The organism is Streptomyces sp. NPDC091371 (genome assembly GCF_040684275.1).
Taxonomy (GTDB): Bacteria; Actinomycetota; Actinomycetes; order Streptomycetales; family Streptomycetaceae; genus Streptomyces.
The window spans coordinates 1-229,713 of sequence record NZ_JBFBFP010000006.1 but is presented as its reverse complement, the minus strand read 5'-3'; the positions used below and the strand labels follow the sequence as shown (position 1 = coordinate 229,713).

199 protein-coding genes, 1 tRNA gene and 1 pseudogene (1 of these 201 only partly in view) are annotated in these 229,713 nt (G+C 71.9%); 85 read left to right on the top strand and 116 right to left on the bottom strand.

Annotation, left to right across the window (positions count from 1 at the left end; genetic code table 11):
* Window positions 1–10 (top strand) — tRNA-His (locus AB0O21_RS10510) (it extends 63 nt beyond the left edge of the window).
* A 50-nt stretch (window positions 11–60) separates the two neighbouring features.
* On the opposite strand, the gene AB0O21_RS10505 is transcribed toward AB0O21_RS10510, so the two are convergent.
* Entirely contained in the window at window positions 61–816 is a 756-nt protein-coding gene (locus AB0O21_RS10505; RefSeq protein WP_365168776.1) for an alpha/beta hydrolase, read from the bottom strand.
* Between the two features lie 72 nt (window positions 817–888).
* Here AB0O21_RS10505 and AB0O21_RS10500 point away from each other — a divergent pair, with 72 nt between their 5' ends.
* Window positions 889–1,599, top strand: a complete 711-nt coding sequence (locus AB0O21_RS10500) for a hypothetical protein (RefSeq protein ID WP_365168773.1) — start codon at window positions 889–891, stop codon at window positions 1,597–1,599.
* Here AB0O21_RS10500 and AB0O21_RS10495 read toward each other — a convergent pair.
* On the bottom strand, window positions 1,586–3,649 hold the full coding sequence (locus AB0O21_RS10495) for a phosphocholine-specific phospholipase C (protein ID WP_365168771.1): 2,064 nt from the start codon (window positions 3,647–3,649) through the stop codon (window positions 1,586–1,588). The genes AB0O21_RS10500 and AB0O21_RS10495 overlap by 14 nt on opposite strands.
* Before the next feature lie 183 nt (window positions 3,650–3,832).
* On the opposite strand from AB0O21_RS10495, the gene AB0O21_RS10490 reads away from it, so the two are divergent.
* The 13 genes from AB0O21_RS10490 to AB0O21_RS10430 all read left to right on the top strand — a co-directional run bounded on the left by AB0O21_RS10490 (window position 3,833) and on the right by AB0O21_RS10430 (window position 20,059).
* Complete coding sequence (locus AB0O21_RS10490) at window positions 3,833–6,055, top strand: hypothetical protein (protein WP_365168768.1); 2,223 nt, start codon at window positions 3,833–3,835, stop codon at window positions 6,053–6,055.
* Window position 6,056: 1 nt separating this feature from the next.
* Window positions 6,057–7,343, top strand: coding sequence for a hypothetical protein (locus tag AB0O21_RS10485; RefSeq protein ID WP_365168766.1), 1,287 nt, complete (start codon window positions 6,057–6,059; stop codon window positions 7,341–7,343).
* The gene (locus AB0O21_RS10480; protein WP_365168763.1) at window positions 7,340–9,997 is read left to right on the top strand and encodes a GTPase-associated protein 1-related protein; all 2,658 of its coding nucleotides are present in this window, start codon (window positions 7,340–7,342) and stop codon (window positions 9,995–9,997) included. Before AB0O21_RS10485 ends, AB0O21_RS10480 begins: the two co-directional genes overlap by 4 nt.
* Window positions 9,994–11,577, top strand: a complete 1,584-nt coding sequence (locus AB0O21_RS10475; RefSeq protein WP_365168761.1) for a hypothetical protein — start codon at window positions 9,994–9,996, stop codon at window positions 11,575–11,577. Before AB0O21_RS10480 ends, AB0O21_RS10475 begins: the two co-directional genes overlap by 4 nt.
* Window positions 11,578–11,590: 13 nt before the next feature.
* Window positions 11,591–11,719, top strand: a complete 129-nt coding sequence (locus AB0O21_RS10470; RefSeq protein ID WP_365168758.1) for a hypothetical protein — start codon at window positions 11,591–11,593, stop codon at window positions 11,717–11,719.
* 36 nt (window positions 11,720–11,755) lie between these two features.
* Window positions 11,756–12,418, top strand: a complete 663-nt coding sequence (locus AB0O21_RS10465) for a tellurium resistance protein (protein WP_365168873.1) — start codon at window positions 11,756–11,758, stop codon at window positions 12,416–12,418.
* An 8-nt stretch (window positions 12,419–12,426) separates the two neighbouring features.
* Window positions 12,427–13,344 carry a protein phosphatase 2C domain-containing protein gene (locus AB0O21_RS10460; RefSeq protein ID WP_365168755.1) on the top strand — a complete coding sequence of 306 codons (918 nt, stop codon included), beginning with the start codon at window positions 12,427–12,429 and terminating at the stop codon, window positions 13,342–13,344.
* Window positions 13,341–14,672, top strand: a complete 1,332-nt coding sequence (locus AB0O21_RS10455; protein ID WP_365168752.1) for a protein kinase — start codon at window positions 13,341–13,343, stop codon at window positions 14,670–14,672. The genes AB0O21_RS10460 and AB0O21_RS10455 overlap by 4 nt, the downstream gene beginning before the upstream one ends.
* Before the next feature lie 117 nt (window positions 14,673–14,789).
* Window positions 14,790–15,812 carry a ketoacyl-ACP synthase III gene (locus AB0O21_RS10450; protein WP_365168749.1) on the top strand — a complete coding sequence of 341 codons (1,023 nt, stop codon included), beginning with the start codon at window positions 14,790–14,792 and terminating at the stop codon, window positions 15,810–15,812.
* On the top strand, window positions 15,809–16,552 hold the full coding sequence (locus AB0O21_RS10445; RefSeq protein WP_365168747.1) for a glycosyltransferase family 2 protein: 744 nt from the start codon (window positions 15,809–15,811) through the stop codon (window positions 16,550–16,552). The genes AB0O21_RS10450 and AB0O21_RS10445 overlap by 4 nt, the downstream gene beginning before the upstream one ends.
* The gene (locus AB0O21_RS10440) at window positions 16,552–18,036 is read left to right on the top strand and encodes a class I adenylate-forming enzyme family protein (protein WP_365168744.1); all 1,485 of its coding nucleotides are present in this window, start codon (window positions 16,552–16,554) and stop codon (window positions 18,034–18,036) included. The genes AB0O21_RS10445 and AB0O21_RS10440 overlap by 1 nt, the downstream gene beginning before the upstream one ends.
* Complete coding sequence (locus AB0O21_RS10435) at window positions 18,033–19,157, top strand: cytochrome P450 (RefSeq protein WP_365168742.1); 1,125 nt, start codon at window positions 18,033–18,035, stop codon at window positions 19,155–19,157. The genes AB0O21_RS10440 and AB0O21_RS10435 overlap by 4 nt, the downstream gene beginning before the upstream one ends.
* Entirely contained in the window at window positions 19,154–20,059 is a 906-nt protein-coding gene (locus AB0O21_RS10430; RefSeq protein WP_365168740.1) for an NAD(P)-dependent oxidoreductase, read from the top strand. The genes AB0O21_RS10435 and AB0O21_RS10430 overlap by 4 nt, the downstream gene beginning before the upstream one ends.
* Here AB0O21_RS10430 and AB0O21_RS10425 read toward each other — a convergent pair.
* The 5 genes from AB0O21_RS10425 to AB0O21_RS10405 all read right to left on the bottom strand — a co-directional run bounded on the left by AB0O21_RS10425 (window position 20,049) and on the right by AB0O21_RS10405 (window position 25,875).
* A complete protein-coding gene (locus tag AB0O21_RS10425) occupies window positions 20,049–20,663 on the bottom strand; it encodes an ATP/GTP-binding protein (protein WP_365168737.1) in 615 nt (204 codons plus the stop codon). The two genes, AB0O21_RS10430 and AB0O21_RS10425, sit on opposite strands and share 11 nt — an antisense overlap.
* On the bottom strand, window positions 20,650–21,018 hold the full coding sequence (locus tag AB0O21_RS10420; protein ID WP_365168735.1) for a DUF742 domain-containing protein: 369 nt from the start codon (window positions 21,016–21,018) through the stop codon (window positions 20,650–20,652). The genes AB0O21_RS10425 and AB0O21_RS10420 overlap by 14 nt, the downstream gene beginning before the upstream one ends.
* Entirely contained in the window at window positions 21,018–21,425 is a 408-nt protein-coding gene (locus AB0O21_RS10415) for a roadblock/LC7 domain-containing protein (RefSeq protein WP_365168733.1), read from the bottom strand. The genes AB0O21_RS10420 and AB0O21_RS10415 overlap by 1 nt, the downstream gene beginning before the upstream one ends.
* Window positions 21,422–23,743 carry a nitrate- and nitrite sensing domain-containing protein gene (locus AB0O21_RS10410; protein ID WP_365168730.1) on the bottom strand — a complete coding sequence of 774 codons (2,322 nt, stop codon included), beginning with the start codon at window positions 23,741–23,743 and terminating at the stop codon, window positions 21,422–21,424. The genes AB0O21_RS10415 and AB0O21_RS10410 overlap by 4 nt, the downstream gene beginning before the upstream one ends.
* 332 nt (window positions 23,744–24,075) lie before the next feature.
* A complete protein-coding gene (locus tag AB0O21_RS10405; protein WP_365168728.1) occupies window positions 24,076–25,875 on the bottom strand; it encodes a TerD family protein in 1,800 nt (599 codons plus the stop codon).
* Between the two features lie 142 nt (window positions 25,876–26,017).
* On the opposite strand from AB0O21_RS10405, the gene AB0O21_RS10400 reads away from it, so the two are divergent.
* The 4 genes from AB0O21_RS10400 to AB0O21_RS10385 all read left to right on the top strand — a co-directional run bounded on the left by AB0O21_RS10400 (window position 26,018) and on the right by AB0O21_RS10385 (window position 29,896).
* Window positions 26,018–26,140, top strand: a complete 123-nt coding sequence (locus AB0O21_RS10400; RefSeq protein WP_365168726.1) for a hypothetical protein — start codon at window positions 26,018–26,020, stop codon at window positions 26,138–26,140.
* Window positions 26,141–26,231: 91 nt separating this feature from the next.
* Complete coding sequence (locus tag AB0O21_RS10395) at window positions 26,232–28,097, top strand: RiPP maturation radical SAM C-methyltransferase (RefSeq protein WP_365168723.1); 1,866 nt, start codon at window positions 26,232–26,234, stop codon at window positions 28,095–28,097.
* Window positions 28,094–28,609, top strand: a complete 516-nt coding sequence (locus tag AB0O21_RS10390; protein WP_365168721.1) for a DUF5825 family protein — start codon at window positions 28,094–28,096, stop codon at window positions 28,607–28,609. The genes AB0O21_RS10395 and AB0O21_RS10390 overlap by 4 nt, the downstream gene beginning before the upstream one ends.
* Window positions 28,610–28,612: 3 nt before the next feature.
* Window positions 28,613–29,896, top strand: a complete 1,284-nt coding sequence (locus tag AB0O21_RS10385; RefSeq protein ID WP_365168719.1) for an MFS transporter — start codon at window positions 28,613–28,615, stop codon at window positions 29,894–29,896.
* Between the two features lie 47 nt (window positions 29,897–29,943).
* Here the strand turns inward: AB0O21_RS10385 and msrB are convergent, their stop codons facing one another.
* The 4 genes from msrB to AB0O21_RS10365 all read right to left on the bottom strand — a co-directional run bounded on the left by msrB (window position 29,944) and on the right by AB0O21_RS10365 (window position 33,227).
* Window positions 29,944–30,348, bottom strand: a complete 405-nt coding sequence (msrB, locus tag AB0O21_RS10380) for a peptide-methionine (R)-S-oxide reductase MsrB (RefSeq protein WP_365168717.1) — start codon at window positions 30,346–30,348, stop codon at window positions 29,944–29,946.
* Window positions 30,349–30,363: 15 nt separating this feature from the next.
* Complete coding sequence (murC, locus tag AB0O21_RS10375) at window positions 30,364–31,758, bottom strand: UDP-N-acetylmuramate--L-alanine ligase (protein ID WP_365168715.1); 1,395 nt, start codon at window positions 31,756–31,758, stop codon at window positions 30,364–30,366.
* 69 nt (window positions 31,759–31,827) lie between these two features.
* A complete protein-coding gene (locus AB0O21_RS10370; protein WP_365168712.1) occupies window positions 31,828–32,295 on the bottom strand; it encodes an indole-3-glycerol phosphate synthase in 468 nt (155 codons plus the stop codon).
* Between the two features lie 149 nt (window positions 32,296–32,444).
* Window positions 32,445–33,227, bottom strand: coding sequence for a pyrimidine reductase family protein (locus AB0O21_RS10365; protein WP_365168710.1), 783 nt, complete (start codon window positions 33,225–33,227; stop codon window positions 32,445–32,447).
* A gap of 36 nt (window positions 33,228–33,263) precedes the next feature.
* Here AB0O21_RS10365 and zapE point away from each other — a divergent pair, with 36 nt between their 5' ends.
* The 5 genes from zapE to AB0O21_RS10340 all read left to right on the top strand — a co-directional run bounded on the left by zapE (window position 33,264) and on the right by AB0O21_RS10340 (window position 39,284).
* Entirely contained in the window at window positions 33,264–34,367 is a 1,104-nt protein-coding gene (gene zapE / locus AB0O21_RS10360; RefSeq protein WP_365168707.1) for a cell division protein ZapE, read from the top strand.
* A 61-nt stretch (window positions 34,368–34,428) separates the two neighbouring features.
* Window positions 34,429–34,857: an OsmC family protein gene (locus AB0O21_RS10355; RefSeq protein WP_365168705.1), complete on the top strand. Its 429-nt coding sequence runs from the start codon at window positions 34,429–34,431 to the stop codon at window positions 34,855–34,857.
* 180 nt (window positions 34,858–35,037) lie between these two features.
* Window positions 35,038–36,387 carry an alkaline phosphatase PhoX gene (locus tag AB0O21_RS10350; protein ID WP_365168703.1) on the top strand — a complete coding sequence of 450 codons (1,350 nt, stop codon included), beginning with the start codon at window positions 35,038–35,040 and terminating at the stop codon, window positions 36,385–36,387.
* A 1,107-nt stretch (window positions 36,388–37,494) separates the two neighbouring features.
* Window positions 37,495–38,364 carry a PPK2 family polyphosphate kinase gene (locus tag AB0O21_RS10345; RefSeq protein ID WP_365168871.1) on the top strand — a complete coding sequence of 290 codons (870 nt, stop codon included), beginning with the start codon at window positions 37,495–37,497 and terminating at the stop codon, window positions 38,362–38,364.
* A 17-nt stretch (window positions 38,365–38,381) separates the two neighbouring features.
* Window positions 38,382–39,284 carry a polysaccharide deacetylase family protein gene (locus AB0O21_RS10340; protein WP_365168701.1) on the top strand — a complete coding sequence of 301 codons (903 nt, stop codon included), beginning with the start codon at window positions 38,382–38,384 and terminating at the stop codon, window positions 39,282–39,284.
* A gap of 17 nt (window positions 39,285–39,301) precedes the next feature.
* On the opposite strand, the gene AB0O21_RS10335 is transcribed toward AB0O21_RS10340, so the two are convergent.
* The 4 genes from AB0O21_RS10335 to AB0O21_RS10320 are packed head-to-tail and all read right to left on the bottom strand — an operon-like array spanning window position 39,302 to window position 41,704.
* A complete protein-coding gene (locus tag AB0O21_RS10335; protein ID WP_365168699.1) occupies window positions 39,302–39,502 on the bottom strand; it encodes a hypothetical protein in 201 nt (66 codons plus the stop codon).
* Between the two features lie 26 nt (window positions 39,503–39,528).
* On the bottom strand, window positions 39,529–40,179 hold the full coding sequence (locus AB0O21_RS10330) for an ABC transporter (protein ID WP_365168696.1): 651 nt from the start codon (window positions 40,177–40,179) through the stop codon (window positions 39,529–39,531).
* Window positions 40,176–41,033, bottom strand: a complete 858-nt coding sequence (locus tag AB0O21_RS10325; RefSeq protein ID WP_365168869.1) for an ATP-binding cassette domain-containing protein — start codon at window positions 41,031–41,033, stop codon at window positions 40,176–40,178. The genes AB0O21_RS10330 and AB0O21_RS10325 overlap by 4 nt, the downstream gene beginning before the upstream one ends.
* Entirely contained in the window at window positions 41,030–41,704 is a 675-nt protein-coding gene (locus AB0O21_RS10320; RefSeq protein ID WP_365168694.1) for an AIM24 family protein, read from the bottom strand. The genes AB0O21_RS10325 and AB0O21_RS10320 overlap by 4 nt, the downstream gene beginning before the upstream one ends.
* 71 nt (window positions 41,705–41,775) lie before the next feature.
* Here AB0O21_RS10320 and AB0O21_RS10315 point away from each other — a divergent pair, with 71 nt between their 5' ends.
* From AB0O21_RS10315 to AB0O21_RS10295, 5 genes are all read left to right on the top strand, one after another.
* Window positions 41,776–42,552: a peptidyl-tRNA hydrolase gene (locus AB0O21_RS10315; RefSeq protein ID WP_365168692.1), complete on the top strand. Its 777-nt coding sequence runs from the start codon at window positions 41,776–41,778 to the stop codon at window positions 42,550–42,552.
* A gap of 146 nt (window positions 42,553–42,698) precedes the next feature.
* A complete protein-coding gene (locus tag AB0O21_RS10310) occupies window positions 42,699–44,081 on the top strand; it encodes a DUF692 domain-containing protein (protein WP_365168690.1) in 1,383 nt (460 codons plus the stop codon).
* On the top strand, window positions 44,078–45,106 hold the full coding sequence (locus AB0O21_RS10305) for a TIGR04222 domain-containing membrane protein (RefSeq protein ID WP_365168688.1): 1,029 nt from the start codon (window positions 44,078–44,080) through the stop codon (window positions 45,104–45,106). Before AB0O21_RS10310 ends, AB0O21_RS10305 begins: the two co-directional genes overlap by 4 nt.
* Before the next feature lie 85 nt (window positions 45,107–45,191).
* Window positions 45,192–45,980, top strand: coding sequence for a TIGR04222 domain-containing membrane protein (locus tag AB0O21_RS10300; RefSeq protein WP_365168685.1), 789 nt, complete (start codon window positions 45,192–45,194; stop codon window positions 45,978–45,980).
* An 85-nt stretch (window positions 45,981–46,065) separates the two neighbouring features.
* A complete protein-coding gene (locus tag AB0O21_RS10295) occupies window positions 46,066–47,802 on the top strand; it encodes an alpha/beta fold hydrolase (RefSeq protein WP_365168683.1) in 1,737 nt (578 codons plus the stop codon).
* A 113-nt stretch (window positions 47,803–47,915) separates the two neighbouring features.
* Here AB0O21_RS10295 and hemQ read toward each other — a convergent pair whose 3' ends face one another.
* Together hemQ and hemG are read right to left on the bottom strand one after the other, a co-directional pair.
* Complete coding sequence (hemQ, locus tag AB0O21_RS10290; protein ID WP_365168680.1) at window positions 47,916–48,629, bottom strand: hydrogen peroxide-dependent heme synthase; 714 nt, start codon at window positions 48,627–48,629, stop codon at window positions 47,916–47,918.
* A 23-nt stretch (window positions 48,630–48,652) separates the two neighbouring features.
* Window positions 48,653–50,113: a protoporphyrinogen oxidase gene (gene hemG, locus AB0O21_RS10285; protein ID WP_365168678.1), complete on the bottom strand. Its 1,461-nt coding sequence runs from the start codon at window positions 50,111–50,113 to the stop codon at window positions 48,653–48,655.
* A 138-nt stretch (window positions 50,114–50,251) separates the two neighbouring features.
* Here hemG and AB0O21_RS10280 point away from each other — a divergent pair, with 138 nt between their 5' ends.
* Together AB0O21_RS10280 and AB0O21_RS10275 are read left to right on the top strand one after the other, a co-directional pair.
* A complete protein-coding gene (locus tag AB0O21_RS10280; protein ID WP_365168676.1) occupies window positions 50,252–51,262 on the top strand; it encodes a DUF4349 domain-containing protein in 1,011 nt (336 codons plus the stop codon).
* A gap of 61 nt (window positions 51,263–51,323) precedes the next feature.
* The gene (locus AB0O21_RS10275) at window positions 51,324–52,706 is read left to right on the top strand and encodes an FAD-dependent oxidoreductase (protein WP_365168674.1); all 1,383 of its coding nucleotides are present in this window, start codon (window positions 51,324–51,326) and stop codon (window positions 52,704–52,706) included.
* Here the strand turns inward: AB0O21_RS10275 and AB0O21_RS10270 are convergent.
* Together AB0O21_RS10270 and hemE are read right to left on the bottom strand one after the other, a co-directional pair.
* Entirely contained in the window at window positions 52,703–53,308 is a 606-nt protein-coding gene (locus AB0O21_RS10270; protein WP_365168672.1) for a hypothetical protein, read from the bottom strand. The two genes, AB0O21_RS10275 and AB0O21_RS10270, sit on opposite strands and share 4 nt — an antisense overlap.
* Window positions 53,309–53,378: 70 nt before the next feature.
* A complete protein-coding gene (gene hemE, locus AB0O21_RS10265; protein ID WP_365168670.1) occupies window positions 53,379–54,446 on the bottom strand; it encodes a uroporphyrinogen decarboxylase in 1,068 nt (355 codons plus the stop codon).
* A gap of 91 nt (window positions 54,447–54,537) precedes the next feature.
* On the opposite strand from hemE, the gene AB0O21_RS10260 reads away from it, so the two are divergent.
* The 3 genes from AB0O21_RS10260 to AB0O21_RS10250 all read left to right on the top strand — a co-directional run bounded on the left by AB0O21_RS10260 (window position 54,538) and on the right by AB0O21_RS10250 (window position 57,583).
* Window positions 54,538–55,194 carry a DUF3000 domain-containing protein gene (locus tag AB0O21_RS10260; RefSeq protein WP_365168668.1) on the top strand — a complete coding sequence of 219 codons (657 nt, stop codon included), beginning with the start codon at window positions 54,538–54,540 and terminating at the stop codon, window positions 55,192–55,194.
* Between the two features lie 265 nt (window positions 55,195–55,459).
* Complete coding sequence (locus tag AB0O21_RS10255; RefSeq protein WP_007267191.1) at window positions 55,460–56,122, top strand: response regulator transcription factor; 663 nt, start codon at window positions 55,460–55,462, stop codon at window positions 56,120–56,122.
* Between the two features lie 174 nt (window positions 56,123–56,296).
* A complete protein-coding gene (locus AB0O21_RS10250; protein WP_365168666.1) occupies window positions 56,297–57,583 on the top strand; it encodes a ribonuclease D in 1,287 nt (428 codons plus the stop codon).
* Between the two features lie 60 nt (window positions 57,584–57,643).
* On the opposite strand, the gene AB0O21_RS10245 is transcribed toward AB0O21_RS10250, so the two are convergent.
* Entirely contained in the window at window positions 57,644–58,807 is a 1,164-nt protein-coding gene (locus AB0O21_RS10245; protein ID WP_365168663.1) for an alpha/beta fold hydrolase, read from the bottom strand.
* Between the two features lie 329 nt (window positions 58,808–59,136).
* On the opposite strand from AB0O21_RS10245, the gene AB0O21_RS10240 reads away from it, so the two are divergent.
* Window positions 59,137–60,363 (top strand): acetyl-CoA C-acyltransferase, encoded by a 1,227-nt coding sequence (locus AB0O21_RS10240; RefSeq protein ID WP_030960473.1) that lies wholly within the window; start codon window positions 59,137–59,139, stop codon window positions 60,361–60,363.
* Window positions 60,360–62,489, top strand: a complete 2,130-nt coding sequence (locus AB0O21_RS10235; RefSeq protein WP_365168661.1) for a 3-hydroxyacyl-CoA dehydrogenase NAD-binding domain-containing protein — start codon at window positions 60,360–60,362, stop codon at window positions 62,487–62,489. Before AB0O21_RS10240 ends, AB0O21_RS10235 begins: the two co-directional genes overlap by 4 nt.
* A gap of 71 nt (window positions 62,490–62,560) precedes the next feature.
* Here the strand turns inward: AB0O21_RS10235 and AB0O21_RS10230 are convergent, their stop codons facing one another.
* From AB0O21_RS10230 to AB0O21_RS10205, 6 genes are all read right to left on the bottom strand, one after another.
* Window positions 62,561–63,820 (bottom strand): phosphodiester glycosidase family protein, encoded by a 1,260-nt coding sequence (locus tag AB0O21_RS10230; RefSeq protein WP_365168658.1) that lies wholly within the window; start codon window positions 63,818–63,820, stop codon window positions 62,561–62,563.
* Entirely contained in the window at window positions 63,813–64,529 is a 717-nt protein-coding gene (locus AB0O21_RS10225) for a hypothetical protein (protein ID WP_365168655.1), read from the bottom strand. Before AB0O21_RS10225 ends, AB0O21_RS10230 begins: the two co-directional genes overlap by 8 nt.
* A complete protein-coding gene (locus AB0O21_RS10220) occupies window positions 64,526–65,242 on the bottom strand; it encodes a rhamnogalacturonan acetylesterase (protein ID WP_365168652.1) in 717 nt (238 codons plus the stop codon). Before AB0O21_RS10220 ends, AB0O21_RS10225 begins: the two co-directional genes overlap by 4 nt.
* Before the next feature lie 84 nt (window positions 65,243–65,326).
* The gene (locus AB0O21_RS10215; protein ID WP_365168649.1) at window positions 65,327–69,766 is read right to left on the bottom strand and encodes a glycosyltransferase; all 4,440 of its coding nucleotides are present in this window, start codon (window positions 69,764–69,766) and stop codon (window positions 65,327–65,329) included.
* Window positions 69,763–70,947 (bottom strand): CDP-alcohol phosphatidyltransferase family protein, encoded by a 1,185-nt coding sequence (locus AB0O21_RS10210; protein WP_365168646.1) that lies wholly within the window; start codon window positions 70,945–70,947, stop codon window positions 69,763–69,765. The genes AB0O21_RS10215 and AB0O21_RS10210 overlap by 4 nt, the downstream gene beginning before the upstream one ends.
* Window positions 70,948–71,168: 221 nt before the next feature.
* Window positions 71,169–72,764 carry a hypothetical protein gene (locus tag AB0O21_RS10205; protein WP_365168643.1) on the bottom strand — a complete coding sequence of 532 codons (1,596 nt, stop codon included), beginning with the start codon at window positions 72,762–72,764 and terminating at the stop codon, window positions 71,169–71,171.
* Between the two features lie 174 nt (window positions 72,765–72,938).
* Here AB0O21_RS10205 and AB0O21_RS10200 point away from each other — a divergent pair, with 174 nt between their 5' ends.
* A complete protein-coding gene (locus tag AB0O21_RS10200) occupies window positions 72,939–74,009 on the top strand; it encodes an LCP family protein (RefSeq protein ID WP_365168640.1) in 1,071 nt (356 codons plus the stop codon).
* A gap of 80 nt (window positions 74,010–74,089) precedes the next feature.
* On the opposite strand, the gene AB0O21_RS10195 is transcribed toward AB0O21_RS10200, so the two are convergent.
* From AB0O21_RS10195 to AB0O21_RS10170, 6 genes are all read right to left on the bottom strand, one after another.
* Window positions 74,090–75,574, bottom strand: coding sequence for an amino acid permease (locus AB0O21_RS10195; RefSeq protein ID WP_365168866.1), 1,485 nt, complete (start codon window positions 75,572–75,574; stop codon window positions 74,090–74,092).
* Window positions 75,575–75,704: 130 nt separating this feature from the next.
* Entirely contained in the window at window positions 75,705–77,621 is a 1,917-nt protein-coding gene (dxs, locus tag AB0O21_RS10190) for a 1-deoxy-D-xylulose-5-phosphate synthase (RefSeq protein ID WP_365168637.1), read from the bottom strand.
* A 252-nt stretch (window positions 77,622–77,873) separates the two neighbouring features.
* The gene (locus AB0O21_RS10185) at window positions 77,874–79,130 is read right to left on the bottom strand and encodes a sugar ABC transporter permease (protein WP_365168864.1); all 1,257 of its coding nucleotides are present in this window, start codon (window positions 79,128–79,130) and stop codon (window positions 77,874–77,876) included.
* A gap of 59 nt (window positions 79,131–79,189) precedes the next feature.
* Window positions 79,190–79,978: an ATP-binding cassette domain-containing protein gene (locus AB0O21_RS10180; RefSeq protein ID WP_365168634.1), complete on the bottom strand. Its 789-nt coding sequence runs from the start codon at window positions 79,976–79,978 to the stop codon at window positions 79,190–79,192.
* A 164-nt stretch (window positions 79,979–80,142) separates the two neighbouring features.
* A complete protein-coding gene (locus AB0O21_RS10175) occupies window positions 80,143–81,252 on the bottom strand; it encodes a substrate-binding domain-containing protein (RefSeq protein ID WP_365168631.1) in 1,110 nt (369 codons plus the stop codon).
* Window positions 81,253–81,369: 117 nt separating this feature from the next.
* On the bottom strand, window positions 81,370–82,584 hold the full coding sequence (locus AB0O21_RS10170; protein ID WP_365168628.1) for an ROK family transcriptional regulator: 1,215 nt from the start codon (window positions 82,582–82,584) through the stop codon (window positions 81,370–81,372).
* A gap of 566 nt (window positions 82,585–83,150) precedes the next feature.
* Here AB0O21_RS10170 and mgtA point away from each other — a divergent pair.
* Both mgtA and AB0O21_RS10160 read left to right on the top strand, forming a co-directional pair.
* Window positions 83,151–85,871 (top strand): magnesium-translocating P-type ATPase, encoded by a 2,721-nt coding sequence (mgtA, locus tag AB0O21_RS10165; RefSeq protein WP_365168626.1) that lies wholly within the window; start codon window positions 83,151–83,153, stop codon window positions 85,869–85,871.
* Window positions 85,872–86,050: 179 nt separating this feature from the next.
* Complete coding sequence (locus AB0O21_RS10160) at window positions 86,051–86,443, top strand: hypothetical protein (protein ID WP_365168623.1); 393 nt, start codon at window positions 86,051–86,053, stop codon at window positions 86,441–86,443.
* Between the two features lie 9 nt (window positions 86,444–86,452).
* Here the strand turns inward: AB0O21_RS10160 and AB0O21_RS10155 are convergent, their stop codons facing one another.
* From AB0O21_RS10155 to acnA, 4 genes are all read right to left on the bottom strand, one after another.
* The gene (locus tag AB0O21_RS10155; protein ID WP_365168620.1) at window positions 86,453–87,379 is read right to left on the bottom strand and encodes a carbohydrate ABC transporter permease; all 927 of its coding nucleotides are present in this window, start codon (window positions 87,377–87,379) and stop codon (window positions 86,453–86,455) included.
* 13 nt (window positions 87,380–87,392) lie between these two features.
* The gene (locus AB0O21_RS10150; RefSeq protein WP_365168617.1) at window positions 87,393–88,337 is read right to left on the bottom strand and encodes a sugar ABC transporter permease; all 945 of its coding nucleotides are present in this window, start codon (window positions 88,335–88,337) and stop codon (window positions 87,393–87,395) included.
* Window positions 88,338–88,357: 20 nt separating this feature from the next.
* Entirely contained in the window at window positions 88,358–89,788 is a 1,431-nt protein-coding gene (ngcE, locus tag AB0O21_RS10145; protein ID WP_365168614.1) for an N-acetylglucosamine/diacetylchitobiose ABC transporter substrate-binding protein, read from the bottom strand.
* A 314-nt stretch (window positions 89,789–90,102) separates the two neighbouring features.
* Window positions 90,103–92,817: an aconitate hydratase AcnA gene (gene acnA / locus AB0O21_RS10140; RefSeq protein ID WP_365168611.1), complete on the bottom strand. Its 2,715-nt coding sequence runs from the start codon at window positions 92,815–92,817 to the stop codon at window positions 90,103–90,105.
* A 491-nt stretch (window positions 92,818–93,308) separates the two neighbouring features.
* On the opposite strand from acnA, the gene AB0O21_RS10135 reads away from it, so the two are divergent.
* The 3 genes from AB0O21_RS10135 to AB0O21_RS10125 all read left to right on the top strand — a co-directional run bounded on the left by AB0O21_RS10135 (window position 93,309) and on the right by AB0O21_RS10125 (window position 95,797).
* A complete protein-coding gene (locus AB0O21_RS10135) occupies window positions 93,309–93,836 on the top strand; it encodes a hypothetical protein (RefSeq protein ID WP_365168608.1) in 528 nt (175 codons plus the stop codon).
* 57 nt (window positions 93,837–93,893) lie between these two features.
* Window positions 93,894–95,423 (top strand): UDP-N-acetylglucosamine 1-carboxyvinyltransferase, encoded by a 1,530-nt coding sequence (locus tag AB0O21_RS10130; protein ID WP_365168605.1) that lies wholly within the window; start codon window positions 93,894–93,896, stop codon window positions 95,421–95,423.
* 119 nt (window positions 95,424–95,542) lie between these two features.
* Window positions 95,543–95,797 carry a hypothetical protein gene (locus AB0O21_RS10125; protein ID WP_365168602.1) on the top strand — a complete coding sequence of 85 codons (255 nt, stop codon included), beginning with the start codon at window positions 95,543–95,545 and terminating at the stop codon, window positions 95,795–95,797.
* A gap of 12 nt (window positions 95,798–95,809) precedes the next feature.
* Here the strand turns inward: AB0O21_RS10125 and AB0O21_RS10120 are convergent, their stop codons facing one another.
* The gene (locus AB0O21_RS10120; protein WP_365168599.1) at window positions 95,810–96,208 is read right to left on the bottom strand and encodes a hypothetical protein; all 399 of its coding nucleotides are present in this window, start codon (window positions 96,206–96,208) and stop codon (window positions 95,810–95,812) included.
* Window positions 96,209–96,369: 161 nt separating this feature from the next.
* On the opposite strand from AB0O21_RS10120, the gene AB0O21_RS10115 reads away from it, so the two are divergent.
* From AB0O21_RS10115 to AB0O21_RS10105, 3 genes are all read left to right on the top strand, one after another.
* Complete coding sequence (locus AB0O21_RS10115; RefSeq protein ID WP_365168596.1) at window positions 96,370–96,759, top strand: hypothetical protein; 390 nt, start codon at window positions 96,370–96,372, stop codon at window positions 96,757–96,759.
* A gap of 100 nt (window positions 96,760–96,859) precedes the next feature.
* Window positions 96,860–98,251 carry a cytochrome P450 gene (locus AB0O21_RS10110; RefSeq protein ID WP_365168594.1) on the top strand — a complete coding sequence of 464 codons (1,392 nt, stop codon included), beginning with the start codon at window positions 96,860–96,862 and terminating at the stop codon, window positions 98,249–98,251.
* A gap of 24 nt (window positions 98,252–98,275) precedes the next feature.
* Window positions 98,276–98,842, top strand: a complete 567-nt coding sequence (locus AB0O21_RS10105; RefSeq protein ID WP_365168591.1) for a hypothetical protein — start codon at window positions 98,276–98,278, stop codon at window positions 98,840–98,842.
* 5 nt (window positions 98,843–98,847) lie between these two features.
* Here the strand turns inward: AB0O21_RS10105 and AB0O21_RS10100 are convergent, their stop codons facing one another.
* Entirely contained in the window at window positions 98,848–100,395 is a 1,548-nt protein-coding gene (locus AB0O21_RS10100) for an MFS transporter (RefSeq protein WP_365168589.1), read from the bottom strand.
* A 96-nt stretch (window positions 100,396–100,491) separates the two neighbouring features.
* On the opposite strand from AB0O21_RS10100, the gene AB0O21_RS10095 reads away from it, so the two are divergent.
* On the top strand, window positions 100,492–102,567 hold the full coding sequence (locus AB0O21_RS10095) for an alpha/beta fold hydrolase (protein WP_365168587.1): 2,076 nt from the start codon (window positions 100,492–100,494) through the stop codon (window positions 102,565–102,567).
* 74 nt (window positions 102,568–102,641) lie between these two features.
* Here the strand turns inward: AB0O21_RS10095 and AB0O21_RS10090 are convergent, their stop codons facing one another.
* Genes AB0O21_RS10090 through AB0O21_RS10070 form a run of 5 tightly spaced genes read right to left on the bottom strand, consistent with a single transcriptional unit; the run spans window position 102,642 to window position 108,342 of the window.
* Window positions 102,642–103,613, bottom strand: a complete 972-nt coding sequence (locus tag AB0O21_RS10090) for a dipeptide ABC transporter ATP-binding protein (RefSeq protein WP_365168585.1) — start codon at window positions 103,611–103,613, stop codon at window positions 102,642–102,644.
* Entirely contained in the window at window positions 103,610–104,626 is a 1,017-nt protein-coding gene (locus AB0O21_RS10085) for an ABC transporter ATP-binding protein (protein ID WP_365168582.1), read from the bottom strand. Before AB0O21_RS10085 ends, AB0O21_RS10090 begins: the two co-directional genes overlap by 4 nt.
* On the bottom strand, window positions 104,626–105,612 hold the full coding sequence (locus tag AB0O21_RS10080; RefSeq protein WP_365168580.1) for an ABC transporter permease: 987 nt from the start codon (window positions 105,610–105,612) through the stop codon (window positions 104,626–104,628). The genes AB0O21_RS10085 and AB0O21_RS10080 overlap by 1 nt, the downstream gene beginning before the upstream one ends.
* Window positions 105,609–106,577, bottom strand: coding sequence for an ABC transporter permease (locus tag AB0O21_RS10075; protein ID WP_365168577.1), 969 nt, complete (start codon window positions 106,575–106,577; stop codon window positions 105,609–105,611). Before AB0O21_RS10075 ends, AB0O21_RS10080 begins: the two co-directional genes overlap by 4 nt.
* 22 nt (window positions 106,578–106,599) lie before the next feature.
* The gene (locus tag AB0O21_RS10070; protein WP_365168575.1) at window positions 106,600–108,342 is read right to left on the bottom strand and encodes an ABC transporter substrate-binding protein; all 1,743 of its coding nucleotides are present in this window, start codon (window positions 108,340–108,342) and stop codon (window positions 106,600–106,602) included.
* 149 nt (window positions 108,343–108,491) lie between these two features.
* Here AB0O21_RS10070 and AB0O21_RS10065 point away from each other — a divergent pair, with 149 nt between their 5' ends.
* On the top strand, window positions 108,492–110,234 hold the full coding sequence (locus AB0O21_RS10065) for an AAA family ATPase (RefSeq protein WP_365168573.1): 1,743 nt from the start codon (window positions 108,492–108,494) through the stop codon (window positions 110,232–110,234).
* A 15-nt stretch (window positions 110,235–110,249) separates the two neighbouring features.
* On the opposite strand, the gene AB0O21_RS10060 is transcribed toward AB0O21_RS10065, so the two are convergent.
* The 10 genes from AB0O21_RS10060 to AB0O21_RS10015 form a co-directional block, all read right to left on the bottom strand.
* A complete protein-coding gene (locus AB0O21_RS10060; protein WP_365168571.1) occupies window positions 110,250–110,963 on the bottom strand; it encodes a GntR family transcriptional regulator in 714 nt (237 codons plus the stop codon).
* Between the two features lie 55 nt (window positions 110,964–111,018).
* Window positions 111,019–111,939 (bottom strand): NAD(P)-dependent oxidoreductase, encoded by a 921-nt coding sequence (locus AB0O21_RS10055; RefSeq protein WP_365168862.1) that lies wholly within the window; start codon window positions 111,937–111,939, stop codon window positions 111,019–111,021.
* 26 nt (window positions 111,940–111,965) lie between these two features.
* The gene (locus AB0O21_RS10050; RefSeq protein WP_365168569.1) at window positions 111,966–112,976 is read right to left on the bottom strand and encodes a proline racemase family protein; all 1,011 of its coding nucleotides are present in this window, start codon (window positions 112,974–112,976) and stop codon (window positions 111,966–111,968) included.
* Window positions 112,973–113,977, bottom strand: a complete 1,005-nt coding sequence (locus AB0O21_RS10045) for a proline racemase family protein (protein ID WP_365168567.1) — start codon at window positions 113,975–113,977, stop codon at window positions 112,973–112,975. Before AB0O21_RS10045 ends, AB0O21_RS10050 begins: the two co-directional genes overlap by 4 nt.
* Before the next feature lie 18 nt (window positions 113,978–113,995).
* On the bottom strand, window positions 113,996–114,919 hold the full coding sequence (locus tag AB0O21_RS10040) for a dihydrodipicolinate synthase family protein (RefSeq protein WP_365168564.1): 924 nt from the start codon (window positions 114,917–114,919) through the stop codon (window positions 113,996–113,998).
* A gap of 86 nt (window positions 114,920–115,005) precedes the next feature.
* On the bottom strand, window positions 115,006–116,391 hold the full coding sequence (locus tag AB0O21_RS10035; protein ID WP_365168562.1) for an NAD(P)/FAD-dependent oxidoreductase: 1,386 nt from the start codon (window positions 116,389–116,391) through the stop codon (window positions 115,006–115,008).
* Window positions 116,372–116,683, bottom strand: coding sequence for a (2Fe-2S)-binding protein (locus AB0O21_RS10030; protein ID WP_365168560.1), 312 nt, complete (start codon window positions 116,681–116,683; stop codon window positions 116,372–116,374). The genes AB0O21_RS10035 and AB0O21_RS10030 overlap by 20 nt, the downstream gene beginning before the upstream one ends.
* A gap of 202 nt (window positions 116,684–116,885) precedes the next feature.
* The gene (locus AB0O21_RS10025) at window positions 116,886–118,025 is read right to left on the bottom strand and encodes an FAD-binding oxidoreductase (RefSeq protein ID WP_365168558.1); all 1,140 of its coding nucleotides are present in this window, start codon (window positions 118,023–118,025) and stop codon (window positions 116,886–116,888) included.
* A gap of 72 nt (window positions 118,026–118,097) precedes the next feature.
* Complete coding sequence (locus tag AB0O21_RS10020; protein WP_365168556.1) at window positions 118,098–120,479, bottom strand: collagenase; 2,382 nt, start codon at window positions 120,477–120,479, stop codon at window positions 118,098–118,100.
* A 196-nt stretch (window positions 120,480–120,675) separates the two neighbouring features.
* Window positions 120,676–121,584 (bottom strand): LysR family transcriptional regulator, encoded by a 909-nt coding sequence (locus tag AB0O21_RS10015; RefSeq protein WP_365168555.1) that lies wholly within the window; start codon window positions 121,582–121,584, stop codon window positions 120,676–120,678.
* Window positions 121,585–121,686: 102 nt separating this feature from the next.
* On the opposite strand from AB0O21_RS10015, the gene AB0O21_RS10010 reads away from it, so the two are divergent.
* Window positions 121,687–122,421, top strand: a complete 735-nt coding sequence (locus AB0O21_RS10010; RefSeq protein ID WP_365168554.1) for an SDR family oxidoreductase — start codon at window positions 121,687–121,689, stop codon at window positions 122,419–122,421.
* 26 nt (window positions 122,422–122,447) lie between these two features.
* Entirely contained in the window at window positions 122,448–122,657 is a 210-nt protein-coding gene (locus tag AB0O21_RS10005) for a 4-oxalocrotonate tautomerase family protein (protein WP_365168552.1), read from the top strand.
* Here the strand turns inward: AB0O21_RS10005 and AB0O21_RS10000 are convergent.
* Window positions 122,654–123,103, bottom strand: a complete 450-nt coding sequence (locus AB0O21_RS10000) for a helix-turn-helix domain-containing protein (RefSeq protein ID WP_365168860.1) — start codon at window positions 123,101–123,103, stop codon at window positions 122,654–122,656. The genes AB0O21_RS10005 and AB0O21_RS10000 overlap by 4 nt on opposite strands.
* Window positions 123,104–123,211: 108 nt before the next feature.
* Here AB0O21_RS10000 and AB0O21_RS09995 point away from each other — a divergent pair, with 108 nt between their 5' ends.
* Entirely contained in the window at window positions 123,212–123,862 is a 651-nt protein-coding gene (locus AB0O21_RS09995; RefSeq protein WP_365168550.1) for an NAD(P)-binding domain-containing protein, read from the top strand.
* A gap of 52 nt (window positions 123,863–123,914) precedes the next feature.
* Here the strand turns inward: AB0O21_RS09995 and AB0O21_RS09990 are convergent, their stop codons facing one another.
* Both AB0O21_RS09990 and AB0O21_RS09985 read right to left on the bottom strand, forming a co-directional pair.
* Window positions 123,915–124,313, bottom strand: coding sequence for a RidA family protein (locus AB0O21_RS09990; RefSeq protein WP_365168548.1), 399 nt, complete (start codon window positions 124,311–124,313; stop codon window positions 123,915–123,917).
* Window positions 124,310–125,449, bottom strand: a complete 1,140-nt coding sequence (locus AB0O21_RS09985; RefSeq protein WP_365168546.1) for an acyl-CoA dehydrogenase family protein — start codon at window positions 125,447–125,449, stop codon at window positions 124,310–124,312. The genes AB0O21_RS09990 and AB0O21_RS09985 overlap by 4 nt, the downstream gene beginning before the upstream one ends.
* Before the next feature lie 120 nt (window positions 125,450–125,569).
* Here AB0O21_RS09985 and AB0O21_RS09980 point away from each other — a divergent pair, with 120 nt between their 5' ends.
* The 5 genes from AB0O21_RS09980 to AB0O21_RS09960 all read left to right on the top strand — a co-directional run bounded on the left by AB0O21_RS09980 (window position 125,570) and on the right by AB0O21_RS09960 (window position 130,267).
* The gene (locus AB0O21_RS09980) at window positions 125,570–127,198 is read left to right on the top strand and encodes an AMP-binding protein (protein WP_365168544.1); all 1,629 of its coding nucleotides are present in this window, start codon (window positions 125,570–125,572) and stop codon (window positions 127,196–127,198) included.
* 4 nt (window positions 127,199–127,202) lie between these two features.
* Window positions 127,203–128,003, top strand: coding sequence for a PaaX family transcriptional regulator C-terminal domain-containing protein (locus AB0O21_RS09975; protein ID WP_365168542.1), 801 nt, complete (start codon window positions 127,203–127,205; stop codon window positions 128,001–128,003).
* A 53-nt stretch (window positions 128,004–128,056) separates the two neighbouring features.
* Complete coding sequence (locus tag AB0O21_RS09970) at window positions 128,057–128,425, top strand: hypothetical protein (protein ID WP_365168539.1); 369 nt, start codon at window positions 128,057–128,059, stop codon at window positions 128,423–128,425.
* 45 nt (window positions 128,426–128,470) lie between these two features.
* Window positions 128,471–129,310, top strand: a complete 840-nt coding sequence (locus AB0O21_RS09965; protein ID WP_365168537.1) for a GNAT family N-acetyltransferase — start codon at window positions 128,471–128,473, stop codon at window positions 129,308–129,310.
* A 114-nt stretch (window positions 129,311–129,424) separates the two neighbouring features.
* Entirely contained in the window at window positions 129,425–130,267 is an 843-nt protein-coding gene (locus AB0O21_RS09960; protein ID WP_365168535.1) for an SAM-dependent methyltransferase, read from the top strand.
* A gap of 65 nt (window positions 130,268–130,332) precedes the next feature.
* Here AB0O21_RS09960 and AB0O21_RS09955 read toward each other — a convergent pair whose 3' ends face one another.
* The 7 genes from AB0O21_RS09955 to AB0O21_RS09925 all read right to left on the bottom strand — a co-directional run bounded on the left by AB0O21_RS09955 (window position 130,333) and on the right by AB0O21_RS09925 (window position 140,698).
* Complete coding sequence (locus AB0O21_RS09955) at window positions 130,333–130,629, bottom strand: YciI family protein (protein WP_365168857.1); 297 nt, start codon at window positions 130,627–130,629, stop codon at window positions 130,333–130,335.
* A 27-nt stretch (window positions 130,630–130,656) separates the two neighbouring features.
* Window positions 130,657–131,418, bottom strand: coding sequence for a pentapeptide repeat-containing protein (locus tag AB0O21_RS09950; RefSeq protein ID WP_365168533.1), 762 nt, complete (start codon window positions 131,416–131,418; stop codon window positions 130,657–130,659).
* Window positions 131,418–135,104 (bottom strand): formylglycine-generating enzyme family protein, encoded by a 3,687-nt coding sequence (locus tag AB0O21_RS09945; protein ID WP_365168855.1) that lies wholly within the window; start codon window positions 135,102–135,104, stop codon window positions 131,418–131,420. The genes AB0O21_RS09950 and AB0O21_RS09945 overlap by 1 nt, the downstream gene beginning before the upstream one ends.
* A 5-nt stretch (window positions 135,105–135,109) precedes the next feature.
* Complete coding sequence (locus AB0O21_RS09940) at window positions 135,110–135,910, bottom strand: 2OG-Fe(II) oxygenase (RefSeq protein WP_365168531.1); 801 nt, start codon at window positions 135,908–135,910, stop codon at window positions 135,110–135,112.
* Window positions 135,907–137,388, bottom strand: coding sequence for a carbamoyltransferase C-terminal domain-containing protein (locus AB0O21_RS09935; protein WP_365168525.1), 1,482 nt, complete (start codon window positions 137,386–137,388; stop codon window positions 135,907–135,909). The genes AB0O21_RS09940 and AB0O21_RS09935 overlap by 4 nt, the downstream gene beginning before the upstream one ends.
* Before the next feature lie 228 nt (window positions 137,389–137,616).
* The gene (locus tag AB0O21_RS09930; RefSeq protein ID WP_365168522.1) at window positions 137,617–139,866 is read right to left on the bottom strand and encodes a bifunctional salicylyl-CoA 5-hydroxylase/oxidoreductase; all 2,250 of its coding nucleotides are present in this window, start codon (window positions 139,864–139,866) and stop codon (window positions 137,617–137,619) included.
* Between the two features lie 4 nt (window positions 139,867–139,870).
* Complete coding sequence (locus AB0O21_RS09925; RefSeq protein WP_365168520.1) at window positions 139,871–140,698, bottom strand: enoyl-CoA hydratase family protein; 828 nt, start codon at window positions 140,696–140,698, stop codon at window positions 139,871–139,873.
* Between the two features lie 232 nt (window positions 140,699–140,930).
* Here AB0O21_RS09925 and AB0O21_RS09920 point away from each other — a divergent pair, with 232 nt between their 5' ends.
* Complete coding sequence (locus AB0O21_RS09920) at window positions 140,931–141,341, top strand: ATP-binding protein (RefSeq protein WP_365168517.1); 411 nt, start codon at window positions 140,931–140,933, stop codon at window positions 141,339–141,341.
* Window positions 141,342–141,388: 47 nt separating this feature from the next.
* On the opposite strand, the gene argF is transcribed toward AB0O21_RS09920, so the two are convergent.
* From argF to AB0O21_RS09885, 7 genes are all read right to left on the bottom strand, one after another.
* A complete protein-coding gene (gene argF / locus AB0O21_RS09915) occupies window positions 141,389–142,411 on the bottom strand; it encodes an ornithine carbamoyltransferase (RefSeq protein ID WP_365168514.1) in 1,023 nt (340 codons plus the stop codon).
* 115 nt (window positions 142,412–142,526) lie between these two features.
* Window positions 142,527–143,756 carry an arginine deiminase gene (locus AB0O21_RS09910; RefSeq protein WP_365168512.1) on the bottom strand — a complete coding sequence of 410 codons (1,230 nt, stop codon included), beginning with the start codon at window positions 143,754–143,756 and terminating at the stop codon, window positions 142,527–142,529.
* Window positions 143,757–143,802: 46 nt separating this feature from the next.
* The gene (locus AB0O21_RS09905; protein WP_365168509.1) at window positions 143,803–144,279 is read right to left on the bottom strand and encodes a hypothetical protein; all 477 of its coding nucleotides are present in this window, start codon (window positions 144,277–144,279) and stop codon (window positions 143,803–143,805) included.
* A gap of 209 nt (window positions 144,280–144,488) precedes the next feature.
* Window positions 144,489–147,059 carry a polynucleotide kinase-phosphatase gene (locus AB0O21_RS09900; RefSeq protein ID WP_365168506.1) on the bottom strand — a complete coding sequence of 857 codons (2,571 nt, stop codon included), beginning with the start codon at window positions 147,057–147,059 and terminating at the stop codon, window positions 144,489–144,491.
* Window positions 147,056–148,549 (bottom strand): 3' terminal RNA ribose 2'-O-methyltransferase Hen1, encoded by a 1,494-nt coding sequence (locus tag AB0O21_RS09895; RefSeq protein ID WP_365168504.1) that lies wholly within the window; start codon window positions 148,547–148,549, stop codon window positions 147,056–147,058. The genes AB0O21_RS09900 and AB0O21_RS09895 overlap by 4 nt, the downstream gene beginning before the upstream one ends.
* Window positions 148,550–148,587: 38 nt before the next feature.
* Window positions 148,588–149,481: a homocysteine S-methyltransferase gene (gene mmuM, locus AB0O21_RS09890; RefSeq protein WP_365168501.1), complete on the bottom strand. Its 894-nt coding sequence runs from the start codon at window positions 149,479–149,481 to the stop codon at window positions 148,588–148,590.
* A gap of 17 nt (window positions 149,482–149,498) precedes the next feature.
* A complete protein-coding gene (locus AB0O21_RS09885; protein ID WP_365168499.1) occupies window positions 149,499–150,422 on the bottom strand; it encodes an LLM class F420-dependent oxidoreductase in 924 nt (307 codons plus the stop codon).
* Between the two features lie 203 nt (window positions 150,423–150,625).
* Here AB0O21_RS09885 and AB0O21_RS09880 point away from each other — a divergent pair, with 203 nt between their 5' ends.
* Window positions 150,626–150,892 carry a hypothetical protein gene (locus tag AB0O21_RS09880; RefSeq protein ID WP_365168878.1) on the top strand — a complete coding sequence of 89 codons (267 nt, stop codon included), beginning with the start codon at window positions 150,626–150,628 and terminating at the stop codon, window positions 150,890–150,892.
* Window positions 150,893–151,013: 121 nt separating this feature from the next.
* Here the strand turns inward: AB0O21_RS09880 and AB0O21_RS09875 are convergent, their stop codons facing one another.
* From AB0O21_RS09875 to AB0O21_RS09860, 4 genes are all read right to left on the bottom strand, one after another.
* Window positions 151,014–151,499, bottom strand: coding sequence for a DUF6099 family protein (locus AB0O21_RS09875; RefSeq protein ID WP_365168497.1), 486 nt, complete (start codon window positions 151,497–151,499; stop codon window positions 151,014–151,016).
* Between the two features lie 123 nt (window positions 151,500–151,622).
* On the bottom strand, window positions 151,623–152,009 hold the full coding sequence (locus AB0O21_RS09870) for a nucleotide pyrophosphohydrolase (protein ID WP_365168495.1): 387 nt from the start codon (window positions 152,007–152,009) through the stop codon (window positions 151,623–151,625).
* Window positions 152,006–153,118 carry an ATP-binding protein gene (locus AB0O21_RS09865; RefSeq protein ID WP_365168493.1) on the bottom strand — a complete coding sequence of 371 codons (1,113 nt, stop codon included), beginning with the start codon at window positions 153,116–153,118 and terminating at the stop codon, window positions 152,006–152,008. Before AB0O21_RS09865 ends, AB0O21_RS09870 begins: the two co-directional genes overlap by 4 nt.
* 403 nt (window positions 153,119–153,521) lie before the next feature.
* Window positions 153,522–153,917, bottom strand: coding sequence for a cell division protein SepF (locus AB0O21_RS09860; RefSeq protein WP_150259984.1), 396 nt, complete (start codon window positions 153,915–153,917; stop codon window positions 153,522–153,524).
* A 157-nt stretch (window positions 153,918–154,074) separates the two neighbouring features.
* Here AB0O21_RS09860 and AB0O21_RS09855 point away from each other — a divergent pair, with 157 nt between their 5' ends.
* Both AB0O21_RS09855 and AB0O21_RS09850 read left to right on the top strand, forming a co-directional pair.
* The gene (locus tag AB0O21_RS09855) at window positions 154,075–154,770 is read left to right on the top strand and encodes a DUF2470 domain-containing protein (protein ID WP_365168490.1); all 696 of its coding nucleotides are present in this window, start codon (window positions 154,075–154,077) and stop codon (window positions 154,768–154,770) included.
* A 42-nt stretch (window positions 154,771–154,812) separates the two neighbouring features.
* Complete coding sequence (locus tag AB0O21_RS09850; RefSeq protein WP_365168488.1) at window positions 154,813–155,733, top strand: NADP-dependent oxidoreductase; 921 nt, start codon at window positions 154,813–154,815, stop codon at window positions 155,731–155,733.
* Window positions 155,734–155,791: 58 nt separating this feature from the next.
* Here the strand turns inward: AB0O21_RS09850 and AB0O21_RS09845 are convergent, their stop codons facing one another.
* The 6 genes from AB0O21_RS09845 to AB0O21_RS09820 are packed head-to-tail and all read right to left on the bottom strand — an operon-like array spanning window position 155,792 to window position 161,703.
* Window positions 155,792–157,126: an LLM class flavin-dependent oxidoreductase gene (locus AB0O21_RS09845; RefSeq protein ID WP_365168485.1), complete on the bottom strand. Its 1,335-nt coding sequence runs from the start codon at window positions 157,124–157,126 to the stop codon at window positions 155,792–155,794.
* 60 nt (window positions 157,127–157,186) lie between these two features.
* Entirely contained in the window at window positions 157,187–158,311 is a 1,125-nt protein-coding gene (locus AB0O21_RS09840; RefSeq protein WP_365168483.1) for an ABC transporter permease, read from the bottom strand.
* Window positions 158,308–159,102 (bottom strand): ABC transporter ATP-binding protein, encoded by a 795-nt coding sequence (locus AB0O21_RS09835; RefSeq protein ID WP_365168481.1) that lies wholly within the window; start codon window positions 159,100–159,102, stop codon window positions 158,308–158,310. The genes AB0O21_RS09840 and AB0O21_RS09835 overlap by 4 nt, the downstream gene beginning before the upstream one ends.
* Before the next feature lie 8 nt (window positions 159,103–159,110).
* Entirely contained in the window at window positions 159,111–160,133 is a 1,023-nt protein-coding gene (locus tag AB0O21_RS09830; RefSeq protein WP_365168478.1) for an ABC transporter substrate-binding protein, read from the bottom strand.
* A gap of 47 nt (window positions 160,134–160,180) precedes the next feature.
* A complete protein-coding gene (gene ssuE, locus AB0O21_RS09825) occupies window positions 160,181–160,732 on the bottom strand; it encodes an NADPH-dependent FMN reductase (RefSeq protein ID WP_365168475.1) in 552 nt (183 codons plus the stop codon).
* 20 nt (window positions 160,733–160,752) lie between these two features.
* Window positions 160,753–161,703, bottom strand: a complete 951-nt coding sequence (locus tag AB0O21_RS09820) for a TauD/TfdA family dioxygenase (protein WP_365168473.1) — start codon at window positions 161,701–161,703, stop codon at window positions 160,753–160,755.
* Between the two features lie 1,346 nt (window positions 161,704–163,049).
* On the opposite strand from AB0O21_RS09820, the gene AB0O21_RS09815 reads away from it, so the two are divergent.
* From AB0O21_RS09815 to meaB, 4 genes are all read left to right on the top strand, one after another.
* Window positions 163,050–163,517, top strand: coding sequence for a DIP1984 family protein (locus AB0O21_RS09815; RefSeq protein ID WP_365168471.1), 468 nt, complete (start codon window positions 163,050–163,052; stop codon window positions 163,515–163,517).
* A gap of 472 nt (window positions 163,518–163,989) precedes the next feature.
* Window positions 163,990–165,876, top strand: coding sequence for a methylmalonyl-CoA mutase family protein (locus AB0O21_RS09810; protein ID WP_365168469.1), 1,887 nt, complete (start codon window positions 163,990–163,992; stop codon window positions 165,874–165,876).
* Window positions 165,873–168,080 (top strand): methylmalonyl-CoA mutase, encoded by a 2,208-nt coding sequence (gene scpA, locus AB0O21_RS09805; RefSeq protein WP_365168467.1) that lies wholly within the window; start codon window positions 165,873–165,875, stop codon window positions 168,078–168,080. Before AB0O21_RS09810 ends, scpA begins: the two co-directional genes overlap by 4 nt.
* Before the next feature lie 10 nt (window positions 168,081–168,090).
* A complete protein-coding gene (gene meaB, locus AB0O21_RS09800; protein ID WP_365168464.1) occupies window positions 168,091–169,074 on the top strand; it encodes a methylmalonyl Co-A mutase-associated GTPase MeaB in 984 nt (327 codons plus the stop codon).
* Window positions 169,075–169,281: 207 nt separating this feature from the next.
* On the opposite strand, the gene AB0O21_RS09795 is transcribed toward meaB, so the two are convergent.
* Window positions 169,282–170,283, bottom strand: coding sequence for an asparaginase (locus tag AB0O21_RS09795; RefSeq protein ID WP_365168462.1), 1,002 nt, complete (start codon window positions 170,281–170,283; stop codon window positions 169,282–169,284).
* 137 nt (window positions 170,284–170,420) lie between these two features.
* On the opposite strand from AB0O21_RS09795, the gene AB0O21_RS09790 reads away from it, so the two are divergent.
* Window positions 170,421–170,876, top strand: a complete 456-nt coding sequence (locus AB0O21_RS09790) for an Lrp/AsnC family transcriptional regulator (RefSeq protein ID WP_362390758.1) — start codon at window positions 170,421–170,423, stop codon at window positions 170,874–170,876.
* 20 nt (window positions 170,877–170,896) lie between these two features.
* Here the strand turns inward: AB0O21_RS09790 and AB0O21_RS09785 are convergent, their stop codons facing one another.
* On the bottom strand, window positions 170,897–171,847 hold the full coding sequence (locus AB0O21_RS09785; protein WP_365168460.1) for a hypothetical protein: 951 nt from the start codon (window positions 171,845–171,847) through the stop codon (window positions 170,897–170,899).
* A gap of 186 nt (window positions 171,848–172,033) precedes the next feature.
* On the opposite strand from AB0O21_RS09785, the gene AB0O21_RS09780 reads away from it, so the two are divergent.
* The 3 genes from AB0O21_RS09780 (at window position 172,034) to AB0O21_RS09770 (ending at window position 176,218) form a co-directional block, all read left to right on the top strand.
* Window positions 172,034–172,324, top strand: coding sequence for a heavy-metal-associated domain-containing protein (locus AB0O21_RS09780; protein ID WP_365168458.1), 291 nt, complete (start codon window positions 172,034–172,036; stop codon window positions 172,322–172,324).
* Window positions 172,325–172,459: 135 nt separating this feature from the next.
* Window positions 172,460–174,724 (top strand): heavy metal translocating P-type ATPase, encoded by a 2,265-nt coding sequence (locus AB0O21_RS09775; RefSeq protein ID WP_365168455.1) that lies wholly within the window; start codon window positions 172,460–172,462, stop codon window positions 174,722–174,724.
* Window positions 174,725–174,775: 51 nt separating this feature from the next.
* Complete coding sequence (locus AB0O21_RS09770) at window positions 174,776–176,218, top strand: MFS transporter (RefSeq protein ID WP_365168452.1); 1,443 nt, start codon at window positions 174,776–174,778, stop codon at window positions 176,216–176,218.
* Here the strand turns inward: AB0O21_RS09770 and AB0O21_RS09765 are convergent.
* Window positions 176,208–176,834: an ABATE domain-containing protein gene (locus AB0O21_RS09765; RefSeq protein WP_365168450.1), complete on the bottom strand. Its 627-nt coding sequence runs from the start codon at window positions 176,832–176,834 to the stop codon at window positions 176,208–176,210. The two genes, AB0O21_RS09770 and AB0O21_RS09765, sit on opposite strands and share 11 nt — an antisense overlap.
* 110 nt (window positions 176,835–176,944) lie before the next feature.
* Here AB0O21_RS09765 and AB0O21_RS09760 point away from each other — a divergent pair, with 110 nt between their 5' ends.
* The gene (locus AB0O21_RS09760) at window positions 176,945–177,736 is read left to right on the top strand and encodes an MBL fold metallo-hydrolase (RefSeq protein ID WP_365168447.1); all 792 of its coding nucleotides are present in this window, start codon (window positions 176,945–176,947) and stop codon (window positions 177,734–177,736) included.
* Between the two features lie 172 nt (window positions 177,737–177,908).
* Here AB0O21_RS09760 and AB0O21_RS09755 read toward each other — a convergent pair whose 3' ends face one another.
* Both AB0O21_RS09755 and AB0O21_RS09750 read right to left on the bottom strand, forming a co-directional pair.
* Window positions 177,909–178,547 carry a hypothetical protein gene (locus AB0O21_RS09755; RefSeq protein WP_365168444.1) on the bottom strand — a complete coding sequence of 213 codons (639 nt, stop codon included), beginning with the start codon at window positions 178,545–178,547 and terminating at the stop codon, window positions 177,909–177,911.
* Complete coding sequence (locus AB0O21_RS09750; RefSeq protein ID WP_365168442.1) at window positions 178,544–179,437, bottom strand: HNH endonuclease family protein; 894 nt, start codon at window positions 179,435–179,437, stop codon at window positions 178,544–178,546. The genes AB0O21_RS09755 and AB0O21_RS09750 overlap by 4 nt, the downstream gene beginning before the upstream one ends.
* A gap of 35 nt (window positions 179,438–179,472) precedes the next feature.
* Here AB0O21_RS09750 and AB0O21_RS09745 point away from each other — a divergent pair.
* Window positions 179,473–180,409 (top strand): annotated as a pseudogene (locus AB0O21_RS09745) (IS110 family transposase); the annotation flags it as partial.
* Window positions 180,410–180,576: 167 nt separating this feature from the next.
* Here the strand turns inward: AB0O21_RS09745 and AB0O21_RS09740 are convergent.
* From AB0O21_RS09740 to AB0O21_RS09715, 6 genes are all read right to left on the bottom strand, one after another.
* Window positions 180,577–180,978: a hypothetical protein gene (locus AB0O21_RS09740; protein WP_365168439.1), complete on the bottom strand. Its 402-nt coding sequence runs from the start codon at window positions 180,976–180,978 to the stop codon at window positions 180,577–180,579.
* Between the two features lie 17 nt (window positions 180,979–180,995).
* A complete protein-coding gene (locus AB0O21_RS09735; RefSeq protein WP_365168437.1) occupies window positions 180,996–182,042 on the bottom strand; it encodes a hypothetical protein in 1,047 nt (348 codons plus the stop codon).
* Between the two features lie 71 nt (window positions 182,043–182,113).
* The gene (locus AB0O21_RS09730; RefSeq protein WP_365168435.1) at window positions 182,114–182,623 is read right to left on the bottom strand and encodes a hypothetical protein; all 510 of its coding nucleotides are present in this window, start codon (window positions 182,621–182,623) and stop codon (window positions 182,114–182,116) included.
* Window positions 182,613–183,005 (bottom strand): carboxymuconolactone decarboxylase family protein, encoded by a 393-nt coding sequence (locus AB0O21_RS09725; protein WP_365168433.1) that lies wholly within the window; start codon window positions 183,003–183,005, stop codon window positions 182,613–182,615. Before AB0O21_RS09725 ends, AB0O21_RS09730 begins: the two co-directional genes overlap by 11 nt.
* Before the next feature lie 89 nt (window positions 183,006–183,094).
* Window positions 183,095–183,607, bottom strand: coding sequence for an aromatic-ring-hydroxylating dioxygenase subunit beta (locus tag AB0O21_RS09720; RefSeq protein ID WP_365168431.1), 513 nt, complete (start codon window positions 183,605–183,607; stop codon window positions 183,095–183,097).
* Window positions 183,604–184,923, bottom strand: coding sequence for an aromatic ring-hydroxylating dioxygenase subunit alpha (locus AB0O21_RS09715; protein ID WP_365168429.1), 1,320 nt, complete (start codon window positions 184,921–184,923; stop codon window positions 183,604–183,606). The genes AB0O21_RS09720 and AB0O21_RS09715 overlap by 4 nt, the downstream gene beginning before the upstream one ends.
* Window positions 184,924–185,381: 458 nt before the next feature.
* On the opposite strand from AB0O21_RS09715, the gene AB0O21_RS09710 reads away from it, so the two are divergent.
* From AB0O21_RS09710 to AB0O21_RS09665, 10 genes are all read left to right on the top strand, one after another.
* A complete protein-coding gene (locus AB0O21_RS09710) occupies window positions 185,382–186,011 on the top strand; it encodes a hypothetical protein (protein WP_365168426.1) in 630 nt (209 codons plus the stop codon).
* On the top strand, window positions 186,008–187,717 hold the full coding sequence (locus AB0O21_RS09705; RefSeq protein ID WP_365168424.1) for a GH3 auxin-responsive promoter family protein: 1,710 nt from the start codon (window positions 186,008–186,010) through the stop codon (window positions 187,715–187,717). The genes AB0O21_RS09710 and AB0O21_RS09705 overlap by 4 nt, the downstream gene beginning before the upstream one ends.
* Window positions 187,714–188,571 carry an SAM-dependent methyltransferase gene (locus AB0O21_RS09700; RefSeq protein ID WP_365168422.1) on the top strand — a complete coding sequence of 286 codons (858 nt, stop codon included), beginning with the start codon at window positions 187,714–187,716 and terminating at the stop codon, window positions 188,569–188,571. Before AB0O21_RS09705 ends, AB0O21_RS09700 begins: the two co-directional genes overlap by 4 nt.
* Window positions 188,572–188,774: 203 nt before the next feature.
* On the top strand, window positions 188,775–190,013 hold the full coding sequence (locus tag AB0O21_RS09695) for a hypothetical protein (protein ID WP_365168853.1): 1,239 nt from the start codon (window positions 188,775–188,777) through the stop codon (window positions 190,011–190,013).
* A complete protein-coding gene (locus tag AB0O21_RS09690) occupies window positions 190,013–191,137 on the top strand; it encodes a hypothetical protein (protein WP_365168419.1) in 1,125 nt (374 codons plus the stop codon). Before AB0O21_RS09695 ends, AB0O21_RS09690 begins: the two co-directional genes overlap by 1 nt.
* Window positions 191,134–191,883 carry a DUF6182 family protein gene (locus tag AB0O21_RS09685; RefSeq protein WP_365168417.1) on the top strand — a complete coding sequence of 250 codons (750 nt, stop codon included), beginning with the start codon at window positions 191,134–191,136 and terminating at the stop codon, window positions 191,881–191,883. The genes AB0O21_RS09690 and AB0O21_RS09685 overlap by 4 nt, the downstream gene beginning before the upstream one ends.
* Before the next feature lie 2 nt (window positions 191,884–191,885).
* On the top strand, window positions 191,886–192,545 hold the full coding sequence (locus AB0O21_RS09680) for a LysR substrate-binding domain-containing protein (RefSeq protein WP_365168415.1): 660 nt from the start codon (window positions 191,886–191,888) through the stop codon (window positions 192,543–192,545).
* Entirely contained in the window at window positions 192,542–193,321 is a 780-nt protein-coding gene (locus AB0O21_RS09675) for an alpha/beta hydrolase (protein ID WP_365168413.1), read from the top strand. The genes AB0O21_RS09680 and AB0O21_RS09675 overlap by 4 nt, the downstream gene beginning before the upstream one ends.
* Before the next feature lie 5 nt (window positions 193,322–193,326).
* The gene (locus AB0O21_RS09670; protein WP_365168411.1) at window positions 193,327–194,178 is read left to right on the top strand and encodes a methyltransferase domain-containing protein; all 852 of its coding nucleotides are present in this window, start codon (window positions 193,327–193,329) and stop codon (window positions 194,176–194,178) included.
* A 57-nt stretch (window positions 194,179–194,235) separates the two neighbouring features.
* Window positions 194,236–195,570, top strand: coding sequence for a cytochrome P450 (locus AB0O21_RS09665; protein WP_365168408.1), 1,335 nt, complete (start codon window positions 194,236–194,238; stop codon window positions 195,568–195,570).
* Between the two features lie 59 nt (window positions 195,571–195,629).
* Here the strand turns inward: AB0O21_RS09665 and AB0O21_RS09660 are convergent, their stop codons facing one another.
* The 4 genes from AB0O21_RS09660 to AB0O21_RS09645 all read right to left on the bottom strand — a co-directional run bounded on the left by AB0O21_RS09660 (window position 195,630) and on the right by AB0O21_RS09645 (window position 197,725).
* Window positions 195,630–196,010, bottom strand: a complete 381-nt coding sequence (locus tag AB0O21_RS09660) for a response regulator transcription factor (protein WP_365168405.1) — start codon at window positions 196,008–196,010, stop codon at window positions 195,630–195,632.
* A gap of 522 nt (window positions 196,011–196,532) precedes the next feature.
* Window positions 196,533–196,688 carry a hypothetical protein gene (locus tag AB0O21_RS09655; RefSeq protein WP_365168402.1) on the bottom strand — a complete coding sequence of 52 codons (156 nt, stop codon included), beginning with the start codon at window positions 196,686–196,688 and terminating at the stop codon, window positions 196,533–196,535.
* Between the two features lie 12 nt (window positions 196,689–196,700).
* Entirely contained in the window at window positions 196,701–196,859 is a 159-nt protein-coding gene (locus AB0O21_RS09650) for a hypothetical protein (protein WP_365168399.1), read from the bottom strand.
* Between the two features lie 569 nt (window positions 196,860–197,428).
* Window positions 197,429–197,725: a helix-turn-helix domain-containing protein gene (locus AB0O21_RS09645; RefSeq protein ID WP_365168397.1), complete on the bottom strand. Its 297-nt coding sequence runs from the start codon at window positions 197,723–197,725 to the stop codon at window positions 197,429–197,431.
* Between the two features lie 251 nt (window positions 197,726–197,976).
* Here AB0O21_RS09645 and AB0O21_RS09640 point away from each other — a divergent pair, with 251 nt between their 5' ends.
* A complete protein-coding gene (locus tag AB0O21_RS09640; RefSeq protein WP_365168395.1) occupies window positions 197,977–198,288 on the top strand; it encodes an EthD family reductase in 312 nt (103 codons plus the stop codon).
* 61 nt (window positions 198,289–198,349) lie between these two features.
* Here the strand turns inward: AB0O21_RS09640 and asnB are convergent, their stop codons facing one another.
* From asnB to AB0O21_RS09545, 19 genes are all read right to left on the bottom strand, one after another.
* Entirely contained in the window at window positions 198,350–200,170 is a 1,821-nt protein-coding gene (gene asnB / locus AB0O21_RS09635; RefSeq protein ID WP_365168392.1) for an asparagine synthase (glutamine-hydrolyzing), read from the bottom strand.
* A 187-nt stretch (window positions 200,171–200,357) separates the two neighbouring features.
* Window positions 200,358–201,356 carry an oxygenase MpaB family protein gene (locus AB0O21_RS09630; RefSeq protein WP_365168390.1) on the bottom strand — a complete coding sequence of 333 codons (999 nt, stop codon included), beginning with the start codon at window positions 201,354–201,356 and terminating at the stop codon, window positions 200,358–200,360.
* A gap of 473 nt (window positions 201,357–201,829) precedes the next feature.
* Window positions 201,830–202,117, bottom strand: coding sequence for a DUF3311 domain-containing protein (locus tag AB0O21_RS09625; protein ID WP_365168387.1), 288 nt, complete (start codon window positions 202,115–202,117; stop codon window positions 201,830–201,832).
* 151 nt (window positions 202,118–202,268) lie between these two features.
* Window positions 202,269–203,312 (bottom strand): alpha-hydroxy acid oxidase, encoded by a 1,044-nt coding sequence (locus AB0O21_RS09620; RefSeq protein ID WP_365168851.1) that lies wholly within the window; start codon window positions 203,310–203,312, stop codon window positions 202,269–202,271.
* Between the two features lie 126 nt (window positions 203,313–203,438).
* Window positions 203,439–204,176, bottom strand: a complete 738-nt coding sequence (locus AB0O21_RS09615; protein ID WP_365168384.1) for an SDR family oxidoreductase — start codon at window positions 204,174–204,176, stop codon at window positions 203,439–203,441.
* 144 nt (window positions 204,177–204,320) lie between these two features.
* The gene (locus AB0O21_RS09610; protein ID WP_365168381.1) at window positions 204,321–205,511 is read right to left on the bottom strand and encodes an MFS transporter; all 1,191 of its coding nucleotides are present in this window, start codon (window positions 205,509–205,511) and stop codon (window positions 204,321–204,323) included.
* A gap of 59 nt (window positions 205,512–205,570) precedes the next feature.
* On the bottom strand, window positions 205,571–206,830 hold the full coding sequence (locus AB0O21_RS09605; protein ID WP_365168379.1) for a hypothetical protein: 1,260 nt from the start codon (window positions 206,828–206,830) through the stop codon (window positions 205,571–205,573).
* Between the two features lie 74 nt (window positions 206,831–206,904).
* Window positions 206,905–207,597: an aspartyl/asparaginyl beta-hydroxylase domain-containing protein gene (locus AB0O21_RS09600; RefSeq protein WP_365168376.1), complete on the bottom strand. Its 693-nt coding sequence runs from the start codon at window positions 207,595–207,597 to the stop codon at window positions 206,905–206,907.
* Window positions 207,598–207,655: 58 nt separating this feature from the next.
* The gene (locus tag AB0O21_RS09595; RefSeq protein ID WP_365168374.1) at window positions 207,656–208,315 is read right to left on the bottom strand and encodes a class I SAM-dependent methyltransferase; all 660 of its coding nucleotides are present in this window, start codon (window positions 208,313–208,315) and stop codon (window positions 207,656–207,658) included.
* Between the two features lies 1 nt (window position 208,316).
* Window positions 208,317–210,449, bottom strand: coding sequence for an aminotransferase class V-fold PLP-dependent enzyme (locus AB0O21_RS09590; protein WP_365168372.1), 2,133 nt, complete (start codon window positions 210,447–210,449; stop codon window positions 208,317–208,319).
* Window positions 210,431–211,612, bottom strand: a complete 1,182-nt coding sequence (locus tag AB0O21_RS09585) for a phosphonoacetaldehyde reductase (RefSeq protein WP_365168370.1) — start codon at window positions 211,610–211,612, stop codon at window positions 210,431–210,433. The genes AB0O21_RS09590 and AB0O21_RS09585 overlap by 19 nt, the downstream gene beginning before the upstream one ends.
* On the bottom strand, window positions 211,609–212,739 hold the full coding sequence (locus AB0O21_RS09580) for a thiamine pyrophosphate-dependent enzyme (protein WP_365168368.1): 1,131 nt from the start codon (window positions 212,737–212,739) through the stop codon (window positions 211,609–211,611). The genes AB0O21_RS09585 and AB0O21_RS09580 overlap by 4 nt, the downstream gene beginning before the upstream one ends.
* Window positions 212,736–213,626, bottom strand: a complete 891-nt coding sequence (locus AB0O21_RS09575) for an isocitrate lyase/phosphoenolpyruvate mutase family protein (RefSeq protein WP_365168365.1) — start codon at window positions 213,624–213,626, stop codon at window positions 212,736–212,738. The genes AB0O21_RS09580 and AB0O21_RS09575 overlap by 4 nt, the downstream gene beginning before the upstream one ends.
* On the bottom strand, window positions 213,623–214,747 hold the full coding sequence (locus AB0O21_RS09570) for a pyridoxal phosphate-dependent aminotransferase (RefSeq protein WP_365168363.1): 1,125 nt from the start codon (window positions 214,745–214,747) through the stop codon (window positions 213,623–213,625). The genes AB0O21_RS09575 and AB0O21_RS09570 overlap by 4 nt, the downstream gene beginning before the upstream one ends.
* Entirely contained in the window at window positions 214,744–215,844 is a 1,101-nt protein-coding gene (locus AB0O21_RS09565) for an Ldh family oxidoreductase (RefSeq protein WP_365168361.1), read from the bottom strand. The genes AB0O21_RS09570 and AB0O21_RS09565 overlap by 4 nt, the downstream gene beginning before the upstream one ends.
* Entirely contained in the window at window positions 215,841–217,007 is a 1,167-nt protein-coding gene (locus AB0O21_RS09560) for a glycerate kinase (RefSeq protein WP_365168359.1), read from the bottom strand. The genes AB0O21_RS09565 and AB0O21_RS09560 overlap by 4 nt, the downstream gene beginning before the upstream one ends.
* 74 nt (window positions 217,008–217,081) lie before the next feature.
* Window positions 217,082–217,993, bottom strand: a complete 912-nt coding sequence (locus AB0O21_RS09555; RefSeq protein WP_365168357.1) for a TauD/TfdA family dioxygenase — start codon at window positions 217,991–217,993, stop codon at window positions 217,082–217,084.
* Between the two features lie 848 nt (window positions 217,994–218,841).
* Window positions 218,842–220,989 (bottom strand): carbon starvation CstA family protein, encoded by a 2,148-nt coding sequence (locus AB0O21_RS09550; protein WP_365168355.1) that lies wholly within the window; start codon window positions 220,987–220,989, stop codon window positions 218,842–218,844.
* 6 nt (window positions 220,990–220,995) lie between these two features.
* A complete protein-coding gene (locus tag AB0O21_RS09545; protein ID WP_365168352.1) occupies window positions 220,996–221,265 on the bottom strand; it encodes a hypothetical protein in 270 nt (89 codons plus the stop codon).
* Between the two features lie 527 nt (window positions 221,266–221,792).
* Between AB0O21_RS09545 and AB0O21_RS09540 the strand changes: the two genes are divergently transcribed.
* From AB0O21_RS09540 to AB0O21_RS09530, 3 genes are read left to right on the top strand one after another with little or no spacing between them, the layout of a single operon-like run.
* A complete protein-coding gene (locus AB0O21_RS09540) occupies window positions 221,793–223,364 on the top strand; it encodes a sodium:solute symporter (protein WP_365168848.1) in 1,572 nt (523 codons plus the stop codon).
* A gap of 16 nt (window positions 223,365–223,380) precedes the next feature.
* Window positions 223,381–224,013: a sigma-70 family RNA polymerase sigma factor gene (locus AB0O21_RS09535; RefSeq protein WP_365168350.1), complete on the top strand. Its 633-nt coding sequence runs from the start codon at window positions 223,381–223,383 to the stop codon at window positions 224,011–224,013.
* Window positions 224,010–224,279, top strand: a complete 270-nt coding sequence (locus tag AB0O21_RS09530; protein WP_365168348.1) for a hypothetical protein — start codon at window positions 224,010–224,012, stop codon at window positions 224,277–224,279. The genes AB0O21_RS09535 and AB0O21_RS09530 overlap by 4 nt, the downstream gene beginning before the upstream one ends.
* Window positions 224,280–224,509: 230 nt before the next feature.
* On the opposite strand, the gene AB0O21_RS09525 is transcribed toward AB0O21_RS09530, so the two are convergent.
* Window positions 224,510–225,841 (bottom strand): TRAM domain-containing protein, encoded by a 1,332-nt coding sequence (locus tag AB0O21_RS09525; RefSeq protein WP_365168346.1) that lies wholly within the window; start codon window positions 225,839–225,841, stop codon window positions 224,510–224,512.
* 126 nt (window positions 225,842–225,967) lie between these two features.
* The gene (locus tag AB0O21_RS09520) at window positions 225,968–228,016 is read right to left on the bottom strand and encodes an APC family permease (protein WP_365168344.1); all 2,049 of its coding nucleotides are present in this window, start codon (window positions 228,014–228,016) and stop codon (window positions 225,968–225,970) included.
* Between the two features lie 220 nt (window positions 228,017–228,236).
* Here AB0O21_RS09520 and AB0O21_RS09515 point away from each other — a divergent pair, with 220 nt between their 5' ends.
* Window positions 228,237–228,905: a TrkA family potassium uptake protein gene (locus tag AB0O21_RS09515; RefSeq protein WP_365168342.1), complete on the top strand. Its 669-nt coding sequence runs from the start codon at window positions 228,237–228,239 to the stop codon at window positions 228,903–228,905.
* Window positions 228,902–229,567, top strand: a complete 666-nt coding sequence (locus tag AB0O21_RS09510; protein ID WP_365168339.1) for a TrkA family potassium uptake protein — start codon at window positions 228,902–228,904, stop codon at window positions 229,565–229,567. Before AB0O21_RS09515 ends, AB0O21_RS09510 begins: the two co-directional genes overlap by 4 nt.
* Window positions 229,568–229,713 lie beyond the last annotated feature (146 nt).

The window sequence follows — 229,713 nt, the reverse complement described above, 5'->3', positions numbered from 1 at the left end:
GTCACTCACCCTGATCCCGTGGGGTACGAGGTTTCCTCGTGCCCCACGGGCTTTTTCGTTCTAGGCGCGGAGGAAGGCTTCCACCTCGGTGGCGAAGGCCACGGGGGTCTCGTGCGGCGGGTAGTGGCCGGAGCCGGGGACCGTGACGATGCGGCAGTTCGGGTACCAGGCCTGCCACGTGGCCCGCATCACGTCCGCGGTCAGCGCGAGGTCGTACTCCCCGACCAGGACCAGCACCGGGACGGTGTTCCCCTTCACCGCGGCGGACAGGTCCAGCGGCTGCCAGCTCGCGAGGTACCCGGCGAAGGCCTCGGGGCGGGAGACGCTCAGGGAGTGCTCGACCATGCGGTCGAGCCAGTGGCGGCTCGCGCGGTTGCCGGTGACCAGGTCGAGGATGGCCCGGCGCTTGGCCGGGTCCTCGGCGGCGCCGTAGAAGAGGGCGTGGGTCGCGTCGTCCATCTCGTACGGGGCGGCCGGCACGGGCGTGAGCCCGATCAGCTTCTCCACCCGCTCGGGGGCGCGCACCAGGACCTGCTGGACCGCCTTGCCGCCCATGGAGTGGCCGAGCAGGGAGAAGGTGTCCCAGCCGAGCTCGTCGGCCAGTTCGAGGACGTCGTCGGCGATCTCGGGGAGGGTGTGGCGGCCGGGGACGTCCCGGCGGTCGCCGTAGCCGCGGTAGTCGAGGAAGGCGTACGAGAACTCCTCCGGGTCCAGGTAGTCCAGTACGGAGCCCCAGTTGGCGGAGGTGCCGAACCAGTCGTGCAGCACGACGACGCGGACGGGGCCGGTGCCGATCCTGCGGTGGGCGATGGCCATGCGTTCTCCCTCGGTGACGGGGGTGGAGGAGCCGACGCCGTACCTTCTGCCCAGCGGGCCTACCATCACACCGTGAATCCGACACCTGGCATCGAACCGCTGCGCATGGGGGACTTCGCGCCGAGCCACGGGACGCGCCATCCGCACCATCCCCGGAGCTACCGGATCAGCGACCCGGCGGAGATCGCCGAGGTCCTGGCCGTGCGGCCGCCCGAACGGCACACCGATTTCGCCGGAGGCGGCGCCTTCGAGTGCATGTGCCACGAGGGGTGGGACCCGGGACCCGCCACCCCCGAGCTCCTGCGCCTGATCGACCCGGTGTCCCCCGAGGGGATACCCGCCCGCCACCGCGCCCGGTGGGTCGCGGCGGCGCCCGAGGCGTTGCGGGAGTACGCCGCGGCGCTGGCCGGGGGCGAGGAGGAGCCGGACCTGCCGCGCGGGGTGCCGCCGGCCGTGGTGTTCAGCTGGCTGGGCGCCGTACGGGAGGAGCCGCGCGACGCGGCGTGGCTGCTCGCCGAACGCGGGCCGTGGCTGCTGCTGGCCGGGGTGCCGACGGAGGACCTGGCCTGGGCGGTGCGGAAGACGGACCGGGCGGGGCTGGAGGGCGCCGTACGGTTCTTCGCGAGCGAGGACTTCACCACCCGCCACCCCAAGCGCCGCCGGGTCCCCGACACCGCCCGCGACCTGCTGCTGCGGCACGCGCGCGGCCACCGCCCCAAGGACCTCCCGGTCCTGGAGCGGCGGCTGCTGCGTGCTGCGGAGGACCGGGTCAGACGGTGCTGATCGCCGGGTCCGAGATGCCCGGGGCGCCCGTCTCCACGTGGCCGGCGAAGCGGCGCAGGAAGGTCGTGTCCGCGTCGGAGACCACCTTGACGTCGTACCAGCGGCCCGTCGCGCTCAGGTCCGCCGTGTAGGTGGCCGTACCGCCCGCCGCGACCCGCAGGGTCTGGGTGGCGCCGCCGTAGGAGTTGGTCACGGTGAGGTTGACCGCCGCCGAGCCCGAGTTGGTCAGGGTCAGCTTCAGGTTGCCGGCGGCGTCGTCGTGGCGGGCCGTGACCTCGGGGCCGGCCTTCTTCGCCGGGCCCTTCCAGGTGCGCAGGAAGCCGTTCGGGCCCCAGACCGTGAGGTTGATCTGGTTGCCGGTGGAGCTGCTCGTGGACCAGGTGTCGGAGAGGGTCTTGCCCGCCTCGACGGTGTACGGCCAGGGGCCGTCCGTGCGGTTGCCCGAGGTGCTGTGGAAGTGGGCGCCGAGCTTGGGACCCGAGGCGAAGGTCAGGGTGAACTTGCCGGTGGAGGTGGTGGCGCGGCCGTCCACGTACGGGCTGTAGCCCAGCGCGCGGGTCGGCTTGGAGCCCGCCTCCTGCTTGGGCAGGACGCCGGTGGCCGGCACCGGCGGGGTGTAGGACGGGTGGCGGTTCTTGTCCGGCGGGATGTAGCCGGCCGTCGACGGGAGGGCGGCCGGCGCGGCGTCCGCCCGGGTGAAGTCGAAGGCGGAGGTCAGGTCACCGCAGACGGCGCGGCGCCACGGCTGGATGTTGGGCTCCTGCACGCCGAAGCGCTTCTCCATGAAGCGGATCACCGAGGTGTGGTCGAAGGTCTCGGAGCAGACGTAGCCGCCCTTGCTCCACGGGGAGACCACGATCATCGGGACGCGCGGGCCCAGGCCGTACGGGCCGGCCGAGTAGCCGGAGACGCCCCCGGTGTACAGGTCGCCGGTGACGCTCGCCGTGGACAGGCCCCAGGCGGAGGACGCCGGCGGGTACGGCGGGACGACGTGGTCGAAGAAGCCGTCGTTCTCGTCGTAGGTGATGAACAGGGCCGTCTTCGCCCACACGGCGGGGTTCGCGGTCAGCGCGTCCAGCACCTGCGAGATGTACCAGGCGCCGAAGTTCGTCGGCCAGTTGGAGTGCTCGCTGAACGCCTCCGGGGCGGCGATCCAGGAGACCTGCGGGAGGGTGCCGTTCACCACGTCCGCGCGCAGCCGGTCGAAGTATCCGTCGCCCGCCTTGACGTTGGTGCCCGTACGGGCCTTCTCGTACAGGGCGCTGCCGGGCTGGGCGTTGCGGTAGGTGTTGAAGTACAGCAGCGAGTTGTCGCCGTAGTTGCCGCGGAAGGCGTCGTTGATCCAGCCCCACGAACCGGCGGCGTTCAGGCCGTCGCCGATGTCCTGGTAGACCTTCCAGGAGACTCCGGCCGACTCCAGGCGCTCCGGGTAGGTCTTCCAGCCGTAGCCGGCCTCCTGGTTGCCCATGACCGGGCCGCCGCCCACGCCGTCGTTGCCCGTGTAACCCGTCCACATGTAGTAGCGGTTGGGGTCCGTGGCGCCGATGAAGGAGCAGTGGTAGGCGTCGCAGACGGTGAACGCGTCGGCGAGCGCGTAGTGGAACGGGATGTCGTCCCGCTTCATGTACGACATCGTCGTGGCCGTCTTGGCCGGAACCCACTTGTCGTACTTGCCCTTGTTGTAGGCCTGCTGGCCGCCGGCCCAGTCGTGGTTCAGGCCCGTCAGGAACTGCATCCCGAGGTTCTCGACCTCCGGGTGGAAGGGCAGGATGTCCTTCGTCCCGTTGGACTGGTGGAAGACCGACTTGCCGTTGTCCTGGAGGACGGGACGCGGGTCACCGAAGCCCCGGACCCCCTTCATCGTGCCGAAGTAGTGGTCGAACGACCGGTTCTCCTGCATGAGGACGACGATGTGCTCGATGTCCTGGATCGTGCCCGTCGTGCCCTGCGCCGAGATGGCGGCCGCGCGCGCGATGCTCTCGTTCAGCATCGCGACGGCGGCGGTGCCACCGGCTATCTGCAGGAACCTGCGGCGATTGAATTCGGTCATGGAGTGACATCCTCTGCGGGTGGGGGGGTGTCTGGGGGCGCCCCAAGGACAGCGGCCCCGGGGTACCGGACGGAGATCACTTCGTGACGGCGCGCGGTACACCTGGAGAACGAAAGCTCTCCCGAACGACCCGCGGATCTGCTGGAATGACCTCCCACACACGGCACGGGGGGCGCAGAACGGATGGCCGGGACCGACTTCGGGCATGCCCTCGGGCCGTCCCGCGCGCTCTCCGGTCTGCCGCTCTCGCCGCTCGTGGGAGGGTACGGGGAACTGGTCTCCGCGCAACAGACCCTCGGCTTGCGCCACTTGGGCGAACTCCTGACCCCCGCGAGCGGCCGCTTACGCGTGCTCGACGGGGTCTTCCGCGTCGAGCGGCCCGGGCGGCGGGCCCATGTGAACGCCGCCGTGCTGCGGGCGCTGCGCGTGGACCGGCCCGAGGCGGCCTGGCTGCTGGACCGGCTGGCCGGCATCCAGGAGCACGACCCGGCCGCGCTGCGGCGGATCCTGCTCTACCAGCTCGTCCACCTGCTGCACGCCCACCCCGGGGGCCATCTGCCCGCCACCGCGGCCGGCTTGGGGGTGGACCCGGCGGAGACCGCCGCGCTGGTCCACGCCGCCGCGGCGCGGGCCCGGCTGGAGCCGGTGCAGCGGGAGGCCGCGGAGGGCCTGGAAGACGACTGGCTGGGCCGGCGGGTGCGGGCGGCCCAGCGGAAGGCCGCGCTGCTGCCGCCGGGCGGCGGGGACCGGGCGCTGGCGGCCCGGCTCGCCGGGCTGACCGCCCGGGCCGCGGCGGCCGACGCGGCGCTCGACGAGGCCCGCCGCCTGGAGGAGCGGGGCGCTCCGGACCGGGCGTCGGTCCCGTACGAGGAGGCCCTCCGGCTGGCGGGAGACTGCCCGCGCGCGGTGCGCGGGCTGGTCCGCACCCACCGGCCGGAGCCGGGCGATCCCGGCCCGCTGCACTCCGTACTCGTACCCGACGGGGTCGAACTGCGGTGGCCTCCGGGCGAGTTCGAGGGGCGGCGCTGGCGGGTGGTCCGGCTCACGCAGGGCGATCCGGCGGGCTTACCGCTCGCCGAGGTGGCGGCGCGGCCGAGCGGCGGCGTCCTGCTGGACCGGGACACCGGCATCGGGGTACGGGTCCGGCACGTCGCCCTGCCGCTCGGGGCCGACGGCGCGGTGGACGGGCCGCCGCTGATCGGCGCCCCGGTGGCCGTCGCCCCGGCGGTGACGCGGCTGGGCGTCGCCGACGGCAACGGCCGGCTCGAGGCCTCCTGGACCGCCCCGGCGGGCGCGGACGGTGCCGAGGTGACGCTGACCGGGCCGGGGGGCCGCCGCGCGGTGGACGCCACGGGGCCGGGCCTGTGCTTCGACGGCCTGGAGCCCGGCGCGTACGAGCTGACGGTCCGGGCCCGCTACACCCCGCCGGGGCGCTCCGGCCGCGCGCTCCTGTCAGCGCCCGTAACGGCCCCGGCCACCGTCCACTCCTGGCCGGCGCCCGTCCGCACCCTGACGGCGTCCCCGCGCGAGTCGGGCGGCCTGCGCTTCCGCGTGACGGGCGCGGACGGCGCCGAGGTGCGGCTGGTGGCATGGCCGACCGAGCCCCCGGCCCCGGGCACGGAACTGCGGACCGCCGACGTACCGCCGCCCCTGGCCTGGATCGACCCGGGCGAACCCGGCGGGCAGCCGCCCCACGGGACCCAGGTCACCGTGACGGCCGTGGCCTTGCTCGGGGAGCGGGCCGTGGCCGGCCCCGGGGTGCTGGTCGAGGCGCCGCTCCCCGTGACCGGGCTCGCCGTGCGGCGGACCTCGCCCGGACAGGTGCAGCTCACCTTCGACTGGCCCGGCAGCGCAGGCACCGTCACCGCCGCCGTCACCCAGGACGCCCGGGTCACCGAACACGCCGTGGCCCGCAGCGTGTTCCTGCGCGAAGGACTGCGGCTGCCGGTCACGTCCGGCGCCCTACGCGTCGAGGTCCACGCCGCGCCCCGCAGCGCCCGCTCCGTGCTCGCCGCCGCGGCCGACGACGCGTGCGCGGAGCTGCCCGCCGATGTGGCCATCGCCTACGAACTGCTGCCGGGCGCCCGGCGCGGCCTGCGCCGCGGGCCCGCCGTCCTGCGGGTGACCGTCCGGGCCACCGGGGCCGTCGAGGGGCTCCCCGGCTTCGTCCTGGTCGCCCGCGGCGACGGCGGCCGCAACCCCCAGCGCCCGCCCGGCCCCACGGGCGGCACCACCCTGTGCCGGCTGACCGGCGACGAACTCGCCTCCGCCGGCACCCTGGAACGCGAACTCGACCCCGCCACCGCACCCGGCCGCCCGTACGCCGTCCGCGGCTTCCTCCTCGGCGGCCGTGCCGCCTCCGTCCGGCTCGAAGAGCCCCCGATCCACTCCCTGGTGGTCCGCTGACATGACCTCCGTCGTCTGCCCCTACTGCTTCGACCGGTCCCCGGCCGCCAAGCTGCCCTACCGCTGCCAGATGTCCCCCACCGGGGTCCGTGGCGGCACGCCGTGTGCCGCCGAACTCGACACGGTGTGGGCCGAGTTCATCGGCCCGGCGGTGCCTCCCGGGCTCAAGATGCGCGGCCCCGTGTTCGCCGCCCCGCGCGGACTCGGCGGGCGGATCCCGCGCCAGCTGCCGCGCGCCGCAGGGGGATCGCGGGCGGACTGCCCGGACTGCGGGGTCTCCACCCCCGTGCGGGTGTGCCGGCGGTGCCACAGCGACTTCCCGAGCGACTACTGCGACCAGGACACCCGGATCATCGCCCTGCTCGGCCCGAAGGGCTCGGGCAAGAGCACGTACGTCTCCGTACTGGTCAACGAGTTGCGCGGCAGGGTGGGCCGGGCCTACGGAGCCTCGCTGACCCCGATGGGCGGCGAGACGCAGCGCCGGGACCGGGAGATGGCCGAGGACCTGTACGACCGGCTGCGGCTGCCGGGGGCCACCAGGCCGGCCGCGCTCGGCTTCAACGACCCGCTGCTGTACCGGCTGAGCCTGCCGCTGCGCCGCCGGCTGCGCGGGGACGGCAGCCGGCACACCGCGCTCGTGTTCTTCGACGCGGCGGGCGAGGACCTCGGCAGCGCCGAGGCCATGGACCGCTACACGACCTACCTGGCCGCCGCCGACGGGATCATCCTGCTCGTGGACCCCTTGCAGATGCGGGCGGTGCGCGACCGGCTGCCGGACGACTCCGAGCTGCCGCTGCCCGTCGTGGAGACCCCGCCGCAGCAGATCGCGGGCGACCTCGCGGCGCAGCTGCGGGCCCGCGGCCGGGGCTCCTCCCGGGGGCGGGTCACCACCCCGGTGGCGGTCGCCGTGACCAAGACGGACTCCCTCTCCCCGCTGGTGGACCCGCACTCGCCGCTGCTGCGCAACGCCGACCATTCAGCCGGGGCGGTGGACGAGGAGGACCGGCTCGCGGTGCACGAGGAGATGCGGTCGCTGCTGGACGGCTGGGACTCGGGCGCCCTGCTGCGGCAGCTGGAGCGGGACTTCGCGCAGCTGTCGCTGTTCGGGCTCTCCGCGCTCGGCTCGCCGCCGCCCGCGCACGCGCCGGCCGACGCCCCGAAGTCGGGTCCGCAGCCGCTGCGCGTGGAGGATCCGCTGCTGTGGCTGCTGGGCCTCGGCGGGCTGCTGCCGCAGGCCTCGGGCACCGGGCGCGCGGGCGGTCGTAGCGGGACGGAGGGGGAGGCGTGAACCTCGCGCAACTGCACTACACCTCGGCGCCGCCCGGCCCCGACGGCTCCGGGTTCCGGTTCACGGCCGTCACCCCCGGGGTTCCGGCCGGTCTGCTGCGCGAGGCGGAGCAGCTGATCGGCTACGAGCCGCCCCGGGAGGCGCCGTCGCGCCCGGACCCGGAACAGCTCGCCGGCTTCCCGCAGGCGTTGAGCCTGAGCGTGCTGGCCGACGGGAGCCGGCTGCTGGCCCGCTCGGTGTACACGGGCGCCGACTACAGCGGCCGCTGGGGCAACTTCCACGCCCACGCGGTGCACCTGCCGCAGCCGGCCGGTGCCGGGCCAGCCGTCGGGGCGCTGCCGATCACCTCCTGGGGCTCCCCCCAGTGGGCCGCCGCCACCCCGCCGGACGGGGCGCCCCCGCTGGCGGCGGTTCCCGTGCCGGGCCCGCACGACGCGGCCGGGCTGGCCGAGTTCGTGGCCGCCCGGGGGCCGTGGCTCGCGGGGTTCTTCGCCGATGTGCGCCGGCTCGGGGAGGACCCGGCCGCCCCGCAGGTCGTGCTCGTGGAGGCGGGCAGCGAGGCCGTGGCCCGCTGGATCATGCTGGCGTGCAGCGTGCTGCCGCACCAGCGGGGCCAGTGGCTCACCTTCACCACCTACACCCGGCGCCCCCAGCTGGCCCGGCAGCAGATCATCGGCGTGGTCCCCGAGGACGGCCCGGGCCTCGCCGGGCAGGAGCACCGCTACCGGGTGTACGACGTCACGCGCGCGGCCGCCCCCGGTCCCGGGGCCCCCGACGCCTGGGCCGACACCGCCGCCCGGATCTGGCAGGCGCGGCGGCAGGAGCTGTTCGCGGAGGTCCGGCGGCTCGGCGCCGACCCGTACGACGCGGGCCCGCTGGCCGCGCTCGCCCTGGCCGCGGACGTCCCGCTGGCCGCCCCCGGCCGGATCGCCGCCGCGGACTGGGCGGCCCGGCACCGGGACGCCCTGGACGGGGCGCGGCTGCACGCGCTGGCCCTGGCGCTGGGCCGCCCCGGGCAGTCCCGTGGGGACACGGACACGGACGCGGCCGAGGTCGCCGCGTGCGGGCGGCTGCTGGCGGCCCTGGACGGCTGGGCCCCGCAAGCCGTGTGCGAGCCGCTGGCCGAGCTGACCCTCGCCGAGGCGGTGCGCGCCGCCGCCGTGCCCGCGGCGCTGCCCTCGGCCGGGGTGCTGGGCGGGCCCGCCCGGGCCCGCCTCGCGGCGGAGCTGGAGCCGCGGCTGCGGGCGGGGCTCGGTGCCGTGGAGACCGGACCGGGCGACCGGGCGGGGCTGTTGCGGGTCGCCTCGGTGCTGGGGGCTGACACGGCGGACCTGCTGCCCGGAGTGGCCCGGCAGCTGGCGCAGGCGCTGCTCGCCGATCCGGAGCGGGCGTACGGCGAGGGGGTGCGGGCCGCCCTCGCGGAGCTGCCGGCGCTGCGGGCCCTCGTACTGAACCGGCTGGACTCCCTCGCGGCGGGTGATCCGGCCGCGGCACGGCAGCTGTTCGCCCGGACCGGGCTGCGGCCGGCGGCCGCCGACGCGCTCCCGCACCTGCGGATGTGCGCCTCGGCGGCGGGATCGGCCGGTGCGGCCGGGGCGGCCGGTGCGGACCGGGTGGCGGCGCTGCACGCGCTGCTCGCCGAGGCCGGGGTGTCGCTGTACGCGGAGCCGCTGGTGCTGCGGACCGCGATGCGGCTGGTGTGGGACGGGGCGGCGCCCGCCGCGGCCGAGGCCGCGCTGGTGCTCGGGGCGACGGGGGCGAAGGTCCACCGGGAGGCCGGGACCTGGGAGTTGCTCGCGCGCGCGGCGGCCCTGGCCCCGGCCGGGGACCTGGAGGCGGCGGAGCTGGCGCCGGAGATCCTCACCCGCTTCCAGGAGGAACTGCCCGCCGCGCTGCGGCCCTCGCTGCTGATCCTGGAGCTGGCCCGGAACCTGCGGGCGGGCACGGCGGGCCCGGGCTGGGTCCGGCAGGCGCTGGACCTGGGGTCGGCTGACCCGGAGCCGGGGGCGCGGGCACAGGCCTACGCGGCGCTGTCCGCGCGGCTGCTGCTGGCCGAGGACCGGCCGGAGAACGAGCTGCGGGCGCTGGTCGAGAGCGACGACGCGGAGCTGCTGGCGGCGTACCGGCTGGCCGCGCGGGAGGCCGAGGTGACGGCCCGGCTGCGGCTGGAGCCGGGGTTCGTCGCGGACTGCTTCACGGTGTGGTCCTCGCAGCCGCAGGCCGGCCCGGTCTGGCAGGAGGCCCGCGCCGACCTGCTCGACGGGGTGCTGCGGCCGGTCGTGCGGGGGCTGTCGCCGGACGGGCTCGCGTCGGTGGAGGAGGCCCTTGCCCGGCTGGGCGGCCGCCGGGCGGAGGACTTCCGCGCCTGGCAGCGCCCGAGCGCGATGGGGCGCCTGCGGGACCGGTTCAAGCGCCGGTCCGCCGGGCGCGGCACCGAGGCCGGCTCCGCCGGGGCGGGCGGCCCCTCGCGTACGGGCGCCACCGACAGCCCGGGGGGCTCCGGCGGGGACGCCACCGGTTCCCGCCGACCCGGCGGCGCGCACTCCACCGGCGCCCCCGGCCGACCGGTCGAAGGACCCGGCACCCGCGGCGGAGGACCCGGTGCCCCCGGACAGGGACCCGAGGGCCCCGCACACCGGGGAGGCGATGGGTGAACCCCGAGAGCGTCGTCCGGGTCGTCGTGTACGGGACCGGGGCCGTCGCCGTCGGCGTGTGCCTCTTCCACGGGCTGTGGCGGTTCCTGGGGCTGGCCCTGGTGGCCGCCTGGCGGGCCTTCGGGCCGCGGACGGCCGGGGCCGCCGATCAGCGGGTCGTCCCGTTCATGGGCGGCGAGCCGGCCAGGCGGGCGTACTGGGCCTCCCAGATGTGGCAGGACTCCGGGTACGCCGTGCTGTTCGCCTCCCGCACCGTCCGGTACCTGCTGGTCCGGCACTGGCTCGGCCGGGTGGTGCGGGAGCGGCTGCTGCGGGGCCGCGGCGGCCGGACCGGCGCCCGCTCCGACAACGGCCTCGCCCGGCTGCTGTGCCGCGTGCTCGCACCCGGTACGGCCCTGGCCGCCCTGCTGTCGGCGCTGCTCGCCTCGGCGCTGCTGCTGTGCGCGGCGGTGGTCTTCGCCGCGCAGCTCGTCCTGGTGGCCCTCGCGGCCCTTGCGGCCGTCGCCGCCGGGCGGGGCGCGGAGCGGCTGTGGAAGCTGTCCCGGGGCGTGCGCATGAAGTGCCCCTACCCGCGCTGCTACCTGCCGTTCGCGCTGGCCGTGCACGTGTGCCCGGGCTGCGGTGCGGCCCACCGCGAACTGCGGCCCGGCCGCTTCGGTGCCTGGCGGCACGTGTGCCGCTGCGGCCGGTGGCTGCCGACCACCGCGCTGACCGGGCGGCGGCGGCTCACCGCCCACTGCCCGCACTGCGACCGGACGCTGCCCCCGGCCGTCGGCACGACGCGGGTGGTGCACCTGCCGCTGGTCGGCGGCACCTCCGCGGGCAAGACGATGCTGATGGCCGCCGTGCTGGACGGGCTGCGGTCCCTGTCGCACCAGTCCTCGCTGACCGTCGAGTTCGCCTCCCCGGAGGACCTGCGCGAGGCCAACGCGCTGGGTGCGCAGCTGAAGGACTCGGGGTGGACGCTGAAGACCCAGGGCGGCCAGCCGCGCGCGCTGATGCTGCTGGTCGGCCGGGGCCGCCGGCGCCGGCTGCTCTACCTGTACGACCCGATGGGCGAGTCCCTGCGCGACGCGGGCAACACCCGTCTGCAGGGCTACCTCGCGCACGCCGACGGGGTCCTGTTCGTCGCCGACGTGCTCGCCTCGCCCGTCGTACGCCGCTCGCTGCGGGCGGGCGATCCCGAGCTGGCTGCGGCCGCGCGGCCCGCCGACCTCGGGCCCGTGGAGACGTACGCGGTGTTCGCCGGGGAGCTGCAAGGGCTCAGCGGCCGCCGTCGACGCCTCGCGGTGGCCACGGTGGTGACCAAGCGGGACACCCTCGATCGGATGACCTCCCTGCCGCGGCCCGCGGAACCGGTCGACGACTGGCTGAGCGGCATCGGCCTCGACGACCTGGTGCGCAGCCTCGGCCACGATTTCGCGGCGGCCCGGTACTGGGCGGTGAGCGCCCGCGCCGCGACCGGGGCGGGCGCCCTGGACTCGGAGCAGCTGCGGGCGGCGGAGCCGGTGCTGTGGCTGCTGGCGCGGACCGGGCTGCCCGTCGGCCGGTTCGTGCCGGAGAGGAGCAAGACCCCATGATGCCGGGCATCTCATGATCACGCCGCAGATCGCGCGCGGCCGCCGGCTGATGCTGGCGCTGTTCGTGGTGGCGGTCGTGGTGACGGCGGCCGCCGTGGTGGCGGCGCTGGTGCGGTTCGTGCCGCAATGGACCGGGAGTTGAAGGAGACATGCGGTGAGTGACATCCCAGGCGGGCCGATGGCGAACAGGCCCGTCCACTTCATCTGGCTGCTCGACTGCTCGTACTCGATGCAGGGCGAGAAGATCGGCCAGCTCAACTACGCGATCAGAGAGGCCGTTCCGGCCATGCGCTCGGTCGCGCAGGACAATCCGGCGGCCCAACTGCTGCTGCGTACGATGACGTTCTCCACGACGGCCCGCTGGCACCACCAGGACCCGGTGCCCGTGGAGCAGTTCACCTGGCAGGACGTGCAGGTGGACGGCATGACGAACCTGGGCGACGCGCTCCACCTCGTCTCGCGCGAGCTGGACACGCCGCCGATGCCGCAGCGGGCCCTGAAGCCGGTGCTGGCGCTGGTCTCCGACGGGGTGCCGACGGACGACTGGAAGGCGGGTCTGCGGGCCGTCGACGCGACGCCGTGGGGGCGCAAGGCGGTCCGGGTGGCCATCGCGATCGGCGCGGACGCGGACCGTACGGTGCTCCAGGAGTTCCTGGGCAACCCCGAGCTCCAGCCGCTGGACGCGAACAGCCCCAAGCAGCTGGCCGCGGCGATCCGCTGGGCCTCGACGGCAGCCGTCAAGGCCGCTTCCCAGCCGATGGCGGGGAACGGGGACACGATCGTCAAGCAGCCCCCGTACGCTCCGCCCGTGCTCGACGACGACGATGACGACGTGTGGTGAGCGGGCCCTTGCCGACCGACGGATCCGCAACGAGGCCCTGGGAATCGCTGCACGGCAGCGTCCAGGGCGTCAACAAGACGCGCAACCAGGACCACTTCGAGGTGGAGGGGCTGGGCACGGCCTGCGCCCCGCTGATCATGGCGGTGGCCGACGGCCACGGCTCGGCGGTGCACGCCCGCAGCCATGTGGGTTCCTGGCTCGCCGTGAGCCTCTTCGTCCAGGAGGCCCGGCGGTTCGCCTCGCTCGCCCACCCCCGGGGCGAGGGGCGTCCGCCGAGCCTGGCCTGGCTGATGCGGTACGCCGAGTACGCCTTCCCGCGCCAGCTGGTCAGCACCTGGCGGGAGAAGGTGCTGGGGAACTGGGAGCGCAGCAGCGAGCCCGGCGACCCGCAGGTCCGCGACGACGAGAAGCTGCTGCTGTACGGGAGCACGTTCGTCGGCGCCGTGCTGACGCCCCGGGTCTTCGCGGCCTGGCAGCTCGGCGACGGGGAGCTGACGGTGGTGGGCGAGGGCGGGCGGGTGAGCGTACCGCTCGCGCCGAAGGAGGCCGATCTCGGTGACGAGACGGAGTCGCTGTGCACCCCGAAGGCGTGGCTGCGGGTGCGGACCCACTGGGCGCCGGTGACCGCGCCGTCGCGTGCGCCCAGTCTGGTCGCGCTGTCCACGGACGGGCTGTCCAAGAGCTTCGCCTCCGACGAGGGGTTCCGGCAGTTCATGGCCGGGCTGGACGAGCGGCTGGCGGCGGAGGGGACGGAGTGCGTGCGGGCGGCCCTGCCGGAGTGGCTGGCCAAGGCCTCGCAGCACTCGGGGGACGACACCACGCTGGTGGCGGCGTGGCACACGGGGGACGAACCGGCGGAAGCGGAAGGGCCGGCGGCCCCGGTGGACATGGAAGACCTGAGAGACCCGTACAGGAGCGAAGAATGAGCGGCATGCTCGACAGCGGCACCCGGCTGACGGCCGACAGCGGTACGAGCGTGGAGGTGTGCGACATGCTCGGCGCCGGCGGCCAGGGGGAGGTGTACCGGGTCCGGACCCCGGCCGGGGAGCGGGCGCTGAAGTGGTACTACCCGACGTGCGCGACACCGGAGCAGGAGGACATCGTCCGCCAGCTGGTGGACCGGGACTTCGACGACGACCGCTTCCTGTGGCCGCGGGACTTCGTGGCGGACGCGCGCGGCGGTTTCGGCTATCTGATGGACATCCGGCCGGACCGGTTCAAGGGCCTTCCCGCCCTGTTTCGCCGCCAGTTGCGGACGACCCCCCGGGCCCTGCTCGCCGCCTGCCTCTACACCGTCGAGGCGTACCAGGCGCTGCACTCGCGCGGGATCGCCTACCGGGACATCTCCTGGGGCAACATCTTCTTCGACCCGGCCACCGGGGAGGTGCTGGTCTGCGACAACGACAACGCGGTGGTGGAGGGCGACAGCACGGGCATCTCGGGGACCATGGAGTTCATGGCGCCCGAGCTGGTGCGCGGGGATCCGGGGGTCTCCCCCGGCACCCAGAGCGATCTGCATTCGCTGTCGGTGCTGCTGTTCATGCTGCTGATGAACCACCACCCGCTGAAGGGCAGGCTGGAGTTGGCGATCCGCTGCCTGGACGAGGCGGCCGAGCGCAAGCTGTACGGGAAGCAGCCGCTGTTCGTCTTCGACCCGGTGGACCGCTCCAACGCGCCCGATCCCGGCGAGCACGCGACGGTGCTGGCCACGTGGGCGGTGGCGCCGCCTTCCCTGCGCGACCTGTTCGTCAAGAACTTCACGACGGGGCTGCACGATCCGGCGGCCCGGGTGCGCGAATCGCAGTGGCGCGACACCCTGCGTGCGGTGCTCGACGCGGTGGTGGACTGCGCCCACTGCGGCAAGCAGAACATGACCGAGCCGCTGTCCGCCGTCCCGGGCACCTGCTGGGCCTGCGGCAGCACCCTGGTGCTGCCGCCCCGGCTGGTGCTGACCACTCCCCCGCCGCGCACCGAGCACCACATCCTGCTGCACCGCAGCTCGCGGGTGCAGGCGCACCACCTGGCCGCGGAGCCGGCCCGGCACGACTACGGCGACGCCACGCTGGTGGCGCAGCTGACGGAGCATCCGCAGCGGCCGGGCAAGTTCGGGCTCGCCAACCGGTCCGGGACGCCCTGGACGGGCACCCGGGCGGACGGCACCACGCAGGAGATCGCCCCGGGGCAGACGGTGCCGCTGCGTTCGGGGCTGGAGCTGGACTTCGGCGGGGCGCGGGCCGTCGTACGGCCGAAGTGAGCCGCGAGGGCCGGGCGGCGGCTCACCCCATGTACTCAGTCGGCCCGTGCGGGAGCGTGCGGCGAACTGAGCATGCGTACTCAGGCCCGGGCGCGGGCGAGTTGTCATCGTGGGGGCATGTTCATACAGCAGTCCGGTTCGCCGTCGCGTGCCGGGATCACCGCCGTGGCCTGTCTGTTGCCCGAGGAGGCGCTGTCCTCGGACGACCTCCAGCGGGAGGTGGCGCTGCGGGCGGGCCTGACCCTGCCGCCGAGGCTGCTCACGCAGGCCACCGGGATCGTCTCGCGCCGAGTCGCGGGCGAGGGCGTGTACGCCTCCACGCTCGCCGTGGGCGCGGCCCGCCGGGCGCTGGCCTCGGCCGGGCTCGGTCCGCTCGACGTGGACCTGCTGGTCTTCGCCTCCGCCTCCCGGGACCTGGTCGAACCGGCCACCGCGCACATCGTGCAGGCGGAGCTGGGTTCGCGGGCGCACGCCGTCGACGTCACCAACGCGTGCAACAGCTTCGTCAACGGGATCGACCTCGCCCGGTCGATGGTGCTGGCCGGACGGGCCCGGCGGGCCCTGGTGGTGACCGGGGAGACCCCGAGCCGGGCGGTGCGCAAGGATCCCGGATCCCTGGCCGAGTTCCGTGACGCCTTCGCCGGTTACACCTTCGGCGACGCGGGGGCGGCCGTGGTCGTGGAGGCCGTGGAGCGGGGCGGGATCCTCGACGTGGACTGCGAGACCCACTCGGAGCACTGGGAGGTCGGGGGCATCCCGGGCGGCGGGTCGCGGCACCCGCGCGGGGACGAGTACACCTACTTCCGCGGCGACGGGCACGAACTGCGGGGCGTGTTCGAGAAGGTGGGCACGGCCGTCATCGACCGGACCCTGCACCGGACCGGGATGGACTGGGACGGCTTCGCCAAGGTGCTCGTGCACCAGGTGACCGTGCCGTACCTGGAGCGGTTCGCGGAGCTGACGGGGGTGCCGGCCGGGAAGCTGGTGGTGACCGTGCCGGAGCTCGGCAACGTCGCGAGCGCGAGCATCGGCGTCCAGCTGGACCGGGTCTTCGCCGAACTGGCGCCTGGGGAAAGGGTGTTGTTCGTCGGGCTGGGCGGCGGCATCAGCATCATGACGATGGTCTGGGAGAAGTCGTGAACGGGCCGATGTGGGTGGTGGTGCCCGCGCACGAGGAGGAGGCCCGACTCGCGGACACCCTGCGGGCGCTGGCCGCCCAGCGCGACCGCGACTTCACCCTGCTGGTCGTCGACAACGCCTCGGCGGACGGGACCGGCGCCATCGCCCGGGAGTTCGCGGCCGGCGCGCCCTTCCCGGTGGAGGTGATCGAGGAGCCGGAGAAGGGCGTCGGCTCCGCCGTGGACACCGGGTTCCGGCACGCGATCGGGCGGGGCGCGACCCTGCTCGCCCGGACGGACGCCGACTGCCTGCCCCGGCCCGGCTGGACCGGCGCCGCGCGCGCCGCGCTCACGGACCGCCCGGGGCTGGTCTGCGGGCGGATCACGGCCCGGCGCGACGAGCACGGGCCGCTCGGCCGGGCCGGTTTCGGGGTGCTCGTCCGCCTCGCGGCGCTCTTCGGGCGGCTGCGGCCGGAGCACTCCCGCCGCCGGGGCTTCCGGGCGCCCTACCGGATGCACGCCGGGAACAACATGGCGATCACCGCCGAGCTGTACCTGGCGGTCGGCGGCATGCCCCGGCGGCCCTCGCCCACCGACCGGCTCTTCCTCAACGCCGTACGCCGCCACACCGACCGGATCTCGCACTGCCGGGCGATGGTCGTGGAGAACTCGACGCGCCGCCTGCGGGCCTACGGGATCGCGGGCACCGCCCGCTGGTACCTCGACCAGGGCAGCGGCCGCCACGGAACGGACCCCCGCTGATGCTCGACCGACTCGACCACGCGCTGCGCACCCGCCCCGAGCGGCCCGCCGTGCTCACCGCCGGCCGTACGGGCGCGCCGAGGGTGCGCGCCACCCGCGGTGAACTCGCCGAGCTGTCCGACGCGTTCGCCGCCGCCCTGCACGCCCGCGGCCTGCGCGCCGGGGACACCGTCGGCGTGGCGGTGCGGCCCGGACCCCGGGCGCTGGCCGTGCTGCTCGCGCTGTGGCGGCTCGGGCTGCGCGGCGCCGTCCTCGACCCCGGCGCGGGGCCCGACGTGCTGCGGGCCCGCCTCGCGCTGGCCCGGCCCTCGCTGGTGCTCGCCGACGCGGCCGCGCAGGCGGTGGCGGGCTGGGCGGCGCCGCTGGCCCGCCGGGCGGGGCTGGCACTGCCGGAGCTGGCCGCGCTGGGGCCGGTGGCCACGGTGGGGCCCCGGCTGCCGGGGTGCGCGCCCGCTCTGGAGGCGGGGGCGCCGCGGGCGGGCGTGCCCGTGCGCGGGGACGCCGACGGGGACGCCGACGCGGTGATCGTGTTCACCTCCGGAACCACCTCCGCGCCGCGGGCGGTGGTGCACACCCGGGCGAGCCTGGCCGCGGGGATGGCCGCGGTCTCCTCCCTCTTCGAGGCGGGCCCCGAGGTGCCGGTGCTGGGCGGCACGTTCTTCGTCCTCGTACCCGCCCTCACGGGCGGCGCGCCCGTCGCGCTCCCGGCCCGCGATCCCCGGGTGCTGGCCCGGCAGCTGGACCGGCTGCGCCCCCAGCACACCTATCTGACCCCGCCCCAGCTGAGGGACGCGCTGGACGCGGGCGCCCGCTTCCACGGCCGGGTGTGGACGGGCTCGGCCCCGGCGGGCGCCGGGCTGCTGGAGCGCGTGCGCGGGGCCGGCGCGGCCCAGGCCTGGGGGGTGTACGCGCTGACCGAGCTGTTCCCGGCGGCGGCGGTCGAGGCGCGGGAGAAGTCCGCCTTCGAGGGGCCGGGCGACCTGGTCGGCGCGCCGCTGCCCGGAGTGCGCGCCGAGACCGACGCGGACGGCCAGCTGCTGCTCGGCGGGGCCGCGGCCCGGCACCGCTACCTCGGGGAGGAGCCCGACGCGTGGGTGCGTACGGGCGACCGGGCGCGGCTGGACGGCGCGGGGCGGATCGTCCTCGAAGGGAGGAGCAAGGACATGGTGCTGCGCCGGGCCGAGAACATCTACCCGGGCCTGTACGAACCCGCCCTGCACGTGCCGGGGGTGGAGCTGGCCCTGCTCGTCGGGATCCCGGCGGGCGACGGCGACGAACGCCTGGTGGCGGTGGTCCAGCCGCGTCGCGGCGCCCCCGAGTCCGCCGTGCGCGCGGCCCTCGCGGAGCCGGTGCGGCGGATGGGCGCCGCCCGCCCGGACGCGCTCCTCTTCGACCGGATCCCGCTGTCGGGCCGCTCGCGCAAACCGGACCGGGCCGCCGCGTCCGTGCTGGCGGCCCGGCGGCTGGGGGTGGACGCCCGATGAGCGCCGGCCGCCCGTCCCAGGCGTCGGCCCGGCGCCGCGACCGCCGGGTGTACACGCGCAGCCACCCGTTCCTCTTCGCCCTGCTCGCCGCCACGCGCGGGCGGCCCGTGCGCCGGCTCGGCCGGACCCTCCTCGTGCACGACGCGGCCGCCTACCGGGAGGCGCTGACCCGCCTGCCGCTCGACCGTACGGCGGCCGGGACCACGGGCGGCGCCGCGCGGGCCGCGGGCGCCGGCAGTGTGCTGTTCGACCAGGAAGGCGGGGCGCACCGGGCCGGGCGGCGCGGGCTCGCGGCAGGTCTCGGCGCGGCCGGGGTGGAGGAACTGCGCGCGGTGTGGCGGCCGTTGCTCGTACGCCGCCTCGCGCCGCTGGCCCGGGGCGGCGAGGTGGACCTCGTCGAGCTGGCGCGGGAGCTGTCCGGGTCGGTGGTGTGCGCCCTGCTGGGCTCGCAGGCCGATCCCCGGACCGTGGCGGAGGCCGCCGCGGCAGCGGCCGCCGCCTCCGTACGCAGCCACCTCCCGGGCCCGCCCAGGCCCGGCGCGAAGTCGGCCGCGGTCCGCACGGCGGAGCACCTGAGCATGCTGCTGGGCGCCGCCCCTGCTCCGGGCCCCGACCCCCGCCCCGGGGATGCGGCGTTGCGCGCCATGCTGGCCGTGGCCGCCGTGAACACCACCGTCGCCGCGCTGCCCCGGGCCGTGGCCTGGTGTGCCGACGCGGGGTTGTGGGGGGACGCCGCCGATGCCCGGCTGCGGCCGGTGCTCGCCGACGAGTTGCTTCGGGTCACCGCGGCCTCCCCGGTGCTGCCTCGGGTGGCCGCGGCGGGCGGGACCGTCGGCGGCTGCCCGGTGCGGGGCGGCGACCGGCTGCTGCTGGTGGCCCGGCACGCCGCCGAGGCGGACCGGCGCGACCCGGACGCACACCGGCCGGCCGGGCCGGGTACCGACCGGCTGGTGTTCGGGGCCGGGCCGCACGCCTGCCCCGGCGCACGGCTGGCGCGCGCCCAGCTGGCCGACGTACTCGAGGAACTGGCCCCGTACCGGCCCGTGGTGACGCGGGCCCGGGTGGACCGGCGGGCCGCGCTGCCCGGCTGGCGCTCGCTGACGGTGAGGGCGGGCGCGTGAGCATCCGTATCGCGGTGACCGGCGCGAGCGGCTTCTGCGGCGGGCACGTGGCCCGGGCGGCCGCCGCGAGCGGGGCGGAGGTGGTGTGCGTGGGCCGCCGGCCGGGGCCGCTGGGGGAACACCGGTTCTGGGACGCCGCCCTGGGCGACCCGGACCTGACGGGCACGGACGTGGTCGTGCACTGCGCGGCGGCGGTCGGGGATCCGGCCCCCGGCTCCCGGGCCGAGGCGGCGATGTACGCGGTCAACGTGGACGGCACGGAGCGGCTGCTGCGGGCGGCGGGCGGGCGGCCCGTGGTGTGGGTGAGCAGCGCCAGCGTCTACGACCCGCGCACGGACCGGACCCTGGTCCGCGAGGACCATCCGCGCGCCGGCCACCTCAACGCCTACGGCCGCACCAAGGCGGCGGGCGAGGCCCTCGCCCTGGCTGCGGGCGCGGTGGTGCTGCGGCCGCGCGCCGTCTACGGCCCCGGGGACACCCAGCTGCTGCCCCGGCTGTTGTCCCGGGTCCGGGCCGGGACCCTGCTGCTGCCGGGCCCGGACGTCCGGCTCAGCCTCACGGCGGTGGAGAACCTCGCCGACGCCTGCCTGGCCGCGGCGGCGGCCGGCTGGCCCCCGGGCGCGTACAACGTGGCGGACGCACTCCCGTACGAGCGCGACGAGGCCGTACGGGAGGTACTGCGGGCCCACGGGGTGCGGGCCCGGATCCGGCACCTGGCGCTGCCCTTGGCCCGTACGGCGGCCCGGATCGCGGAGTCGCTGCCGGTCGCCGAACCTCCGCTGAGCCGCTACGCGGTGGACCAGCTCGCGCACCCGGTGGTGCTGGACCTGGCCCGGGCCCGGGCACAGGGCTGGACCCCGCGCCGGACCCTCGCCGACTACACGGCCGGGCTCAGCCGCTGACGGCCGCCGGGACCTGCGCCTTGACGATGAGCAGGTCGAGGAGCGCGAGCAGGGACGCGCGGACGTCCGTACGGGACCGTGCGTCGAGCATGAGGACGGGCGTGCGCGGATCGCGCAGGTGCAGGGCCGCCGCGATCTCCTCGGCGGTGTAGGGCTGTTCGCCGTGGAAGCAGTTCGCGCCGACCACGAACGGCAGTCCGCGGCTCTCGAAGAAGTCGACGGCCGGGAAGCTGCGGTCGAGGCGGCGCGTGTCGACCAGCACGATCGCGCCGAGCGCCCCGGCCAGCAGGTCGTCCCACATGAACCAGAAGCGCTCCTGGCCCGGTGTGCCGAACAGGTAGAGGACGACTCCGGCGTCGGTGAGGGTGATCCGGCCGAAGTCCATCGCCACGGTGGTGACCGTCTTGGACTCGATGCCGTCGAGGTCGTCGACGCCGACACCCGCTGCCGTCAGCCGTTCCTCCGTGCGCAGCGGCTCGATCTCGGAGATCGTCTCCACCAGGGTGGTCTTTCCGACTCCGAACCCGCCGGCGATGAGGATCTTGACCGGCGCCGACTCCCGGGGGGCGGGCGTGTCGTATCCGGGCGTGTCATATCCGGGCAAGGCTGTCCCTGATTTTCATGAGCAGGTGGACGTCGGTGGTCTCGGCTGCCGCCAGCGGCGACCGGTGGTGGATCAGCCCGCGGTCGGCGAGTTCGCCGAGGAGCAGCGTCATCGGGGTGAGGCGGATGTGCATCCGCGCCGCTATCTCGGCGACCGCCCGGCCGCCCGGTGCCGCGCACATGGCGAGGATCTCCTGCCATTCCGTGGGCAGACCGGCACGGGCGTCGTCCGCCACCGCCGCCGTGATGGTGGTGTCCATGGTGAGGACGGTGTGGGGAAGGGCCGTACGTCCGTCGGTCAGGGCGTACAGCCGCGTCCGGCGGCGGCTCGCTGGCTGGGGCTCGTCCTGCGGCATTACGCGGTCGGCAGCTGGCCGCGCTCGGGGGTGCCCAGCCACTCGCCGAGCGCCTGGGCGGTCCGGACGGCCTCGCCGCCGAGCTCCCCGAGGCGCGCCTTGCGGGAGGTCACGACGATGAGCGTGCTGCCCTCGCCGCACCCGACGATGCACAGGTACCTGTCGTCCATCTCGACGAGCTGGCGGATGACGCGCCCGCCGTCGACCTCCCGGGAGATCGCCTTCATCGTGGCCGCGATGCCGGAGGCGGCGGCAGCCATGCGGTCGGCTTGGTCCTCGTCCAGCAGGTACGCGCTGAGCTTGATGCCGTCGTTGGACAGGAGCACCGCTCCCTGGACGCCGGCGATCCTGCTCAGGTTGTTGTCCAGGACGCTGTAGATCACGTCGTTCGGTGAAGTAGTAGTCATGGCCGATCCCGTCGGAGTTCTTCTTCCACTGTCTGGGTCCCGTGTTCGTAGTCAGCCCACGCGTCCGCCACCTCCTCGGGTGTCGCGGTGTCCTGCCGGACGGATGTTTCCGGGGCTCGGGGCGCGCGCAGCTGCTGGGCAATGTGCGTCTGCGGGACGCGCTCGGGCAGGACCGGCCGGGCCGCGGGACCGGGCGCGGGCGCCTGCTCGGGCGCGGGCGGCTGCTCGGGCGCGGGCGGCGTCGCCGGCTCGGCCGCGGACGCGGGCACGCGCGCGGGCAGCTTCGTACGGCGGCTCGGCAGCCCGGCGGCCGTGAGCGGAAGCGGGAGCGGCTCGGGCACGGCCGTGGGCACGGGCTCGGGCGCGGGCACGGGCTCGGGCATGGGCACGGCCGCGGGCACGGGCGCGGCCGCGGGGACGGCCTTCGGCCTCGGCTCGCGCGGTACTTCCGCTCCGGTCGCCACCAGCAGCTCCCCGGGGAGGATCACCACGGCGGAGGTCCCCCCGTACACCGAGCGGCGCAGGGTGACGGCCGCCCCGAGCTGGTCGGCGAGGTGACCGACCACGAAGAGCCCGAGCCGGTGCGCGTTCTGCGCCAGGACGGAGTACGGCGGGGCCTGGTGCAGGCGCCCGTTCATCTCCTCGTACCGCTCTGCGGACACCCGCGGGCCGCGGTCCTCGATCTCGACCGACAGCCCGTCCGCGACCATTTCGGCGCGGATGACCACCTTGGAGCGCGGCGGGGAGAACCGGGTGGCGTTGTCCAGCAGCTCCGCGAGCAGGTGGCTGATCTGGCTGATCGCGTGCGGTTCCACGCTGGTCTCGTCCAGGGCCTGCCGCTCGATGCGCCGGAAGTCCTCGACCTCCGCGGCCGCTTCGCGCAGCAGGTCGGCGATGCGCATGGGCTCGGTGTGCGGGTCGGGGACCTCGCCGCCGGCCAGGATGAGGAGGTTCTCGATCTGCCGCCGCATGCCGACCGTCAGCTGGTCGGCCCGCATCAACTGGGCGAGCAGCGCCTCGTCGTGGCCGAAGGTGTCCTGGAGGTCCTCGGTGAGGCTCAGCTGGCGGCTGACCAGGTTTCCGGTGCGCGAGGCGATGCCGGTGGCGAACAGTCCGAACCCGTGGCGCTCGTCCGCGAGCTGCCGGTGCCCGTCGACGGATACGGCGACGACCCGCGCGAAGGCGTCGCTGATGCGTCCGACCTCGTCGCCGTCCCCGCGTACCGCCGGCAGGATACCGGCGTCGACGGACTGACCGCGCTGGAGCCGGGCGACGACGTCGGGGAGGGTCTGCTCGGCCACGGTCACCGTGCGTTCGTGCAGGTCGTGCAGTCGGCGCAGCACCGAGCGGGTGGTGAACACGACGAGGACCACGACGGCCAGCAGCCCGGCGCCGCTTCCGCCGATCAGCCAGGCGACCTCGGTCTCCAGCTCCGCGGCCTTGGCCTCGCTGCGCGTGAGCACCTTGCGCGCCCGGTCGATGTTGAGCGTGGCCATCTGTGTGGAGAAGTTCGAGTGCGCGGACCGCCAGCCGCCGACCTCGGCGGGCAGCTTGATGCCGGAGGGGACGTCGGTGTGCTTCGAGATGACCGCGTTCTCGATGCGGACCTTGGCCTGCCAGTCGGGGGAGGCGACGATCCGCTCGTAGAACCGCCGGTCGCCCTCGGGCAGGTACGGCACGATCCACGTCTCGTAGAGGTACCGGTGGGCTCCCACGGCGCTGATGAACTGGTCGAAGCCGGCGGCACTCAGCTCCCTGGACGGCCCGGACAGGGCCATCAGGGTGTCCTCGCGCGCCACCATCTCGGTGGCGGACAGCATGGACACCACGGGCCGGCTCTCCTGGACGAGTTCGGCGTCGTCCGCGTGGCTGAACTCGCGCTGGTAGGCCTGGATGACCGCGCCGATCACCCCGGTGTAGTAGCCGAGCGTGCTGTCCGCGCCCCCGGTGTGGGCGTCCGCGCGCTGGCGGAACGCGGCCAGGCCGTCGAGCCTCCGGTTCACTTCCTCGAAGGAGGAGTTCGTACCGGTCGCCAGCCGGCGGAAATCGGCCGCGGCCCGGTCGGTGGCCTCGCGCCGGTTCCCCAGCTCCTCCTCGGCCCCGGCGGTGCCGGCCCACATGGCGGCCGTCACCGTCCGCTCGGCCTGCATGTCGACCATGAGCGTGTACAGCGGTGCGCCGATCCGCTCGGCGGCCGCGACGTCCTCGCGCAGGTGCCGGGACTGCTCCAGCAACCGTTCAGCGGTCACCGCCACTTGGGCGCCCATCGCCACGGTGGGGACCACCGCCAGCCAGATGAGCAGGGTGCGCAGACGCACCCGGCGCCGCCGTCGGGCCGTCGACTGCCCTCGTACGCCTTCGGGTTCTATGGGAGACATCAGACCTCGGGAACGGGGCGGCGGAGGCAGCCTGGCGGCCGGACCGGGCGCCACCAGTCCGGCTGCGGCGGGACGTGAAGGTGCCGATCATAACCAGCCATTCCGAGGAAACAGATAGGTGTCTTCCGCGACCAAAGCGTGCTATTGGCGGCGGAGTATTGCAGATGGGAGACCGGATCGGAACCCAACCGCGACGCCTCCGACACCAAGGCGGACCCGCCGGGATCGGAAAGACGGGCCCCCGCCTCGCGAGGCGGGGGCCCGTCAGCTGCTCAGGACGCGCCCCACCAGGACCGTCTGCGGCCCTGGCGAATGTCGGTCACCTTCGCCACCCCGCCGCCGTCCGACGGCCCGCTGTGCGGCTGCACCTCCGTCAGACGGGCCCGCCAGGGTCCGTCCGCCGCCTCCAGCTGCACGATGACCGGGCCCTCGGGCAGCGGCACGGTCTCCCGTCGCTTGCCGATCTCGTTGACGGCGTTCTCGCCCCTCGGAAGCTCGGTGGGGTCGTCGTGCCCCGCCAGTTCGTAGAGGTAGACGATGAGGTTGTCGTCGCCGCGGTAATGGAGGGAGAGGTCCGCCGCTCCGCCGGTGTGCAGCAGGACGTCGGGGCCGCCGCCCTCCAGCTGATCCTCCGTCAGGCGCGTCGCCGCGGCCAGCGGCAGCACCCGGAGCTGCCAGGGGCCTTCCGCCTCCAGCTTCAGCCGCAGCCGGCCGCCCGGGGGGACGTGGGTGAGCACCCGGCCCTGGAAGTTCTCCTCGCAGCTGTTGATGAGGTGCTCGCCCTCCTTGTTGAACCGGGTGAGGGGGCACAGGCCCGTGTACCCGTCGCCGCGGATGGCGAGTTCGACGACGACCGGCCCGGGCGGCAGCCCGTTCACCGTGATCACGTCGTTGTCCCGGCCGGTCTGCACGTACGGCTCGAAGACGGGCCCGTACAACCACTCCGGCGCGACCACCTGCGAAGCCGCCGCCGCGGGCACCGGGGCCGGGGCCGGGGCGGGGAGTTGGAACGGCGCCGGGGCCGGGACCGGGGCGGGGACGGGGGCCTGGAACGGGGCCGGGGCCTGGGCCGGGAGTTGGAACGGCGCCGGGACCGGGGCGGGGGCCTGGAACGGGGCCGGGGCGGCGGCCGGGACCGGCGCCTGGAACGGACCCGGAGCCGGAACCTGGAACGGGACCTGGGCGGGAGCCGGAGCCTGGACCTGGGGCTGGACCGGGACCTGAGCCGGAGCCGGAGCCTGGGGCTGGACCGGCACCTGGGCCTGGACGGGAGCCGGAGGAGGAACCTGGAACGGGACCTGGGCCTGAGCCGGCGCCGGAACCTGGACCGGTGCCGGAGCCTGGCCCTGGAACGGGACCTGGGCCGGACCCTGAGCCTGGAACGGGACCTGGGCCTGGCCCTGAGCCTGGACCTGGACCGGAGCCGGGACCTGGGCGGGGACCTGGAACGGCACCGGGGCCGGGACCCGCACCGACGCGGGCACCGGCGCCGACACTGGCGCGGGCACGGGCGCCGGAGTGGGCACAGGCGCCGACGTGGGCACCGGCACGGGCACGGGCGCGGGCGCGGGCACCTGCGCGGGAGCCGTGTCCGCCACGTCCACGCCGTGGTCCGTCACCAGGCCGACGAGGCCGTTGACGTACCCCTGGCCCACCGCGCGGAACTTCCAGCCCCCCGCCCGCCGGTACAGCTCCGCGAGCACCATCGCGGTCTCCGCTCCGGCATCGGTCACGTCGTACCGTGCGACCGACGTGCCGTCCGGCGCGAACGACTCCACGCACAACCCGCGTACGTCCCGCATCGCGCCGTTCTCCGTCGACCCCACGACGAGGACGCGGACGATCTCCCCCTCGATCGCCGTGAGGGCGACCTCCAGCCACGTCGTGCCGTTCTCGTCCCCGAGCAGCCGCACGGCGCCCGACGGATGGACCGGCGCGCCGTGGAACACGATGTCCCCGTCCCCCCGGACCCTGCCCTGCTCCGTCAGCAGCAGCGCCGCCACGTCCAGCCCGTTCCGCACGGCGACCCGCAGCGGCACGGTCGGGACGAAGGCGTTCTCCCCCTTGATCATGAACTCTCCCCTGAATCGATCACGCAATGATCTTCGGCCTCCCGGGCCCGCGGGACAAGGCGCGTGAGCAGGCCGGAATCATCCCTTGCGTACCGCGAGTAACGGCCTTTAGGGTCGGCGGACTTGAGGGACGGGAGGAACCATGGAGAGCACTGAGGCACCAGAGGACGACACCCGGGCCAAGCCAGAGATCAAGAAGGTGGCCGTCCGCGACGAGGGCAGGAAGCGCGACCGGCTCACCATCGACAAGCGACCGTCGTCCTGACCGGGCGGGAGTCGGCGCCCGGCGCGGCACCGCGGACGCCGGGCGCCGACACCCCGTGCCGACCCGTCGGCCCGGCGGGGAGGAGCACCGCATGCGCGTTCACCTGGTGACCATGCCCTGGCAGCCGATCGACCTTCCCTCGCTCCAGATCGGCCTGCTGCACGCCCTGCTGACCCGCACGCGGCCCGCCGACGAGGTCCGCGAGTTCCACGGTTCGCTGCGCTGGGCGGAGTTCCTGCTGGAGCGGACCGACGGCCTGCTGCGCCCGGCCGACCACGCCGAGGTAGGCAGCGACTCGATCTTCGACGGGCTCGGCGACTGGGTCTTCTCGGGCGTGCTCTACGCGGACCCCGACTGGGGCGTCGCACGGCTCGGCGCGTACGCGGCGAGCCGCGGGATCCCGGTGGACAAGGCGCACGCCATGCGGGTCCACGCGGCGGAGTTCGTCGCCCTCAGCGCTTCGGAGATCCTCGGAGCGGACCCGGACGTCGTCGGGTTCACCAGCACCTTCATGCAGAACGTGTCCTCGCTCGCGCTCGCCGCCGAGCTCAAGCGCCGCCGTCCCGGCCTCACCGTGGTGTTCGGCGGCAGCAACTGCGACGGCCCGATGGGCCATGCCCTGCACCGCAACCATCCCTTCGTCGACCACGTGGTGCGCGGGGAGGGGGAGTACGCGTTCCCCGCCCTGCTGGCCCATCTCGACGCCGGCACCCCGCCCGTCGACGTGCCGGGCCTGTGCTGGTGGGACGGCGGGACCTCGCGGGCGAACGAGGAGTCGCGCCGTACGGTGGCGCCGCGGGACATCGCCTCGCCCGACTACGACGTCTGGCAGGCGGAGCTCGACGCCTCGCCGGTGGCCGAGTACGTCCGGCCGAAGCTCGTCGTGGAAGGCGCGCGCGGCTGCTGGTGGGGCGAGAAGCACCATTGCACGTTCTGCGGTCTCAACGGCTCGGCGATGGCGTTCCGCGCCAAGCCCGGCGAGCAGCTGTGGGCCGAAGTCGACCGGTTGGTCCGCCGACACCGGATCCTCGACGTCGTCACGGTCGACAACATCATCGACATGGCGTACTTCACGGACTTCCTGCCGCTCGCCGCCGACAGCGGCTGGGACCTCCTGATGCACTACGAGGTCAAGTCCAACCTCACCGCGGACCAGCTGGCGCTCCTGGCCCGCTCGGGCGCCGTGCACATCCAGCCGGGGATCGAGAGCCTCGACAACCGCGTCCTCGGCCTGATGGACAAGGGCGTCACCGGCTCCCGCAACGTCCGCACGCTCCGGGAGTGCGCCGACCTGTCGCTCACGTGCACGTGGAACTACCTGTACGGCTTCCCGGGCGAGACAGCGGACGACTACAACGCGGTCGTCGACCAGTTCCCCGCGCTCGTCCACCTACAGCCACCGGGCGGCGCGTTCCGCATCCAACTCGAGCGGTTCAGCCCGCACTTCGCCAATCCCGCCCTCGGTTTCGCCGAGCGGACCCCGGCCGCCATGTACGGCCACGTGTACGACCTCCCCGAGGCGGAACTGGCCGATCTGGTCTACCTCTTCGACACCCCGCCCCGCGGAATCGGAGGCACGGCCGAGGAACGGCTCGTACAGGCCGTCGCGGACTGGCGGGCCGGGCACGCCGGTTCGACGCTGCTGATGGAATCCGGCGCGGACGGCGACCTGCTGGTGCACGACCGGCGCCGCGGCTGGCCGGCCCGGAGGCACCGGCTGAACGGCTGGAAGGCCGCCGCGTTCCACCACCTGGAGCACGGCCGCTCGGGGCCCGCCCTGCACCGGCTCCTCACCGAGGAGGGGCATCCGCTCACCTCGGCCCGGCTCATGCAGTGGCTCGACGAGGCCCTGTCCCTGGGGCTGCTGTTCTTCGACGGCCGGTCGTACGTGTCGCTGCCCCTGCGGAACACCCCGGTCCGCACCGGCACCACCGACGCCGCGGCGGTGGCCGTATGACCGGCGCGCAGGTCGTGGTCGACGAGCCGCTGCCGCTGGGCGCGGGCGGCCGCGCCGCGGCGGACGCGGTGCGCTTCCTGCGCGACTGCCAGAGCCGGGCGCTCCCGGCGCTCTGGGCCCCGGACACCGACGCCCCGCCCTTCGACACCGGACTGCTGCACCACCTGCCGCCCCCGGCTCCCCTCCCTGGGGCCGGCGGCTCCGACGGGGCGGCCGTGTGGCGGTCCCGGTACGCGTACGGCCTGCTCTACCACCGTCGCGGGCCGGACTTCGTGACGGTCATGGACCGCAGGGACCCCTCGGCCTCGGCCCGGTTCACCATCGACCAGCCCGCACTGCTTACGGCGTTCCTCGCCCTCCAGGACGCCACGGCCCTCGACACCCTCGACGCGGCGCGCCGCGAGGCCGTGTCCGTACTCGCGGACGAACGCCTCGTCCTGGTCACTGAGGGGTGGGCGGTGGCCCTGCCGCCGCGCCTGCGCCGGTGGCCCATCCCCTGCACGAGCATCTGACCCGTGGCCTCGTCATCGACCCGGCCCTCGCGGGCGGCCGCCGACGGCGGCGGCAAGCCGTGGGGTGCGCTGCGCCGGCACCGCCCGTTCCTGCTGCTCTGCGGCGAACAGGCGGCCAGCTCCATCGGGCGGCAGATCACCGCGCTGGCGCTGACGCTGCTGGCCGTGACCCGGCTGGACGCGGGCCCCTTGGGGGCCTCGGCGCTGCTGGCCCTGACCTACCTCCCCGGCGCCGTCCTCAGCCCCTTCGCCGGTGTGCTCGCCGACCGGGCCCGGCTGCGCACCCTGGCCGTCACGCTCACCTCGCTCCAGGTGGCGGTCGTCGGTTCGGTGCCGCTCGCCGGGGGCCTCGGGCGCCTCGGTCTGCCGCACCTGTACGCGGTGGCCGCCCTCTCGGGCGCGCTGACCTGGACGCTCTCGGTGGCGCTGCAGGCGGCGCTGCCCCGGGTGATCCGGCCCGAGCAGCTCCTGGCCGGCAACTCGGCGCTGACCGGCGCCCGTACGGCGGGCCAGATCGGCGGCCCCGCCCTGGGCGGCGTCCTCGTCGGTCTCGTCGGGGCGGCCCCCGCCCTGCTGGCGGGAACCGCCGCCTACGCCGTCGAGGCCCTGCTGCTGTTCGCCCTGCCCGCGTCGCTGAACGGACCGGCCGAGCAGGCCGTACGCCGGGCCCCGCGGCTCGCCGCGCTCCGCGAGGGGCTCGCGGTGGTCCGGGCGGAACCGGTGCTGCGCCGACAGGTCCTCGCGGGCGCCGGGTTCAACCTCGGCAGCGGGGCCGCGGACGCGCTCTTCGTCGTATACGCCAGCCGGGAACTGGTCCTCCCCGCATGGCAGTTGGGCCTGATCTACACGGCCTTCAGCGTCGCCACCGTCGCCGGGGTCCTCCTGGCGGGCCGGTTCGCGACGTCCGTCGAGCTGTACCGCGCGACACGGATCTGCGCGGTGGTGGCAGCCCTCGCGATCTTCCTCGTCCCGGCGGCCTCGCTGGGGCTCGCCTTCCCGGCGCTGCTCGCGTACCAACTGCTCTTCGGCATCACGGCGACGGTGTGGGCGATCTCCATGACGACCACCCAGCAACTGATCGCCCCACAACACCTCCAGGGCCGCGTCGCCGGCTTCGCCCAGGCGGCACTCCTGACCACCGTCCCGGTCGGCGCCCTGTCCGCGGGCGCCCTGGCATCCCGACTGGGCACCGTCCCGGTCCTGACGGGCGCGGCAACAGCAGCCCTCCTGGCCGCCGCCTCCTTCTGGCTCCCCCACCACACCGACCCGCCCCGCAGGCCTTCCTGAGGTGAGACGGCCGGGGGCGTCAGTCGCAGGGACGCCCCCGAGCCGGATCACTCGGCCGGGTTCAGCCGCAGGGAGATGCTGTTGATGCAGTACCGCTGGTCCGTGGGGGTCGGGTAGCCCTCGCCCTCGAAGACGTGCCCGAGGTGCGAGCCGCACTTCGCGCAGCGGACCTCGGTGCGGACCATGCCGTGCGAGGTGTCGGCGAGCAGCTCGACCGCCTCGGTGTCCTTCGGGTCGAAGAAGGACGGCCAGCCGCAGTGCGACTCGAACTTCTCCGAGGAACGGAACAGCTCGGCGCCGCAGCCGCGACAGGAGTAGACGCCCTCCGTCTTGGTGTCGGTGTACTCACCGCGGAAGGCCGGCTCGGTGCCCGCGAGGCGGAGCACCTGGTACTCGGACGGGGTCAGCTCGGCCTGCCACTGCTCGTCCGTCTTCTGGACCTCGTACGACATGACGTTCCCGCTCCCTCAGCTCGACAGGCGGGCGAGGATCTGCGGTCCCAGATCCGTGACGTCGCCCGCGCCCATCGTGAGAACGAGATCGCCGGGCTTGGCCATTCCCGCGATGACGTCGGCGACGGCTTCCTTGGAGTGCTCGGCGGTGACGTCGGCTCCGGCGGCGCGGGCGGCGGCGATGATGATCTCGCTGGTGACGCCCGGGACCGGGTCCTCGCGGGCCGGGTAGATGTCCAGGACCACGGAGGCGTCGGCCAGGGAGAGGGACTGGCCCATCTCCTTGCCCAGCTCCTGGGTGCGGGAGAAGAGGTGGGGCTGGAAGACGACCAGGATCCGGGAGTCCCCGGCGGCGCCGCGGATGGCCTCCAGGTCGGCGGTCATCTCGGTCGGGTGGTGCGCGTACGAGTCGATGACCTGCACGCCGGCCGCCTCGCCCTTGAGCTGGAGACGGCGCTTGACCCCGGTGTACTTGCCGAGCGCCGAGGCCAGGTTGTGCGCCGGGATGCCGAGGGCGACACCGGCGGCGAGGGCGGCCACGGCGTTGTGCGCGTAGTGGCGGCCCGGCACGGAGACGGTGAAGGTGAGCATCCGGCCGTCGAGGACGACGGTGACCTCGCTGGCCAGACCGCGCGGGGTGATCTTGGTGATGCGGACGTCGGCCTCGGGCTCCTCGCCGTACGTGACGACGTTCAGCCCCTCGCGGCCCGCGACGCGGCGGGCGATCTCGGCGGCGCCCTCCTGCCCGTGGGCGACGACCAGGGTGCCGCCGGGCACGACCTTGCCGACGAAGGTCTCGAAGGACTCGTAGATCTCGTCCATCGACGCGTAGTTCGCGTGGTGGTCGAGCTCCGCGTTGAGGATGATCGCGACCTGCGGGGTGTACTTGTGGAAGCTGCGGTCGCTCTCGTCCGCCTCGGCGACGAAGATGTCGCCCTCGCCGTGGTGGGCGTTGGAGCCGGGGGCGTCCAGGTCGCCGCCGATGGCGTACGAGGGGTCCAGGCCCAGGGCCGAGAGGGACACCGCCAGCATCGAGGTGGTGGTGGTCTTGCCGTGCGTGCCAGCGACCGCGATCGGCCGCAGGCCGTCCATCAGGGCGGCGAGGGCGTCCGAGCGGTGCACGACGGGGATGCCGAGGTCGGCGGCGCGGGCCAGCTCCGGGTTGTCGGCGCGGATGGCGCTGGAGACGACCACGCAGGTGGAGTCGGGGTCGAGGTGGCCGGCGGCGTGCCCGATGTGGACCGTGGCGCCGTGGGCGCGCAGCGCCTGGGCGGTCTCGGAGTCTCGGGAGTCGCTGCCGGCCACCCGCGCGCCGCGCTGGGCGAGGATCTTCGCGATGCCGGACATGCCGGCGCCGCCGATGCCGATGAAGTGGGGCCGTTCCATCGCGGTCGGCAGGCCGGGCTTCATTCAGGTCGCTCCAGGATCGAGTGCGGTGCGGTGCGGGGTGTTGCGCTGTCGGGCTCTGTCGCCCCCAGCCTATTCGTTGTGGGCGAAGAGCTTGAGCACCGGAACGCCGACCTTGTGCCGGGCCCGGGAGGCCCAGTCCCGGTGGAAGAACTCCTCCACGAAGTGCGGGGCGGTCAGGACGATCACCTCGTCGGCGCCGGTCTCCTCCACGACGGACTTCAGCTTGTCGAGCGGATGGTGCTCGATGATCTGTCCGATGACGTTGGCGCCCTTCTTGCGCAGGGCCTCCATGGAGTGTTCGAGTGCCGCCTCGGCGGGGCCCACGGCAGCCGCGCCCTCGGGTTCGTCGCCCTCGCGGATGGCCTCGGGGAGCTCACCGAGCGCTACGTCGTCGATGGCCCGCAGCAGCCGGTCCTGGTCACCGCGGGGTTGCATGAGGACGACGAAGGAAACCGAGTCGTCTCCGTGCAGGGTGGTGACGAAGTCCACGTCCACCGGGGTCAGGGGCTGCTCGATCATCAATACGCTCGTGAACACGGACGCCCTCTCCTTCATGGGCCGAGGCCGGCTGGCCGGCCCCCTGCGGAAACCATCCTGCCCCGCTCTCGCGCGGGACCATGCGCAGATATATGTGCCCAGGTATGTGCCCTGCGGAAAGCCAAGCGGAACGAGAAATTCCGCCTTTGTCAGATCCGACGGTAACGCGTGAAGAGGAACCCGGCCTCTTCCAGTACGGAGGCGGGCGCGAGCCGGTGCGGAACCGTGACGGAAGGCCCCCCGGCGATCCGCTGCGCATCACCCGCGGTGAGCACCGGGGAGATCGTCAGGCACAGCTCGTCCAGCGCTCCCGCCGCCACGAACTGGCCCAGCAGCCGGGGTCCGCCCTCGGTGAGCTGGCGGCGCAGGCCCCGCGCGGCCAGCTCCCGTACGACGCGGCCCGCGTCCACGCCCGCGCCGTCGCCGGCCACCACGACCTCGGCCCCGGCCTTGACGGCCGCCGCCACCCGCTCGGCGGGCGCGGCGGCTCCGGTGACCACCAGGGTGGGCACCAGGGGGGAGGTGAACAGGGGCAGCGTGAAGTCCAGGTCCATGCTCGCCGTAACCACCGCGATGGCCGGGGCGGGGCCCTGGCCGGCGGCCGCGCGGCGGGCCGCGAAGGCCTCCCGGGCCCGGGCCGGGCGGTAGCCCTCCTGGCGAACCGTTTCCGCTCCGACGACCACCACATCGGCCAGGGCCCGCAGGGTGCCGAAGATCCGCATGTCGGTCTCGCCGGAGATGGGCTGCGAGCGGCCCTCGTGCTGGGCCGCGCCGTCCAGGCTGGAGACCATGTTCGCCCGCAGCCAGTGGGCTCCGGGGTCGAGCGCGGGGTAGGCGTAGGCCTCCGCGAGCTCGTCCAGGGACCACTCCCGGTCGGCCATGGCCTCCGGGGAGGCGGGTGTCTGATCGGTCACAGGGAACAGGCGTCGCATCGGTGCAGTCTGACACGCCCCGTAGAGTTAAGGGCTGTGCCGACATCACTCTCCGCCCCCGGTTCAGCCTCCGGCCGGCCCCCGATAGCCGACGCAGGCCCGCAGGCACTGTGCGCCCGCGAGCCGCGCGTGCCCGCCGAACGGCTGGTGGCCGAGATGGTCCCGCCGCCGCGTTTCGACTCGGTGCGCTTCGACACGTACAACCCGGACCCGACGCAGCCGAGCCAGGCCGAGGCCGTCACCGTCCTCAGCGGCTTCGCCGCCGGGCTCGGCGGGGCGCACGCGAGCGGAGCCGCGAAGAAGCGCTGGTTCTCCAGAAAGCCCACCGCCACCGCGGCCCCGCGCGGGGTCTACCTCGACGGCGGCTACGGCGTCGGCAAGACCCACCTGCTGGCCTCCCTGTGGCACGCCACCCCGGCCGAGCCCGCGCTCAAGGCCTTCGGCACCTTCGTGGAGCTGACCAACCTGGTGGGCGCGCTCGGCTTCCAGCAGACCGTGCAGACCCTGGGCGGGCACCGCCTCCTCTGCATCGACGAATTCGAACTGGACGACCCGGGCGACACGGTCCTGGTGTCCTCGCTGCTCAGCCGCCTCGTCGAGCAGGGCGTGGCCCTGGCAGCGACCTCCAACACCCTGCCCGGCAAGCTCGGCGAGGGCCGCTTCGCCGCCGTCGACTTCCTGCGGGAGATCCAGGGCCTGTCGGCGCACTTCCGCCCGCTGCGCATCGACGGACAGGACTACCGCCACCGCGGCCTGCCGGAGGCCCCGGCCCCGTTCTCCGACGAGCAGGTCGCCAAGGCCGCGTACGCGACCCCGGGCGCGAGCCTCGACGACTTCCCCCACCTCCTGGAGCACCTCGCCAGGGTCCACCCGAGCCGCTACGGCGCGCTGACCGACGGCATCTCCGCGGTCTGCCTGACCGACGTGGGCGCGGTGCCGGACCAGTCGACGGCGCTGCGGCTGGTGGTCCTGGCCGACCGCCTGTACGACCGTGAGATACCCGTGCTCGCCTCGGGGGTCCCCTTCGACCGGCTGTTCAGTGAAGAGATGCTGAACGGCGGCTACCGCAAGAAGTACTTCCGCGCCATATCGCGGCTCACCGCGCTGGCACGCGACGCGAAGCCCCTGGTCTCCCAGTAGGTTTGGGACGCCGGGCTCTTCCGGGGGCCCGGCCGTTCCCACTTCTACGAAGGGATCCACCATGGCCGCCACACGCAACGCCCACGCCGTCTGGGAAGGCGACCTGCTCACGGGCAAGGGCGTCGTCACCCTCGACTCGTCGGGCCTCGGCGAGTACCCGGTCTCCTGGCCCGCGCGCACCGACGAGGCGGCCAACGGGCGGACCAGCCCGGAGGAGCTCATCGCCGCCGCGCACTCCAGCTGCTTCAACATGGCCTTCTCGAACGTCCTGGCGAAGGCGGGCAACCCGCCGGCCAAGCTGACCACTTCGGCCGCCGTCACCTTCGTACCGGGCCAGGGCATCACCGGCATCCACCTCACCACGGAGGGCGAGGTGCCGGGCATCGACAACGACGCGTTCGTCGCCGCGGCCGAGGACGCCAAGAAGAACTGCCCGGTCAGCCAGGCGCTGACCGGTACCACGATCACCCTGAGCGCCAAGCTCGTCTGACGCGCTCCCCCGCACCTCCCGTCCGCCGCAGGGGCCGGCCCGCGCTCCGGCGGCGGACGCTCATGCCCGCCACCGGGCGGGTGACCCGGCGGCCCGGTGCCTCGCGGCGGCGGCCCGGTCGGCGGGGAGCGTGGTACGACGACCCGGTCACATGTCACGTGCCATCGCCGGGAGTTGCCGATGTCCGTCACCCGACGCAGCCTGCTCGCCGCCGGCGGGATCGCCTTCGGCGGGGCGCTCGGAGCCCTGTTCGCCGGCGCCCCCGGTTCCGCCCGCGCCGCGAGGCGGGGGTACGGGCCGCTGCTGCCCGACCCGCGCGGACTGCTCGACCTCCCGGCCGGCTTCTCGTACCGGGTGCTCTCGCGCGCGGGCGATCCGCTGCGCTCCGGCGAGGGCGCCGTGCCCGCCAACTGCGACGGCATGGCCGCCTTCGGGGCCGGGGGCGGGCGCGTACGGCTGGTGCGCAACCACGAGAACCGGGCCACCGCCGCGCTGCGGGTGCCCGCCGCCCGGGGGCTGACGTACGACCCCCAGGCGCTCGGCGGCTGCACGGCCCTGGAACTCGGGCCGGACGGGCGGGTCACGTCCGAGCGGGTCGCCCTGGCCGGCACCGCCGTCAACTGCGCGGGCGGGCGCACCCCCTGGAACACGTGGCTGAGCTGCGAGGAGACCGAGGAGCGGGCGGGCGACTCCGGGTACACCCGGGACCACGGCTACGTCTTCGAGGTGGACCCAGCCGATCCGCACCGCTCGGGCGCCGTCCCGCTCACCGCGATGGGCCGCTTCGCGCACGAGGCCGTCGCCGTGGACCCGTACCGGGGCGTCGTCTACGAGACCGAGGACGCCTTCGTCGAGCCGTTCGGGCTGTTCTACCGCTTCCTGCCGGAGCGGCCGCTCGGGGGGCTCGGCTCGCTGCGGGCGGGCGGCCGGCTGGAGGCGCTGCGCGTGCCGGGGCTGGCGGACCTGTCGGTGGTGGACGAGGTCGGGGCGGAGTTCCCGGCGCGGTGGGCGCCGGTACCGGACCCGTCGGCGGCCGGGACCCCGATCCGCCACCAGGACTTCGGGCCGGGCGGGATCACCCACGCGCAGAAGCTGGAGGGCTGCTACTGGGGCGACGGGGGCGTCCACTTCGTCTCCAGCTTCGCCCGCCGCGGCGAGGGTTCGGCGGCCGACCACCACGGCCAGGTGTGGTTCCTCGACCCGCTGCGGGGCAGGCTCCGGCTGGCCGTCCGCTTCGGTCCGGCCGCGGATGCCGGACTGCCCGGGGACTCCCCGGACAACATCTGCCTGGCCCCGGACGGCGGCCTGATGGTGTGCGAGGACGGCGGCGGGGAGCAGTACGTCTTCGGCGTGACGACGAGCGGCGAGGTCTACCCGATGGCCCGCAACGCGGACGACCTCGGGCGGCCGGGCGCGGCGGAGTTCGGGGAGTTCGCCGGGGTCACGTTCTCCCCTGACGGCCGGACGATGTACGTCAACGCGTACGCCCCGGGGACGACGTTCGCGGTGACGGGGCCCTGGCAGCACTGACCTCGCGGTTCCGTTCGATTTGCTGCAAGATCGTACGGAATCGACGGGATTGGGGTGGCGGCGGTGGCCAAGCAGAGGAAGCAGAAGGAGCGGGGCACGCCTGCGGCGGGCAAGCGGGAAGCGGGCGCCGGTCCGGAGGCCGAGTCCCTGCCGGAGGCCGAGTCCCGGCGGGTGGCCAAGTCCCGGCCAGAGGCCAAGTCCGGGCCGGAGGCCAAGTCCCGGCCGAAGGCCGAGTTCCTGCCGGAGGCCGAGTCCCTGCCGGAGGCCGAGTCCCTGCCGGAGGCCGAGTCCCTGCCGGAGGCCGAGTCCCGGCCGGAGGCCAAGTCCCGACGGATGGCCAAGAGCGGGGACCACACCGGAGCGGAGCCCACGAGCAAGGCAGACCGATCCAAGGACGGGGACGCCACCGGGGCGAAGGCCAAGCCCCGGCCGCAGGCCAAGGCTGGAGGCGCCGCCCGTCCAGAGGCCAAGGGCAAGCCTGGGGGTGCTACCCGGCCGGAGGCCAAGGGCAAGGCCCGGCCGGAGGCCGAGGGTGGGGGTCGGGACCGGCCGCAGGCCAAGGACAAGGCCCGGGCGGGGACCAAGCCCGAGGACACAGCCGGGCCAGAGGCCAAGGGCAAAGCCCGGCCGCAGGCCGAGGGTGGGGGTCAGGACCAGCCGCACGTCAAGGGCAAGGCCCGGGCGGGGACCAAGCCCGAGGACGCAGCCGGGCCGCAGGCCAAGGGCAAGACCCGGCCCCAGGCCGACGGCAACACCCGGCCGCAGGCCGAGGGTGGGGGTCAGGACCAGCCGCACGTCAAGGGCAAGGCCCGGGCGGGGACCAAGCCCGAGGACACAGCCGGGCCGCAGGCCAAGGGCAAGACCCGGCCCCAGGCCGACGGCAACACCCGGCCGCAGGCCGAGGGCAGGGGTCAGGACCAGCCGCACGCCAAGGGCAAGGCCCGGGCGGGGGCCAAGCCCGAGGACGCAGCCGGGCCGCAGGCCAAGGGCAAGACCCGGCCGCAGGCCGAGACTGGGCGCGCTGCCCGGCCGGAGGCCAAGGGCAAGGCCCGGGTGGGGGGCAAGCCTGGAGGGGCCACCCGGCCGGAGGCCGTCGGTGAGGGGCGGGTGGGGGGCGCGGGTGGCGCTCGGGCGGAGGGTGGCGGGGTGCGGGAGGTGTTGCGGGTGCCGCTCGGGGAGGGGGTCGATCTGGGTGGGATCGATCCCCGCGCCATCCCCGTCGGGCCCGCCGACAAGGCGGCCGGGCTGGCGGCCACCGCCGAGTTGGGCGGGCGGCTCGCCGCGCTCCAGGAGCGGCTCTACGCCGCCAGCACCGCCGGTGACCGGCGGCGCCTGCTGCTCGTCCTGCAGGGCATGGACACCAGCGGCAAGGGCGGCACCGTCAAGCACGTCATCGGCCTGTTCAACCCCTCCGGCTGCCGCATCCAGGCCTTCAAGGCACCCACCCCCGGGGAACTGGGCCACCCCTTCCTCTGGCGTGTCAGGAAGGCCCTCCCCCAGCCGGGCGAGATCGGCATCTTCGACCGTTCGCACTACGAGGACGTCCTCATCGCCCGCGTCCGCGAACTGGTGCCGCGCAGTCAGCTCGGCCGCCGCTACGCCCAGATCAACCGGTTCGAGGAGTCCCTCGCCGCCGACGGCGTGACCATCGTGAAGGTCTTCCTCCACATCAGCTACGAGGAGCAGCGCAAACGGCTCCTGGAGCGGCTCGACAACCCGGACAAGCACTGGAAGTTCAACGCCGGCGACATCGAGGAGCGCGGCGCGTGGCCCGCGTACCGGACGGCGTACGAGCTGGCGCTGGAGCGCTGCGCCGGCGAGGCCGCGCCCTGGTTCATCGTGCCTGCGGACCGCAAGTGGTACCGCAACTGGGCGATCAGCAAGCTGCTGCTGGAGCATCTGGAGGCCATCGATCCGCAGTACCCGAGGGGTGACTTCGACGTGGAGGAGTGCCGCAGACAGCTACTCGCCACATAGTCATATATTTTGCCTGCGTGACCATTTCTGTGCGCAAAGCGGCGGCCGCAGCCGTCCTCGGTACGTGCCTCACGGCGTGCGGGGGCGGCGCCGGCACCACGGGGGCCGGCCCCGAGGCCCGGCTGGGCAGCCCCGCGGCGTCCGCGGCGCCTTCGGCGCCCACCCCTGCCGCCGCGGACCCCTCCGCCCCCGCTTCCCCCCAGGCCGGCGCCCCCGGCAAGGCCCCCACCATGGCGCCCGGCCCGAACGGCCTGACCCCGGTCTTCGAGCGGGCGAGGCAGCAGAGCGAGAAGACCGTCGCGCTGACCTTCGACGCCGACATGACCTCCGACCAGGGGCCGCGCGCCGAAGCCGGGGAGCACTTCGACAACCCGCAGCTGATCTCGACGCTCCGCTCCCTCAAGGTGCCCTCGACGATCTTCATGACGGGCCGCTGGGCCGAGGAGTACCCGGACCAGACGAAGTCCATCGGCACCGACCCGAACTTCGAGATCGCGAACCACTCCTACAGCCACCACGCCTTCAAGTCCCCCTGCTACGGGCTGCCCGCGCTCGACGGCGCCGCCGCCCGGGCCGACGTGGACCGGGCCTTCGACGCCTTCCGCAAGGCGGGCGCGATCAACACCGTCCCGTACTTCCGCTTCCCCGGCGGCTGCTACGACGACGCCGCGCTGCGGGCCCTGTCCACCGCCAAGGTCACGGCCGTCCAGTGGGACGTGGTCAGCGGGGACGCCTTCGCGAAGGACCCCGGCGCGGTGGCCGAGCAGGTGCTCGCCGGAGTGAAGCCGGGCTCGGTGGTGGTCATGCACTGCACGCGCAGCGCCGCCCCCGTGACCGAGGAGGCCATCCAGAAGATCGTCCCGGAGCTGCGCAAGCGCGGCTACCGCTTCGTGAAGGTCTCCGAGCTGATCGGGAATTAGGCCTCGGCCGGAGCCGCTCAGCCGGAGCAGGCGGTGCGCTGCGCCTCCTGCCATTCGCACACCGGGCACCGCACCACGCCCGGTGTCGCGACCCCGTACTCGGTGGGCTTGCCGCACTCCAGGCAGTCGGCGTACGGCGGCCCCGGCATGTCCCCGCTCCGTCCGGCCGGGGCCGCCGGGGCGGGGCAGTAGGGCTCGGTTCCATCGGTCTGGTCCATGCGCAGGAGCCTCCTCGGTCTCGGCTTCAGCCCCGCCGCGCGGCGACGAGGCAGGCCAGCGCGCCCGCGCCGGCCGCCAGCAGCAGCCCGCCCGCCAGGGCAGGCAGCGGGAGCGGTACGCCGCCCGAGCGCGCGGCGCCGACCAGCGCGGACACCGCCCCGCGGGCCGGGGAGCCCACGAGCACCCAGGCCAGCAGCGAGCCGAGGCCCCCGGCGAGCACCGCGTAGCCGCGCCGCCGCACCAGCGGCCGGCTGCACAGGGCCCCCACGGCCGCGCCGGTCAGCGCGCAGGCCGCCACCGCGAGCCCCCCGGCGAGGGCGACCCGGGCGGGGTCGAGTTGCGCCGGGTCGCCGAGCAGCAGCGCCACGGCGCCGCCCGCCGTTCCGGCGAGCAGCGCTCCCGTGAGGGCGACGAGCAGGGCCGCGGCGTGGACCCGTACGGGGCCGGCCGCGGCGGCCGTGCAGTCGCGGGCGGCGTCGGGCTCGTTGGTGACGCAGATCCGCACCAGCCAGGCGGTCTGCGGGACCAGACCGGCGGCGGCGAAGCCGAGGGAGTCCAGCACCGGATCGCCCGGCCGGATCCCGGCGGCCACGAACGCGGCGTACACGACGAGCGGGGCGATCCACCGCTGGGAGCGCAGCAGCAGCGCGCCCTGGTAGCGGAGCAGAGCGGTCACCGGAGTCCCTCCCGGCGTCCTTCCCGGCGTCCTTCCCGGAATTGCTCCGGGAGTTCCTCCACGGCGCGGATGTGCCAGGGCGGCCGGGCGGTGAGCAGGGTGCGCAGGACCTCGTCGGAGCGGGCGGCCTCCACGGTGAGGAGGACTCCGCCGTCGGGTCCGGGTGTGCCGTTCAGGCCGGAGGGGAGCTCTTGGCCGGGGGCTCCGGCCGCGTGGATCCTTACACGGGGGCCGACGGCCACGGACACCGCTGTCAGGGCCCCGCCTTCGACCCGGTAGTGCGCGTCGGCCGTGCCCGCGAGCCGCCGCGGGTCGTGGTCGACGAACACCACGGTGGCTCCGGCGGCGGTGCGTTCGGCGACGGCGCGGTCCAGCTCGGTCCGCGCCGGGGCGTCGAGGCCGGTCCAGGCCTCGTCGAGGACGAGCAGTCCCGGCTCGGCGAGCAGCGCCTGGGCGACGGCCACCTTCTGGCTGGTCCCCTTGGACAGTTCGGCCATCGGGGTGCGGGCGTGCCCGGCGGCCCCGAACCGCTCCAGCCACTCCCCCGTCCGCCGGGCCGCCTCGGCGCGCGGCAGCCCGTGCACCCGGCCCAGGTGGGTCAGGTAGGACCCGGCGGCGAGCGGCAGGGCGGCGGGGAAGCGCTCGGGCACGTAGGCGGTGCGGCGCGGGCGGCCGCTGATGCGGCCCTCGGTCGGGGCGTCGATCCCGGCGACGAGCCGCAGCAGGGTGGACTTGCCTCCGCCGTTGCCTCCTTCGACCCTGACGAGGGCGCCGGGCGGCAGCTCCAGGCCGACCCCGCGCAGCACCCAGGGCCGGCGGGGTCCGTAGCGGCGGCCCACGGCGGTGAGGTTCAGTGTGCGGCCGCCGTTTCGGTGAGTTCGCTCGGGCGGACGATGACGAAGCCCTCGCCGCTCAGCTTCAGCTGGACGGCCTCGCCGGAGCCGCCGCGGATCATCGAGCCGACCGACTGGGAGCGGTGCAGCCCGGTCTCGAGCCGGGCGCTCCAGCCGACCACCGCGTCCGTGTCCACGTACACCGGGGCCTGGGCGGTGACCGGGATGATGACCGGGTGGCCGTCGCAGACCACGGCGAGCTTGCCGGTGCCGGTGAAGAGGCTGTTGAAGAGGCCGCCGCCGGTCATGCCGGCGCCCTTCACCATCTTGATCTCGTAGGAGAGGGTCTGGTCGAAGCAGAGCACGTTGCGGCCGTTGATGGTCAGGGCGTCGCCGGGCTCGAAGTCGATGACGAAGCAGTTGCCGGCCCGGTGCGCGAACCAGGCCTCGCCCTGGCCCCGTACGGACATCAGCGCCAGGCCCTCGCCCGTGACGGCGCGCTTGAGCATGCCGCCTATGCCCTGCCCCTTGCGTTCGAACTGGAGGTTGCCGCGGAAGGCGACCATCGAGCCCTGCCGGGCCAGCATTTCACCGTTGACGGTGTACTTCACCGACTTCGCGTTCTGCAGGGCCATGCCGGGGGCGGCGGCCGGCTGGGCCAGGTGCTCGGCGGCGAAAAGGTCACTCTTCATGGCCCTGATCCTCGCCCGGCCCGGCCCCCCGGGACATCATCCTGAAGGGGGAGCCTGGCATCCTTGGCGGGATGAGCAGCCAGCACCCGAACCACACCACAGAGGTACCCGCGGCCGTACCCGCGGCCGTTCCCGCCGTCGGGGCGGACAGCCCGTTCCGGCAGGAGCACGTCCTGCGCGACGAGGCCCCGCAGTTCGTCCTGCCGCTGGTGGTGCGGATCGAGAAGGCGGAGCCGCCCGCCCGGACGGACGCCCTGGAGACGGCGGCCCGCGCGGTGCTGGTCCTGCTGAGCGACGAGCGGGCGCGCGACGGGGGCGAGTGGGCCGAGGCGGTGCGGGACTGGCAGGACGCGCGGATCCGCAAGGTGGTCCGGCGGGCGCGCGGGGCGGAGTGGCGCAAGGCCGAGACCCTGCCGGGTGTCACGGTGCACGGCGACACGTCCGAGGTACGGGTCTTCCCTCCGGTGCCGCTCGACGGCTGGCCCAAGGAACTGGCCAAGCTCCAGGTGTCGGGCACCGACCTGGACGACCCCGAACCGGTCGGCCCGGAGAGCGAGCCGGGGCTGCCCGTGCTGTGGCTCAACCCCGACCTCGACATGTCGGCCGGCAAGGCGATGGCCCAGGCCGGGCACGGGGCGCAGCTGGCGTGGTGGGAGCTGACGGACGCGGAGCGCGGGCTGTGGCAGGCCGCCGGCTTCCGCCTGGCGGTACGGACGGCCCCGCGCGAGCGGTGGGCCGAGCTGAGCGGGAGCGGGCTGCCGGTCGTCCGGGACGCCGGTTTCACGGAGATCGCGCCCGGCTCCTGCACGGTGGTCGCGGACCACCCGGCGCTGCGGGCCCGGCTCTAGCGCCCGGCGGGTCGCGGCCCGAGGCCCGGGGAACCTCAAATGTTGCTCTGAACGTCCCTACCGGCGGGTTGGCCCGGCTCCGGCGGGGCCATCACACCGGTGACCGGTGACATCGGATCACGGCCGGACCGAAGGGGGCGGGGGACATGAAGCCCATGGAACGACTGGGAGTGGGGATCGGCTGGCGGCCGGAGATCGCGGACGCCGTCGAGCGGCTGCCCGGCCTCGACTGGGTCGAGGTGGTGGCCGAGAACATCTGCCCGGGCCACCTGCCCGAATCCCTGGTGCGGCTGCGCGAGCGCGGTGTCCGCGTCGTACCGCACGGGGTCTCCCTCGGCATCGGCGGCGCCGACCGCCCCGACCCGGCGAAGCTCGCGGCGCTCGGCGAGCGGGCGGTAGCGCTGGGGGCGCCGATCGTCACCGAGCACATCGCCTTCGTACGGACCTCCTCGCCCGCGCTGGAGGCGGGGCACCTGCTGCCGGTGCCGCGCACGCGCGACGCACTGGACGTGCTGTGCCAGAACGTGCGGATCGCGCAGGACGCCCTGCCGGTGCCGCTGGCGCTGGAGAACATCGCCGCGCTGATCTCCTGGCCGGACGAGGAGCTGACGGAGGGCCAGTTCCTGACCGAGCTGGTCGAGCGGACCGGCGTCCGCCTGCTCATCGACGTGGCCAACCTGCACACCAACCGCGTCAACCGGGGCGATGACCCGGCCGCCGTGCTCGACTCGATCCCACTGGAGGCGCTGGCGTACGTGCACGTGGCGGGCGGCGTGGAGAAGGGCGGCGTCTGGCACGACACGCACGCGCACCCGGTGCCGCCGGTGGTACTCGACCTGCTCGCCGGCCTCCGCTCCCGGGTGGACCCGCCGGGGGTGCTGCTGGAACGGGACGACGACTTCCCGGCGGAGGCGGAGCTCGCCGGCGAACTGACCGCGATCCGCTCGGTGCTGGAGGCTGCGCCGGTGGAGGGGGTTCCGCCGGTGCCGGAGGCGCGCCGGGGCGTCTCCTCGGGCGCCGAAGGTTTCCACGGGTCGGAGGGCCGAGCCATGGTTGCGTTCGACGCCCTGCGGGGACGCCCCACCGCACCCCCGTCCCCGTCGGAACGCGGCGTCGCCGAGGCGACCCGGACCCGGGTGGGGCTCGCGCAGGCCGCGCTGCTGTCTGCGCTGGTCGCCGGGACGCCCGTGCCCGAGGGGTTCGACCGTCCGCGGATCCGGGTCCAGGCCCGGGCGCTGGCCGCCAAGCGGGCCGACGTGGTGGCCAAGGTGGCGCCCGAGCTGCCCGGGATCCTCGGCGGCTCCGGTCCGTACCGCGAGGCGTTCCTCGCGTACGCCAAGAGCCGCCCGATGACCGGCGGCTACCGCCGCGACGCGCTCGACTTCGCCGAGCACCTGCTGGTCCGGGACCTGCCGGCCGACCCGGCCGCCCGGCGCCGGCTCACCGCCTGGTGGCGGGAGCGGGCCGGGGTACGCCCTCCCCGCCGGATCGTGCGGTGGGCGCGGACGCTGGTGGGGAGGGCGGCATGAGCTTCCTCGGATTCCTGGCCGTCGCGATCTGGATCGCACTCGTCGTGTCCTCCGTGCTCCTGGTGCGCGGCCTGCGCCGCTCGCGGCCCCCGTCCCCCGGAGCAGCCGCGCTGCACGACCTCTCGGAGGCGGCGTTCCTCGTGGGCGGGCCCGCCAACGTCGTGGACGCCGCGCTCGCCACGATGCTCGCGGACACCCGTCTCGTCGGCGGCGGCCCCGGCATCGTCCAGGTGTGGCCCGGAGCCCGGGCGAACGACCCCGCCGAGCGGGCCGTCCTCCAGGCTCACCAGGCGGCGCCCTCGGGGTGGCTGTACCAGGTGCGGTACGCCGCCATGCTCGACCCGGCAGTCCAGGAGATCGGGGACGCGCTCGCGGCCCGCGGGCTGCTCTCGCCGCCCGGATCCGGTCGGATCTGGCGCCGCTGGGGGCTGACCCAGACCGCCGTGTGCACGGTCCTCATCCCGCTGTCGCTGCCGCTGACCATCCTGGGGGCCGTCGCCCAGCCCGACACGCCGGCGCCGTTCGTCACGCTGGTGCTGCCGGTGCTGCTGGCCGGAATCGTGGTGGGCGCGGTCTGCGCGGCCCGGGCCAAGACCCGGCTCACCCCGGCGGGGATCCGGGCGCTGCACTCGATGCGGCGCGCGTACCAGAACGACCAGAGCTCGTACGTGCAGGTGTCGCTGCTCGGGCTGCGCGGCCTGCGGGACCCTTACCTGCGGCAGCAGTTGGTGCCCGCCGCACGCGGCACCCGGCTGGCCGCGGCCCAGTCCGGGGCCCGTGCGCACCGCTCGCACGCCTCCGGCTGCTCGTCCGGTTCCTCCCACGAGATCGTCCCGGTGGTCTGGTGCGCGGGGAGCGACGGCGGCGGGGGCGGATCGAGCTGCGGGTCGGGGGCGGGCTGCGGGTCCTCCTCGGGCGGCGGTTGCGGGAGCTCCGGCAGCAGTTCGAGCTGCTCCAGCAGCAGCGGTTCGAGTTGTAGCAGTTCGTCCGGATCCAGCTGTTCCAGCAGCTCCAGCAGCTTCTGACGTCCCATCACGGTCGCATCACAAGGTGCCCGCCCTGTCCGCGAACCCCTTCACCAGGCAGATCAACCGCTTGTAGAAAGCGGAAATGTTCTGGGTCCTGTTCCTGCTGGCCGCCTGGGCCGGGGTGCTCCTCTCGTGCACCCGCCTCCTGAGAGCCGCCACCCGGGCGGCGGAGCCCACCACCGGCTCCGCCGTCCCGCACCACCGCCACGAGGAGCTGAGCCTCTACGAGGCCGCCTACCTCGCCGGCGGCCCCGCGCGGGTGGCCGACCTGACGCTGCTCTCGATGCAGCGCCAGCGCCGGCTGCTGCTCGCCCACACCGGGTGGGCCACCGTCGTCGATCCCGTCGGGCGCGATCCGCACGAGCGGTCGGTGCTGGGGGCGTTCGGCCCGGACGGGCAGTCTCCGGTGGCGGAGCTACGGTCCACGGTGGCGGGGAACACGGCCGTACGGGACCTCGCGGACCGGCTGGGCGAGGCGGGGCTCGCACTGACCGAGGGGGTCCGCGCCGGGGTCGGCGAGGGGATCCGGGCCGTCCGGGGGGCCACCCTGCTGGTCCTCGCGATGGCCGCCGCCGCCCTCGCGGTCCCGGCGGAGGGGACCGCGACCGGCATCGTCCTGGCCTGGTTCTCGCTGCCGCTGGTCCTCACCCTGGGCTGCCTGGCGATAGCCGGCTTCGACGGGTACCTGCACTCTCCCTGGGCCTCCCCGGCCGGACAGCGGTTGCTGGTCGCACTGGACCGGGAGGACAACGGCGCGGAGCCACTGACCGCGGTGGCCGTACGAGGCGTACGCGCGGTCGGCGACCCCGACCTCCGAGCGGCCCTGGGCTACGGCAACCGGGGCCGGATCCCGCGGCAACGGGACCAATGAGGCCGACACCACCGCCCCGTCCTTTACAAGGCCCCCACCCGGCCCTTTAGTCGGCTCATCGGATGACCCGAAGGGCCGACCCGCCATGCGTCGATGTTCCCCCCGCCACACCGCTGCCGCGGCGGCGCTCGCCCTCTCTGCTGCCCTCTGCGCCACGGCCACTCCCGCCGCCGCGACAGCCGACCCGGCCGCCGCCCGCCTCGCGGCCGAAGCCGCGGGCGCCGACCTGGCGGCCCGCCGCGCCGCCGGCCCCGGCGGAACCGGCCGCCCCGCCCCCGCCGGCCCCGGCGGAACCGGCCGCCCCGCCCCCGCCGGAGCCCCCGCCGGAGGCGAAGGGCTCCGGTTCGGGGCGTGCCCGCACGCCGAGGGGTTGCCCGGCAGCGTGCAGTGCGCGGCGCTCCGCGTACCGCTCGACTACGCCCGCCCCGACGGCCCCCGGATCCACCTCACCGTCAGCCGGGTCCGGGCCACCGGAGCGGGCGGCGCACGCCGCCAGGGCGCCCTCGTGAACAATCCCGGCGGGCCCGGGGCGTCCGGGATGCACTTCCCGCTCGCCGCCGGGCTCCCCGAGTGGCGGCGCGTCGCCGCCGCCTACGACTTCGTCGGGTACGCCCCGCGCGGCGTCGGCCGCTCCGCCCCGCTGTCCTGCCAGGACCACGCCGCCCGCACGGGCCCCACCCAGGTCCCGGCCGCCCCCTCCCCCGCGTACAAACGTCAACGCGTGGCCGCCGCCCGGGAGTACGCCCGCGGCTGCGCCCGGCGCGCCGGCGCCGCGCTGCCGTACTACACGACGCTGAACAACGCCCGCGACCTGCACGTGCTGCGCGCCGCGCTCGGCGAGCGCCGGCTGACCTTCATGGGCGGCTCCTACGGCACGTACCTCGGCGCCGTCTACGCCACGCTGTACCCCGGCCACGTCCGCCGGATGGTCCTCGACTCGGCGGTCGATCCCGATCCGGGCCGCGTCTGGTACCGCGCCCAGCTCGGCCAGGCCGCCGGTTTCGAGCGCCGCTGGTACGACTTCCGCGCCTGGGCCGCCCGCCACCACCGCACCTACCGCCTGGGCGAAACCCCCGCCGGCGTGCAGGCCGCCTACGACCGCGTCCGGGCCGCGTTGGCCCGTACCCCCGCCGGCGGCACCGTCGGCACCGGCGAGCTCCAGGCCGCCTACCTCCAGGCCGCGTACTACGACGACGTGTGGCCGGACCGGGCGGCGGCCCTGGCGGCCTTCCTGCGCGGCGATCCGGCGGAACTGGTCCGCCAGGCCGCGCCCGACCCGGCTTCGGCCGCAGCCACCGAGAACGCGACGGCCGTCTACACGGCGGTGCTGTGCAACGACGCCCCCTGGCCCGCGGACTGGGCGGCCTGGGACCGGGACCACACCGAACTGGCCCGCACGGCCCCCTTCGAGACCTGGCCCAATGCCTTCCTGAACCTCCCGTGCGCCTATTGGCCGGTGCGCGAGCGGCAGCGCCCGGTGGCGGTCGGGGCCCGCCCGGCAGGGCCGCAGCTCCCCCGCACCCTGATCGTGGCGGCGGAACGCGACGGGGCGACCCCGTACCCGGGCGCGCTGGAGCTCCAGCGGCGGCTCGGGAGCGAGGCGGCGCTGGTCACGGAGTCGGGGTCCGGCTCGCACGGAGTGGTCGGTGGACGCAACGGCTGCGTGGACCGACACGTGGAGCGGTATCTGCTGACGGGTGACACCTCGGGGTGGCGTGTCACGTGTGCGCCGCATCCGGAGCCCGCACCGGTGTCGCTGGACGACCGGGCAGCGAGCACCCTCGGGGCCACCCCCGGGGCACTGCTGTCGCCAGTCGTCTGAACTTCCGGGCGGGATCTCCGGCTGCGTCGTTTCGGGGGCAGGGCCTCCCGATCCACCGGAGGAGCTCACCGAACGGTGTGGTCGTCCTCCGGCCCTTCCCCCCAGGGGAGGTATCAGGCGAGCCCGGCCACCAGATCGGCGACGGACTTGCGGCGTCCGGTGTAGAAGGGGACTTCTTCACGGACGTGCATACGGGCCTCGGAGGCGCGCAGGTGGCGCATCAGGTCGACGATGCGGTACAGCTCGTCGGCCTCGAAGGCCAGCAGCCACTCGTAGTCGCCGAGCGAGAAGGAGGCGACGGTGTTCGCGCGCACGTCCGGGAACCCGCGGGCCATCTTGCCGTGGTCGGCGAGCATGCGGCGGCGGTCCTCGTCGGGCAGCAGGTACCAGTCGTAGCTGCGCACGAAGGGGTAGACGCTGACGTACTCGCGCGCGACCTCGTCGGCGAGGAAGGCCGGGATGTGCGACTTGTTGAACTCGGCCGGGCGGTGCAGGGCCATGTTCGACCACACCGGCTCCAGCGCGCGGCCCAGCTTGGTGCGGCGGAACAGGTTGTAGGCGGTCTGCAGCTCGTCCGCCGTCTCGGCGTGCCACCAGATCATGACGTCGGCGTCGGCGCGCAGGCCCGAGACGTCGTAGGCGCCGCGGACGGTGATGTCCTTGGCCGCCAGCTGGTCGAAGAGCTCCTGGACCTCGTCGGCGTAGCCGGTGCGGTCCTCGGGCAGTACGTCCTTCAGCTTGAAGACGGACCACAGGGTGTAGCGGATGACCTCGTTGAGGTCCTTCGCCTTCTTCCCCGCGTTGGGGATCTTCTCTGGTGCAGTCATGTGCCTATTGTCCCGTGTGCCGATCAGTGGTCTGTGCCAGGGGGTACCGAACGCGTCCCGAGCGAGGCGATCACCGCGTCCGCGGCCTTGCCGGCGCTGGCGATGCAGGCCGGAATGCCCACTCCGTCGTAGAGCGCCCCGCACACCGCGAGGCCGGGCAGGGCCGCGACGGCGCCGCGGATCCGCTCGACGCGGGCGAGGTGGCCGACGGGGTACTGGGGCAGGCCGCCGTCCCAGCGGGTGACGGTGGAGGCGACCGGCCGGGCCGCGAGGCCGACGGCCTGGCCCAGGTCGGCGAGGGAGATGTCGACGAGCTCCCCGTCCTCGCGTTTCAGATCGGCCTCGTCGGCGTAGCGGCCGACCGAGGTCCGCAGCAGGAAGAGCTCCGGGTCGGCACCGGCCCAGGCCCACTTGTTGCTGGAGAAGGTGGACGCCTTGATGGTCCGGCCGTCGACGGGCGGTACGAGGAACCCGCTGGCGCCGCCCCCGGCGACCGCGGCCGGCAGGTCGGAGCGCCGGAAGGCCATCGTGACCAGGGCCATGGAGGCGTACTCGACCCCGCGCAGCTCGGCCGCGGCGGCCGGCGCGAGGGTGTCGAGCAGCCGGGCGGCGGGCCCGGCCGGGGTGGCCAGGACCACGCCGTCGGCCTCGATGGCCTCGCCGTCCGCCACCACCCGCCAGCCTTCGGCCGTACGGACGACCTCGCGCACGGGGGTGCCGGTGAGGAGGCGGGCTCCGGCGGCCCTGCAGGCCTCGGCCACGGCGAGCGGGAGCCGCCCGATGCCGCCGTCGATGCCCGCGAAGACCGGGCCGGCCTGCCGGGGCGCGGCTTCGGCGCGGCGCTGGAGTTCGCGCACGCCGTCGCCGAGCAGGCGGTGGGTGCGGGCGGCCTCGAAGAGCTGGGGCACGGCGGCGCGCATGGAGATGCGGTAGGCGTTGCCCGCGTAGACCCCGCCGAGGAGGGGTTCCACGAGCCGGTCGACGACCTCGCGGCCGAGGCGGGCGGCGACGTACTCGCCGACGGCGACGTCCTCGCCGATCTCGGCGGGCGGCAGGTCGCGCTCGGCCTCGATCCGGGCCAGGCCTTCCGGGGAGAGCACTCCGGAGGCGGCGAGGGGTGCCAGGTCGCCGGGGACGCCCATGACGTGCCCGCGGGGCATCGGCCGCAGGGCGCCCCGGGTCCACAGGTGGGCGGTGGCGGTGGCGGGCGGCTGGAGGGCTTCGCCGAGGCCGACGGCGCGGGCGAGCTCCACGGCTTCGGGGCGGCGGGCGAGCACGGATTCGGCGCCGAGGTCGACGCGGGCGCCGGCGAGTTCACCGGCGTACAGCTTGCCGCCGAGCCGGTCGCCGGCCTCCAGCAGCGTGACGCGGGCGCCGTCGGCGAGCAGCCGGTGGGCTGCCGCGAGGCCCGCGATGCCGCCGCCGATGACGACGACGTGCCGGGCCGGGCCGGGGCGATCCGTACGCATGTCCGCTTCGTGCATGGACACATCGTCTCAGATCGATCTCCGAGGCCGGAACGTGACCGCATCGGGACCGGCCCGGAACCGCGCGTGCGAAACCCGCGCCGGGCCCGCGCACGTCGAACGGGCAACACCAGCCGATCCTCGGGGGTTTGCAGCATGACCGCTCCACAGAGACACCGTTCCGCGGCGGCCCTGGCCGCCCTCTCCCTCGCCGGGGCTCTCGCGCTCACCGGCTGCGGCGCCGGCGCGGGGAGCTCTTCCGACAGCAAGGCGGCGGTCGCGCCGCAGGAGGGCGCGGCCCAGGCGCCGGCCCAGGGCAAGCCGGGCGCCGCCGCGGGCGCGCCGCAGGCGGCGGACAAGAACGGGCAGCAGCCGCCGGTCGCGGTCCGCCCGAACGTCATCCGCACGGCGACCCTGGGCATCGAGACGGCGGACGCGCAGAAGACCCTCGCGGCGGCCCGCACCGCGGCCGAGGGAGCGGGCGGCTACGTCGGCACCGAGTCCACCCGGCGCGGCGAGAACGGCCGGATGACCTCCACGCTGACCCTGCGGGTGCCCGGCGAGCGCTACGACGCGGTGCTCGGCGCGATGGAGGGCAGCGGGAAGCTCCTGCACCGCAAGGTCGACGCGCAGGACGTCACCGAGAAGGTGGCCGACATCGGCAGCCGGGTCGCCTCGCAGCAGGCCAGCGTGGCGCGGGTGCGGGAGATGATGGGCAAGGCCTCGACGCTGAGCGACGTGGTGATGCTGGAGAGCGAGCTGAGCCGGCGCCAGTCGGACCTGGAGTCGCTGCTCGCGCAGCAGACGGCGCTCAAGGACCAGACCTCGATGGGCACGATCACCCTGGAGGTCTCCGAGCCGGCCGCGACGCCGGTGGTGGTGAAGAAGAAGGAGAAGGAGCCCACGTTCCTGGGCGCGCTGCACGGCGGCTGGGACGTCTTCACGAAGCTCGTGCGGTACCTGACGGTGGCGGTCGGCGCGCTCCTGCCGTTCGCGGCGGTGGCCGCGGTGGCGGGGCTCGGCTTCCGCCTCTACCGGCGGCTGCGCCCGGCAGCGCCGAAGCCGGTCCCGGCACCGGCCCCGGCCCCGGCCCCTGATCGCACCCCGGTCCCGGCGGCCCGCTCCGCGGCCGGGACTTCGGACACCGGGACCGACGTCCAGGACTGAACGCACGTTCGCCCGTAGCGTGTTCACCATCCGGTGGACGGCGGCGAAGGGGCATGGGCACATGGGGACGGAACGACTGGTGGTGGTCGGCGGCGACGCGGCGGGGATGTCCGCCGCGTCGCAGGCCCGCCGGCTCAAGGGCCCGGCGGAGCTGGAGATCGTCGCCTTCGAGCGCGGGCACTTCACCTCGTACTCCGCGTGCGGGATCCCGTACTGGATCGGCGGCCAGGTGGCCGAGCGGGACGACCTGATCGCCCGCACCCCCGAGGAGCACCGCGCCCGGCACATCGACCTGCGCACCCGTACGGAGGTGCTGGAGCTCGACCTGGCCGGATCGCGGGTGCGCGCCCGCGATCTGGACACCGGATCCGAATCCTGGACGGGCTACGACAAGCTCGTCCTGGCCACGGGGGCCCGGCCCGTCCGCCCCCGGCTCCCCGGCATCGGCGCACACGGGGTCCACGGCATCCAGACCCTGGACGACGGCCAGCGCCTCATGGAGGCACTGGAGCGTACGGAGGGCCGCCGGGCGGTCGTCGTCGGCGCGGGCTACATCGGCGTGGAGATGGCGGAGGCGCTGGTCGGGCGGGGCTACGAGGTCACCGTCCTGCACCGGGGCGAGCAGCCGATGGCCACCCTGGACCCGGACATGGGCGGCCTGGTGCACAGCGCGATGAACGGCATGGGGATCCGTACGGTCTCCCGCGCCGAGGTGACGAAGATCCTCACCGACGAGGAGGGCCGGGCCCGCGCGGTGGCCACGGCGTCGGGCGGGGAGTACCCGGCGGACGTGGTCGTCCTCGGCATCGGCGTGGAACCCCGCACCTCCCTCGCCCGCGCCGCGGGCCTCCCCCTCGGCCCCTCGGGCGGCCTCCTCACGGATCTCTCGATGCGGGTCCGGGGCCACGGGAACATCTGGGCGGGCGGCGACTGCGTGGAGGTCCTGGACCTCGTCGCGGGCCGCACCCGGCACATCCCGCTGGGCACGCACGCCAACAAGCACGGCCAGGTCATCGGCTCGGGCATCGGCGGCGGCTACGCGACCTTCCCCGGCGTCGTCGGCACGGCGGTCAGCAAGGTCTGCGACCTGGAGATCGCCCGTACGGGGCTGCGCGAGCGGGACGCGCTGGAGGCGGGCCTGCGGTTCGTGACGGCGACCATCCGCTCGACGAACACGGCGGGCTACTACCCGGGCGCGGCGGAGATGACGGTGAAGATGCTGGCGGAACGCCGCACGGGCCGGCTGCTGGGCGTCCAGATCGTCGGCGGCGCGGGTTCCGCGAAGCGGGTGGACATCGCGGCGGTCGCCCTGACGGCGGGCATGACGGTGGAGCAGCTCGTCTCGCTGGACCTGGGCTACGCGCCCCCGTTCTCCCCGGTCTGGGACCCCATCCTGGTGGCGGCCCGCAAGGCGGTGTCGGCGGTGCGGGCGGCGGGGGTCTAGGGAGAGCCGTTGGTCAGGAGCAGGTAGCAGACGCGGTCACGATGGACGAACGTGGCCGTGTCGGAGTCGTCGCCGTCGAAGTACACCGGCCGGAGCGGCTCTTCGCCGCTGTAGTAGCCGGTCGAGCGCAGGAAGTCGGGCTCGACCGAGCCGAACTGCCAGGTGGAGCCGTCCGGGCCGAGCAGCTGCTCGGCGAACTCGCGGACCAGCGGTTCGGCGTCCGACGCGGCGTAGTGCTTGCCGTAGGGGCTGAACGCCTCGCAGAGCATCCAGCGCAGCCGTGCCAGGAATCCCGCGTGGTCGAGCGGGCTGATCGTCGCGAGGAACCCCTCACGCGGCAGGGGCCGTTCCAGCGGAGCCGGCTCGTAGTAGTCCGACAGGTTGTACCAGTCGCGCTCGTGGTCGGCGGCGAGCATCATCTCCTCGAACCGGGCGCTCCGCAGGAAGGCGCACAGGACGTGCTGCCGGTTCTCCGTCGTGACCGGCACGTCGACGGCCGCCTTGAGCAGCAGGGTGTTGCTGTTCATCGAGCTGTCCACGGCGGACAGGAATCCGTCGACGGCGGGGTGCCGCAGGTCCTCGGACAGACTGGTGAAGTTCACGGATATGCGAAACGTCGGCCTGTGCCCTGTCATGCACGGCACAGTACCGACGTTTCGATCTTGCTGGGGCTCAGCGGGCCGTCTTGGTGTGGACGTAGTCCACGAGGCGGGTCAGCGCGTCCGGGTCCGTCGTCGGGAGGACGCCGTGGCCCAGGTTGAAGACGTGGCCCTCCAGGCCGGCCGCGGCCGCCAGGACCTCGTCCGTCTTGGCCTCCACCGCCTCCGGGGTGGAGAAGAGGACGGCCGGGTCCAGGTTGCCCTGGAGCGCCTTGCCGGGGCCGACGCGGCGGACGGCCTCGTCCAGCGGGACCCGGTAGTCGACGCCCATGACGTCCGCGCCGGCCTCGCCCATCAGGCCGAGCAGCTCGCCCGTGCCCACGCCGAAGTGGATGCGGGGGACGCCGTACGAGGCGACGGACTCCAGGACCTTCGCCGACGCCGGCATCACCGAGCGGCGGTAGTCCGCCGGGGCCAGCGCGCCGACCCAGGAGTCGAAGAGCTGGACCGCGGAGGCACCGGCCTCGATCTGGACCTTGAGGAAGGCGGAGGTGATCTCGGCGAGGCGGTCCAGCAGGTCCGCCCACAGCTCGGGGTCCCCGTACATCAGGGCCTTGGTGTGCTCGTGGTTCTTGGAGGGGCCGCCCTCGACGAGGTAGCTCGCGAGGGTGAAAGGAGCGCCCGCGAAACCGATCAACGGCGTGGAGCCCAGTTCACCCGTGAGCATGCCGATCGCCTCGGTGACGTACGAGACGTCCTCCGGGGTGAGGTCGCGCAGCTGTGCGAGGTCCTCGCGGCGGCGGATCGGCTGGGCGACGACCGGGCCGATGCCCGGCTTGATGTCCAGGTCGACGCCGATGGCCTTCAGCGGGACCACGATGTCGGAGAAGAAGATCGCCGCGTCGACGTTGTGGCGCCGCACCGGCTGCATGGTGATCTCGGTGACCAGGTCGGGGCGCATGCAGGACTCCAGCATGGCCGTGCCCTCGCGCACCTTGCGGTACTCGGGGAGGGAGCGCCCGGCCTGCCGCATGAACCACACCGGGGTGTGCGGCACCGGCTCCCGCCGGCACGCCTTCAGGAAGGCGGAATCGTACGTCTGACTCGGCTGGCCCGTGGGGCGGTTTTCGTTGGCGCTCACGACCTGAATCTTCGCACGTATGAAGAAGTGCCCGGCCCGGCGCGGGTGTGGCTGCGCCGTACGGGCGCTCGTTCCGCCTAGTCTTCCCGGCATGGCTGCGGCTCAGGGACGATTTTCAGATGGCGCTGACGGTACGGACAGCGCGAAGGAGAGCTCCGTCCCGCTCCCGTTCCGGCGGGCGGTCGACGGCTTGAAGAAGGCGAGGCTGCGCACGGGGATCGAGATCGATCCCACCAAGCCGCCGCAGAGACTGGCGCCGTACGCCTACGCGCTGGAGGCGGCGGTCGTGGAGGGGGAGGACGATCTGGCCGACGGCCGGCTCATCCTGCTCCACGATCCGGCCGGGCACGAGGCCTGGCAGGGGACGTTCCGGCTGGTGACGCTCGTACGGGCGGAGCTGGAGCCGGAGATGGCCGTGGACCCGCTCCTCCCGGAGGTGTGCTGGTCCTGGCTGACGGGGGCGCTGGAGGCGCGCGGGCTGACCTACGGGGAGCCGAGCGGGACCGTGACCATGGCGAGCTCGCACTACTTCGGCGGGCTCGCGGAGCGGCGTCCGGCGACGCAGATCGAGATCAGGGCCTCGTGGACGCCCCGCGAGGGGGTGGGCGGGGTGCCGGACACCTCGGCGCACCTGGCGGCGTGGTGCGAGCTCCTGTGCCAGATCGCGGGGCTGCCGCCGGTGGGTCCGACGGACACGGTCACGGGAGTGGTCTCCCTGCCACAGCGGCGCGGTCCGCACCACCCGTAGCGATCCGGCCGTACGGCCGCGCGAAATCCGGGGAACAGCCGGTCGAAGCCCGTGGCGGAGTGTCGGAACGCGGCATCCGTTGCGGGCTTCTGATCACCCTATGATCGATCGTGCGTCCGAATTGCCCGAATTGTTACTCACCAAATCGTGATCATTCCCTAAAGCCGGGCGGGTGACGTGCCGAAGGAGTCAGTGACCATCCGCACGGTTCGCACCGGCTTCCTTCCCCGAGCCGGCCGTCCCGCCACTCCCCCAGGAGGCCTAGGTGTCCGTTCTTCTCGAGCAGCCCGCAAGCCTGGTCGCCTACCGCCCGAACAAGCCGACGGCCATGGTCGTCGTGGCCGACCCGCGCGTCCGTTCCACCGTGACCCGCCATCTGTGGGCCCTCGGAGTCCGTGACGTGATCGAGGCGTCGTCCATCGCGGAGGCCCGCCCCCGCGTCGGCAGCCCGCGCGACATCTGCGTGGCCGACGTACACCTGCCCGACGGTTCCGGTCTCACCCTGCTGTCCGAGACCCGCGCCGCCGGCTGGCCCAACGGCCTGGCCCTGTCCGCCGCCGACGACATCGGCGCCGTGCGCAACGCCCTCGCGGGCGGAGTGAAGGGCTACGTCGTCACCGGTACGCGGACCAACATCGGGCTCCCCACCCGGCCCGGCGCCGCCCCCATCGGCGCCGCCGCCGCCCGTATGCACCGCCGCCCCCCGGGTGCCCCGAGCCACCCGGGCGGCTACCGCGAGCTCTCCGGCCGCGAGGTCGAGGTCCTGCGCCTCGTCGCGGAGGGCCAGTCGAACAAGGCCATCGGCGTCTCGATGGGCCTCTCCGCCCTGACCGTCAAGTCCCACCTCGCCCGGATCGCCCGCAAGCTGGGCACCGGCGACCGGGCCGGGATGGTCGCCGTCGCCCTGCGGACCGGGATCATCCACTGAGCGCGGGCGGCCGGGGCTCCCGGATAGCCGACCGGATAGCCGACCGGACAGTCGGCCGGGTAGCCGACCGGGAGCCCCCCGGCAGACTCCCCGCAAACTCCCCGCATACCGATCGCGCCCGTCGACGGAACGTTCCGGCGACGGGCGCGTCGCATCCACGGATACCCTTGAGCGGTGACCGACGCCCAAGAGACCGCAGCAGACCTGCGCACCACCACCGGGGGCGGCCCCCCGGACGAAGTCGTCAGTTCGTCCGATGGGCCGCCGATTCCATTGCTGGAGCCCCGTGAGGGCATCCCTCCCGTGGTCGCCGACGCCGAGGCCCTCGCCGCGGTGGTCGCGGCCTTCGCCGCCGGCACCGGCCCCGTCGCCGTCGATGCCGAGCGCGCCTCCGGGTACCGCTACGGCCAGCGCGCCTACCTGGTGCAGCTGCGCCGCGAGGGCGCGGGCTCCGCGCTGATCGACCCGGTGGGCTGCCCCGACCTGTCCTCGCTGGGCGAGGCCCTGTCCGGCACCGAGTGGATCCTGCACGCCGCCACCCAGGACCTGCCCTGCCTGCGCGAAATAGGCATGATGCCGACCTCCCTCTTCGACACGGAGCTCGCGGGCCGGCTGGCCGGCTTCCCCCGGGTCGGACTGGGCGCGATGGTCGAGAGCGTGCTCGGCTACGCCCTGGAGAAGGGCCACTCCGCCGTCGACTGGTCCACCCGCCCCCTCCCGGAGCCGTGGCTGCGCTACGCCGCGCTGGACGTGGAGCTGCTGGTGGACCTGCGGGACGCTCTGGAGAAGGAGCTGGACCGGCAGGGCAAGCTGGAGTGGGCCCGCCAGGAGTTCGACGCGATCTGCGCGGCCCCGCCCGCCCCGCCCCGCAAGGACCCGTGGCGGCGCACCTCGGGCATGCACAAGGTGCGCCGGCGCCGGCAGATGGCGGTCGTACGGGAGCTGTGGGAGTCCCGGGACCGGATCGCGCAGCGGCGCGACGTGTCCCCCGGCAAGGTGCTGGGCGACGCCGCGATCGTCGAGGCCGCGCTGGCGCTGCCGGTGAACGCGCAGGCGCTGTCCGTGCTGCCCGGCTACGGGCAGCGGATGGGCCGGCGCCAGCTGGAGCAGTGGATGGCGGCGGTGGACCGGGCGAAGGCACTGCCCGAGAACGAGCTGCCGCAGCCGGGGGCGTCCCCGGCCGGCCCCCCGCCGCCGCGCTCCTGGGCGGACAAGGACCCGGCCGCGGCGGCCCGGCTCGCCGCGGCCCGCACGGCCGTCTCGGCGCTCGCGGAGCGGCTGAACCTGCCGCAGGAGAACCTGATCACCCCGGACACGGTCCGCCGGCTGTGCTGGGAGCCGCCGCAGCGGCTCGAAGCGGACGCGGTGGCCGAGGCCCTGGCGGGCTACGGGGCCCGCCCGTGGCAGATCGAGCAGGTGACCCCCGTGCTGGTCACGGCCCTGGCGGCGGCCACGGCCTGAGCGCGCGGGCCGGTACGACGCCCCCGAGAGCCCCCTGTCACCCGGGGGCTCTCGGCGTTCCTACGGCACAGGCAGGGGCGAGTGGTTGCCGTCCTTGTCCACGTAGAAGCTGCCGCTGGACTTGCCGTAGACCTTGGTGTTCTTGAGCCACTGCTTCGACATCTCGTGCAGCAGTGTCCGCTGCCCCTCCCAGACCATCTGGTGGCTGGCGCAGGCCAATTTGAACATCAGCTTCTGCGCACCGGGGATGGTCTTGTAGAGCTCGGTGACCGACACGCCGGCCGTGGTCACGGTCTCGTCCAGCTCCCCGTACACGATGAGCACGGGGACGGTACCGCCGAGCACACCGTGCAGCGGCACGGTCTGCTTGTTCCAGCCCCACCAGAAGGGCTGGCGCTGACGGTTCACCCCTTCGACCTGGCCGTTGGGCAGCACCTTCCCCCAGGTGCGGCCCTTGTCGTCGCTGGCCATGATCTCGGCCCAGACGAGGTCGACGATGCCCGGCGCCTGCTGGTCGCAGTCGGGGCCGAGCTCGTTGTCCCACGCCGCCTGCACGCCTGACTTCAGACCGATGTTCATCGGGTACGGCGGCGTGGCCACGGGCATCGGGAACGGGGCACCGAACTCGGTCCCGGCCTTGCTGGGCTGGCCGTCGGGCCGGAAGGCCGGGGCCTGGAGCAACAGGCTCCGGACGTTGTCCGGCTGCTGGATGGTGTACGGGCCCAGCTGGAAGGCGGCGGCGGAGTTGCCGATCAGGTCCAGCTGCTCCACGCCGTGGAGGTCCTTGATGTACTCGACGACGGTGTGGACCTCGTCCCAGTCGCTCTGCGAGTTGTTCAGTTGGTGCGCGTAGGACGGGGAGCAGTCGTAGGTCAACGGCAGGTTGGGGGTCTGGATGCGGCCGTGGTGGGCCGGGTTGGCGTTGCAGGGGTCGTCCATCATGGGGCGCGGTGAGCGCCCCATGCCCTGGAGGTCCATGATGAAGACGTCGTACCCGACCTTCGCCAGCTCCCGGGACCAGCTGTAGTCGCCGGTGCCGATGTCGTAGACCGCCAGGCCCGGCACGGTCCTGCCGTGCAGCATCAGGACGGCCCGGCGCTTGTCGGGCGGGGTGTTCGGCGCGCTCCCGTCGTGTTCCCGCACGAAGAGATCCACCAGCTGGCCGTCGTTGGCGGGGACGGTGGACTTGTGCCTGACGGCGTGGTCGGTGGTGACGATGGGCATGCAGGACTCCGTTCTGTCGGCGGGGCCCTGGCCACGGGCCCCGGCGGGGACAGAATCCGCCCGACCCCGGCCGGTCGCCCGGCGCCGGGCCGCCAGGGCTCCCCAACCGACCCCATCGGGCGGGTCCGGCGCTCCGATCGGCCGGGCGCACGGTGGGGGCGCAAGGGGGCTCGTGCGGCACCGGCCGGTGTGACCTTCGCCGCTCCGGCGGCAGGGGGTGTGCACACGGGTTACCCGCAAGTAGCATGGGCCAGGTGAGCGGGCGCTCAGCAAGTGTGCCGAGCCGCCCCCGCGCAGCAGCGCCATCCCGTACCTGGAGGAGAGCCAACGTGCCTCGTACCGTCAGGGACGTCGTCTTCGTCGACGGCGTCCGCACCCCGTTCGGCAAGGCGGGCCCGAAGGGCATCTACCACGAGACCCGCGCCGACGACCTCGTCGTGAAGGCGATCCGGGAGCTGCTGCGCCGCAACCCGGACCTGGACCCCAAGAAGATCGACGAGGTCGCCATCGCCGCGACCACGCAGATCGGCGACCAGGGCCTGACGCTGGGCCGCACGGCCGGAATCCTCGCGGGCCTCCCGCAGTCCGTCCCGGGCTACTCCATCGACCGCATGTGCGCCGGCGCGCTGACCGCCGTGACCGCCGTCGCGGGCGGTGTCGCCTTCGGTGCGTACGACGTCGCCCTCGCCGGCGGTGTCGAGCACATGGGCCGCCACCCCATGGGCGAGGGCGTCGACCCGAACCCGCGCTTCGTCTCCGAGAAGCTGGTCGACGAGTCCGCCCTGTTCATGGGCATGACCGCCGAGAACCTGCACGACCGGTACCCGACGATCACCAAGCTCCGCGCCGACGAGTACGCCGTGCGCTCGCAGGAGAAGGCCGCCAAGGCGTACGCCGACGGCAAGATCCAGCAGGACCTGGTCCCGATCTCGGTGCGCAACACCAACGAGGCGGCCGGTGAGACGGGCTGGGGCCTGGTCACCACCGACGAGCCGATGCGCCCGGGCACCACGCTGGAGAACCTGGCGAACCTGAAGACCCCGTTCCGTACCCACGGCCGGGTCACCGCGGGCAACGCCGCCGGTCTCAACGACGGCGCCACCGCCGCGATCATCGCGTCCGAGGACTTCGCCCGGGAGAACAACCTCCCGGTCAAGATGCGCCTGGTCTCGTACTCCTTCGCGGGTGTCGAGCCGGAGGTCATGGGCTACGGCCCGATCCCGGCCACCGAGAAGGCCCTCGCCCAGGCCGGTCTGACGATCGACGACATAGGCCTGTTCGAGATCAACGAGGCCTTCGCGGTCCAGGTCCTGGCCTTCCTGGAGCACTACGGCATCGCCGACGACGACGCCCGCGTGAACCAGTACGGCGGTGCCATCGCCTTCGGCCACCCGCTCGCCTCCTCCGGCGTCCGCCTGATGACGCAGCTGGCCCGCCAGTTCGAGGAGCAGCCGCACGTCCGCTACGGCCTGACCACCATGTGCGTCGGCTTCGGCATGGGCGCCACGGTCATCTGGGAGAACCCGAACTTCAACGCCGAGGGAGACTCCAAGTGAGCACCACCGCTGAGCTCCTGAAGGGCGCGGCCGAGCTGTTCCCCGACGAGGTCGTCACGTCCGCGCACGTCCGCCACCTGGACCTGCCGTTCGCCGCCGGGCGCTTCGCGCTCATCACGCTGGACAACGGCTTCGACCACACCAAGCCGACCACCTTCGGCCCGCAGTCCCTCGCCAACCTGAACGCGGCGATCGACCAGGTCGAGCAGGAAGCCCTCGCGGGCTCCATCGTCGGCGCGGGCATCACCGGCAAGCCGTTCATCTTCGCGGTCGGCGCCGACCTCAAGGGCGTCGAGCTGCTGAAGAACCACGACGAGGCGCTCGCCATCGGCAAGGGCGGCCACGACGTCTTCAAGCGCCTCGCGGCGCTGGCCGTCCCGTCCTTCGCGTACTACAACGGCGCGGCGATGGGCGGCGGTGTCGAGGTCGGTCTGCACTGCACCTACCGCACCGTCTCCAAGGCCATCCCGGCCTTCTCGCTGCCCGAGGTCTTCCTCGGCCTGGTCCCGGGCTGGGGCGGCTGCGCCCTCCTCCCGAACCTGATCGGCGCGGAGCGCGCGGTCTCGGTCATCATCGAGAACTCGCTGAACCAGAACCGCCAGCTGAAGGGCAAGCAGGTCTTCGAGCTCGGGATCGCCGACGCGATCTTCGAGGGCGCGGACTTCCTGGAGCAGTCCCTCCTGTGGACCGCGAACGTCCTGAACGGCACCACCGAGGTCGTCCGCGACGAGATCGACCGCGGCGAGGCCTGGGACGCGGCCGTCGCCAAGGGCCGCTTCATCGCGGACTCCAAGGTGCACGGCGCCGCCCCGGCCGCCTACCGCGCGCTGGACATCATCGCCGCGGCCAAGGACGGCGACCTGCAGGCCGGCTTCGACGCCGAGGACAAGGCCCTGGCCGACCTCATCATGGGCGGCGAACTGCGCTCGGGCATCTACGCCTTCAACCTGGTCCAGAAGCGCGGCAAGCGCCCGGCCGGCGCCCCGGACAAGTCCCTGGCGCGCCCGGTCACCAAGGTCGGCGTCGTCGGCGCGGGCCTGATGGCCTCGCAGCTGGCGCTGCTGTTCCTGCGCCGCCTTGAGGTGCCGGTGGTCCTCACCGACATCGACCAGGAGCGCGTGGACAAGGGTGTGGGCTACGTCCACGCCGAGATCCAGAAGCTGCTCGGCAAGGGCCGCATCAACCAGGACAAGGCCAACCGCCTGACCGCCCTGGTGACCGGTGTCCTGGACAAGGCCGAGGGCTTCGCGGACGCGGACTTCATCATCGAGGCCGTGTTCGAGGAGATGTCCGTCAAGCAGAAGGTGTTCGCGGAGGTCGAGGCGGTCGCCCCGGCGCACGCGATCCTCGCCACCAACACCTCCTCGCTGTCGGTGTCGGAGATGGCCTCCAAGCTCCAGCACCCGGAGCGCGTGGTCGGCTTCCACTTCTTCAACCCGGTCGCGATCCTCCCGCTGCTGGAGATCGTCCGCGGCGAGCAGACCGACGACGCCTCGCTGGCCACGGCCTTCGGTGTCGCCAAGAAGCTGAAGAAGACCGCGGTCCTCACCAAGGACGCCCCGGCGTTCGTCGTGAACCGCATCCTGACCCGCTTCATGGGCGAGATCCAGAACGTCATCGACGAGGGCACCCCGGTGGTCACGGCGGAGAAGGCCATCGAGCCGCTCGGCCTGCCGATGTCCCCGCTGGTGCTGCTGGAGCTCGTCGGCCCGGCCATCGGCCTGCACGTCTCCGAGACCCTGAACCGCGCCTTCCCGGAGCGCTTCACCGTCTCCCCGAACCTGGCGGCGGTCGTCAAGGCCGGCAAGCGCGGCTTCTACGTCTACGATTCCGGCAAGCCGGAGCTGGACCCCGAGGTCGCCGCCCTCCTGGTCCAGGGCGACTCCGTCCTGACGGAGGAGCAGGTCCGCGACCGCGTCCTGGACGCGGTGGCGCAGGAGATCGGCCTGATGCTGGAGGAGGGTGTCGTGGCCGAGGCCCAGGACATCGACCTCTGCCTCATCACGGGCGCCGGCTGGCCCTTCCACCTGGGCGGCATCACGCCGTACCTGGACCGCGAGGGTGTCTCGGAGCGCGTGAACGGCAAGAAGTTCCTCGCCCCGGGCCTGGCGAGCGTCCCGGTCTGATCCGGACCCCGCGCACGACGAAGCCGATGCCGCACCGCCCTGTGAGGGGCGGTGCGGCATCGGCCGTTGCGTCAGCGCGCGAAGAGGGCCAGCGCGTTGGCCACGGGCCGCTCGGTGGCCCTCCCGTCGGCCTCCCGCGGGTGGTTGCGCACCTCTCCGCCGACGACCATGGTCGTGGACCCGCCGCCGTCGAGGCCTATGCCGTCCTTGGCACCGAGCGAGGCCAAGAGCCCGGCGGCCTCGCCGAGGGTGGCTCCGGCGTCCACGCCGGGTGACCGGCCGTCGATCGTCACGAGGAGCAGCGTTCCGTCGGGGGTGACACCGACCACCGTGCGCGGGGCCCTGCGGGTGGAGGCCGCCGCGTCGCCGAGTGCGGACACGCCGTCCTTCAGCAGCCGGTAGCGGCCGCCCACCGCCGTGTCGACGCGGCCGGCCACCGGGAGCCCCACCGCGTCGTTCATCCGGACGGAACGGGTGACCCGGCTGCCCGTGCGCGCGTGCGAGCGCAGCCAGTCGACGCCGGATCCGGTGGCGTAGAGCGTGCTGCCGTTCTCGGGTACGGGCCCGCCTGCGGGCTTGCGGACCTCCAGCACCCACCCGTCGCGGTCGAGCACCGCCTCGGTGCTGTCCGGGGAGCCGGGGGGAGTGTCGTCGCCCCACTCCTCGGTGAACGCCACGATCTCGGCGTCGTCCGTGCACAGTCCGCCGTACGGCTCCTCCATCGGCACTTCCGAGACGGCGAGGCGGTCGCCGCCCACGCCCCCGCAGCCCAGGATGCGGCCCGGGACCCGGTTGACGCCGTCCAGTTCCCGGCGCGATCCGTCGTCCGAGATCACCTGGGCCTCGGTGGTGACCTCGTCGATGCGGGCGTCGAGCCGGCCCTCCCGCTCACCGAGCAGCAGGGCCGTCCGGCCGTTGGTCGCCTCGCTGAGCATCCGGCCGCGCTCGGTGTACAGGCCGAGCGGGTCGCCGTCGTAGCCGCCGTAGTTCTTGCCGCTGCTGATGTCGAAGTAGGAGGTGTTGACGGCGGCCGGCGCCCCGGCGGTCCCGGCCATCGCCCGTACCGTCTCGGCGTGGGCGAGGGCGCTCCCGTGCACCCCCGCCACCTTGACCCGGGCGTCGGGGCGGACGGTCAGCACCTGCACGTGCGAGTCCGCACGGCCGTCGAGCTTCCGGACGAACTCCTCGTAGGAGACGCCCTGGGGCAGCGTGACGTCCGGGACCGGCGACCGGGACGGAGTCACCTCGTCCGGGACTCCGGCCCCGCCCGAGCATCCCGCCAGCGCGAGGACCATCGCCAGGGCCGCGGCCGGCCGCGAGGACCTAGCCATGCAGGGCACCCATGGCCCCCGGCGACAGGGCCAGGTCGCCGATGTGGACGACCACCTCCGACCGGACGGAGTGCCCGTCCTGGTCCTCGTAGGTGCAGGTGAAGAAGTCGTATCCGTGGTACGAGGCGGGGGCCTGGTAGGTGACCGCGCCGTCGGGGGTGCAGTGGACCGTGCCCCGCCGGGGGATGCCGACGCCGGTGCGGAGCAGTCCGTGCTCCGCGTCCGCGGGCAGGATGGCCCGGGCACCGGGGTGCAGGTGCAGGGCGCGGCCGGGGATGCTGTGGCGGCGGACCCAGAAGCCCTGGTCCTCGATGCCCGAGCTGGGGGTCAGCTTGTCGCCCTGGGCCGGCATCAGGCCGACGACCACGCGCGGGAGCATCATGGCGCCGTCCGGTGCGTCCGCCTTGACCTTCACGGTGCAGGTGGCGGTGGACGGCTCGGTGCCGCTCGCGAACGCGGCGTACCGGCCGTTCTTCAGCAGCCGGAAGCCCTGCAGGTCGCCCAGGGCCACCGCGTCGCCCAGCATGTCGTCGAGGATGTACCCGTAGGTGCGGTACGCGCCGCCGCTGGGGGTGAGGGTCATGGCCAGGGTGAACTCCTGGCCGGGGACCAGGGGCCGGTTGGGGTCGGCCGAGGACAGCAGGTCGAGCACCCCGCTGAGGGGGCCCTGGACGATCCAGGCTCGGACCACGGGGAACCAGTCGCTCATTTCGTCGCTCCCGCTATCGCTCTGCCGACGCGCTCCTTGGTGAGCAGCTCGGATTCGTCGTCGGCGAGGAATTCCACGGCGTGGTCCGCGTCGAACTGGTTCTCCAGGTTCCGGAAGTACCCGCCGGGCAGCAGTCCTCGGGACCGCATTTCCCCGACGACGTACCGGGCGACCTCCACGGCGCCGTACGGCCTCAGGTGCGAGTTGTCGCCCACCCCTTCGGGGTAGTTGGGGTGCTCGCCGGGTGCGAGGTACAGGAAGACCTGCCGGCAGTCCTGCGGGCCGAGCTGCCGCCACCAGGCGACGCTCCACTCGTTGAGGTCGATCAGGGGTACGGACATCTGCGCGGCCAGCTCCCGCTTGGCGGCCGGGTAGAGCTTCAGCGGCCGGCGGAAGTTGCCGAACTTGTCGAAGACCGAGCGCTCGTGGCTGGTGACGAGCACCGGGTGGGCGCCGCGCAGCCGGGTCTCGATGACGTAGCGCCGCAGGTTCCCCTGGTAGTCCTCGAAGGGCTCGGTGTGCAGGCCGGCGCCGGGCTTCATGTCGTTGGGGCCGAAGGAGATCACGTGCAGGTCTCCGGGGCGCAGCCGGTCCAGGATCCAGCCGAGCCTGCCGCGCTCCATGAAGCTCTTGGTGCTGGCCCCGGCGCGGGCGCAGTTGAGCACGTCCACGCCCTGCAGGAAGATCGGCAGCGCCTGTCCCCAGCCGGTCATGGGGGCCATGCTGCGCGGGCGGTCGCATAGGCTCGATCCGCCGGACAGGAAGACTGCCGTCATGGTGCGTCCTTCATGTGTTTCTCAGAACTCCCCGAAGCCCCGTGCTCCGAGGTGCAGTTGTGCCCGCTGGTCCCCTACGACGTTGGCGTCCATGGTGTCGATGACCTCGAAGGCGCGTTCACAGTTGGAGGTGTCGCGCAGGACGAAGAACGCCTCCGCGCGGCACCGGTACTCGTCCTCGACCTGGAAGTTCCGCTCCATGGCCGCGATGATCTCCTCGACCGCGTGGTCGACGGTGCGGCAGGCGGGGCCGAAGCCGTCCCGGGCCAGGTCGAAGTATCCGCGCTTGTAGTGCTTGGTGTAGAAGGACTCGTCGTCGAAGTTCGTGTAGACGATGGGCTTGCCCATGTACGCCACGTCGAAGAACACCGAGGAGTAGTCGGTGACCAGCATCGAGCACTCCCGCATCGCGAGCTGCACGTCGCGGCCCGTCGTCGAGACGGTGATCGACGGGTGGTCGATCTTGAAGTGGCTCAGGTACGGGCGGATCTCGTAGTGCGGCATGAACTCCAGCTCGACGCCGTAGAACTGCAGGGCGCCGAGCAGTCGCTCGTTGCGCAGCAGCGCGGAGAAGAACCGGTAGTACTCGGAGGCCGGGAACGGGATCTCGGGCTTGGCCGCCCGGTTGTAGGAGGGGGCCACGATGTCGCGGCGCCAGGTCGGCATGACCAGGATCCGGCTCGGCCCGCGGACGGGCTCCAGGGCGTCGAAGCGGGGCAGGCCGGTCGCCGCGACGCGGTCGTAGCCGTAGCCGCAGTGCTCCGCGTAGTACGACCGCTCGCTGCGTCCCGTGGTGAGCACCATGTCGACGTTGGTGGCCTGGCCGTGGATCGAGGCGACGACGTCGTTGTAGACGACGCCGTGCTGGAGGAACACGCGCTTGTAGCGCAGCAGGTCGCCGTAGCCGCGCAGGAAGGCCCTCTTGAGGAGGCCCGGGAAGCCCAGGTAGGCCTCCAGGTCGTAGGCGTTGATCAGCCGTTCCGCGTGGAGCAGGTAGGCCCGGTGCTTCCACGACAGCCGGTCGATGACCTGCCCGTACCGGGCGACCTTGTCCCAGTCCGGGGAGTCTCCGTTGATGGAGTAGTAGACCTTGGTCTTGGGACGGTTCTGCCGGATCCACTTGAACAGGTGGTAGCTGTTGTCCTGCGCGGTGTCCTCGCGCTCACCGATGATCCAGATGCCCCGGTTGTGCAGGTAGGGGTAGGTCAGCCAGTACATCAGGCGGGTGCGCCAGCCGGGGCGGCCGGGCAGTGAGTTGCGCAGCTCCCAGCGCAGGCGCCGCAGCTTGTCCCGCTGCCGGGCCGCGAAACCGCGCACCCAGCGGACGGTGACCTGCTCGTCGTCGTCGATGGACAGGACGAAGCGCTGCCGGCCCGAGGTGTGCACGCCCTTGAAGCGGTGCAGCATCTGCCGGGCCGCCAGCGGGATGTCGTGGTGGCGCTCCTGGTCGAGCACCCTCATCACCAGGGTCAGCTCGGCGTTGCGCAGCGGGTCGAGGGAGCCCGGGCGGGCCGTGGCGCGCCAGCCGGAGAACCAGTCCTGGTTCTTGCGGGTGCGCCAGCGGTCGCGGCGGTAGACCTGCTCCACGGGGAGCGCCACCTCGCGCCGGCCGTCCGAGAGCACGAGCTGGATCCGGTTGGTGAACCGGGCGTCGATGTCCACGCCGGAGAAGACGAGGAGTCCTTCGAAGCGGAGCTCGTCGTCGGTCCACTCGAAGGTCTCCAGGACGGCGCTGGCCCGCGGGACGCGCAGGAGCGTCGTGCGCACCGGGTCGCTCGCCAGCCTGCGGTAGATGCCCTCGTCGTCGAGGAACAGGGTGGGCAGGTACTCCGGTGCGAGCAGCGGGTCCGCGAAGAGTTCGAGGTTGCCGGTGACGATGGCGTGGTGCTGGACCTTGGACTGCGGGTGGGCCGCGTACGGGAGGATCACCTCGTCGGGGATCTGTCCGTAGACGGATGCCAGCAGGGGGAGGACCGCGGCGAGCTCCGGCTTGCTCATGATGCGGTGCATGTTGCGCACGTAGGGCTGGAGCGTGCGGACGACGAAGCGCTGGGCGAGGACGACGACCCGGGGCGGGGCGCCCTGGACCGAGGCGAGTACGTACGCGGCCAGGTGGACCCGGTCGACCGCCTTGGCGGGGTCGTTCCAGGGCCGGTCGAAGAGGGAGTTCTGGTTCTGCTCGTCGCGGGCGTAGAAGCGGGCGTCAGACGCGATGGCCACCGTCCGCGTGTACAGCACGGCCGGGACGGTGAACCAGTCGTCCTCGGGGCCGGGGCCCGGGCCGCACTGGAAGCCGTGTTCCCGGACGAAGGAGGTCTTGAAGAGCTTGGCGCCGAGCTGCGTGGAGAACACGAGGTACGGCGCGTCGGCCAGCTTGCGGACGGTTTCCTTGCCGCTGAAGTACCGCTGCCACGGCTCGTCCGCGCTCCGCCACGGTCCGGGGAAGTTGTCGGCCTGGCCGACGACGGCATCGGCGCCCCTGACCCGGCGGGCCGCCGCGAGCAGCCGGCCGACGGCGTCCTCGCCGAGGATGTCGCGGGCGCGCGCGAACATCACGTAGGGGGCCGCGACGTACCGCAGCCCGTGGTCGAGGGCGGTGCGCAGGCCGAGGCGGTGCTGGGTGACGACGCCCGCGTTGGGGTAGTAGGCGGCGAAGGCCGCCAGCTGCTGCGCGGTGCTGTCGCTCGAACCGTCGTCGACGAACACCACCTGGGTGCGGGGGAAGCTGCCCTGTGCCACCAGTGAGGCGAGGAACTCGCGCAGGTGGTACTCGTCGTTGTGGCAGTGGACCACGAGCGCGGCGGCGTACTCCTCGGGCGGGGCGGCGGGGCCGGCCGGGGGCGCGTCCTGCCACCACAGCCAGGGGGTGCCCCGCTCCGAGGCCTTGACCTGGAGTTCCTCGGTCTCCGGGCGCAGACCGAGATTGCCGCTGACGGTCTCGTAGAGCTCGAAGACGCCGGGCGCGCACGCGTGCCGCAGGCTGCTGACGTCGACGCCGGTGATGTTCAGCGCGGTGGAGGCCCGCTCGCCGCCGTGTCTGAGCTGGACGAAGAAGTTCCAGTGGCCGGGGCGGTCGGCCTTGTCCAGGGTGGACCTGAGGTCGACGGTGGTGTGGTAGCGGATCCAGTCCGCGTCGATCTCCACGCCGGAGACGGGGAAGCGGTGGTCCGTCTTGGTGCTGCGGCGGCGCAGCACCGCGACGAGCTCGATCTTGTCGTCGGGGGCGAACCGGCCGAACTGGTTGCGTATCGCACCGGCGAGGTGCAGCTCGCCGTCGACCAGCTCGATCGAGACGGCCTGGTTGTACATGCGGGCGTCGGCCAGCTTGTGGCCGGTCAGCTCCAGGTCGGTGACGTCGAGGAACTTCTCCGCGTCGGGGTGGCCGAGCAGCGATCCCGACCAGAACACCCGGCCGTCCCGCTCCACGATGTCGGAGCTGATGACGCTGCGGCGCTTCATGTAGTCGGAGGCCGACACGGCGATGTCGACGCGGCCGTGCATCAGGCCGAAGGCGCGGATCCGCTCCATGGGCCCGCACAGCTCGAACGTGCCGGGGTCGAGGCTGTGCAGGTACGGGGCGACGGCCTCGAGGAACCCGTCGTGGTAGGCGTGGTCGCCGGTGCGCAGTTCCGGTGTGTACAGCCGCAGGTCGTGCGAGAGGAACTTGGCCCCCTTGCGGGCGAGCAGGTCCGGACGGCCGACGCTGTGGAGAAAGCTGTCGGTGTACTGGTGGACCATGACGCGGTCGCGGATGCTGCGCAGCTCGTGGCGGCGGTTGGTGATCGACGGCTGGTCGGATTCCCGCTCCCACATCCACCGGTAGACGGGGGTGGCGAGGATGGTGAGCGACCGCGCGTGGAAGTTCGCGACGGTGGAGAAGTAGGTGTCCTCGAAGTAGACGCCTTCGGGGAAGCGGATGCCGTAGTTGTCGAGGAAGTCCCGGCGGTACAGCTTTCCGGTGGCGAGCGGGTCGTCGATCAGCTCGGGCATGCCGCCGAGGCCGGCGACCGTCTGGTCGGCCGGGTAGAGCTGGGGCTGCCAGACAGTGATCTCGTCCGTGGCCTGGTTGATGCGGACCACGCGGCCGGCGGTGATCTCCGAGCCCGTGGTGAGGGCGGAGGAGAGCAGCGTCTCGACGGCCTTGAGCGGCAGCTCGTCGTCCGCGTCGAGGAACATCACGAACTGGCCGGAGGCGGCTTCGATGCCGTTGTTGCGGGGGGCGCCGCAGCCGCCGCTGTTCTGCGGCCGCTCGATGACGCGGACCCGGCCGTCCTGGGCGGCGAAGTCGCGGGCCACGGCGGCGGTGCTGTCGGTGGACCGGTCGTCGACGACGAGGACCTCGACGCCCCGATGGGTCTGGGCCAGTGCCGACTGCACGGCCCGGGCAAGCGTGGAGCTCGCGTTGAAGGCCGGGATGACGATGGTGGCGCGGTACTGCGATATGTCGACCGGGAAGCTCATCTCGGGTGGCGCTCCGGTCCGGCGTAGTCGGGACGCGGCGCCGTCTGCGACGGGATCTTGGCCAGCTGCATGGTGTCGGTGACGCCGCCGGTGTACTCGTCCGCGTAGGGACGGGGGTACGGCTGGAAACCGGGGTCCTCGTACGGTTCGGGAGCGGGGAACCTGCGGTCGGCCTCGTCCACCTCCGCGTAGTCGCCCTCGCCGCGGCGGCGGTGGCGTCCCGCGTGCAGGTGGGGGGCGATGGTGCCGGCGCGCGACGGGGTGCTGCCCGGGTCGAGGCGCTCCATCGTGCGCGTGAAGTCCCGGGTGGACAGCCAGAACTTGAACATGATGACGAGCTCGAAGGCGCCCATCAGCACGGCCGACACCGCCGTGGTCCACAGCACGTGGCCGATGAGGGGGCCGACGATGAAGATGAACATCTGGAACTCGATGCCGCTGATGAGGTGCGGCCGGATACGGCTCTGCACCAGGGCGTGGCGGACCCGCGCGTACCAGGGGAAGCGCTCGCGGAACTGCTGGTGCAGGTCGATGACCTCCGCCCGCTCGGTCTCCACGCTGCGCCGCTTGAGCTCGTCCGCCTGGCCCAGGGGGTTCTCGCGCAGCAGGTCCTCGATGAAGACGACCTTGCGCTCGTCCTCTTCGCGGCCCTGCGCCTCCTGCCGGGCGAGGGTGACGGCCTCGATCTTGTTGCGCATGGACATGCGCATCTTGTAGATCTGGAGGGCGTCGACGTAGCGGAGCATGTCGAGGAAGATCACGACGAGGGCGGCGAGCAGGAAGATCTCTTCGTCGGCGCGGACGAACTGCCCGCCCATCAGGGCCAGGGCGCAGACGAGCACGCGGATGCGGTCGAAGACGTAGTCGAGCCAGCCGCCGAAGATGGTCCCGTTCCCCTTGAGGCGGGCGAGCTTGCCGTCGATGCAGTCGAGGATGAAGCTGACGTGGTAGAGGCCCGCGCCTATGCACAGGGACGTCGTGTCGCCCTGGAAGAAGAAGTAGGCGGAGCCGAGGCCCATGTAGAGGGCTGCCCATGTCACCCGGTTCGGCGTCACGAAGTTCCACCGGGCGAGCACGCAGACGAGGCGGGTCGCGACCGGGTCGACCAGAAGGACCGTCCACCAGGCATCACGCTTCTTGCAGGTGAGCTTCTGGACGGCCTTCAGTGACAGCTTGGACATAACCCCTCAGTCGTCAGTGGCGCAAACCCGGCAAACAGGGCAAAAGCATGGCCTCGCGAGCAATGCGTGACAGCATCTGCCGCCATCGTGACGCCAACTGTTCACCTATGGTTTAGGTAAAGGGCGTCCCATGACCATAACAAGCCACTTGTGACGCCAGCCAGCGCGCAGGAGGGCGGCGAGCACTCCCCAAAGCCTCACAGAAAAAGGCGAAAACGCCCTTACTGGACACTCCAGGGAGTGAACTCCAGGCCAGTGCATCCTAGTTGCTGACGGGCCACCCGGAGCGTTCCATTCCGCCCGACTGTGGCGATCACCACACGTCCCTGGCTGTCGAATGCCGCCGCGGGTGGAACCAACGAGGGCTCTCCGGACTCCGCCCACCACACACCCGTGTCGGGCCGCCCGTCCGGGTGCGCGCCGATGGCCGTCACACCGCCGGGCCCGCCGCGCACCAGCACCGTGCAGCCCCAGCCCTGGATGTCGGCTCCCGCGACGCCGGCGACCGGGCCGACCCCGTCCGGGCCGCCGAGGCCGAGCGGGGCCTGGGCCCCGGGCCACCAGACGCAGACCTCGTTGGTTCCCGCGTAGCGGAAGCGCACCAGGCCGGCCTCCGGGGCCGCCGCCAGGCTGCCCGGGTACGGGCTCACCGGGATCCGGCGGTACTCGGCCCACTCCGCACCCGCGTCGCGGCGGTGCCAGTGCACGGCGGCCTGGGCGCCGCGCGCCCGCGCCACCATGTGCACCCCGCCGTCCGCGGCCGCGAAGGCCGTCAGCTCGTCGGCCACCTTCAGCCCGCGCAGCGTCTCCCAGCCCGCCAGCCGGCCCGACGGCGCCTGCCTGCGCGTACTGACGCTGTGTCCGAAATTCCGGACGAAGACGTGCAGGGTGCCCTCGGCGTCGAAGACGGCCGCCGGGAATCCGACCTCACGGGCCTTCCGCCAGCCCGAGGCGTTGGGATTGCCGAGCGAGGTCCAGGGTCCGACCGGCCGGCCCGTCTGGTACTGGGCGGCGCAGACCACCTCGACGTCGGTGCCGCCCTCCCTGCGCTTGGTCCGGCTCAGACCGATCAGGTACGCGTAGCCCTCGGGGCCCCGCAGCACGGTCAGCCCGGGCATCAGCTCAGGGCCTTCGAGCAGCTCGGGTCCCCGCCAGGGGTCGGCCTCGGTCGGCCCCTCGGTCCAGCGGACGATGCCCGCGGCCGTGGGCAGGTAGGCGGACAGCCGGCCGTCCGTGCCGGCCATCAGCCAGCGGGTGGGAAGGGGGTAGCGGGTGCACGCCTCGGGAGGCAGTCCGGCCTCCGCGCCGGCCCTGCGGCAGTCGACGAAGACCGGGGTGCCGACCTCCAGCTGGTATCTGCGGGCCGCCCTGAGCGCGCTGCGGGCCACCTGGCCGCGCGCCTCCGGCTCGTTGACGATCGGAAGCCTGCGCTCGCGGTCGTACCCGTCGTGCACGGGATCCGGATCGAGGGTCCGCACGCGGAGCGGCCCGATCTCGTACAGGGCGTCGAGGATCTGGCCGGTGAGGCCGCCCGCCCCGGCGTCGAGGAGGAACGGTTCTCCGGGGAAGGTGCACCCGCGGCGCCGTGCCTGCTCGACGGCCGCGTCCATCGCGCGGTACTCGGCGTCGGCGGCGCCGTCGAGGCAGATGAGCTCGATCACGGAGCCGGCCGGTTCGGAGTGGATGAGGGGAACCGCGTCGGCGGGGCCGGCCACGACGATCGCCACCGGGGCGGTCCGGCCGGGCCGGGGGCCGGAGCCCAGCGGTTCGTGAGAGGTCTCGCTGCGCCGCGAGCGACGACCGGCTGTTCGGGCCATGGCTTCCTCTCCTCCTCCCTGGTGTCTCGCGGAGTCCGGGACATCCGCTTCACGACCGACCAGGAGGACGATAAGCCGTCTCCCATTCGACTTGGAAATCTGCTTATAGTGCAGCGGCATTCGGACGGCCGCACCCACTGACGTCCGCCCCAGGGCCCCGAGGATTCGAGCAGTATGACCCAAGACACCGCCGCCCCCAGTCGCCGCCGGACCGGAGACCGCGGGGCACCCCCGCGCAAGCGGCGCGTGCTGAGGATCGTCCTCCTCGTGGTCGCCGTGCTGATCCTCGGCGCGGCCGGCGCGGGCTGGTGGGCATACAGCCACCTCAACGGGAACATCGACAGCGTCGACCTGGACAAGGCGATCGGCGACAACCGCCCGCCGAAGGTCGTCGCCGGAGCCCAGAACATCCTCGTCCTCGGCTCCGACTCCCGGGCCGGGGCCAACGGCGACCTCGACCACGGCGATGTCAGCGGCGCCCGCTCGGACACCGCGATGCTGGTGCACATACCCGAGGGCCGGGCCAAGGCGACCGCGGTGAGCATCCCCCGCGACACCCTGATCACCCGGCCCGAGTGCAAGGGCGCGAACGGCAAGACCGTCCCGGCCGCGAAGCGGGTCATGTTCAACAGCGTCTACTCGCTCGCCGGCCCGGCCTGTGTCGTCAAGACCGTGGAAGAGATGTCCGGCATCCGCGTGGACCACTTCGTCGAGGTGGACTTCGCCGGGTTCAAGGGACTGGTGGACGCGCTCGGCGGGGTCACCGTCACCCTGGACAAGCCGATGACCGGCGCGAAGGGCGGCCTGAAGCTCGACGCGGGCGAGCACCGGCTGAACGGCACCGACTCGCTCAAGTTCGTGCGGACCCGCTACGGCTACGGGGACGGCAGCGACCTCGGGCGCATCGGGCTCCAGCAGCAGTTCATGATGGCGATGCTGACCGAGATCAAGAAGCAGGACGCCTTCGGCAACCCGGCCCGCCTCTACACGCTCGCCGACGCCGGGACCAAGTCCCTGACCACCGATTCGGAGCTCGCCTCCCTCAGCGCGCTGGCCGACTTCGCGCAGAGCATGAAGGGCGTTGACCCGGCCACCATGGAGACGATCATGCTGCCGGTCGCCTACGACAAGGTGGACAAGAACCGCGTGGTCGTCGCCGAGCCGCAGGCCACCCAGCTGTGGGAAGCCCTCCGCAACGACCAGAAGATCCCGGCCGCCGCGAAGGACTCCCCCGCCAAGGGCTGACGCGCCCGCGCACACGGAGCCGGCCGTACGGACGATCCGTACGGCCGGCTCCGGCGTTGTGCACGCCCGGCGCTCCGTGTCTAGAACTCCGCGTCCGCGCCGACCTTGCCGAGGCGGCTGTGGCTGCGTCCGTAGGCGTAGTAGACCACGATGCCGATCGCCATCCAGACGCCGAAGCGGATCCAGGTCTCGGCCGGGAGGTTGAGCATCAGCCAGAGCGAGGCCGCGATCGACAGGATCGGGACCACCGGCACCCACGGGGTGCGGAAGGCCCGGTGCAGGTCGGGGCGGGTCTTGCGCAGGATGATCACGCCGAGGGCGACGACCACGAAGGCGAACAGCGTGCCGATGTTCACCAGTTCGGCGAGCTTCTCGAGGCTCGTGAAGCCCGCCACGATGGCGATGATCACGCCGAGCAGGATGGTCGCCCGGTAGGGGGTGCGGTACTTGGGGTGCGTGACGGAGAAGACGCGCGGGAGGAGTCCGTCACGGCTCATCGCGAAGAACACGCGGGTCTGGCCGAGCAGCAGGATCATGCTCACGGTGATCAGGCCGACAGCCGCGCCGAGACTGATGGCACCGGAGAAGAAGGGCTGGTCCACCGACTTGAAGGCCTCGGCCAGCGGCGCGGTCGGTGACATCTCCGAGTACTTCTGCATGCCGGTGACGACCAGCGTCACGGCGACGTAGAGCACCGTGCAGACGAGCAGCGAGCCGAGGATGCCGCGCGGCATGTCCCGCTGGGGGTTCTTCGTCTCCTCGGCCGCCGTGGCCACCACGTCGAAGCCGATGAAGGCGAAGAAGATCAGCGAGGCCGCGGTGAAGATGCCCATGACGCCGAAGTTGGTGGGCGCGTAGCCGAAGATCAGCTGGACCAGTGGCGCGTGCAGGCCGCTGCCGGCTTCCTGCGGCTGGGCCGGGGGGATGAACGGCGAGTAGTTGTCGGCCTTGATGAAGAACAGGCCCGCGACGATGACCAGCAGCACCACGGTGACCTTGATGGCGACCACGATCGCCGTGATCCGCGCCGAGAGCTTGGTCCCGATGACCAGGATCGCGGTCAGTGCCAGGATCAGCAGGAAGGCCAGCAGGTCGAAGCTTCCTCCCGCGTCCGGTCCGGACAGTGCGGTGGGCATCTCCCAGCCGAGGTTGGTGTTCATGAGGTGGCGCACGTAGCCGGACCAGCCGACCGCCACCACCGCCGTGCCCAGCGCGAATTCGAGCACCAGGTCCCAGCCGATGATCCAGGCGGGGAGCTCGCCGATCGAGGCGTACGAGAAGGTGTACGCCGAGCCCGCCACCGGCACGGTGGACGCGAACTCCGCGTAGCAGAGCGCCGCGAGGGCGCAGACGATGCCCGCCGCCACGAAGGCGAGGGCGGTGGCGGGTCCGGCGTTGTTGCGGGCCGCGATGCCCGTGAGGACGAAGATGCCGGTGCCGATGATGACACCCACACCGAACACCGTCAGGTCCCAGGCGGAGAGCGACTTTCGGAGCGCGTGTTCCGGCTCCTCCGTGTCGCGGATGGACTGCTCCACCGTCTTGGTGCGGAAGGGGCTGTTCATATCCCTGCTCACCGACACACCTCCGAACAGGTGTCGACGCACGCGAACGGGCCGGGAGGCCCACTCCTCCAGAGTGATCTCCCGGCCCGTGACGTGCAACCGCGCGGCGATCTAGTCGCCGCCGACCGGCCTAGTCGACCGCGGCGGCCGGCTCGCTGTCGTAGCGCCCGTCCAGCTTCGCCACCAGGCCGGTGACCTGGCGCGCGATGTCCGGAGCGGTCAGCCCGATCTCGGCCATGACCTCCTTGCGGGTCGCGTGGTCGAGGAAGCGCTGCGGAATGCCGAAGTCGCGCAGCGGTACGTCGACGCCCGCGTCCCGCAGGGCCTGCGCGACGGCCGAGCCAACGCCGCCGGCGCGGCCGTTGTCCTCGACGGTGACGACCACGCGGTGGCGGTCCGCCAGGGGCGGCAGAGCCTCGTCCACCGGCTTGACCCAGCGCGGGTCGACGACGGTGCAGGAGATGCCCTGCTTGTCGAGCAGGTCGGCGATCTCCAGGCACATCGGGGCGAGCGCACCGACCGAGACGAGCAGTACGTCCGGACGGGTGACCTCGGCCGCCGGGGCGCGCAGCACGTCCATGCCGCCGATCCGGCCGACGGCCGGGACGGCCGGGCCGACGACGCCCTTGGAGAAGCGCACCACGGTCGGCGCGTCCTTGACCAGGACGGCCTCGTTGAGCTGGGCGCGCAGCTGCTCGGCGTCGCGCGGGGCGGCCAGCCGCAGGCCCGGGACGACCTGGAGGATGGACATGTCCCACATGCCGTTGTGGGAGGCGCCGTCGGTGCCGGTGACCCCGGCCCGGTCCAGGACGAAGGTGACCCCGCACTTGTGCAGGGCCACGTCCATCAGGACCTGGTCGAAGGCGCGGTTGAGGAAGGTGGCGTACACCGCGAAGACCGGGTGGGCGCCGCCGGTGGCCAGGCCCGCCGCCGAGGTGGCGCCGTGCTGCTCGGCGATGCCGACGTCGAAGATGCGGTCGGGGTAGGCGTCCGCGAACTTCTTCAGGCCGACGGGCTGGAGCATGGCCGCGGTGATCGCGACGATGTCCTTGCGCTCCTTGCCGAGCTTGACCATCTCGTCGGCGAAGACGGAGGTCCAGCTGGCGGCGTCGGTGCTGACCGGCAGCCCGGTGTCCGGGTGGATGACGCCGACCGCGTGGAAGCGGTCCGCCTCGTCCTGGACGGCCGGCTCGTAGCCCCGGCCCTTCTGGGTGAGGCAGTGCACGATGACCGGTCCGCTGAAGCGCTTGGCGCGCTGCAGGGCGGACTCCAGCGCCTCGATGTCGTGGCCGTCGATGGGGCCGATGTACTTCAGGCCCAGGTCCTCGAACATGCCCTGCGGGGCGATGAAGTCCTTGAGGCCCTTCTTCGCGCCGTGCAGGGTCTCGAAGAGCGGCTTCCCGACGACCGGGGTGCGCTCCAGGATCTCCTTGCCGCGGGCCAGGAAGCGCTCGTAGCCGTCCGTGGTGCGCAGGGTCGCCAGGTGGTTCGCGAGGCCGCCGATCGTGGGGCCGTACGAGCGCTCGTTGTCGTTGACGACGATGACCAGCGGGCGGTCCTTGGCGGCGGCGATGTTGTTCAGCGCCTCCCAGGCCATGCCGCCGGTCAGCGCGCCGTCGCCGATGACCGCGGCGACGTGGTGGTCCTCGCGGCCGAGTACCTCGTTGGCCTTGGCGATGCCGTCGGCCCAGCCGAGCACAGTGGAGGCGTGCGAGTTCTCGATCACGTCGTGGTCGGACTCGGCGCGCGAGGGGTAGCCGGACAGCCCGCCCTTGCTGCGCAGGCCCTCGAAGTCCTGGCGGCCCGTGAGCAGCTTGTGGACGTAGGCCTGGTGGCCGGTGTCGAAGAGGACCTTGTCCCTGGGCGAGTCGAAGACCCGGTGCAGGGCGATCGTCAGTTCGACCACCCCGAGGTTGGGGCCGAGGTGCCCGCCGGTCTTGGAGACGGCGTCGACGAGGAAGGACCTGATCTCGGCGGCGAGCTGGTCCAGCTCCTCCTGGCTGAGCCTGTCCAGATCGCGCGGTCCCTTGATGCGGGTCAGCAGCACCCGTGCCTCCTTGCAGTTGCTTGCTGGTCTGTCGAGTCTAATGTTCCGCTCGCGGAAGCGGTCATCGGGCCGTCCTGCCCGCGTCACACCTTTGTCATACATGGACACACCGGCACGACGTCACACCTCACATACGGGCGTATACCCGCACAGGCGTACGCGCATATGTACGCACTATGCACGCACGGATGCCCGGCGCCACACGAGGTGGCACCGGGCACGCGCTGTCGGAACGCGCCGACGGGTTGTCCGTCAGGCGCGTCCGGCCGTCTTCTGCGTCTTACGAGTGACCGAGTCGATCACCACGGTCGCCAGCAGTACCGCACCGGTGATCATGTACTGGATCGGAGTGGCGATGCCCTCCAAGGCCAGACCGTACTGGATCGAGATGATGACCATGACGCCGAGGAGGGCGTTCCAGGTCCGGCCCCGGCCGCCGAAGAGGCTGGTGCCGCCGATGACGGCCGCCGCGATCACGTTCATCAGCAGGTCGCCGGCGCCGGCGCTCTGATTGGCCGCCGCGATCTTGGATGCCCAGAACAGGCCGCCGATGGCGGCGAAGGTGCCGGAGATCGCGAAGACCGTGATCCGGATCCGGGTGACGTTGATGCCCGCGCGGCGGGAGGCCTCCACGCTGCCGCCGAGTGCGAAAACGTTTCGCCCGAAGGTCGTGCGGCGCAGCACGAAGTCCGTGACGACCAGGGCCAGCAGGAAGAGCACCACCGCGAGCGGCAGACCCTTGTACTGGTTGAAGACCACCGCGGGACCGAAGGTGAACACCGCGAGCAGGCCGGTGCGCAGCAGGATCTCGCCGAGCGGCCGGGAGGGCATCCCGGCGGCCTCGCGGCGCCGCGCGTCGAGGAAGCAGGCAAGGAAGTAGCCCGCGACCGCGAGTGCGGCCAGCCCGTAGGCGACGGCCACGTCCGAGAAGAAGTACGTGGTCAACTGGCCGACCACGCCTTCGGAGTCGATGTTGATCGTGCCGTTGCTGCCGAGGATCTGCAGCATCGCGCCCAGCCAGAACAGCAGGCCCGACAGGGTGACGGCGAAGGCCGGGGCGCCGATCTTGGCGAAGAAGAAGCCGTGGATGCAGCCGATCAGGGCACCGCCGGCGACGGCAGCCAGGATCGCCAGCCACTCGTTCACGCCGTGGGTGACGGCGAGGACGGCGACGATCGCGCCCGAGACGCCGCTGACCGAGCCGACCGAGAGGTCGATCTCGCCGAGCAGCAGCACGAAGATGATGCCGATGGCGATCATTCCGGTCGCGGTCATCGTGATCGCGATGTTGCTGAGGTTCTCCGGGGACAGGAAGTTCGAGTTCAGCCCCTGGAAGATGGACCAGATGATGATCAGACCGATGACGACCGGGAGGGAACCCAGGTCTCCGGCCTTCATCTTGCGCTTGAACTCGCCCACGTATCCGGCGAGGCCCTGCTCCCGGACGAGCAGGCGCGGGTCCACGGCCGGGATCGCGTCGTGCGCGGCAGCGGGGTTCACCGGGTCGATGTGCTCCTGCCCGCCGACGGGGCCGTTGCCCAGTGGGCCGGTGGCGGGGTTCTGGGTGCTCACTTGCCGGCCTCCGGGGTGCGGGCCGCCCGGCGGGTCACGGCGTTGTCCGTGGCTCCGGTGATGGCGGAGATGATCTCTTCCTGCGAGGTGTCGGCGACCTTGAAGACGCCGTTGTTGCGGCCCAGCCGCAGGACCGCCACCTTGTCGGCGACGGCCTTCACATCGGCCATGTTGTGGCTGATGAGGATGACGGCGTGGCCGCGCTCGCGCAGCCGCTCCACCAGGTCGAGCACCTGTGCGGTCTGCTCGACGCCGAGGGCGGCGGTGGGCTCGTCGAGGATGACGAGCTTCGGCTCGCCCAGCATGGAACGGGCGATCGCCACGGTCTGGCGCTGACCGCCGGAGAGCGAGGCGATGGGGATCCGGACACTGGGGATCCGGATGGACAGGGTGGTCAGGAGCTCGCGGGCGCGCCGCTCCATCTCCACCTCGTCGAGGATGCCGCGCTGCTTGAGCTCGCGGCCGAGGAAGAGGTTGCCGACGACGTCGATGTTGTCGCACAGCGCCAGGTCCTGATAGACCGTCGCGATGCCGAGGTTCTGGGCGTCGTGCGGCTTGCCGATGGAAACCTGGCGGCCCTCCCACTCGATGACTCCGTCGTCGATGGGGTGCACGCCGGCGATCGTCTTGACCAGCGTGGACTTGCCGGCGCCGTTGTCGCCGACCAGGGCGACCACCTCACCGGAGTGGATCTCGAGTTCTACGTCGGTCAGGGCCTGAACGGCGCCGAACCGCTTCGAGACCCCTCGCAACGCCAGCACGGGCGCAGCGGACACATGAACCATCTCCTTCGCCGCCTGACCGGCGGGGATGTCGTGCAAAAGAGCAGGAGCGGGGCGAACGGGGGAATGAGGGGTTGTCCGGCGCCCCGTGCATGGCGGGGGAGAAAGCGCGGAGCGCCGGACAGGCAGGGGGGTCGGCCTCCCCGCGAAGGGAAGGCGACGGGGGCCTACTTGAGGCCGAGGGTGGCGCAGGCGGCCGCGTACTTGTCGGTGCAGATCTCGTCGACCGTGTAGACGCCGTCCTTGACGACGGTGTCCTTGATGTTGTTCTTGGTGAGCGAGACGACCGGGATCAGCACGGACGCGACGCCCTTGGCGGTCGGGCTGTCGACCGTGGAGGTGCCGCCGGCCTTCTCGCCCTTGGCGAGGGCGACGGCCATCTTCGCGGCGGCCTCGGCCTCGGGGGCGTACGGCTTGTAGACGCTCATGAACTGCTCGCCCGCGACGATCCGCTGCACACCGGCGAGTTCGGCGTCCTGCCCGGTGACCGGGGGCAGCGGGGAGAGGCCGGCCGCCTTGAGGGCGGTGATGATGCCGCCGGCCATGCCGTCGTTGGCGGAGTAGACGCCGATGACCTTGTCCTTGCCGAGGGCCGAGAGCGCGCCCGCCATGTTGGTGTTGGCGTTCTCCGGCTTCCACTCGACGGTGTCGTACTCCTTGCCGATGTTCACCTTGCCGTCGAGGACGGAGTGCGCGCCCTTCTTGAACAGCGCGGCGTTCGGGTCGGTGACGGAACCGTTCATCATGACGATCTGGCCGTCCTTGGCCTTGTCGCCCAGCGCCTCCAGGAGCGCCTTGCCCTGGACCTTGCCGACCTCTTCGTTGTCGAAGGAGGTGTAGGCGTCGATCGGGCCCTCCGCCAGGCGGTCGTAGGCGACGACCGGGATGCCGGCGTCCTTGGCCTTCTTGACCGAGCCGGCGATGGCCTTGGAGTCCACGGCGTCGATGATGAGGACGTTCACCTTGTTGGTGATCATCGTGTCGACCTGGGAGTTCTGCGTGGTCGCGTCCTGCTTGGCGTTCGCGTAGACGACCTGGCCCTTGCCGCCGGTCAGTTCCTTGACCTGCTTCTCGATGAGCGGCTTGTCGAACTTCTCGTAGCGCGCGGTCTGGTTCTCGGGCAGGAGCAGACCGACCTTGATCGCGTCACCCGTCGCGGCTCCGGAGGACTCCTTGGTCCCGCCTCCGGCCTCCTTGGCGCTGCCACAGGCGGCGAGGGAGACGGCCATGGCGCCGGCGGCGACGGCTACAGCGGTTCTGCGCATACGCGTGTTCATTACTTGAACCTCCCTGACGAGGCCGCAACGCTGCGGCCGAGGTGGATGTGAGTCAACCCCGGCCGCGTTTTGCCGTCAAGGAGTGAATCCTTAACGAGATGACAACGGTGCCATCCGTTATCTACCTGAAGACAAGACGGCGGGAGCTCGCACTCCACTTCCATGGTCCGACAAAAGCGTCGAATCGCCCATCTCGCTGAGTACGAGGGCCAGCGCGCCCAGCACCTCGGCGCGGCCGCCCAGGGAGCCGGTCAGCACGGACAACTGCCGTGCGGCGCTCGGGATCGCGTACCTCCCCACTGATTCACGGATGGGGGCCAGAACGAGTTCACCGGCGTCGGCCAGCGAGCCGCCCAGCACCACCCGGCTGGGGTTCAGGAGGTTGCACAGGCTGGCCACGCCGCTGCCGACGTGACGGCCCACGTCCGTGATCACCCGGCGGCAGCCCGGGTCCCCCTCGCGGGCCAGCTCGACCACCCGCTCCATCGTCAACTCCGGTCCGTGCGTGCCCTGGAGGAGCGGCAGGACGTACCGCGCCGCGGCGAAGGTCTCCAGGCAGCCGCGGTTCCCGCAGCGGCAGACCGGGCCCGATTCGTCGAGCGTGATGTGCCCGATCTCGCCCGCCGTGCCCCCCGGTCCGCGGTAGATCTGCCCGTTGATCACCAGGCCGGCGCCCACGCCGCTGGCGACCTTGATGTAGGCCAGGTCCTTCACCCCCCGCCCGCTCCCCCATACGAGTTCGCCGAGCGCCCCGAGGTTCGCGTCGTTGTCCACGTACACCGGCACGCCGAGGCGGCGCGCGAGCTCCTCGCGGGGGTTGATGCCCGCCCAGCCCGGCAGGATCGCGGTCGAGCCCAGGGTCCCGGACTCCACGTCGATCGGACCGGGGACGCCGAGCCCGACGCCGATGACCTTCTCCAGGCCGACGCCTATGTCCGCGATCAGCCGCCCGACCAGCGATTCCGCCAGGTCGAAGCCGTCCGCCCACGAGGCGTCCACGTCCAGCGGCTCCGCCTTCTCGGCCAGCACCTGGTGGGCGAGGTTGCCCACCGCCACCCGCAGGTGGGTGTGGCCGAAGTCGACGCCGATGACGATGCCCGCGTCGCCGCTGAGCGAGACGCTGCGCGCCCGCCTGCCGCCGGCCGAGGTGTCGGTGACCTCGACGGTCCCGCCGTCCTTGAGTTCCCGGACGATGTTGGAGACCGTGGCCGCCGACAGTCCGGTGGTGCGGGCGATCTCCGCCTGCGTCAGCGAGCCCGAGAGCCGTACCGCCCGCACGACCCGTTCGAGGTTCGCGCGATGCAGCGAGGACTGCGATCCGGGAGTCTGCACGACTCATCCACTCCTGCCCATAAGCGACGGCCAGCGTCGCCCCCCGGCCGGGAACCGTCGCGGCTTGGCGCCCCGAGACCCCGGCGTCTCTCCAACTTGTGAACCTTAAGTCGAGCCTTTGCGCATCGGCACGTCAAGAGGCCGAGGCAGTACGAAACGGCCAGTACTGGCCAAAAGCGGGAGAGAAGTGACCCGTGTGATCGTGCTACGGTCGCTGAGGCGCCGGTCCTCTGCGGCCTTTCCGGCCGGACCGGGCGTCTTGGATGTATTGACGGAGCGACGCGAGGAGGTGTTCGGGATGAGTCCCGATCGAAGTCCTCGCAGTGCTCTCGTCCGCTGACCTGTCGGTCGGCTGACCTTTCCCTGAGTGCGCACGGCGGCGGAACACCGCTTCCCGTCGCGTTCCAGTATTCCTTCCGCACGCCCTGACCGTCCTGTCAGGCGTGTGTCATCCATGCCCACCGGTGCGCCCGCGGCCCACGAGGCCCCTGCGCGCCGACCCATGACCACTCCACGTGACCGCTCGGCTCCGCGCTGCCCGGACACCGTGGAGGGAGGTATTCGTCATGACCATGCTCACCCCGCGCACCCCGGCCAAGCTCGCACCGCCGGGCCGGACCCGCCGCGAGCGCAAGGCCGCCGAGCTGGAGTCCCGTACCCGGCTCGTCGGCGAGCGCCTCGCCGAGACCAGCGCCCGCCCCGCCGTCCGGGTCCTGCAGGACGTGGATTCGTCCCGGAACGGCCTCACCCACGCCGAGGCCGCGCTGCGCCTGGAGCGCCACGGCGCCAACGCCGTCGCCGAGGAGCGCGCGCCCCTGTGGTTCGTCCAGCTGGGGAAGGCGTTCTGGAACCCCTTCATCGGCGTCCTGCTCTTCCTGGCCGCCGTCATGTACTGGCAGGACCCCGAGGATCCGGGCGTCGTGATCCTCTCCGTGATGGTGGGGATCAGCGGACTGCTGCGGTTCTGGCAGGAGTACCGCTCGGGCCGGGCCGCCGACGCGCTGAAGAGGCTCGTCACCACCACCTGCGCGGTGCAGCGCCGGGCCGGCAGCGGCTCCGTGCCCACGACCGTCGAGGTCCCCATGGACCGGGTGGTCCCGGGCGACATCGTCAAGCTGGCCGCCGGCGACCTGATCCCGGCCGACCTGCGGCTCATCGGCTCCAAGGACCTGATGGTCGGCCAGGCCGCCCTGTCCGGCGAGTCCCTGCCCGTCGCCAAGGCCGACACCCGTACGGAGGACCTCGGCCAGCAGGAGACCACCGACCCGGTCGAGGCCGACAACCTCTGCCTGATGGGGACCTCGGTCACCTCCGGCACCGCCACCGGCGTGGTCGTGGCCACCGGCGCCGACACCTACTTCGGCTCGATGGCCGGCTCGCTCGTCGGCGAGCGCCCGCAGACCAACTTCGACAACGGCGTGCGCAAGGTCAGCTTCCTGCTGATCCGCTTCATGCTGGTCATGGTCCCGGTCGTCTTCATGGTCAACGGCCTGACCAAGGGCGACTGGGACGAGGCCTTCCTCTTCGGCATCGCCGTCGCGGTCGGTCTGACCCCCGAGATGCTGCCGATGGTCGTCTCCGCCAACCTGGCGCGCGGCGCGGTCGCCATGTCCAAGCGCAAGGTGGTCGTCAAGCGGCTCAACGCCATCCAGAACCTGGGCGCGATGGACGTGCTCTGCACGGACAAGACCGGCACCCTCACCGAGGACCGGATCGTCCTGGACCGCTACCTGGACGTGCACGGCGACGAGGACCACGAGGTCCTGGAGTACGGCTACCTCAACGCGCACTTCCAGACGGGCCTGCGGAACCTGATGGACCAGGCCGTCATCGACCGCGTGGACGAGGCCGAGGAGGTTGTCGTCGACGCACGGTTCTCGATGGTCGACGAGATCCCCTTCGACTTCGCCCGGCGCCGGATGTCGGTGGTCCTGAACCGCAACTCCCTCGTGGGCGGCCCCGACCGCGCCGAGCACGTCATGATCACCAAGGGGGCGGTCGAAGAGGTCCTGGACCTCTGCGCGCACATGACGGACCGCGGTGAGAAGGTCGAGCTGACCGAGCAGCTGCGCCGGCACGTCACCCGGATCGCCGAGGACAACAACCGGCAGGGCCTGCGGGTCCTGGCCGTCGCCACCCGCTCGATCCGGAGCCCCCGCGACACCTACACCGTCGCGGACGAGGACCAGCTGACCCTGATCGGCTTCCTCGCCTTCCTCGACCCGCCGAAGGCCGACGCCGCCCGGGCCCTGCAGGGGCTGGCCGACAAGGGCATCGCGGTGAAGGTGGTCACCGGCGACAACGACCTCGTGGCCGCCCGGGTCTGCGCCGACGTCGGCATCGAGGTCGGGCACGTGGTGCTCGGGGCCGAGACCGACGGGCTCGACGAGGCGCAGCTGCGCGCGCTGGCCGCCCGTACGACGGTCTTCGCCAAGGTCAACCCGGTCCAGAAGGCCCGGATCGTGCGGGCCCTGCAGGCCGACGGGCACACGGTCGGCTTCCTCGGCGACGGCATCAACGACGCGGCCGCGCTGCGCGACGCCGACGTCGGCATCTCCGTGGACACCGCCGTCGACATCGCCAAGGAGTCGGCGGACATCATCCTGCTGGAGAAGGACCTGACCGTCCTGGAGCAGGGCGTCGTCCAGGGCCGGACCACCTTCGGCAACACGATCAAGTACATCAAGATGACGGCGTCGTCGAACTTCGGCAATGTCTTCTCGGTGCTGGTGGCGAGCGCCTTCATCCCCTTCCAGCCGATGCTCGCGATCATGCTGCTGGTCCAGAACCTGGTCTACGACATCGCGCAGCTGGCGACCCCGTGGGACCGGATGGACGAGGAGTACCTGCGCAAGCCCCGCAACTGGGACGCCAAGGGCATCTTCCGCTTCATGGTGACCATCGGCCCCATCAGCTCGATCTTCGACATCGCGATGTTCCTGATCATGTGGAACGTCTTCGCCGCCAACAGCGAGGCGAGCCAGTCGCTCTTCCAGTCCGGCTGGTTCATCGAGGGCCTGCTGTCGCAGACCCTGATCGTCCACATGATCCGTACCCGGAAGATCCCGTTCATCCAGTCCCGCGCCTCCTGGCCGGTGATGGTGATGACCGTCCTCGCGGTGCTGACCGGGCTCTGGCTGCCCTTCTCCCCGCTGGCCTCCTCGCTGGGCTTCGTGGCCCTGCCGGCGAGCTACTTCCCGTGGCTGATCGGTGTGCTCCTCGCCTACTGCACGCTGACCCAGCTCGTGAAGACCTGGTACATCCGCACCTTCAAGACCTGGCTGTAAGAGGGGGCCGAGCCGATGGCGAACGCCTAGTGCTGTGACCCGGTGAACCTTGCCGGTCACAGCACTAGCAGGGGTGCCGGCGGTGGTCAAGCCACGGGTTTCCGGGACGTGCCCCCGGGCACGGGACGGGGCGCACTGGAAGGGTGGATTCCCGATTCCCCCACCCGAGGAGGACCGTCATGACCCGTACCCCGAAGACGCCCCGTTTCACCCTGCTGGCCGCCTCGGTCGCAGCGGGCGCCGCGGCCGTCCTGTTCCCGGCGGCCGCGGGTGCCGCCCCGTTCCCCGCGACGGCATTCGCCGCCTCCCCCGCGACGGTGGCGGCGGACGGCGCCGACGGGAACGGCAGCTCCGCCGTGGGGCGCGGCACCGCCCTGCCCGACGGCCCCGGCAGCGTGATCGACGAGGACCCGCCCGAGAACCGGCGACCGAAGCCGTGGTGGGCACCCGGCCCGTGGTGGGAACACCACCGCAACCAGCAGTGGCAGTGTGTCGCCGCCCCGTGCGAGCCCCCGGGCAGCCCCGCCGGCTCCGACCCGGACGTCGGCGGGGGCGCGCCGGTCACCTCCTGACGGTGTCCGTCACTTCAACGTGGCCGAGGTCAGGCCCGCCTGGATCTGGCGCTGGAAGGAGAGGTAGACCGCCAGCATGGGGATGATCGCGATGGTGGCGCCGGCGAACAGCACCGGCAGGTCCGTCTCGTAGCCCATCTGGTACTGGAGCTGGATGAGGCCCTGGGTGAGCATGTAGCGCTCGGGGTCCGCGCTGGTCTGGGGCTGCATCAGCACCGCGGGCAGGATGTACTGGTTCCACTGGCCCAGGACGTTGAAGATCCCGACGCTGATCAGGCCGGGCTTGGCCATCGGCAGCATCACCTGGAAGAAGATCCGGGTGTCGGAGGCCCCGTCGATGACCGCCGCCTCGTGGATCGCCGTCGGCAGCGTCCGGAAGAAGGAGTGCATGAAGAAGACGGTGAAGGGCATCGAGTAGGCGACGTACACCAGGATCAGACCCTGGTAGGTGTTGAGCATGTCGAACCGCTTGACCATGAAGAAGAGCGGTACGAGCGCCAGGAACACCGGGAACATCGCCCCGCTGACGAAGAAGTAGTAGATGACCCGGTTCCCCCGGAAGGGGTAGCGCGCCAGCACGTAGGCGGCCATCGAGCCGAACAGCATCGTCAGCGGTACCGAGAACACCAGCACGATGAGGGTGTGCGCGAAGTAGCCGCCGATGCCCTTGTTCCAGGCCCGGCCGAAGGCGTCGAAGTTCCAGTTCGAGGGCCAGCTCAGGGCCGAGCCGCCGATCTGCGCGTCGGTCTTGAAGGACCCGAGCGCGAGCCAGATGAGCGGCAGCACGATCATTATCGCCCAGAGGACGAGGAAGCCGTGCGAGAAGACGTTGAGGACCACGCCCTCGGAGCGGCGTCCGCCCCGCTCCCCTGTCCGTCCGGCTCCGCCGGACCGCTCCGCGGACGCTTCGCCCGGAGCCTTGATCACTGTGGTCATGATGGTCTCCCGCTCAGAACTCGATGCGCTCGCGGCGGGTGGCGCGCAGCGTGATGACGGACAGGATCATGGTCAGGACGAGCATGACCACTCCCATGGCGCAGGCGTAGCCGCTCTTGCCGAAGTAGAGGAAGTTGCGCATCAGCACCGTCGACATGACCTCGCTGTGGTGGTCGGGTCCGCCGCCGAACTGGCCCGAGGTCATGGTCGACACGAGGACGAACATGTCCATCGCGGCGATGCCCAGGTAGACCGCGGAGGTCTGCACAGAGTCCCACAGCAGGGGCAGCGTGACCCTGAAGAAGGTCTGGGCGCGCCCGGCGCCGTCGAGCAGCGCGGCCTCGTAGATGTCCTTCGGTACGGACTGCATGGCCGCGGAGAAGAGGACGAGGTAGAAGCCGACGCCGTGCCAGACGACGACGAACAGCAGGCACCAGAGGACGAAGTTCGGCTCGTTGAGCCATTCGACCGGGTGTTGCGCGTCGATCAGGCCCAGCTTGGTGAGGAAGCCGTTGAGCAGGCCGCCCTCGTCGCTCCGGTAGATCGCGCCGAAGAGCACGGCGAGGATGGCGAGGGAGAGGACCTGCGGGAAGAAGTAGACGATCTTGTAGAAGCGTGATCCGCCGACGCCCTGGACCCCGCCCGCCCCGCTGCGCCCTCCCGCGTTCACCATGAAGGCGAAGAAGAGGGCGAGCAGGATGGTGATCACCGGGACGAACACCACGAGCAGCAGGTTGTGCCAGAGCGCGCCGAGGAAGACCTCGTCATCCAGCAGGGTCGAGTAGTTCGCCAGGCCGACGAAGTCGAACGTCGGTGACTGCCCGGACCAGTTGGTGAAGGAGTAGCCGAACGTCTGTACGTACGGCCAGATGACGAAGGTCAGGTACAGCGCGAGGGGTGCGAAGAGGAAGGCGGCGATGAAACCGCCCTTCCCCCTCCCCTGGGCTACGTGGCTCATGGTGTCCGTCCCTGCGGTGGTCAGCTGCGCTTGTTGTTCTTGGCGTTCGGGTCCTTGGCCGCCTTGTCTACCGCAGCCTGGGCCCGCTTGATCCATTCCTTCGGCTGGATCCGCTGGGCCATCAGCTCATTGGACGCGTTCTCGATCTCCGTGCCCATTTCGCTGTACCACTCGGTGTACAGGTAGTTGAAGGTGTTGGCGCCCGCCGCCTTCACCGCCTCGACCGCCGACTGGGTGCCCGGCCGCAGCTTGACGTTCGGGTCCACGCCGTCCTTGACGACGGTGAGCGAGTTCGCCTGCTGGGCGAAGATGGTGGACCACTCGCGGGAGAGCATCGAGCGGAGGAACTCCAGGCCGCCGGCCTTGTTCGCGGCCTTCTCCGGGACGATGAAGGCCTCGCCCGCGCCGGCCCGGATGGCCTCCAGGGGCAGCTTGCTGTCGGCGAGCAGCGGCACCGGCAGGAACTTCATGTCGAAGTCCTCCGGGGTCTGCTTGAGCTGCTCGTTCTCGAGCCAGGATCCGGAGGGGATGAAGACGGCCTTGTACTGGTTCCAGGCGGTCTGGGACTCCGTGTGGGTGAGGCCGTTGGTGCCCGGCATCAGGAGGCCCTTCTCGACGACCTCGTAGACCGCCTCGACGGCGGCGAGGGCCGCCGGGTTGCCCTCGAAGGCGTTCTTCTCCAGGTTGTCGATCGCCTTCATGGCCTCCAGACCGCCCTTCTTGGCGATCAGGTCCATGATGACGACGTTGATGTAGTACGGGTACTTGCCCTGGTGGGCGACGCCGCCGATGCCGGCTTCCTTGGCCTTGGTGCAGATGGCCAGGAACTCGTCCCAGGTCTTGGGCGCCGTCCAGCCCTTCTCCTTGAAGAGCTTGCCGGAGTACCAGAAGCCCCAGACGGTGTACACGTAGTTCAGCGCGACGAACTTGCCGCCCTGGGTGCCCTGTTCGACGGTGCCGGCGATGAGGGTGTCGCGGACCTTCTTGGACGGGTCATCGAGCGACGGCGCATCGAGCACCGCGCTGAGGTCGGCGAGCTGGCCGCCCTTGGCGAGCACGTCCAGCTTGATCATCTGGGCGCCCGCGTCGTCGACGACGTCCGGCGGGTTGCCGCCGTTGAAGCGGGGCTGGAGCTTGGCGGTGATCTCCTGGGTGCCGAGGTGGGAGCTGGTGGTGCCCCACTTCTTGTCGAAGGCGGCCTCCCAGGCCTTGGCGTAGTCGTCGCCGAACCCGCCCTTGAAGACGACCACGTCCAGCTTGCTGCCCTTGGCCAGGCCGAAGGGGTTCTCCTTGGAGACGACACCCTTGTCCGGGCCCTTCGTGGACTCCTCGCCGCCGGAGGCGCAGGCGGACAGGAAGCTCATCGTCGGCACCGTGATAAGTCCGAGTGCTACGGAGCGCTTGATCAGGTCGCGGCGCCCGAGGCCTTCACCCGTGGATCCCATGCTCATGTCCTCGCCTTCGTCTGAAGTATGAAGGAGGCCGGGAGTCGCGGCAGTTGCCGTGCATGCGGGCATCGCCGCAGGTCCCCGCCCATCCCCCCGGTCCGGGCCGCTCGTCGCGCGGTGGTCCGGACGGGCACAGGTATAGTCCACTTCCGCTCGTGTGAGCAAGATCATGCACACGGATGGCCGTCGGCTTTTCCGAGTTGAGACCTGTCCGTCATCTGGACCGGCCCCCGGAAAGCCGGAAGGGCCGTACCCCCTCGGCGGGGATACGGCCCTTTTGGTACCGGTCTGTGCGGCGGCGCCGGCCGCTGCCGTGCTTAGCCGCGGATGAGGTTGCGGAGCACGTACTGCATGATGCCGCCGTTGCGGTAGTAGTCCGCCTCACCGGGGGTGTCGATGCGGACGACCGCGTCGAAGGAGACACCGGTGTCGGTGGTCACCTTGACCGTGCGCGGGGTGGTGCCGTTGTTCAGCTCCTCCACACCGGTGAAGGAGAAGGTCTCCTCGCCGGTGAGGCCGAGGGAGGCCGCGGTGGCGCCCTCGGGGAACTGCAGGGGCAGGACGCCCATGCCGATCAGGTTGGAGCGGTGGATGCGCTCGTAGGACTCGGCGATGACGGCCTTGACGCCGAGCAGCGCGGTGCCCTTGGCCGCCCAGTCGCGGGACGAGCCGGAGCCGTACTCCTTGCCCGCCAGGATGACCAGCGGGATGCCGGCGGCCTGGTAGTTCTGCGAGGCGTCGTAGATGAAGGAGACCGGCGCGCCGTCGACGGTGAAGTCGCGGGTGAAGCCGCCCTCGGTGCCCGGCGCGATCTGGTTGCGCAGGCGGATGTTGGCGAACGTACCGCGGATCATGACCTCGTGGTTGCCGCGGCGGGAACCGTACGAGTTGAAGTCGCGGCGCTCGACGCCGTGCTCGGTGAGGTACTTGCCGGCCGGGGTGTCGGCCTTGATCGCACCGGCCGGGGAGATGTGGTCGGTGGTGACCGAGTCGCCCAGCTTCGCCAGCACGCGCGCGCCGGCGATGTCGGAGACCGGGGTGGTCTCCATCGTCATGCCCTCGAAGTAAGGGGGCTTGCGGACGTAGGTGGACTGCGGGTCCCACTCGAAGGTGTTGCCGGTCGGGATCGACAGCGCCTGCCACTGGGCGTCGCCCGCGAAGACGTCCTGGTAGGACTTGCTGAACATGTCCTCGCCGATGGCGTTCGCCACGACGTCGTTGACCTCGGCCTCGGAGGGCCAGATGTCCTTGAGGAAGACCGGGTTGCCCTCGGTGTCGACGCCGATGGCCTCGGTGGTGATGTCCACCTTCATGGAGCCCGCGATGGCGTACGCGACGACCAGCGGCGGGGAGGCCAGGTAGTTCATCTTGACGTCGGGGTTGATGCGGCCCTCGAAGTTGCGGTTGCCGGAGAGCACCGAGGTGACCGCGAGGTCGTGCTCGTTGATCGCCTTCGAGATCTCCTCGTCCAGCGGACCGGAGTTGCCGATGCAGGTGGTGCAGCCGTACCCGACGAGGTTGAAGCCCATCTTGTCGAGGTACGGGGTCAGGCCGGCCTTGTCGAAGTAGTCGGTGACGACCTTCGAGCCCGGGGCCAGGGTGGTCTTGACCCACGGCTTGCGGGACAGGCCCTTCTCGACCGCCTTCTTGGCCACGAGCGCCGCGGCGACCATGACGTAGGGGTTCGAGGTGTTGGTGCAGGAGGTGATCGCGGCGACGGTGACGGCGCCGTGGTCGATCTCGAAGGAGGTGCCGTCGGCCAGGGTGACCAGGGTCGGGCGGGTCGGCACGCCGTCGACGGTGGCCGGGGAGTCGGAGGCCGGGAAGGACTCCTTGCCCGCCTCGTCGTCGTCCTCGACGTAGTTGCGCACGTCGAGGGCGAACTGCTGGGAGGCGTTGGCGAGGACGATGCGGTCCTGCGGGCGCTTCGGGCCGGCGATGGAGGGGACGACCGTGGAGAGGTCGAGCTCCAGCTTCTCGGAGAAGTCCGGCTCGGCGGCCGGGTCCAGCCACAGGCCCTGCTCCTTGGCGTACGCCTCGACGAGCGCGACCTGCTGGGCGTCGCGGCCGGTCAGGCGCAGGTACTTCAGCGTCTCGTCGTCGATCGGGAAGATCGCGGCGGTGGAGCCGAACTCCGGCGACATGTTGCCGATGGTGGCGCGGTTCGCGAGGGAGGTGGCGGCGACGCCCTCACCGTAGAACTCGACGAACTTGCCGACGACACCGTGCTTGCGCAGCATCTCGGTGATGGTGAGCACCAGGTCGGTGGCGGTGGTGCCGGTCGGCAGCTCGCCGGTCAGCTTGAAGCCCACGACGCGCGGGATCAGCATGGAGACCGGCTGGCCGAGCATCGCGGCCTCGGCCTCGATGCCGCCGACGCCCCAGCCCAGCACGCCGAGGCCGTTGACCATGGTGGTGTGCGAGTCGGTGCCGACGAGGGTGTCGGGGTACGCCTGGCCGTTACGGACCATGACGGTGCGGGCCAGGTGCTCGATGTTGACCTGGTGGACGATGCCGGTGCCCGGGGGGACGACCTTGAAGTCGTCGAAGGCGGTCTGGCCCCAGCGCAGGAACTGGTAGCGCTCCTTGTTGCGGCCGTACTCCAGCTCGACGTTCTGCGCGAAGGCGTCCTTCGTGCCGAACTTGTCGGCGATGACCGAGTGGTCGATGACCATCTCGGCGGGCGAGAGCGGGTTGATCTTCGCCGGGTCGCCGCCGAGGGCCTTCACGGCCTCGCGCATGGTGGCGAGGTCCACGACGCAGGGAACGCCGGTGAAGTCCTGCATGATCACGCGGGCCGGCGTGAACTGGATCTCCTCGCTGGGCTGGGCCTGGGAGTCCCAGTTGCCGAGCGACCGGATGTGGTCGGCGGTGATGTTCGCGCCGTCCTCGGTACGGAGCAGGTTCTCCAGCAGGACCTTCAGGCTGTAGGGAAGGCGCGCGGCGCCCTCGACCTTGTCCAGCCGGAAGATCTCGTACGACTCGTCGCCCACCTGCAGCGTGCTGCGGGCGTCGAAGCTGTTCGCCGACACGACAGTCTCCTTCATGCATGAATTCGCGCGTAATTACCGCATCCTGCCGCCACGCCCCTTGGCCAATCCGCTAAGGTAAGGCTAAGTTAGGTAACCCTTACCAGCGGGGGCGGCTGCGGTTCGCCTTCGGCAGATATCTCGATGTCGAGATAACTCTAGTACATGTCCGGGGTCAGGGACGAGGCGCGCACCCTCAGGCCCGCCGGGGCGGTCAGCCGACCGGTCGCTTCCGCTTGCCCCGATTCCACCAGCCGCGCAGACCAGGAAGAGGTCCCGGGGCGTACGGAGCCCATCGCGCGCGGCGGCGGCCGGCACCTGGCGGCCGCCCGGATCGTAAAGCGTGTACACGGCGTCGGGGCGGCCGGGCGCGGCGAAGGCCCGGCCGAAGGCCCGCCCTTCCGCGTCCTCGGGAGACGCGCGCGATGCCGGCGACGGTGGGTCCGGGTCCTGGTCCTGGCACGCGGGCCATCGTACGGATTTCGTCGTCCGGGGTGGGTCATGACGTCCTCGCCGAAACCGGCAGCGCCGCGGCGGAGCCGGACCGCCGGCCGGCCGTGGAGGACTGGAACCCGGTCGGGCTGCTGCCGAAGGGGACCGTCCCGCACCACGCGGTGCTGGACGTGCTGCCGACCCGCCGCCCGATCGCCCTGGTCGGCCGGCGCGAACTGGAGCTCTACCGGGCCCTGGCGGATGCGGGGAAGCCGCCGCATCAGCGGAACCGGGGTGCGGATGACCCTGGTGGGCGCCCGCGTGGTGCACGACGCGGAGTCCCCGGCGGGCCGGGCGGCTTCGGCCCGGGCGGCCCGCGCGGGCTCGGGCCCGCGCCCGGCCTCGTACGCGGCGGTGCACGGTGGCCGCCACCGCGCGTGCGGGTGCGGCGGGAGCGCCGGGGCCCGACGCGTTCGTGTCCGGGGCCCGGCCGGGCCCCGGACACGCCCACCCGCCCCCGTCCAGCCGAACCGCAACTCGCCGGGCAGCACGCCACCAACCACCCCACCATGGGACCTGACGGCCAATAACACCCAAATGCCACACCCCCCGCGATCAACATCTCATATCTGAGATACGGTGCACCCATGGCAGACGACTACCTCGTACGCATCGGCAAGCTCATCCGTGACGCCCGGCAGCACCGGGGCTGGACGCAGAGTCAGCTCGCCGACGCCCTCGGCACCAGCCAGAGCGCCGTGAACCGGATCGAGCGCGGCAACCAGAACATCAGCCTTGAGATGATCGCCCGGATCGGCGAGGCACTCGACAGCGAAATCGTCTCCCTGGGCTATGCCGGCCCGATGCACCTGCGCGTGGTCGGCCGCCGCCGCCTGTCCGGCGCCATCGACGTCAAGACGAGCAAGAACGCCTGCGTCGCCCTGCTCTGCGCCTCCCTGCTCAACAAGGGTCGTACGGTGCTCCGCCGCGTGGCCCGCATCGAGGAGGTCTACCGCCTCCTGGAGGTCCTGAACTCCATCGGCGTCCGCACCCGCTGGATCAACGACGGCGTGGATCTGGAACTGGTCCCGCCGGCCCGCCTCGACATGGACGCGATCGACGCGGACGCGGCCGTCCGCACCCGCAGCATCATCATGTTCCTGGGCCCGCTGCTCCACCGCATGGACAACTTCCGCCTGCCCTACGCCGGCGGCTGCGACCTCGGCACCCGCACCATCGAGCCGCACATGATCGCCCTGCGCCGCTTCGGCCTGGACATCACCGCGACCGAGGGCATCTACCACGCACAGGTCGAGCCCGGCGTCTCGCCCGGCCGCCCGATCGTGCTGACCGAGCGCGGGGACACGGTCACCGAGAACGCGCTGCTGGCCGCCGCGCGCCACGACGGCGTCACCGTCATCCGCAACGCCTCCTCCAACTACATGGTCCAGGACCTGTGCTTCTTCCTGGAGGCGCTGGGGGTGAAGGTCGAGGGCATCGGCACCACCACCCTCACCGTCCACGGCATCCCGAACATCGACGTGGACGTGGACTACTCCCCCTCCGAGGACCCGGTCGAGGCGATGAGCCTCCTGGCCGCCGCCGTGGTCACGGAATCCGAACTGACCATCCGCCGGGTCCCGATCGAGTTCATGGAGATCGAGCTCGCGGTCCTGGAGGAGATGGGCCTCGACCACGACCGCTCGGCGGAGTACACGGCGGACAACGGCCGCACCCGCCTGGTCGACCTGACGGTCCGCCCGTCGAAGCTCGAAGCCCCGATCGACAAGATCCACCCGATGCCGTTCCCCGGGCTGAACATCGACAACGTCCCGTTCTTCGCGGCCATCGCCGCCGTGGCACAGGGCCAGACCCTCATCCACGACTGGGTGTACGACAACCGCGCCATCTACCTCACCGACCTGAACCGCCTCGGCGGCCGCCTCCAACTCCTGGACCCCCACCGCGTCCTGGTCGAGGGCCCCACCCGCTGGCGCGCGGCGGAAATGATGTGCCCGCCGGCCCTGCGCCCGGCGGTGGTCGTCCTCCTGGCGATGATGGCGGCCGAGGGCACCTCGGTGCTCCGCAACGTCTACGTGATCAACCGCGGCTACGAGGAACTGGCCGAGCGCCTCAACTCGGTGGGCGCCCAGATCGAGATCTTCAGGGACATCTAGGGACATCCAGGGATCGCGACACCGCCGACTCCTTCACCGAGCACGCGGGCATCGTCGCCGACGCGGCCGGCACCGTCCTGCAGCGCAACCGGATCGTCGGCAACCAGGTCGGGATCTACGTGGCCGGCACGGGGCTCGACATCGGCCACAACGACATCCAGCAGAGCTCGTACGTCGGAATGGCCCTCCAGGACGGTTCGTTCACGATCCGCAAGGACCGGATCAGGGGCGGGGTCCACGGCGTCGCGGTCATCGCAACAGAGGTCGACACGAACGCGGTCCTCGAAGGCGTGAAGATCACGCAGACCTCGGGCGTGCCGGTACAGACCTTCGAGTGCTGCGGGTTCACCGCCACGGCGACCGTGAACCCGTAACCGCCGAACGCGTCAGTCGCACACCGTCTCGTACGTGTAGGCGTTCCCGTAGCCGTGCCCGTACGGGACCTGCACCGTGCGGCAGCGGGGCTGTCGGGGCGCCGGGGGCCGCTGCTGCGGATACCGGACGGTGGGCGTCGGCGGCGGCGCCGGTGACCGGCGGGCCGTCTCCGCCGGGCACATGGCGCCGGTGACCCCGCAGGGGACCATCTCCGGTGCGTCGCCGGTGTCGACCGCGAGCGCCGCGATCCCGGCGACCGCCAGGCCCACGGCAAGGCCGACCAGCGCCGACCGTACGGAGGGCCCGGCGGTCGGACGTCGCCCCGCTGTCGGCGGATGGGCGGGAGGTGGCGGCATCTCCCCGTGCACCCGCTCCGATGGGGGGTCGTCAGGGAGTGTCTGGTGGTGCATGAACGGATCCTTCGCCGCCTGATGTCCGAGACGATCGCGGTAGTGGATCAAGCGGGGTGATGACGTATCAATCATGACAGGTCAGAGGGCATTTTCGTAGGACGAACGGCATAGTCGTTTGCCCTGGTGCGACCCCCTCTGCGGCTTTCAGAATCAGCGTCATGAATCACACGGCGCACATCAGTCACCACGAGGTCCTGCGAGCCCGGGTCGCCCTCCTCGGGTCCGGAACACTGCCCATCCGCCAACAGGTCGCCGCCTACCGCACCCTCGTCCAGGTCAGTCCGCTCGCCTACCTGCCGCTGCTGACGGAGGCTCTGTTCGAGTACAGCCGCATCGAGTTCGCCCACCGGCCCCGCATAGCGCTGGCCCTGCGGGCCGAGTCCGTCGCCGCCGCGCGCCGGATGTGCGCGCTGGAAGCCGGCCGGGAGGGGCTGCTCGTGACCGCGCTGGTCAACTACCGGGAGCAGTTGGAGCTCATGGGCCGGCAGGCCGAACTCGCCGCCGTGGACGCGGAGATAGCCCGCAGCGGGTCCAACGGGACGCACTGACCGGTCCGGTGGTGATTCGGCCACCCGGGGGATCCCACATGGCAGCGGGTCCCCCGGGAACGGCACAATCGGGCCGACGGTACGGAACGAGGGGGCGACCATGGCAGTGGATGCGAAGGCGGAAGCCGGCGGGGAGATCCCCCTGCTCGCGGGGGCGCCCGTCGTCGGGTCGCTGTTCGACCTGAAGGGCGACACGCTCGCCACCTACCTGCGGGCCCAGCGGCAACACGGCGACGTCGTGCGGATCTCCGTCGGCCCGCCCGGCCTGCGCGCCGAGTTGCACTGCCTGTTCTCGGCGGAGGGCGCCCAGCAGGTGCTCGCCGGCCAGTCGGCCAACTTCCGCAAGGACAACCCCTTTTACCAGGAGATCCGGGACTCCTTCGGCAACGGGCTGCTGACCAGCCAGGACGAGGACTACCTGCGCCAGCGCCGGCTCATCCAGCCGCTGTTCACCAAGCGGCGGGTGGACGGTTACGCCAGGGCCGTGGCCGCCGAGACCGCGTCGGTCATAACGGCGTGGCAGGGGGCCGCGGACGGGGTCGTCGACGTGTCCGACGAGATGACGCACTTCGCCCTGCGCGCCGTCGCCCGGATCCTCTTCGGTACCGACGTCGAGGCCGCGGTCGACGTCGTGGCCCGGTGCGTTCCGGTCCTCACCGATTACGTGCTCCGCCGCGGCTACTCCCCCGTCAACATCCCGCGCACCTGGCCCACCCCGAACAACCGGCGGGCGGCCGCGGCGCTGGACGAGCTGTACGGGGTCTGCGACGAGATCATCGCCGTGCGGCGGCGGACGGCGGACTCCGGGGAAGGCGGCGAGGGGGAGGACCTGCTGAGCCTGCTCGCCGGTGCCAGGAGCTCGGACGACGGGGAGTTCGACGCCTCCGAGCTGCGCGACCAGGTGCTGATCTTCCTGCTCGCCGGGCACGAGACGACCGCCACCTCCCTCTGCTTCGCGCTCCACCTGCTGGCCCGCCACCCCGAGCAGCAGCGGCGGGCCCGCGAGGAGATCACCCGGGTGCTCGGCGACCGCACGCCCGAGGCGGCCGACATGGACCGGCTCCCGTACCTCACCCAGGTACTCAAGGAGGCCATGCGGCTGTACCCGGCGGCCCCGGTCATCGGCCGCAACGCCGTCGCCGCCTTCGAGTCCGGCGGGTACACGATTCCGGCCGGCGCGAGCGTGATACTGGCGCCGTGGGTGACGCACCGCCACCCGGACTACTGGGCGGATCCGGAGCGCTTCGACCCCGACCGGTTCACCCCGGAGGCGGAGGCGGCGCGCCCGCGCTACGCCTGGTTCCCCTTCGGGGGCGGTCCGCGGGCCTGCATCGGGCAGCACTTCTCGATGCTGGAGTCGGTGATCGCGCTGGCCATGATCCTGCGGGCCTACGAGTTCGAGGCCGTGGACACCTCCGTCCCGGTCAGCACCGGGATCACCCTGCTGACGCAGGGGCCGACGCGCTGCCGGGTCAGGAGCTTGGAAGGCTGAGGGCCGCCCGGCCATCATGGCCGGATGGATGAGGTGATTGAGGAGATTCCAGGTCGTTTGTCCACGTACGTACGGAGACCCGCGCGGGCCCTGCTGCCCGGTTCCCCGGCCCGGGCGCCACTGCCGCGCCGGATCGGCGACTTCTTCCTCATCCGCTTCCTGAAGGCGCTGCCCGACGACCTCGCCGACGCGGTGGCCGCGCTCCTCGATCCCTTCGAACGGGCCGCCCGGCTGATCGGGCGGCTCCTGCACGGCCCGGCCCTGCGCGGCGGCTGGGGCAGCGAGGCCGGGCGCCTCGCCCTGGCCCTGCACGGCTTCCACTGGACGCGCTGGCACACCGAGACGCGGGGCCCGCGCGGCACCTTCGCCGCGACCCCGGGCAGGATCACCGCCCGGCCGCCGTGGGGCCGCGGGGACCCGGCCCGGGAGAGCCGCACCGCGGGCTGCGCGCTGCGTCCGGTACCGCCGCTGCGGCGCCGGCCGACGCGGGTGGACCTGGCCTTCGCGGACGGGTCCTGGCTGTCGCTGCGGATGAACACGCGGGCCGACGCCGCCCGGCTGCGGGCGCTCGTCCAGCCGCACGACCCGTAGCGGCCCTAGACCTTCGTCTGCGTGTGGTTGCCCTGGAGCCGTTCGAGGTCCGAGGGGCGGACCTGGATGACGAGCAGCGCGATCAACGCGCCGACCAGGGTGAACAGGGCCGCCACCACGAACGCCGCGCTGATGCCCGAGGTGAGCACCTGGTCGCTCCACGGCTTCGGGTACTGCCCGGTGCGCTTGAAGTAGGCCAGCTGTTCGGGGCTGGCGGTGCGCAGGAAGCCCGGCGCCTGGTCCTTGGCCTCGTTGCGGCTGGCCGTGCCGAAGACCGTCACCAGGATCGACAGGCCGAGCGAACCGCCAATCTGCTGCATCGAGTTGAGCAGTCCGGATGCCGCTCCCGACTCCCGGTCGGGGACGTTGGACAGGGCCATCAGCGTCAGCGAGACGAACTGCAGACCCATACCGAGGCCGAAGATCAGCAGCGGGCCGAGGATGCTGCCCAGGTACGTCGAATGGATGTCGGTCTGCGTCAGCCAGGCGAGGCCCGCCGCCGAGCACAGCGCGCCGGCGACCATGAAGGGTTTGGGCCCGAACTTGGGCAGCAGCTGCGAGGTGATGCCGGCGCCCACCGCGACGACCGCGCTCACCGGCAGGAAGGCGAGGCCGGCCTGGAGCGGGCTGAAGCCGAGCACGATCTGCACGAAGAGCGTGAGGAAGAAGAACATGCCGAAGATCGCACAGGCGAGCATCAGCATGATCCCGTAGGTCCCGGCCCGGTTGCGGTCGGCGAACATGTGCAGCGGGGTGATCGGCTGCGGCGAGCGGCGCTCGTTGAGGAAGAACAGGGTCAGCAGGACCACGGCGGCGCCGAAGGAGCCGAGCGTGAAGGGGTCGCGCCAGCCTTCCTGGGAGGCTCGGATGAAGCCGTACACAAGCGCGACCATGCCTGCGGTGGACAGCAGCGCTCCGGCGAGGTCGAAGTGCCCGGGGTGGCGTTCGGACTCGCGGATCACCTTCCTGGCCAGCACGGCGATGAGGACGGCGATCGGGACGTTGACGAAGAACACCCAGCGCCAGTTGAGCCATTCGACGAGGATGCCGCCCGCGAGCAGGCCGATCGCGCCGCCGGCCGCCGAGACTCCCGCGAAGACGCCGAAGGCGCGGTTGCGCGCGGGTCCTTCGCGGAAGGTGGTGGTGATCAGTGCGAGGGAGGTCGGCGAGGCGATGGCTCCACCGACGCCCTGGAGGGCCCGGGCGGCCATCAACTGGCCCTCGTTCTGCGCCAGTCCGCCGAGCAGGGAGGCGAGGCCGAAGATCAGGACGCCGAAGATGAAGACGCGTTTGCGGCCGAGGATGTCGCCCGCCCGGCCGCCGAGGAGCAGCAGACCGCCGAAGGCGAGGGTGTAGGCGTTGACGACCCAGGAAAGGCTCTCGGTGGAGAAGTCGAGCGCGGTCTGGATGTGCGGCAGCGCGATGTTCACGATGGTGATGTCGAGGACCACCATGAGCTGGCAGGAGGCGATGACGAACAGCGCGAGACCGTTCCCGCTTCCTCGGACCTTGCCGTCGGTCCCGTTGGTGTTCGGCGATGTGTTCGCGTCCACCTTTTCGACGCTAAGCCCGCTCCCACGGGGTCACCACTCGAACGGCCTAGTGCCACACCCTACGGATAGTGCCATTTCACATGTCACACTGCTGATATGGATGACTTCCTCAGGCTCTCCGCCGACACGGCCCGGTTCACCCACGGAGCCCCGCGCGCCTTCTCCTTCGGGGACGGCGGCCGGCTGCTCTGGTTCCTCCGGTCCGACGGCCCCACCGACGCCCTGGACAGCCTCTGGGTACTCGACACCGCCACCGGCACCGAAACCCGGCTTGCCGACCCCCGCGAGCTGTGCCCCGAGCCGGGCCCCGCCGCGGGCCGCCTGCCCGCCGCCGAGCGCCGGCTGCGCGAGCGCATCCGGCTCGTCGCCGCAGGCATCGGCTCGTACGCGCTCTCCGGCGACGGCCTGCGCGCCGTCTTCGCGCTGTACGGGCGCCTGTACGAAGTCAGCGCCGCCGGAGCCGGGACGCCCGAGGAGGTCCCGGCCGCCGGACCCGCCTTCGACCCGCGCATGAACGCCGACGGCTCCCGCACCGCGTACGTCTGCGACGACGCCTTGCACCTCGCCCCCGGCGGCCGGGTCAGCCCCGACGACGGGGCCCGCTGGGGCGTGGCCGAGTTCGCCGCCGCCGAGGAGCTCTCGCGCGCCCGGGGCCACTGGTGGTCCCCGGACGGCAACACCCTCCTGGCCGCCCGCGTCGACGAATCCGGCCTCCCGCGGCGGTACTTCACCGACCCGGCGCACCCCGAGCTGCCGGGCGAGGACATCGCCTACCCCGAGGCGGGCGGCCCCAACGCCGACGTCCAGCTGTGGGTCCTGCACCCGGGCGGGCACCGGATACGGCTCGACTGGGACGCCGGGACCTACCCGTACGTCTCCGACGCGGGCTGGGAGACGGAGTCGGAGATCCTGCTCACCGTCCAGGACCGGCTCCAGCGATGCGTCCTGCTGCTGTCCGCCGACCCGGCCACCGGCCGCACCCGGGAGCTCTCCCGCACCACGCACCCCCAGTGGGTGGACCCCCTGCTGCCCGGCACCCCGGCCCGCCTCCCCGACGGGCGGATGCTGACCTCCGCCGACACCCCCGGCGGAGCCGCCCGCGCCCTCGCCGTCGACGGGAAGCCGCTCACCGGCGACGCGGTCCAGGTCCGCCGCGTGGCCGGGATCCACGAGGGCTCCCTGCTCATCGAGGCCGCGCTGCGCGACCCCGCCGAACAGCAGGTGCTGCTCCTCGACCCGGCCACCGGGGAGCTGACCCCGCTCGCCGACGGCCCCGGGGTGCACTCCATCGAGGCCTCGGCCGGGACCCTGCTGCTGACCTCGGCCGACGCGGACGGGTTCCGGCGGACCGTACGCACCGCGGACGGGCGGCAGTTCACCCCCGCCGACCTGTCCGAGCCGCTCCCCCACCGGGTCGTCCCGGTCCTGGAGCGGGTGACCGAGCACGGCGTCCCCACCGCCCTGGTCCTCCCCCGCGGCCACGTCCCCGGCCGCCGGCTGCCCGTACTGATGGACAGCTACGGCGGCCCGGGCATGCAGGACGTCAGCGCCGAACCGCGCCGCTGGCAGGCCCGCCAGTGGTGGGCCGACCAGGGCTTCGCCGTGGTGACCGTCGACAACCGCGGGACCGCGTACGTCTCTCCCGCCCACACGCACGCCATGTACCGCGGCTTCTCCGGGGTGCCCCTGGAGGACCAGGTCGCAGCCCTGCGGGCACTGGGCGCGCGCCACCGGGACCTCGACCTCGGCCGGGTCGGCATCCGCGGCTGGTCCTACGGCGGCTACCTCTCGGCCATGGCGGTGCTCCGCCGCCCGGACGTCTTCCACGCGGCGGTGGCCGGGGCCGCGCCGACCGACTTCCGGCACTACGACACGGCGTACACCGAGCGCTACCTGGGCCTCCCGCAGGACCACCCGGAGGTCTACGAACGGGACTCCCTGCTCCCGGACGCCCCGAAGCTGACCCGCCCGCTGCTCCTCGTCACGGGCCTGGCCGACGACAACGTCCACCCCTCCCACACCCTGCGCCTCTCGCAGGCCCTGACGGACGCGGGCCGCCCCCACCAGCTGCTGGCCCTCCCGGGCGTCACCCACATGACCCCGGGCGGCACCCGCGAGAAGGTGATGGCGCTGGAGCTGGAGTTCTTCCGCCGCGAGCTGGCCCTGGCCTGAGCCGCACCGAACGCGCGGAAGGGCCCCGGAGACGCCGTTGTCCCCGGGGCCCCTCCCCTTCCCCTGGATCCCCGTCAGTCACCGGGGAAGTGACAGGCCACCTCCCGCGAGGCGGCGAGCCGCAGCAGCGGCCGCTCGGTGCGGCAGACCTCCTGCGCCTTGGGGCAGCGCGGGTGGAAGGTGCAGCCCGGGGGTGGGGCGGCCGGGCTCGGCGGGTCGCCGAGCAGCACGATCCGCTCCCGCCGCCGTTCCGCCGCCGGGTCGGGCAGCGGGACGGCGGACAACAGCGCCCGGGTGTACGGGTGCTGGGGGTTCTCGTAGAGGGACTTCTTGTCCCCGATCTCGACGATCCGGCCGAGGTACATGACGGCGACCCGGTCGCTGACCCGTTTGACGACGGAGAGGTCGTGCGCGATGAACACGTAGGCCAGGCCCAGTTCCGCGCGCAGCCGCTCCATCAGGTTGACGATCTGCGCCTGGACGGAGACGTCGAGGGCGGAGACCGGCTCGTCGGCGATGACGAGGCGCGGGCTGGTGGCCAGCGAGCGTGCGATGCCGATGCGCTGGGCCTGGCCGCCGGAGAACTCGTGCGGGTAGCGGTCGATGTGCTCGGGGATCAGGCCGACCAGGTCCATCAGCTCGGCGGCCCGGCGACGGGCGTCGGCCGCGCTCCAGCCCTGGACCAGCAGCGGGTCGGAGATGATCCGCGCCACGGTCTGGCGGGGGTTGAGGGAGGAGTGGGGGTCCTGGAAGACCATCTGGATGTGCCTGCGCATCGGCCGCATGGCGGACGCGGAGAGCCGGCTGATGTCCTTGCCCTCGAAGGCGACCGTGCCCGAGGTGGGCTCCAGCAGCCGCACCAGCATCCGGCCCGTGGTGGACTTCCCGCAGCCCGACTCCCCGACCAGCCCGAGGGTCTGACCGGCGGCCAGGTCGAAGGAGACCCCGTCCACGGCGCGCACGGGCGCCCCCCGGCGCCCGGTCACGGACCGCTTCCCGGGGAAGGTCATGGTGAGGTCGCGGACGGAGAGCAGCGTACTTGTCATCGGGCCGCCTCCTCGGCGGTGCGGTCCCCAAGGGCGTCCGCGAAGGCGAAGTGGCAGGCCACCGTGCGGGCGTCCGGCCCGTGCCCGTGGGCCTCGAGGGCCGGGCGTACGTCGGTGCAGCGCGCGGCCGCCTTCGTACAGCGCGGGGCGAAGGCGCAGCCGTCGGCCGGTGCGAGCAGCGAGGGCGGGGAGCCGGGGATGAAGGGCAGGGGGACGTCGTCGGCGGTGTCGAGGCGGGGCAGCGAGTCGAGCAGGCCGCGGGTGTAGGGGTGGGCGGGTTCCGCGAACAGGGCCTCGGCGGCGGCCTGTTCGGCGGCCCGGCCGCCGTACATGACCAGCACCTCGTGGGCGACGCGGGCGACGACCCCCAGGTCATGGGTGATCATCACGACGCCGAGGCCGCGCTCCTCCTGGAGCCGGGCGATCAGCTCCAGGATCTGCGCCTGCACGGTGACGTCCAGGGCGGTGGTCGGCTCGTCGGCGATCAGCAGGTCGGGCTCGCAGGCCAGCGCCATGGCGATCATGGCGCGCTGGCGCATGCCGCCGGAGAACTGGTGCGGGTACTCCCCCGCCCGGCGGGCCGGTTCGGGGATGCCGACCTCGCCGAGCATGTCGACGGCGCGTTTGCGGGCGGCGGCCCGGCCGGCCTTGAAGTGCACCCGGAAGTGCTCGGCGATCTGCTCGCCGACCGTGTAGTAGGGGTGCAGGCTGGACAGCGGGTCCTGGAAGATCATGGCCATCTTGCGGCCGCGGATGCGGGACAGCTCCCGCTCGGACAGGCCGGTCAGTTCCCGTCCGGCGAGCGTGACGGAGCCGCTCACCTCCGCGCCCTCCCGGTGCAGGCCCATCACGGCCAGCGAGGTGACGGATTTGCCCGAGCCGGACTCGCCGACGATACCGAGGGTGCGGCCGGCCTCGACGGTGAAGCCGATCGAGTCGACGGCCCGTACGACGCCCCGCGGGGTGGTGAACGTGACGCTCAGGTCGCGGACTTCGAGGAGCGGTGCGGCCATCAGTACCTCACTCTCGGGTCGACGACGGCGTACAGGAGGTCGACGACGAGGTTGGCGACGACGATGAAGAAGGCGGCGAGCAGGGTGACGCCGAGGACCACGGGCTGGTCGGAGCTGACGAGCGCCCCGTAGAACAGCCGCCCGATGCCGGGGAGTCCGAAGATGGACTCGGTGATGACGGCCCCGGCGAGCAGTCCGCCGAGGTCCATTCCGAAGATGGTCAGGATCGGGGTCATCCCGGAACGCAGCCCGTGTTTGACGACGACCGTGCGCTCGGGCATGCCCTTGGCGCGGGCGGTGCGGATGTACGGCTCGGCCATCGCCTCGATCATCGAACCGCGGCTCTGGCGCGCGTACATGGCCGCGTAGAGCAGGGCGAGCGCGATCCACGGCAGCAGCAGGTTGGCCGCCCAGGCGAGCGGGTCGTCGGTGAAGGACTGGTAGGCGGGGTAGGGCAGCAGGCCCGCGACGCGGATGACTCCGTAGATCAGCATCACGGAGGTGAAGTAGACGGGCAGGGAGGCGGCGGCGACCGCGCCCACCATCAGGGCCTTGTCGGTGGCGGTGTCCTTGCGCAGGGCGGCGGTGACCCCGGCGCCGAGGCCGAGGGCCAGCCACAGCACGGCGGCGCCGACGGCAAGGGAGGCGGAGACGGGGAGCCGGTCCATGAGCAGGTCCCAGACGGGCAGGGAGTTCTCGTACGAGTAGCCCAGGCAGGGGAAGTCGCACTGGACGGCGTACTGGCCGGTGCCGAGGGTGCGGCCGGTGAAGATGCCGGTCAGGAAGTCGGTGAACTGCCGCCACAGGGGCTGGTCGAGGCCCAGGTAGGCGCGTACGTCGGCCAGCCGCTCGGCACTGCAGGTCTTGCCGCAGGCGGCCGCGGCCGGGTCCGCGGGCAGGACGTAGAAGATGAGGAAGGTGACGGCGGCGATGGCGAGCAGCACTCCCGCGAGGGCGAGCAGCCGGCGGGCGAGGTAGAGGATCACGTGCGGCCGCCCCTCGGGTCGAGGATGTCGCGCAGGGCGTCGCCGAGCAGGGTGAAGGCGAGCACGGCGAGGAAGAGGAACACGCTCGGGATCACGAAGTACATGGGGTCGGTCTCGTAGAAGGCGACGGACTCGGCGATCATCTGGCCCCAGGAGGGGGTGGGCGGGCGGACGCCCACGCCGAGGTAGCTGAGCGCCGCCTCGGTGCTGATCATGCCGGGGATGAGCAGGGTGGTGTAGGCGATGACCGGGCCCGAGACGCCCGGGAGGATGTCGCGGGTCAGGATCCGCCAGGAGCCGGCGCCGCCGACGCGGGCGGCGTCGACGTACTCGCGGTGTTTGAGGGAGAGGGTCTGGCCCCGGACGACGCGGGCGACTCCGGGCCAGCCGAAGATCCCGATGACACTGGTCATGAGGACGATGCGGTTGACGTCCTTGGCGACGGACAGCATCGCGATCATGAAGATGAGGGACGGGAAGGACATGGTCAGGTCCATCAGCCGGGACAGCACCGCGTCGGTGCGGCCGCCGAAGTAGCCGGCGGCGATCCCGGCGGCGGTGCCCGCGACGACCACGATGGCGGTCGCGGCGAAGGCGATGAGGAGGGAGACCTGCGCGCCGTGGACCACGCGGGCGAACAGGTCGCGGCCGGTGACGGGTTCGACGCCGAGCCAGTGCTCGGGGCTGATCCCGCCGAAGGAGCCGAGGGGCTGGCCCCCGAGGTAGGGGTCGATGGCGGTCTTGTCGAACTCCTCGGGCGACCAGCCGCCCAGCGCCCCCAGCCAGGGGGCGGTGACGGCCATCAGGACGAAGAGGAGGACGACGCAGAGGCTGACGCGGACGGCGGGACGGCGGCGGAGCTCCCGCCGGGCGAGCTGCCAGGGGCTGCTGCCGGGCGGTGCCGACGCTGCCGCGGGCTTGGCTTCGGCGGTGTCGGGGGCAGCGCCCGGTGCTGTGGTGGTCATGGTGTCGGGGGCTCCGGATTCCTCAGCCCTGGCTCTTCGAGGGGTCCTTGAGGCCGACCGTCGCGTAGTCGATGGTGCCGGTCCACACGGGGTGGCCGAAGGCGCCCGCGATGTTGGGCCCGATGAGCAGCGGCTTGCGCTCCAGCAGGACCGGGATCGAGGGGGACTTCTTCATGATCTCGGCGTCGAGGTCGATCCAGGCCTGGTTGGCCTGCTTGGCGTCGGCCATGGCGTTGATCTCGTCGATCCGCTTCATGACGGCGTCGTCGCGGAACTGGGCGTAGTTGCCCTGGTTGCCCTTGTCCTTGATGGTGCGTCCGTCGAAGACGAACGGGATCCAGGTGGAGCCGGAGGGGTAGTCGGGGCACCAGCCGGTGAGCGTCATGTCGGGGGTGGTGGAGAGGTCGCCGATGACGTCGTAGTAGGCGCCCGGGTCGACGGTGTCGACGACGACCTCGATGCCGACGCGGGACAGGCCCTGCTGGATCGCCTCGGCCTTGCCCTTGTCGCCGGTGGAGACGGCGAGGGAGACCTTGAGGGTCTCCTTGCCCGCGGCCTTGAGGAGTTCCTTGGCCTTGGCCGGGTCGCCGGCCGGGGGGATCTTCAGGGTGTCGGCCTGCTTGCCGCCGGAGAGCGCCGGGGGCAGGTAGGCGGTGGCGACCTCGTTGAGGGCCGGGCCGCCGCCCGCGGTGACCACGGCCTCCTTGTCGAGGGCGTACTGCATGGCCTCGCGGACCTTGGGGTCGTTGAAGGGGGCGCGGGAGTTGTTCAGGTGGAGCATCTCGGTGCAGCCCTGGGACTCGGCGAGCAGGCGCGCCTTGACGTCCTCCTTGGGCAGCACCTTCGGGGCGCTCTCGGGCCGCATGTCCTGGTACTCGACGGCGGAGGCGTCAGCGCCCTCGCCCGCGATGATCCGGTCGTCGATCTGGCCGCCCTTGAGGCCCATGACGACCACGAACTTGTCCGGGTAGGCCTTGCGGACGGTGTCGGTCTTGGGGTCCCAGTGCTCGTTGCGGACGAGCACCAGCTTCTTGTCGCGGTCGTACGACTCGATCTTGTACGGGCCCGAGGAGAACGGGCGGGAGTCGTACTGGGTGCCCTTCTCCTGGGACTGCGGTACGGGCGCGAAGGTCGGCAGGGTGGCGGTCGCGGAGAACTCGGCGACCGCGCGCTTGAGTTCGAAGACGATCGTGCGGTCGTCGGGGGTCTTCACCGAGTCGAGGTGCTGCCCCTGGAGCGGGCCCTTGTAGCCCTCGGTACCGGCCAGGTACTGGGCGGCGTAGTCGGGGCCGCCGGTGAGGTCGGGGGCGAAGGAGCGCTCGACGTTGTACTTGATGTCCTGGGCCTTGATCGGCGAGCCGTCCTCGTACTTCACGCCCTCCTTGAGGGTGAAGGTCCAGGTCTTGCCCCCGTTGGACGGGGTCCCGAGGTCGGTGGCGAGGTCGGGGACCAGCTCGCTGCCGGCCTTGCCGGGCTCGGCCTTGAAGGTGACGAGCGTGCGGTAGAGGAGGCGGGTGCCGAAGTCCATCGTCGGCATCGTCCAGTTGCGGGCCGGGTCGAGGTGGGAGAAGTCCTGGTTGGACAGGACGGTGAGGGTGCCGCCCTTGACCGGGGTGCCGCCGAGGATCTTGCCGTCGTTCGCGGCGGCGGGGTTGGAGGCGCCCCCGCCCGCGGAGCCCTTCTTGGTGTCGGAGCAGCCCGAGGCGCCGAGTGCGAGTGCTGCCACCAGGGCGGTGGCGAGGGCGAGTTGGGTGCGCTTGGTCATGGTCACTCCAGTGAAGGGCCGCGCTCTACGATGTGACCGGTAACATAGTAATGTGAAATTGCACTGACAAGAGGTTGGGCGGCCCGTTATCCAGCCGTGTCCAAATCGCTCCGGGCGGTGGGATGTTGGAGCCGTCCTATGCTTCCGCCATGGATCCGATACGGCCGCCCGAGATGCCCGAGCTCATCCACCTGGCCGAGGTGCTGGAAGGGCTCGGCCGCAACCCGGCCCTCCCCGACGACCTCGCCGTACGGCTCCTGCCCTACGGCATGGCCCCGCTGCGACTGGCTCTGCGGGCGGGGGTCGCGCCGAGCACCGCACTGTGCGAGGAGTTCCTGGCGCGCGGGGAGCGCGAGGCGCTCGCGCGCTCCGAGTCGCTGCCCCCGGCGCTCGCCGAGCTGCTCGCCGCCGACCCGGACCCGGACGTGCGGGCCGTGCGGGCGAGGGTGGAGGGCGCCGGGACCGGGCGGCACGCGGTGTTCGCCGCCGATCCCGACGCCCGGGTGCGGGCGGCGCTCGCCAACAGCGGGACGGAGCTCCCCGAGGACGTCCTGCGGGTGCTGTTCACCGACGCCGACCCGCAGGTGCGCGCCGCCGCATGCAAGCACCGGCCGCCGCACGACCTGCACGCCGCCCTGCTGGCCGATCCGGCCACGCGCAGGCGCGTCGTACGCTTCGCCCGCCTGGACCCGGACACCGCTGCCGCGCTGGCCGCCGATCCCGGCGAGGAGGTGCGGGCGCAGCTCGCAGTACACCCGGACCTGCCGGCGGAACTGCGGGACCTGCTGGCCCGGGACCCGAGCCCCCACGTGCGGGGGAAGGTCTTCACCCGCGGGGACACCCCGCCGGAGCTGAGGGACGAGATCCACGCGGGGCTGGCCGCCGGGGCCCGCCGGGCCGACGAGGACTGGGAGGGCGCGGAAGAGGACGACATGTACTGCGAAATCGTCCTCATCTCCCTGGACGGGGAGGGCTACCCCTGGGTCGCGGCCGACCCCGTCCCGCACGCCGCCTCCCCCTATCCGGGCCTGCGGCGCGCGGCGGCCCGCAGCGAGCGGCTGCCGACCGCGCTGCTGCGGGAGATGCTGTCCGACGAGGACCAGCAGATCCGAATGATCGCCCTGGCCGGAACGCCCGGCGTGGACCTCGCCACGGCCGAGGACATCGAACGGCGCCACCGGCGGTCGAAGTTCGGGGACCGGCCCGCGGACTACTTCGCCTTCCCGCCCGAGACGCTCCGGCGGTTCGCCACCGACCCGGACGCCCGCATGCGCGTACTGGCACTGCGCGACCCGGAGTTGCCCGCCGCGCTGCTCGACCGGCTGGCGGCGGACGAGGACTCCACCGTCCGGCGGGCCCTCGCCGAGGACTCCCGGACGGCGCCAGGCACACTGCTGCGCCTGCTCGGCGACGGCTCGCAGTCCGTCGCCGTGGCCGCCGCGGCCTCGCCCCAGCTGCCGGCGGCGGCGATGCGCGCGCTGCTCGACCTGGCCGCCCGGGCCGGCGCCGCCGAGCGCGGGCAGGTCGTGCTGCTGTGCGGGCCGTCCGCGTCGGGCAGGGACGCCCGCGCGCGGGACCTGGAGCGCCGCGGATACACCCGGCTGTCCGTCGACGAGGACGTCCGGGACCGGCTCGGGAGCGATCCGGCCGGGCTCGCGCCGGAGGCGTACGACCGGCTGCGGGCCGACGTCGAGCGGGAGTTGCGGTGCGAACTCGGGCAGCTGTTGGATGACGGGGAGCCCGTCGTCCTCGACCACGGCTTCCTGGACCGGTCCGCGCGGGAGCGCTACCAGGCCCTGTTCGAGAGCCACGGCCGCCGTTGGGAGTCCGTCCGCGTCGAACACATCGAGGCGGACCCGGCCCCCGTCGGCGGCCGGGCCCGACAACCCTGAGACCCGCGGCAGGCCCTACTGGAGGCCCGAGCCGAGGCGGCCCGGGGTGCGGCCCACCGGCTCGTCACGGCCCTGGGCCCAGAGGGAGCGGACGTGGCCGAGGTGGCGGGCCATGCACTCCTCGGCGGCCTCGGCGTTGCCGCTGATCATCAGGTCGAGCAGCTCGATGTGCTCCTCCGCCGAGGAGACCAGCTTGCCTGCCTCGTCCAGGCCGGTCAGGCCGTACAGCCGGGACCGCTTGCGCAGGTCGCCGACCGTCTCCACGAGGCGGTCGTTGCCCGCGAGGCCGAGCAGGGTCAGGTGGAAGCGGCGGTCCGCCTCCAGGTAGCCGATGAGGTTGTGCTCGCGCGCGCTGCTGACGATCTCCTCGGCGATGGGGCGCAGCTCCTCCAGCTGCTCGGCCGTGGCGATCTTCGTGATCCGGCCGATGGTGGGGACCTCGATCATCGTGCGCAGCTCGGTGTACTGGTCCAGGTCGCGCTCGCTGACCTCGGTGATCCGGAACCCCTTGTTGCGTACGGGCTCCACCAGGCCCTCGCGGGCCAGGTCGAGCATCGCCTCGCGCACGGGCGTGGCCGAGACGCCGAGTTCGGCCGCGAGGCCGGGGGCGGAGTAGACGCTGCCGGGGCGCAGCTCGCCCGCTATCAGGGCCGCCCGGAGGGCGTGGCCGACCTGGTCGCGCAGCCGTTCCTGGGCCTTGATGAGACTGTGCTGCTTGAGGTCACCCATTGCTTTTCCTCCGATGGCCCGACACCCTCGATGGGCAGAGGAACAGCGTACAATGTCACGTTGCGCTGCTCGCCCCGGCGGCCTCGAACAACGCGACCGCCACGGCAAGATCCTCCCAGGCCATGCCCACACTCTTGAAGAGCTGTGGACAACTCCGCGGCCCTCCGGGCGGCATCCGCCCGGCCACCAGGTCGGCGAGGGTGCCGGTGATGTGGCCGGGCCCGATGGCCCCCTCCGCCTCCGGGACCAGGAGGTCCCCCGCCTCGCGCAGGGCCGCCGCGCGCGACTCCACGTACACCGCCGCCCGTCGCACGAGGGCGGTGTCCGTCTCCCGGGCCGTCGGCTCGTGCGAGCCGACGGCGACGACGGTGGCGCCCGGGGCGACCAGGCTCCCGTCGAAGAGCGGTTCGCGGGCGGTGGTGCAGCAGACGACCAGATCGGCGTCGGCCACATCCTTCGCGGTGCCGGTACGGGCGGCCGGAGCGAGGGTACGGGCGTGCGCGGCGAGCCGCTCCGCCCGCTCGGGGTTCCGCGCGACCACCACCACCTCCGCCAACTCCCGCACCGCGAGCACCGCTTCCAGGTGCCCGTACGCCTGCGGTCCCGAGCCGAAGATCACCAGCCGCAGCGGCCGCCCCGCCGGAGCCAGGTGCCGCAGCGCCAGGGCGGAGACGGCCGGGGTGCGCAGGGCGGTCAGGGCGGCGCCGTCGAGCAGGGCGAGCGGGCGCAGGGTCGGCCCGTCCAGCAGCAGGTACGAACCGGTGATCCGGGGCAGCCCGCGGGCCGGGTTGCCGGGCGCCACCCCGGCGATCTTCACCCCGGCGTACGAGGCGGACGCGGCCGGCATCAGCAGCAGTTCGCCCCCGCCCGGTACGGCGAGCGCGCTGCGCTGCGGGCAGCCCTCCGGGTCGAGGCCGCCGAGCAGCGCCGCGGCCAGGGCGTCGGCCGCCCCGGCCGGGGTGAGCAGCGCGGCCATGGCCTCGGCGCTCAGCTGGGGGATGCTCACAGCTGGAACCCCGTGCCGAGCGGGTCGTGCGGGTCCACCGTGAAGGCGTGCTCGCCGGTGCGGTAGGCGGTGCCGGTGACCTCCGTGACACCGCCGGCCAGCACCCGCCCGGTGAACACCGTGCCCGTCACCGACTCGTGCAGCAGGTCCTCGCCCGGGCCGAGCCGCCCGTCCTCCGCGAGCAGCGCCAGACGCGTCGAGGTGCCGGAGCCGCAGGGCGAGCGGTCGATCTGCCCGTCGGCGAAGACGGTGACGTTGCGCTGGTGCGGCCCGAAGGGGGTGTCGGGCAGCTCCTCGTGGAGGATCACCCCGTAGACCCCGGACAGCAGCGGGCCGTCGGGGTGCCAGGTGGCGGGGTGGCCGGCCAGCGCGGCCCGGATCTCCGCCCCGGCCCGCACCAGGTCGGGCAGCGCGGCCCGGGTGACGTCCAGGCCGAGGTCCCGGGCGCGGACGGACGCGTAACAGGCCCCGGCGTGCGCGATGTCCACCTCCGCGATCCCGAGCGTGGTGGCGACGGGCACCTTGCGGGCGCCCACCCTGGCGGGGACGTTGCGGAAGGTGACGCCGGTGGTGCGGCCGCCGTCCCGGTGCACGGTGGCGGTGACCCGGCCGGACGGCACGTCGATGCGCACGGGCACGTCCCCGTGGTCCGGGGCGGCGACCAGGCCGGCGTCCACGGCCCACGCCCCGAGGGCCATGGTGCCGTGGCCGCACGCGGTGGAGTAGCCGTCCTTGTGCCAGAACAGCACCCCGAAGTGGGCCCCGTCGTCGTCGGCCGGGACGACGAACCCGCCGTACATCCCGGCGTGCCCGCGCGGCTCCTGCACGAGCAGGCGCCGTACGTCGTCCAGCGCGCCCCGGCGCGGCGCGGTCCCGGAACCCCCGGGGCCGATGGCGGTGGCGCACCGCTCGGCGACCGTGTCCCCGGGAACGGGTGGCAGGCCTTCCAGCACGATGCGGAACGGCTCGCCGGCGGTGTGGTAGTCCACCGTGCGGACGGTGTTCACAAGAGGAAGCCTCCGGGGAAGGGGTCGGTCGGGTCGAGGAAGTACTGGGCGGTGCCGGTGATCCAGGCGCGGCCGGTGACGGTGGGGACGACGGCGGGGCGCCCGCCGACCGTGGTCTCGGCGACGAGCCGGCCGGTGAACTCGGTGCCGATGAACGACTCGTTGACGAAGTCGGTGCCGAGGCCGAGCAGGCCGCGGGCGTGCAGCTGGGCCATGCGCGCGCTGGTGCCCGTGCCGCAGGGCGAGCGGTCGAACCAGCCGGGGTGGATGGCCATGGCGTGCCGGGAGCGGCGGGCGTCGGAGCCGGGGGCGGCGAGGTAGACGTGCTTGACCCCGGCGATGGAGGGGTTCTCGGGGTGGACGGGCCGGTCGTCGCCCGCGTTGATCGCGTCCATGACCGCGAGGCCGGCGGCGATCAGGTCGTCCTTGCGGGACCGGTCGAAGGGCAGGCCCAGGGCGTCGAGTTCGACGAAGGCGTAGAAGTTGCCGCCGTAGGCCAGGTCGTAGGTGACCGTGCCGAAACCGGGGACCTCGGTCTTCAGGTCGAGTCCGGCGCTGAAGGAGGGGACGTTGGTGAGGGTGACGGCGGTGGCCGCCCCGTCCTCGACGCGGACGTCGACGCTCACCAGTCCGGCCGGGGTGTCGAGCCGGACGGTGGTGACGGGCTCGACGGCCGGCACCATCCCGGTCTCGACCAGGACGGTGGCGACCCCGATGGTGCCGTGCCCGCACATGGGGAGCAGGCCCGACACCTCGATGTACAGGACGCCGAAGTCGGCGTCGGGGCGGGTGGGGGGCTGCAGGATGGCGCCGCTCATCGCGGAGTGCCCGCGCGGTTCGTACATGAGCAGGGTCCGGACGTGGTCCATGTGCTCGATGAAGTGGAGCCGCTTCTCGGCCATGGTGGCGCCGGGGATGACCCCGACTCCCCCGGTGATCACCCGGGTCGGCATGCCCTCGGTGTGCGAGTCCACCGCGTGGTAGATGTGGCGCGTGCGCATGGGTTCCCCCCAGTCTGCTTAGTTGAGGCCCTCGGCGAGGGCCTTCTCGGTGGCGGCGCGGACGGCGGCCTCGATCTCGCCGGTGAGCGGGAAGCGCGGCGGGCGGGTGGCGCCGCCGGGCCGTCCGGCCAGGTCCATGGAGAGCTTGATGGCCTGGACGAACTCGGTCTTGGAGTCCCAGCGCAGCAGGGAGTGCAGGGACTTGTAGAGCGGCAGGGCGGTGTCGAGGTCGCCCGCGACCGCGGCCCGGTAGAGGGTGGCGCAGGACTGCGGGAGGGCGTTGGGGTAGCCGGCGATCCAGCCGACCGCGCCGGCGAGGGCGAGTTCGAGGAGGACGTCGTCGGCGCCGATGAGCAGGTCGAGGCCCGGGGCGAGTTCGGCGATCTCGTAGGCGCGGCGCACGTCGCCGCTGAACTCCTTGACGGCGACGATGGATCCGTCGGCGTGCAGCCGGGCGAGCAGGTCCGGGGTCAGGTCCACCTTGGTGTCGTACGGGTTGTTGTACGCGACGACGGGCAGCCCGGCTGCGGCGACCTCGGCGTAGTGGGCGCGCACGGTCGCCTCGTCGGCCCGGAAGGCGTTGGGCGGCAGGAGGAGGACCGAGCCCGCTCCGGCCTCGGCGGCCTGGTCGGCCCAGCGGCGGGCTTCGGCGCTGCCGTAGGCGGCGACGCCGGGCATGACGCGGGCTCCGTCGCCGGCGGCCTCGACGGCGGTACGGACGACACGCGCCCGCTCGTCGTCGGTGAGGGTCTGGTACTCGCCGAGGGAGCCGTTGGGGACCACGCCGTCGCAGCCGTTGGCGATCAGCCAGGCCACGTGTTCGGCGTAGGCGTCGTAGTCGACGCCGAGGTCCTCGCGCAGGGGCAGCGCGGTGGCGACCATGATGCCGTGCCAGGGGCGGGTGCGGGGCGGGATGGGCGCGGGGGTGTGCGCGTGGGTCATGGGTGAGCTCCCTAGAGTGGTGTGTGACATTTTACTAGTGGGTGTGAGTCGGCCACAAGGGCCGGGAGGAGGCGGATCGGCCCGGATCAGCCGTCGGCGGGGGGAAGTTCGGCGAGGTGGCGCAGCGGGACCGGGCAGGAGAAGGGGCGCCGGTCTGGGGCGGGGTCCTCCCCCGCGAGGGCGGCCACGGCGGGCCCGCACATCCGGCCCTGGCACCAGCCCATGCCGGCCCGGGTGAGGAGTTTGACCGTACGGGCGTCCCGCGCGCCGAGGTCGCCGGCGGCCTCGCGGATCCGGCCGGCCGGGACCTCCTCGCAGCGGCACACGAGGGCGTCGTCGGGGAGCCAGCCCGTCCAGGCCCCGCCCGGGCGGTGGGCGGCGGCCATCGCGTCGGCGAAGGCGCGCAGCCGGGCGCGGGTGCGGGCGAGCGCGGCGGGGGCGGGCCGGCCGGCGGCCGTGTGTGCGGCGATCTCCCCCTCGGTCAGGGCGAGTTGGGCCCCGCCGATGCCGCCGGTCTCGCCTGCGGCGAGGATGCCGGGCACGGAGGTGCGGCCCTCGGCGTCGAGGGCGAGGGCGACCGTGCCGTCGGGGCTGCGGCGGGTGGCGCAGCCGATGCCGGTGGCGAGTTCCAGCTGGGGGACGAGCCCGTGGCCCACGGCAAGGGCGTCGCAGGGGATCCGGCGGGCGGTGCCGGGCAGCGGGCGCCAGTCCCGGTCGAGCCGGGCCACGGTGACGGCCTCGACCCGGTCGGTGCCGTGCGCCTCGGTCACCGCGTGCCGGGTGAGCAGCCGCACGTGGTGCCGGGCCAGGGACCCGCCGAACGTGGCGGCCTCGACCAGCTTGCCGGGGTTGCGCAGCAGGGCGGGGAGGTGGCCGGCGTACGCGGTGTACGCGCCCGCCTCCACCACGGCGGGGACGGTGGCCCCGGCGGCGGAGAGCGACCCGGCCACGGCGAGCAGCAGCGGCCCGCTCCCGGCGACGACCACCCGCTTGCCGGGGAGGACGAGCCCGGCCTTGAGCATGGCCTGGGCCCCGCCGGCGCCGACGACCCCGGGGAGGGTCCAGCCGGGGAAGGGGAGTTGGCGCTCGTGGGCCCCGGTGGCGAGGAGCACGGCAGCGGCCCGTACGCCTGCCGCGCGCTCGTCGGGTCCCGCCACGGCGTGCAGGGTCCAGGTGCCGCCGCCCGGAACCACGGTCCACACGTGATGGAACGGGAGGTACGTGATCCGGCCCGCCGAGACGTGGTCGCGCAGGGCGGCTTCGCGGCGGGCGAAGGCGGCCCAGCCGTGGTGGAGGGCCTCGGGGCGGGCGGCGCCGAGGGCGGGCGCGGGGTGGCGGTAGTACTGGCCGCCGGGCAGCTCCCCCGCGTCGAGCAGGGTGACGCGCAGGCCGAGTTCTGCGGCGGTGACGGCGGCGGCGAGCCCGGCCGGGCCGGCCCCGACGATCGCGAGGTCAGACGGCGAGGTCTGCATGGCCGGTTCCCTCCTGGGTGGTGACGGCGTCGCCCTCGCGGGCGGGGACCAGGCAGGCGCGCTGGTTCGGGCGGCCGTTGACGGTGACGAGGCAGTCGTAGCAGCTGCCGATCCCGCAGAACGCTCCGCGCGGGGCGCCGGTCTCCCGGGTGGTCCGCCAGGCGAGGATGCCTGCCGACCAGAGCACGGCGGCGATGGACTGGCCCGCCTGCGCGGGCAGTTCACGGCCGTCGAAGCCGATGGTGTACGTGGCGGAGGGGCTGCCGCCGACCAGGGAGCGGGGGGTGCGCATCAGGGGGTCCTCCTCGGGGTGAGCATTCCAGTCCCGGCCGGGCACAATCCAGCCCCTCCGGCGTTTGAGGAGCGGGGTCCGGGGCGGAGCCCCGGGGTCTTTGGGCCGCGCCGGCGCGGGGGCCGGGGGCAGAGCCTCCGGTTTCGGGAAGGGGCGGGGTGGGGGAACGGCTCCGCGCAGCGGGACCCGCACGGGGGCGGGGTCACGCGAAGCGCTCCGGGCGGAAGGGGTCGGCCGGCAGCTCGGGTTCGCCGCCCGCCAGGGCAGCCGCGATGAGCACCCCCGTCGCGGGCGCCAGCCCGATGCCCGCGCCCTCGTGGCCGCAGGCGTGCAGCAGCCCGGGGCGGCGGGGGTCGGGGCCGATCGCCGGGAGGTGGTCGGGGAGGTAGGGGCGGAAGCCGTGGTAGGTGCGCAGGATCCGGACGTCGGACAGGGCGGGAAAGAGGGCCGCGGCCTGGGAGGCCAGGCGGCGCAGGGCCTCGGTGGAGAGGGTGCGGTCGAAGCCGACGCGTTCGCGGGTGGCGCCGATCAGTACGGGTCCCGCCGGGGTGCCCTCCACCACCGCCGAGGACTGGAGTTCGGCGGAGCCGCTGGCCACGTCCGCGATGTAGTCGGCGGCGTAGACCTTGTGGCGGACGATCCGGGGCAGCGGTTCGGTGACCAGGACGAAACCGCGGCGCGGGAGGACGGGCAGCTCGACCCCGGCGAGCGAGGCGATGCGGCCGCCCCAGGTCCCGGCCGCGTTGACGACGGCGGGGGCGAGGAGTTCGCGGCGCGGGGTGCGGATGCCCCGTACCGCGCCGGTGGCGTCGAGGAGGATCGCGGTGACCTCCTCGCCGAGGTGGACCTCCGCGCCGGAGGCGGCCAGCAGGCGCGCCGCCGCCTGGGCGGGCTGGACCTGGGCGTCCTGGGGGTAGTGGAAGCCGCCCGCCAGGCCGGGGGCGAGGTGGGGTTCCAGGTCGTGGAGGGCGTCCGCCGCCACCTCGACGGCCTCGACGCCGGCCTTGCGCTGCCCTTCGGCGAAGTCGCGCAGGGCGTCCACCGCGGCCGGGGCCGAGGCGACGACGAGGCCGCCCTTGGACTCGTACTCGATCTCCCGGGGGAGGGTGGCCGCGAGTTCGCGCCAGAGGCGGGTGGACAGCAGGGCCAGGTCGAGCTCCGGGCCGGCCTCCTTGTCGGAGACCAGCAGGTTGCCCTCGCCGGCGCCGGTCGTACCGCCGGCCACGGGGCCGCGGTCGACGACGGCCACGGTGAGTCCGGCGCGGGCCGCGTAGTAGGCGCAGGCCGCTCCGACGACGCCTGCGCCGATGATCACGGCGTCCAGGGAGTGTGTCTTGAGCACGGCAGTAATATGTCACATTCTTTAGGGGCTGCCCAGACCGGTCCCGCGGGTGCGGGACCGGTCCGGTACGGATCAGCTGCGGAGCGGTCCCTCACAGCTGTAACTCGACGTCCCCGCCACCTTGTTGCTCCAGATCTCCAGCGGTCCGAAGGAGCAGTTCATGTCGGCGAGGTTGTTGGAGGCGGCCCCCGCCCGGTCGAGGATGAAGTAGTCGACCGTCTCGGACATGTCCTTGAAGTTCTGGTCGTCGCTGCGCCAGTTCGACAGGTTCGCAGTGATGCGTCCGGTACAGGTGAAGCGGCGCTTGCCGGGCTCCCCGTTCTCCACGCAGTCCGGGGTGTTGTACGTGGCCGTGGCGAAGGCCGACTTCACGGATCCGAGCGCGGAGTCGCGCAGCTGGTCGTTGGGGGTGAAGGCGGTGTTCGGCACGTAGAGCTGGTCGACCTTGGCTATCTGCGCGTCCAGGAAGCGGTCGTAGTCGCGCTGGAGGTAGGTGTCCGCGCCCATCCGGTGGCGCCAGGCGTCGTACGCCGCCACGTCGTTGTTCCGCAGGTGGGTGTACATCTCGCGCAGCAGCGAGGGCTTCTCGGTCCACAGGAATTCGAAGAACGTGCCGGCGTAGCTGTAGAAGCGGAAGCCGTCACCGTCGTAGGTGGCGTTGAGCAGCTGCTCCACCGACATGCGGGGGCCGCCGCCCGCCGTGTCGTTGATGATGCTCCGCACCAGTGACTTGCGGACGGCGATGCCGTTGTCGCGGGTGGCGCCGTCGAAGAACTCGGCGGTGCCCTCGTCCATGGCGGTCGTACGGTCGGCCTCGTACCAGGGACCTTCGCCGAAGAAGCCGGGGACGGCGTAGCGGCCGTTGAGGTAGTGCGTGTACTCGTGGCGGAAGAGCTCTTCGAGGGTGAGCGAGGAGTCCTGCGGGACGCGGCGCTGGTAGGTGTAGAAGGTGGCGCCGTTCTCGATGTAGATGCCGCCGTTGTTGGTGCCGTAGCCCGTCAGGATCGGGTGGTAGTTCTCGTAGTCGGCGCGGGAGGCGTAGAGCACGATGTTCAGCGTGGCGTTGGGGTCGCCGGCGAGCGGCTGGTCGGTGCCGAGGACGCGGTGGTACTGCGCCTTGACCTGCTTGCTCGCGTAGTAGAGCTGGTCGACGGTGGCCCGGTCGAGGCCGGTGCGGACCTTGATGGCTCCGTTGTCGTAGCTGTAGGCGTAAGGGAAGATCTGCTTCTCTATGTCCTCCTTGCAGACCCCGTACGGCTTGCACGCCTCGTAGAAGTTGAGCCAGGAGACGACCTTGGCCCAGGGCTCGGTGCCCAGGCCCGTCTTCACGGGCTCCAGCATCGCGCCGAGGTCGGCGACGACCTGGTCCCCCAGACCCGCGACCTGGCCGAAGCGGCCGTACTCGCCCAGCGCGTCGCGCGCCACCCAGGCGTTGCCGGTGCCCTTGAGGTGGGTGTAGCCCGCGAAGGCCTTGAAGCCGGCGCGGTAGGAGGCGTCGGCGGCCACGGCGGAGTGGAAGGCGGCGTCGTTGTTGCCCGGGTAGACGCCGAGGTAGTTGACGGAGAGGGCGGCGAGGGCGGCGCCCGCCCAGCCGGCGTCGAGGTGGGTGGCGGGGTGGGCCGGGTCCATGGTGGCCAGGACCTTGGCGATGAGGCCGAGCTGGTGCTGGCGCAGGCCGGGCGCGCTGCCGGCGTAGAGGGCCTCGCGCAGGGTGCGGGCGTTGGAGGCGGTCGCGTCGAAGGTGCGGGCGGCGTTGCCGAAATCGGCGATGGCCCGGCGCATGGCGTCCACGGTCGGGGCGTCGGTGACGTCGATCTCGGTGCGCGAGTAGTCGTGGTAGGCGACCGCGTGCAGGTACGTGAACATCTCCTCCAGGTGGGAGGAGTTACGGCCGTCGTGCGCGGCGGCCAGGCTGGATATCCGCCGGGAGACGGCTTGGACGTGCGCGTCCGACATCACCGGGGCGAGGCGGGCGTCCCAGGTCCAGATGAGGCCGCGCAGACAGCCGTCGGCGGTGACCGCCGGGTCGGCGAGGAAGTCGGCGAACTGCTCCGGGGAGAGGTTCCTGATCCCGTCGAGGGTGCACGGCACGCCCGCCGCGACACCCAGCGCGGTCGGGGCCGACTGCGCGGTCGCCTTGCGGCTCTTCTCGCTGCGCTCGGAGGGCGCGGCGGCGGCCGTCGCGGCTCCGGGGGTCTTCCCGCGGAGGTCCTGCCCGCCGGGGGCGTGGGCGTCCGCCGGGGTGTCGCCCTTCGCGTCGGCGAAGCGGTCGACCTCGTCGAACGGGTTCACGGCCGGGGCCCCGGCGGAGAAGGTGCCGGCGGCCGCACTGCCCGCGGCGGAGGCGGATCCCCGGTCCGCGGCCTGGGTCACGGCCTGGCCCGCGGAGGCGAGGAGGGTGACCGTCACGGCGGAGGCGAGAAGGGTCGAACGCACGGTTTTGTGCTTGAACACCGAAGACTCCTGGTGGGAGGGGGTGAAGTGGGGGGTGGTGCGTGAACTGCCCTGGTGCGTGAACTGCCCTGGGTCACACGGCGTTTGACGGGGATTAACGTGCCGCGGTGTGAGCTGTAACATAGTAATGTGAAATTGCACTGACAAGACCTGTGCGCCCATCAGTTCGCATCTTCTTGAGGGAACCCCCCGGCGACTAGCCGGTACGGGTGACTCCGAGACGGCCCACGAGCTCCTCGACGAACACCTCCAGGTGGGGCGGGAGTTCGCCGGTCCGGGTGGCGCAGAACCAGGTCCGGGTCAGCGGCTTCGCCCCGATCTGGACCAGGGCGAGGCCGTGCGAGGACACGTACGGGGCGGCCACCCAGTTCGGCAGCACCGTCACGCCCTGGCCGCCCGCCACCATCTCGACGACCAGGTCGGTCACCACGGGCATCGTGATGATCCGGCCGGGCCTGGCCCCGGCGGGGACCGGCAGGGGCAGCGACGGGATGCGCTTCTGGTCGTAGAAGTCGTAGAGGACCAGGTCGACGCCGTCGAAGTCACGGGCGGTCAGGTGGCCCCGCCCGGCCCACGGGTGCCCGGCGGGCACCACGGCCACCATCTCGTCGTCGAACAGCCGGGTCAGCGACACCCGGTCCATCTGCACGTCGGGTTTGGTGACGAGCGCGACGTCGACCAGGTCGGCGAGGAGCGCCGGGACCGGCGCGTCGTCGGCGACGGTCTCGATGCGCACCTCGATCTCCGGCTCGCGCTCGCGGAAGGCGCGCAGCACGGGTGGCAGCCACGGGAAGGTGGTGCTGCACTGCGCGGTGAAGCGGACCCGCCGGTCGCGCCCGTCGCGGATCTCCCGCAGGTCGCGGGTGGCCGACTCCAGTTCGCCGAGGACCTGGCGGGCGGCGACCAGGAGCCGGCGCCCCGCGGCGTTCGGCACGAGCCGGCGGCCCTGCCGGTCGAACAGGGGCATGCCGAGGCGGGATTCCAGCCGGGTCAGCCGCTGGCTGAGGGCGGGCTGGCTGACATAGAGCCGCTCGGCGGCGGCGGTCAGCGAGCCGGCCTCGGCGGTGGCGTCGAGGAGCTCCAGGTCACGCAGGTCCACATCCATAACGCCGGATTATCACATGCTCCAATTTCCGTCGTGGTGTTATGGGTTGAGGGCCCATAGCTTCGTGGTGTCAGTCGACGAACGGACCGAAAGGCACCCACCATGACCACCACTGCTCTCGTCACCGGATCCTCCAGCGGCATCGGCCTGGACATCGCCCGGGCCTTCCTGGCGAGCGGCGCGAACGTCGTCCTCAACGGCCGGGACCCCGACCGCCTCGCCAAGGCCGCCGCCGGCCTCGGCCATCCGGAGCGGACCGCGTGGGTCGCGGGGAGCATCGGGGCGCCGGAGACCGGCGAGGCCCTCGTCCACACGGCGCTGGAGCGCTTCGGCCGCATCGACGTCCTGGTCAACAACGCCGGGACGTTCGCCTCCAAGCCCTTCACCGACGTCACCGAAGCCGAACTCGACGGCTACCTGACGGGCAACCTCAAGGGCACCTACCTCACCACGCAGGCGGTCGTACGGGCCCTGCGCGCGCAGGGCGCGGGCGGAAGCATCGTCAACATCGGCACCGTCTTGGTGGACCACGCGCTGGCGGGCTTCCCGGCGTCCGCGCCGGTGGTCAGCAAGGCCGGCGTGCACGCGCTGACGACGAGCCTGGCCGCCGAGCTCGCCGAGGACGGCATCCGCGTCAACCTCGTGTCGCCGGGCATCATCCGCACCCCGCTGCACGAGGGCGCCGACGTGGACTCCTACGGCGGGCTGGCCCTGCTGGACCGGGTCGGCGAGGTCTCGGAGATCGCCGAGGCGGTGCTGTACCTCGCGGGCGCCGGGTTCGTGACGGGGCACGCGTTGCGCGTGGACGGCGGCCACGTGACCGGCCGCCGGATCTGACCGCCCCTACCCGGAGGACCACCACCATGCCGTACGTCAACGTCAAGATCACCCGCGAGGGCGCGACCGCCGCGCAGAAGGCCGAGATCATCGCCGGGGTGACCGATCTCCTGGTCAAGGTCCTCGACAAGGACCCGGCCAGCACGTTCGTCCTGATCGACGAGGTCGCCCTGGAGGACTGGGGCATCGCGGGCCTCCCGGCGGACGAGTACCGCCGCCGCGCGCGCCGCGACTAGCCGCTGCCGGGGCTCCGCCCCGCCCCGGGCGGAGCCCCGGCAGCGGCGGCGCGCCGGGTCGCGAAGCGGTCCTGGGCCGCCAGGACGTCGTCCGCGTACCGCGCGGACCACGCCCCCATCGCGCGGATCGGGTCCAGCAGGGCCGTCCCCGCCCCGGTCAGGGCGTAGTCCACCCGCGGCGGGGCCTCCGCGAAGGCCCGGCGCTCCACCAGGCCGTTGGACTCCAGCCGGCGCAAGGCGTCGTTGAGCACCTTCGGGCTGATCCCGCCGATCCGGTCGAGCAGGGCGCGCGGCCGCATCGGGCCGCCCTCGCCGAGGATGTAGACGACCACGCTGTCCCAGCGGTTCGCGAGCACCTCGAACGCGACGCGCGCCCGGCAGTCCGCCGCGAACACGTCCCCTCCGAGGTCCGCTTCCAGGTCCGCTTCCAGGTCCGCCGCATCCATGGAATCCATGGCATCCATCGTGCACCCGCGATGCACACCGATCGGTGTGCATCGGCCCGCCTAGCGTCAAAACCGGCAACGAACACCGGACTTGGACGGAGCACAGGCATGCGCATGGGAATTCTCGGCACCGGATCGATGGCCGTCGCGCTCGGCGGCGCGTGGGTGCGTGCGGGGCACGACGTACGGGTCGGCGGGCGTGACGCCGCCGCTGCCCAGCGGACCGCCCGGCGGATTGGGGCGGCCGGGCACGGCACGCTCGCCGAGGCCGCCGCACACGGCGAGGCCGTACTGGCCGCCGTACCGGCCGGCGTGGCACCCGGGCTGGCCGAACGGCTGGCTCCGGCCCTCGCGGGGCGGGTCCTGCTCGACTGCACCGTCCCCATGGAGCCGGGGGACGGCGGCCCCGTACTGACGGGCGACGGCGCCCGGAAGCTGGCGGCGGCCGCCCCCGGGGCGCACGTCGTCAAGGTCTTCGGCCTCGTCCACGAGAGCATCTGGACGCTGGACCGTCCCGCGTTCGAGGGGGTTCCGCTCGCCGTGCCCTTCTGCGCGGACGCCCCCGAGGCCGTACGGCTCACCTCGGAGCTGATCGCGAGCATGGGCTGCACTCCGCTCCCCTGCGGCGGGCTCGCCCGGGCCGGTCTGCTGGAGGCCGCCGCCGTCTTCGCCATCGGCGTGTGGTGGTCGGGCGGCGAGGTCCGCCCCGCCTTCCCGTCCCCGGCCCTCGCCCCTGGCGCGGTGGACGACGTCGACTGAGCACCCCAGCTGCCGGCGGCCGTAGCCCCGCGGAGCCTCCCGGGCCGCAGGGCTACGGGAGGACCGCCAGGCCGTCCAGTTCGACCAGCGCCTGCGTGTCCCACAGGCGGACCACGCCCACGACCGCCATCGCGGGATAGTCCCGCCCGGCCAACCTCCGCCAGACCCGCCCCAGTTCGGCGGCACGGTCCCGGTAGTCCGCCACGTCCACCGCGTACACCGTGACCCGCGCCAGGTCCGCCGGGGAGCCCCCCGCCGCCGCGAGGGCCGCCAGCAGGTTGGCCAGGGCGACCTCGAACTGCTCCACCAGGCCCTCCCCCACCACCTTCCCCCCGCCGTCCAGCGCGGTCTGCCCCGCCAGGAACACCAGCCGGGAGCCGGTCGCCACCACCGCGTGGGAGAAGCCCGTCGCCGGCGACAGTTCCGCCGGGTTGATCCGGTCGAGGCTCATCGGGCCGCCGCCTCCCCGGCCACGCCCCGGTACAGCTCCTTCGCGATGATCGACCGCTGCACCTCGCTCGCCCCCTCGTAGATCCTCGGCGCCCGCACCTCCCGGTAGAGGTGTTCCAGCAGGTGCCCCCGCTGGAGCGCGACGGCGCCGTGCAGTTGGACGGCGTGGTCCACCACGTACTGGGCCGTCTCGGTGGCCAGCAGCTTCGCCATCGCCGCCCGGCGCGGCACGTCGGCGGCGCCCTGGTCGTGGGCCCCGGCCGCCGCGTACACCAGCAGCCGCGCCGCCTCCGTGCGCGTGGCCATCTCCGCCACCCGGTGCCCGACCGCCTGGAGCCCGCTCAGCGTCCCGCCGAAGGCGCTGCGGCCCGCCGTGTACGCGAGCGTGGCGTCCAGCGCCGCCCGCGCCATGCCCACCGCGAAGGCGCCGACGCTGGGCCGGAAGAGGTTCAGGGTGTCCATCGCGACGCGGAAGCCCCGCCCGGGCTCGCCGAGGAGGTCTGCCGGGCCGACGGGGACCGCGTCGAAGGCGAGGGCGCCGATGGGGTGCGGGGAGAGCATGTCCAGGGGCTCGCCGGTGAGCCCGGGCCGGTCGGCGGGGACCAGGAAGGCGGAGACCCCCTTCGCGCCCGGCCCCTCACCCGTCCGGGCGAAGACGGTGTAGAAATCGGCCTCCGGGGCGTTGGAGATCCAGCACTTCTCGCCGCTGAGGACCCAGCCGCCCGCGGAATCGGGGGCCGCCGCCAGTTCCAGCGCCGCCGCGTCCGAGCCCGCCCCCGGCTCGCTGAGCGCGAACGCGGCCACCGCCCGCCCCGCGCGGACCTGCGGCAGCCACCGCTCCCGCTGCTCCGCGCTGCCCGCCCGGAGCACGGGGTACGCCCCCAGCCCCTGGAGGGCGAGCGCCGTCTCGGCCTCCGTGCAACCGTAGGCGAGGGACTCCCGCAGCAGGCACAGGTCCAGCGCGCCCGCCGTGAACACCCGTTCCAGCAGGCCCAGCTCCCCCAGCGCCGCCAGCAGCGGCCGGTTGACCCTGCCCGGCTCCCCCTTCTCGGCCAGCGGCCGCAGCCGCTGCGCCGACAGTGCGCGCAACTGCCCGCACCACTCCTCCTGGTCCGCCCCGAGCGCGAATCCGTTCATCCGAACATCCCCGCTTCTATCGCGTCCTGTTGACTGCCGTCACCATCACGATACGCTCGTGAAGGCATCGCACGGCCCGCTCCACCCCACCCGGGACCGTCGCAAGGGGGCGAACCCGCCTTGGACCTGAAGCCTTCCGCTCACACCGACACTTTTGCCCGCGACCACCTGCCACCCGCGGACGCCTGGCCGGAACTCCTCTTCGAGCTGCCCGAACTGGCCTACCCGGACCGGCTGAACTGCGGCGCGGAGCTGCTCGACGGCACCATCGCCCGGTTCGGGCCCGAGGGCCCGGGCCGCCCCGCCTTCCGCAGCGCGTCCGGCGAGGTGTGGACGTACGGGGACCTGCGCGAGCGCGTGGACCGGCTCGCCCACGTGCTCACCGCCGACCTCGGCGTCGTCCCCGGCAACCGGGTGCTGCTGCGCGGGCCCACCGGCCCCTGGCTCGCCGCCTGCTGGCTCGCCGTGATGAAGGCGGGGGCGGTCGCGGTGACCGTGCTGCCCCAGCAGCGCGCGCAGGAGCTGGCCACGGTCTGCACGATGGCCCGGGTCGGGCACGCCCTGTGCCACGTGGGCGTCCTGGACGACCTCGTGAAGGCCGAGGTGCCGGGCCTGCGGATCACCGCGTACGGGGGCGGGGCCGAGGACGATCTGCTCCGGCTGGCCGAGCGTCACCCGGAGCCCTTCGAGGCCGCGCCGACCTCCGCCGACGACGTGGCGCTGATCGCCTTCACCTCCGGCACCACGGGGCGGCCGAAGGGCTGCATGCACTTCCACCGCGACCTGCTCGCCGTGGCCGACACCTTCTCCCGCGGCGTACTGCGCCCGCGCCCGGACGACGTCTTCGCGGGCAGCCCGCCCCTCGGCTTCACCTTCGGCCTCGGCGGGCTGGTGGTCTTCCCGCTGCGGGCCGGCGCGTCCGCGCTGCTGCTGGAGGAAGCGGTGCCGCGCCGGCTGCTGCCGGCCCTCGCGGAGCACCGGGTGACGGTGCTGTTCACCGCGCCCACCGCGTACCGCACGATGCTGGACGCGCTGGGCCCGTACGACGTGGGCATGTACGACCTCTCCACGCTGCGCCGCTGCGTCTCGGCCGGGGAGAACCTGCCCGCCGCGACCTGGCGGGCCTGGTACGAGCGCACGGGCCTGCGGATCATCAACGGCATCGGGGCGACCGAGCTGCTGCACATCTTCATCTCCGCCGCCGACGAGGACATCCGGCCCGGCACGACCGGCCGCGTGGTCCCCGGCTGGCAGGCCCGGGTGGTGGACGAGGCCGGTCGGCCGGTCGCGGACAACGAGCCGGGGCTGCTGGCCGTGCGCGGCCCGGTGGGCTGCCGCTACCTCGCCGATCCGCGGCAGCGGGAGTACGTGCGGGACGGCTGGAACCTGACGGGTGACACCTACGTCCGGGACCCGGAGGGCTACTTCCGCTACGTCGCCCGCGCCGACGACATGATCATCTCGTCGGGTTACAACATCGCGGGCCCGGAGGTGGAGGAGGCCCTGATGCGCCACCCGGACGTGGTCGAGGCCGCGGTGGTGGGCCGCCCGGACGAGCGACGCGGGCAGGTCGTCGTGGCGTACACCGTCACACGTCAGGGTGCGATGCTCACGGAGGAGGCCCTGCGCGCCTTCATGCGGGCCGAGCTGGCCCCGCACAAGTGCCCCCGTTCCTTCGTCTTCCTCTCCGCACTCCCCCGGACCGCCACGGGCAAGCTGCAACGGTTCCGGCTGCGGGATCTAGAGTGATGGCGTGGTCGAGCAGCACACTCCGCGGTCTTTGATCGTCACGTTCTACGGCGCCTACGGGCGGGCCTACGAGGGGCCGGTCCCGGTGTCCGCGCTGATCCGCCTGCTGGGCGCGGCCGGCGTGGACGCCCCGTCGGTCCGCTCGTCGGTGTCCCGGCTGAAGCGGCGCGGCTTCCTGCTGCCCGGGCCCGCGGCGGACGGCTCGGCCGGGTACGGGCTCTCCGACGAGGCTCGGGAGCTGCTGGACGACGGCGACCGGCGGATCTATGGCAGCCCGGAGCCCGCCGACGAGTGGCTCGTGGCGGTGTTCTCGGTCCCGGAGCAGGAGCGGAACAAACGGCACCTGCTGCGCTCGCGGCTGACCCGGCTCGGTTTCGGCGCGGTGGCGCCGGGCGTGTGGATCGCCCCGGCCCGGCTCGGGGAGGAGACCGCGCACACCCTGGAGCGGCTGAAGCTGACGCCGTACGTGGAGCTGTTCCGCGGCGCCCACCTCGGTTTCGCCCCGACCGCCGAGGCGGTGGCCCGCTGGTGGGACCTGGCGGCCCTGGCCAAGCAGCACGAGGAGTTCCTCGACCGGCACGAGCCCGCCCTGCGCGCCCTCCAGTCGGGCCCGGAGCCGACTCCGGAGGAGGCCTACCGCGGCTACCTGCTCGCCCTGGACAGCTGGCGCCGCCTCCCGTACGCGGACCCGGGCCTGCCCCGCGACCTGCTCCCGGCGGACTGGCCGGGCGACCGCGCGGCGGCCGTCTTCGCCGAGCTGCACGCACGCCTGCACGACCGGGGCACGCTGTTCGCGCAACCATGACGGGGTGCGGGGCGTCGTAGCGGGGTATGACGTCACGCACCGCGCGCCCCTCCGTGAAGAGACGCTTCTTCACGCTGGTCCCCACCGTTCTCGCCGGAATCGCGGCGGGTTGTACGGCCGTCGCGCTGGCCTCCCGCGCCCGGAGGTACTGCGACGCCGGCGCGGAACCGGGCGGCCTCATGGAGCTGAACCTCACGCTGCTGCCGCTGGTCTTGGCCTTCACCTTCGTGGCCGTGCTCGTGGCGTTCCTCCTGGACCGCCGGCCCGTCGCACTCCAGCTGGGGACGGTCCTGCTCGTGCTGGCCGGGCTGACGGTGCTGTACTTCGCCACCCGGGGCACGCTCGCCGGGTATCCCGGGAACCCGGAGCGGTGCGGACCGGACAACGTGCCCCCGTGGTGGCCGGGGTGGCTGCCCGCGTGAGGAAATCCGGATGCGTGGGGCCGGCGCACCGCGCCACGATGTGCCATGACTTGGACCTTCAGTTCTGACCTGGCCGCCTACCTGAGCGCGGCCGGCCCGGCCGTGGCCGCGCAGCCCGTTGCCAACACCGTCCTGCTGACCGTCGCCGACGGGCTGGAGCGGCGCGGGCCCTCCGCGTTCGGGTCCGCCGAGCCGTTCTTCGGCTGGTGGACCGACGCCGACGGGACCGTCAGCGGGGGCCTGCTGTGCACGCCCCCGTACCCCCTGCTGCTCAGCACGGTGCCCGAGGAGGCGGTCCGGGCGCTGGGGGCCGCACTGGCCACCGAGCCGCGGCTCGCCGGGCTGCCCGGGATCAACGCCCGCCGCCCGGACGCGGAGGCGCTGGCGGCGGCCTGGGGGCGGCCGACCCGGTACGCCGAGGAGATCCGCCTGTACCGGCTGGCCGGACTGGTCGCCCCGGATCCCGCCCCGCCCGGGCGGGCCCGGCCCGCCGACGAGGCCGACCTCCCACTGCTGCTGAAGTGGACCGAGGCCTTCCACCAGGAGGCGGACGTGCCGGGTCCGGCCTCCGAAGCCGCGCTGCGCGACAGGATCTCGTACGGCGGGATCCTGCTCTGGGAGGACGGCGGGACCCCCGTCTCGCTGGCCGGCTTCAACCGCCCGATCGGCTCGGCCGCCCGCGTCGGCCCGGTCTACACCCCGCCGCAGGCCCGCTGCCGCGGCTACGCCGCCGGGGTCACGCACGCGGTGAGCGAAGCGGCGTACGCGGCCGGCGCCTCGGAGGTCCTCCTCTTCACGGACCTCGCCAACCCGACCAGCAACGGCGTCTACCTCCGCCTGGGCTACATCCCGGTCGAGGACCGCGCCGAGGTCGTCGCCATGTGAACATCCGAGCGAATGCCGGTCGCGGACCAGACCCGCCGCAATTCGGGTATTGGTCTCCCTGGCGACGCATGGCGTGCACCCTGGACCGGGGTGTCCTGAAGGGAGCGTGTGACCGTGACAGCATCCGAGTCGTTGGATCCGCTGGCCAAGACCGCTTTGTGGACCGCGTCGATGCGGGCGCGGGAGCACGCACGGGAGGACCGGCTGTTCTGCGATCCGCTGGCAGACCTGCTGGCAGGCACCGAAGGGCCGGAAATCATGCAGCGGTTCGAGGGGACCGTCCAGCCGGGGGTGGAGGATCCCGCACTCGCCGTACGAACGCGCTACCTCGACGACCGGCTCGTGGCACAGGACCGCGATGGGATCCGCCAGTTCGTCTTCCTCGCCGTGGGAATGGACACCCGCGCCTTCCGGCTGAACTGGTCAACCGGGGTGACGGTCTTCGAACTCGACCGGCCGGCTTTGCTGACCCTGAAGGACGAGCTCATCGCACGGGCCGGCGCCGACAGTCGGTGCGTCAGGGTTCCCCTGGGCGTGGATCTGGTATCGGATTGGATGACTCCGCTACTGGAGGCGCATTTCGACCCGGACCGGTCCACCTCGTGGCTGATCGAAGGACTGCTGTACTTCCTGGACCCTCGGGAACGTGATGTGCTGCTGCAGCAACTGTCGGAGATCTCCGCACCCGGAAGTCGGCTGCTCGCGGACTACGTGGGTCAGACCGTCCTCGACAGCCCGGCCATGGCCGCTTGGCGCGCACGGATGGCGGAGCAGGGCCATCCGTGGAAGTCGGGCACTGACGAACCCGGATCCCTGTTCGCCGAGTTCGGGTGGACCGTACGCACAACGGCATATGGCGATCCGGATGCCGACTACGGGCGCTGGCGTGCCGCGGAGGTCGCGCCCGGTGTGCCCGGAACACGCGGGCGCTACCTGATCGCCGGCGAGCTCCCCTGAGCAAACACCCGGCGAGCCCAGGGAAGGACCGCCCCGGCCCGTCGGGCGGCCGGGGCGGGCCACTGCTACTTGTGCAGGCCCACGAAGGAAGGTCCCACCCGCACCGGGGTGATCGTGATCTCCTCCCAAACCCCCGAGGTGGCATACGGCTCCACGGCCAGCCAGTCGTCCAGCTCAGCCCTCGACGGGTAGTCGAGAATCAGCATGGAACCGATCATGTTCCCGTCATCCCCGAGCAGGGCGGTACCGAACAGCATGCGCCCCTCGGCAACCAGCTTGTCGCCCAGCGCGATGTGCGCGTCACGCACCGCCAAGCGGCGGCCCAGCGCGCCCTCGTCGGTTCCGTCACGGCCAATGAGCATGAACTGCACGTGAGCCTCCTCGAATCCTCAGTTACCGGAACCCAGCGCCGCCTGCGGGGAGAAGCCTCCAGGCCACCGGGTCGTCTCGTCCCATGTCGTACCGCTGTCCAGACGCACACCGTCCAGAACGCACCCCGTCAGGTCCGCGCCGCGCAGCAGCGCTCCGCGCAGGTCCGCCTCGGTGAGGTCGGAGTGGGCAAGGTTCGCTCCGGCCAAGTCAGCCTCGCGAAGCACCACATGAGCCATGTCAGCGTGGTCGATCCTAGTGTCCTGCATGAGCGCCCGGCTCAGGTCCGCCATCTCGATCACAGCCTCGGACAGATTGCTGCCGTTGAGATTGCAGTCGTTCAGGTTGGACCGGGACAGATTGGCCCGATGGAGGTTCGCCCCCGCCAGATCGGCCCCGTGCAGATCCTGCCCCTCGAGCACGATGTCGTGCAGGTTCGCCGCACCGAGCCGGGCCTCGACGAGGGCTCCGTCGGCCAGAAACCCTCGAACGTCGAGTTCCAGCACGGCGCGCAGCGCAAGTCCGTGATCCGCGCTGCTCGCCTCACGGACCAGCTGCTGGCGGAGTCTCAACATCTCACGACGGTCTGCAAGGCGGTCGATCATCAGCACGGTCACTGCGACAGCGACGAGTTCGGCACCCACCGACGTCCCCACGTCCCTGAGAAGATCGGACCATTTCAAACCGTTGCTCGACAGATGCCCGACGACGATTCCGGTCAGCCCGGCCGCCATGACGAGGCCGCCGATGGCGATCGGGGAAAGTGGGCTGTGTCCAGCCATCAGCCGCTCCAGGGAAGGGGGTTCGACCCCGTGGACCCGACCGGTTCGGGCTCTGGGAGGGTGAGGGCGATCCTGAAGGTGATGTAGTAGTTCCTGTTCGACGGGATGTGCGCATTGCGGCATGCGGAACGGGCATAACGAGCGCCCAGGTTCCAGCAGCCGCCGCGCAGTACCCGCCGGTCTCCGCGTTCCGGTCCTGTGGGGTCCACCGCTGGGCCGGCTCCATACAGCGCGTACCAGTCGGAGCACCACTCCCAGCACTGGCCGTGAATGTTGAACAGTCCTGCGGGATTCGGCCGGAGGATACCCGCCTCGTGCGTCTTGAGTCCGGAGTTGTCCGCCGTCCAGCCGTACTCGTCAAGGAGCCGCCGGTCGCTGCCGAAGCTGTAGGCGGTCACCGTTCCGGCGCGACAGGCGTACTCCCACTCCGCCTCGGTGGGCAGCCGGAATCCGGTCCAGGTTGATCGCAGCACCGGATGGTCGTCGAGGTCGGTGCCATAGTCCGACGTCCGGTCGTGCCCTCCCACCTTGGAGGTGAGCCATTCACAGAAGTCCGCCGCCTCGTACCAGGTGGGGGCGACTACTGGTTCCACGGGTTTGTCGCTCCACTCACTGATGTCCGGCAGTCCGCGGCGGCCCGTGTCCGCCATGAACTCCTCGAACTCACCACGCGTGACCTGGGCCGTACACAAGGCGAACGACCGGCTGATGCCGGTAAGCCGCTGCGGCGACTCGTACGTGCTGCGCTCCCGTTCCGACTCGGGGGATCCGCTGAGCAGGGTTCCGGGCCGGAACACGCTGAAGGTCAGACGGGAACCGTGGGGCTTGCCGCTGAACCAGCCGCGGCGACCGCTGGGATCGTACGCCGACTCGCCCGTGGCCCCGGCCGTACCGAGGCGTCCGTCCCACCGCCGGTCCAGCCACAGCGTGGCACTGTGCACGCCTGGATCGGCGTCATGCACATGCAGCCCGAGAACGCTGTCACGGACCCTGCCGAATTCCAACGGTGCCGCGAACGCGTCGGGTTCATGTGTCCCCAGGGCCATCAGCAAGTGGTAGCGCGCCGCCGCAGTCGGCGCCTCGGCCAACATGCCTGCCAGGAGCGGGCCGGACACGCCCCGTCGACGCGCCTGGTGCGCGAATTGCGTCGCGAACTCCGGGTCAGGCGCGGTTCCCAGCTGTCCCAGGATCCCGTCGGATGCGGAGAACCGGAGCAAGGTGCAGCCCGCCACGGCGCGCCTGCGTCCGAGACGCACGCGCTGGAGCTCGTCCAGGTCCCCGGACGGCGTGGTGGCGAGCACGCTGCGCAGTGCGGTGGTGGCGTCGGCCCGCACCGAAGGGGCTGGAGCCTCTGCCAGTCGGCGAACGATCTCCGTGTACGCGTGATCGGGTCCGCCCACGGCGACCTCGGCCAGCAGATCACCGCGAGCGCCGGCCACTTGCTGCAGGAGGGAGACTGCGGTCTCCCTCAGCGTCTCGCGCACGGTCTCGTCCACCGCCGTGGCCACCAAGGGCTCCAATAGGCATTCCGCACCGTTGCCCAGGGCATCGAGCCAAGCAGGGAGTTCAAGCGGGTCCTGCGCCAGCAGCTCCACCGCGACAGCGTCCGCCGCGTGGACCAGCCGAGGATCTTCGGTGTTCGTGTCACCGAGCAGAACCGCCGCTCGCAGCCTGCCGTCCGGGCTGTTCGGTGTTCCACCGGCCACGGCACTCCACAGGTGCCGGGCCGCATCCTCCGCGAAGGGTGCCAGGAGCTGCCGTGCGACGGCCAGTTCCCGGGGGTCGGCGCGATGCGGGTTCCGTACGATCCAGTCTGCCTGCGCGCCGTCACCCACCGCGAGGAAGAGCCTCAGGCGGAAGGCCTCGCTGCCCTGCAAGGTCGGCTCCGGCCCGGTCTGCGGCTCGGCTTCGTCATTGAGGAGCTGGCCGATCCGGGCCTCGACCACACTGCGGTGCCCGGACAGCCGGTCGATGGAGGCGGGCAGCTCGTCCACCCGCACGGTGAGGAAGCGCTCCAGTTCCGTGAGGATGCTCCGGCGCTCCTCTTCGCTGCGCAGTTCGGCGCTGGCCCGGATGAACTCCTGAAGGTCCGCGGCCACGGATTCCGCACCGCGTGACTGCAGCCAGCCCTCCGCCTCGGTGAGGAGCCTGCCGTGCAGGGCGTTGGCCGTGTCCTCCTGTTCCGCCTGCCAGTCCTCGAAGCGGCGGCGCGTGCGCTGCTGCCACAGGAGGAACTGGCGGTCGCCGTCAAGCCACAGCCTCAGCCTGTCCCAACTGCGGATGACCGCCTCGTGCGCGACCTCGATCGTGGGCCTGCCGTGCTCGTCGGCGTCCGAGACAAGGAGCCGTGCCGCGGTCAGCGCACTCATGACCTCGTCAAGTCTGGCGAATCCGGATAGTTCGGCCACCGGAGTACGGCGGCGGGTGTCCTCGCCTTCGCCGCCGATGGGGGCCACCCGCACAAGCCGGGTCAGCAGTTGGCGGGCAGTGTCCTGCTGCTGCGGCGACAGAGCGCCGTAGACCTCCTCCGCCCGGGTGGCCACGGCACCGGCGACCTCGCCGACCATCTCGTAGGCGGCGTGCGTCAGCCTTCCCGACGACTGCCGTTCCCATAGAAGGGTGAGGGCGAACTCAAGCAGAGGCAGGTTGCCCGGAGTGCTCCCGACATCGTCGAGGATCCGCTCGACGAGCCCGTCGTCCAGTACGAGCTGCCGGGCTCGGGCGGGTTCCACGATTGCACTGCGCAGTTCGGAGCGCATCATCGGTGGGAGATTGACGACGTTGTCCTGCAGCACATCGGAGAAGCGCCGGTGTGCGACTGCCTGACCGTAGAAGTCACCACGCAACGTCAGGACCACCTTGACGGTGGACGTCGCTCCCGGATGCCGAAGTGCGAGAGCTGCAAGGTGATCGAGGAAGTCCCGTACGTCTTCCTCGCTGTGGCAATGGGTGAACAACTCCTCGAACTGGTCCGCGAACAGCAGTACAGGCCGGTCCAGCCTGTGCGTGATCTGCTCCAGCGTCTGGCTGATGCCGTCCGACCTCATCCGCTGGGCCATGGCCGCCGCCTGGGCGGCATTGTGTTCCATGGAGGAATCCCGGTGGACCAGATCGACCAGCCCGGCGGCAAGCGCCTCGTACGGGCTGGAGCCCGGACGGAACGCGGCGACGGCCCAGTGCTCCGCCTGGCGTCGCAGCACGGGGATCAGGCCGGCCTGAACGAGGGAGGACTTTCCACTGCCTGATGCGCCCACCACGCCGGCGAGCGCGGACTGGCCGATTGCGCGGGTCAGCCGCGCCACCACGGCGGCCCTGCCGTGGTACAGCGGTGCGTCCTGTTCCCTGAACGCATAGAGACCTCGATAAGGGCAGTCCGCCCGGTCCGGCTGCCGGCTGCCGGCAACGCCCTCTTCTGCCCCCGTGGGGATCCGCCGGTACTGCTCCCACAGCTCGTAGATCTGCTGCGGGGCAAGTTCGAGGGCGTACGCCAGCCGCTCCAGGTACCGCTCGGTCGGCGCCTGCTCCCCCCGTTCGACCTCCGTGACGATCTGCCCGGGGAAACCCATCCTGGTGGCCAGCTCCAGTTGGGAAAGCCGGCTGGCCAGCCGCAGCCTGCGCAGTTGGCTGCCGAGGTGCCGCGGCTGGGGGCCCGACTCCTGCGACGGGGGGACGGGTCGTGTCGTCAGGGTGATCAGCTCCAGTAGACGAGGGGGCGCCCGTGACGGACTCCGAGGAAACAGGACAGTCCGATGCGAGTGCCACGCTCCTGACGGGACACCGCGTGGAGCCGGGTGGCATCGACGATCACCAGGTCACCGACGGCGACCGGTATCTCGCATCCGGGTGGTGGCAGCAGCGCCCGGTCCGCGCCGTACGCGCTTCCCGGCGCGCGCCAGCCTGCCAGTTGCTCCTCGTCCGGCCGCAGGTCCCACAACTGCAGTTCGCCGCCGCGCTCGGGCACCCGGAGGTAGATGTTCGCGGCGAGCTGAGCGTCCAGTTCGCCACCCAATGGGAGTCCGGGCGCGTCGCGCATCAGGCTGTCGTTGTGCGGGAGCAGTTCGCTGCCTTCCGGAAACACCCGGCAGACCCCGGCGAACATCGGCATGCCCGCGATACGTGCCCGCTCGAGCCCGTAGGAAGCGTCGAGCATCCGCCACAGCCGGTCGAGGGGCGGCTCATAGGGGGTGCAGCAGAGCCGGATCTCGTCCATGAGTTGCTCGGCCTTGCTCAGGTAGTCGAGCAACGCCTTGTCGTTGGTCGTCCCGTCGGCGTCGTGGGTCTCGTAGTGGCTCAGGCCGACACGCACGAGCTCAGGGGTGTTCCGGTAGGCGGAGAGACTCGGGTGGGCAGCAAGCCGTTCCGCCATCTGCTCCGCCGCCGCGGTGGGCACGAAGCCAGGCACCCTCACGGCCAGCGCCGTACCGTCGAGCAGAGGGGCGAGCAATCGCTCACCGGGGCTGGTCAGGGTAGCCACGACGGCGCCATCGGTCATGCCGGGCCGTCCTGACCGTCAGTGGGGCCGAGGGGCGCACGTCGCGCCAGATAGAGGCGGTCCTCCAGGACGAAACCGTCTATTCCCCGGTCGAGGACGTACGTGACGAGGTCGCTGGTCGAGTTGATGAATCCTCGCCCGGGGAGGTTGAGGGAGGTGTTGCAGAGCACTCCCGTGCCCGTCGCCTGTTTGAAGGCGCTCAGCAGAGCATGCAGTCGGGGGTTCTGGCTGGTACTCACGGTCTGGGCGCGGGCCGTGCCGTCCACGTGGGTGACGGCTCGCAGGCGCGGATCGCGGACGTTCTGGAAGTAGAGCATGTACGGGCTGGGCCCGTCCCAGTCAAAGTGCTCGCTGACGTCCTCTTCCCGGCACACCGGGGCAATGGGGCGATACGGTTCCCTGAGCTTGATGTGGTTGAGCCGGTCACGCATGCCCTTCTCGAAAGGCGCCGCCAGCAAGGACCGGTTGCCGAGTGCCCTGGGCCCTATCTCACACCGTCCCTGCACCCATGCGAAAACCTTCCCCGCCGCGAGCTGTGCTGCCAGCTGAGGCAAGTCCAGCGCATGCTCGTCGAAGGTGTCCCGGATCTGTGCGCGTGTGCGGTCGTGCAGAAAGTCCGGGCCTCGGTACACGTCCCAGGTGATCTTCGACTGCCCGGTGAAGTGGAGCTGGGCATCGACCGCCGTACCGATGGCCGATCCCGAGTCGTTGGGGCAGGGCGGGACGAACACCTCGGGAAAGAGACCGCAGTCGCGCCACTGACTGTTCCAGTCGCAGTTCAGGCCGCAGCCGCCGGCGATCAGCAGGGGTAGTCCACCGGTGAGTTCCCGCTCCGCGACGGCCAGGAAACGCTCGAAGATCGCCTGTGAGTGCTTCGCCGCGAGGTCCTTGAACTCCTGGCTCTCCACTCCGATGTCGTGGAAGGGCGACCAGGACAGCTTCTCCTTGGGCGCCGTGAGCAGGATGGACGGCTGGTCGAGGATGTACTCGATGAGTTCCCGCTCGGCTCGGGACACTGGAGTCGGCCGGGCGAATCCCGTCAGGGCCATCATCTTGCCGGCGTTGGAGAAACGGAAGCCGCCGTGCTGCGGAGGTGAGGAGGGGTCCGCCAGGGCGAAGACGTGCTGGTACTTGTTGCCCGGATCCTCGAGCACTGAGGAGATCCGACGGATGCGTAACTCTGGCGTGAACTCGTAGAACGAGCCGATGTTTCCTTCCCAGACCAGTGCATAGCAGCTGCGGCCGTGTTCGACATCGGACATGCCGTACGCGCTGAGCAGGTGGGACCGTTCATGGGTGGAACTGAAAGTGCGGACCGGGTGTCCGAGCATTCGACTCTCGCCGACCATGGTCGCGGAATCATCGAATCCGAAATATCCGGCGCCCAGCGGTGGTTCGGTCGAATGGAATCCCTTCACCCAACCACTGAGGCATACGACGTCGGGCGGCCCCTCCATCTGCGCCAACGCGTCCAGCATGGCTGTAGGGGATAACTCACCGTAGCGGGGAAAAGATCCCTTCTCCGCCTCATGGGAGAAGACGAGGTGCCCGTCCTCGATCAGTGCCGTCGCTCCGTCGTGCCCAGGCTTGAATGACAGAATTCGCACCGCGCCCCACCCCCGTGCGCTGCAGTGATACTGGGCGGGCAGGTTATCGAACGACGCAGTCGGGGTCAACGACCTTGATCAGAAGGGGCGTTCAGACCATCAGCCGCGTCCCGTAGGTGGTGTGCGGCTGCCCGCGCGGTACGGGGTGGGCCAGGGGGCGGCCGGGCCTTCGTAGGACTGGGCGGCTGCCGCGTGCAGGGTCCAGTGCGGGTCGTAGAGGTGGGGGCGGCCCAGTGCGCAGAGGTCGGCGCGGCCCGCCAGGAGCAGGGAGTTGACGTCGTCCCAGGAGGAGATCGCGCCGACGGCAATGACGGGGACGCCGAGGGCGTTGCGGATGCGGTCGGCGTACGGGGTCTGGTACGAGCGCCCGTACTCGGGGGTCTCGTCCGCGACCACCTGGCCGGTGGAGACGTCGATGGCGTCGGCGCCGTGTTCCGCGAAGGCGGCCGCGATCCGGACGGCCTCGTCGGGTGTGGTGCCTCCGGGCGCCCAGTCGGTGGCGGAGAGGCGGACCGTCATCGGGCGGTCCGCGGGCCAGACGGCGCGGACCTCGTCGAAGACCTCCAGCGGGAAGCGGAGGCGGTTCTCCAGCGGGCCGCCGTAGGAGTCGTCGCGGTGGTTGGTGAGCGGGGAGAGGAATCCGGAGAGCAGGTAGCCGTGGGCGCAGTGCAGTTCCAGCAGGTCGAAGCCGCTGTCCGCGGCGCGGACGGCGGCGGCCGCGAACTCGGAGCGCAGCGCCGCCAGGTCCGCCTCCGTGAGGGCGCGCGGGACGGTCGAGACGCCGGGCCGGTAGGGCAGCGCGGAGGCGGCGACCAGCGGCCAGTTGCCTTCGGGGAGGGGTTCGTCCATGCCCTCCCACATCACCCGGGTCGAGCCCTTGCGGCCCGCGTGCCCGAGCTGGACGCCGAGCGCGGTGCCGGGCGAGGAGGTGTGGACGAAGTCGGCGACGCGTTTCCAGGCGGCGGCCTGTTCCTGGGTGTAGAGGCCCGCGCAGCCGGGGGTGATCCGGCCCTCCTCGCTGACGCAGACCATCTCGGTCATCACCAGTCCCGCCCCGCCGAGGGCCCGCGCGCCGAGGTGGACGAGGTGGAAGTCCCCCGGGACTCCCTGCTCGGCCGAGTACATGTCCATCGGGGAGACGACGACCCGGTTGCGCAGGGTCAGACCGCGCAGCCGCAGCGGGGTGAACATCGGCGGGGTGGCCTCGTCCGGGCAGCCGAAGTCCCGCTCTACCGCCCGGGTGAACCTCGCGTCGCGCAGCCGCAGGTTGTCGTGGGTGACCCGGCGGCTGCGGGTGAGGAGGTTGAAGGCGAACTGCCGGGCGGGCTGGCCGACGTAGCCCGCGATCTCCTCGAACCAGCGCATGCTGGCGGCGGCCGCCCGCTGGGTGCTGGCGACGGCCGGGCGCCGTTCGGCCTCGTAGGCGGCAAGGGCGGTCGGTACATCGGGGTGTGTGCGCACCGCCTCGGCGAGTGCGAGGGCGTCTTCCACGGCGAGTTTGGTGCCGGAGCCGATGGAGAAGTGCGCGGTGTGGGCGGCGTCGCCGAGCAGGACCGCGTTGCCGTGCGACCAGCGCTCGTTGACGACGGTACGGAACCGCGTCCACGCGGAACGGTTCCCGCGCAGCGGCCGCCCCCGCAGGGCCTCGCTGAAGGTCTTGGCGCAGCGGGCGGCGGACTCGGCCTCGTCGCACAGGTCGAAGCCGGCCGCCCGCCACACCTCTTCGCGCATTTCGACGATCACCGTGGAGGAGTCCGCCGCGTAGGGGTAGGCGTGCAGCTGCATGACCCCGTGCTCGGTCTCGGCGATCTCGAAGCGGAAGGACTCGAAGGCGAAGTCCGCGGCGAGCCAGATGTACCGGCAGCGCCCGGGCGTAACGGTCGGGCGGTAGTGCGCGGCCCCGGCCTCGCGGATGGCGCTGTGCACCCCGTCGGCCGCGACCACGAGGTCGTACGAGGCGGAGAGCGCGCGGGTGTCGGGGGCCGGCGAGCGGAAGCGGAGGCGGACGCCGAGGCCCGCGCAGCGTTCGTGCAGGATCTCCAGCAGCCGGCGCCGGCCGATGGCGGCGAAGCCGTGGCCGCCGGAGGTCAGCAGTCGGCCCCGGTGCACGACGTCGACGTCGTCCCAGCGCACGAACTCCGCGCCGAGGGCGGCGTGGACGACGGTGTCCGCCCGCTCGATGCCGCCGAGGGTCTCGTCGGAGAGCACCACGCCGAAGCCGAAGGTCTCGTCGGGCGCGCCCCGTTCCCAGACCTCTACGGCGTGGCCCTGCCGGGCCAGCAGGGCGGCGGCGTACAGGCCGCCCGGTCCCCCGCCGACGACGGCGACCCGCAGGGTGCGGGCGGGCATGCGGTTACCTGCCCTTCCACTGCGGAGGCCGTTTCCCGGTGAAGGCTGCGTGGAACTCGGCGTAGTCCTGGCCGTGCATCAGCAGGGCCTGGGTGGCCGCGTCCAGCTCCACGGACGCCGCCAGCGGCATGTCGAGCTCGGCGGTGAGCAGCGCCTTGGTCTGCGCGTACGCGAGCACGGGCCCGGCGGCCAGGTGCGCGGCGAGCTCGGTGGCCCGGACGAGCGATTTGCCCTCGTCGGTGAGCTCGCTGAGCAGGCCGATCCGCTCGGCCTCGGCCGCTCGTACGGGCTCTCCGAGCATCAGCAGCCGGGTGGCGTGGCCGAGGCCGACGACGCGGGGCAGCAGGTAGGCGGCGCCCATGTCCCCGCCGGAGAGGCCGACGCGGGTGAAGAGGAAGGCGAAGCGGGCGGTGGGGTCCGCGATGCGGAAGTCGGCGGCGAGCGCGAGGACGGCTCCCGCCCCGGCTGCCACGCCGTGCACGGCGGCGATCACCGGGAAGGGGGCTTCGCGGATGGCGCGCACGACCTGGCCGGTCATCCGGTTGAAGTCGAGGAGCTGGGCGGCGTCCATGGCGAGGGTGGCGCCGATGATCTCGTCCACGTCTCCGCCGGAGCAGAAGCCGCGGCCCTCGCCGCCGAGCACGAGGGCCCGTACGGAGCGGTCGCGGGAGAGCTCGGCGAGCAGATCGCGCAGGTCGGCGTAGGCGCCGAAGGTGAGCGCGTTCAGCTTCTCGGGGCGGTCGAAGGTGACGGTGGCGACGCCGTCCTGCCGGGTCAGCCGGAGGTGGTGCCACCGTTCGGTCGCTGCTGTGGAACCGGTGAAGGGGCTCACACCATCGACGGTATCACCAGATCCTGACTACCGTCAGAGAAACGCGACAGCTTCGCCCGTCCGGGCCGCCCGGGCGCCACACGTGCCAATGGTCCAGACCTCTTGACGACCATGGTCCCTTGCGGTTCCGTCGGGGTGCCCTACAGGAAGACATTTCGCGTTCGTATCGTTGAATCCAGGATTTCCCGATACGCCCCCCTCGCCACCACCTCACGGAACGGACGGTCCTGCCTTGCCCGACGCCTCCGCCTGGCGGATCGCCCTGCCCCACACGGCGGCCGCCGTACCCATGGCCCGCACCCTCGTCCGTACCGCGCTGGCCGAGATCGACACGCCCGCCGACAGCGACACGGCGGAGCTGCTGACGGCAGAACTGGTCGCCAACGCCGTGGAGCACACGGACAGCGGCGCCCCGATCGAACTGGTCGTGGAACTGCTGGCGAACGGCTGCCAGGTCGAGGTCCACGACGGCGATCCGCAGCCCCCCGGCGACCTGACGGCCCGCCCGGACGACGCCCACCCCGACCCCTGGCAGGAGCACGGCCGCGGCCTGCTGCTGATCCGCGCCCTCAGCTCCGCCTGCGGCCACCGCCGCACCCCGCACGGCAAGGCCGTGTGGTTCACACTGCCCGCGCGGGCGTGAACGCGCACGGCCGGGTGCACAACTCCCACACCCGGCCGCACGTATGACTATGCGCCAGACTTCCCGCCCGGCTGCGCGAGCGTGGCCACGAGCACGGCCTTGATCGTGTGCAGCCGGTTCTCGGCCTCGTCGAAGACGATGGAGTGCTCCGACTCGAACACCTCGTCCGTCACTTCGAGCGAGTCCAGCCCGTGGCTCTCGTGGATCTCCCGGGCCACCTTGGTGCCGAGGTCGTGGAAGGCCGGCAGGCAGTGCATGAACTTCACGTCCGGGTTCCCGGTGGCCCGCAGCACGTCCATGGTGACGGCGTACGGGGACAGGGCCGCGATCCGCTCGTCCCAGACCTCCTTGGGCTCGCCCATCGACACCCAGATGTCCGTCACCACGAAGTCGGCCTGCGCGACCCCCTCCGCGATCTCCTCGGTCAGGGTGATCCGCGCCCCGCTCTCGGCCGCGAGCTTGCGCGCCGCGGCCACCACCGGCTCGGCCGGCCAGTAGGCCCGGGGGGCGACGATCCGTACGTCCATGCCCAGCAGCGCGCCCGTCACCAGGTACGAGTTGCCCATGTTGAAGCGGGCGTCGCCGAGGTAGGCGAAGGCGATCCGCTCCAGCGGCTTGGTGCTGTGCTCGGTCATGGTGAGGACGTCGGCCAGCATCTGGGTGGGGTGCCAGTCGTCGGTGAGGCCGTTGAAGACGGGTACGCCGGAGAAGGCGGCGAGCTCCTCCACCGTGTCCTGGCTGTCACCCCGGTACTCGATCCCGTCGAACATCCGGCCGAGCACGCGGGCGGTGTCCTTGACCGACTCCTTGTGGCCCATCTGGGAGCCGGAGGGGTCGAGGTAGGTGGTGTGCGCGCCCTGGTCGGCGGCGGCGACCTCGAAGGCGCAGCGGGTGCGCGTCGAGGTCTTCTCGAAGATCAGGGCGATGTTCCTGCCCTGGAGCTGGCGCTGCTCGATCCCGGCCTTCTTGGCCGCCTTCAGGTCGGCGGCGAGCTCGATCAGGCCGCGGAACTCGGCGGCGGTGAAGTCGAGCTCCTTGAGGAAACTGCGGCCTGTGAGGTCGGTGGCCATGGGGTCGCTCCAGCGTCACGGTGACAGGGGTGATGGAAGTCTATACGATCCTCTGCATTGATATGCGGAATGGACGTGATCGCCACCTCAGGGAGCCACCCCGGGCCGACCCGCCTCAGGCCACCGCGTCGCGTTCCACCGGGCAGCTCATGCAGCGGGGCCCGCCGCGGCCCCGGCCCAGCTCGCTGCCCGGGATCTCGATGACCTCGATGCCCTCCTTGCGCAGGTGGGTGTTGGTCGTCACGTTCCGCTCGTACGCGACCACCACCCCCGGCTCCACGGCCAGCACGTTGCACCCGTCGTCCCACTGCTCGCGCTCCGCCGAGTGCACGTCCTGCGTCGCGGTCAGCACCCGGATCGAGTCCAGGCCGAGCGCCGCCGCGATCGCCCGGTGCATCTGCTCCGCCGGATGGTCGGTCACCTTCAGCTCGCCCGGGCCGTCGCCCGGCTCGATCGTGTAGGAGCGGAGCATGCCGAGCCCCGCGTACTGGGTGAACGTATCTCCGTCGACCATGGTCATCACGGTGTCCAGGTGCATGAAGGCCCGCCGCTTCGGCATGTCCAGGGCCACGATGCTGCGCGCCGAGCCGGCGGCGAACAGGCCCCGTGCCAGCATCTCCACCGCCTGCGGAGTGGTCCGCTCGCTCATGCCGATCAGCACCGCGCCGTTTCCGATGACCAGCACGTCGCCGCCCTCGATGGTCGAGGGGTAGTCCGCCTGCCCCTGCGACCAGTAGTGGAAGGCCCCGGAGGAGGTGAAGAGGGGGTGGTGCCGGTAGATCGCCTCGAAGTGGACGGTCTCGCGCTGCCGGGCCGGCCAGCGCATGGCGTTGATGGACACCCCGTCGTAGATCCAGGCGGAGGTGTCCCGGGTGAACAGGTGGTTGGGCAGCGGCCCGAGCAGGAAGCCGTCCAGGTCAAGGGCGTGGAACCGCACCGACACCGGTTCGGCGTGCCGCTCCAGGTACTCGCGCTTGGTCATCCCGCCGACCAGCGCCTCCGCCAGCTCGGCCGAGGGCAGCCCGTCGAAGACCGACCGCAGGTGATCGGTGGCGAGCGGCCCGTACTCCTTCTCGTCGAAGACCCGGTCCAGTACGAGGTGCCGCGCCTCCGGGATGTCGAGCGCCTCGACCAGCAGGTCACCGAAGAGGTGGACCGCCACCCCCCGGTCGCGCAGCACGTCCGCGAAGCCGTCGTGCTCCTGGCGGGCCCGGCGCACCCACAGCACGTCGTCGAAGAGGAGTGCGTCCTTGTTGCTCGGTGTGAGCCGCTTCAGCTCCAGGTCGGGCCGGTGGAGGATGACGCGGCGGAGCCGCCCGGTCTCGGAGTCGACATGGAATCCCATGCCGTACACGTTCCCAGAACGGGCGGCTTTTCGACCTGGCGTCGGCTCAGCCGGGAGTGGAGAGGCCGAGAAGCGCCGTCGGCGCGCCGACGAGCTCCGGGGCGACCACCCCGAGCTTGGGGAGGGTGACGTCCGGCAGACCGTAGTTGGCGGCGTTCGGCATCGTCAGCGGGGAGCCGAGGACCGCGCCGGGGGTGTGGGCGCGCATGTCCGTGTCCGGGGACGTCAGGGAGCCCTCGCCGTCCGTCGCCGGGTCGCCCAGCACGTTCGGCACCGGCGTGCTGACCAGGGTCCGGCCGAGTTCGGTGCTCAGCGGGACCGTCGGGAGCAGCGGGGTCGGAAGCATGTCCCCCACGTGGTGGACCGGCGTCTCGGGCGCTCCGACGACCGGCACCGGCACGCCGGTGGCCACGCGCGGGGTGGGCACGCCCAGCGTGGTCTCCACGGCGTCCAGGGGGACACCGACCGGCACCGAGTCGGCCGCGGCCGGGGTGGCAGCGCCGGCCGCGGCCATACAGGTCATGAGTGCCGCAATGCTTCCGCGCGCGGTCATCTTCATAGGTGACGTTCCGTCCTTCCAGGGTCGCGGACATTCCGCTGCCCTGGATGAACGATCCCGCCGGGCGGTTTCCCGGCGTTCGGGGCGAAAGTTCCCCCATACGACCTAAAGAGCGGCCGCCCGGGGGCGGTGGCTTGACGCCCCGGGCGGCCGTGCGGCACGTGCGACCGGCCTCAGAGCCGGGGGTCGACCGGCTCCGACTCCAGGGCGAGCACCGCGAAGACGGCCTCGTGGACCCGCCACAGCGGCTCCTCCGCGGCCAGCCGGTCCAGCGCCTCCAGCCCGAGCGCGTACTCGCGCAGGGCCAGGGAGCGCTTGTGCCCGAGGAAGCGCTGGCGCAGCCGCTCCAGGTGGTCCGGACGCGTGTACTCCGGGCCGTAGATGATCCGCAGGTACTCTCGCCCGCGCACCTTGACCCCGGGCTGGACCAGTCGGCCCTTGCCGTCCCGGGCGTACGCCTGGAGCGGCTTGACGACCATGCCCTCGCCGCCGGCGGCCGTCAGTTCCAGCCACCAGTCGGTGCCGGCCCGGACGGAGTCCTCGTCCGCGGGGTCCACGAGGATCCGGCCGGTGCGCCGCAGCAGCCCGGTGCCCGCCGCCTCGTCCGCCGCGACCAGCCGGTCCAGCCAGAACAGCTGCTCGTCGTGGGGCACGGCGGCCAGCGAACGCCCGGCCGCCGCCAGCAGCTGGAACGGCGCGAACCGGACGCCGTCCAGCCCGTCGGTGGTCCAGCAGTAGCGCCGGTACGCCTCGGTGAACGCGGCCGCGTCGGCGGCCCGGCCCCGCTGGCGCTCCAGCAGCTCGCCGGTGTCGATGCCCCGGGCGGCGGCCGCCTCCAGGGCTGCGAGCGCCCCGGGGAAGACGGCGCCGGAGGCCGCGCCCACGGCGGCGTACTGGTTGCGCAGCAGGCCGGTGGACTTCAGCGACCAGGGCAGCAGTTCCCCGTCGATCAGCAGCCAGTCCGTGCCGAGCTCCTCCCAGAGGCCGGCGTCGGTGACGGCCGAGCGGAGCCGGTTCAGGACCTCCTCGGTGACCGCGGGGTCCTTGAAGAACGGCCGCCCGGTGCGGGTGTAGACGGAGCCGGTGGGCCCGTCCACGCCGAAGCGCGTCCGGGCCGCGTCCGCGTCCTTGCAGACCAGGACGGTGGCGCGGGAGCCCATGTGCTTCTCCTCGCACACGACCTGGGCGATGCCGTCCTTGCGGTACTGGGCGAAGGCCTCGGCCGGGTGCTCGAGGTAGCCGTCCTCCCGCGAGGTCTCGGTCGGCGCCATGGTCGGCGGCAGGTACGGGACCAGCCGCGGGTCGACCGCGAAGCGGCTCATGACCTCCAGGGCGGCGGCCGCGTTCTCCTCGCGCACGTTGACGTTGCCCAGGTGGCGGGTCTCGACGACCCGGCGCCCGTGGACGTCGGCCAGGTCGAGCGGGCGACCGTCGTGCCCGCCGGGTGCCTCGGCGGCGAGCGGCTTGACCGGCTCGTACCAGACCTTCTCGGCCGGTACGTCGACCAGTTCGCGCTCGGGCCAGCGCAGGGCGGTCATCTTCCCGCCGAAGACGGCTCCGGTGTCCAGGCAGATGGTGTTGTTGATCCACGCGGTGTTCGGGACCGGCGTGTGGCCGTAGACGACGACCGCCTTGCCGCGGTAGTCCTCGGCCCACGGGTAGCGCACGGGCAGGCCGAACTCGTCGGTCTCGCCGGTGGTGTCCCCGTACAGGGCGTGCGAGCGGACCCGGCCGGAGGTGCGGCCGTGGTACTTCTCGGGCAGGCCGGCGTGGCAGACGACCAGCTTGCCGCCGTCGAGCACGTAGTGGCTGACGAGGCCGCGGATGAACTCCCGCACCTCCGCCACGAACTCCTCCGGCTCCTTCTCCAGCTGCTCGATGGTCTCGGCGAGCCCGTGGGTCCGCTGGACCTTGGAACCCTTGAGGTAGCGGCCGAGCTTGTTCTCGTGGTTCCCGGGCACGCACAGGGCGTTGCCGGACTTCACCATGCCCATGACGCGGCGCAGGACGCCCGGGCTGTCGGGGCCGCGGTCGACGAGGTCGCCGACGAACACGGCGGTGCGGCCGTCGGGGTGGGCGCCGTCCTCGTAGCCGAGCTTGGCGAGCAGGGTCTCCAGCTCGGAGGAACAGCCGTGGATATCACCGATGATGTCGAAGGGGCCGGTGAGGTGGGTGAGGTCGTTGAAGCGCTTCTCCAGCACCACCTCGGCGCTCTCCACCTCCTCGACGGAGCGCAGCACGTGCACCTTGCGGAAACCCTCGCGCTCCAGACCGCGCAGGGAACGCCGCAGGTCGCGGCGGTGGCGCTGGATGACGGCACGGGGCAGTCCGGCCCGGTCGGGGCGGGCCGCGTTGCGCTCGGCGCAGACCTCTTCGGGCATGTCGAGCACGATGGCGATGGGCAGCACGTCGTGCTCGCGGGCGAGCTGGACCAGGCCGCGGCGGGCGTCGGCCTGGACGCTGGTCGCGTCGACGACGGTGAGCCGGCCCGCGGCCAGCCTCTTGCCGGCGATGAAGTGCAGGACCTCGAAGGCGTCCCGGCTGACGCTCTGGTCGTTCTCGTCGTCGGAGACGAGGCCCCGGCAGTAGTCGGAGGAGATGACCTCGGTCGGCTTGAAGTGCCGGCGGGCGAAGGTGGACTTGCCCGATCCGGTGGCCCCGATCAGGACGACGAGGGCCAGGTCGGTGACGGGAAGTACCCGGTGCTTCTTGGTCTCGGTCGCGGTCTCGGTCTCACTGGTCATGCTGCCTCGCCCTCCTTCGGGGTCTCGGTGGTGTCGGTGGCGGTGTCGGTGTCGTTCTTCGTGAAGACGGCCATCTGCGTCGGCGGCCCGACCTCGGGGTCGTCGTCGCCGACGGGGACGAACTCGACGCCGTAGCCGTGCCGGTCCGCGACGCCGCCGGCCCAGGCGCGGAACTCCTCGCGGGTCCACTCGAAGCGGTGGTCGCCGTGGCGGACGTGCCCGGCGGGCAGGGTCTCCCAGCGGACGTTGTACTCGACGTTCGGGGTGGTGACGAGCACGGTACGGGGGCGGGCCGCACCGAACACCGCGTACTCCAGGGCGGGCAGCCGCTCCTCGTCCAGGTGCTCGATGACCTCGCTCAGCACGGCCGCGTCGTAGCCTGCCAGCCGCTTGTCGGTGTAGGCGAGCGAGCCCTGCAGGAGGCGTACGCGGGAGCTCTGCCGCTCCCCCAGCCGCTCCAGGCGCAGCCGCTTGGCCGCCAGGTTCAGCGCCCGCACGGACACGTCCATCCCGACGATCTCGGTGAACGCCACCTCCTTCAGGAGCGCCTGCACCAGCTGCCCCTGCCCGCAGCCGAGGTCGAGGACGCGTGCCGCACCCGCGGCACGCAGCGCGGCGAGGATCGCCTCGCGCCGCTGCACGGCGAGCGGCACCGGCCGCTCCTCCGTGTCCCGGGCCTCGTCGACGGCGTTGTCGATCTCCTCGACCTCGCTGCCGTCGGCCTCGGCGAGGCGGACCAGTTCCAGGCGCTCCAGGGCGTCCTGGGTCAGCCGCTTGTGGCGGGCCAGGTAGCGGGAGCTGATCAGCCCGTTCTCGGGGTGCGCGGCGAGCCAGCCGTCTCCGGCGCGCAGCAGCTTGTCGACCTCGTCGGGAGCGATCCAGTAGTGCTTGGCGTCGTCGAGGACGGGCAGCAGCACGTACAGCTGCCGCAGCGCGTCCGCGAGCCGGAGCTCCCCTTCGAGCACCAGCCGCACGTACCGGGAGTCCCCCCACTCGGGGAACCGCTCGTCGAGCGGTACGGGCTCCACGTCCACGAGGTCCCAGCCCAGCGGGTCGAACAGCCGGTGCACGAGCGCGGCCCCGCCGCGTGCGGGCAGCACGGGAATCTCCACCCGCAGCGCCCTCCGCTCCTCGGGCAGCTCCGGCCGTGCGGCGCACTGACCCTTCAGCGCGCTGCGGAACACCCCGCTGAGCGCGACGGCGAGCAGCGAGGAGGCGGCGTACGGCCGGTCGTTGACGTACTGGGCGAGCGCCGCGTCGGGAGCCCCGCCCCGCCCCTTGCCCTGCCCACGCCGCACGAGCGCGACGGGATCCACCTCCAGCAGCAGCGCCGCCGTGCACCGCTCGGCCGTGGCCTCGGGGTAGAACACGTGGGCGTTGCCGTGGGAGGTGGAGAACGCCTGCGTCTTGCCGGGATGCTTGTGCAGCAGGAAGCCCAGATCGGTCGCGGGTCGTTCAGGGGAGCCGGTGGTGGAGATCGTCAGGAACACACGACCGATTGTTGCTGGTCACGGGGGTCGGCCGCGCTCTATTTTTCGGGGCCGGGACGCAGTGCGGCGGCCAGTTCCGCGATGTGGTCCGGGCCGATGCGGCAGCAGCCGCCGATGAGGCGGGCGCCCGTGTGGCGCCAGGACCGGACGGGCCAGGGGGCGGGCGCGGCGGGGGTGTGCCAGGTGCTGGTGGCCGGGTCCCAGACGGAGCCGTCGTTGGGGTAGGCCAGGAGCGGCTTGGCAGTGGTGGCGGCCGCCGCTTCGAGGGCCGGCAGGACCTCCGTCGGGTCGCAGCAGTTCACGCCGAGCGCGATGATCTGCGGGGAGCCGGCGGCGAGGGCGAAGGCTTCGGGGAGCGGGGTGCCGGAGCGGGTGCGGCCGCCGGCGGTGGTGTAGCTCAGCCAGGCCGGGGCGCCCGTCCGGGCCAGGACGCTCAGCAGGGCCTCGGCTTCGTCCGGGTCGGGGATGGTTTCCAGGGCGAGGACGTCCGGGCCCGCGTCGAGCAGGGCCTCGATGCGGGGCTGGTGGAAGGCGACGAGCTCGCGCACGCTCAGGCCGTAGCGGCCGCGGTACTCGGAGCCGTCCGCGAGCACCGCCCCGTACGGGCCCACCGAGGCGGCCACCCACACCTCCTGCTCGGCGTCCCCGGCGGCGCGGGCCGCGAGGTCGACGCTGCGGCGCAGCAGGGCGGCTGCCCGGGGGTGGCCGGGGCCGACCTGGTAACTGGCGGTGATCAGCACCTCGGCCCCGGCCCGCGCGTACGCGGCATGGGCGGCCTGCACCTGCTCCGGCCGCTCGTCGAGCACCCGGCCCGTCCAGAGGCCGCCGGACAGGTCGCAGCCCTGAGCGGTGAGCTGGTTGCTCAGGCCGCCGTCCAGGACCACGGTCCTGCGGGCGAGGGCCTCGGCGAGCGGGCCGGATGCGCGGGGCACGGAGTCGGTCCTCCCGGCTAGCCGAGCTGGGACAGGACGTGGGCGGAGATCAGCTCCAGGTGGTCCAGGTCGTCGAGGTCGAGCAGCTGGAGGTAGAGGCGGGAGGAGCCGATGGCCTGGTAGGCGCCGATCTTCTCGACGACCTCGGCCGGGGAGCCGGCCAGGCCGTTGGCCTTGAGTTCCTCCACGTCACGGCCGATCGCGGCGGCCCGGCGGGCGACCTCGGCGTCGTCCTTGCCCACGCACACGACCAGGGCGTTGGAGTAGACGAGGTCGTCGGGCTTGCGGCCGGCTTCCTCGGCGGCCTCGCGGACCCGGCCGAACTGGCGCTCGCTGTCGGCGACCCCGGCGAAGGGCATGTTGAACTCGTCGGCGTAGCGCGCGGCGAGCCGCGGGGTGCGCTTGGCCCCGTGGCCGCCGACGAGCACGGGCACCTTGGCCTGGGCCGGCTTCGGCAGCGCTGGCGAGTTCTCCACCTGGTAGTGGCTGCCCGCGTAGTCGAAGGTGGCGCCGGGCTCGGTGGCCCACAGGCCGGTGATGATGGCCAGCTGCTCTTCAAGCCGGGACATCCGCTCCGCCGGGAAGGGGATTCCGTACGCCTTGTGCTCCTCCTCGAACCAGCCCGCGCCCAGGCCCAGTTCGACCCGGCCGCCGGACATCTGGTCGACCTGGGCCACCTGGATGGCGAGCACGCCGGGCAGCCGGAAGGTGCCGGCCGTCATCAGCGTGCCCAGCCGGATCCGCTTGGTCTCGCGGGCCAGGCCCGCGAGGGTGATCCACGCGTCGGTGGGCCCGGGCAGGCCGTCGGCGGAGCCCATCTTCAGATAGTGGTCGGAGCGGAAGAACGCGTCGAAGCCCAGGTCCTCGGTGGCCTTGGCGACGGTCAGGAGGGTGTCGTAGCTCGCGCCCTGCTGGGGCTCGGTGAAAATGCGGAGGTCCATGCCCCCATCCTGCCCCGCCCACCCCGGCCGAGTGAATCTTCGTCAACCGGATGTGTCCACCCCTTGCCCGGCCAGTGACCAGCCCGGACGGGGATCGTTGCTCGGACGGAGCCGGACCGCCCGGCCCGCGCGCCGGCGGCCCTTTCGCCGGTGCGTCCACCGCACCCTTCCGCCTCGGAAGGGCCAGGGCCGAGGAGGCCGCCATGTCCCACGAGTCCGTGCCGGAGCCCCATCGACACACCGGCCAGACCGGACAGACCGGACAGGCAGCACACGACGACGTACGCCAGGACTCCGCGGTACCCGCCCAGGGCGGCGCGCCGAAGGGCCTGCTCCAGCAGATGGAAGAGCTGATGGCCGCGCTGAACGCCGACCTCTCGCAGCTCGACGCCGACCTCCAGTCCTCCACGGAGCGCGCGCCGGCCGCCGGCTCCGACAGCGAGCGCCCGTCCCACCGGTCGGCGTACTGACCGTGCGGGTCCCGTCGCGCGCGACGGGACCCGTGCCGAAGAGGCCGTCCGCCCGGGCGGCACCCCGGCCGCGCGCCGGTTGCTCCCCGGCCACCCCGCCGCTCCTCTGCCGGATGCCCCGTCAGGCCACCCCCGAGGCGGATCCCCGCTCGCGGACCGCCATGCGCCGCAGCAGCGCCCGTACCCGGTCGCTCGACTCGTCGGCCGCGTCTATCGACTCTATGCACTGCCAGTACAGGGTCTCGTCATCCGTCCCGCAGGCCACCCCGACCAGGGCTATGCCCACCTCGCCCAGCAGCGCCTGGAGCCCGAGCAGCGCCTGCCGGACATCCGATAGCTCGCTCAACTGGGCTGCCCGCGGCGGACGTTCGGGCGCCCTGCCCTCTCCGCGCAGGGCCGCCCGGTCGAGCACCCCGCACCCTCTGCTCCCCGCTTCCCCCAGCCCCCGCGCCTCCGATCTCAGCTCCTGCGGCCCGGTGACCGCCAGATAGCCCCCTATGCCCTGCGCGAGCGCCTGGGCCTGCCAGGCCTCGCCCACGATGTCCCACGCAGCCCCGCTCTGTGCCAGCGCGTGCCGGCCGGCCGCGATGAGCCGTACCGCATCCATATGCCGTCCCCCGTCCGCACGACATCCCGCCGTCCTCACCACTACCCAGAGTGAGGGCAACCGGCCAGTAAAGCCAGGGGTATTCGGAAAATGTGGACAGAATCGTGATTGTGGATGAGTCCATCACTCCGAAGAGTGACGATTCGGTGTCGGAGGGCCCGCCACGGGAAAGCGGAGCTCGTTCCTCTCGATCTTCGCGGCGAGCGCATCCAGCACATCCACCCCCAGGACCTCACAGAACTGCAGCAGGTACGCGAGTACGTCGGCCACCTCATCGGCCACTCGATGGGCGGATTCCGGTTCCTCCATGACCTTCGCGGACTGTTCCGGCGTCAGCCACTGGAAGATCTCGACCAGTTCGGCCGCCTCCACGCTCAGCGCCACCGCCAGGTTCTTGGGCGTGTGGTACGGCTCCCAGCCCCGCGCCGCCGCGAAGTCCGCGAGCCGGCGCTGGAGCAGGTCCAGCCGTTCCTCGGGCCGCCGCTCCGCGGGCCCCTGCGTCTCGTTCATGCGCCCAGGTCTACCACCGCGACGCCGGGGAGGCGGCGGGCGGTGTCGGCGGTCGCCTCCCCGACCGCCGCCGCCAGCCGGATGTGCCCGCGGCCGCAGGAGAGCAGGGCGAGGCGCAGCAGCTCCGCGCTCTGCCGGCGGTCGAGCCCGCGGTCGAAGCCGTCGGCCAGGACGGTCAGCACCTGCCGTGCGGAGGGCAGTTCGGCGGCCGGCTCCATGGCGAGCACCCCGGGTCCGGTCAGCAGGACGAGTGCCAGGGCGAGGAAGCGGAGTTCGCCGGCGCCGAGGCGGGCCAGTTCGGTGGCGGGCCGGCCGGGGCCGCGGTCCAGGACCGCGGTGACCGGAGCGCCGCCCTCGGGGGCCCGTACGTCCAGCCCCGCGACGGTGCCCGCGCAGCCGGTACGGGCCGCCTCGGTCAGCAGCGCGTGGCGGGTACCGCACTCGTGGCGGGTCCGGCGCAGTACGTCGGCCAGGTTGGAGCAGTCCCGCAGCAGGCGGCCCTCCCCGGGCGGGACGGGGGCGCGCATCCCGTCGGGGCGGGGGTCGCAGGGGAACACCGAGCGCAGCGCCACCACCACCTGCTCGGCCGCGGCCAGCACCTGCCGCTGCCCGGCGGTGGATCCGGCGACGCGCAGCGGGAGCAGGGCGGTGCCGAGCCGGTCGTCGGGCAGCGGGGCCCGGGTCACCCCGACGGAGCCGCCGGTCAGCCAGGCGGCCTGGACCGAGCGGCGGCCGGGGTCGCGCAGGGCGGTGGCGAGCAGGATCTGCCCGCCCTGCGAGAGCCGTTCGCCGACGATCCGCACGCAGGGCTCGGCCTGCACGGCGAGGTCGAGCCGGACGGGACCCGCGGGGCCGTCGACCGTACAGCCGAGGCGGAACCCGCGGCGGCGCTGCGCGTCCGGTACGGCCCGGTCGGGGATGCGGGCGCGCGCGTCGGGGAAGGCCTCGTCCAGCGTGACCCCCGAACCCAGTGCGGCCAGCGCCTCGTAGGCGGCCAGGACCTGGGACTTGCCGCTGCCGCTGGGCCCGGCGAAGAGGGTGACGGGTCCGACCGGGAACACCGCGGCCCGGTGCGTTCCGAAGGCGGAGAGCCGCAGCTCGGTGATCACGGCCCGCGGATACCGCTGCGCGGGTTCGGCGGACGCGGGCGGCCCGGATGCGGCTGGGGTGAGCTGCGCGGGTGGGACAGGCGCGGCCGGACCGGGCGGCGGCGTCGGGTCGGGCCCGGCCGGGGCAGTCGGCGCGGGCACGGCCGGTGCGGGCAGCGCGGACGGCGCAGTCGCGCCCGGAGCGGGGGCGGATGGGGCAGGCGGCGGGGCCAGGGGTGCGGTGGGGGTGGGGGTGGGGGTGGGGGTGGGGGTGGGGGGGACCGGGTGCGCCCGGGCGGCGGTGGCTAACGCGGGGGCGGGGCGGCGGGGCGTTGCCGCAGGCGAGGTGGCTTCCATGCGGCGGACGGTACGGGCCGCCGGGCACCCCGCGGGCCCGGCGAACCGTTACCTCGTGCGGACCTTCCTACGATCGGGGGACGGCCGCGGCCGCGATCCCCTCGACCTCGGTGCCGACCGGCGCCAGCAGGAAGACGTTGCGGTCCACCCGGTGCATGCCGCTGCCCAGGCCGAAGACCACGCCACTGCTGAAGTCCAGGATGCGCTTGGCCACTTCGCTGTCCGCCCCGGTGAGGTCCAGCAGCACCGGGATCTGGGCGATGAGGTACTCCGCCACCTCCCGCGCGTCCGCGAAGATCTGAACCCGGATCACCACGAAGCGCCGCTGCTCCGCCGTCGACGCCCCGGGCGCCGTGGGGATGGTGCGATGGTCCACCCGCGAGGGCCATTCGTTGCGGCTGCGCAAGGGGACCACCTGCGCGAGCCCCTCCCACTGTTCGTCGGTGACGTCGTACCTGCTCACCGGGCCGCCTCGGCCGTGCGCTTCTTGTGCATCCCCCCATCCTCTCGTGTTTCACCCGTTCAGCCCAACACCGACACGAACCACCCCGGCTACCCGGAGCGAGAACGATGGGTTAGGTTAGGCATACCTAAGTTCCTCGGAGGATGGAGAAGATCCGATGCGCATGTCCGGTGCCCGCTGCGCCCCCACCGACGCCGAGCTGATCCGCTCCGTCCTGGCCGCCGCCCACTCCATGACCGTGGTCACCGACGGACTGCACAGCGAGGTCCGCCACCTCGACGGCAGCGACCCGATGGGCCGCCTGCACCTGCACCCCGCCGAGCCGGGCCGCGACCACGGGCACCTGCCCTCGATCCGGCTGGAGTTCACCGACATCGCCCCCACTCCCGTACGCGACCGGGTGCGCGCCCGCGTCACCCTGCTGGGCCGGCTGCTCACCCCCTACTCCGACGAGTCCGCCGACTCCACGTGCGTGGAGTTCGGCCGGGCCGTCCTGGAGACCGCGCGCGGAACCTCGTACATCGGGCTCGGAGAACTGGACGCGGCCGCCCCCGACCCGCTCGCCCCCTACGAGGCCGGCATGCTCACGCACCTGCTCGACGACCACCCCGACCTCGTCACCCTGCTGCTGCGCCTGGTCCGGCCGCTGCCCGCCGCCGGCGTCGTCCGCGCGCTGCCGGTGGCCATGGACCGGTACGGGATCACCCTGCGGCTGGAGGAGCGGCGCGGCCACCGCGACGTGCGGCTGCCCTTCCCCTCCCCGCTCGACCACGTCGACCAGTCGGGCGCGCAGATCCAGGCGCTCTTCAGCGCGGCCCGGCGGCGCTCGCACCACAACACCCTGCCGGCCTGAGGATGGGGAATAGGCGCGCCGGCCGCCCCGTTGGGGGTGATCATGAAAGCGATTACGTACAGCGCATACGGAACTCCCGGCACGCTCAAGCTCGTTGACGTACCGCAGCCCAAGGTGGGACCGGGCGAGGTCCTCGTCCGCGTCAAGGCGGCCGGCGTCAACCCGGTGGACTGGAAGCTCGCCGCCGGGTACCTCGACCCGATCCTCGAAGTCCGCTACCCCGTCATACCCGGCTGGGACGTCGCCGGAGTCGTCGAGGCGATCGGCCCGGACACCTTCGACTTCGCCGTGGGCGACGAGGTGTACGGCTACGTCCGCAAGGAGTGGGTGGAACTCGGCACCTACGCCGAACTGGTCAGCGCCCCGGTCCGCACCCTCGCGCACAAGCCCCGCGAGCTGTCCTTCGAGCAGGCCGCCGGCATCCCGCTGGCCGGCCTGACCGCCTACCAGTCCCTCACCCGTGTGGGCCTCAAGGCGGGCGAGACCGTCGTCATCCACTCCGCGGCCGGCGGCACCGGCTCCTTCGGCGTGCAGATCGCCGTCGCGCTCGGCCTGCGCGTCATCGGCACGGCGGGCGCCCACAACCACGACTACCTGCGCTCGCTCGGCGCCGAGCCCGTGCTGTACGGGGAGGGGCTGGCGGACCGGATCCGCGAGCTGGCGCCCGAAGGCATCGACGCGGGGCTGGACTTCTACGGGGACGGCGCCGTCGAGACGCTCCAGTCGCTGGTCAAGGAGCGCGGGCGGGTCGTCTCCATCGCCGACTACGAGGCCGCCGCCAAGGGCGCGCACCAGCTGTGGGTGCGCCCCGACACCGCCGACCTGGCCTTCCTGGCCGAACTGGCCGACGCCGGCAGGCTCACGGTCAACGTGGAGCACGCGCTGCCGCTCGCCGAGGCCGCCAAGGCCTGGGAGCTGAGCGCCGCGGGCCGCACCCGCGGCAAGATCGTCCTGACGGTCTGAGCCGGCGCGGGTGGGGGCGGGTCCGAGGCTCGGACCCGCCCCCGGGCACCTGCTCACGTCATGCGGCGGCGGCCCGCGCGTGACGGTTGGCCGGGCGCGGCAGGCCGTAGTTCTCCCGGAGGGTGCGGCCGGTGTACTCGGTGCGGAAGAGGCCGCGGCGCTGGAGGATCGGCACGACGTGGTCGACGAAGTCGGTCAGGCCGGTCGGCAGGACGGGGGCCATGATGTTGAACCCGTCGGCCGCCCCCCGTGTGAACCACTCCTCCAGCTGGTCGGCGATCTGCTCGGGGGTGCCGGCGAAGGTGCGGTGGCCGCGGCCCGCGCCGAGCCGGGCGATCAGCTCGCGCAGGGTCAGCCCGTCGCGGCGGGCGAGCTCGGCGACGAGGGTGAAGCGGCTCTTGTTGCCGTTGATGTCCCGCTCCTCGGGGAGGTCGGGCAGCGGGCCGTCGAGGGGCAGGCCGGTGAGGTCCACGTTCAGCATCCCGGAGAGCTGGGCGAGGCCGTACTCCGGGACCTGGAGGTCGGTGAGCTGCTGCTCGAGGGCCTTCGCCTCGGCCTCGGTGGACCCGATGACGGGGGCGATGCCGGGCAGGACGAGCAGATCGCCCTCGGCCCGGCCGTGGCGGGCGAGGCGCGACTTGAGGTCCTTGTAGAAGGTCTGGGCGTCGGCGAGCGTCTGCTGCGCGGTGAACACGGCCTCCGCGTACCGGGCGGCGAACTCCTTGCCGTCCTCGGAGGAGCCGGCCTGCACCAGCAGCGGGTACCCCTGCGGGGAGCGCGGCACGTTGAGCGGTCCGGCGACGCCGAAGTGCTCGCCGCGGTGGGCGGCCGGGTGGAGCTTGTCGGTGTCGGCGTAGACGCCGCGCTCCTTGTCGAGGACGATCGCGTCGTCCTCCCAGCTGTCCCAGAGCTTGGTGGCGACGTCGAGGAACTCGCGGGCCCGGTCGTAGCGCAGGGCGTGCGCCAGGTGCTCCTCCCGGTTGAAGTTGCGGGCTTCGTCGAGGGTGCCCGAGGTGACGATGTTCCAGCCGGCCCGGCCGCCGCTGATGTGGTCGAGGGAGGCGAACTTCCGGGCCAGGTTGTAGGGCTCGTTGAAGGTGGTGGAGACGGTGGCGATCAGCCCGATGTGCTCGGTGACGGCGGCGATCGCGGAGAGCAGGGTGAGCGGTTCGAAGCCGCCGAGGGCGTTGTGGCGGGCCTTGCCCCAGAGGGCCACCCCGTCGGCGAAGAAGATCGAGTCGAGCAGGCCGCGTTCGGCCGTGCGGGCCAGTTCCTGGAAGTACCGCAGGTCGGTGACGCGCTCGGGCGTGCTCGCGGGGTGGCGCCAGGCGGCGTCGTGGTGTCCGGCGTTCATGAGGAACGCGTTGAGGTGCAGGGTGCGCGGTGCGGTCATGTCTGGTCCTGGGTCCTGGGTGAGGTGGTGGGGGCGGGGGCGGGGCGGGTGCCGGGAGGCTCAGGCCGGGACGCGCCAGAGGCTGAGGCGGCGTTCGACGGTGACCAGCAGCTGGTTGAAGGCCACGCCGATGGCGGAGATGGTGATGATGCCCGCGTACATCTGCGGGATCGCGAAGTTGTACTGCGAGGCGTTGATCAGATAGCCCAGTCCCGCCTTCGCCCCGATCATCTCGGCGGCCACGAGGACCAGGATCGACACGGCGCCGGCGAGCCGGATCCCGGTGAAGACGGTCGGCACGGAGGCCGGGAGGATCACCTTCTGGAACAGTCGGAGCGTGGAGAGGTCCATCGACCGCGCGAGCCGGACCAGGGTGGGGTCGGCGCCCCGGACGGCGCTGATGGTGTTGAGCAGCACCGGCCAGAGGCAGGCGTAGACGACGATCGACACCTTGGACGTCTCGCCGATCCCGAGGAGCAGGACGAAGACCGGGAGCAGGGCCAGGGCGGCGGTGTTGCGGAAGACCTCCAGCAGCGGCCCGAGGAAGTCGGCCAGGGGCCGGTACCAGCCGATGAGCAGGCCGAGCGGGACGGCGACGGCCACGGCGATCCCGAAGCCGCCGAAGGAGCGGACGAGGCTGGCCTGCGTGTGGTCGGCGAGCTGGCCGTCACCGGCCAGCCCCCACCAGGCGGCGGCCACCTCGCTGATCGGCGGCAGGAACGTGGCGTCGACCAGGCCGAGGCGGGGGGCGGCCTCCCAGACGGCGACCAGCGCGAGGACCGCGGCGGTGCGTACGGCGACGGCCCGCAGGGCCCGTACGACGGCCACGGCGGCGGCGTACGCACGGGCGCTGCCGGCTCCGGCCGGAGGCGTTTCGGCTGTGGCTGCTCCGACTCCCGCCACTCCCGCCAGGGCTGGCTCGGCCGTGGCCGCACCGGCTTCCGCCGCGCTGGTCCGCGCCGCTCCCGCCGGGGCCGGTTCGGTCGGGGCCGGTTCGGCCGGGGCCGGTTCGGCCGGGGCCGGGCCGGGGGCCGCTTCGGCTCCGGGTCCGGGCAGGGGGTCAGGGCCGGGCCCGGGCGGAGTGGCCACGGTCGGGCCGGGCCCGCCGGGTGCCGGGGGCGGGGTGGACTTGGGGGCTTCGCGGCCCGCGGCCGCCAGGGCGGTGGTATCCGTTCCGGTGGTCATGCTGCTGCCGCCTCCTTCTCCAGTTGCTGGGCGCGGGCCACCTCGTCGTGGAGGAGGTTCCAGATCTCGTGCCGGTAGCGGGCGAACTCCGGGCTCGACCGCAGCGCCTCCCCCACCAGCCTGTCGCTGTCCGCGAAGGTGACCGGGACGACCTCCTTGACCCGGCCGGGCCGCGAGGTCATGACGGCCACCCGCTGCCCGAGGTACACGGCCTCCTCGATGCCGTGCGTGATGAACACGACCGTCTTGCCGGTCCTCTGCCAGATGCGGCGCAGCTCGTCCTGGAGCGATTCCCGGGTCTGCGCGTCGAGCGCGGCGAACGGCTCGTCCATCAGCAGTACGTCCGGGTCGTACGCCAGCGCCCGGGCGATGGCGACGCGCTGGCGCATACCGCCGGACAGCTGGTGCGGGTGCCGGTCCTCGAAGCCGGTCAGCCCGACCAGGTCCAGGAACTCCCTGGCCCGGGAGGCGCGTTGCCTCCTCGGCACGCCGGTGGCCTCCAGGCCGAATTCGACGTTGCCCTGGGCCGTCCGCCACGGCAGCAGCGCGTACTGCTGGAAGACGATGCCCCGGTCCAGGCCCGGTCCGGTGACCGGCTCGCCGTCGAGCAGGATCCGCCCGCCCGTCGGCCGGGACAGCCCGCCCAGGAGGTCGAGGAGGGTGGACTTGCCGCAGCCGCTGGGGCCGACGACCACGAGGAACTCCCCGCTGCCGATCTCCAGGTCGATGCCGTCGAGCGCGGTGAAGTCCCCGAAGGCCTTGCGCACGTCCTCGAACACGATCTTCGCCATGCCGGCCGTCACCCCTTTCCGTGGTCGTTGAACTCGTTGGTGTAGAGGTCGGCCGCCTTGAGCTGGCCCTCCTTGATCTCGCCGCGCTCCCCGAGCCAGTCCAGCCAGAGCTGGAACTCCTTGTCGGAGATCCGGCCGCCGGTCTCGGCGACGCCGTACGAGTGCCAGTACTTGAGGGTGGACGTGTCCTCGGTGCGGCCCCGCTTGGTGACGATGTCCGTCATACGCGCGATGACCTGCTCGCGCGGGGTGGTGCGGGACCACTCGATCGCCTTGGCGACCGCGGTGACGAAGGTCCGGACGGTGTCGGGGTTCTGCTTGATGAAGCGCTTCGTCATCACGTACGAACCGGCGCTGAACGCTCCGAGCAGCTCGAAGTCGCTGAACAGCGGGCGGATCCCACCGGTGGCGAGGGCCTTGTCGCGCAGCACCCCGCCGAGCACGGCGACCTCGATCTGCTTCTGCCTGAGCGCCTGTTCGGTGTTGACCGGCGGGACCACGAGGGCCTCCACCTTGGCCGCGTCCGCCTTCGACACCCCGTTGCGGCTCAGGTAGATCTCCAGCATGGCCTGGGAGTGGGCGCCCAGGGTGTTCATGCCGACCTTCTTGCCGATCAGGTCCCTGGCGGTGCGGATGGGGCTGTCCTCGAGCACGTAGTACCCGCTGTAGGTGTCCTTGTCGGTGCCGTAGTAGGAGATGACGGACGTGATCGGGGCCTTGCTCGACGCCAGCTTGACCACGGCACCGTTGAAGGCGCCGCCGAAGTGGATCTGGCCGGTGGCGGCGGACTGGATGTCCTGCGGCCCGCTGATGGTGTTGCCGACCCACTCCAGCTTCACGTCGCCGAGGTAGCCGAGGTCGGCGGCGAGTTCGGGGAGGGTGACCGCGCCGACCGCGCCCTGGTACTTCAGGGTCTTGATCTGCGCGCCGGAGGCGGTGGCCGTGCCGCAGCTCACGGCGGCCGCCGAGATGCCGAGCAGGGCCAGGAACTGGCGACGGGAGGTGGTCGTCGAGGTGAGGGCTGCGGCCATGACGCTTCCTTGTCGGGACGGGATCGCGGGATTACGGGATTACGGGATTACGGGGTGACGGTGAGGACGGGGGCGGCGCGCAGGGCGTCGGCGAACTCGTCGACGGCCTGGTAGAGGTCCAGCTCCGCCTCCGGCCGCAGCCGGTCGGGGCCGCCGCCGCGCTCGACGAAGGAGTCGAGGACGAACCGGCCGGCGGTGACGTGCCGGGCGCCGAGGGCGGAGAGCACGGGGCGCAGGGCGTAGTCGATGGTCAGGACGTGGGCGAGGCTGCCGCCGGTGGCCAGCGGCAGGATCGTCTTGCCGGCCAGTCCGTCCTGCGGGAGCAGGTCGAGGAAGGCCTTGAGCAGGCCGGTGTACGAGGCCTTGTAGACCGGGGTCGCGATGACCAGGCCGTCGGCCTCGGCGACGGCTTCGAGCGCCCGGCGGATCTCCGGTTCGCCGCGGCGGGCGGAGAGCAGGTCGGCGGCGGGCAGGTCGCGTACGGAGAGGTGCGCGGTCCCGAAGCCGGAGTGCGCCAGGCGGCGCAGCACGTGGTCGGAGACGACGGCGGTACGGGAGTGGGCGGAGGGGCTGCCGGTGATGGCGAGCAGGCTGGGCACGGGGACTCCTTGCGGGACGGTCAGGCGGCGTCGGGTGTCGCGGTCGAGGTCGAAGCGCCGGAGGCGATGCCGAAGCCGGGGGCCGGGACGGCCTCGGGGCTGATCAGGCGGGACGGCACGCCGTCAGGCCCGACCGGAACGTCCCCGTCCACCGTCACGCGGCGCAGGGTGCGCTCGTGGTCGTCGGAGTCGTCCACGCCGTAGTGCTGGGTGGCGCGGTTGTCCCAGATCGCGACGTCGCCGGCCCGCCACTGCCAGCGCACGGTGTTCTCCGGGCTCTCGATGTGGGCCTGGAAGAGATCGAGGAGGGCCCGGGAGTCCCGGCCGGTGAGGCCGTCGATGCGCTGGACGAAGTTGCCGAGCAGCAGGGTGCGTTCACCGGTCTCGGGGTGGACGCGGACCACCGGGTGCTCGGTGAGGAACGCGGTGGAGGTGAACACCTCGCGGTACTGCGCCAGGGCCTCGGGCAGCGCGTCGGGCCTGAGGGCGGCGTAGTCGTACTCGTTGGAGTGCAGGGCGCGCAGGCCGTCGGCGAGGGCCCGCAGGGGCGCGGGGAGGTTCGCGTAGGCGGTGGCGGTGTTGGCCCAGAGGGTGTTGCCGCCGTACGGGGGCACGGTGACGGCGCGCAGGATGGAGAAGGCGGGGTAGGCGGGGACGAAGGTGACGTCGGTGTGCCACTGGTTGGCGCGGGCGCCGTGGTGGGAGTCGATGCCGAGGGCGTAACGCCCGTCCGCGGAGGGCACGGTGGGGTGCGCGACGGGCGTGCCGAGCAGCTGGGCGAAGGCCTCGTGGCCGGCCTCGTCGAGGTGCTCCTGGTCGCGGAAGAAGACGACCTTGTGGGCGAGCAGCGCGGCCCGGATCCCGGCGACGGCCTCCTCGGGAAGGTCGCCGCCGAGGCGGACGCCGCCGATCTCGGCGCCGATGCGGCCGCCGATCTTGGTGACGGTGGTCGGGGTGGTGGCAGTGGACATGAGGGCTCCCTGGGCAGGGCTGCGGCACGGGTGTCCGCAGCGGGGTGCGGTGGCAGGCGGATGGGAAAGGGGGGCTCGAAGCGGTCCGGCCCAGCGGGGGGGCGGCGGCGGCCCGGCGGCCCGTCAGGGGACCGGGCCCCTGGCCCGACTCAGACCAGGCTCCTGGCCCGACTCAGACCAGGCTCCTGCCCCGGGCTCAGACCGGGTTCGTGGCCCAACTCAGGCCAGACTCAGATCGGGCCCCTGGCCGGGCTCGTAGCCCGACGCAGGCCGGGCTCGGACCGAGCTCAGACCAGGCTCCGGCCGGGCTCAGACCGAACCCCTGGCCGGGCTCGTAGCCCGACTCAGACCCGACTCAGACCGAGCTCAGGCCAGGCTCGTGGCTGGGCTCGTGGTCCTCATCAGACCGGGCTCAGGTCGGGCTCGTGACCCGAGTCAGGCCGGGCTCATGGCCCGCCGGGCTCAGACCGGGCTCAGACCGGGCTCATGGCCGAGCTCGTGGTCCGAGTCAGGCCGGGCTCAGACCGAGGCCAGGCCGGGCTCAGACCGGGCTCAGGCCTGACAGCGGCCCGGACACGCGCCCGGCGTGGTACAGGGGCCGGGGGTGTGGAGCCGCGGGACGAGGAGTTCGTTCGCGGACATGCCCCGGAGCGTGTCAGCGCCCCCAACCTCGGTCAACCCTCGGTCACCCCCCGCCCGGACCCCGACACCAACTCCGGGAGGACCCTCACCCAACCCCGCTGACCTGCACTTTCCCGGAATCCGGCAGCCCCGCCACCCCGCCTCCGGCGGCCGAAAACCGTGGCCGGATTTCACGGCCCCGCAACGCCGCCGCCACGCCCCCGCTGCGCGGAGCCGTTCCCCACCCCGCCCCTTCCCGAAACCATGGGCTCCGCCCCCGGCCCCCCGCGCCTCATCGCCGGCGCGGCTCAAAGACCGTGGCTCCGCCCCGGACCCCGCTCCTCAAACGCCGGAGGGGCTGGACTTCACCCGCCGGGACCGGAGCCCACCAGGACGGGGACGGGGTGGGGTGTTGTCCGGGACGTAAAACGTGATTTGTGGCGCGGCAGCGCCCGCACCGGCGCAGAACACCCCGGGCGCCATAAATCATGAGTCCCGGACGACACCCCACCCCGGCACCGGCCCCACACGCAGCCCCGCCGGGAAGCCCCCAACCCCGCCGAGCCCGGCACGGGCCCCGGCACGGACCCCGCCACGAACACACCGCCCGCCCACCGAGCCCCCGGCACGGGACCCCGCACGGGCCCCGGCCCCACTGGCGACACCGCCGTATAAGCTCTCGCGGGAACGGACACGACGGCACAGACGAGGCGGGGACGGACACAGTGAAGCTCGGAGAGGCCCTGGCGGAGCGCGCGGAGGCCACCCGACGCGTCGAGCAGCTGCGGGCTCGCATCGTCGCCAACGCCCGCTACCAGGAGGGCGAGACCCCGGCCGAGGACGCCGCCCGGCTGCTCGCCGACGCCGCCGAGACCCTCGGCGCGCTGGAGTCCCTGATCAGCCGTATCAACCGCACCAACGCCGCCGTCGACATGGGCGAGGACGGCAGCCTCACCGACGCCCTCGCCCGCCGTGACGTCCTGCGCCTGCGCCACTCCGTGCTGACCTCCGCCGCCGACGCCGCCGCGGGCGGCGAACGCGGCTACGGACGCCAGATGCGCTCCGAGCTCATGATGCTCTCCGCGCTCCCGGTGGCCGAGCTGCGCGCCCAGGCCGACGCGGTGGCCCGGGAGATCCGCGAGATCGACGTGCGCATCCAGCGCACGAACTGGGAGGCCGACCTCCTGGACTGAGACCCGCGATGCGGAGCAGGTAGTCGCCCCGGAGGCGTGCACACGCCGAGGACCGGCGGTTTTCCGGTCCACCTGTGGCGCGTGGAGAGCAACGCAGGGGTTCGACTCCCCATCGACAACGCAGCTCAGAACCGCCCACAAGTAACAGAGCACAGCGCACGGCTCATCACCACGTGCAGATCCGGAGCGACGAGGGCGGGTTCGGGGCACCCGCATCGCAGGGCGGCGCCCGTGCCCGGAGCGAAGGCTCCGGGCACGGGCGCCGTTTTCGTGCGGCCGCGGGCCGGCACCGGCACCGACCCCCACCCGCACCCTCACCCGCGGCCCCGCCAGGGAACACCGCCCACCCAGCCGAGCCCCCCGCAGGGGCACCGGCACCGCTCTTTCGTGACCCCTCCCACCTCAATTGAGAGGGGGAGATCACATCCAGTAGTTATTGGTCGTTCACAGCCACCCCCCTAGCATTCGAGCCATGACGGTCCTGCCTGACGACGGGCTCTCCTTGGCCGCCGAGTTCCCTGACGCGACGCATGAGCAGTGGCAGCGCCTGGTAGAGGGCGTGCTGCGCAAGTCGGGCAAGGAAGCCTCCGGCGAGGCCGCGGAACACGCGTTGTCCACCACACTCCAGGACGGGCTCACCACCCGCCCGCTGTACACCGCGCCCGCACCCGGCGACGCCACCGGCGACACCGGCAACGCCACCGACACCGGTTTCCCCGGCTTCGCCCCCTTCGTCCGCGGCGGCACCCCCCAGGGGAACGCGGCGAGCGGCTGGGACGTGCGCCAGCGCCACCTCGGCACCGATCCGGTACGGGTCAACGAGGCGGTCCTCGCCGACCTGGAGAACGGGGTCACCTCCCTCTGGCTGACCGTCGGCCGGGGAGGTCTCCCGGTGGACGGTCTCGCCCGCGCCCTGGACGGGGTCTACCTCGACCTCGCGCCGGTCTCCCTGGATCCGGGGGCCGAATTCGCCGACGCCGCACGGGCGTTCCTCGCCCTGTGCGCCGAGCGCGGGGTGAGCCCCCACGCCGTCCGTGCGAGCCTCGGCGCCGACCCCTTCGGCCACGAGGCCCGGACCGGCGAGGCCCTCGACCTCGGCGAAGCCGCCGAGCTCGCCAAGATCACCTCCGCCGATTACCCCGGCGTGCGGGCCCTGACCGTGGACGCGCTGCCGTACCACGAGGCCGGCGGCAGCGCCGCCGAGGAGCTGGGCCTGTCCCTGGCCACCGGCGTCGCGTACCTGCGCGCCCTCACCGGGGCCGGGCTGTCCGTCGAAGCGGCCCTCGGGCAGCTGGAGTTCCGCTACTCCGCCACCGCCGACCAGTTCCTCACCATCTGCAAGCTGCGCGCCGCCCGCCGCCTGTGGGCCCGTGTCGCCGAGGCCTCGGGGGCCCCGGCCGCGGGTGCGCAGCGCCAGCACGTGGTGACCTCGCCGGTGATGATGACCCGCCGCGACCCCTGGGTGAACATGCTCCGCACCACCGTGGCCTGCATGGCCGCGGGCGTGGGCGGCGCGGACTCGGTCACCGTGCTCCCCTTCGACCACGAACTGGGCCTGCCGGACGCCTTCGCGCGCCGCATCGCCCGCAACACCTCCACCATCCTGCTGGAGGAGTCGCACCTGGCCCGCGTCATCGACCCGGCCGGCGGCTCGTACTACGTGGAGCGTCTCACCGACGAACTGGCCCACGCCGCCTGGGCGTTCTTCCAGACCGTGGAGAAGGCCGGCGGCCAGGCCGCCGCCCTGCGCTCCGGTCTGGTCGCCGACCGCCTCGCCGCCACCTGGGCCGAGCGCTCGAAGAAGCTGGCCAAGCGCCGCGAGCCGATCACCGGGGTCAGCGAGTTCCCGCTGCTGTCGGAGAAGCCGGTCGTACGGGAGCCCGCGCCCGCGCAGCCCGCCGGCGGACTGCCCCGCGTACGGCGCGACGAGTCCTACGAGGCCCTGCGCGCCCGGAGCGACGCGCACCTGGCGGCCACCGGCGCCCGGCCGAGGATCTTCCTCGCCGCGCTCGGCCCCGCGGCCGCGCACACCGCCCGCGCCACCTTCGCCTCGAACCTGTTCCAGGCGGGCGGCGTCGAGCCGGTGCACGACCCGGTGTCCGTCGACCCGGCCACGGCCGCCGAGGCGTACACAGCGAGCGGCGCGGACGGCATGGCCGTGCTGTGCTCCAGCGACGCGCTGTACGAGGAGCAGGCCGAGGCGGTGGCCGCCGCCCTGCGCGCGGCCGGCGCCACGACCGTGTACCTCGCGGGCAAGCCCGGTACCGCCGAGTCGGCCGTGGACGCGTACGTCTTCGCCGGCTGCGACGCGGTCGCCGTGCTGTCCTCCGTACTCGACCGGATGGGAGTCGCGTCGTGAGCGGCACCGGAATCCCCGATTTCTCCGAACTGGCGCTCGGCACGAGCCCGCACGCCGCCTCCGAGGACCAGTGGCGTGCCGCGGTCAAGGAGTCCACCGGCCAGGCCCCCGGCGACCTGCTGTGGGAGACCCCCGAGGGCATCGGCGTCAAGCCGCTGTACACCGGGCGGGACCTGGAGGGCCTGGACTTCCTGCACACGTACCCGGGCGTGGCCCCGTACCTGCGCGGCCCGTACCCGACCATGTACGTCAACCAGCCCTGGACGATCCGGCAGTACGCCGGCTTCTCCACGGCCGAGGAGTCGAACGCCTTCTACCGGCGCAACCTGGCCTCCGGCCAGAAGGGCCTGTCGGTGGCCTTCGACCTGCCCACGCACCGCGGCTACGACAGCGACCACCCCCGGGTGACCGGTGACGTCGGTATGGCGGGCGTGGCGATCGACTCGATCTACGACATGCGGCAGCTGTTCGACGGGATCCCCCTCGACAAGATGTCGGTGTCGATGACGATGAACGGCGCGGTGCTGCCCGTCCTCGCCCTCTACATCGTGGCGGCGGAGGAGCAGGGCGTCTCGCCGGACAAGCTCGCGGGGACCATCCAGAACGACATCCTCAAAGAGTTCATGGTCCGCAACACCTACATCTATCCGCCGAAGCCCTCGATGCGGATCATCTCCGACATCTTCTCGTTCACCTCGCAGAAGATGCCGCGGTACAACTCGATCTCCATCTCCGGCTACCACATCCAGGAGGCCGGGGCCACGGCCGACCTGGAGCTCGCCTACACCCTCGCCGACGGCGTGGAGTACCTGCGGGCCGGGCAGGGCGCCGGGATGGACGTGGACGCGTTCGCGCCCCGCCTGTCGTTCTTCTGGGCGATCGGCATGAACTTCTTCATGGAGGTCGCCAAGCTGCGTGCCGCCCGCCTGCTGTGGGCGCGGCTGGTCAAGCAGTTCGACCCGAAGAACGCCAAGTCCCTGTCGCTGCGCACGCATTCGCAGACCTCGGGCTGGTCGCTGACGGCGCAGGACGTCTTCAACAACGTCACGCGCACCTGCATCGAGGCGATGGCGGCGACCCAGGGCCACACCCAGTCCCTGCACACGAACGCCCTCGACGAGGCCCTCGCCCTGCCGACGGACTTCTCGGCGCGCATCGCCCGCAACACCCAGCTCCTGCTCCAGCAGGAGTCGGGCACCTGCCGGTCCATCGACCCGTGGGGCGGCAGCGCGTACGTCGAGAAGCTCACCTACGACCTCGCCCGCCGCGCCTGGCAGCACATCGAGGAAGTGGAAGCCGCCGGCGGCATGGCGCAGGCCATCGACGCGGGCATCCCGAAGCTGCGCGTCGAGGAAGCCGCGGCCCGCACCCAGGCCCGGATCGACTCGGGCCGGCAGCCCGTCATCGGCGTCAACAAGTACCGCGTCGCCAACGACGAGCAGATCGACGTCCTCAAGGTCGACAACTCCTCCGTGCGCGCCCAGCAGATCGCCAAGCTGCGCCGGCTGCGCGAGGAGCGCGACGAGCGCGCCACGCAGGACGCGCTGCAGGCCCTCACCAACGCCGCCGAGCGCGGCGCCGGCCAGGGCCTGGAGGGCAACCTGCTCGCCCTCGCCGTGGACGCGGCGCGCGCCAAGGCGACGGTCGGTGAGATCTCCGACGCACTGGAGAAGGTGTACGGGCGGCACGCGAGCCAGATCCGTACGATCTCCGGTGTGTACCGAACCGAAGCAGGCGAGTCCCCGTCCGTGGAGCGCACCCGTACCCTGGTCGACCGGTTCGAGGAGGCGGAGGGCCGCCGTCCGCGCATCCTGGTCGCCAAGATGGGCCAGGACGGGCACGACCGCGGCCAGAAGGTGATCGCGACCGCCTTCGCCGACCTGGGCTTCGACGTCGACGTCGGCCCGCTGTTCCAGACCCCGGCGGAAGTGGCCCGCCAGGCGGTGGAGGCCGACGTCCACGTCGTGGGCGTCTCCTCCCTCGCCGCCGGCCACCTGACCCTCGTACCGGCGCTGCGCGAGCAGTTGGCGGAGGAGGGCCGCGAGGACATCATGATCGTGGTGGGCGGGGTCATCCCGCCGGCGGACGTCCCCACCCTCCTCGAGATGGGCGCCACGGCCGTCTTCCCGCCCGGAACGGTCATCCCGGACGCGGCGCACGACCTGGTGACGCGGCTCGCCGCGGATCTGGGCCACGAGCTGTAGGCGGGGGCCGGTGCCGAAGATCGACATCGAGGCCTACGCGAAGGGGGTGCTCGACGGGAAGCGCGCGTTCATCGCACGCGCGATCACCCTCGTCGAGTCCACCCTGCCCGCGCACCGGGTGCTGGCGCAGCGCCTGTTGACGGAGCTCCTCCCGTACGCCGGCAACGCGCGCAGGATCGGCATCAGCGGGGTGCCGGGCGTGGGCAAGTCCACGTTCATCGACGCCTTCGGCACGATGCTGACCGGGCTCGGCCACAGGGTCGCGGTCCTCGCCGTCGACCCGTCCTCCACCCGCACCGGCGGCTCCATCCTCGGCGACAAGACGCGGATGGAGCGCCTCTCGGTCGACCCGGCGGCCTTCGTCCGCCCCTCCCCCTCCGCCGGCACCCTCGGCGGGGTCGCGAAGGCCACCCGCGAATCCATGATCGTGATGGAGGCGGCGGGCTACGGTGTGGTCCTGGTCGAGACGGTCGGCGTGGGCCAGTCGGAGACGACCGTCGCAGGCATGGTCGACTCCTTCCTCCTCCTCTCCCTCGCCCGCACGGGCGACCAGCTCCAGGGCATCAAGAAGGGCGTCCTGGAACTGGCCGACGTCCTCGCCGTGAACAAGGCCGACGGCCCGCACGAGCGCGACGCGAAGGCCGCCGCCCGCGAACTGGCGGGCGCGCTACGGCTGATGCACCCGGCCGACGCGGCCTGGACCCCGCCGGTCCTGACGTGCAGCGCCCGCGAATCGGCCGGCCTGGACGAGGTCTGGAACCGCCTGGAACAGCACCGCACCCTGCTGGACGCGGGCGGCCGCCTGGCGGCCAAGCGGGCGGAGCAGCAGGTGGAGTGGACCTGGTCGATGGTCCGCGAGGAACTGCTGGAACGCCTCCGCTCCGACCCGGGGGTACGGGACCTGGCCCCCGCCCTGGAGGCCGCGGTCCGCGCGGGGACCGTGACCCCCACCTCTGCGGCGGACCACATCCTGTCCGCCTTCGGCGGGCCCTGACGCTCTGGTGCGGCGCCGCTGCGGGGGCTCCGCGCCTCAAGCGCCGGCCGCGGGGCAATTCCAGCCCCTCCGGCGTTTGAGGAGCGGGGTCCGGGGCGGAGCCCCGAATCCTTGAGCCGCACCGGGCAGCCGGCACCAGCCACATCCAGCCCCGCCGGCACGTGAGGCGCGGGGCCCGGGGCAGAGCCCCGGCAACCGGCCCGCGGGCTACGCCCCGACCAGCACCGGGTCCGCCACGGCCAGCGCCCGCCGCAGCACCCGCACCTGCTCGGCCGGCTCGGCGGCCCCCAGCAGCGCCGACAGCACCGCGATCCGCGCCTGCCCCGCCCGCAGGGTCCCCGTCGGGACGGCCCCCGCCGCCACGAGGTCCACCGCACCCCCGTGCGTGTAGATCTCGGTGACCGGCCCGGCCATCACCCGCGTGGTCAGCGCGACCAGCACGCCCCCCGCGACGGCGTCCCGCACCGCGTCCACGATCTCCGGCGTCGCGTTGCCCGCGCCCGTACCCACCAGGACGACACCCTTCGCCCCCGCCGCGACCGCCGCGTTGAGCAGCACCGGGTCGCCGTCCGCGTGGTGCACCACCACGTCCACCCGGGGCGGCAGTTCCGGCATCGCCGGCAGCGGCAGGGCCGCCGGCCGCTGCGGCGTGCGCAGGATGGTGACCTTGCCGAAGCCGATCTTCCCGAGCAGCTCCTGCGAGGGGTCGGCGAAGGCGTCCAGCGCCACCGCCTGGGTCTTCACCGTGCCGCGCGCGGCGTGCACCCGTCCCGCGAAGGCGATCAGCACGCCGAGCCCGCGCGTGCTCGCGGCGGTGAGGAGGGCGTCGTAGAGGTTCTCGGGGCCGTCCCCGTCCGCGCTGCCCATGGGCCGCTGCGAGCCGGTGAACACCACGGAGCGCGCGTCGTGGTGGTGGAGGTCGACGAGCAGCGCCGACTCCTCCAGGGTGTCGGTGCCGTGCGTGACGACGATGCCGTCCACGCCGGGGTCCGCGAGCACCTCGTGCACGGTGTGCAGCAGGGTCAGCTGGTGGGCGGTGGTGAGGCGGGGGCTGTTCACGCTGAACAGGTCCACGACCTCGACGGTGATCCCCTCGGGCAGCGGCGCCGTGGCGATGACCTCGTTCCCGTCCGCGTCCGCCGCGAAGCCGGAGCCCTGCCAGCGGCTGGCTATCGTTCCGCCGGTGCTGATGACGACGATCCGTCCCATGGCCGTTGGCCGCCCTTCCCTCGAACGCCAGAACGCCCGCACATATGTACCTAAAGCAGCAATGATAGAGCGATCTACGCGCAATGGGATTGCGTCTTCAGCCCGCTCTGTAACATTCGGTGGGGGATAATTGCGCCATGGACGCGATTGACCGAGATATCTTGCGTGAGCTCCAGGCGGACGGACGGCTCAGCAACCAGGAGCTCGCCCAGCGCGTGGGCCTGACCCCCTCCCCCTGTATGCGCCGTGTGCGCCAGCTCGAACAGGACGGGGTGATCCAGGGCTACCGCGCCGTGATCTCCCCCGAGGCGGTGGGCCGCGGCTTCGAGGTGCTCGTCTCGGTCGAGGTGCGCCGCGACCGAGAGGCCGTGGAGGCCTTCGAGGCGGCCCTCCAGGACATCCCCGACGTGATCGAGGCCTACCGCCTCTTCGGCAGCCCCGGCTGCCTCCTGCGCATCGCCGTCGCGGACCTGCGCGCGTACGAACGCCTGTGGATCGAGAAGCTGACGGCCCTCTCCGGTGTCACCGAGGTCAATTCGCAGATCATCATGAAGCGCATCAAGGAACCGACCGGCCTGCCCGTCGAACGCTGACACCCCTGGCCGCCGCCCCGTCAGTGCTGGTGGCCGTCAGCGGCCCGCTCAGGGCCGGGCTGGACCGGCGCGGCCGGGCCCGCGTGGACCGTGAAGGCGGCGGTACGGACGGCGCCGTCGTGCTGGAAGTCCAGGAAGAGCCGGTACGCGCCGGGGCTGGGCGCCGTGGCGGTGAAGGAGATGCCGGGGCCGGGCTCGGTGGTGCCGTCGCCGGGTTCGCCGTTGGGGTGGACGTGCAGGTAGGCGAGGTCTCCCGCGCGCAGGGCGACCAGGTGTCCGTACGCGCCGAGGTACGGCTGGAGGTCGGTGACCGGGCGGCCGTCCTTGCTGACGCCCAGCCGCAGCTCGCCGGGCGTGCCGGGGCGCAGGTCGCCGTCGAGCGTGACGGTGTACCCGTCGACGACGGCGGTGCGTGACTCCGGGGGCAGTTCGGCGGCCCGGTAGGGGCCGGAGGCGGCGAGGTCGGCACCGAGGGTGAGGTTCCGACCGCCGGCCACGGCGGGGGTGAAGTCGGCGAAGACGCGGTAGTCGCCCGCGGCGGGCAGGTCGGCGGGGGTGCTCCAGGTCCCGTCGGCGGCCCGGGTGGGGTGCAGGTGGCGGTAGGTGGCGAGGTCGCGCGAGGCCAGGATCAGGTGGAGTTCCTTGCCGTGCTCGCTCCGGTAGGCGGTGACCGGCCGACCTGCCTGGTCCCGTACGGCGAAGCGCAGTTCGGCCGGCTGTCCGGCGTTCAGGCGCGGGGTCGCGAGGTCGAGCGTGTAGCCGGCTTCGGATATCTGGAGCCCTCCGGCGGCTGCCTGCGCCTGCCCTTGAGGATCGCCGCCCGCTGATGCGGCGGCCTCGCCGTGGCCCGCGTGCGCGGCGGGCGCGGAGGCCCCGCCCACGGGCCCGACCGCGGCGCCCACTCCGTAGGCGGCGCCAAACGACGCCGCGAGGGCGGCGGTGAACACGGTGATCTTCACGGCGGTGTTCATGGCACATCTCCTGGGTCGATGACGGGGACCGCTGCCGGTCGCCCTGGTCCGCGCAGCATATACCCCCAGGGGGTATATGCAAACGAGCGGGAAACACTTGCGCGGCATACCCATGGGGGGTATATATGAGCTCACGTTCGAGATACCCCCTCCGGGTATCAAGCCCTATCGGGAAGGGATGCTCCCATGTCCTGCTGCTCCACCGACGGCACCTGCTCGACCACCAACGCCGCGCCCGCCACCGCGGGCACCGCCACCGCCGGCATCTCCACCGTCTACTCCGTGGCCGGCATGACCTGCGGGCACTGCAAGGCCACGCTCACCAGGGAGATCGGCGCCCTCGCCGACGTCCTCTCCGTCGACGTCGACCTCGGCACCGGCCAGGTCACGGTGTCCACGGCGGGCGAGCCGGACGACGCCCTGCTCGCCAAGGTGATCGACGAGGCGGGCTACGAACTCACGGGCCGGGCGGCCTGAGCCCGCCCGGGCCCCGACCCCGTACCCGACCCCGCACGTCCACCCCACACCTCCACCGGCGCCGGGCCCGCCCACCACCGGGCCCGGCGGCCCACCCACCGCACCCCACCCGTTCCCTCACTTCGAGGAGCAGTGATGACCACCACGATCCCCGCCACCACCGAGGTCGAACTCGCCATCGGCGGCATGACCTGCGCCTCGTGCGCGGCCCGCATCGAGAAGAAGCTCAACCGCATGGACGGGGTCGAGGCCACGGTCAACTACGCCACCGAGAAGGCCAAGGTCACCTACCAGGGCGCCGCCGTCTCGGTCGCGGACCTGATCGCCACCGTCGAAGCCACCGGCTACACGGCCGCCGAGCCCGCGCCGATACGCGACACCGACGGCCTTGCCGGCCAGGACGGCACCGCGCCGCCGCAGTCCGACGAGCTGCGACCGCTGCGGCAGCGGCTGATCACCGCCGTGGCGCTGTCCGTACCCGTGATCGCGATGGCGATGGTCCCGGCCCTGCAGATCGACTACTGGCAGTGGCTCTCCCTGACCCTCGCCGCGCCCGTGGTCACGTACGCCGCCTGGCCCTTCCACCGCGCCGCCTGGACGAACGCCCGGCACGGTGCGGCCACGATGGACACCCTCATCTCGGTCGGCACGTCGGCCGCGTTCCTGTGGTCGCTGTGGGCGCTGTTCTTCGGCACCGCCGGTACGCCCGGTATGACGCACGCCTTCGAGTTCACCATCGCCCGCAGCGACGGCGCCGGGAACATCTACCTGGAGGCGGCGGCCGGCGTCACCGCGTTCATCCTGGCCGGCCGGTACTTCGAGGCCCGCTCCAAGCGCAAGGCGGGAGCCGCGCTGAAGGCGCTGCTGGAGCTGGGGGCCAAGGAGGTCACCGTGCTGCGCGACGGCCGCGAGGTCACGGCGGCGACCGCCGACCTCCAGGTCGGCGACCGCTTCCTGGTGCGGCCGGGCGAGAAGATCGCCACCGACGGCATCGTCGTCGAGGGCTCCTCCGCCGTGGACGCGTCCATGCTGACCGGCGAGTCCGTGCCCACCGAGGTGGGGACGGGGGACGCGGTGACGGGCGCCACCCTGAACGCCGGTGGGCGGCTCGTCGTGGAGGCCACCCGGGTCGGCGCCGACACCCAGCTCTCCCGGATGGCCAAGCTGGTCGAGGACGCGCAGAACGGCAAGGCGGCCGCCCAGCGCCTGGCCGACAAGATCTCCGCCGTGTTCGTGCCGATCGTCATCGCACTGGCGCTCGCCACCCTCGGCTTCTGGCTCGGCAGCGGCGCCGGCCTGACGGCCGCGTTCACCGCCGCCGTGGCCGTCCTGATCATCGCCTGCCCCTGCGCCCTGGGCCTGGCCACCCCGACCGCGCTCATGGTCGGCACCGGCCGCGGCGCACAGCTCGGCATCCTGATCAAGGGACCCGAGGTCCTGGAGTCCACCCGCAAGGTCGACACCATCGTCCTGGACAAGACCGGCACCGTCACCACCGGCCGGATGACCCTGCTCGCCGTCCACACCGCCGACGGCCAGGACGAGGCCGAGGTGCTGCGCCTGGCCGGCGCCCTGGAGCACGCCTCCGAGCACCCCATCGCTCAAGCGGTCGCCGCCGGCGCCGCCGAACGCGTCGGAACCCTCACCACCCCGGAAGACTTCGCGAACATCCCCGGCCTCGGCGTCCAGGGCATCGTCGACGGACACGCCGTCCTCGTCGGCCGCGAGAAGCTCCTCGCCGAGTGGGCCCTGCACCTGCCCGTGGGCCTGGAGCGGGCCAAGGCCCGGGCCGAGGCCGCCGGCCGCACCGCGATCGCGGTGGCCTGGGACGGCGAGGCCCGCGCGGTCCTGGAGGTCGCCGACGCGGTCAAGGACACCAGCGCCGAGGCCATCCGCAGCCTGCGCGCCCTGGGCCTCACCCCGATCCTGCTCACCGGGGACAACCGGGCCGTCGCCGAGGCCGTCGCCGCCGAGGTCGGCATCGACGAGGTGATCGCCGAAGTGATGCCCGAGGACAAGGTCGACGTGGTCAAGCGCCTCCAGGCCGAAGGCCGCTCGGTCGCGATGGTCGGCGACGGGGTCAACGACGCCGCCGCCCTCGCCCAGGCCGACCTCGGACTGGCCATGGGCACCGGAACCGACGCCGCGATCGAGGCCGGCGACCTCACCCTCGTACGGGGCGACCTTCGGGCCGCGACCGACGCCATCCGGCTGGCCCGCAAGACGCTCGGCACCATCCGCTCGAACCTGTTCTGGGCCTTCGCCTACAACGTGGCCGCCCTGCCGCTGGCCGCCGCCGGCCTGCTCAACCCGATGATCGCCGGTGCGGCGATGGCCTTCTCCTCCGTCTTCGTCGTAGGCAACAGCCTGCGCCTGCGCTCCTTCCGCGCCGGCCACTGACCGACCCGCACACACCCCGTAACAGCACCCGCACATTGGAGGTATGAAGCGATGTCAACCGTCGATCCCCGGCGCTGGTGGGCGCTCGGCGTACTGGCCGCGGCACAGTTCATGGTCATCATGGACACGTCGATCATCGGCGTGGCCCTCCCGCAGATGCAGCGGGACCTGGGCTTCTCCCAGGGAGACCTGCAGTGGGTGTTCAACGCCTACGTCATCGCCTTCGGCGGCCTGCTGCTCCTGGGCGGACGCCTCTCGGACCTGCTGGGCGCACGCCGCGTCTTCGCCGCCGGCTGGGTCGTCCTGACGGCCGGCTCCGTCGTCGCCGCGGCGGCGGACACCGCCTGGGTCGAGATCCTCGGCCGGGCCGTCCAGGGCGCGGGCGGAGCCCTGATCGCCCCCGCGTCGATGACCCTGCTGATGATGCTGTTCGGCCACGACCCGAAGGAACTCGGCAAGGCCCTCGCCCTCTACGGGGCAGCTGCACCCGCGGGCGGCACGGCCGGTGTCTTCCTGGGCGGGGTCTTCACCCAGTGGGCGAGCTGGCCGTGGATCTTCATCATCTACGTCCCCATCGGCATCGCCACCCTCGCCGCGACCGGCCTCCTCCCCACGGGCACCAAGCGCCGGGGCGCGGTGGACGTCCTGGGCGCCGCCGCCGTCACCGCCGGCCTCGCCCTCGCCGTCTTCACCATCGTCCGCGCCCCCGAGGCAGGCTGGACCACCCCACAAACCCTTCTCCAACTAACCGGAGCAGCGCTTCTCCTCACCCTCTTCCTCACCCTCCAGAAGTCGGTGAAGGCACCGCTGATGCCGCTCTCGATCTGGCGCACCCCGGGCCTGGGCATCTCCAACCTCGCCATGGCGCTGCTCGGGGCGGCGTGGATCCCGATGTGGTACTTCCTCAACCTCTACCTCCAGCAGGTCCTCGGCTACGGCGCCTTCGCCAGCGGCGCGGCGCTGCTCCCGATGACGGCACTGCTGATGGTGTTCATGACCACCCTCACCGCCCGCCTGCTGGGCCGCTTCGGCCCCAAGCCCCTGATCGCCACCGGCCTGCTGGTCCTCGCCGCCGGACTGGTCTGGCTCTCCGCCGTCCGACCCACCGGCACCTTCGCGGTCGACGTCCTCCCCGCGTCCCTGGTCGCCGCGACCGGCATGTCCCTCGCCTACATCCCCGCCCTGATGTCCGCCATGTCCGGCGCGCGTCCCGAACAGGCCGGCCTAGCCTCCGGCATCGTCAACACCACCTACCAGGTCGGCTCCGCCCTCGGCCTCGCCGCCCTCACCGCGGTAGCCGCCTCCCAAGGCGCCTCCCACGCGGCCGACCTCCCCACCCTCACCACCGCCTTCAGCACCGCCTTCCTCTGGGCCGCAGCAATAGCCGCCACAGGCGCCGCCCTCACCGCCACCCTCATGAAGGGCAAACCCACCAGCCAGTCTCCGGCCGCCCCGCAGGAGCGGACCGCAGAAACCGCATGCGTCAGCGGCTGAGCCCACCACCGAGATCTGGGCCGCTGCCGCGCCGGGCGTAGGCACGGGCAGCACGGGCACGGTCGCCGCAGCGGGTGGAACACCAGTGGCGGCGGCCGTGCCGGAGCAAGTAGCGGTTGCAGGGCGTGGATCCGCAGGCGGTGAGCCGTTCGGCGTCCGGAGAGGTCAACAGATCCGCGGCGTCGGCGGCGAGGGTCGCGAGGGCGTGGTCGACGATCTGCGTGGTGGGGTGCGGGGCGGCCCGGTAGGGGCCGGTCTTCTCGTCCCACTGGAGCAGCGGGGCCGTGGGAACCCTGGCGAGGGCGTCGTTGACCGCGCCCAGTGCGGCGGGAAGGGCGGGCAGCCCCTCGACGCGGGAGGCGAACAGCGCCCTGATCTGCTCGCGCAGGGAGCGCAGCTGCGCCGCGCACATCTCCCGCATCCCGACGTCGACCGGGGCGAGGCCGCGTTCCGTCAGCCACTCGTTCGCTCCCGCCGGGGTGCCGAGCTGATCGACGTAGTGCCCGCCGGGCAGCGCGATGGCGCTGTTGGCGAGGGCGAGCGAGGGGTACTGCTCGGCACCCGGTGCGGGCGCCAGGCCCGCCCCGCCGGTCACGATCTCATCCATGCCCCTCATGGTACGACTCACCCCCATCCATGAACCTCACGGAAAGGCTTGCGTCCATCCGTGATGCCGATCTACATTTCTCTCACGTTTCATTGGAAACCATCCGTGAGGTGCTTCTCGTGTCTTCCACCACCGCAGCAACGGAGCAGTTCCCCGTACGCGTCTTCGGCGGCCCGACCGCCCTCTTCGAGTACGGCGGCCTGCGGTTCCTGACCGACCCGACCTTCGACGGCCCCGGCGACTACCCGCGCGGCGGACGCCCGGGGCTGACGAAGACGGCGGCCTCCTCCGCCACCCCGGCCGACCTGGGCCGCGTCGACGTGGTCCTGCTCTCCCACGACGAGCACCCCGACAACCTCGACCGATCCGGCCGGGCGCTGCTCGCCGACGTACCCCTCACCCTCACCACCCCCGACGGCGCGAAGCGCCTGGGTGAGCGCACCGTAGGGCTTGCCGACTGGGAGCCGATCGAGCTGGACCGCCCGGGCGGCGGCACCATCACCGTGACCGGCGTGCCCGCCCTCCACGGCCCGGGACCACGCGAGGAGACGGAGCCGATCACCGGCCAGGTGGTCGGCTTCGTCCTGACCGGAGACGGCCTGCCCACCGTCTACGTCAGCGGCGACAACGCGTCGCTCGCCCTGGTATCCGAGATCGCCGAACGCTTCGCCCCCGTGGACACCGCGATCCTCTTCGCCGGCGCTCCCCGCATCCCCGTCCTCTTCGACGGCGCACTCATCGTCCTGAGCAGCGAGCAGGCAGCCGAAGCCGCAACGATCCTCGGCGCCCGCCGGGTCGTCCCCGTCCACTACGACAGCTGGTCCCACTTCACCGAGGGCCGCGACGACCTCATCGCAGCCTTCTCAACCGCGGGCCTCGCCGACGCCCTGCACCTGGGCGACCGGAACTGACCCTCCCCTCGCCTCCGCGACGAGTCCCAGCAATGCCCGACTCGTGGACCGTGCGGGTACCCGATGGGACGAGAGGCCGCTCCAGACCAACGAAACGACGTCCGGGTCGCCGCCGGGGACGATGAACCGCCTGATCCGGCCATACCAGGAGGACCGGAGCAGGCGGCTCGCGTCAGAACACGGCCTGGGCACTGTCCTCGTCGAACGGACGACGGGCTTCGGCGAGCGCGACCTCGTGGACGAACCACTCCAGCACGGCCCGGATGTCCTCACCGTGGGCGGCGAAGGCCTCCAGCGGGAAAGAAGGGCGCAGGTCGAGCCTGGCCTCGGCCAGGTCGATGCCGTCCACGGCGTTGAACCGCTCCATCAGAGCCCGGCGCAGCGGCTCGTCATCGAAGGGCGGCCGCCGCTTGAGGTACTGGAAGACGACCTCGACCGTGCCGGACGCGGGATAGATCGCGATCGGCCACAACGCGCGCGAGGCGTTCGTACCTCCGGCATCCACGGTCGGGAAGCAGCTGGTCTCTTCCCCCTTGCCGTAGACCTGGTGCCCACCCTGTTCTTCCCAGAACCGCAGCACGGCCAAGACGCCCTCGACGACCTCGGGCGTCTGGTTCTCCCGGAGCAGGGCCTCGAAACGGGCGGCCCCACTCGCCCTGGCTTCCTCGCTGCTGCGCGCCACGGTCGCGGGCAAGGACTCCTCCGGAATCTCCTTGCCCACCAGTACCGAGAGGTCGACGGCGCTCAGCCGGTGCGACTTGCGCGCCCGGCCGTTCTCGTCGAAGGGAACCCCTTCCGCCTCCAGGATCACCTTGGGATCGCCCGCAGCTCCCGCCAGCCCGCCCACTCGTCGTCGGAGTGCACGACCCCGTCCACCGGCCCGGGCCACAACTGCAGTGCGCGGTCTGCCAGTTCCTCACCTCGGGCGAGGATCTCCGCGCGGCCCCACCGCTCCTGCGCCGCGATCCCCTGGTTCATGCGCAGAGCGCTGGCGTCCAGCAGCTCCTGCTTGCGGCGGAACGGGTGGTTGGAAAGCTTCGCGTTCTCGCCGGTGAGGGTCAGGTTGCCGAGGGTGTGCACGAGCATGCCGTGGATCTCCTCGGGGCTCTCCCCGTCCCCGGTCTCCTCGGCGAGCAGGTCGAACCACTGCTGGGCAGGTTTCTGCGGCAGCACGTGCTCGACGGTGAGCTTCGCGTTGGCGTAGTCGACCGGTTCGCTCGACGCGTAGCTCTCCTCCAACCTGCGCAGGATCCGGAAGCGCTGGCCGCTGCGGCCCGTCTTGTAGAACAGGCGGGTGCGGATCGCGTCGCGGACGGCGTCGTCGCCGGGCCAAAGCCGCGCGCCCGTACGGTTGCGCGACAGGAATCGGCGTACGGCCTTGGCCGGGGACCCGTCCTTGTCGAGTTCCTTGGGGAGCTCCATGAACACCCGGTTGCTGCCCGTGGTGGACAGGCCCGCGAAGAGCCTGCGTGCCATGTAGCTCTCGGCGTAGGCGAGGGCCGTGGCGGCGTCCTCGGCCGTGGTCCTGCCCTCGTCCACCAGGTCGAGGAGGTGCAGGGCGAGCGGGTAGTGGACCTGGCCGCCCCACCGGGACAGCCGCTCCAGCGCCGCCTTCAGCTGGGGATCGGCCTCCCGCTCGGGCTCCACGATCCGCATCAGCCGGTCCGCGCGCAGGGCGAAGCGGGCGATCTCCGCCTCCAACGCCTCCTCGTCGCCGCTCAGCGGTTCGAGGCGCGGCCGGGAAGAAGGCCTTCGACAAGCGCCTGCCCAACAGCGAACCCAAGCTCCGCGAGGTCTTCGGGAAACTTCGGGCCAAGCACGGGACCGTGCTCGTCGTGGTCGACCAGCCGGCCTCCGTCGGCGCCCTGCCGCTGGCCGTCGCGAGAGACATGGGCTGCCCGGTCGCCTATCTGCCGGGGCTGACGATGCGGCGGATCGCCGATCTCTACCCGGGCGAGGCCGAAACCGACGCCCGCGACGCGTTCGTCATCGCGGACGCGGCCCGCGTCATGCCCCACACACTCCGCTCGGTCGATCTCGAAGACGAGACCATCGCCGAGCTGGAGATGATCGTCGGCTTCGACGACGACCTGGCCGGCGAAGCCACCCGCATCAGCAACCGCCTGCGCGGCCTGCTGACGCAGATCCATCCGTTGCTGGAACGTGTCCTGGGGCCGCGAGTGCAGCACCCGGCCGTGCTCAAACTCCTCGATCAGTTCGGCTCGCCCGCCCAGATACGCAAGGCCGGACGGCGTCGGCTCGTGACGCTGATCCGCCCCAAGGCACCGCGGATGGCCGAGCGCCTCGTCGAGGGCATCTTCACCGCGCTGGACGAGCAGACCGTCGTCGTCCCGGGCACGGACGCGGCCGCACTGATCGTTCCCAGCCTCGCCAGCTCGCTCCAGGCAGTGCTTGACCAGCGCAAACTCCTCGCCACGCGGATCGAGGAACTGCTGGAGGACCACCCTCGCTCCAAGGTCCTGACGTCCATGCCGGGGATTGGCGTCAGGACCGGAGCCCGCATCCTCATCGACGTCGGCGACGGCAGTTCGTTCCCGTCCGCCGCCCACCTCGCCGCCTACGCCGGCCTTGCCCCGACGACGAGCCGACGTGCTCTTCGTGATGCTCCGTGACGGCACCTTCTACGAACCCCAGACCGCCCCATCAGCTTGACCAAACCCATAGGGGCCCCCGTCAGGACGGCGCTCGCGGTGGACTGGTGCGGCATCAAGTCCTTCGGCTGACACCCCGCCCTGTACGACAGCGGCCCCCCGCCACCGAATTCCGGTGGCGGGGGGCCGCTGTCGTCCCAGCACACCGACAACCCCGGATCAGACATTTCAATCGTAGGCGTTCCCAGCCATCTTGCGCTTGAATTCATCGCTGTGCTGGACGTACTCGACGATCGTTCCGTCCGGACTCATGGCGCGCAAGTTGCGCCCTGAGGGAACCACCTTGATATCGTCGATGATCTTGACGCCGGTCTGAATGAAGTAGGCGCACACGGCGTCCAGGTCATCCACCAGGCAGGTCAACTTGGTGGCCTCGAACCGCTCGATGTCGGCCTTGTCTCCCGCGAGCAGAAGGAAGGTTCCGATCCCTACGATATCGAGCCTGAATTCCTCGTAATAAAATTCGTGGTGCGGACGGTCCACTCCTTGGAGTGCCATGTAGAACTTTTTACATGCTTCGAGTTCCGCCTTTCGAAGATATATCCTGTAAAAAGATTTGACGATCTTCATGGCTACTCCCGCCTCCCCTACCGCCGCTCCGTCAGGAAATGGAACGCCTTACCGTTGACGGTAATGGTCATGTACATTCCCGATCCTTCTGTGGCGGCACCCTGCGAGACGGTGTACGGCATGTGCCACTGATACTGCACGAGGGTTCCCTTTTCCGGAAGGAAGTCCGACCCGTCGTACCGCGAGACGTCGCCGTAGTTGTTGACGCCGAATCGACGGGGGTGCGTGCCTATCCACGGAAACACGGCTGCGCCGGCTCGCGCGAAGTCCTCCGGTGTCTCCAGCTCCACGACGGCCTTCTCCGCTTCGATCGCCAGCTCCTTGTAGTAGTCGCGAATCTGACTACCACTGCTCCGATCGACCGCCTCGCGCGGAACGAACAGGAACATGAGGTGGTTTCCGAAGGGAAGGCTTGCGCCGTACGAGGCGTTCTTCATCACGAGAAGGTTCTCGCTGGACCTCTTCTGGAACTCCGCCTTGACCGATTCGAGGAATGAACCGATCTTCACAGCCGGCTCGACGGTCTCGTGAACCGTCCAGGGCATGATCCGCACCGTTTCGCCCTCATCGACGGACGGCTTCCTCTCGGGGAGGTACTGGTCCAGGTCAGCGGTCTGCAGTTGAAGCTCCGATATCGCCTCCGCGATGCGGAATCGGTCTTCGCCCGCCTTCATGGTGCTCATCAACGCCTGATGGAAGCGGAAGCACCTGTAGCCGTCCTGCATGGACATCGGGAAGGCCGTGAAGATCCCCTGGATGTTGGGGTTCGACTTGTACGTGACGGACATCAACAGGAAGCCGTCGTAGTAATGGGGGTACTCGTCGAGCACGATCCCCTGAAACGATTCGATCGGGAATTCTTCCGGACTCTCGAACTCCCGCTCGATCAAATGACACTTCGAGAAGAGCGGGTTCTGGTCGAAGAAGTGACCGGCCGCGGCTCGAAAATCTTCGAGCGAAAAGGGCCGCTCGACGCTGTACGTCGAAAGTGCCGGGTAGAACTGCGCCACGTTGAGGGGGCGCGGGAAAGACATCAGGTTGAGACGGATCATCTTGTCGGCCATCGACAAAGGCATGCCTGATCACTCCAAGAGACGGGTGCGAGAAGGGCTGGAGGACGTTTCGGCCGGTCCGGTCACCCGGCCGCGTCCTCCTCCACAGCGTGAGCGGATTCCGCGCGCCAGGTGCACCCGTCGCCCGCCTGCTCGCACGACACCGTGACGTCCGGTTCCACGTAGCGGGTGGCGATGGCGGTCTGGAGTTTCTGGCAGTACCCGCACGGTGACTTGAACGTCAGCACGACGCCGGCGCGGGCGGCCTTCTTGCGGTACCGCAGAATCCCGCAGTCGGCATTGCGCAGGACGGTCCCCGAGGGCTGGGGCTCGGTGGACACCGCCGAGTCGTACAGCAGGAGCTGACGTTGCAGCCGGGCCACGAAGTGATCGGTGGCCGACACCCCGTCGGGCCGTTGCGCCCGCAGCAGGTCCGCGGTGATTCGGGAGTTCGCCTCGATCCATCCGTCCAGGCCTTCTTCGCCGTGCTCTCCCAGGACGAACTCCTCCGCGGCCGCCTGGGCCTCGAAGTACCGCTGGCGCCACAGGTCGACCTTCTCCTCCGGGTCGAGAGGAATCGTTTCAACGGTCATGGTCCGCATCCTTCCCGGTGACGTTGTCCAACTCGGCGAAGACCTCCTGGGCCACGCGCAGTCCGTTGTTGGCGACGGGCCAGCCGCCGTAGTAGGCGAGCTGAATGATGACTTCGACGATCTTCTCTCGCGACATGCCGAGGTTCAGGGAGGCGCCGATGTGGCCCCTCAACTCCCAATCGGTCCGCGCCATCGCGACCGCGGTCAGTGCGACCAGTTCGCGCTCCTTCAGGCTCAGTTGCGGGCGGGCCCAGATCTCGCCGAACAGGTGGTCGACGGTGATCTGCAGGAACTCCGGGTAGGAACCCGGGCGTGGTTCGCGGCCGAAGACCTCCTTGAAGATGACTTCACCCCGCTCGCGCCGGGCAGACTGCTGATTCATCGATCAACTCCTCCTTATGGGGACGAACGTTCGCGTCAAGGCGAACAGGCGACGATCGCTCGGACCCGGGCGGGTCCGGCAACGGCCCATTACAGGACGATGCTGAGCTTGCCGTGCTCGTACAACGTCTCGTGGTCGAGCACCACGACCCTTCTCCGGATCCGGAACGACTCGCCCTCGGGAATGAGTTCGCACCGATACTTTCCGACGTAGGCGTCGGAGCGCCCGTGCCCGAAGCGGTATGCGACGACATTCGCCGTCACCTCGAGGTAGCTGCCCTGATCAGCCAGGATCTCCACGTTGCTGATCACGCGATTCGTTCGCGACCGAGGGTCCTCGCACCACACCTCGCCATTGAGGATCTGCTCGATCCGCTGGCGAAGCCGGGCGGCGTCGTCGTCGATGAGCCCGAGCGCGCCGGCCGACTCGCCGCGGACATCGGTGGCCGGCACCACGTAGCGGATGTCGTCGGTCAGCATCTCGTCGTACCACTCGGTCAGACGCCACTCGTCGAGCAGCCGGGCCTCACGGAAAAGGAACTGGCTCACCCGATGCCACAGACTCAACTGGGCCGCATCGTCGACTATCAGTTCGCTGGTCATTCCTGTTCCGCCCCTTGCAGCTCGACCTGGCGAGCGACCTCGAAGTGACCGTCGTCGCCGTGCATCATCCGGTCCCACTGCCGCCAGAATTCGCGGGCAGGAAGCTCATCGGTCGTCTCGGGGATCTCCTTGTCCATACCGCGTGACAGGTCCGAGTAGCGCACCGTGCTGTTGCGATAACCTCGCTGGCACGACTCGATGATCTCGATGTCGTCGGGAGTGGCGAAGCCGGCGGGGCCGAGGAACGTCAGGTAGTGGCTCTTGCGGAGTTCCCGGATCTCCGGATCTTCGTCCTTGGGGGCCAGCGCAACCGAGGTGATGGCCATCCGGTCGGCGCCGACCGGGTCGATCTTGCGGATCGTGAGCGCAATCGCGTCGATGATCATCAAGTTGGGGAAGATCATCAACGCGCGGTTCATGCCGGTGATCCGTTGGGCGCGTTCGGCACCGAACTTCTCGACGAACCGTGCGGCGGTCGCCTCCATGCGCGGCCGGAGCTCGGGATCGAACATCGGCGTCCAGTGGGCGAGCGGGCGGGCCGCGGCGGGCGGCAGCTCGTTGGCACCATGACCCAGGCCGAGGGCGCGGGCGAAGCCGCCCCGTCGTCGTGGTGGCACCGACCCGAGCGACTGCATGTAGCTGACGTAACGCTTGTGCAGTGCTCGGAAGTGGTAGATGTCGACACTGTTCTCCATCATGAGCTTCCAGTTGGCCTGAGCCCCGTGGAGTTGCGCACCTTGGATCACCTCCATCCCGGTCTCGGACTGGTCGGCTACCAGATCGATGTATTCCGTGGCTCCCGCCAGGTACTCGGTCAGGGTGCGCGGCTGCTCCGGATCGAAGGTGACGAAGACAAAGCCGCGGTAACTGTCACTACGGTGCTCCGCCAGGCCGAAGTCCGCCTTCCGGAATCCCGGCCCGTACCCGTCCGGAATAGGAACCCCGGTCAATTCGCCCTTGTTGGAGAACGTCCAGTCGTGATAGGGGCACCGGAAGGATTTGACCTGCCCGGCCGGCTGCGAGCAGAGCAGAGCCCCGCGGTGAGTGCAGCTGTTGGCGAACACCCGGATCACCCCGTCGGACCCGTGCACCATGAACACCGGGCGCCCGCCGACATCGCGCGACACGTAGGAGCCCGGTTCGGGCACCTCCGATTCGTGCCCGATGTACAACCAGCAGCGATCGAAGATCCTGGCCATCTCCTGTGCGGCCACATCGTCGTCGGTGTAAGCGCGGCGGTCCACCCGGAACGAGAGGCGCTCCAGATCATCGACGACGATCGGTTCGTCCTCCAGCCGCTGCAGTTCGATCGTCACTGCTCCCTCTTTCGCTGTAGTTTCTGAACGGTTCTGACGACCACCTCGACCGTGCGTGCGGCAGCATCTCCACAGGATTCCGCGGCACTGCCAAGTGGTGGATCACAACCACGGGCAGGCTGTCAGACCGCCCAGTCGGTCGTACATAGGACCTAAGTCCCTGGGACTTAAGTCCCTGGGCCTTAAGTCCCATCGCACCCGGTCCGGGGGCCGTCGAAAGCCAGGTCAGGGCGCACATTGAGGTAGCCTCTCGGCCCTGAGGAACGGCGGACACGGAACCGCTCAGCAACTGACCCTCAATTCGTGCACGATGCACCCCATGTCCTGTATGAAAGCTCGAGGGACACCTATGCCCAGGTTCAACAGCCCCATCATCGGGACCAGTTCCCCCATCGCCGGAGCGATAGCCCATTCTTTGATCCGGATTCACCGGGATGTGCCCAGCGGAGGAGGCAGCGATGAATGACAGGCCGTTCCATGTCCTGCTCGGCCCGGACGGTGCCGGCAAGTCCTCGGTCATGGCGGAGGTTGAGCACCGGCTGCCGTCGTGGCGGGCGCTTTCCACTGACGACGCATTCGTCAGGCCTGAACACGGCCTCATCACCCGGCTGCGACACGACGTGGTCGGGGAAATTCTGCCAAATCTCGGAACGACGTATTCCGCTGATTTCATGGCCAGTCTCCTCCAGACGGCCGTGGTCCATCTGAAGGACGAGATCCAGCGTCAGGACGACGACGTTCCCGTCGTGGTGGACTCCTACTACTACAAGATCCTCGCGAAGTGTCGACTGGCCGGTATCGAGGAGAACCCCATGTACAGCTGGTGGCGCTCCTTCCCGCAGCCGTGCGCCGTGGTCTACCTGGACGTCTCACCCAGGTCCGCGTGGCGGCGTTCGGGCAATGGGGCGCGGCTCAACGCTCTGGAGCACTTCGGCGATTTCCCCGAATGGCCGGGCTTTGAGGAGTACCAAGTGAGCCTTCGCAAACTGATGCTGGAAGAGGTAAGGGAATTACCGGTGACGATCATCGAGGAACAGCCCAGTGCGGCCCGCACGGCCGACGCGGTGGTGGAGGTGCTCACCTCGTGACCTCACACAGGGGCTGGGCAGCCACCGGGCATCTGGATCGCTACCGGCAGCGGGTGTTTTCCGAACGCGCTCGGCTCGGCGACGCGCTCACCGATCTGCGCGGGCAGCAGCAGCGCGTTCTTGCCGACCTCGTCGAATTCAACTCGGGAACCGAGTTCGGCAAGCGGCATGGTTTTGACCGCATACGCGACATCGACGACTTGCGCCAGGCCGTTCCCATTCAGGACTACGCCGCCCACGCGCCGCTGATCGAGCGCACGGCAGCGGGTGAGCCGAACCTGCTGACGGCCGACCGGCCGGTCGTGTACTTCACCAGCAGTGGCAGCACCGGCGCACACAAGAAGATCCCCGTCACCCCGCGGTTCATGAGCACCACCTTCTTCCCGTTCTACTACGCGGCCTGGGCGCCCCTGATCGAGAACTTTCCCGAGGTCGGGCAGCGGCCCGACGCGGTTCTCAACCTCAAGCACGACCCGCTCTCCGCACCTCCCACGACGGCTGCCGGGCAGCCTCATGTCGGCGCCAGCCAGGTCGACTTCGGTGAGAAGTTCGGTGAGCCGCTCTCGGCCGAACTCGGCACCGCGGCCCCCTGGGCCACTCTCCCCGTGGACGTCGCGCCCGACGACCATCTGGAGAAGATGTACTTGAGACTGCGGCTGGCGGTGCAGAGCGATGTCCGCTGTCTCATCGGGATCAATCCGGCCATGATCGCGGCCGTCCCGTATCAGCTCAATCTGTGGTGGGACCGGATCGTCCGGGAGGTGCGGGACGGGACCCTGGGGGGCGTCCCCCACGGCAGCCCCGATCCGCGCCGAGCGGCCGAACTGGAACAGCTCGCCTCCTACTTCGGTACCGTGGATCCGGCCCACGTATGGCCCCGGATCCGTGCGCTGTTCGGCTGGACGACGGGTGTCGCATCCCTCTACCTGCCGGCACTGCGTGAGCGGTTCGGTACCGGTGTGGCGGCCCTGCCCGCGCCCGTCGCGGCGTCCGAGGGGCCGGTCGGGGTGCCACTGGACCGCCACGGCTCCGCCGGGAGTCTCGTCGTGTCGGCGGCGGTGTACGAGTTCGTGGACGCCGATGCCGATCTCGCGCCCGACGCCCGGACCCAGCTGCCGCACGAACTGGAGGCCGGACGCGAGTACCACGTGGTCTTCAGCCACGTCGGCGGGCTGTACCGGTACGCCGTCGGCGACGTCATCCGCGTCGAGGACCTGGTCGACGGAGTGCCGCGGGTGACGTACGCGGGCCGGGCCAACCGTTCCGAGGTGGCCGGGGAGCGGCTGCGCGAGTCCCAGGTCGTCCGGGCCTTGCGAACTGCCCTCGAAGCCACCGGCCTTGGCATCTCCAACGTCGCCTGCCGGGTCGAACGCCAGAGGACGGCCCCGCACTACGTCTTCGCCCTGGCTCCGCACACCCCCTGGCAGGACGCCGAGTCCAGCCGCTTCGCAGTTCTGCTGGACGCCGCCCTGCAGGGGGAATCCGCCGACTACCGGCGAGCCCGTACGGACCGTCGCCTCTCCGCCCCCGTACTCCAGCTCCTCGACCCCCATGCGTTCCACCAGGACTGGCACGCCGCAGTAGGGAGCGGGATCCGACCGACTCAGGTCAAAGACCGGCTCTTCAGGCAGGACGACCTCCTGTGGCAGCGCCTGACCAGCACGACACCGGCCGGCCCCTCACCCAGAAACGAGGCACTTCGATGACCGACCTCCTGAACCCGGTGGAGCGGACCGCGCTGCTCACTGCCGCCCTGCGTGCCGCTGAAACCCTGCGTGAGGACCGCCTGTACGAGGACCCCTACGCGGCCAGGCTCGCCGGAGAGGCCGGCCCGCAGCTGCTTTCCGAGGTGCACGCAGCAACCTTCCCGCCCGACCGGCCCCGGTCCCTTCCGAGTACGCCCGACTACAACGCGATCCGCACTCGGTTCTTCGACGGCTTCCTCGCGGACGCGGCGCGGGACCGGCAGATGAGCCAGATCGTGCTGGCTCCCTCGGGCATGGACTCCCGGGCCTACCGGATGTCCTGGCCCGACCACATACGCTACTTCGAGGTCGACCGGCCGGCCGTCCTGGACTTCAAGCGCGGCCGGCTCCAGGGAGTCGCCCCGCGCGTGGCCCACCGGTCGGTGGCCGTGGACCTCACTGCCGACGACTGGGAGAGCCAGTTGATCGACGCCGGATACGACCCGACGCTGCCGTCGACCTGGCTGCTCGAAGGGCTCCTCTATTACATCCCCGAACCGGACACACACCGCATGCTGGAGCGGGTTGCCGCCATCACGGCGCCCGGAAGCCGGATTGCGGCCGATCTGGTCAACGCCGCCGCCCTGAGCCTGCCGCACATGCGGGGACTGCTCGACGTCTTCGCCAACTGGGGCTGCCCATGGCTCTTCGGCACCGATGAGCCCGAGGACCTCTTCGACCGCTACGGGTTCAGCGTCGAGGCCACGCAGCCCGGCGAGCCGGATGCGGACTTCGGCCGCTGGCCGGACCCGGTTCCGCCGCGCGACGTCAAGGATGTCCGCCGGGTCTTCCTCGTCCACGGGACACGCCGGTGACCAGACCGGCCGTGGTCGTGGGCGGCAGTGTCGCTGGTCTGGCCACGGCTCTGGCTCTCGCCGAACGAGGCTTTCCGGTACGCGTCCTGGAGCGCTCGGCTCCTCCACCGGAAGGCCCGGTCGACAAAGCCGCCGAGCTCTGGCAGCGTCCCGCCGTGCCGCAAAGCGGCCACTCGCACATTCTTACGTCGCTCGGGGTGCGTGTGTTGCGCCAACGGGCCCCCCACCTGCTGGATGCCGCCCAAGAGGAAGGAGCACGGCTCCTCGACCTCACCGAGGCGGCGCCCACGGAGGCATTCGACAAGCCGGCGGACGACCACGAGCTGGTTGCTCTGGCCGTCCGACGTCCCCTTCTCGAACTGCTGCTCCACCGCGCTGTGCGTGCCCTTCCGGGGGTGGCCTTCGGCCACGGAACCGCGGTGCGTGGGCTGCTCCTGGACCCGGCCCGGTCCCGCGTCGCCGGTGTGGTGACGGATCGGGGCGAACGAGTGCCCGCGCGGTTCGTCGTGGACGCCACCGGCTGGAAAGCGGCGGCCCTGACCTGGCTCAGGAAATCAAGAGCTCCAATTGGCGAAGACCTGGTCGGCACCACGCAACTGCGCTGTTTCAGCCGGTTCTACCGGCTGAACGCGCCAGGAGGCGACTGGCCGGGTCCGCTCAACCGGGGCAACGCGGCAGGAGGTATCTGGGACCACTACGCGGCGGTCGTGCACCCTGCCGACAACGGCACCTTCGCCATCTCCGTAGGGGCTCTGACCTCTGACCCGGCCACCACGATCCTGCGCGAACCCGCCGCCTTCACCGCCGCTGCTCGGCTGTCCCCCTACGTGGCGGCATGGATCGAGGAGGGAACTGCGACGCCGTTGACGGACGTACACGCCATCACCATGCCGCCCAACATCATGAGGTCCACGGCGCGCCCCGGTCAGCGACAGATCGCCGGGCTGTTCGCCGTCGGTGATGCTGCCTGCGTCACCGACCCGCTCTTTGGTCGCGGTATGTCGCTCTCCCTGCAGCACGCCTTCCGGCTGGCCGATCTCCTCGATGCCCATCCGACCGTAGGGGAGCACCAGAGTGAGAACGCCGTGCGACTGGCCGAGGAGGTCCATCGCCCGTGGTACGAGCAGGCCGTCCACGACAGCCGGGCATACGGCGGGCTGTGGCGGGCCCGCGCCGAGGGACTCGCACCGTCTCCGGTGCCGCCCGCCGTTCAGGGCCGCCCCTCCATGGCGGACGTGGCTCGGGCCGCCGCAGTTGACGCCGTGGTCTGGCGCGGTTTCGTGCGCGTCCTGATGGGCCTCGACACCCCCGCGGAGATTCTCGACAGTGCCGGATTCCAGGACCGGGTGCGTACCGCCCCCGCCGACCGTGCCCCGATCGGCGCCCGGCCGCCGACCCGGCAGGAGCTACTGGAGGCCATCACCGCCAGGAGGGAGGGCTGATGGGCGGCACCCGCCGGAGGGTACTGCTGGCTCCGATCACCGTCACGCCGTCCAAGCCGTTGACTCCGAGCCATCTCAAGGGCTTGCTCTGGGCAGATGTGATGTACCGCGCCACGGCGCAAGTAGCCGACGTGACCTACCGCTACAGCCACACGACGTACCACCCGACCGAGCAGACACTGGGCTTCTGGGAGTTCCTCGACCGAACCCGGGGTGATACCGACTACTCCTGCCGGTCGGAGGAGGAGATCGGTGAGCTGTACGTGCGCTACCGGGCCGAGGGGCCGGTGCCCACGGCCAAGCTGGCCCCCTACGCCGAGGCCGTCGAGCGCACCGACTACGTCCACCCGGCGGGGGCCCGCGTCCTGCGTCTGTGGGCCGGCCACTACGAACGGCTCGGACTGCACGATCCCGGACTGCTGGCACACCAGCCGCCCGGACTCGGTCTCGACGAGATGGTCGACGAACTGGTCGCGGAGGAGCTGGGCCTGGACCAGCGGGATCTGGGCGGCCCGGTCTATCTCGACGCCACCCGTTTCGGCCTGCCCCTGCGGCAGATGATCGCTGCTGACGGGCGCCCCAACTACCTTGCCTGCGCGTTGCGCGAACTGCTGCCGCTCGCACCCGAGTACGACGAAGTCGTGCTGCTCTACGACCGTGAGCTCGACCCCGACTATCAGCTCCTGGAGCGGGTTCTGACCCACAAGGGAACCCTCGTGCATCGGGTGCCCCTGGGCAGGGTGCCGATCGACGGGAAGATCACCTCTGCCCGGCAGGGTGGCTGGCACGACCACACGATGAGCGCGATCCTGCGCTCCGTCGGCGACAACCACGATCCTGCGGCGCTCCGGCTCGGCATGCGCCTGTACTTCATCGCCGGACTCGGACCCGGACAGCAGCAGTCCTTCCGGTCCGATCTGCTCCGCAAGAGCCTGCGCCGCGCCGAGAAGCTGCTGAGCTCGGCGGAAGCGGCACCGATGGACGACCGCGACGCCCTGTTCGGGCTGTTGGACAGGCATCGGCGCGGCCACACCCACATCGACCCGTACCGACTCACCTCGTCTCTGCTCGGCCGGGGAAACCACGCTCCCGGCCGAGCCCTGCTCAGCACGGTGTTCCTATGACGCTCAGCCCTGATCTCCTGCTCACCGTGGCCGCCGAGCGGCTGCTGGTGACCCGGCCCGAGTTGGCCGGACACCTCGACCTGTCCACCTCCGAGGCGCTGCGCAAGGCCAAGGCCACCCTCGCGGGCGGGGAAGCGGACGGACCGCACAACGGTGCTGCCGTTGTCATGGTCGTCGGCCGCTTCTCGCTTCCGCACTGGGTGCAGGAGACCTGCCGCTTCGCCCTGTCGGTGCCGGCGGACCGGGCCGGACCGTGGCATCGCTCGTTCACCCGCACCCTCTTCCTGGCGGGCCGGCCGAACAACCTCAAGGAGAGATTCGCCTTCGACCACATTGCCGACGACGGGTCGACGGCCTGGATCGGGCCCGCTCCGGACGAGGCCACCGCCGCACTGCGCCGGTTGCTCAAGTCGTTCGACGGCACACGGGAGTTGCCCGCTTGGGCTCCGACCACCGTGGCGATACCGGCGCCCGTCGGTGAAAGCTCCGCCGGTTCCCGGCCGGTCTGCCGCGACCTGTACATCGCCACCGCGGGGGTGACCGTCTCCGACGTACTCATCCAGGTCAACCACCTACTCGCCGAAGCCGTGTTGGACGGGCTGATCCAGCCGGGTGACCGGCTGACCCTGCGTTCCGTGCCCCGTCTGGCCGGCCTTGCCATGCGGTTCGCCGCACTGCGCGTCGACACCGATACCCGCCGGCCCCACGAGCTCCGTGCCTACGCCGGACTGACCGAGGAGATCTGAAGATGCCCGCCCCCCGTACCGCTGCGACACCCGACGCCACGCGGCCCGTGCGTTTCGGCATCCACGGCTCGCCGCACCTGGCCATCCGCATCATCACCGCTGCGGGCCATGAGCCGCAGGAGGTCGAGTTCGTCCCGTACGACGTCGCCGACCCGTTCGGCCCGCTGCGGGACCGTTCCATGGACATCATGATCGTCAAATACGGGCTGCAGGAACCGGACATCGCCGTCAGCCGGCCCGTGAGCTTCGACGGCCGAGCTCTGATCGTCTCCGCCGACCACCCGCTCGCCGGGCGAAGGACCGTGTCGGTCGAGGAGGCCGCGCACTACGACGCCTTCCGCTGCCCGGGGGACTTTCCTCCGTACGTCTGGGACGAGGTGGTGCCGCCACGCACCCCCGGCGGAGCTCTGATCCGCCGCGTCCACCCCATGACGACGGTGGAGGCGATGACCGACGTACTCACCCGCACCCAGGCCGTCCATGTGTCGTTCCAGTCACTGGAATCGATCCTGCCACCCCACATCAGGGCCGTTCCGGTCCACGATCTGCCGCCCGCACCCGTGACGCTCGCCTGGCTGCGTGATGCGGCGCTGTCCCCACGGGCAGCCACCCTTGTCGCCGATGCGGAGCGGAGTGCGGTCGACGAGGGGGCCGGGCGATGAGGCGGAATCAAGACGTTCCCGTCGTCCTGCTGCACGCCCTGCCGCTGAGCTCTGCCATGTGGCATGATCAAGCAGCGGCGCTGCGAGCACGCGGGCACACGGTCATCACCCCCGACCAGCGCGGATTCGGCACCGTGCCGCTGGGAACCGTGCGGCCCTCCCTCGATACCGTGGCCGACGACCTCGCCGTGCTCCTCGATGAGCGCGGCATCGACCAGGTGACGCTCGTCGGATGCTCCATGGGCGGCTACGCGGCGATGGCCTTCCTGCGACGCTGTCCCCACCGCGTCCGTGCCCTCGCGTTGTTCGCCGCCCGAGGCGGCGCCGACAGCCCCCGAGCAGCCGCTGAACGCCTGAAGTTCGCCGATCTGATGCTCGACGACGCCACCCGCGATCACGTCGTGGCGCGCACCACACCGCTCCTCCTCGGCGCCACCACCAGGGCTCGGCGCCCCGACCTGGTCGACCAGATCATGAAGATGACGAAGGCTGCCGCGCCCGAGGCCGTGGCCTGGGCGCAGCGTGCCATCGCGGCACGTCCCGACTCGCTCCCCGTCCTGCGGAGCACGGACGTGCCTGCCCTGGTCGTCACCGGCGAGGAGGACGAACTCGTCGCCATGGAGGAGGCGATGAGCACGGCCGACGCTCTGCCGAGGGGGCGGCTCGTCACCGTACCGGGTGCCGGGCATCTCCAGCCGCTGGAGGCACCGGACTACGTCACGGACCTGCTCACCACACTGCTCGACGACGCCGCGACAGCGGACCGGAAGAGGTAACGCGCATGCCGACGAAAGACCATGCCTCTTGGGGGTACGCCGCATCGACCGGACTGGGTTTCACTCATGAGGAGATCGTCGAAGCCCACTTCAAGGCCTGCGAGGTCCAGTACCGGGCGGCACTGGAGCAGGCCGACATCCGAGCCGGATGGCGCGTGCTGGACGCCGGCTGCGGCAGCGGCGCCTTCCTGCCCTGGCTGGCCGACCTGGTCGGCCCCCGTGGCCACGTGACCGCCATCGACCTCGCTGAGGAGAACGCATCGCTCGCCGCCGAGCGCATGCGCGGCAGCCGGTCCGGCTGCTCCTTCGATGCCCGGCAGGGGGACCTGCGCAACCTGCCGTACGAGGACGACACCTTCGACGCGGTCTGGTGCGCGAACACCACGCAGTACCTCGATGACGAGGAACTCGACGTGGTCCTGAGGGAGTTCGGTCGCGTGGTCCGACCGGGAGGGGTCGTGGCGATCAAGGATCTCGATGCCTCCCTGATCACCGCGCGTCCCGCGGACCCCTTCTTGTTCACGGACTTCTTCCGGCACGCATCCAGCGAGCCCGGCTACGCCCGCCAGCTGCTGCGGACTCGCGATCTGCACCGCCGGCTCGACGGGGCCGGCCTGGTTTCGGTACGGCAGAAGACGATGCTGATCGAACACCATGCGCCGCTGCGGCCCGCTGCCCAGCGGTTCTACGCACTGGCCTGCGCTCGCATCGCTCAGCAGGCCGTCGGCATGGGGCTCCAGGGAAACTGGCAGCCCTTCCTGGACCCGGACGGCGCGGACAACCCCCTGAACCACCAAGACGGTTACATCAGCGAGGGGAACACGGTGGCCGTGGGCCTGGTCCCGCCGGCCGAGTGATGCCCCTCCCCTTGACAGCGACAGCCCCGGCCACTCGATCGATCCAGGAGCCCGCCGATGCCCGACTCCACGTACTGCCCACCTGCCCCCGGGCGGATCTCCCTCCTCGGCCACGGCCCCGCCCTGCTGCGGAGACCCTTGTCGTTCTTCGAAGCGACACGGACCGCAGACCCGCTGGTCCGTGTCGAGTTCGGGCCGGTCGGCTTGTTCCTTGCCAACGAACCCGCCCTGGTCCACCGCATCCAGGTGGACATCGACACCTTCGAACGCGGCCGCTTCTTCGAAGCGCTGGCCGGTAACTTCGGCAATCCGCTCATCGCGGCCAGTGGCCCGCCGCACCGGCACCAGCGGCGTACCCTCAAACCCACCTTCAGCCGTCGCAGCGTCCGCGCCTACACCGAGGTCATCACCGACGAGACCGAGGCGCGCATCGGCCGTTGGCAGCCGGGGCGGGCAGTAGCCGCCGACCAGGAGATTTCCGACCTGGTCGCGGCCGTGGTCCTGCGCTGTCTGTTCAGCACCGAACTGAGTCATGCCACTGTGCGCGACGTGCGCGAAACGATGTACGCGATCTCCCGACGGCTCCTCCCGCAGACCATCCTGCCGGCAGTCCTCGGCACCCTCCCCACCCCCGGAAACCGGCGCTTCACCGCGGCGGTGAACCGGTTCCATGCCACCGTCGACCATCTGATCCGCGAGCGTCGTGCCGCCCCCGGGCAGCACCATGACGCCCTGAGCGCCCTCCTCGACACCCGGCACCCCGATACCGGCGCTCCCCTCGACGACGTCCAGATCCGCAGCGAATTCCTCATCCTGCTCTTCGCCGCCCTTGAAACCACCAGCACATCGCTGAGCTGGGCGGTCTTCGAGTCCGTCGTGCACCCCAAGGTGCTGCGGCGTCTCCAGGATGAGGCCGACAGTGTGCTGCAGGGCGGCCCGGCGACGTACGACAGACTCACCGACCTGGTGTTCACCCGGAAGGTCATTGACGAGACGCTTCGACTGCACGGCCCGATGCTCTTCACCCGCCGCGCCAAACGCCCCGTCACCTTGGCCGGGGTCGCCATACCCAAGGGCGCCGAGGTCGGCTACAGCCCGCGCGCCATGCACCGGGCCGCCGACCTCTACGAGGCCCCGAGCGTGTTCGATCCGGACCGGACCGGGCCCGACGACGGGACCGACCGCCCACGTGGCGCCTACTTCCCTTTCGGTACCGGACCGCACCGGTGCCTCGGAGAACACCTCGCCCTGACCACCATGACGGTGGCCCTCGCCTCCCTGGCTGCCCGCTGGGACCTTCGGATAGCGCCGGGCACCCGCCGGATCAGCGAAGTCAACAGCTCCCTGCCTCACCTCAGCAGCCTGCCGCTGCTCCCCACCCCTCGCATCTGACCACGGGGATGGGCCACTGCTGCCCGGCGCGGCGCGGTGTGACGGCCGGGCAGCAGCGGTCACGCCGCTCGATCGTGCCGGAGCGCGTAGATCGCGGCCTGGGTCCGATCGGAAACGTCGAGCCGGGCGAAGATCGCATGCAGGTGGTTCTTGACGGTCTTCTCCGTGATCCCGAGCGCCCGAGCTATATGACGGTTCGTCATACCTTCTGTCAGCAGGGCGAGTACCTCGAGCTGGCGCGGCGTCAGGGCCCTGGAGGGAGATTTCTCGTCGGCCGGTTCACCGCCGCAATCGCTCGCACCCCTCCCCTGGCGAGTGCGGGTGCTGCAAGCCTCTACTCGCCGCGGACGCGGGTAGGTCGCCATCGAGTCATGAGCGATGGGGACATCCGTCTGCTGGTCGGCCAAAGGGTGTGTGCGATCGCTGTGTAACGTAGCCATCCGTGTCTCCTTGCCTCGTGGGTCAATGTGAATGGAGGGGTCCCGCGCCCGGCCGGCTCCGACAGGACCCGTGTCGTGCTCCATGTGCGCGACGAAACCCGCACACTCGCCGCGATCTCAACACGACGTGGTGGGGCGAGCAGGTCTCCTCGTTTCGCGGCGCACCTGGACCGCCGGTCTCGGTCTTCTCCAGGGCGATGCGCGGCGTGGAGGTCTTCAACACCCCGTCGTAGCGGAGCGTCTCCTCCACCGGCCACGCTGCGTGCCCCGGCGGATCGGCCGGTACGGGCACCAGCTGCTCAAGGTTCGCGAGGAGCGCGCGCACTGCACTGGTGCCCTGGTCGGCCGTGTGGACGAGGGCGCCGAGCAGGTGGCCCCGGGGCAATCGCGCCTGGCAGCGATGAGCCCCGTGAGATACGGCATGACCTGCCCGTACCCTCCTTCTCCGCCTCGGGGCCGGCGGGTCTCGCTGGACCAAGCGCCGAAGGCGGCGCGGTCCGGGCCCGGGACGCCGGGCGGTTCTCAGCTGACGGTCATGGGGAGCGGGGAGGCGGACGTGTCGATGAGGTCGGCTCGGCGCGCTCGGTCCGCCGTCATGCGGTTCAGCGGATCGCCGGTGATCTCCTGGATGCGGCCCCGCATCCCCTCGACCCGGCGGACCGTGAACTCCCGCGCCACCAGAGTCCGCAGTCAGGTGTGGCGGGGCGGTTCGGTGAGCAGCATGCCGGAGTTGTCGAGCATGTTCAGGGCGTACGGCGGGCGCCGGCCGGCCTGCCGCCACCAGCGCTGCCAGTCCCGGCTGAGCAACGGGGAGTTGAAGACATCGCGTGCGGCCCCGTACCCGACCAAGAGTCACCCCGGACCCCTGTCGGGCGGGTCGGTTCTGTCGGATGTCGCCGGATCGGCGGCGGCCTTCTCGGTCTCGGTCACGATGGAATTCCCTTCTCTCATGAGGCGGGCTTTCCGGACATTAGACGGTGATCACTTCCTGGTGCCATTGGCGCAACGTCCGATTCGGAGGCGCCCGGTTGGCTCAAATCAACAAGACAGTGCGGTTTTTGGTGGTCTATCAGGCGTTAAGGCCGATGGACTGCCGCAGCAGACTGCGCTCGCGCAGACAACATCCCTGCCCCCAACCGTCGTTGGCCAGCCCCACCGCCCCGGACCCGGTGTGCGGAGCGCGGAGTGCGGAGGCTATCGGATGACCGCTTCACGCGTCGCCACCCTGGCCCATTTCGGGCCCCATGAGCTCGCCGAAACCCTCGGGGCCCCTGACGAGCGCGTGCGTGGCCGGCGGTGGCGCGTCGAGATCTTGATCACACCGGGCTCTCCTCCAGCCACGCGAACGGCCCCGGCGAGAGCCTTTCGACCGCCGGCGCTCGGTGGCACGCACCGCTCCACCCCGTCGGGCGCGACCTTCACGTCCTCGGGGGCTCCTGATCGCCGTGCTCTTGCTCCTGCGCCCAGGTGATCGACCATGCGTCGAGTGGACGGAGGGCATCACGCAGTGCCGTCCCCAGCCGAGTCAGCTCGTAGCCGTCGGCCGAGGGCGCGATGATTCCACTCGATACGAGTTCGCGGAGCCGCTGGTAGAGGACGCTGGACGACAGCCCTTCGCACCGCGCCAGCAGCGCGCGGGCACCGAGCGGACCCGCCCGCAGTTCCCAGAGGATTCGCAGCGCCCACCGACGGCCGAACAGGTCCATCGCGGCCATGAGAGGACGGCCGGTCGTCGATCCGCGAACCGGTTTTCCTGGGCGCGGTGTCGGCATGACGCTCCTTGCGTTTCGTTATTCGAAACACTAGCATCCATTCGGTGTTTCTGATTTCGAAACGAACTCGATGGGAGGGCCGATGTCGCGGATAGCCCTGCTGGAACCGCCTTTCACCGACCAGGCCAGCGCCATGCACGGGTGGGGTCGCTACGAGTGGGGCACCCGGCCGGCGCCTCTGGACGGAGGCCGTCATGCATAAGCTCGTTGTCCTGTATCCCCCGCCCGCCGACCCTGACCACTTCCGCGATTACTACGTGACCAAGCACCTTCCGCTGGTCAAGAATTGGCCCGGCCCGCTTGCGTGGCGCTACAGCTTCGACGTGGCGGCGCTTGAGGGAGATGCGCCCTATTTCGCGGTCTTCGAAGCCGACTTCGCAGACGCCCCCGCCATGCACGCGGCGCTGGGGTCGCCGGACGGCCAGCTGCTGGCCGCCGATGTCGCGAACTACGCCACCGGCGGTGTGGTCATCATTCACCACCCGGTGCCGGACATCACCGAATGACAAATCCCGCGTTCGCACCGCCCGGTCGGGCGGTGCGAACGCGGGATCTGGGGCGGAGGGGTCAGGAGACCACCTGGACCTGGTACCGCCGCAACCAGGCATCGATCAGAAGAACCCGAGGAAGCATGGGCGCCGGGCTGAAGGTGCCCGATCCCTCCGCGGCTTCGACCATGCCGCGTACGGCAGCTGCGTCGACGAGCTGCCACACCGGCGCGCCTGGGTCGTCCAGCAGGGCCCGGGCTCGCTCGCGGGTCGCCTTCAGGTAGGCCGAGCCGGCTCCGGAGGGGAAGGCGCTCTTCTTCCTGTACGCGATGGAGTCCGGGATCAAACCGGCCGCCGCCTTACGCAGAACGCTCTTCTGCACGCCTTCGGCGGCCTGCAGGCTCCACGGGATGTTCCATGCGTACTCGACCAGGCGATGGTCGCAGAAGGGTACGCGTACCTCCAGCCCGACGGCCATGCTCATCCGGTCCTTGCGATCGAGCAGGAACGGCAGAAAGCGGGTGAGGTTCAGGTAGGAGACCTCCCGCATGCGACGCTGCTGCGCGTCTTCGCCCGCCAGCGTGGGTACTTCCGCCACCGCCGCGGCATACCGATCGGCTGCGTACGCGTTGAGGTCGAGCTTGGCCCGTAGGTCTGGAGCGAGTACGGCGTTGATGTCGTCTGCCCAGGCTGCCCACGGAAAGCCCCCGGTGGGCCGGGTGGCTTCCGCCTGGAACCAGGGGTATCCGCCGAACACCTCGTCAGCGGCCTCGCCTGACAAAGCCACCGTGGAGTGTTTGCGCACCTCGCGGAAGAGCATCAGCAACGAAGCGTCCTGATCGCCCATCCCGGGGAGGTCCCGCGCTGCGATCGCTTGGTCCTGGGTGTCGTACAGCGTGCCCGCGTCCAGCAGGATCTCTCGGTGAGAGGTGCCGATGAAGTCGGCCGCCTCCCTGGCGAACGGAGCGTCCCGACTGGAATGCAGAGCGCCTGCCGCGAACTGCGCCTCGTGAGTGAAGTCCACGGAGAACGTGGCGACCTTGCCCCGGTCCGCGGCTTCGAGGTGCGAGGCGGCGAGTGCCGTCACGATGCTCGAGTCCAGGCCACCGGACAGCAGGCTGCAGATGGGGACGTCCGCCACCAACTGACGTTCCACGATGTCGGTGAGCAGCTCGCGCACCGTGGAGACAGTGGTGTCGGGGTCGTCCTCGTGGGGGTGGGCCTCCAACTCCCAGTAGCGTTCGATCCGTACGCTCTCGCGCGTACACCGGACGATCGTCCCGGGAGCCACTTCGGAGAGGTCTCGGTAGACCGCGTCACCTGGCTGCTTGGCCGCGATGACGAAGAGATCGGCTATGCCGTCCAAGTCGACACGCGGCCGGACAAGGGGGTTGGCGAAGAGCGCTTTGGGCTCGGACCCGAAGAGCAGGGCGGAACCTTGCCGGGTGTAGTAGAGCGGTTTGACTCCCAGGCGATCACGCACAAGCACCAGCTCCTGCGCACGCTCGTCCCACACCGCGAAGGCGTACATGCCGTTCAAACGGCGGGCCAGGCCGGTCCCCCACTCGAGATACGCGCGCAGCACGACCTCGGTGTCGGAGTCCGTCCTGAAGGGATGTCCCAGGCCCTTCAACTGCGCCCGCAGCTCTTTGAAGTTGTACACCTCGCCGCTGTAACTGAGTACGACGGCGTCGTCGCCGACCCGGGCGGTCATCGGCTGGGCCCCGCCGTCGAGGTCGATGACGGACAGCCGTCGGTGCCCGATGCCGGCGCGCGGGGATATCCACGTCCCCGACGCGTCAGGCCCGCGGCACCCCATCGTCGCGGTCATGGCTTCCACCGTGGCGCGCTGTCTGCTTATATCGCGTTCCCAGTCGACCCAGCCGGCGATTCCGCACATGTCCTTCTCCTCTGAACTGCATTGCCACGTCGTCTGTGCTGCGCGCGCCGCGTGCGGCGGAGCGGACTCGCCGCGATCCCAGCACGATAGAGCGGGGTAAATAGGTCGCCTCGTTCAATTGAACAAAAGATTCTCACTCAGCTCATGCGAGACGCCGGCACCCGAATTCCGTGTAGCCCCAGCGGGATTACCCCAGCTGCCCCAGTACCTCCTGGGATTCGATCAGCCCGTCGTCACTGGCCGCGCCACCCTCGCCGAACACCCGAGCAGCCTGCCGCTCCCGCCACTCCACGTGCGCCTCCGCCGGCCGCGCATACCCGTACCGCTCCCGCGCCTCCGCCGGGGTCAACACCTCCTCCGTGCGAGCCGCGATCCCGAGCTTCACCGGCGCGATCACCTTCAGCGTGTTCGGCGTCAGTGCCCCCATCAGATTCAGCTGAAGCTGCGGCCGCCGATGCATCACCGCGAAGGCCACCTGCATCACCGGCACGATCAGGACATCCGACACCCGCGACTGCCGAAGCCCCGCCATCTCCCGCATCCACCGCGGCATCGCCGCCAACGTCGCCACCCGCAACGACTTCGCGGCCGCCAACGCCAGTGGGCGAGCCCACCACGACATCTCCGGCGGCACCACCATCTCCGTGTGCAGCAGATGCTGCATCGCCCGCAGCGCGATCGGACTCGCCTGCAGCTTCGGCCGCATCGCCGCGAAGTACCCCCGGACCCCCTCCCGCGTCCGCGGCACGTCATCCGGGGAGCAGGTCTGCAGTTCGGCCGCGACCGCGCAGGATTCCCAGTACTCCGCCTCCTCCGCCGCCGGCAGCTTCCCGGGCCCGTACTTCTCGTAGACGTAGAGGATCGAGTGCCACGCGACCAGATGGGTCCAAAGCTGCGACTCGGGGTCGTTGGCGTCGTACGTACCCTCCCCGTACGGCAGCTTCCCGATCGCCTTGGAGTGCACCTTCACGAGGATGTCCGCCACCTTGCAGACGTCCCGCGAGCCGCCGAAAGCCACCATCGCGAAGTAGCGCAGGGTGCGGTCGTAACGCGTCGCGGGCCGGTTGTAGAGGTCCTGCGTCCCGTCCAAGGCCGCGACGAGCGGCGGATCGAGCGGCTCCACGACCACCGCACGCTGAAAGCCCACGGTCGAGGCGCTGGGATACCCCCACACCTTCCAGACCACGGACCCCGGACCGAAGAAGCCGTAGTCCTCGTGCGGCTCGACCTCGGAATGCCGGATCCGCCCGGCCGCGGCCCCACGCTGACCCCGCCTCTTTGTCGTCTCACCCTGCATCTCAGCGATCCCATCCTGCCGCTCAGCGACACACCTATGAAACTGATGTAATTAGGTCACGTCCGTCGCTGATCATTTAGTCACGCCCGTCGTAAGACGACAAGATATTGACCCGTGGGCCCTTGGTCCTATTGATTTGATGAGAGTTCACCGCGCACTCGCCGCAATCCCGGCGCGACATAGCGGGGCCGCCAAGGAATTCCGGCACCACCCCGCCCCGCACCGGCGCCGAGGACGAGACGGGCCGGTCGCCGGCGCCGCCGAGGGGTCGGATGTGGGGGGCGCGTGCGGTGTTCCGCTACTCGCGGTCGCCCCCGATGGATGGATCGGCTTCGCGCCGCAACCCGTCCCCGAACGCCCGATCAGCGCTCTTCGTCTCGATGCTGTCCGTTCTGCGCCCCGGTCCGGCGGGACGTCCGGTCGCGCTTCCACAGCTTGTAGGCGGTCAGGGTCAGCGCACTTGAGATCAGGACCCACGCCATCTGGTACCAGTAGAAGAAGGGGACTCCGCCGAGCATGGGTTCGACCTTCGCGTACGAACCGACCCAGAACATCGCCCCGAACGGCGCGAACAGGCACAAACCGATGATCACTCGGACCGGTGTCACCGCCGCTGGCTTCGGCTCAGGCGCCCCTGGGTCTGTCGCCATGGGTATGCCCCGTCCTGCATGTGGTTCTGGTGATCGGCCGTCTGTGTGACCCCAGTTTAATACTCCGGCATCCGCGCGTTCACCAACGGTGCTCCGTTCCTTGGGACATACCGTCGGCCGGCACGTTTTCGGGGGCGTGGAGCGACGGCTGTCAGCGTGCCGGGTGTCCGTTCCCCGCGGCCAGGAGGTCGAAGCCGATCTCCTCGGGCGAACGGGCGCCCACGAGGGCCATGACTTCTGCGAGTTCGGTCCGGTAGGAGTCGAGCAGGGACCGCACACCCGCCCGGCCCTGGACGGCCAGGGCCCAGAGAATCGGGCGGCCGATCAGGACCGCGTCGGCACCGAGCGCCAGGGCCGTCAGTACGTCCGTACCGGTGCGGACGCCTCCGTCGACCAGGACCGGTACGTCCCCGGCCAGGGCCTCCACCACCGGGCGCAGGGCGTGCGCGGTGGGCAGGGCCCGGTCGAGCTGGCGGCCGCCGTGGTTGGACACGATGATCCCGGCCGCGCCCGCGTCCCGGCAGGCGAGCGCGTCATCGGCCCGCAGCACGCCCTTGACCAGGACCGGGAGGCCGGACTCCGCCCTGAGCCAGGCGATGGTCCCCGGGCCGATCGACGGATCCTGCTCCCAGTCCGCTGTCCGGGTGTCCACGCCCACGGCGAGCGCGTGGGCGTCCCGGGGCAGGGGCAGGGGCCTGGTCACGCGCGGCTTGGTCGCCACGTACGGGGCGTCGACCGTGAGGACCAGGGCCCGCGCTCCGGCCGCCACCGCGCGCTGTACCTGCCGTGCGGTGATCTCCCGGTCCCGCAGGACGTAGACCTGGAACCACCAGGGTCCCGCCGCTGCCGCGACCGCTTCCACGGGGGACGTGGACCGGGAGGAGAGGACCATCAGCTGGCCCGCGTCCCTGATGCCTTCGGCGGTGGCGATCTCGCCTTCGGGGTGCGCCATGGCGTGGAAGGCGGTCGGTGCGGCGAGCACCGGTGAATTCACCCGCTCTCCCAGCAGTTCGATTCCGGTGTCGATCCGTGAGACGTCACGCAGGACCCGCGGGAGAAAGCGGTACGAGCGCCAGGCATCGGCCGCTTCGTCGCGGGTGAGCTCTTCTCCCGATCCGGCCGCGTAGAAGTCGTAGGCGCCCGGCGGAAGCACCGCGCGCGCGGATTCCTCCAGAGCCGATCCCAACAGTGCCATGCTGCTCACCCTTTCCCCTTGCCACCGATCCGACACCCCGGCGGGCCCTGACGCACCGTCGGGCACTCGCCCTCTCCGACGACGTGACAGTGCCGGGAGCCTCACCGGGGCCCCGCCAGAGGCGCGTTACAGGCCTCCGGCGACCCGCAGCACCGCCCCCGTGGCGTACGCGGCATCGTCGGACAGCAGCCACGCAACGGCTCCGGCGATCTCGTCCGGCCGGCCCGCCCGCCCCATCGGTATGTTCCCGGCGACCTTGGCGGGCCGCTGCGGGTCCTCGTGGAAGTCCGTCCACACCGTGCCTGGTGCCACGCAGTTGACCCGGATGCCGTCGGCGGCGACCTCCTTCGACAGGCCCACCGTGAAGGCGTCCACGGCAGCCTTCGCGGCGGCGTAGTGCACGTACTGCCCCGGGGAGCCGAGCGTCGCCGCGGCCGAGGAGACGTTGACGACGCAGCCGCCGCCGGTGGCACTCATCGCACGGACGGCCTGGCGTGCGCAGAGCAGATAGCCGAGCAGGTTGACGTCCAGCGCCGCCCGCATCCCGGCGGGGTCGGCATCGACGAGGCGCCCGTTGGGGCCGCTCACTCCCGCGTTGTTCACCAAGCCGGTGACCGGCCCGAGCACGGCGGCCGCGGCCTCGAAGAGCGCGGCGACGCCGTGCTCGTCGGCGGTGTCCACGGCGACGGCAAGGGCCCGTCGGCCGGCCACCTCCACATCGGCCGCGACGGCGTGGGCGGCCGCTTCGTTCGACCGGTAGCCGACCACCACGTCATGGCCCTCGGCCGCCAGCCGTCGGCAGATCGCGGCCCCGATGCCCCGGCCGCCACCCGTGACGACGGTGACTTTCTGTCGTCCTCGCATCTTCGTCCTCCGATTGGTCTGAGCCCGGTCACCGTACGACGATCTTGCGCAGGCCCCTCCCGCAGCCGGGGCCGGCTGCGGGCGGCGTGCGCCCTGCGGACGGGGGAGTCCCGGTCAAGGGCCCGCCCGCCGGGAGCTGCGCTGCTACGTCGCCGCCGGGGCCAGTGCAGGGGTGTCCGGGCGGGAGCGTTCGGCCCAGCGGGCCACGGCCGGTGCGGCCAGGCCCGCCGTGGCCATGACGGCGGCCAGCACGGTCCAGCCGACCCAGCCGTAACGGATGATCAGTACCGCCGTGATCGCGGGGGTGATCGCGATGCCCAGCTGCGAGGTCAGGCCGAACATGCCCTGGTACTGGCCCTGCGCGTGGTCGGGGGCCAGTTCGTAGGAGAGGGCCCAGGTCCCGGCGCTGTAGAGCAGCTCGCCCATGGTGTGCAGGACGACGCCGACCGCGAGGAAGGCCACCGCCACCCAGGGCGAGCGGCCTGCCGCCAGCGCGATGACCACGCAGCACGAGGCCAGCCACAGGCCCGACCGGAGCAGAGCGCGCGCCCCTCCCCGTACGTCCTCCGCGCCCTTGCTCATGGGTACCTGGAAGATCACCACGAGCACGGTGTTGACCAGCAGGAGCGCCGCGAAGGCCGAGGCCGGGGCATTGGTCTCCTCCACGATCCAGATCGGCAGGGCGATGTTGAGGATCCCCGCGTTCATGATGAGCACGGCGTTGATCAGGCCCACGACGGCGAAGGGTCGGTCGCGCAGCACGAGCCACCGCGAAGCGCTGGGAGGCTTCGGCACCCGGGCGGGGTCCGCCAGCCAGAAGTAGGCGAAGCCCGAGACGATGAACATGCAGCCGCCACCCAGCAGTTCGGCGGCGTACACCGCCGATGAGTCGTGGCTCAGCGCCAGTCCGCCCAGCACGGTGCCGATCGAGAAGCCCACGTTGGTCACCGACCGCAGGTAGGCACGGGTACGGACCCTTTCCTTCGCGGGGATCGCGCCCGCGATCAGCGCTCCGCGGGAGGCGTTGGACGCCGATTCCGCGACCGCGACCAGGCTGGCCGCCATCAGCATCCCGGTGAACCCGCCGACCAGGGCGTACCCCCACAGGGTCAGGCCCTGGAGCAGGACGAACGCGATCGACGCCTTCCGCGCCCCGAGCGCGTCCGCGAGAGAACCGGCGGGAACACTGACTGCCATGCCCACCACGGCGGCGATCGTCAGCCCGAGGCCCACCTCGGCGGCCGGGATCTCCACTGCCCTGGTGAAGTAGAGGACCGAGATGGTCACCACGGTTCCGTGCCCGATGCTGGACGTCAGGGTCGTGAGGGCCAGCACCCACACCGACCTGGACCTCGGCAATACGGCCCGGGCAGCCGCAGCCAGCCTTCCACTGCTCAACCCGTCCCCTCCCCCGTCACGATCCCCGGCGCGATCTCCGTCGACTCCTCGAACCACCGGCCGGCCGCGGCGAGCGTCGCCTCGACCTCGGCGCGCGAGGATCCGGTGGCCAGGACCGCGCCGATCTTCTCCACGCTCGCCTGCGCGGCCACGAGGACCGTCCCGGACTCCGCGTGCCGCTGGTACGAGACCACGCCGGGTACCGGGCAGTCCTCAGGGATCCGTAGGAGCGTTCCCGCGCGCGGCGGGAAGAGGGACAGGCCGGCACTCGTCAGGGGCGAGGGGGGCACCGGGGCCGGCTCGTTGTCCGCCAGGGATCGGACCAGGACCTCGGGCATGGTGATGCCGAACCCCAGCGTCACCATCTGGTCGATGAGCCCTCCGCCCATGCGGCTGGCGACCTCGTTGAAGAAGAGCTCGCCGTCCGGGGTGAGGAAGACCTCCGCGTGGAACAGGAAGCTGTCGGGCATCGGAAGCGCGGTCAGAGCGCGGCGCGTGAGGTCGAGCAGCGGATCGAGCAGCGGGTCCTCGGCGTCCAGCAGGGCGCTGTGCAGCGAGAGCCCCGCGATGATGTCCAGACACGAGCTGTCGCCCTGGGACGACGGCCACATCAGCTTCGCCTCGCCGTTCACGAAGATGCCGTCCACGTGGAACAGCTCGTGCTTGACGTACCGCTCGCACATCAGCTGGGCGCCGTCGTCGGTGCCCAGCTCCGGGCAGGCGCCGAGCAGGTCCTGCAAGTCCTCCGGGGCCTCCAGGATGTGGACGCCCACCGAGCCGCCGCCCCTACGAGGTTTCACCACCACCGGGTAGCCCTGCTCCTCGACGAAGCCGTGCACGTCCGCGAAGCTCGCCGCGGCGGCGTGGTCGACCACGGGTATGTCCGAGGCCCGCAGGAGCTCCTTCATGCGCACCTTGTCGCGGAACGCGGTGGCGCTGCGCACGTCCTGCCCGGGAACGCCGAACAGGCCCCGCAGCCTGGCGGCGCGGAGCAGGTCGAACTCGGACAGGGCGATCACCCGGTCGAAGGGGGATCCGGCGTGCAGGGCGAGGGCCTGGAGCTCGACCAGCGGGTTGAAGTGGTAGTTCTGCACCACTTCAACGTGGGCGTACCCGGCGAGCTGTGCGGCTCGCTCACCTGGATCCGCCGACAGAGCGGCGGCATCGGTGAGGAGGACGGCTTCGTGGGCCGGGCCCAGCCAGTCGGGGAATCGGAGTCCGGACAGGGGGAGCCGATTGAGGATCAGGAATCTCATGTCTGTCTCTCGGTCAGAGGGGGCGCCGGGGGCACCGCAGCCCCAAGTGCCCCCGGCAGGTCGGCGGTCGCGGGCTAGATGTCGCCGTTCGACTGCTCGATGAACTGACCGGCCCACTTGCGCTTGAGGCGCAGGCTCAGGCGGTTGACGAGGTCCGGGACCAGCCCCATGGGGCGCCGGATGTCGATGATCAGCATGACCCGGTCGCCGTCGCTCTCGTTGTACACCTCGTGCTCGAAGGTGTCGTCGATGAGGATCGCCTCACCCTCCTTCCAGGTGTGGATCTCCTTGTCCACCCGCAGGCGAGGGGGGTTGTTCCTGGGCACGGTGAGCGGAAGGTGGTAGCGCAGGATGCCGGCGAACGGCCCCTTGTGCGCCTTCAGCGTCACGCCGGGTTCGAGGATGGCGATGATCGCGTTCACCACTCGGGGGGTGCGCTCGGCGAAGTCGATGAAGGTCGGGCAGTCCCGGTACGCCTCGGGGTTGGTCTCGCCGAGCATGTAGGCGTAGTAGAGACGCCAGTTCTCCGAGACCTCGGCCGCCCGCAGGGGGTCGATGTCGCCGTAGGGGCGGACCTCGCGCGCCTGGATGAGCTTGTCGACTTCGGCCTTGATCTGGTCGAACTGGTAATCGAGCTTCCTGGATTCCGGGAAGAGTGCGTACGGCGACATGATGCGGAAGCGGCTGTCTCCTCCGCTGCGCTTCAGGAAGTACCGGTTGATCACATTGCGAACGGCAGGCTGATTGATGCTCAGCGAACCCTTCATGAGCTCCTCCTAATGTTCATTCTCTTGTTCCGCAAACGGGCCGATGAAGAGAGGGGACTCAGCTGCCGGACGGGCGGCAGGACGCGTAGAGGAATCCCGGGTGGATCTCGTCGATCTCGCACGACCACCCCAGCGCCGTCAGTCGCCGCGTCAGCTCGGCCGGGTCGCGGAACACCTTGACGATGCGGAAGGTACGGCCGTCCGCCAGGGAACGGCGGACCGCGACCTCGGGCTCGCTGTGGTCCTGCTGCTCCAGCTCGCGGTGGCGGGCGGTCACGTCGACGAACTCGACGACGCCGCCGGGCCGGACGGCCTTGCGCACCGAGGCCCAGAAGGCGTCGAACTTCTCGTCGGGCACGTGGGCCAGCCAGTGCGCGAAGAACACGCTGTCGAACTCCTCCTCCGGATCCCAGTCGAAGAGGTCCTGTTGCCGGAACGAGACGTTCGCCAGCCCGTGCCGCCCCGCCTCGGCGATCATCTCCGGGGAGCCGTCCAGGCACGTGACGGAGGTTCCCGCCTCTGCCAGGTACGGGGTCCAGTAGCCCGTACCGCAGGCCAGTTCCAGCACCTCGCCCCGGATGTTCCCGGAGCGCAGCCGGGCGAGGGCGCTGGGGAGGCCGGGATCCATGTACGGCACGAACGTGGCGTCGTATTCTGTGGCCCGCGCACGGTAGTAGCCGAGCTGGCTGTCGATCAGGGATTCCTGCGTCGATTCCATGTCAATTCTCCTTGGTCAGGTTTTCGTCCGGAGACGGGCCGATCACCGCCACCAGCTCCTGCGGGATCAGGAGCATCTTTTCCTTGAAGGTTTCGTTCAGCCGCCCGCATTCGATCGTTGCGACTCCGGACTGCCACATGAGTTCCACGATTTCCCACCACAGTGCGTAGTAGGGACTGAATTTGAGGTCCTCGCGCCCTCGGATGTAGCCGCCGGCCCAGGCCTGGAGTCTGTTTTCCTCCAGGAAGCAGATGCCGACGGCCAGGGTCTCGCCCTCATGGCTGCGGACTTCCACCACGCGCACCGGCCCGTCGAGTTCCCGCAGGAACTCGGCGAGCTTCAGCGGGTCGTAGTACTTCGGGGACCCGGTCCGGGCGGCGCTCGCCGCCACGAGTTCCAGCAGCGGAACCAGCCCGTCGTAGTCCGCCCGGTGCACGAGGCCGAACGCCCGCTCCTCGTAGCGCCGCAACTGACGCTTGTAGTCGTGCGAGGTCGATTTCCGCATCCCCGCCAGATAGCTCTGCCGGTCGGGAGCGTCCTCGCGCCGCAGGGTCCAGCGGGGGACCAGGGTCTTGCGCCGGAACCCCCTGCTCTCCAGGACCTTCACCAGGTCCGCGTCGGCGCTGACGTTGACGAACCCCCACAGCGGGGCGTCCAGTTCCGCCGCCCGCGCGCCGAACGCCTGTTGCAGCGCGTCGAGCGCTTCCTCGTCGGTCGCCAGCAGCCGGGTGTCGGGGCTGTGCCACATCGGGGAGAGCAGCGCCTGTTCCCCCTCGGCCAGGCCGAGGAGTCCCAGCGGATCGCCCTGTCGGTACGTGGGCGCTACGGCCACCAGTTCGCCCGTGTCCCGGCGGATCTCCAGGTACTGCGGATCGGTGATCCGCTGCACCGGGTGGTGCTCGTACGCGCGCAGGAATGCCCGGGTGTTGAACACGGGGGCGTCCAGCTCCGCGACCAGGCCGTCCCATTCGGGACCCAGCTCGTCCGCCGAACCGACGCTCCGGCTGGTCAGCGTGCGTGCCCCGGCGCCCGTCGGCGCGGGGCCGGGCGGCTCGTGCGGGCCTCGTACCGTACGCAGCGCCGCGCCGATGGCGGTGACACACGCGTCCACCTCCGCCGGCTCCGCCGGGCCCATGTGGCCGATCCGCAGGACCCCGTTCTTCCACGGCCCGCGCCCGGAGGACACCCACACGTCGTGCTCGGCCGCCAGGACCTCGCGTACCGCCTCCGCCTCGGGAACCGGCAGCCGTACCGCCGTGACCGTCGGCGAACAGTGGGCCTCGGCCGGGATCACGGTCAGTCCCTGCGCCCGGGCCCGGGCCCTGCACCTCTCGGCGGTGTGGGCATGGCGCTGCCATACCCGTTCGACGCCCTCGCGCTCGATGTCGGCGACGGCTGCCTCCAGCGCGTAGACCACCGACAGGGCCGGGGTGTACGTGGTGGTGCCCTGCTCCGCGTGCTCGGCGGCGCGGGCCAAGCTCAGGTAGTAGCCGCCCGCACCGGGAGCCGCGGCGCGCGCGAGCGCACGCTCCGAAGCCACCACGAGCGAGAGCCCCGGCGGACAGGCCAAGGCCTTCTGCGTGACGCCCACCGCCACGTCGAGCCCGAGCTCGTCGAAGGCGATCTCGGCCGCGCCGAGGCTGCTGACCACGTCCACGAGGATCAGGCAGTCGCTCGCCGCCCGGATCGCTCGCGCCCATTCCCGCAGCGGGGCGAGTACTCCGGTGGACGTCTCGCTGTGGGTCAGCAGGACGGCGTCGTACCCCTCTGCGATCCGCGTGGCGAGCTCCGCCGTGCCGGGCACCTGGCCCCAGGGTGCGGCCAGGACGTCCACCACGGCGCCGTGGTGCTCCGCGATCTCGGCGAACCGCTCGCCGAAGTAGCCCAGTTGTACGGAGAGCACCCGGTCGCCCGGCCGCAGCACGGACGCGGCGGCGGCCTCCAGGCCTCCGGTCCCCGAGCAGGTCAGGGCCAGTACCGGCTGCCGGGTTCCGAACAGCGGCCCGAGCCGGCGCGTGACCTCGGCCAGCCGGACCCGGAACTCTGCGGAACGGTGGCTGATCATCCGCTCGGTCATCCGCCGGAGCGTGGACTCCGGGACCTCGACCGGCCCCGTCACCCGGTAGTTGCGCATGCGCCGCCCTCCGCTCCGGGAAGGTGGGCGGCGAGCGTCCGCCGCAGCCCCTCGTGGGCCTGCTCCGGCTCCAGCCGGACGGGCATGCCGCCCATCCGGTTCGAGGCCAGCCCCTCCGTGACGAGGAGCCCGAGGAGGTCGTCCGAGGGCTGTTCCGCCAACCGGACCCCGATCGAAGCGACCCGACGGGCAACCAAGTCACCCAGGATGTGGCCCAGTTCGCCCGGAGCGCAGCCGAAGATCGAGCCGAGGACGGACACCGCGCCGCGCACCGCGTCCGGACCTCGTTCGTCGAGCACGCCCTGCGGTCCGGCCCGCTCCACCAGCGGCATCAACCAGATCAGATTGAGGGCGCAGGCCAGCCCGTGCGGGATGTCCAGACGGGCCGTCAGCGGGTACGACAGCGCATGGGCGGCCGTGGTCCGCGTGATGTTGATGGCCTGCCCCGCCAGGGTGGCCGCCTCACTGAGCGCGTCGCGTTCGCCGCGGCTCGGCGTCTCGTCCGCCTCGTGCAGGATCGCGACGATGCGCCGCAGCGCCTCCCGCGCGTGGGCACGGGAGAGCTCGGTGGACCGTACGGACCACAGGGACTCCACCGCGTGTGCCAGCGCGTCGAACGCACAGCTCCAGGTCACCGAGGGCGGGCAGGAATCGGTCAGTGCCGGGTCCACCACGGCCACGTCGGCCCGGGCCCGCCGGGTGTCCAGCGAGACCTTGCGCCGCCCCCGGTAGAGGGTGGCGAACTGCGTGACCTCACTGCCCGTCCCCGCCGTGGTCGGGACCAGCAGCAGCTCCGTTCCGTTCCCGGCCACCGGGCGCCGGCCCAGGATCGTCTCCTCGGCCTGGTGGGCGTCGGCCGGAAGCAGTGCGGCGGCCTTGGCCACGTCGAGGGCCGAGCCCCCGCCGATTCCCATGACCAGATCGGCGCCCCACTCGGCGCGGCGCCGCGCCGCCTGCACCGCGTGCTCCACACCGGGGTTCGGGCAGAACCCGGTGAACACCTCCGCCTCGGGCGGCAGCCAGCGCTCGGCTTCCGTACGGTGCAGCGTCCCCTTGCTGGCGACCACCAGCACCCGGCGGGCCGTCAGCAGCTCCGGGACCCCGGCGAAGGAGCCCCGCCCGCCGAGCAGGGTCGTCTCCCGCTCCCTCGTCCGTGCGGTCATGAGCCGTCCAGGGAGCCGGGCGCCGCGGCCTGCCGGAACCGCTTGACGATGTCCAGGGGCCCCGTGGAAGCCGTCGCCCGCGGGTGTACCTCGCCTGGCGTCGGGACGACCGTCAGCGCACAGAACACCGGCCCCGGCGTGCCGAGCGCGGTGCGCAGCGTCCCGGCCAGCTCGGCAGGGTCCTCACAGGTCAGCACCGATCGGTAGCCGAGGCCGTGCCCCAGGGCCGCCCAGTCCATCGCACCGGTGGTGGTCGTCTGGCAGCCCGTCGACTCGTAACAGCCGTTGTCGACCACGATGTGTACGAGGTTCTCCGCGCCCGAGGCTCCGATGGTGGATCCGGTGCCCAGATGCATCAGGAAGGCGCCGTCGCCGTCCAGGACGACCACCCGGCGCGACGGACCGGCAGTCGCGAGACCGATGCCGATGGCGGAGGCGTGGCCCATCGAGCCCTGCATGTAGAAGGTTCCCGGACGGTCCCGCTCGTGGTGCGCCTGGCGCGAGAGGTATCCCGTGGTGGTCACCAGCAGCTCGTCGGTGAGCTCCGCCATCAGAGCCGACACGGCCAGGGGGCGAGTGAGGCGTCCCGCCACCGGCTCCGCGGCCACTGCCGTGGCGGTGTCCGCGCGCCCGATGGCGCCCCGGGGCACCAGGAGGAAGAACGGGCGGTCGTGCGACCGGGCTTCGGCCGCCCGCGCCAGCGAGTCCTCCAGCGTGGACTCGCCCAGGACCGCGTACGGCACGTCGTACGTCTCCAGCATGCCGACCGTGGAGGTGCCCATCGCCGCATGCTGCGGCTCGTCCTCCTCGGGGTCCGGCCAGCCGCGCATCGTCATCACCACCAGCACCGGTATCCGGTACGGCAGCACCAGCGAGGTGAGCGGATTGACCAGGTTGCCGAAGCCGGAGTTCTGGCACAGCACCACGGAGGTCTGCCCGGCCAGCTCCCAGCCGGCCTCGATCGACAGCGCCGCACCCTCGGAGGCCGCCGGGGTCAGCAGTCCGGCCTCGTCGAACAGGGTCCAGGGCCCGGCGAGATGGCCGCACGGCACGCCGGTGACCTTGCGGACCCCGTAGGCGTGCAGCGCGGACACGAACGCGTCGGCCGATACGGTCGTCGCGGTCATCGGTCCTCACCGAGCCACTGGTCGATGCCGGACAGGGCGAAGATGTCCTTCACCGTGGCGATGTGCGGCTCGACCGCGACCGTCGACCCGTCCGCGATCACGGTGGCCCAGGTGTCCCGTACGGCCTTGACCATGGAGCGCATGCCCTGGTTCGCGTAGATCACCATGGAGATCCCGGCCGCCTTGGCCTCGTCGGCCGAGAACCTCGAATAGGTGGTCGGTACGACGACCACCGGTGCCCGGTGGTCCCACTCCTTCATGAAGGAAACGATCTCGCTCGAATCCGCCTTCTTCGAATGGACGAGCACGGCGTCCGCGCCCGCATCGACGTAGGAGTGGCAGCGGCGCAGCGCCTCGTCGAGACCCAGCCCGCAGATGAACGCCTCGGTCCTGGCGATCAGTACGGTCTCGGAGAGGGTCTGCGCGCTCTTCGCGGCCTCCAGCTTCCGGCCGAACTCGTCCGCGTCGAGCAGTTCCTGACCGGCCTCCAGGAAGCTGTTGCGCTTGGGGAAGATCTTGTCCTCGATGCACACTCCGGCGATGCCCGCGGCCTCGTACCGCATCATCGTGAACGCGGCGTTCAGGTTGCCGCCGAAGCCGGTGTCACAGTCCGCGACCACCGGAACCGAGACCGCGTTGTGCATCGCGGCGGCGCCGGCGAGGTACTCGGACATGCCGAGCAGGCTGACGTCGGGCAGGCCGTGCGCCGCCGAGATCTCCAGTCCGGAGGCCCACACGGCGTTGAACCCGGCCTCTTCGGCCAGCCGCGCGGACATCCCGTCGTGGCCCCCGGCGACCTTGATCAGCCGCTTGTCCTCGAAGGCCTCGCGCAGGGCGAACGCCCGGGAAGCGGTCGCCGTGGCGCCGTGAGCAGTGGCAATGGTCATGATGTGCTCCTCAGTGGAGAAAGTCCGTTGACAACTACGTGCAGGCGTCCTGCGAGCCGGCCTGCGGCATCGGTGATCACCCGTGGCGGCTCGGCCACGCACAGCCTCAGGAATCCGGGCATGCCGAAGGTCGATCCGGCGCGCAGACGTACTCCGGCGCGCCGCTCCAGCGCACGGCACAACCCGACGTCGTCCGTGGCTCCGTAAACGCCGTGCCGCAGCGCCTCGGTGGCATCCAGACACAGGTAGATGCCCCCCGCCGGAGGGACCGGAGTCAGCAGCGGGATGCCGGACATGGCCCGCACGGCATGGCTCCGCATCTCCGCCAGGCCCGCGGCCCGGGCGGCGACCGCCCGCGCGTCCCCGAGTACGGCGGCGACGACGGACTGCGAGAGACCCGACACGGGCCCGGTGGTGTACTCGACGGCCTCGCGGATCGGCGCCAGGTACTCCGGATCCGCCCACACCCAGCCGACGCGCAGCCCGGCCATGGCATGGACCTTGGAGGCGCCGCCGACCACGATCTCCCGGGCCGACGCGCCCACCTGGTCGTCGACGGAGTCCGCGTACGCCCAGTAGACGTCGTCGACGATGAGCCGGACGTCGCGCTCCGCGGCCCATTCCCGCAGGGCCCTCATCTGCGACCGGCTGTAGCAGGCACCGGACGGGTTGACCGGGCTGTTGATCAGGAGGGCCCGGGTCCGGGAGGTCAGGGCCCGGTCGAGCCGCCGGGGGTCGACCAGCAGGCCGCTCTCCGGATCACCCGCCACCGGCACCGCCGTGGCACCCGCGCTCCTGATCACACCGGGGTAGTGGCTCCAGTGCGGCTGCGGGACCAGGATCTCCCCGCCCGCCGCGACCGCGGCGAACGCGGCGAACAGCCCGTGGCGGGCCCCCGCCGTCACCGTCACCTGCTCCGGGTCCACATCGGCACCGGTTCGCCGCGCGTAGTGCCCGGCGACGGCCTCCCGCAGATCGGCGTTCCCGTACGAGGGCGCGTACGCGGTCACCCTCTCCGCGGCCATCGCCTCGCGCAGCGCTCGGACCGCGCCGTCCGGCAGCGGTTCGGTGATCTGCCCGGAGGACAGGTCGATCAGCCCGATGCCTGGTCTGTGGCTCACGCGGCCGCTCCGGCCGGGGCGACCGGTCCGGGGCCGATCGGTTCGAGGCCGGTGAGCGCCGCGATCTTTGCCAGGTCGGCGAGGACCGGCGGGAGCAGTGGAATGCCGTGCTCCCTGCGCTCCGTGGCCGACCGGCGGCGGCGGTCACCCGGCAGCCGTACGGGGACCTCCGCGTCGACCCGGCGCGCACCTCGGATCTCGTCCGCCATGGCACCGACGCGGACCGTGATGGCATCCGGGTCGCCCAGGGCCCGCAGGTCCACGCAGAGGACGAACTGGCCCAGGTCGCCGCCCTGACCGCCGTACGTGTGCCGGCTCCAGCTGGCCCCGGTCAGCGGCCCGCACAACAGCTCGGCGAGCAGGCCGATACCCGAGCCCTTGTGCCCCCCGAACTCCTCGCCGAGGCCGCCGACGGGCAGGAGCGCGTACCCCTCACGCGCCTTGAGCCCCTCGACCACCTTCGGGATGTCCGTGACGGTGTCCCCGTCCGGGCCCACCGCCCAGCCCGCCCGCATCGGCCGGCCCTCGCGGTGCAGGCGCTCCAGCTTGCCGCGCGGGACGATGCTGGTCGCCGCGTCGTAGCAGATGGGTTCCCCGGAGGTCGGTACGGCGTAACTCACGGGATCCGTGCCGAACATCGGCTCGGCCGCCCCGGTGGGCGCCACCTGTGGGGTGGCGTTGGTGGTGACCAGGGCGAACGCCCCTGCCCGAGCGGCCCGTTCGGCGTACCAGCCGGCGATCCCGATGTGGTTGGACCGGCGTACGGCCACCGCCGACACCCCGTGCTCCGCGGCCCTCTCCACGGCCAGGTCGAGCGCGAAGCACAGGGCGGGCTGGCCCAGTCCGTTGTGCGCGTCCACGACGGTGACCCCGCCCTGCTCGCGGACGATCTCGGGCCGTGCCGTACCGCTGATGGTGCCGCGCTGCAGACCCTCCACGTAGCGGCGGAGCCGGGCCACCCCGTGGCTGTCGACCCCGGCGAGGTCTGCGGAGACCAGAACCTCCGCCGTGAGCTCGGCATCGTCCCGCCGCGCACCCGCGGAGACGAGCGCCTCAATCGTGAAACGGGTCAGGACCTTCTCGTCTATCAAAGTCATGCGCGCTCCAGTCGTCCTTCTCGAAGCCATTTCCGGCATGCTTGCTCCGCCGCGTCCGCCAGGCCCTCCCACAGGGCGGGCCCTGTGACGGCCTGAGGCGGCGGTGTGTCCTCAGAAATCAGATGTGCGCTGACGAACCGGTCCGGAAGCGGTGCCTCGAAGCGGACCGCTACGACGGCCGTCGGCCGTTCACGGATACGGCGCCGGTCGGCGACGGCACCCGGCAACTTGCCGTGCCACGTCGCGGCGTCGACCACGCCCTCCGCGGTGATGGCCAGCGCGGCCGAATCCACGGCGCCTTCGGGGTCGACGATCGCCAGCAGCCCCTCAGAACCGCTCCCGGCAGTGGTCCGCGCCACGGAGGCGAGCCCGAAGCCGATGCCCCCGCCGGCGCCGTACCAGGGCTCCTGGAACCGGGCCCGGGCGCCCGGCGCGGGCGGCGTGCCCGGCCCACCCGGTTCGCCCGGCGCGTCCAGTGGGCCGGCGGACTCCAGGAGTTCCGCCAGGTGCCCGAGGGCGCGCACCGCGGTGGGCCGGTTGTGGGCGGTGAGTCCCTTCTGCGCGCCGAACGACGCGAGGTTCCCCGAGAGCGGGGTCCGTACGTCCGAGAGCAGCCGCAGGGTCACGCCCGCCAGGAGCGTCCGTACCGGCGAGAGGTCCACCCGGGAGACCGCGTTCAGGTGGGCAGGGAAGGGAGTCACCAGCCGTTCCCGGTCGTCGAGGAAGCGTGCGCCCAGAGCGGCCAGCGCTCCGGCCCCGCCGTCCACTACCGCCGTGCCGCCGAGCCCGACCAGGATGTTCGTGGCTCCGGCGGACACGGCGGCTGCGATGGCCCGGCCCACCCCGGCCGAGCTCGCCCGCAAGGGGTCCAGCTCGTCCGGCCGCAGGGCCCCCAGCCCGCACAGGCTCGCGGTTTCGACGGCCGCCGTGGACTGGTCCAGTGCCAGCCACGAGGTCCGCCGGGTACGGCCCAGCGCGTCCGTCGCGTCCAGGGGGTGCCGCACGCCGCCGACCGCGTCGGACAGGGCGTCCAGCGTGCCGTCGCCGCCGTCGGCGATGGACCGGACGACGAGGCCGGCGGCGGGCCGGGCCCGCCGTACGCCAACCGCCAGGGCGGCGGCGACCTCGGCGGAAGTCGCGTACCCCCGGAGGGAATTGGGCAACAGGACCACGCTCGGGCCGGGCGCGGGGCCACGCGAGGCGTCACCCCGTAACGCGTCACCTCGAAACGAGGTGGTCATCGCGCGGCGCCGGTGTCGCGCCGCACCCAGGTGCGCAGGAGCAACCGCGTGTGGTCGCTGTCATCCTGGAACTCCGTACGGCCGTGCAGCAGCGAGAGGTTGTCGAACAGCGCCAGCTCGCCCTCGTTCAGCTTGCCGGTGACGATGCTGCGGCTCGCGCCGATGGCGGAGTCGAGTGCGTCGAGGGACGCGCGCTGCGCGTCCGTGAGCGCGGGCACCTCGGAGTGGTCGTGACCCTGGTCGATGTAGCTGCGCAGGTAGGTGACGGCCGGTCGGTTCCGCTGGGTGAACAGCACGGGCTTGGTCACCGTGCGGGCGCCGCCCTCCTGCTGGTCGCCCCGGCGGTCGAAGTGGAAGGGCTCGCGCAGCGTCCGCAGGACGTCCGGCGACAGGGTCTTCTCCAGGTCGCGGATGTGGAGGCAGGCGAGCGCGCCGCCGTCCGCGGACTGCCGTACGCAGAAGAGGGTGAAGATGTCCGGGGCCGGCAGCGCGGCCTCGGCCCCGTCGGTGTGCAGATCGCCGCCGAACCGGGTGTCGGAGTAACGGACGCGCCCGCGCTGGCTGATGCTCGCGCCCCGGTCCCGTACCTCACGGATGAGGGTGCCTTCGCGGTTCTGCGGGAGCGGAGTGCCGAGCAGCCGGGTGGCGCGCAGCACCGCGCGCTCTCCGTGTTCCTGGTCCGCGGGCAGGTCCGTGAGGACGAGTACTCCGGCGCCGGCTTCCACGTACCCGAGCACCAGATCTTCCAGCTGCGCCCGGGCCGCGTCCGCGTCGGCGGTGGACTCGTCGGGCGCGGTGAGGTACTCCTTCAGCCGGCCGGTGACCGCCACGCGCACCGCGTCGAACCCGTCGTCCGCTCGGGCACCGGCCGCTTCGGGCCGTGCTTCTCCACGCGTCCAAGAACTCACGTGTTCAGTCCCCCAAATGAGAATGTCAGCTTTCGCTCCGCAGCCCCGTCGCCAATTCGGGGGCCGGGATCCGCGGCAATGCGGTGCCGACTGCACGGATTGCTTAATGCGGCTCGAAATCTCGCACAGGCCGCTGGACAGCGACTCAATGTCGCCGCCTCACAGAATCATTGGCACGAAGCGAATGTCAATAGAGAATTCATATGCCGGAAGGCCGCAATCCATTCACGCGGTTCACGATGGCTGCCCGCCGAACAGACAGCGGTGACCTACGCGTTCGCCGGCGCACCACCGAAGGACCCGCAGACCCTGTACCGCCCGTTCAGACCCCTGGACCACGGCACGAACCTTACGGCCGGCGGCCCGGAAAAGGCAGCTCCGCCCACCATGGAAGACGAGTTCGGAAAATGTGGATCCGTCGAGCGATTCAATAGAAATAGGGCCTCCAGCAAGCGCCGTGCATGCACTTTTATGCGACGACGACCCCTCGCAAGATGAACGGGAAGGACGTCCCCTCGGAGGCGCCGCGGAACAGTGTCCGGCGACCCCTTCACCCACACAGTTGCCTGACGGGGCCATTAGGGTTACGCGCAGCTCCGGAAAGTTGATGTGACCTGGGTCACCACGCCGCCGCGCGGTGACCCGTCAGCAGCACCGGCTCGTCACGCGAGCCGTGCGCTGGGCATGAGTGCGCCACAGACTCCGGCGCTCCTTCGCCGTCAGGCGCCGCCCTTCAGGTCCGGCGGCCTCGTGCGCACGGCACACCCGCCGGAACTCGGCCTGGCCCGACACCTCGTCGAGGTAGTGGACGGCCCTGCCCCACAGGTGCAGCGCACCGGTCAGGGCCCTCAACTCGCCTGCCCCGCCGCGACCCTCGTCTCCCCGGCGGGCACGGCGCGAACCCCCTCCGGGGCGGTCTCCGACGTGGACAGCGGTACGGGGGAGCGCAAGGCCTTGACCCAGACCCGCAGGACATCGGCCATGACGACGAGGACGAGGAGGGCGAAGACGACGGCGAGCGTGCCGTCCACGGTGGAGTTGGTGACAATCTGGCGCATGTCCTCCGCGGAGTGCGCAGGCGCCAGCACCTTCCCGTTCTCAAGCGCTTCGGCGTACCGCTCGCGCTGGGCGAAGAAGCCGACCCTGGGGTCGCCGGAGAAGATCTTCTGCCAGCTGGCGGTCACTGTCACCGCGACGTCCCAGACCAGAGGGACGCCGGTGACCCAGGCCCACCGCCATCGCCCCTGCTTGACCAGCACGGTGGTGCACAGCGCCAGCGCGAGGGCGGCGAGCAGCTGGTTGGCGATGCCGAAGAGCGGAAAGAGCTGGTTGATCCCGCCGAGCGGGTCGGTCACGCCGGCCAGCAGGAAGTAGCCCCAGCCCGCCACCATGAGCGCGCTGCACAGCCAGATGCCGGGCCTCCAGCCGATGTCGCGCATCGGCTTCCACACGTTGCCGAGCGCGTCCTGGAGCATGAACCGGCCCACACGGGTGCCCGCGTCGACGGTCGTGAGGATGAACAGGGCCTCGAACATGATCGCGAAGTGGTACCAGAAGGCACGCATCGCGTCACCGCCGATGGCCTCGGACAGCAGGTGGGACAGGCCGAGGGCGAAGGTGGGCGCGCCGCCCGTGCGGGACTGCACGGACTCCTCGCCCACGGCCGCGGCCACTTGGTGCAGGGTGTCCGGTGTGAGCGTGAACCCCAGTCCGCGCACGGCCTGCGCCGCGGACTCCGCCGTCGGACCGAGCAGCCCCGCGGGCGAGTTGACGGCGTAGTAGAGGCCGGGCTCCAGGACGCAGGCGGCGATGAGGGCCATCACGGCGACGAAGGACTCCATCAGCATGCCGCCGTAGCCGATGAGCCGGATGTGCGACTCGCGCTGGATCAGCTTGGGGGTGGTGCCGGACGAGATCAGGGCGTGGAAGCCGGAGAGCGCACCGCAGGCCACGGTGATGAAGAGGAAGGGGAACAGGCTCCCCGAGAAGACCGGTCCGGCGCCCTCGCTCGCGAAGTGCGTCACCGCGTCCGCCTTCATAGCCGGGAGGGCGACGACGATGGAGACGGCCATCAGCGAGATCACGCCCACCTTCATGAAGGTGGACAGGTAGTCACGCGGGGCCAGTAGCAGCCACACGGGCAGGACGCTCGCGACGAACCCGTAGCCGATCAGCAGCCAGCTCAGCGTGGTCGGGGCGAGCGTGAAGACGGCGGCCCACGCGGGCGAATCGGCGACCCAGTTGCCTCCCACCACCGCGAGCACCAGCAGGGCGGCACCGATGACGCTGGTCTCGATGACCTGGCCGGGGCGCACCACGCGCAGCCAGAAGCCCATGAACAGGGCGATGGGCACGGTCATCGCGATGGAGAAGGTGCCCCACGGTGAGCCCGCCAGGGCATTGACGACCACGAGCGCCAGGACGGCGAGCAGGATGACCATGATGGCGAGCACCGCGGCAATGGCCGCGACCCCGCCTATCGGGCCGATCTCGTCCCGAGCCATCTGGCCCAGGCCGCGTCCGTCACGGCGGGTGGACAGGAACAGTGTCGTCATGTCCTGCACGGCGCCGGCGAAGACCGCGCCGACGACGATCCACAGCACGCCGGGCAGGTAGCCCATCTGCGCGGCGAGCACGGGGCCGACGAGGGGGCCGGCCCCCGCGATGGCCGCGAAGTGGTGGCCGAACAGCACGCCCTTGCTCGTCGGCACGTAGTCGACGCCGTCCTGGAGGCGTTCGGCAGGCGTGGTGCGGGAGTCGTCCGTGCGGAGCACGCGGCGGGCGATCCAGCGCGCGTAGAAGCGGTAGGCGACGGCGTACGAACACAGGGCAGCGACCAGCAGCCAGACGGCGCTGATCTCCTCCCCGCGGACCAGCGCGAGCACCGCCCACGCAGCGGTCGCCGCGAGTGTCACGACACCCCAGGCCGCGACGCGCAGTGCGCGGCCTCGCACCCGGCGCCCGGGGCCGACCGAGCGGGGTTTCATCGTTTCCATGGATAACTACCTTTCGACGGAGCGCGGTTCGAGCGGCTCGGCGGAGGCCCTGGACAGGCGCCGCAGCAAGGCGGTGACCGCCGCGCTCAACAGGCAGACGGCAAAGTGCAGGACGTAGAAGAGGGGGATCCCGAACAGCCGGGGACGGTCGGGCGGCAGTGCGAGCGTCACCGCGGCGGCGGCCACCGGCAGGAGCAGCAGGGCGCACCGGGCCGCAAGCCGCGATGACCGCCGCCCGCTCCCGGCGGACCCGTCCCCCGCAGCCTCGAGTGCCACAACTGCACCCTCCATGTCGTTGACGAGTCCGGCACGACGGCCCGAGGCAGACGGGACGTGGCCGGCGAAGAAGGCGGGAGTATGCGAAGAGGCGGTCCGGCACAGTGCGGCGCGTGGGCGCGGACTCCCGCCGAGCGCGGCGGCGGGGGCGATCCTTGCGCTCCGGCCGACGGCTACGGGTGTTGGTTGCGCGCCTTGGGCGGAGGGTTTACGCCGATGCCGGTTCGACAGGGTGGCGTGGGTCACATCCGCCCCGCCGAACCCGACATTTCATCAGGTAGCACGTATGTCCGGGGATCGGCGATCTTGCGGCGCGGGACCTGACGGTGATCCTTGACCCTCCCTGGAGCGGCACCTAAAGTACCGCTCAGCAGAATTTGTTTTCCGGAATGTGGAATTAACAAGCGAGGGTCGCTTCACGCCGAGCGGCTTCGGGCGCAGGTCCCGGATGAAGGCTCCGGGCCCATCACGCGGCGCACGGCCCGACGGACGTCCCGGGCGCACGGCCCACCGGCCGGCACGGTCCGCTGCGACTCCCCGCCCTGAACCGAGGGGGCACCATCAGACACGCGATCGCCGCGGGATTCATCCTCGTCGTCGGATGCGCGCTTCTGGCCGGGGCCCGCCGCCCGCCGTCCGACGAACTGCCGCACCCCGCCCACTGGGCACTGGGCGGCCGTGGCCTCGGCACCGCGTCCACCTGCCTGCTGTTAGGCGGCACCATCTACACGTCGTACACCTACATCGCCGTGCCCGGCCTCATGTTCGGCACCGGCGGGCTGGCACTGTACGCCCTCGTCTACACCATGCTGCTCTCGCCCCTGATCATGATCCTGCTGCCCCGACTGCGCGAGGTCGGCGCGAAGCACGGCCTGATCACCGCCGCTGATTTCGTGCGCCTCCGGCACGGCTCCCACCCGCTGGCCCTCGCGACGGCCCTGACCTGCATCCTGGCGACGATGCCCTACCTGGGGCTCCAAGTCGTGGGCATGACCGCCATGCTGCGCTCCGTCGGCCTGGCCCCCGACTCGATCGGGGGCTGCGCCGTCCTCGTCCTGCTGTTCCTGTCCTTCGCCCTGGTGACCCAGCCCGGGGGACTGCGCGCCTGCGCGCGGATCTCGCTGGTCAAGGCCGTTCTCATGGGCGCCGCCGTCGTCGTGCTGCTCGCGCTCGTCCTCGCCCGGCTCGGTCCGCCGGGGCAGATCTTCCAGCTCGCGGGGGGACGCAGCGCGGCGATGGGCGAGTCCTTCGGCGTACCGCCCCAGAACTTCACCGCGTACGCCACCCTCGCTCTCGGATCCGCGCTCGCCCAGCTCATGTACCCCCAGGTCCTCCTGGTCGCCATGGCCAGCAAGTCGAAGGACACGCTCCGGGCCGCCACCACCTTCCTGCCCGCGTGGAGCATGACGCTCGGCGTCTGGGCCTTCTTCGGGGTCGCCGCGTTCGCCGCGGGGATACGGACGGCGGCCGGGCACGGCGAACTGGCCGTGCCCGCCCTCATTCGCGAACTCGCCCCGGACTGGCTGGCCGGGCTGCTCTTCGGCGCGCTCGCCGTGGCCGGGTTGCTGCCCGCCGTGGTCATGGTGATGAGCATGGCGATGCTGTTCGTGCGCAACATCTATGTCGAGTACCTCAACCCCACCGCCACCCCCAAGCACGAGGTGCGCGCCGCCCTCGGGCCCGCTCTCGCGATCATGGCGGGGGCCATCGCCTTCGCGTTGCTCATGAAGCCGCAGGACGCCATCAACCTCCATCTGCTCGGCGGCGTCTGGATCCTGCAGCTCCTGCCCGCCGTCGCGGTGTCGCTGTTCACCCGCTGGTTCCACCGCCGTGCGCTGTTCCTCGGCTGGGCGGCGGGCATGGTCTCCGGCACCGGCCTGCTGGGGCTGCGCGGCTTCTCCACCGTGGTCGACATCGGCGTCGGAGCGGTGCACGCGCCGGTGTACGTCGCCGTGATCGCCCTCGCGCTCAACCTCGCCGTCTCCGCCGTGCTCACGCCTCTCCTCGACGCACTCAACGTGCCGCGGGGCACGGACGGCACAGCCGACGGGGCAGCGTTTGAACGCCGCGGCTCCAAGTACGCCTTCGTCGTCGAATGAGTGAGGAACCGACTCCGTGAAACCGCTCCTGCCGCGACATAGCCACCCCCGTCCTTCCCTCGCGGCCGCCGACCAGCGGCCCCGGGACTTCGTGGTCCCGCCGCTCGCCCCTCCGGAGGTGCTCGACGAGGGCACCACCCTCGACCTGCGCGACGCCGACCGCGACGTGGCGATCGCCCACATCTTCGACCAGCACTACACCCGGCTGCTGCGCCTCGCGGTGCTGCTCGGCGCCGAACAGGACGCCGAGGACCTGGTCTCGGAGGCGTTCTACCAGCTGCACCGCCGATGGGAGAAGTTGAAGACACCCGAGGCCGCCGCGGGCTACCTCCGCTCCATCGTCTGCAACCTGGCCCGGATGCGGATACGCCGCATCAAGGTCATCCGCCGGCACACCTACCAGGTACCGGACGAACTGGTCCGTTCCGCCGAGCAACAGGTACTGCTCAACCAAGATCAGCGCGAACTCGTCGCGGCATTACGTACGCTGTCGTCGCGACAGCGACAGGTCTTGGTGCTGAAGTACTGGCTGGACCTCAAGGAGACCGAGATCGCCGAGACGATGAAGATCTCCGTCGGAGCAGTGAAGTCGCACACGGCCAGGGGCATGACCAAACTGACGAGTCTCGTGAAGGGTGCGGACCGATGATCACCGATACGGAAGATCTGCTGCGCAGCACACTGAGCGACCTCGCCGCGTCGGTGCCGGGTGGCTCGGCGACGTCGTACCGCAAGGAACAGGCCCGCTGGCGCCGCCGGGAGTACCGGCGCCGGTGCGTCGTCGCGGTTCTGGTGCTCCTCATCGTGGCCGTTGTCTGTGCGATCGGCCTGATGACCCTCTCCAACGCGTCGCCCGACACTCATGTGATCTTCAATAACGCCGGAGAGGCGTTGGTGGCCGGCACCGGACGCTGAACGGCCGGGCCCCGCCCACCCCGTCCGGCCGTGCCTGCATCTCTTTGACCAAGAGCGCCGTGTTGTTGGCGGCGGTCGGCTCGACCGACTCCTCACCGGCTGCGGAGGCCGGGGGCCTCCGTCCTGTGCGCCGCCGCGGGCCGGACGCTACGGAGCAGGAAACGCCACCGACCACCTGTCGGGCAAGTGGAAACAGGTCGAGCTGACGGCGAATCCCAAGTAACCGAAGGTCAGACGCCCTCTCGCGCCGGCTCGAGAATGGCGACGCATTCCACGTGCGCGGTCATCGGGAACAGGTCGAAGACCCGCAGCGTCCGTACCCGGTAGCCGTTGTCCTTGAAGTAGCCCAGGTCGCGGGCCAGGGCCGCCGGGTCGCAGGCCACGTAGGCGATGCGGCGGGCCGAGAGGCCCGCGATGTGGCGGACCGTCTGCTTGCCGGCGCCTGCGCGGGGCGGGTCCAGGACGACCAGGTCGCATTCCGTGATGCCGGTCTTGGGGAGGATCTGCTCGACCTTGCCCTGCTCGATGCGGACCCGGGGGAAGTCGGCCAGGTTGTGGCGGGCGTCTTCGACGGCGCGCTTCGTCGTTTCGATGCCGAGGACGGCGCCCGTCTCGCCGAGGCGTTCCGCGAGGGCGCCCGCGAAGATGCCGACGCCGCAGTAGAGGTCGAGGGCCATCTCGCCCTTGCGCGGCATCAGGCCCTGCATGACGGCCTTGATCAGGGTGTCGGCGGCCTGCGGGTGGACCTGCCAGAAGCCGCCCATGCCGACGCGGTACGTACGGCCGTCCGCGCGCTCGCGGACGAAGGGGCGGCCGTGGACGCGGTGGACGCCGCCGTCCTTCTCCTCGACGCGGAGGACCGAGACCGGCTTGTCGAGCTCCACGAGGGGCAGGCGGCCGCCCGGGCGGGGGGTGAGGACGACCTGGCGGTCGTTGGAGCCGGAGGCGGCGATGGCCTCGACCGTGGCCATCTGGGGCCAGTCCTGCTTCTCGATGCCGAGTTCCGAGACGCCCGGGGCGGCGATCATGCAGTGGTCGATCAGTTCGATGTCGTGCGAGCGGTGCTTGCGCAGGCCCGCCCGGCCCTGCTCGTCGATGGCGAACTGGACGCGGGTGCGCCACTGCGGGACCTGCCCGGCGGGCAGCTTGTCGCCCTCGGCGGGCATGACGGTGCCGTCCCAGCCGGCCTCTTCCGGGGTGAGCCCGGCGAGCCGCTGCAGCTGCTCCGCGACGACCTCGCCCTTGAGCCGGCGCTGGGCGCCGGGCTTGGCGTGCTGCCAGTCGCAGCCGCCGCACTTGCCGGGGCCGGCGTACGGGCAGGGGGCCTCCACGCGGTCCTTGGAGGCCGTGAGGACGGTGATGGCGTCGGCACGCAGGAAGCGGGAGTCCGTCTCGCCCTCGGTGACCTTGGCGATGATCTTTTCGCCGGGCAGCGTGTGGCGGACGAACAGGACGCGGCCGTCGGCGGTCCGGGCGATGCAGTGCCCGCCGTGCGCGACGGGGCCGACCTCGACCTCGTACTCCTCCCCGACCAGTGACTGCTTCTCGTTCTGCTCGGTCATGGTGGGGAGACTCCAAAGAAGTGGAAAGAAGTGGAAAGAAGTGGATCAACGCGGAACGGCCGGACGACCGACCCACCAGTTTACGTGGATCTCGTCCGGCCGTTTGCCACGGCGGTCCGGCGGCGGCTACTTCGCCGCCGGGTCCTTGGGCCGAGCGGTGTCCACCGGTCCGCGGCGCACCGCGCCCGGGGCGTTCCACTCCGCGCGCTTCTTCGCCCGCTTCTTCGCGAGCTCCGAGGACTCCAGCTGGTAGGGCACCGAGGTGACCATCACGCCGGGGGTGAAGAGCAGGCGGCCCTTGAGGCGCAGAGCGCTCTGGTTGTGCAGCAGGTGTTCGTACCAGCGGCCGACGACGTACTCGGGGATGTACACGCTGACCGCGTCGCGCGGGTTCTCGCTGCGCAGGCCCTTGACGTACTCGACCACCGGGCGGGTGATCTCGCGGTACGGCGAGTCGAGGATCTTGAGCGGGACGTTGATCCCGCGCCGCTCCCACTCGGCCTTGAGCGCCTTGGTCTCGGCCTCGTCGACGTTGACGCTGAGCGCCTCCAGCCGGTTGGAGTGCAGCAGCTTCGCGTAGGCGAGGGCGCGCAGGGTCGGCTTGTGGAGCTTGGAGACCAGGACGACGGAGTGGACGCGCGAGGGCCGCACGTACTCGTCGGGGCGCTCCTCGGCGGCGGCGATCTCGACGGCGACCCGGTCGTAGTGCCGGCGGATCGCGGTCATGGTGCCGTAGAAGATCACCATGCCGAGCAGGGCGACCCAGGCGCCGTGGGTGAACTTGGTGGCGAGTACGACGACCAGCACCAGGCCCGTGAAGAAGGCGCCGAAGGTGTTGATCGCGCGGGAGCGGATCATGCGGCGCCGCTTGGCGGGGTCCGTCTCCGACTTCAGGTGCCGGTTCCAGTGCCGGACCATGCCGGTCTGGCTGAGCGTGAAGGAGACGAAGACGCCGACGATGTAGAGCTGGATCAGCTTCGTCGAGTCGGCCCCGTAGACCCAGACGAGCAGCATGGCGGCGCCCGCCAGCAGCACGATGCCGTTGGAGAAGGCCAGCCGGTCGCCGCGCGTGTGCAGCTGGCGCGGCAGGTAGCGGTCCTGGGCAAGGATCGAGCCGAGCAGCGGGAAGCCGTTGTACGCGGTGTTGGCCGCGAGGAACAGTACGAGCGCGGTGGCGGCGGCCAGCAGCACGAAGAGGAAGGAACCATCGCCGAAGACCGCCTCGGCGACCTGCGAGATCACCGGGTTCTGGACGTACTCGGGGCCGACCGGTACGCCGCCCACCAGCAGGTCTTCCGCGGGCTGCTCGGCCATCTTGACGTCGGTCGCCATGGCGAGGGCGATGATGCCGCAGAACATGGTGACGGCCAGGGCGCCCATCAGGGCCAGCGTGGTCGCCGCGTTCTTGCTCTTGGGCTTGCGGAATGCGGGGACGCCGTTGCTGATCGCCTCGACGCCCGTCAGGGCGGCACAGCCGGAGGAGAAGGCCCGCAGCAGCAGGAAGACCAGCGCGAAGCCGGCCAGGCCCTCGTGTTCGGGCTTGATCTCGAAATCGGCGGTCGGGGCCTTCATCGTGTCGTCGAGGACGATGCCCCGCCAGGCGCCCCACGCGATCATGACGAATACCGCGGCGACGAACACGTAGGTCGGAATCGCGAAAAGCTTTCCGGACTCCTTCATGCCGCGCAGATTCATCAGCGTGAGCAGCAGGATCATCCCGACGGCACAGAGCACCTTGTGCTCGACGACGAAGGGAACGGCGGAGCCGAGGTTCTCCACGCCCGAGGAGATCGACACGGCGACGGTCAGCACGTAGTCGACGAGCAGGGCGCTCGCGACGGTGAGACCGGCCTTGGGCCCGAGGTTGGTGTTGGCGACCTCGTAGTCACCGCCGCCGCTCGGGTAGGCGTGGACGTTCTGCCGGTAGGAGGCGACCACGGTGAACATCAGCACGACGACCGCGGCGGCGATCCACGGGCTGTAGCTGTACGCCGACACGCCCGCGATCGAAAGAACCAGCAGGACCTCGCCCGGGGCATATGCCACGGAGGAGAGCGGGTCGGAGGCGAAGACGGGAAGGGCGATCCGCTTGGGGAGGAGCGTTTCTCCGAGGCGGTCGCTGCGTAGCGCCCTGCCGATCAGGATCCGTTTGGGCACGTCGGTCAGTTTGGACACGGAGAGGATCGTAAGCGTTCGAAATCAGGCTGACGAACCCCCCACCCCATCACACTGCAATCCCACCCCATTTCCTCCTCGACTGGACCCCCGACCGCGCCACAAGTAGTCACGGAGGTGACCGCCCGTGTGTAGCTTGGGCCATGGTCTGAGACCCTGTTAACCCAGAGATGCAATGAGGCTGGGAACCAGCGAGCCGCTGACAGCCGGAAGGACGGCCGTGCACATCGTCATTATGGGCTGCGGAAGAGTGGGATCCGCCCTCGCCCAGACCTTGGAACAGCAGGGGCATACGGTCGCCGTCGTCGACCAGGACCCGACCGCATTCCGCCGGCTCGGCGCCGGATTCGGCGGCCGTCGCGTCACCGGAGTCGGTTTCGACCAGGACACGCTGCGCGAGGCCGGGATCGAGGAGGCGGGAGCCTTCGCCGCGGTCAGCAGTGGTGACAATTCCAACATCATCGCCGCCCGCGTGGCCCGCGAGATGTTCGGCGTCGAGAACGTCGCGGCGCGCATCTACGACCCCAAGCGCGCCGAGGTCTACCAGCGCCTCGGCATCCCCACCGTCGCGACCGTGCGGTGGACCGCCGACCAGATGCTGCGCCGGCTGCTGCCCTCGGGCGCCGAGCCGCTGTGGCGCGACCCGAGCGGCGGCGTCCAGCTCGCCGAGGTGCACATCTCCGCCGCCTGGATCGGGCACAAGGTCAGCAAGCTCCAGGACGAGACGGGCGTGCGCGTCGCGTTCCTCACCCGCCTGGGCGAGGCCATGCTGCCGACGTCGCAGACGGTCCTGCAGGAGGGCGACCTCGTCCACGTGATGATGCGCACCGACGAGATCGACAAGGTCGAGGCGGCCTTCGCCGAGGGGCCCGAGGAGGCACACGCATGAGGGTCGCGATCGCCGGAGCCGGCGCGGTGGGCCGCTCCATCGCGGGTGAACTGCTGGAGAACGGCCACGAGGTGCTCCTGGTCGACAAGGCGCCGACCGCCATCTCGGTGGAGCGGGTGCCGCAGGCCGAGTGGCTGCTGGCCGACGCCTGCGAGATCACCTCGCTGGACGAGGCGGCGCTCCAGCGCTGCAACGTGGTCATCGCCGCCACCGGCGACGACAAGGTCAACCTGGTCGTCTCCCTCCTCGCCAAGACCGAGTACGGGGTCCCCCGGGTCGTGGCGCGGGTGAACAACCCGAAGAACGAGTGGCTCTTCAACGAGTCCTGGGGCGTCGACGTCGCCGTCTCCACGCCGCGCCTGATGTCGGCGCTGGTCGAGGAGGCCGTCAGCGTCGGCGACCTGGTGCGGCTGCTGCGCTTCAGCCACGGCGACGCGAACCTCGTCGAGCTGACCCTGCCGGCGGACTCCTCCGTGGCCGGCACCCAGATCAGCGAGATCACCTGGCCCGAGGACACCTCGCTGGTCACGATCATCCGCGGCAACCGGGTCCTCACCCCGCACGCGGAGGAGACCCTGGAAGCGGGCGACGAGCTCCTCTTCGTGGCCGCCCAGGCCCGCGAGGAACAACTGGAAGACCTCCTCCAGGCCCGCCGCCCGTAGCCCTGCGGGCACGCTCGCCGGGGCCCCTCCAGCCCCGCCGGACCCCTTCAGCCTCGCCGGCGTTTGAGGCGCGGGGGTCCGGGGGCAGAGCCCCCGGCAACGGCGCCGCACCCGCGAACGCCGAAGGGGGCGGGGTGACCAGCTGG

Coding starts and splice junctions, on each gene's coding strand:
- AB0O21_RS10465 (WP_365168873.1), top strand. CDS start 11,756: ATGGCGAACAGGCCCGTCCACTTCATCTGGCTGCTCGACTGCTCGTAC.
- AB0O21_RS09985 (WP_365168546.1), bottom strand. CDS start 125,449: ATGAACGGATTCGCGCTCGGGGCGGACCAGGAGGAGTGGTGCGGGCAG.
- AB0O21_RS09810 (WP_365168469.1), top strand. CDS start 163,990: ATGACGGTCCTGCCTGACGACGGGCTCTCCTTGGCCGCCGAGTTCCCT.
- AB0O21_RS09730 (WP_365168435.1), bottom strand. CDS start 182,623: ATGACCGTTGAAACGATTCCTCTCGACCCGGAGGAGAAGGTCGACCTG.
- AB0O21_RS10150 (WP_365168617.1), bottom strand. CDS start 88,337: ATGAGCCACGTAGCCCAGGGGAGGGGGAAGGGCGGTTTCATCGCCGCC.
- AB0O21_RS09690 (WP_365168419.1), top strand. CDS start 190,013: ATGGGCGGCACCCGCCGGAGGGTACTGCTGGCTCCGATCACCGTCACG.
- AB0O21_RS09930 (WP_365168522.1), bottom strand. CDS start 139,866: ATGCCCGCCCGCACCCTGCGGGTCGCCGTCGTCGGCGGGGGACCGGGC.
- AB0O21_RS10300 (WP_365168685.1), top strand. CDS start 45,192: ATGTTCTGGGTCCTGTTCCTGCTGGCCGCCTGGGCCGGGGTGCTCCTC.
- AB0O21_RS10455 (WP_365168752.1), top strand. CDS start 13,341: ATGAGCGGCATGCTCGACAGCGGCACCCGGCTGACGGCCGACAGCGGT.
- AB0O21_RS10260 (WP_365168668.1), top strand. CDS start 54,538: ATGGCTGCGGCTCAGGGACGATTTTCAGATGGCGCTGACGGTACGGAC.
- AB0O21_RS09820 (WP_365168473.1), bottom strand. CDS start 161,703: ATGTCCACTGCCACCACCCCGACCACCGTCACCAAGATCGGCGGCCGC.
- AB0O21_RS09775 (WP_365168455.1), top strand. CDS start 172,460: ATGACCACCACGATCCCCGCCACCACCGAGGTCGAACTCGCCATCGGC.
- AB0O21_RS09680 (WP_365168415.1), top strand. CDS start 191,886: ATGCCCGCCCCCCGTACCGCTGCGACACCCGACGCCACGCGGCCCGTG.
- AB0O21_RS09900 (WP_365168506.1), bottom strand. CDS start 147,059: ATGACCAGTGAGACCGAGACCGCGACCGAGACCAAGAAGCACCGGGTA.
- AB0O21_RS09955 (WP_365168857.1), bottom strand. CDS start 130,629: ATGCTCATTGGCCGTGACGGAACCGACGAGGGCGCGCTGGGCCGCCGC.
- AB0O21_RS09935 (WP_365168525.1), bottom strand. CDS start 137,388: ATGCTGGACGCGTTGGCGCAGATGGAGGGGCCGCCCGACGTCGTATGC.
- AB0O21_RS10035 (WP_365168562.1), bottom strand. CDS start 116,391: ATGCAGACCTCGCCGTCTGACCTCGCGATCGTCGGGGCCGGCCCGGCC.
- AB0O21_RS09565 (WP_365168361.1), bottom strand. CDS start 215,844: ATGACTTTGATAGACGAGAAGGTCCTGACCCGTTTCACGATTGAGGCG.
- asnB (WP_365168392.1), bottom strand. CDS start 200,170: ATGTGCGGAATCGCCGGCTGGGTCGACTGGGAACGCGATATAAGCAGA.
- AB0O21_RS10160 (WP_365168623.1), top strand. CDS start 86,051: ATGACCCGTACCCCGAAGACGCCCCGTTTCACCCTGCTGGCCGCCTCG.
- AB0O21_RS09855 (WP_365168490.1), top strand. CDS start 154,075: ATGCGCATGTCCGGTGCCCGCTGCGCCCCCACCGACGCCGAGCTGATC.
- AB0O21_RS09830 (WP_365168478.1), bottom strand. CDS start 160,133: ATGGCCGCAGCCCTCACCTCGACGACCACCTCCCGTCGCCAGTTCCTG.
- AB0O21_RS10440 (WP_365168744.1), top strand. CDS start 16,552: ATGCTCGACCGACTCGACCACGCGCTGCGCACCCGCCCCGAGCGGCCC.
- AB0O21_RS10275 (WP_365168674.1), top strand. CDS start 51,324: ATGGGGACGGAACGACTGGTGGTGGTCGGCGGCGACGCGGCGGGGATG.
- AB0O21_RS10040 (WP_365168564.1), bottom strand. CDS start 114,919: ATGACCCACGCGCACACCCCCGCGCCCATCCCGCCCCGCACCCGCCCC.
- AB0O21_RS10305 (WP_365168688.1), top strand. CDS start 44,078: ATGAGCTTCCTCGGATTCCTGGCCGTCGCGATCTGGATCGCACTCGTC.
- AB0O21_RS10225 (WP_365168655.1), bottom strand. CDS start 64,529: ATGAGCGACTGGTTCCCCGTGGTCCGAGCCTGGATCGTCCAGGGCCCC.
- AB0O21_RS09790 (WP_362390758.1), top strand. CDS start 170,421: ATGGACGCGATTGACCGAGATATCTTGCGTGAGCTCCAGGCGGACGGA.
- AB0O21_RS10155 (WP_365168620.1), bottom strand. CDS start 87,379: ATGACCACAGTGATCAAGGCTCCGGGCGAAGCGTCCGCGGAGCGGTCC.
- AB0O21_RS10310 (WP_365168690.1), top strand. CDS start 42,699: ATGAAGCCCATGGAACGACTGGGAGTGGGGATCGGCTGGCGGCCGGAG.
- AB0O21_RS09905 (WP_365168509.1), bottom strand. CDS start 144,279: ATGACCTGTATGGCCGCGGCCGGCGCTGCCACCCCGGCCGCGGCCGAC.
- AB0O21_RS09940 (WP_365168531.1), bottom strand. CDS start 135,910: ATGACCGATGGCGCCGTCGTGGCTACCCTGACCAGCCCCGGTGAGCGA.
- AB0O21_RS10015 (WP_365168555.1), bottom strand. CDS start 121,584: ATGGATGTGGACCTGCGTGACCTGGAGCTCCTCGACGCCACCGCCGAG.
- AB0O21_RS09670 (WP_365168411.1), top strand. CDS start 193,327: ATGCCGACGAAAGACCATGCCTCTTGGGGGTACGCCGCATCGACCGGA.
- AB0O21_RS09885 (WP_365168499.1), bottom strand. CDS start 150,422: ATGGACCTCCGCATTTTCACCGAGCCCCAGCAGGGCGCGAGCTACGAC.
- AB0O21_RS09875 (WP_365168497.1), bottom strand. CDS start 151,499: ATGGATGCGGTACGGCTCATCGCGGCCGGCCGGCACGCGCTGGCACAG.
- AB0O21_RS09595 (WP_365168374.1), bottom strand. CDS start 208,315: ATGGAATCGACGCAGGAATCCCTGATCGACAGCCAGCTCGGCTACTAC.
- AB0O21_RS10485 (WP_365168766.1), top strand. CDS start 6,057: ATGACCTCCGTCGTCTGCCCCTACTGCTTCGACCGGTCCCCGGCCGCC.
- AB0O21_RS09675 (WP_365168413.1), top strand. CDS start 192,542: ATGAGGCGGAATCAAGACGTTCCCGTCGTCCTGCTGCACGCCCTGCCG.
- AB0O21_RS09665 (WP_365168408.1), top strand. CDS start 194,236: ATGCCCGACTCCACGTACTGCCCACCTGCCCCCGGGCGGATCTCCCTC.
- AB0O21_RS09765 (WP_365168450.1), bottom strand. CDS start 176,834: ATGAGGGGCATGGATGAGATCGTGACCGGCGGGGCGGGCCTGGCGCCC.
- AB0O21_RS10495 (WP_365168771.1), bottom strand. CDS start 3,649: ATGACCGAATTCAATCGCCGCAGGTTCCTGCAGATAGCCGGTGGCACC.
- AB0O21_RS09580 (WP_365168368.1), bottom strand. CDS start 212,739: ATGACCGCGACGACCGTATCGGCCGACGCGTTCGTGTCCGCGCTGCAC.
- AB0O21_RS09550 (WP_365168355.1), bottom strand. CDS start 220,989: ATGGAAACGATGAAACCCCGCTCGGTCGGCCCCGGGCGCCGGGTGCGA.
- AB0O21_RS09600 (WP_365168376.1), bottom strand. CDS start 207,597: ATGAAGGGTTCGCTGAGCATCAATCAGCCTGCCGTTCGCAATGTGATC.
- AB0O21_RS10335 (WP_365168699.1), bottom strand. CDS start 39,502: ATGGACCAGACCGATGGAACCGAGCCCTACTGCCCCGCCCCGGCGGCC.
- AB0O21_RS09780 (WP_365168458.1), top strand. CDS start 172,034: ATGTCCTGCTGCTCCACCGACGGCACCTGCTCGACCACCAACGCCGCG.
- AB0O21_RS10280 (WP_365168676.1), top strand. CDS start 50,252: ATGACCGCTCCACAGAGACACCGTTCCGCGGCGGCCCTGGCCGCCCTC.
- AB0O21_RS10320 (WP_365168694.1), bottom strand. CDS start 41,704: ATGAAGAGTGACCTTTTCGCCGCCGAGCACCTGGCCCAGCCGGCCGCC.
- AB0O21_RS09870 (WP_365168495.1), bottom strand. CDS start 152,009: ATGAACGAGACGCAGGGGCCCGCGGAGCGGCGGCCCGAGGAACGGCTG.
- AB0O21_RS10350 (WP_365168703.1), top strand. CDS start 35,038: ATGTCCGTCACCCGACGCAGCCTGCTCGCCGCCGGCGGGATCGCCTTC.
- AB0O21_RS10085 (WP_365168582.1), bottom strand. CDS start 104,626: ATGGCCGCACCGCTCCTCGAAGTCCGCGACCTGAGCGTCACGTTCACC.
- AB0O21_RS10490 (WP_365168768.1), top strand. CDS start 3,833: ATGGCCGGGACCGACTTCGGGCATGCCCTCGGGCCGTCCCGCGCGCTC.
- AB0O21_RS10435 (WP_365168742.1), top strand. CDS start 18,033: ATGAGCGCCGGCCGCCCGTCCCAGGCGTCGGCCCGGCGCCGCGACCGC.
- AB0O21_RS09835 (WP_365168481.1), bottom strand. CDS start 159,102: ATGGCGAAGATCGTGTTCGAGGACGTGCGCAAGGCCTTCGGGGACTTC.
- AB0O21_RS09575 (WP_365168365.1), bottom strand. CDS start 213,626: ATGACCATTGCCACTGCTCACGGCGCCACGGCGACCGCTTCCCGGGCG.
- AB0O21_RS10355 (WP_365168705.1), top strand. CDS start 34,429: ATGGCCGCCACACGCAACGCCCACGCCGTCTGGGAAGGCGACCTGCTC.
- AB0O21_RS09770 (WP_365168452.1), top strand. CDS start 174,776: ATGTCAACCGTCGATCCCCGGCGCTGGTGGGCGCTCGGCGTACTGGCC.
- AB0O21_RS09845 (WP_365168485.1), bottom strand. CDS start 157,126: ATGACCGCACCGCGCACCCTGCACCTCAACGCGTTCCTCATGAACGCC.
- AB0O21_RS10105 (WP_365168591.1), top strand. CDS start 98,276: ATGGATGAGGTGATTGAGGAGATTCCAGGTCGTTTGTCCACGTACGTA.
- AB0O21_RS09850 (WP_365168488.1), top strand. CDS start 154,813: ATGAAAGCGATTACGTACAGCGCATACGGAACTCCCGGCACGCTCAAG.
- AB0O21_RS10060 (WP_365168571.1), bottom strand. CDS start 110,963: ATGGGTGACCTCAAGCAGCACAGTCTCATCAAGGCCCAGGAACGGCTG.
- AB0O21_RS10000 (WP_365168860.1), bottom strand. CDS start 123,103: ATGGATGCGGCGGACCTGGAAGCGGACCTGGAAGCGGACCTCGGAGGG.
- AB0O21_RS10110 (WP_365168594.1), top strand. CDS start 96,860: ATGGCAGTGGATGCGAAGGCGGAAGCCGGCGGGGAGATCCCCCTGCTC.
- murC (WP_365168715.1), bottom strand. CDS start 31,758: ATGAAGCCCGGCCTGCCGACCGCGATGGAACGGCCCCACTTCATCGGC.
- AB0O21_RS09795 (WP_365168462.1), bottom strand. CDS start 170,283: ATGGGACGGATCGTCGTCATCAGCACCGGCGGAACGATAGCCAGCCGC.
- AB0O21_RS09525 (WP_365168346.1), bottom strand. CDS start 225,841: ATGACCGAGCAGAACGAGAAGCAGTCACTGGTCGGGGAGGAGTACGAG.
- AB0O21_RS09645 (WP_365168397.1), bottom strand. CDS start 197,725: ATGGCCGCGATGGACCTGTTCGGCCGTCGGTGGGCGCTGCGAATCCTC.
- ngcE (WP_365168614.1), bottom strand. CDS start 89,788: ATGAGCATGGGATCCACGGGTGAAGGCCTCGGGCGCCGCGACCTGATC.
- AB0O21_RS09720 (WP_365168431.1), bottom strand. CDS start 183,607: ATGACCAGCGAACTGATAGTCGACGATGCGGCCCAGTTGAGTCTGTGG.
- AB0O21_RS09910 (WP_365168512.1), bottom strand. CDS start 143,756: ATGGGATTCCATGTCGACTCCGAGACCGGGCGGCTCCGCCGCGTCATC.
- hemQ (WP_365168680.1), bottom strand. CDS start 48,629: ATGACTGCACCAGAGAAGATCCCCAACGCGGGGAAGAAGGCGAAGGAC.
- AB0O21_RS10400 (WP_365168726.1), top strand. CDS start 26,018: ATGGAGAGCACTGAGGCACCAGAGGACGACACCCGGGCCAAGCCAGAG.
- hemG (WP_365168678.1), bottom strand. CDS start 50,113: ATGCACGAAGCGGACATGCGTACGGATCGCCCCGGCCCGGCCCGGCAC.
- AB0O21_RS09990 (WP_365168548.1), bottom strand. CDS start 124,313: ATGAGCCTCGACCGGATCAACCCGGCGGAACTGTCGCCGGCGACGGGC.
- AB0O21_RS10210 (WP_365168646.1), bottom strand. CDS start 70,947: ATGTCCAAGCTGTCACTGAAGGCCGTCCAGAAGCTCACCTGCAAGAAG.
- AB0O21_RS10205 (WP_365168643.1), bottom strand. CDS start 72,764: ATGGCCCGAACAGCCGGTCGTCGCTCGCGGCGCAGCGAGACCTCTCAC.
- AB0O21_RS10245 (WP_365168663.1), bottom strand. CDS start 58,807: ATGCCCATCGTCACCACCGACCACGCCGTCAGGCACAAGTCCACCGTC.
- AB0O21_RS09625 (WP_365168387.1), bottom strand. CDS start 202,117: ATGGCGACAGACCCAGGGGCGCCTGAGCCGAAGCCAGCGGCGGTGACA.
- AB0O21_RS10395 (WP_365168723.1), top strand. CDS start 26,232: ATGCGCGTTCACCTGGTGACCATGCCCTGGCAGCCGATCGACCTTCCC.
- AB0O21_RS10075 (WP_365168577.1), bottom strand. CDS start 106,577: ATGACCACCACAGCACCGGGCGCTGCCCCCGACACCGCCGAAGCCAAG.
- AB0O21_RS09735 (WP_365168437.1), bottom strand. CDS start 182,042: ATGGCCGACAAGATGATCCGTCTCAACCTGATGTCTTTCCCGCGCCCC.
- AB0O21_RS09530 (WP_365168348.1), top strand. CDS start 224,010: ATGATCACCGATACGGAAGATCTGCTGCGCAGCACACTGAGCGACCTC.
- AB0O21_RS09605 (WP_365168379.1), bottom strand. CDS start 206,830: ATGAGATTCCTGATCCTCAATCGGCTCCCCCTGTCCGGACTCCGATTC.
- AB0O21_RS10390 (WP_365168721.1), top strand. CDS start 28,094: ATGACCGGCGCGCAGGTCGTGGTCGACGAGCCGCTGCCGCTGGGCGCG.
- AB0O21_RS09725 (WP_365168433.1), bottom strand. CDS start 183,005: ATGAATCAGCAGTCTGCCCGGCGCGAGCGGGGTGAAGTCATCTTCAAG.
- AB0O21_RS10120 (WP_365168599.1), bottom strand. CDS start 96,208: ATGCACCACCAGACACTCCCTGACGACCCCCCATCGGAGCGGGTGCAC.
- AB0O21_RS09585 (WP_365168370.1), bottom strand. CDS start 211,612: ATGACCGCACGGACGAGGGAGCGGGAGACGACCCTGCTCGGCGGGCGG.
- AB0O21_RS10055 (WP_365168862.1), bottom strand. CDS start 111,939: ATGGCCGCGCTGCTCACCCCGGCCGGGGCGGCCGACGCCCTGGCCGCG.
- AB0O21_RS09615 (WP_365168384.1), bottom strand. CDS start 204,176: ATGCGAGGACGACAGAAAGTCACCGTCGTCACGGGTGGCGGCCGGGGC.
- AB0O21_RS10505 (WP_365168776.1), bottom strand. CDS start 816: ATGGCCATCGCCCACCGCAGGATCGGCACCGGCCCCGTCCGCGTCGTC.
- AB0O21_RS09620 (WP_365168851.1), bottom strand. CDS start 203,312: ATGGCACTGTTGGGATCGGCTCTGGAGGAATCCGCGCGCGCGGTGCTT.
- AB0O21_RS10220 (WP_365168652.1), bottom strand. CDS start 65,242: ATGACCGGCTGGGGACAGGCGCTGCCGATCTTCCTGCAGGGCGTGGAC.
- AB0O21_RS10005 (WP_365168552.1), top strand. CDS start 122,448: ATGCCGTACGTCAACGTCAAGATCACCCGCGAGGGCGCGACCGCCGCG.
- AB0O21_RS10420 (WP_365168735.1), bottom strand. CDS start 21,018: ATGCCGCAGGACGAGCCCCAGCCAGCGAGCCGCCGCCGGACGCGGCTG.
- AB0O21_RS10010 (WP_365168554.1), top strand. CDS start 121,687: ATGACCACCACTGCTCTCGTCACCGGATCCTCCAGCGGCATCGGCCTG.
- AB0O21_RS09510 (WP_365168339.1), top strand. CDS start 228,902: ATGAGGGTCGCGATCGCCGGAGCCGGCGCGGTGGGCCGCTCCATCGCG.
- AB0O21_RS10415 (WP_365168733.1), bottom strand. CDS start 21,425: ATGACTACTACTTCACCGAACGACGTGATCTACAGCGTCCTGGACAAC.
- AB0O21_RS09640 (WP_365168395.1), top strand. CDS start 197,977: ATGCATAAGCTCGTTGTCCTGTATCCCCCGCCCGCCGACCCTGACCAC.
- AB0O21_RS10115 (WP_365168596.1), top strand. CDS start 96,370: ATGAATCACACGGCGCACATCAGTCACCACGAGGTCCTGCGAGCCCGG.
- AB0O21_RS09840 (WP_365168483.1), bottom strand. CDS start 158,311: ATGACCACCGGAACGGATACCACCGCCCTGGCGGCCGCGGGCCGCGAA.
- AB0O21_RS09660 (WP_365168405.1), bottom strand. CDS start 196,010: ATGGCTACGTTACACAGCGATCGCACACACCCTTTGGCCGACCAGCAG.
- AB0O21_RS10175 (WP_365168631.1), bottom strand. CDS start 81,252: ATGAACACGCGTATGCGCAGAACCGCTGTAGCCGTCGCCGCCGGCGCC.
- AB0O21_RS09740 (WP_365168439.1), bottom strand. CDS start 180,978: ATGAAGATCGTCAAATCTTTTTACAGGATATATCTTCGAAAGGCGGAA.
- AB0O21_RS10470 (WP_365168758.1), top strand. CDS start 11,591: ATGATCACGCCGCAGATCGCGCGCGGCCGCCGGCTGATGCTGGCGCTG.
- AB0O21_RS10030 (WP_365168560.1), bottom strand. CDS start 116,683: ATGCGCACCCCCCGCTCCCTGGTCGGCGGCAGCCCCTCCGCCACGTAC.
- AB0O21_RS10230 (WP_365168658.1), bottom strand. CDS start 63,820: ATGGCTAGGTCCTCGCGGCCGGCCGCGGCCCTGGCGATGGTCCTCGCG.
- AB0O21_RS10450 (WP_365168749.1), top strand. CDS start 14,790: ATGTTCATACAGCAGTCCGGTTCGCCGTCGCGTGCCGGGATCACCGCC.
- AB0O21_RS10200 (WP_365168640.1), top strand. CDS start 72,939: ATGACCCAAGACACCGCCGCCCCCAGTCGCCGCCGGACCGGAGACCGC.
- AB0O21_RS10065 (WP_365168573.1), top strand. CDS start 108,492: ATGGATCCGATACGGCCGCCCGAGATGCCCGAGCTCATCCACCTGGCC.
- AB0O21_RS09590 (WP_365168372.1), bottom strand. CDS start 210,449: ATGCGCAACTACCGGGTGACGGGGCCGGTCGAGGTCCCGGAGTCCACG.
- AB0O21_RS10405 (WP_365168728.1), bottom strand. CDS start 25,875: ATGATCAAGGGGGAGAACGCCTTCGTCCCGACCGTGCCGCTGCGGGTC.
- argF (WP_365168514.1), bottom strand. CDS start 142,411: ATGGCCACCGACCTCACAGGCCGCAGTTTCCTCAAGGAGCTCGACTTC.
- AB0O21_RS10090 (WP_365168585.1), bottom strand. CDS start 103,613: ATGACAAGTACGCTGCTCTCCGTCCGCGACCTCACCATGACCTTCCCC.
- AB0O21_RS10180 (WP_365168634.1), bottom strand. CDS start 79,978: ATGGTTCATGTGTCCGCTGCGCCCGTGCTGGCGTTGCGAGGGGTCTCG.
- AB0O21_RS10130 (WP_365168605.1), top strand. CDS start 93,894: ATGGCAGACGACTACCTCGTACGCATCGGCAAGCTCATCCGTGACGCC.
- AB0O21_RS10095 (WP_365168587.1), top strand. CDS start 100,492: ATGGATGACTTCCTCAGGCTCTCCGCCGACACGGCCCGGTTCACCCAC.
- AB0O21_RS09685 (WP_365168417.1), top strand. CDS start 191,134: ATGACGCTCAGCCCTGATCTCCTGCTCACCGTGGCCGCCGAGCGGCTG.
- AB0O21_RS10195 (WP_365168866.1), bottom strand. CDS start 75,574: ATGAACAGCCCCTTCCGCACCAAGACGGTGGAGCAGTCCATCCGCGAC.
- AB0O21_RS10070 (WP_365168575.1), bottom strand. CDS start 108,342: ATGACCAAGCGCACCCAACTCGCCCTCGCCACCGCCCTGGTGGCAGCA.
- mgtA (WP_365168626.1), top strand. CDS start 83,151: ATGACCATGCTCACCCCGCGCACCCCGGCCAAGCTCGCACCGCCGGGC.
- AB0O21_RS09785 (WP_365168460.1), bottom strand. CDS start 171,847: ATGAACACCGCCGTGAAGATCACCGTGTTCACCGCCGCCCTCGCGGCG.
- AB0O21_RS10315 (WP_365168692.1), top strand. CDS start 41,776: ATGAGCAGCCAGCACCCGAACCACACCACAGAGGTACCCGCGGCCGTA.
- AB0O21_RS10045 (WP_365168567.1), bottom strand. CDS start 113,977: ATGCGCACGCGCCACATCTACCACGCGGTGGACTCGCACACCGAGGGC.
- AB0O21_RS10295 (WP_365168683.1), top strand. CDS start 46,066: ATGCGTCGATGTTCCCCCCGCCACACCGCTGCCGCGGCGGCGCTCGCC.
- msrB (WP_365168717.1), bottom strand. CDS start 30,348: ATGTCGTACGAGGTCCAGAAGACGGACGAGCAGTGGCAGGCCGAGCTG.
- AB0O21_RS09710 (WP_365168426.1), top strand. CDS start 185,382: ATGAATGACAGGCCGTTCCATGTCCTGCTCGGCCCGGACGGTGCCGGC.
- AB0O21_RS09880 (WP_365168878.1), top strand. CDS start 150,626: ATGTCCCACGAGTCCGTGCCGGAGCCCCATCGACACACCGGCCAGACC.
- AB0O21_RS10365 (WP_365168710.1), bottom strand. CDS start 33,227: ATGCGACGCCTGTTCCCTGTGACCGATCAGACACCCGCCTCCCCGGAG.
- AB0O21_RS10215 (WP_365168649.1), bottom strand. CDS start 69,766: ATGAGCTTCCCGGTCGACATATCGCAGTACCGCGCCACCATCGTCATC.
- AB0O21_RS09965 (WP_365168537.1), top strand. CDS start 128,471: ATGACTTGGACCTTCAGTTCTGACCTGGCCGCCTACCTGAGCGCGGCC.
- AB0O21_RS09995 (WP_365168550.1), top strand. CDS start 123,212: ATGCGCATGGGAATTCTCGGCACCGGATCGATGGCCGTCGCGCTCGGC.
- AB0O21_RS09950 (WP_365168533.1), bottom strand. CDS start 131,418: ATGGCTGGACACAGCCCACTTTCCCCGATCGCCATCGGCGGCCTCGTC.
- AB0O21_RS09700 (WP_365168422.1), top strand. CDS start 187,714: ATGACCGACCTCCTGAACCCGGTGGAGCGGACCGCGCTGCTCACTGCC.